This is a genomic window from Actinomadura sp. RB99 (assembly GCF_014706005.1).
In the GTDB taxonomy this organism is placed as follows: Bacteria; Actinomycetota; Actinomycetes; order Streptosporangiales; family Streptosporangiaceae; genus Spirillospora.
The window spans coordinates 1-223,907 of the sequence record NZ_JABMCA010000008.1 but is presented as its reverse complement, the minus strand read 5'-3'; the positions used below and the strand labels follow the sequence as shown (position 1 = coordinate 223,907).

217 protein-coding genes and 3 pseudogenes (1 of these 220 running past the window's edge) are annotated in these 223,907 nt (G+C 73.3%); 89 read left to right on the top strand and 131 right to left on the bottom strand.

The genetic code is table 11. The annotated features are described in order from the left end of the window. Together amrb99_RS10860 and amrb99_RS10855 are read right to left on the bottom strand one after the other, a co-directional pair. Positions 1-152, bottom strand: the 5' end (the start) of a protein-coding gene (locus tag amrb99_RS10860) for a universal stress protein (RefSeq protein ID WP_190855484.1). Its footprint begins 712 nt before the window's first position; the window shows 152 of its 864 coding nt (coding positions 1-152); it begins with the start codon at positions 150-152; its stop codon lies off the left edge, out of view. Between the two features lie 41 nt (positions 153-193). Next, complete coding sequence (locus amrb99_RS10855; protein WP_190855483.1) at positions 194-397, bottom strand: DUF1918 domain-containing protein; 204 nt, start codon at positions 395-397, stop codon at positions 194-196. Between the two features lie 261 nt (positions 398-658). Between amrb99_RS10855 and amrb99_RS10850 the strand changes: the two genes are divergently transcribed. Continuing rightward, complete coding sequence (locus amrb99_RS10850; protein WP_190855482.1) at positions 659-1,024, top strand: STAS domain-containing protein; 366 nt, start codon at positions 659-661, stop codon at positions 1,022-1,024. Between the two features lie 117 nt (positions 1,025-1,141). Here the strand turns inward: amrb99_RS10850 and amrb99_RS10845 are convergent, their stop codons facing one another. Continuing rightward, positions 1,142-3,829: a cation-transporting P-type ATPase gene (locus amrb99_RS10845; RefSeq protein WP_190855481.1), complete on the bottom strand. Its 2,688-nt coding sequence runs from the start codon at positions 3,827-3,829 to the stop codon at positions 1,142-1,144. A gap of 139 nt (positions 3,830-3,968) precedes the next feature. After that, positions 3,969-6,611: a bifunctional GNAT family N-acetyltransferase/acetate--CoA ligase family protein gene (locus amrb99_RS10840; protein ID WP_190855480.1), complete on the bottom strand. Its 2,643-nt coding sequence runs from the start codon at positions 6,609-6,611 to the stop codon at positions 3,969-3,971. 251 nt (positions 6,612-6,862) lie between these two features. On the opposite strand from amrb99_RS10840, the gene amrb99_RS10835 reads away from it, so the two are divergent. After that, positions 6,863-7,315 (top strand): pyridoxamine 5'-phosphate oxidase family protein, encoded by a 453-nt coding sequence (locus tag amrb99_RS10835; RefSeq protein ID WP_190855479.1) that lies wholly within the window; start codon positions 6,863-6,865, stop codon positions 7,313-7,315. Positions 7,316-7,318: 3 nt separating this feature from the next. Here the strand turns inward: amrb99_RS10835 and amrb99_RS10830 are convergent, their stop codons facing one another. Both amrb99_RS10830 and amrb99_RS10825 read right to left on the bottom strand, forming a co-directional pair. Continuing rightward, positions 7,319-7,966 (bottom strand): CBS domain-containing protein, encoded by a 648-nt coding sequence (locus amrb99_RS10830; protein ID WP_206699900.1) that lies wholly within the window; start codon positions 7,964-7,966, stop codon positions 7,319-7,321. A gap of 104 nt (positions 7,967-8,070) precedes the next feature. Continuing rightward, positions 8,071-8,916 (bottom strand): universal stress protein, encoded by an 846-nt coding sequence (locus amrb99_RS10825; RefSeq protein ID WP_190855473.1) that lies wholly within the window; start codon positions 8,914-8,916, stop codon positions 8,071-8,073. Positions 8,917-9,251: 335 nt separating this feature from the next. On the opposite strand from amrb99_RS10825, the gene amrb99_RS10820 reads away from it, so the two are divergent. The 3 genes from amrb99_RS10820 to amrb99_RS10810 are packed head-to-tail and all read left to right on the top strand — an operon-like array spanning position 9,252 to position 11,907. Beyond that, entirely contained in the window at positions 9,252-9,695 is a 444-nt protein-coding gene (locus tag amrb99_RS10820; protein ID WP_190855470.1) for a universal stress protein, read from the top strand. Positions 9,696-9,723: 28 nt separating this feature from the next. Continuing rightward, on the top strand, positions 9,724-10,404 hold the full coding sequence (locus amrb99_RS10815; RefSeq protein WP_190855468.1) for a CBS domain-containing protein: 681 nt from the start codon (positions 9,724-9,726) through the stop codon (positions 10,402-10,404). A 30-nt stretch (positions 10,405-10,434) separates the two neighbouring features. After that, on the top strand, positions 10,435-11,907 hold the full coding sequence (locus amrb99_RS10810) for an AAA family ATPase (protein WP_347256626.1): 1,473 nt from the start codon (positions 10,435-10,437) through the stop codon (positions 11,905-11,907). Positions 11,908-11,989: 82 nt separating this feature from the next. On the opposite strand, the gene amrb99_RS10805 is transcribed toward amrb99_RS10810, so the two are convergent. Together amrb99_RS10805 and amrb99_RS10800 are read right to left on the bottom strand one after the other, a co-directional pair. After that, the gene (locus tag amrb99_RS10805; protein ID WP_190855464.1) at positions 11,990-13,708 is read right to left on the bottom strand and encodes a GAF domain-containing protein; all 1,719 of its coding nucleotides are present in this window, start codon (positions 13,706-13,708) and stop codon (positions 11,990-11,992) included. A gap of 135 nt (positions 13,709-13,843) precedes the next feature. Next, on the bottom strand, positions 13,844-14,854 hold the full coding sequence (locus amrb99_RS10800; RefSeq protein ID WP_190855461.1) for a nitroreductase family protein: 1,011 nt from the start codon (positions 14,852-14,854) through the stop codon (positions 13,844-13,846). Between the two features lie 386 nt (positions 14,855-15,240). Here amrb99_RS10800 and amrb99_RS10795 point away from each other — a divergent pair, with 386 nt between their 5' ends. Beyond that, on the top strand, positions 15,241-17,850 hold the full coding sequence (locus amrb99_RS10795) for an HAD-IC family P-type ATPase (protein ID WP_190855458.1): 2,610 nt from the start codon (positions 15,241-15,243) through the stop codon (positions 17,848-17,850). Between the two features lie 117 nt (positions 17,851-17,967). Next, the gene (locus amrb99_RS10790) at positions 17,968-18,489 is read left to right on the top strand and encodes a CBS domain-containing protein (RefSeq protein ID WP_190855456.1); all 522 of its coding nucleotides are present in this window, start codon (positions 17,968-17,970) and stop codon (positions 18,487-18,489) included. Positions 18,490-18,547: 58 nt separating this feature from the next. Here the strand turns inward: amrb99_RS10790 and amrb99_RS10785 are convergent, their stop codons facing one another. After that, complete coding sequence (locus amrb99_RS10785) at positions 18,548-19,426, bottom strand: universal stress protein (RefSeq protein ID WP_190855454.1); 879 nt, start codon at positions 19,424-19,426, stop codon at positions 18,548-18,550. Positions 19,427-19,622: 196 nt separating this feature from the next. Between amrb99_RS10785 and amrb99_RS10780 the strand changes: the two genes are divergently transcribed. After that, complete coding sequence (locus amrb99_RS10780; protein WP_190855452.1) at positions 19,623-22,040, top strand: glycoside hydrolase family 65 protein; 2,418 nt, start codon at positions 19,623-19,625, stop codon at positions 22,038-22,040. A gap of 53 nt (positions 22,041-22,093) precedes the next feature. Here the strand turns inward: amrb99_RS10780 and amrb99_RS10775 are convergent, their stop codons facing one another. Together amrb99_RS10775 and amrb99_RS52330 are read right to left on the bottom strand one after the other, a co-directional pair. Continuing rightward, positions 22,094-22,957, bottom strand: coding sequence for a universal stress protein (locus amrb99_RS10775; protein ID WP_190855450.1), 864 nt, complete (start codon positions 22,955-22,957; stop codon positions 22,094-22,096). Positions 22,958-23,017: 60 nt separating this feature from the next. After that, positions 23,018-23,326: a hypothetical protein gene (locus amrb99_RS52330; protein ID WP_190855448.1), complete on the bottom strand. Its 309-nt coding sequence runs from the start codon at positions 23,324-23,326 to the stop codon at positions 23,018-23,020. Positions 23,327-23,633: 307 nt separating this feature from the next. Here amrb99_RS52330 and amrb99_RS10765 point away from each other — a divergent pair, with 307 nt between their 5' ends. Then, entirely contained in the window at positions 23,634-24,125 is a 492-nt protein-coding gene (locus amrb99_RS10765; RefSeq protein WP_190855446.1) for a DUF2231 domain-containing protein, read from the top strand. A gap of 94 nt (positions 24,126-24,219) precedes the next feature. On the opposite strand, the gene amrb99_RS10760 is transcribed toward amrb99_RS10765, so the two are convergent. From amrb99_RS10760 to amrb99_RS10725, 8 genes are all read right to left on the bottom strand, one after another. After that, the gene (locus amrb99_RS10760) at positions 24,220-25,260 is read right to left on the bottom strand and encodes a zinc-dependent alcohol dehydrogenase family protein (RefSeq protein ID WP_190855444.1); all 1,041 of its coding nucleotides are present in this window, start codon (positions 25,258-25,260) and stop codon (positions 24,220-24,222) included. 215 nt (positions 25,261-25,475) lie between these two features. After that, positions 25,476-27,836, bottom strand: a complete 2,361-nt coding sequence (locus amrb99_RS10755; protein ID WP_190855533.1) for a phosphoketolase — start codon at positions 27,834-27,836, stop codon at positions 25,476-25,478. Between the two features lie 248 nt (positions 27,837-28,084). Next, positions 28,085-28,942 carry a universal stress protein gene (locus tag amrb99_RS10750; protein ID WP_190855442.1) on the bottom strand — a complete coding sequence of 286 codons (858 nt, stop codon included), beginning with the start codon at positions 28,940-28,942 and terminating at the stop codon, positions 28,085-28,087. Between the two features lie 502 nt (positions 28,943-29,444). Next, the gene (locus amrb99_RS10745) at positions 29,445-30,068 is read right to left on the bottom strand and encodes a TetR/AcrR family transcriptional regulator (RefSeq protein ID WP_190855440.1); all 624 of its coding nucleotides are present in this window, start codon (positions 30,066-30,068) and stop codon (positions 29,445-29,447) included. Positions 30,069-30,135: 67 nt separating this feature from the next. Beyond that, positions 30,136-30,714, bottom strand: coding sequence for a hypothetical protein (locus tag amrb99_RS10740; RefSeq protein ID WP_190855438.1), 579 nt, complete (start codon positions 30,712-30,714; stop codon positions 30,136-30,138). A 102-nt stretch (positions 30,715-30,816) separates the two neighbouring features. Continuing rightward, a complete protein-coding gene (locus amrb99_RS10735) occupies positions 30,817-32,265 on the bottom strand; it encodes a serine/threonine-protein kinase (protein WP_190855436.1) in 1,449 nt (482 codons plus the stop codon). Positions 32,266-32,366: 101 nt separating this feature from the next. After that, positions 32,367-33,170, bottom strand: coding sequence for a class I SAM-dependent methyltransferase (locus tag amrb99_RS10730; RefSeq protein WP_347256625.1), 804 nt, complete (start codon positions 33,168-33,170; stop codon positions 32,367-32,369). A gap of 2 nt (positions 33,171-33,172) precedes the next feature. Then, entirely contained in the window at positions 33,173-34,072 is a 900-nt protein-coding gene (locus tag amrb99_RS10725; protein ID WP_347256624.1) for an alpha/beta hydrolase, read from the bottom strand. An 818-nt stretch (positions 34,073-34,890) separates the two neighbouring features. Here amrb99_RS10725 and amrb99_RS10720 point away from each other — a divergent pair. Both amrb99_RS10720 and amrb99_RS10715 read left to right on the top strand, forming a co-directional pair. Beyond that, on the top strand, positions 34,891-35,160 hold the full coding sequence (locus tag amrb99_RS10720; RefSeq protein ID WP_190855430.1) for a hypothetical protein: 270 nt from the start codon (positions 34,891-34,893) through the stop codon (positions 35,158-35,160). Between the two features lie 98 nt (positions 35,161-35,258). After that, complete coding sequence (locus amrb99_RS10715; RefSeq protein WP_190855428.1) at positions 35,259-36,152, top strand: DMT family transporter; 894 nt, start codon at positions 35,259-35,261, stop codon at positions 36,150-36,152. A gap of 43 nt (positions 36,153-36,195) precedes the next feature. On the opposite strand, the gene amrb99_RS50910 is transcribed toward amrb99_RS10715, so the two are convergent. Beyond that, the gene (locus tag amrb99_RS50910) at positions 36,196-36,483 is read right to left on the bottom strand and encodes a hypothetical protein (protein ID WP_241755421.1); all 288 of its coding nucleotides are present in this window, start codon (positions 36,481-36,483) and stop codon (positions 36,196-36,198) included. 415 nt (positions 36,484-36,898) lie between these two features. Here amrb99_RS50910 and amrb99_RS50045 point away from each other — a divergent pair, with 415 nt between their 5' ends. Together amrb99_RS50045 and amrb99_RS50035 are read left to right on the top strand one after the other, a co-directional pair. Beyond that, positions 36,899-37,126 (top strand): molybdopterin cofactor-binding domain-containing protein, encoded by a 228-nt coding sequence (locus tag amrb99_RS50045; protein ID WP_347256629.1) that lies wholly within the window; start codon positions 36,899-36,901, stop codon positions 37,124-37,126. A gap of 263 nt (positions 37,127-37,389) precedes the next feature. Beyond that, positions 37,390-37,842: pseudogene (locus tag amrb99_RS50035) on the top strand (molybdopterin cofactor-binding domain-containing protein); the annotation flags it as partial. Here amrb99_RS50035 and amrb99_RS10705 read toward each other — a convergent pair. Continuing rightward, positions 37,839-39,173 (bottom strand): cytochrome P450, encoded by a 1,335-nt coding sequence (locus amrb99_RS10705; protein ID WP_190855425.1) that lies wholly within the window; start codon positions 39,171-39,173, stop codon positions 37,839-37,841. The pseudogene amrb99_RS50035 and the gene amrb99_RS10705 overlap by 4 nt on opposite strands. 121 nt (positions 39,174-39,294) lie before the next feature. Between amrb99_RS10705 and amrb99_RS10700 the strand changes: the two genes are divergently transcribed. Next, positions 39,295-39,948: a TetR/AcrR family transcriptional regulator gene (locus amrb99_RS10700; protein WP_190855423.1), complete on the top strand. Its 654-nt coding sequence runs from the start codon at positions 39,295-39,297 to the stop codon at positions 39,946-39,948. Positions 39,949-40,009: 61 nt separating this feature from the next. On the opposite strand, the gene amrb99_RS10695 is transcribed toward amrb99_RS10700, so the two are convergent. Next, complete coding sequence (locus tag amrb99_RS10695) at positions 40,010-40,453, bottom strand: winged helix-turn-helix transcriptional regulator (protein ID WP_190855422.1); 444 nt, start codon at positions 40,451-40,453, stop codon at positions 40,010-40,012. A 135-nt stretch (positions 40,454-40,588) separates the two neighbouring features. Between amrb99_RS10695 and amrb99_RS10690 the strand changes: the two genes are divergently transcribed. Beyond that, positions 40,589-41,458: an aldo/keto reductase family oxidoreductase gene (locus amrb99_RS10690; RefSeq protein ID WP_190855420.1), complete on the top strand. Its 870-nt coding sequence runs from the start codon at positions 40,589-40,591 to the stop codon at positions 41,456-41,458. An 87-nt stretch (positions 41,459-41,545) separates the two neighbouring features. Here amrb99_RS10690 and amrb99_RS10685 read toward each other — a convergent pair whose 3' ends face one another. Then, positions 41,546-41,926, bottom strand: a complete 381-nt coding sequence (locus tag amrb99_RS10685) for a DUF2255 family protein (RefSeq protein WP_190855417.1) — start codon at positions 41,924-41,926, stop codon at positions 41,546-41,548. 207 nt (positions 41,927-42,133) lie between these two features. On the opposite strand from amrb99_RS10685, the gene amrb99_RS10680 reads away from it, so the two are divergent. Further along, positions 42,134-42,622, top strand: coding sequence for a DUF5994 family protein (locus amrb99_RS10680; RefSeq protein ID WP_190855415.1), 489 nt, complete (start codon positions 42,134-42,136; stop codon positions 42,620-42,622). A gap of 163 nt (positions 42,623-42,785) precedes the next feature. Here amrb99_RS10680 and amrb99_RS10675 read toward each other — a convergent pair whose 3' ends face one another. Beyond that, on the bottom strand, positions 42,786-43,082 hold the full coding sequence (locus tag amrb99_RS10675; RefSeq protein ID WP_190855413.1) for a hypothetical protein: 297 nt from the start codon (positions 43,080-43,082) through the stop codon (positions 42,786-42,788). 282 nt (positions 43,083-43,364) lie between these two features. Here amrb99_RS10675 and amrb99_RS10670 point away from each other — a divergent pair, with 282 nt between their 5' ends. From amrb99_RS10670 to amrb99_RS10620, 11 genes are all read left to right on the top strand, one after another. After that, positions 43,365-44,087, top strand: coding sequence for a TetR/AcrR family transcriptional regulator (locus tag amrb99_RS10670; RefSeq protein WP_190855411.1), 723 nt, complete (start codon positions 43,365-43,367; stop codon positions 44,085-44,087). Positions 44,088-44,366: 279 nt separating this feature from the next. After that, the gene (locus amrb99_RS10665; protein ID WP_190855408.1) at positions 44,367-45,515 is read left to right on the top strand and encodes an ABC transporter substrate-binding protein; all 1,149 of its coding nucleotides are present in this window, start codon (positions 44,367-44,369) and stop codon (positions 45,513-45,515) included. A gap of 16 nt (positions 45,516-45,531) precedes the next feature. Then, the gene (locus amrb99_RS10660; RefSeq protein ID WP_190855406.1) at positions 45,532-46,383 is read left to right on the top strand and encodes a branched-chain amino acid ABC transporter permease; all 852 of its coding nucleotides are present in this window, start codon (positions 45,532-45,534) and stop codon (positions 46,381-46,383) included. Continuing rightward, complete coding sequence (locus amrb99_RS10655) at positions 46,376-48,169, top strand: ATP-binding cassette domain-containing protein (protein WP_190855402.1); 1,794 nt, start codon at positions 46,376-46,378, stop codon at positions 48,167-48,169. The genes amrb99_RS10660 and amrb99_RS10655 overlap by 8 nt, the downstream gene beginning before the upstream one ends. Next, a complete protein-coding gene (locus tag amrb99_RS10650; RefSeq protein WP_190855399.1) occupies positions 48,166-48,894 on the top strand; it encodes an ABC transporter ATP-binding protein in 729 nt (242 codons plus the stop codon). Before amrb99_RS10655 ends, amrb99_RS10650 begins: the two co-directional genes overlap by 4 nt. After that, positions 48,891-49,847: an alpha/beta hydrolase gene (locus amrb99_RS10645; protein ID WP_190855397.1), complete on the top strand. Its 957-nt coding sequence runs from the start codon at positions 48,891-48,893 to the stop codon at positions 49,845-49,847. The genes amrb99_RS10650 and amrb99_RS10645 overlap by 4 nt, the downstream gene beginning before the upstream one ends. Beyond that, complete coding sequence (locus amrb99_RS10640; protein ID WP_190855394.1) at positions 49,838-50,731, top strand: alpha/beta hydrolase; 894 nt, start codon at positions 49,838-49,840, stop codon at positions 50,729-50,731. The genes amrb99_RS10645 and amrb99_RS10640 overlap by 10 nt, the downstream gene beginning before the upstream one ends. Further along, positions 50,728-51,876 carry a CapA family protein gene (locus amrb99_RS10635; protein WP_190855391.1) on the top strand — a complete coding sequence of 383 codons (1,149 nt, stop codon included), beginning with the start codon at positions 50,728-50,730 and terminating at the stop codon, positions 51,874-51,876. The genes amrb99_RS10640 and amrb99_RS10635 overlap by 4 nt, the downstream gene beginning before the upstream one ends. Continuing rightward, the gene (locus tag amrb99_RS10630; protein WP_190855389.1) at positions 51,873-53,111 is read left to right on the top strand and encodes a CoA transferase; all 1,239 of its coding nucleotides are present in this window, start codon (positions 51,873-51,875) and stop codon (positions 53,109-53,111) included. Before amrb99_RS10635 ends, amrb99_RS10630 begins: the two co-directional genes overlap by 4 nt. Next, entirely contained in the window at positions 53,108-54,244 is a 1,137-nt protein-coding gene (locus tag amrb99_RS10625) for a 2-hydroxyacyl-CoA dehydratase family protein (protein WP_347256623.1), read from the top strand. The genes amrb99_RS10630 and amrb99_RS10625 overlap by 4 nt, the downstream gene beginning before the upstream one ends. Then, positions 54,244-55,506, top strand: a complete 1,263-nt coding sequence (locus amrb99_RS10620; protein WP_190855387.1) for a 2-hydroxyacyl-CoA dehydratase family protein — start codon at positions 54,244-54,246, stop codon at positions 55,504-55,506. The genes amrb99_RS10625 and amrb99_RS10620 overlap by 1 nt, the downstream gene beginning before the upstream one ends. Here amrb99_RS10620 and amrb99_RS10615 read toward each other — a convergent pair. The 3 genes from amrb99_RS10615 to amrb99_RS53070 are packed head-to-tail and all read right to left on the bottom strand — an operon-like array spanning position 55,484 to position 59,113. Continuing rightward, entirely contained in the window at positions 55,484-56,035 is a 552-nt protein-coding gene (locus amrb99_RS10615; protein WP_190855385.1) for a GNAT family protein, read from the bottom strand. The genes amrb99_RS10620 and amrb99_RS10615 overlap by 23 nt on opposite strands. A gap of 31 nt (positions 56,036-56,066) precedes the next feature. Further along, on the bottom strand, positions 56,067-57,512 hold the full coding sequence (locus amrb99_RS10610; RefSeq protein ID WP_190855382.1) for an aldehyde dehydrogenase family protein: 1,446 nt from the start codon (positions 57,510-57,512) through the stop codon (positions 56,067-56,069). Between the two features lie 38 nt (positions 57,513-57,550). Continuing rightward, positions 57,551-59,113: a GMC family oxidoreductase N-terminal domain-containing protein gene (locus amrb99_RS53070; protein ID WP_190855380.1), complete on the bottom strand. Its 1,563-nt coding sequence runs from the start codon at positions 59,111-59,113 to the stop codon at positions 57,551-57,553. 137 nt (positions 59,114-59,250) lie between these two features. On the opposite strand from amrb99_RS53070, the gene amrb99_RS10600 reads away from it, so the two are divergent. The 5 genes from amrb99_RS10600 to amrb99_RS10580 all read left to right on the top strand — a co-directional run bounded on the left by amrb99_RS10600 (position 59,251) and on the right by amrb99_RS10580 (position 63,646). Then, positions 59,251-59,727, top strand: coding sequence for a hypothetical protein (locus amrb99_RS10600; protein WP_347256622.1), 477 nt, complete (start codon positions 59,251-59,253; stop codon positions 59,725-59,727). 269 nt (positions 59,728-59,996) lie between these two features. After that, positions 59,997-61,238, top strand: coding sequence for an oxygenase MpaB family protein (locus amrb99_RS10595; RefSeq protein WP_190855376.1), 1,242 nt, complete (start codon positions 59,997-59,999; stop codon positions 61,236-61,238). An 82-nt stretch (positions 61,239-61,320) separates the two neighbouring features. Next, positions 61,321-61,767 (top strand): MarR family transcriptional regulator, encoded by a 447-nt coding sequence (locus tag amrb99_RS10590; RefSeq protein ID WP_190855374.1) that lies wholly within the window; start codon positions 61,321-61,323, stop codon positions 61,765-61,767. A 158-nt stretch (positions 61,768-61,925) separates the two neighbouring features. Then, positions 61,926-63,032: an LLM class flavin-dependent oxidoreductase gene (locus amrb99_RS10585; protein ID WP_190855371.1), complete on the top strand. Its 1,107-nt coding sequence runs from the start codon at positions 61,926-61,928 to the stop codon at positions 63,030-63,032. Then, on the top strand, positions 63,029-63,646 hold the full coding sequence (locus amrb99_RS10580; protein WP_190855369.1) for an NAD(P)H-dependent oxidoreductase: 618 nt from the start codon (positions 63,029-63,031) through the stop codon (positions 63,644-63,646). Before amrb99_RS10585 ends, amrb99_RS10580 begins: the two co-directional genes overlap by 4 nt. An 84-nt stretch (positions 63,647-63,730) precedes the next feature. On the opposite strand, the gene amrb99_RS10575 is transcribed toward amrb99_RS10580, so the two are convergent. Together amrb99_RS10575 and amrb99_RS10570 are read right to left on the bottom strand one after the other, a co-directional pair. Continuing rightward, complete coding sequence (locus amrb99_RS10575) at positions 63,731-64,306, bottom strand: hemerythrin domain-containing protein (RefSeq protein ID WP_190855367.1); 576 nt, start codon at positions 64,304-64,306, stop codon at positions 63,731-63,733. A gap of 35 nt (positions 64,307-64,341) precedes the next feature. Then, positions 64,342-64,914 (bottom strand): hemerythrin domain-containing protein, encoded by a 573-nt coding sequence (locus tag amrb99_RS10570; protein ID WP_190855365.1) that lies wholly within the window; start codon positions 64,912-64,914, stop codon positions 64,342-64,344. Positions 64,915-65,154: 240 nt separating this feature from the next. Between amrb99_RS10570 and amrb99_RS10565 the strand changes: the two genes are divergently transcribed. From amrb99_RS10565 to amrb99_RS10555, 3 genes are all read left to right on the top strand, one after another. Further along, complete coding sequence (locus amrb99_RS10565) at positions 65,155-66,360, top strand: hypothetical protein (protein ID WP_190855363.1); 1,206 nt, start codon at positions 65,155-65,157, stop codon at positions 66,358-66,360. 65 nt (positions 66,361-66,425) lie between these two features. Beyond that, positions 66,426-67,073 (top strand): HemK2/MTQ2 family protein methyltransferase, encoded by a 648-nt coding sequence (locus tag amrb99_RS10560; protein WP_190855360.1) that lies wholly within the window; start codon positions 66,426-66,428, stop codon positions 67,071-67,073. Beyond that, positions 67,057-67,281 carry a CDGSH iron-sulfur domain-containing protein gene (locus amrb99_RS10555; RefSeq protein WP_190855357.1) on the top strand — a complete coding sequence of 75 codons (225 nt, stop codon included), beginning with the start codon at positions 67,057-67,059 and terminating at the stop codon, positions 67,279-67,281. The genes amrb99_RS10560 and amrb99_RS10555 overlap by 17 nt, the downstream gene beginning before the upstream one ends. A 64-nt stretch (positions 67,282-67,345) precedes the next feature. Here amrb99_RS10555 and amrb99_RS10550 read toward each other — a convergent pair whose 3' ends face one another. Genes amrb99_RS10550 through amrb99_RS10540 form a run of 3 tightly spaced genes read right to left on the bottom strand, consistent with a single transcriptional unit; the run spans position 67,346 to position 70,169 of the window. Further along, positions 67,346-68,398, bottom strand: a complete 1,053-nt coding sequence (locus tag amrb99_RS10550) for an iron-containing redox enzyme family protein (RefSeq protein WP_190855355.1) — start codon at positions 68,396-68,398, stop codon at positions 67,346-67,348. A gap of 26 nt (positions 68,399-68,424) precedes the next feature. Further along, positions 68,425-69,645: a glutamate--cysteine ligase gene (locus tag amrb99_RS10545; protein WP_190855353.1), complete on the bottom strand. Its 1,221-nt coding sequence runs from the start codon at positions 69,643-69,645 to the stop codon at positions 68,425-68,427. Between the two features lie 53 nt (positions 69,646-69,698). Then, positions 69,699-70,169, bottom strand: a complete 471-nt coding sequence (locus amrb99_RS10540) for a hypothetical protein (RefSeq protein ID WP_206699898.1) — start codon at positions 70,167-70,169, stop codon at positions 69,699-69,701. Between the two features lie 147 nt (positions 70,170-70,316). Here amrb99_RS10540 and amrb99_RS10535 point away from each other — a divergent pair, with 147 nt between their 5' ends. Together amrb99_RS10535 and amrb99_RS10530 are read left to right on the top strand one after the other, a co-directional pair. Continuing rightward, entirely contained in the window at positions 70,317-70,526 is a 210-nt protein-coding gene (locus amrb99_RS10535; protein ID WP_190855347.1) for a hypothetical protein, read from the top strand. A 9-nt stretch (positions 70,527-70,535) separates the two neighbouring features. Next, positions 70,536-71,066, top strand: coding sequence for a hypothetical protein (locus amrb99_RS10530; RefSeq protein ID WP_190855344.1), 531 nt, complete (start codon positions 70,536-70,538; stop codon positions 71,064-71,066). Between the two features lie 10 nt (positions 71,067-71,076). Here amrb99_RS10530 and amrb99_RS10525 read toward each other — a convergent pair whose 3' ends face one another. The 9 genes and pseudogenes from amrb99_RS10525 to amrb99_RS10485 all read right to left on the bottom strand — a co-directional run bounded on the left by amrb99_RS10525 (position 71,077) and on the right by amrb99_RS10485 (position 78,758). Further along, a complete protein-coding gene (locus amrb99_RS10525) occupies positions 71,077-71,850 on the bottom strand; it encodes a methyltransferase domain-containing protein (RefSeq protein ID WP_190855342.1) in 774 nt (257 codons plus the stop codon). A 112-nt stretch (positions 71,851-71,962) separates the two neighbouring features. Further along, on the bottom strand, positions 71,963-73,684 hold the full coding sequence (gene ureC / locus amrb99_RS10520) for an urease subunit alpha (protein ID WP_190855339.1): 1,722 nt from the start codon (positions 73,682-73,684) through the stop codon (positions 71,963-71,965). A 102-nt stretch (positions 73,685-73,786) separates the two neighbouring features. Continuing rightward, positions 73,787-74,095 carry an urease subunit gamma gene (locus amrb99_RS10515; protein WP_190855337.1) on the bottom strand — a complete coding sequence of 103 codons (309 nt, stop codon included), beginning with the start codon at positions 74,093-74,095 and terminating at the stop codon, positions 73,787-73,789. 258 nt (positions 74,096-74,353) lie between these two features. Further along, complete coding sequence (locus amrb99_RS10510; protein WP_347256621.1) at positions 74,354-75,343, bottom strand: urease accessory protein UreD; 990 nt, start codon at positions 75,341-75,343, stop codon at positions 74,354-74,356. Continuing rightward, positions 75,325-75,960 (bottom strand): urease accessory protein UreG, encoded by a 636-nt coding sequence (ureG, locus tag amrb99_RS10505; protein WP_190855335.1) that lies wholly within the window; start codon positions 75,958-75,960, stop codon positions 75,325-75,327. Before ureG ends, amrb99_RS10510 begins: the two co-directional genes overlap by 19 nt. Before the next feature lie 25 nt (positions 75,961-75,985). Continuing rightward, entirely contained in the window at positions 75,986-76,693 is a 708-nt protein-coding gene (locus amrb99_RS10500; RefSeq protein WP_347256620.1) for an urease accessory UreF family protein, read from the bottom strand. Positions 76,694-76,766: 73 nt separating this feature from the next. Then, a pseudogene (gene ureB, locus amrb99_RS10495) lies at positions 76,767-77,069 on the bottom strand (urease subunit beta); the annotation flags it as partial. Beyond that, complete coding sequence (locus amrb99_RS10490; protein WP_190855331.1) at positions 77,062-77,865, bottom strand: cobalamin biosynthesis protein CbiX; 804 nt, start codon at positions 77,863-77,865, stop codon at positions 77,062-77,064. The pseudogene ureB and the gene amrb99_RS10490, both read right to left, overlap by 8 nt. After that, complete coding sequence (locus amrb99_RS10485; protein WP_347256628.1) at positions 77,862-78,758, bottom strand: urea transporter; 897 nt, start codon at positions 78,756-78,758, stop codon at positions 77,862-77,864. The genes amrb99_RS10490 and amrb99_RS10485 overlap by 4 nt, the downstream gene beginning before the upstream one ends. 329 nt (positions 78,759-79,087) lie before the next feature. On the opposite strand from amrb99_RS10485, the gene amrb99_RS10480 reads away from it, so the two are divergent. The 4 genes from amrb99_RS10480 (at position 79,088) to amrb99_RS10465 (ending at position 83,088) form a co-directional block, all read left to right on the top strand. Next, the gene (locus amrb99_RS10480; protein ID WP_206699897.1) at positions 79,088-79,723 is read left to right on the top strand and encodes a trypsin-like serine protease; all 636 of its coding nucleotides are present in this window, start codon (positions 79,088-79,090) and stop codon (positions 79,721-79,723) included. A gap of 103 nt (positions 79,724-79,826) precedes the next feature. Then, entirely contained in the window at positions 79,827-80,930 is a 1,104-nt protein-coding gene (locus tag amrb99_RS10475; protein WP_190855327.1) for a helix-turn-helix domain-containing protein, read from the top strand. After that, complete coding sequence (locus tag amrb99_RS10470) at positions 80,927-81,529, top strand: transcriptional regulator (RefSeq protein ID WP_190855323.1); 603 nt, start codon at positions 80,927-80,929, stop codon at positions 81,527-81,529. The genes amrb99_RS10475 and amrb99_RS10470 overlap by 4 nt, the downstream gene beginning before the upstream one ends. An 11-nt stretch (positions 81,530-81,540) precedes the next feature. After that, positions 81,541-83,088 carry a pyruvate, phosphate dikinase gene (locus amrb99_RS10465; RefSeq protein WP_190855321.1) on the top strand — a complete coding sequence of 516 codons (1,548 nt, stop codon included), beginning with the start codon at positions 81,541-81,543 and terminating at the stop codon, positions 83,086-83,088. 142 nt (positions 83,089-83,230) lie between these two features. Here the strand turns inward: amrb99_RS10465 and amrb99_RS10460 are convergent, their stop codons facing one another. The 15 genes from amrb99_RS10460 to amrb99_RS10390 form a co-directional block, all read right to left on the bottom strand. After that, positions 83,231-85,114 (bottom strand): AfsR/SARP family transcriptional regulator, encoded by a 1,884-nt coding sequence (locus tag amrb99_RS10460; RefSeq protein ID WP_190855319.1) that lies wholly within the window; start codon positions 85,112-85,114, stop codon positions 83,231-83,233. A 594-nt stretch (positions 85,115-85,708) separates the two neighbouring features. Beyond that, positions 85,709-86,482, bottom strand: a complete 774-nt coding sequence (locus tag amrb99_RS10455; RefSeq protein ID WP_190855316.1) for an alpha/beta fold hydrolase — start codon at positions 86,480-86,482, stop codon at positions 85,709-85,711. Between the two features lie 6 nt (positions 86,483-86,488). Then, positions 86,489-87,835: an acetyl-CoA carboxylase biotin carboxylase subunit gene (accC, locus tag amrb99_RS10450; RefSeq protein ID WP_190855314.1), complete on the bottom strand. Its 1,347-nt coding sequence runs from the start codon at positions 87,833-87,835 to the stop codon at positions 86,489-86,491. A 10-nt stretch (positions 87,836-87,845) separates the two neighbouring features. Then, positions 87,846-88,343, bottom strand: coding sequence for a biotin/lipoyl-containing protein (locus amrb99_RS50895; RefSeq protein WP_190855312.1), 498 nt, complete (start codon positions 88,341-88,343; stop codon positions 87,846-87,848). Next, positions 88,330-90,087, bottom strand: coding sequence for an acetyl-CoA carboxylase, carboxyltransferase subunit beta (gene accD, locus amrb99_RS10440; RefSeq protein WP_190855310.1), 1,758 nt, complete (start codon positions 90,085-90,087; stop codon positions 88,330-88,332). Before accD ends, amrb99_RS50895 begins: the two co-directional genes overlap by 14 nt. Beyond that, entirely contained in the window at positions 90,084-90,434 is a 351-nt protein-coding gene (locus amrb99_RS10435; protein ID WP_190855307.1) for an antibiotic biosynthesis monooxygenase family protein, read from the bottom strand. Before amrb99_RS10435 ends, accD begins: the two co-directional genes overlap by 4 nt. A 25-nt stretch (positions 90,435-90,459) precedes the next feature. Further along, on the bottom strand, positions 90,460-91,686 hold the full coding sequence (locus amrb99_RS10430; RefSeq protein ID WP_190855305.1) for a ketosynthase chain-length factor: 1,227 nt from the start codon (positions 91,684-91,686) through the stop codon (positions 90,460-90,462). Continuing rightward, positions 91,683-92,942: a beta-ketoacyl-[acyl-carrier-protein] synthase family protein gene (locus amrb99_RS10425; RefSeq protein WP_190855302.1), complete on the bottom strand. Its 1,260-nt coding sequence runs from the start codon at positions 92,940-92,942 to the stop codon at positions 91,683-91,685. Before amrb99_RS10425 ends, amrb99_RS10430 begins: the two co-directional genes overlap by 4 nt. Positions 92,943-92,947: 5 nt before the next feature. Then, positions 92,948-93,367 (bottom strand): cupin domain-containing protein, encoded by a 420-nt coding sequence (locus tag amrb99_RS10420; RefSeq protein ID WP_190855300.1) that lies wholly within the window; start codon positions 93,365-93,367, stop codon positions 92,948-92,950. Positions 93,368-93,381: 14 nt separating this feature from the next. Next, on the bottom strand, positions 93,382-93,711 hold the full coding sequence (locus amrb99_RS10415) for a TcmI family type II polyketide cyclase (RefSeq protein ID WP_190855298.1): 330 nt from the start codon (positions 93,709-93,711) through the stop codon (positions 93,382-93,384). Between the two features lies 1 nt (position 93,712). Next, a complete protein-coding gene (locus amrb99_RS10410) occupies positions 93,713-95,230 on the bottom strand; it encodes an amino acid adenylation domain-containing protein (protein ID WP_190855296.1) in 1,518 nt (505 codons plus the stop codon). A gap of 61 nt (positions 95,231-95,291) precedes the next feature. Next, positions 95,292-95,765, bottom strand: a complete 474-nt coding sequence (locus amrb99_RS10405) for an SRPBCC family protein (protein WP_190855294.1) — start codon at positions 95,763-95,765, stop codon at positions 95,292-95,294. Next, positions 95,765-96,010: an acyl carrier protein gene (locus amrb99_RS10400; RefSeq protein WP_190855292.1), complete on the bottom strand. Its 246-nt coding sequence runs from the start codon at positions 96,008-96,010 to the stop codon at positions 95,765-95,767. Before amrb99_RS10400 ends, amrb99_RS10405 begins: the two co-directional genes overlap by 1 nt. A 23-nt stretch (positions 96,011-96,033) precedes the next feature. After that, the gene (locus amrb99_RS10395) at positions 96,034-97,080 is read right to left on the bottom strand and encodes a methyltransferase (RefSeq protein WP_190855290.1); all 1,047 of its coding nucleotides are present in this window, start codon (positions 97,078-97,080) and stop codon (positions 96,034-96,036) included. Next, a complete protein-coding gene (locus amrb99_RS10390; protein ID WP_190855288.1) occupies positions 97,080-97,352 on the bottom strand; it encodes an acyl carrier protein in 273 nt (90 codons plus the stop codon). Before amrb99_RS10390 ends, amrb99_RS10395 begins: the two co-directional genes overlap by 1 nt. A 343-nt stretch (positions 97,353-97,695) precedes the next feature. Here amrb99_RS10390 and amrb99_RS10385 point away from each other — a divergent pair, with 343 nt between their 5' ends. The 5 genes from amrb99_RS10385 to amrb99_RS10365 all read left to right on the top strand — a co-directional run bounded on the left by amrb99_RS10385 (position 97,696) and on the right by amrb99_RS10365 (position 101,994). Continuing rightward, positions 97,696-99,342: an FAD-dependent monooxygenase gene (locus tag amrb99_RS10385; protein ID WP_190855286.1), complete on the top strand. Its 1,647-nt coding sequence runs from the start codon at positions 97,696-97,698 to the stop codon at positions 99,340-99,342. Between the two features lie 53 nt (positions 99,343-99,395). Then, positions 99,396-99,734, top strand: coding sequence for an antibiotic biosynthesis monooxygenase (locus tag amrb99_RS10380; protein WP_190855284.1), 339 nt, complete (start codon positions 99,396-99,398; stop codon positions 99,732-99,734). 40 nt (positions 99,735-99,774) lie between these two features. Continuing rightward, positions 99,775-100,098: an antibiotic biosynthesis monooxygenase gene (locus amrb99_RS10375; protein ID WP_190855282.1), complete on the top strand. Its 324-nt coding sequence runs from the start codon at positions 99,775-99,777 to the stop codon at positions 100,096-100,098. A gap of 18 nt (positions 100,099-100,116) precedes the next feature. Next, a complete protein-coding gene (locus amrb99_RS10370) occupies positions 100,117-101,043 on the top strand; it encodes an NADP-dependent oxidoreductase (protein WP_190855280.1) in 927 nt (308 codons plus the stop codon). A 111-nt stretch (positions 101,044-101,154) separates the two neighbouring features. Beyond that, complete coding sequence (locus amrb99_RS10365) at positions 101,155-101,994, top strand: LLM class flavin-dependent oxidoreductase (RefSeq protein ID WP_190855277.1); 840 nt, start codon at positions 101,155-101,157, stop codon at positions 101,992-101,994. A 78-nt stretch (positions 101,995-102,072) separates the two neighbouring features. On the opposite strand, the gene amrb99_RS10360 is transcribed toward amrb99_RS10365, so the two are convergent. Next, positions 102,073-103,323, bottom strand: coding sequence for an NAD(P)/FAD-dependent oxidoreductase (locus tag amrb99_RS10360; RefSeq protein WP_190855276.1), 1,251 nt, complete (start codon positions 103,321-103,323; stop codon positions 102,073-102,075). A 199-nt stretch (positions 103,324-103,522) separates the two neighbouring features. Between amrb99_RS10360 and amrb99_RS10355 the strand changes: the two genes are divergently transcribed. From amrb99_RS10355 to amrb99_RS10340, 4 genes are read left to right on the top strand one after another with little or no spacing between them, the layout of a single operon-like run. Further along, a complete protein-coding gene (locus amrb99_RS10355; RefSeq protein ID WP_190855274.1) occupies positions 103,523-104,929 on the top strand; it encodes an FAD-binding oxidoreductase in 1,407 nt (468 codons plus the stop codon). A gap of 3 nt (positions 104,930-104,932) precedes the next feature. Continuing rightward, the gene (locus tag amrb99_RS10350; RefSeq protein ID WP_190855272.1) at positions 104,933-105,742 is read left to right on the top strand and encodes an SDR family oxidoreductase; all 810 of its coding nucleotides are present in this window, start codon (positions 104,933-104,935) and stop codon (positions 105,740-105,742) included. Positions 105,743-105,776: 34 nt separating this feature from the next. Next, on the top strand, positions 105,777-106,196 hold the full coding sequence (locus tag amrb99_RS10345) for a PPOX class F420-dependent oxidoreductase (protein WP_190855270.1): 420 nt from the start codon (positions 105,777-105,779) through the stop codon (positions 106,194-106,196). Beyond that, positions 106,193-107,353, top strand: a complete 1,161-nt coding sequence (locus tag amrb99_RS10340; RefSeq protein ID WP_206699896.1) for an acyltransferase — start codon at positions 106,193-106,195, stop codon at positions 107,351-107,353. The genes amrb99_RS10345 and amrb99_RS10340 overlap by 4 nt, the downstream gene beginning before the upstream one ends. A 54-nt stretch (positions 107,354-107,407) precedes the next feature. On the opposite strand, the gene amrb99_RS10335 is transcribed toward amrb99_RS10340, so the two are convergent. Together amrb99_RS10335 and amrb99_RS10330 are read right to left on the bottom strand one after the other, a co-directional pair. Next, positions 107,408-108,469 (bottom strand): histidinol-phosphate transaminase, encoded by a 1,062-nt coding sequence (locus tag amrb99_RS10335; protein WP_190855268.1) that lies wholly within the window; start codon positions 108,467-108,469, stop codon positions 107,408-107,410. Between the two features lie 183 nt (positions 108,470-108,652). Next, positions 108,653-110,206 (bottom strand): MFS transporter, encoded by a 1,554-nt coding sequence (locus tag amrb99_RS10330; RefSeq protein ID WP_190855266.1) that lies wholly within the window; start codon positions 110,204-110,206, stop codon positions 108,653-108,655. A 124-nt stretch (positions 110,207-110,330) separates the two neighbouring features. On the opposite strand from amrb99_RS10330, the gene amrb99_RS10325 reads away from it, so the two are divergent. Then, positions 110,331-111,059, top strand: coding sequence for a TetR/AcrR family transcriptional regulator (locus amrb99_RS10325; RefSeq protein ID WP_190855264.1), 729 nt, complete (start codon positions 110,331-110,333; stop codon positions 111,057-111,059). A 22-nt stretch (positions 111,060-111,081) separates the two neighbouring features. Here amrb99_RS10325 and amrb99_RS10320 read toward each other — a convergent pair whose 3' ends face one another. Next, positions 111,082-111,831 (bottom strand): SDR family oxidoreductase, encoded by a 750-nt coding sequence (locus tag amrb99_RS10320; RefSeq protein WP_190855262.1) that lies wholly within the window; start codon positions 111,829-111,831, stop codon positions 111,082-111,084. A 154-nt stretch (positions 111,832-111,985) separates the two neighbouring features. Between amrb99_RS10320 and amrb99_RS10315 the strand changes: the two genes are divergently transcribed. Beyond that, on the top strand, positions 111,986-113,008 hold the full coding sequence (locus tag amrb99_RS10315) for a methyltransferase (protein ID WP_190855260.1): 1,023 nt from the start codon (positions 111,986-111,988) through the stop codon (positions 113,006-113,008). A gap of 178 nt (positions 113,009-113,186) precedes the next feature. On the opposite strand, the gene amrb99_RS10310 is transcribed toward amrb99_RS10315, so the two are convergent. Together amrb99_RS10310 and amrb99_RS10305 are read right to left on the bottom strand one after the other, a co-directional pair. Beyond that, positions 113,187-114,086 (bottom strand): MBL fold metallo-hydrolase, encoded by a 900-nt coding sequence (locus amrb99_RS10310; protein WP_190855257.1) that lies wholly within the window; start codon positions 114,084-114,086, stop codon positions 113,187-113,189. A 194-nt stretch (positions 114,087-114,280) separates the two neighbouring features. Beyond that, on the bottom strand, positions 114,281-114,739 hold the full coding sequence (locus amrb99_RS10305) for a helix-turn-helix domain-containing protein (RefSeq protein ID WP_190855255.1): 459 nt from the start codon (positions 114,737-114,739) through the stop codon (positions 114,281-114,283). 82 nt (positions 114,740-114,821) lie between these two features. Between amrb99_RS10305 and amrb99_RS10300 the strand changes: the two genes are divergently transcribed. After that, positions 114,822-116,057 (top strand): MFS transporter, encoded by a 1,236-nt coding sequence (locus amrb99_RS10300; RefSeq protein ID WP_190855253.1) that lies wholly within the window; start codon positions 114,822-114,824, stop codon positions 116,055-116,057. A gap of 20 nt (positions 116,058-116,077) precedes the next feature. On the opposite strand, the gene amrb99_RS10295 is transcribed toward amrb99_RS10300, so the two are convergent. Further along, the gene (locus amrb99_RS10295) at positions 116,078-116,413 is read right to left on the bottom strand and encodes a helix-turn-helix transcriptional regulator (protein ID WP_190855251.1); all 336 of its coding nucleotides are present in this window, start codon (positions 116,411-116,413) and stop codon (positions 116,078-116,080) included. A gap of 117 nt (positions 116,414-116,530) precedes the next feature. Between amrb99_RS10295 and amrb99_RS10290 the strand changes: the two genes are divergently transcribed. Continuing rightward, entirely contained in the window at positions 116,531-118,027 is a 1,497-nt protein-coding gene (locus amrb99_RS10290; protein WP_206699894.1) for an MFS transporter, read from the top strand. Here amrb99_RS10290 and amrb99_RS10285 read toward each other — a convergent pair. The 3 genes from amrb99_RS10285 to amrb99_RS10275 all read right to left on the bottom strand — a co-directional run bounded on the left by amrb99_RS10285 (position 117,980) and on the right by amrb99_RS10275 (position 119,572). Then, positions 117,980-118,231 (bottom strand): hypothetical protein, encoded by a 252-nt coding sequence (locus amrb99_RS10285; RefSeq protein WP_190855247.1) that lies wholly within the window; start codon positions 118,229-118,231, stop codon positions 117,980-117,982. The genes amrb99_RS10290 and amrb99_RS10285 overlap by 48 nt on opposite strands. 68 nt (positions 118,232-118,299) lie before the next feature. Next, entirely contained in the window at positions 118,300-118,932 is a 633-nt protein-coding gene (locus amrb99_RS10280) for a pyridoxamine 5'-phosphate oxidase family protein (protein ID WP_190855244.1), read from the bottom strand. Positions 118,933-119,035: 103 nt separating this feature from the next. Then, on the bottom strand, positions 119,036-119,572 hold the full coding sequence (locus amrb99_RS10275) for a nuclear transport factor 2 family protein (protein WP_190855242.1): 537 nt from the start codon (positions 119,570-119,572) through the stop codon (positions 119,036-119,038). Positions 119,573-119,713: 141 nt separating this feature from the next. Between amrb99_RS10275 and amrb99_RS10270 the strand changes: the two genes are divergently transcribed. Continuing rightward, positions 119,714-120,319 carry a response regulator gene (locus amrb99_RS10270; RefSeq protein ID WP_190855240.1) on the top strand — a complete coding sequence of 202 codons (606 nt, stop codon included), beginning with the start codon at positions 119,714-119,716 and terminating at the stop codon, positions 120,317-120,319. Here amrb99_RS10270 and amrb99_RS10265 read toward each other — a convergent pair. Continuing rightward, positions 120,245-120,985 (bottom strand): histidine kinase, encoded by a 741-nt coding sequence (locus amrb99_RS10265; protein WP_190855238.1) that lies wholly within the window; start codon positions 120,983-120,985, stop codon positions 120,245-120,247. The two genes, amrb99_RS10270 and amrb99_RS10265, sit on opposite strands and share 75 nt — an antisense overlap. A 472-nt stretch (positions 120,986-121,457) precedes the next feature. Between amrb99_RS10265 and amrb99_RS10260 the strand changes: the two genes are divergently transcribed. Continuing rightward, positions 121,458-122,876 carry a HAMP domain-containing sensor histidine kinase gene (locus amrb99_RS10260; RefSeq protein WP_190855236.1) on the top strand — a complete coding sequence of 473 codons (1,419 nt, stop codon included), beginning with the start codon at positions 121,458-121,460 and terminating at the stop codon, positions 122,874-122,876. Positions 122,877-123,007: 131 nt separating this feature from the next. Further along, positions 123,008-124,453 (top strand): GDSL-type esterase/lipase family protein, encoded by a 1,446-nt coding sequence (locus tag amrb99_RS10255; RefSeq protein ID WP_190855234.1) that lies wholly within the window; start codon positions 123,008-123,010, stop codon positions 124,451-124,453. A 68-nt stretch (positions 124,454-124,521) separates the two neighbouring features. On the opposite strand, the gene amrb99_RS10250 is transcribed toward amrb99_RS10255, so the two are convergent. From amrb99_RS10250 to amrb99_RS10220, 7 genes are read right to left on the bottom strand one after another with little or no spacing between them, the layout of a single operon-like run. Further along, complete coding sequence (locus amrb99_RS10250; RefSeq protein WP_190855232.1) at positions 124,522-125,856, bottom strand: FAD-dependent oxidoreductase; 1,335 nt, start codon at positions 125,854-125,856, stop codon at positions 124,522-124,524. After that, a complete protein-coding gene (locus amrb99_RS10245; protein ID WP_190855230.1) occupies positions 125,853-126,656 on the bottom strand; it encodes an aspartate/glutamate racemase family protein in 804 nt (267 codons plus the stop codon). The genes amrb99_RS10250 and amrb99_RS10245 overlap by 4 nt, the downstream gene beginning before the upstream one ends. Before the next feature lie 2 nt (positions 126,657-126,658). Continuing rightward, positions 126,659-128,119, bottom strand: a complete 1,461-nt coding sequence (locus amrb99_RS10240; RefSeq protein ID WP_190855228.1) for an FAD-dependent oxidoreductase — start codon at positions 128,117-128,119, stop codon at positions 126,659-126,661. 14 nt (positions 128,120-128,133) lie between these two features. Next, the gene (locus tag amrb99_RS10235; protein WP_190855226.1) at positions 128,134-128,721 is read right to left on the bottom strand and encodes an isochorismatase family cysteine hydrolase; all 588 of its coding nucleotides are present in this window, start codon (positions 128,719-128,721) and stop codon (positions 128,134-128,136) included. A 25-nt stretch (positions 128,722-128,746) separates the two neighbouring features. Then, positions 128,747-129,517, bottom strand: a complete 771-nt coding sequence (locus amrb99_RS10230; RefSeq protein ID WP_190855224.1) for an SDR family oxidoreductase — start codon at positions 129,515-129,517, stop codon at positions 128,747-128,749. Next, the gene (locus amrb99_RS10225) at positions 129,511-130,917 is read right to left on the bottom strand and encodes an FAD-dependent oxidoreductase (protein WP_206699893.1); all 1,407 of its coding nucleotides are present in this window, start codon (positions 130,915-130,917) and stop codon (positions 129,511-129,513) included. Before amrb99_RS10225 ends, amrb99_RS10230 begins: the two co-directional genes overlap by 7 nt. Further along, a complete protein-coding gene (locus amrb99_RS10220; protein WP_190855221.1) occupies positions 130,914-131,909 on the bottom strand; it encodes an isocitrate lyase/PEP mutase family protein in 996 nt (331 codons plus the stop codon). Before amrb99_RS10220 ends, amrb99_RS10225 begins: the two co-directional genes overlap by 4 nt. Positions 131,910-132,218: 309 nt before the next feature. Here amrb99_RS10220 and amrb99_RS10215 point away from each other — a divergent pair, with 309 nt between their 5' ends. The 6 genes from amrb99_RS10215 to amrb99_RS10190 are packed head-to-tail and all read left to right on the top strand — an operon-like array spanning position 132,219 to position 138,035. After that, a complete protein-coding gene (locus amrb99_RS10215) occupies positions 132,219-133,394 on the top strand; it encodes an acyl-CoA dehydrogenase (RefSeq protein ID WP_190855218.1) in 1,176 nt (391 codons plus the stop codon). Then, positions 133,391-134,314: a VOC family protein gene (locus tag amrb99_RS53065; protein WP_190855217.1), complete on the top strand. Its 924-nt coding sequence runs from the start codon at positions 133,391-133,393 to the stop codon at positions 134,312-134,314. Before amrb99_RS10215 ends, amrb99_RS53065 begins: the two co-directional genes overlap by 4 nt. Beyond that, entirely contained in the window at positions 134,311-135,159 is an 849-nt protein-coding gene (locus amrb99_RS10205) for an alpha/beta hydrolase (protein ID WP_190855214.1), read from the top strand. The genes amrb99_RS53065 and amrb99_RS10205 overlap by 4 nt, the downstream gene beginning before the upstream one ends. 2 nt (positions 135,160-135,161) lie before the next feature. Further along, entirely contained in the window at positions 135,162-136,337 is a 1,176-nt protein-coding gene (locus amrb99_RS10200) for an acyl-CoA dehydrogenase family protein (RefSeq protein ID WP_190855212.1), read from the top strand. Continuing rightward, positions 136,334-137,185, top strand: coding sequence for an alpha/beta hydrolase (locus tag amrb99_RS10195; protein WP_190855210.1), 852 nt, complete (start codon positions 136,334-136,336; stop codon positions 137,183-137,185). The genes amrb99_RS10200 and amrb99_RS10195 overlap by 4 nt, the downstream gene beginning before the upstream one ends. A gap of 7 nt (positions 137,186-137,192) precedes the next feature. Then, positions 137,193-138,035, top strand: coding sequence for a fumarylacetoacetate hydrolase family protein (locus amrb99_RS10190; RefSeq protein ID WP_190855208.1), 843 nt, complete (start codon positions 137,193-137,195; stop codon positions 138,033-138,035). Positions 138,036-138,098: 63 nt separating this feature from the next. Here amrb99_RS10190 and amrb99_RS10185 read toward each other — a convergent pair whose 3' ends face one another. Continuing rightward, on the bottom strand, positions 138,099-138,704 hold the full coding sequence (locus amrb99_RS10185) for a TetR family transcriptional regulator (protein WP_190855206.1): 606 nt from the start codon (positions 138,702-138,704) through the stop codon (positions 138,099-138,101). A 121-nt stretch (positions 138,705-138,825) separates the two neighbouring features. Between amrb99_RS10185 and amrb99_RS10180 the strand changes: the two genes are divergently transcribed. Beyond that, positions 138,826-139,806, top strand: coding sequence for an aldo/keto reductase (locus tag amrb99_RS10180; RefSeq protein WP_190855204.1), 981 nt, complete (start codon positions 138,826-138,828; stop codon positions 139,804-139,806). 91 nt (positions 139,807-139,897) lie between these two features. Here amrb99_RS10180 and amrb99_RS10175 read toward each other — a convergent pair whose 3' ends face one another. From amrb99_RS10175 to amrb99_RS10165, 3 genes are read right to left on the bottom strand one after another with little or no spacing between them, the layout of a single operon-like run. Next, the gene (locus amrb99_RS10175; RefSeq protein WP_190855201.1) at positions 139,898-140,080 is read right to left on the bottom strand and encodes a DUF397 domain-containing protein; all 183 of its coding nucleotides are present in this window, start codon (positions 140,078-140,080) and stop codon (positions 139,898-139,900) included. Between the two features lie 48 nt (positions 140,081-140,128). Then, complete coding sequence (locus tag amrb99_RS10170; RefSeq protein WP_190855198.1) at positions 140,129-140,311, bottom strand: DUF397 domain-containing protein; 183 nt, start codon at positions 140,309-140,311, stop codon at positions 140,129-140,131. Then, on the bottom strand, positions 140,299-141,114 hold the full coding sequence (locus tag amrb99_RS10165) for a helix-turn-helix transcriptional regulator (protein ID WP_190855196.1): 816 nt from the start codon (positions 141,112-141,114) through the stop codon (positions 140,299-140,301). The genes amrb99_RS10170 and amrb99_RS10165 overlap by 13 nt, the downstream gene beginning before the upstream one ends. A gap of 157 nt (positions 141,115-141,271) precedes the next feature. Here amrb99_RS10165 and amrb99_RS10160 point away from each other — a divergent pair, with 157 nt between their 5' ends. Next, positions 141,272-141,670, top strand: a complete 399-nt coding sequence (locus amrb99_RS10160; protein WP_190855194.1) for an ATP-binding protein — start codon at positions 141,272-141,274, stop codon at positions 141,668-141,670. A 4-nt stretch (positions 141,671-141,674) separates the two neighbouring features. Here the strand turns inward: amrb99_RS10160 and amrb99_RS10155 are convergent. The 7 genes and pseudogenes from amrb99_RS10155 to amrb99_RS10125 form a co-directional block, all read right to left on the bottom strand. Then, positions 141,675-142,650: pseudogene (locus tag amrb99_RS10155) on the bottom strand (NAD-dependent epimerase/dehydratase family protein). Beyond that, entirely contained in the window at positions 142,647-143,084 is a 438-nt protein-coding gene (locus amrb99_RS10150) for a MerR family transcriptional regulator (RefSeq protein ID WP_190855192.1), read from the bottom strand. The pseudogene amrb99_RS10155 and the gene amrb99_RS10150 overlap by 4 nt, the downstream one beginning before the upstream one ends. Positions 143,085-143,118: 34 nt before the next feature. Beyond that, the gene (locus amrb99_RS10145) at positions 143,119-143,799 is read right to left on the bottom strand and encodes a hypothetical protein (protein ID WP_190855190.1); all 681 of its coding nucleotides are present in this window, start codon (positions 143,797-143,799) and stop codon (positions 143,119-143,121) included. 153 nt (positions 143,800-143,952) lie between these two features. Further along, the gene (locus amrb99_RS10140) at positions 143,953-144,672 is read right to left on the bottom strand and encodes an ABC transporter ATP-binding protein (RefSeq protein WP_190855188.1); all 720 of its coding nucleotides are present in this window, start codon (positions 144,670-144,672) and stop codon (positions 143,953-143,955) included. Positions 144,673-144,685: 13 nt separating this feature from the next. Continuing rightward, positions 144,686-146,422, bottom strand: coding sequence for an ATP-binding cassette domain-containing protein (locus tag amrb99_RS10135; RefSeq protein ID WP_190855184.1), 1,737 nt, complete (start codon positions 146,420-146,422; stop codon positions 144,686-144,688). A gap of 4 nt (positions 146,423-146,426) precedes the next feature. Then, complete coding sequence (locus tag amrb99_RS10130) at positions 146,427-147,350, bottom strand: branched-chain amino acid ABC transporter permease (protein ID WP_190855174.1); 924 nt, start codon at positions 147,348-147,350, stop codon at positions 146,427-146,429. A 67-nt stretch (positions 147,351-147,417) separates the two neighbouring features. Then, positions 147,418-148,737: an ABC transporter substrate-binding protein gene (locus tag amrb99_RS10125; protein ID WP_190855172.1), complete on the bottom strand. Its 1,320-nt coding sequence runs from the start codon at positions 148,735-148,737 to the stop codon at positions 147,418-147,420. 196 nt (positions 148,738-148,933) lie between these two features. Here amrb99_RS10125 and amrb99_RS10120 point away from each other — a divergent pair, with 196 nt between their 5' ends. From amrb99_RS10120 to amrb99_RS10110, 3 genes are all read left to right on the top strand, one after another. Beyond that, on the top strand, positions 148,934-149,569 hold the full coding sequence (locus amrb99_RS10120; RefSeq protein WP_190855169.1) for a TetR/AcrR family transcriptional regulator: 636 nt from the start codon (positions 148,934-148,936) through the stop codon (positions 149,567-149,569). Next, a complete protein-coding gene (locus amrb99_RS10115; RefSeq protein ID WP_206699890.1) occupies positions 149,566-150,210 on the top strand; it encodes a TetR/AcrR family transcriptional regulator in 645 nt (214 codons plus the stop codon). The genes amrb99_RS10120 and amrb99_RS10115 overlap by 4 nt, the downstream gene beginning before the upstream one ends. 101 nt (positions 150,211-150,311) lie before the next feature. Beyond that, positions 150,312-150,827 carry a flavin reductase family protein gene (locus amrb99_RS10110; protein WP_190855166.1) on the top strand — a complete coding sequence of 172 codons (516 nt, stop codon included), beginning with the start codon at positions 150,312-150,314 and terminating at the stop codon, positions 150,825-150,827. Between the two features lie 63 nt (positions 150,828-150,890). Here the strand turns inward: amrb99_RS10110 and amrb99_RS53060 are convergent, their stop codons facing one another. Beyond that, positions 150,891-151,478 carry a TetR family transcriptional regulator gene (locus tag amrb99_RS53060; RefSeq protein WP_206699889.1) on the bottom strand — a complete coding sequence of 196 codons (588 nt, stop codon included), beginning with the start codon at positions 151,476-151,478 and terminating at the stop codon, positions 150,891-150,893. Positions 151,479-151,639: 161 nt separating this feature from the next. On the opposite strand from amrb99_RS53060, the gene amrb99_RS10100 reads away from it, so the two are divergent. Together amrb99_RS10100 and amrb99_RS10095 are read left to right on the top strand one after the other, a co-directional pair. Then, the gene (locus tag amrb99_RS10100) at positions 151,640-152,581 is read left to right on the top strand and encodes an aldo/keto reductase (RefSeq protein ID WP_347256619.1); all 942 of its coding nucleotides are present in this window, start codon (positions 151,640-151,642) and stop codon (positions 152,579-152,581) included. Further along, positions 152,578-153,594, top strand: a complete 1,017-nt coding sequence (locus amrb99_RS10095) for an NADPH:quinone reductase (protein WP_190855163.1) — start codon at positions 152,578-152,580, stop codon at positions 153,592-153,594. Before amrb99_RS10100 ends, amrb99_RS10095 begins: the two co-directional genes overlap by 4 nt. 27 nt (positions 153,595-153,621) lie before the next feature. On the opposite strand, the gene amrb99_RS10090 is transcribed toward amrb99_RS10095, so the two are convergent. Then, the gene (locus amrb99_RS10090; protein WP_190855159.1) at positions 153,622-154,917 is read right to left on the bottom strand and encodes an FAD-binding protein; all 1,296 of its coding nucleotides are present in this window, start codon (positions 154,915-154,917) and stop codon (positions 153,622-153,624) included. A 147-nt stretch (positions 154,918-155,064) separates the two neighbouring features. Between amrb99_RS10090 and amrb99_RS10085 the strand changes: the two genes are divergently transcribed. Next, complete coding sequence (locus amrb99_RS10085) at positions 155,065-156,021, top strand: LysR family transcriptional regulator (protein WP_190855155.1); 957 nt, start codon at positions 155,065-155,067, stop codon at positions 156,019-156,021. On the opposite strand, the gene amrb99_RS10080 is transcribed toward amrb99_RS10085, so the two are convergent. Then, entirely contained in the window at positions 156,008-157,198 is a 1,191-nt protein-coding gene (locus amrb99_RS10080; RefSeq protein WP_190855153.1) for a beta-1,3-glucanase family protein, read from the bottom strand. The two genes, amrb99_RS10085 and amrb99_RS10080, sit on opposite strands and share 14 nt — an antisense overlap. 185 nt (positions 157,199-157,383) lie before the next feature. On the opposite strand from amrb99_RS10080, the gene amrb99_RS10075 reads away from it, so the two are divergent. After that, entirely contained in the window at positions 157,384-158,412 is a 1,029-nt protein-coding gene (locus amrb99_RS10075) for a M4 family metallopeptidase (RefSeq protein WP_190855151.1), read from the top strand. A gap of 198 nt (positions 158,413-158,610) precedes the next feature. Further along, positions 158,611-158,982, top strand: a complete 372-nt coding sequence (locus tag amrb99_RS10070; RefSeq protein ID WP_190855148.1) for a DUF1622 domain-containing protein — start codon at positions 158,611-158,613, stop codon at positions 158,980-158,982. A gap of 43 nt (positions 158,983-159,025) precedes the next feature. Here the strand turns inward: amrb99_RS10070 and amrb99_RS10065 are convergent, their stop codons facing one another. From amrb99_RS10065 to amrb99_RS10005, 13 genes are all read right to left on the bottom strand, one after another. Beyond that, a complete protein-coding gene (locus amrb99_RS10065; protein ID WP_190855146.1) occupies positions 159,026-159,610 on the bottom strand; it encodes a TetR/AcrR family transcriptional regulator in 585 nt (194 codons plus the stop codon). Continuing rightward, positions 159,607-160,443: an alpha/beta hydrolase gene (locus amrb99_RS10060; protein WP_190855144.1), complete on the bottom strand. Its 837-nt coding sequence runs from the start codon at positions 160,441-160,443 to the stop codon at positions 159,607-159,609. Before amrb99_RS10060 ends, amrb99_RS10065 begins: the two co-directional genes overlap by 4 nt. Positions 160,444-160,497: 54 nt before the next feature. Continuing rightward, on the bottom strand, positions 160,498-161,235 hold the full coding sequence (locus amrb99_RS10055) for a B12-binding domain-containing protein (protein ID WP_190855142.1): 738 nt from the start codon (positions 161,233-161,235) through the stop codon (positions 160,498-160,500). A gap of 60 nt (positions 161,236-161,295) precedes the next feature. After that, the gene (locus amrb99_RS10050; RefSeq protein ID WP_190855140.1) at positions 161,296-163,029 is read right to left on the bottom strand and encodes a biotin carboxylase N-terminal domain-containing protein; all 1,734 of its coding nucleotides are present in this window, start codon (positions 163,027-163,029) and stop codon (positions 161,296-161,298) included. Positions 163,030-163,042: 13 nt separating this feature from the next. After that, positions 163,043-163,939: an MBL fold metallo-hydrolase gene (locus amrb99_RS10045; protein ID WP_190855138.1), complete on the bottom strand. Its 897-nt coding sequence runs from the start codon at positions 163,937-163,939 to the stop codon at positions 163,043-163,045. After that, complete coding sequence (locus amrb99_RS10040; RefSeq protein WP_190855136.1) at positions 163,936-165,063, bottom strand: epoxide hydrolase family protein; 1,128 nt, start codon at positions 165,061-165,063, stop codon at positions 163,936-163,938. Before amrb99_RS10040 ends, amrb99_RS10045 begins: the two co-directional genes overlap by 4 nt. Before the next feature lie 28 nt (positions 165,064-165,091). Then, positions 165,092-166,303: a beta-ketoacyl synthase N-terminal-like domain-containing protein gene (locus amrb99_RS10035; protein ID WP_190855134.1), complete on the bottom strand. Its 1,212-nt coding sequence runs from the start codon at positions 166,301-166,303 to the stop codon at positions 165,092-165,094. After that, the gene (locus tag amrb99_RS10030; protein ID WP_190855132.1) at positions 166,300-167,583 is read right to left on the bottom strand and encodes a beta-ketoacyl-[acyl-carrier-protein] synthase family protein; all 1,284 of its coding nucleotides are present in this window, start codon (positions 167,581-167,583) and stop codon (positions 166,300-166,302) included. The genes amrb99_RS10035 and amrb99_RS10030 overlap by 4 nt, the downstream gene beginning before the upstream one ends. Then, the gene (locus amrb99_RS10025) at positions 167,583-168,434 is read right to left on the bottom strand and encodes an LLM class flavin-dependent oxidoreductase (RefSeq protein ID WP_190855130.1); all 852 of its coding nucleotides are present in this window, start codon (positions 168,432-168,434) and stop codon (positions 167,583-167,585) included. The genes amrb99_RS10030 and amrb99_RS10025 overlap by 1 nt, the downstream gene beginning before the upstream one ends. Before the next feature lie 58 nt (positions 168,435-168,492). Next, positions 168,493-169,629 (bottom strand): acyl-CoA dehydrogenase family protein, encoded by a 1,137-nt coding sequence (locus amrb99_RS53055; RefSeq protein ID WP_190855127.1) that lies wholly within the window; start codon positions 169,627-169,629, stop codon positions 168,493-168,495. A gap of 19 nt (positions 169,630-169,648) precedes the next feature. Next, positions 169,649-170,878 (bottom strand): cytochrome P450, encoded by a 1,230-nt coding sequence (locus amrb99_RS10015; protein WP_190855125.1) that lies wholly within the window; start codon positions 170,876-170,878, stop codon positions 169,649-169,651. Further along, positions 170,871-171,374 (bottom strand): SRPBCC family protein, encoded by a 504-nt coding sequence (locus amrb99_RS10010; protein ID WP_190855122.1) that lies wholly within the window; start codon positions 171,372-171,374, stop codon positions 170,871-170,873. The genes amrb99_RS10015 and amrb99_RS10010 overlap by 8 nt, the downstream gene beginning before the upstream one ends. An 82-nt stretch (positions 171,375-171,456) precedes the next feature. Next, positions 171,457-172,905: an MFS transporter gene (locus amrb99_RS10005; RefSeq protein ID WP_190855119.1), complete on the bottom strand. Its 1,449-nt coding sequence runs from the start codon at positions 172,903-172,905 to the stop codon at positions 171,457-171,459. Positions 172,906-173,169: 264 nt separating this feature from the next. Between amrb99_RS10005 and amrb99_RS10000 the strand changes: the two genes are divergently transcribed. Further along, positions 173,170-174,048, top strand: coding sequence for an AfsR/SARP family transcriptional regulator (locus amrb99_RS10000; RefSeq protein WP_190855116.1), 879 nt, complete (start codon positions 173,170-173,172; stop codon positions 174,046-174,048). A gap of 32 nt (positions 174,049-174,080) precedes the next feature. Continuing rightward, a complete protein-coding gene (locus amrb99_RS09995) occupies positions 174,081-174,506 on the top strand; it encodes a nuclear transport factor 2 family protein (RefSeq protein WP_206699888.1) in 426 nt (141 codons plus the stop codon). A gap of 87 nt (positions 174,507-174,593) precedes the next feature. Here amrb99_RS09995 and amrb99_RS09990 read toward each other — a convergent pair whose 3' ends face one another. The 5 genes from amrb99_RS09990 to amrb99_RS09970 all read right to left on the bottom strand — a co-directional run bounded on the left by amrb99_RS09990 (position 174,594) and on the right by amrb99_RS09970 (position 186,502). Then, a complete protein-coding gene (locus tag amrb99_RS09990; protein WP_190855112.1) occupies positions 174,594-174,854 on the bottom strand; it encodes an acyl carrier protein in 261 nt (86 codons plus the stop codon). Continuing rightward, positions 174,851-175,819, bottom strand: a complete 969-nt coding sequence (locus amrb99_RS09985; protein ID WP_190855110.1) for an aromatase/cyclase — start codon at positions 175,817-175,819, stop codon at positions 174,851-174,853. The genes amrb99_RS09990 and amrb99_RS09985 overlap by 4 nt, the downstream gene beginning before the upstream one ends. An 8-nt stretch (positions 175,820-175,827) precedes the next feature. Continuing rightward, on the bottom strand, positions 175,828-176,607 hold the full coding sequence (locus amrb99_RS09980; protein WP_190855108.1) for an SDR family NAD(P)-dependent oxidoreductase: 780 nt from the start codon (positions 176,605-176,607) through the stop codon (positions 175,828-175,830). After that, positions 176,604-185,441, bottom strand: coding sequence for a type I polyketide synthase (locus amrb99_RS09975; RefSeq protein ID WP_190855106.1), 8,838 nt, complete (start codon positions 185,439-185,441; stop codon positions 176,604-176,606). The genes amrb99_RS09980 and amrb99_RS09975 overlap by 4 nt, the downstream gene beginning before the upstream one ends. A 62-nt stretch (positions 185,442-185,503) precedes the next feature. After that, positions 185,504-186,502 (bottom strand): acyltransferase domain-containing protein, encoded by a 999-nt coding sequence (locus amrb99_RS09970; protein ID WP_190855104.1) that lies wholly within the window; start codon positions 186,500-186,502, stop codon positions 185,504-185,506. A gap of 124 nt (positions 186,503-186,626) precedes the next feature. Here amrb99_RS09970 and amrb99_RS09965 point away from each other — a divergent pair, with 124 nt between their 5' ends. Then, positions 186,627-187,670, top strand: a complete 1,044-nt coding sequence (locus amrb99_RS09965; RefSeq protein ID WP_190855102.1) for a ketoacyl-ACP synthase III family protein — start codon at positions 186,627-186,629, stop codon at positions 187,668-187,670. Here the strand turns inward: amrb99_RS09965 and amrb99_RS09960 are convergent. From amrb99_RS09960 to amrb99_RS09875, 18 genes are all read right to left on the bottom strand, one after another. Continuing rightward, positions 187,621-187,839 carry an acyl-CoA carboxylase epsilon subunit gene (locus amrb99_RS09960; protein ID WP_190855100.1) on the bottom strand — a complete coding sequence of 73 codons (219 nt, stop codon included), beginning with the start codon at positions 187,837-187,839 and terminating at the stop codon, positions 187,621-187,623. The two genes, amrb99_RS09965 and amrb99_RS09960, sit on opposite strands and share 50 nt — an antisense overlap. A gap of 46 nt (positions 187,840-187,885) precedes the next feature. Then, positions 187,886-189,361 (bottom strand): acyl-CoA carboxylase subunit beta, encoded by a 1,476-nt coding sequence (locus tag amrb99_RS09955; protein WP_241755431.1) that lies wholly within the window; start codon positions 189,359-189,361, stop codon positions 187,886-187,888. A gap of 70 nt (positions 189,362-189,431) precedes the next feature. Further along, on the bottom strand, positions 189,432-189,917 hold the full coding sequence (locus amrb99_RS09950; RefSeq protein WP_190855096.1) for a flavin reductase family protein: 486 nt from the start codon (positions 189,915-189,917) through the stop codon (positions 189,432-189,434). Positions 189,918-190,096: 179 nt separating this feature from the next. Further along, on the bottom strand, positions 190,097-190,738 hold the full coding sequence (locus amrb99_RS09945) for a response regulator transcription factor (RefSeq protein ID WP_190855094.1): 642 nt from the start codon (positions 190,736-190,738) through the stop codon (positions 190,097-190,099). Between the two features lie 856 nt (positions 190,739-191,594). Next, positions 191,595-191,954, bottom strand: a complete 360-nt coding sequence (locus tag amrb99_RS09940) for an STAS domain-containing protein (RefSeq protein ID WP_190855091.1) — start codon at positions 191,952-191,954, stop codon at positions 191,595-191,597. A gap of 4 nt (positions 191,955-191,958) precedes the next feature. Further along, positions 191,959-192,336, bottom strand: coding sequence for a MerR family transcriptional regulator (locus tag amrb99_RS09935; protein WP_190855089.1), 378 nt, complete (start codon positions 192,334-192,336; stop codon positions 191,959-191,961). 216 nt (positions 192,337-192,552) lie between these two features. Then, positions 192,553-192,996, bottom strand: coding sequence for an Hsp20/alpha crystallin family protein (locus amrb99_RS09930; protein WP_190855086.1), 444 nt, complete (start codon positions 192,994-192,996; stop codon positions 192,553-192,555). 210 nt (positions 192,997-193,206) lie between these two features. Further along, the gene (locus tag amrb99_RS09925; RefSeq protein ID WP_190855084.1) at positions 193,207-195,429 is read right to left on the bottom strand and encodes a DUF4132 domain-containing protein; all 2,223 of its coding nucleotides are present in this window, start codon (positions 195,427-195,429) and stop codon (positions 193,207-193,209) included. 92 nt (positions 195,430-195,521) lie between these two features. Further along, positions 195,522-196,385, bottom strand: a complete 864-nt coding sequence (locus tag amrb99_RS09920) for an SMP-30/gluconolactonase/LRE family protein (RefSeq protein WP_190855082.1) — start codon at positions 196,383-196,385, stop codon at positions 195,522-195,524. Then, on the bottom strand, positions 196,382-197,320 hold the full coding sequence (locus amrb99_RS09915) for a sugar kinase (protein WP_190855080.1): 939 nt from the start codon (positions 197,318-197,320) through the stop codon (positions 196,382-196,384). The genes amrb99_RS09920 and amrb99_RS09915 overlap by 4 nt, the downstream gene beginning before the upstream one ends. Continuing rightward, the gene (locus amrb99_RS09910; protein ID WP_347256618.1) at positions 197,317-197,961 is read right to left on the bottom strand and encodes a bifunctional 4-hydroxy-2-oxoglutarate aldolase/2-dehydro-3-deoxy-phosphogluconate aldolase; all 645 of its coding nucleotides are present in this window, start codon (positions 197,959-197,961) and stop codon (positions 197,317-197,319) included. Before amrb99_RS09910 ends, amrb99_RS09915 begins: the two co-directional genes overlap by 4 nt. Positions 197,962-197,972: 11 nt before the next feature. Further along, complete coding sequence (gene dgoD / locus amrb99_RS09905; protein WP_190855075.1) at positions 197,973-199,118, bottom strand: galactonate dehydratase; 1,146 nt, start codon at positions 199,116-199,118, stop codon at positions 197,973-197,975. After that, positions 199,115-199,864 (bottom strand): SDR family oxidoreductase, encoded by a 750-nt coding sequence (locus amrb99_RS52315; RefSeq protein WP_190855073.1) that lies wholly within the window; start codon positions 199,862-199,864, stop codon positions 199,115-199,117. The genes dgoD and amrb99_RS52315 overlap by 4 nt, the downstream gene beginning before the upstream one ends. Beyond that, a complete protein-coding gene (locus amrb99_RS53050) occupies positions 199,861-200,811 on the bottom strand; it encodes a DUF4380 domain-containing protein (RefSeq protein WP_190855070.1) in 951 nt (316 codons plus the stop codon). Before amrb99_RS53050 ends, amrb99_RS52315 begins: the two co-directional genes overlap by 4 nt. Positions 200,812-200,840: 29 nt before the next feature. After that, entirely contained in the window at positions 200,841-201,947 is a 1,107-nt protein-coding gene (locus amrb99_RS09890) for a zinc-binding dehydrogenase (RefSeq protein ID WP_347256617.1), read from the bottom strand. Between the two features lie 11 nt (positions 201,948-201,958). Beyond that, positions 201,959-202,981 (bottom strand): ABC transporter permease, encoded by a 1,023-nt coding sequence (locus amrb99_RS09885; RefSeq protein ID WP_190855068.1) that lies wholly within the window; start codon positions 202,979-202,981, stop codon positions 201,959-201,961. A 30-nt stretch (positions 202,982-203,011) separates the two neighbouring features. After that, positions 203,012-204,508, bottom strand: a complete 1,497-nt coding sequence (locus amrb99_RS09880) for a sugar ABC transporter ATP-binding protein (protein WP_190855066.1) — start codon at positions 204,506-204,508, stop codon at positions 203,012-203,014. Between the two features lie 19 nt (positions 204,509-204,527). Beyond that, the gene (locus amrb99_RS09875) at positions 204,528-205,514 is read right to left on the bottom strand and encodes a substrate-binding domain-containing protein (RefSeq protein WP_190855064.1); all 987 of its coding nucleotides are present in this window, start codon (positions 205,512-205,514) and stop codon (positions 204,528-204,530) included. Positions 205,515-205,651: 137 nt separating this feature from the next. Here amrb99_RS09875 and amrb99_RS09870 point away from each other — a divergent pair, with 137 nt between their 5' ends. Next, the gene (locus amrb99_RS09870; protein WP_190855061.1) at positions 205,652-206,350 is read left to right on the top strand and encodes an FCD domain-containing protein; all 699 of its coding nucleotides are present in this window, start codon (positions 205,652-205,654) and stop codon (positions 206,348-206,350) included. A 94-nt stretch (positions 206,351-206,444) separates the two neighbouring features. Here amrb99_RS09870 and amrb99_RS09865 read toward each other — a convergent pair whose 3' ends face one another. After that, positions 206,445-207,308, bottom strand: coding sequence for a nuclease (locus amrb99_RS09865; protein ID WP_190855058.1), 864 nt, complete (start codon positions 207,306-207,308; stop codon positions 206,445-206,447). A 200-nt stretch (positions 207,309-207,508) separates the two neighbouring features. On the opposite strand from amrb99_RS09865, the gene amrb99_RS09860 reads away from it, so the two are divergent. Next, on the top strand, positions 207,509-208,618 hold the full coding sequence (locus tag amrb99_RS09860; RefSeq protein WP_190855056.1) for a serine hydrolase domain-containing protein: 1,110 nt from the start codon (positions 207,509-207,511) through the stop codon (positions 208,616-208,618). On the opposite strand, the gene amrb99_RS09855 is transcribed toward amrb99_RS09860, so the two are convergent. After that, positions 208,608-209,387: an OBAP family protein gene (locus tag amrb99_RS09855; RefSeq protein ID WP_190855054.1), complete on the bottom strand. Its 780-nt coding sequence runs from the start codon at positions 209,385-209,387 to the stop codon at positions 208,608-208,610. The genes amrb99_RS09860 and amrb99_RS09855 overlap by 11 nt on opposite strands. A 91-nt stretch (positions 209,388-209,478) precedes the next feature. Further along, the gene (locus tag amrb99_RS09850; RefSeq protein ID WP_190855052.1) at positions 209,479-210,768 is read right to left on the bottom strand and encodes a YncE family protein; all 1,290 of its coding nucleotides are present in this window, start codon (positions 210,766-210,768) and stop codon (positions 209,479-209,481) included. 151 nt (positions 210,769-210,919) lie between these two features. Here amrb99_RS09850 and amrb99_RS52305 point away from each other — a divergent pair, with 151 nt between their 5' ends. The 3 genes from amrb99_RS52305 to amrb99_RS09835 all read left to right on the top strand — a co-directional run bounded on the left by amrb99_RS52305 (position 210,920) and on the right by amrb99_RS09835 (position 213,572). After that, positions 210,920-211,564 (top strand): TetR/AcrR family transcriptional regulator, encoded by a 645-nt coding sequence (locus amrb99_RS52305; protein ID WP_347256616.1) that lies wholly within the window; start codon positions 210,920-210,922, stop codon positions 211,562-211,564. A 151-nt stretch (positions 211,565-211,715) separates the two neighbouring features. Then, entirely contained in the window at positions 211,716-212,780 is a 1,065-nt protein-coding gene (locus amrb99_RS09840) for an alpha/beta fold hydrolase (RefSeq protein WP_190855048.1), read from the top strand. A 141-nt stretch (positions 212,781-212,921) separates the two neighbouring features. Beyond that, positions 212,922-213,572 carry a class I SAM-dependent methyltransferase gene (locus amrb99_RS09835; protein ID WP_190855046.1) on the top strand — a complete coding sequence of 217 codons (651 nt, stop codon included), beginning with the start codon at positions 212,922-212,924 and terminating at the stop codon, positions 213,570-213,572. Positions 213,573-213,609: 37 nt separating this feature from the next. Here amrb99_RS09835 and amrb99_RS09830 read toward each other — a convergent pair whose 3' ends face one another. Beyond that, positions 213,610-215,196, bottom strand: coding sequence for a D-aminoacylase (locus tag amrb99_RS09830; RefSeq protein WP_190855043.1), 1,587 nt, complete (start codon positions 215,194-215,196; stop codon positions 213,610-213,612). A 164-nt stretch (positions 215,197-215,360) separates the two neighbouring features. Between amrb99_RS09830 and amrb99_RS09825 the strand changes: the two genes are divergently transcribed. Further along, on the top strand, positions 215,361-215,891 hold the full coding sequence (locus amrb99_RS09825; RefSeq protein ID WP_347256615.1) for a GNAT family protein: 531 nt from the start codon (positions 215,361-215,363) through the stop codon (positions 215,889-215,891). 25 nt (positions 215,892-215,916) lie between these two features. On the opposite strand, the gene amrb99_RS09820 is transcribed toward amrb99_RS09825, so the two are convergent. Next, positions 215,917-216,426: a hypothetical protein gene (locus amrb99_RS09820; protein WP_190855041.1), complete on the bottom strand. Its 510-nt coding sequence runs from the start codon at positions 216,424-216,426 to the stop codon at positions 215,917-215,919. A gap of 205 nt (positions 216,427-216,631) precedes the next feature. On the opposite strand from amrb99_RS09820, the gene amrb99_RS09815 reads away from it, so the two are divergent. Then, positions 216,632-216,907, top strand: a complete 276-nt coding sequence (locus amrb99_RS09815) for a hypothetical protein (protein WP_190855038.1) — start codon at positions 216,632-216,634, stop codon at positions 216,905-216,907. 155 nt (positions 216,908-217,062) lie between these two features. Here the strand turns inward: amrb99_RS09815 and amrb99_RS09810 are convergent, their stop codons facing one another. After that, complete coding sequence (locus tag amrb99_RS09810) at positions 217,063-217,692, bottom strand: LUD domain-containing protein (RefSeq protein WP_190855036.1); 630 nt, start codon at positions 217,690-217,692, stop codon at positions 217,063-217,065. A gap of 156 nt (positions 217,693-217,848) precedes the next feature. Here amrb99_RS09810 and sigJ point away from each other — a divergent pair, with 156 nt between their 5' ends. From sigJ to amrb99_RS53045, 6 genes are all read left to right on the top strand, one after another. Next, entirely contained in the window at positions 217,849-218,787 is a 939-nt protein-coding gene (gene sigJ / locus amrb99_RS09805) for an RNA polymerase sigma factor SigJ (protein ID WP_190855034.1), read from the top strand. A gap of 72 nt (positions 218,788-218,859) precedes the next feature. Continuing rightward, positions 218,860-219,717, top strand: coding sequence for an SAM-dependent methyltransferase (locus amrb99_RS09800; RefSeq protein WP_347256614.1), 858 nt, complete (start codon positions 218,860-218,862; stop codon positions 219,715-219,717). Between the two features lie 152 nt (positions 219,718-219,869). Then, positions 219,870-220,229 (top strand): TraR/DksA C4-type zinc finger protein, encoded by a 360-nt coding sequence (locus amrb99_RS09795; RefSeq protein WP_190855032.1) that lies wholly within the window; start codon positions 219,870-219,872, stop codon positions 220,227-220,229. Between the two features lie 258 nt (positions 220,230-220,487). Then, a complete protein-coding gene (locus tag amrb99_RS09790) occupies positions 220,488-221,477 on the top strand; it encodes a histidine kinase (RefSeq protein WP_190855030.1) in 990 nt (329 codons plus the stop codon). Then, entirely contained in the window at positions 221,474-222,133 is a 660-nt protein-coding gene (locus amrb99_RS09785) for a response regulator transcription factor (protein ID WP_190855028.1), read from the top strand. The genes amrb99_RS09790 and amrb99_RS09785 overlap by 4 nt, the downstream gene beginning before the upstream one ends. Before the next feature lie 204 nt (positions 222,134-222,337). Further along, on the top strand, positions 222,338-223,348 hold the full coding sequence (locus tag amrb99_RS53045; RefSeq protein WP_190855026.1) for a DUF1259 domain-containing protein: 1,011 nt from the start codon (positions 222,338-222,340) through the stop codon (positions 223,346-223,348). A gap of 116 nt (positions 223,349-223,464) precedes the next feature. Here amrb99_RS53045 and amrb99_RS09775 read toward each other — a convergent pair. Further along, a partial coding sequence (locus amrb99_RS09775) for an aldehyde dehydrogenase family protein (RefSeq protein ID WP_190855024.1) occupies positions 223,465-223,907 on the bottom strand: 443 nt, incomplete at its 5' end.

Below are 223,907 nucleotides of genomic sequence, written 5' to 3'. Positions count from 1 at the left end.
GCCCGGGGGTCGACGGGCACGTCGAACAGCCAGGGCGTGATGACGTACAGGATCCGCAGCGGGGCGTTCCGGCGGACCGCTTCGTCCGCCGCCCAGTCCACGGCGAGCAGGCTCTGCTTGGATCCGTCGACCCCGACGACGATCCCGTTCATGCGCTCACCCCCTCGGACCTCACTACCCCCGGCGGCATTCGTCAGCCGTGCGACCCGCTCGGCGCGTGCTGTTCGATCACGGCGTCCGAGGCGGGGAAGTACGTGCTCTCGTGACCGTCGTCCCACTGGACGACGTAGGGCGGCTCGCCGTCGCGGCCGTGCACGTCGAGGATCAGCGCCCTGCGGGTCGGCTCCCCCGCCAGGTGGCCGTGAACGATCACCCAGTCGCCCTTGTTCGCCTTCATGTCGTCTCCTTCGTCCGACGGCCGGTCTCGCCGTCACCTCCAGCGTGGTCACGGGCGCTTCTCGCGTGCAGGGGCCGAAGGTCCCGGCTTCACCGGTGCCTACGTCCCCTGGGCTCCGCCCCTACCGGGTGAAGGAGGCCTGCGACGCCCGACATCCCGGACTTCCACGGACACGCACGGGACTTTGGTCCCTGGAGCCCGCTCCGTCCCTCGCCGGAGGCTTGGAAAGCCGCGCGGCGAGGGGGACAGGAGACGATTCCGATGAACACGACGTCCGGACGGCCCACGCCGTCCGCGCAGCTGCGAACCACGGTCCGGCCCGGGGCGCCCCCGCGCGTCGTCGTGGCCGGAGAGCTCGACATCCTCACCGCCGCGCGCCTGGAGGAGCTGCTCACCGAGATCATCGAGAACGGCTCACCGCGGGTCGAGATCGACGTCCGCGACCTGGTGTTCTGCGACGCCAGCGGACTGGGCGCGCTGGTCGCCGTCGACGAGATCGCCGCGCGGCGGGGCGGCGGCCTGACGCTGACCAACGCCCGGCCGCTGCTGCGCAGGATCCTGCGGGCGACCGGCCTCGACCGGCGCTTTCCCGTGGGCGAGCGGGCCGAAGGCGGACACCCGGTATGACGACGGTGGTCGAGACCCGTGGCTCACCAAGCGCTACTGGCGGACGACGGCGCTCGACGAGCAGGGCGAGGTGTCCGGGTCAGCGCCCCGCCGGCTCGCACGCGAACGGCGCGTCGCTCAGCCGGGCGCGGTGCGGCGGCGGTGCCAGCGGCGCAGCTCGTCGGTGCCCCAGACGATGAAGGGGAACGCGGCGATGATGCCGAGGACGTCCGGTGGCAGTCCGGCGGTACCGAAGACGTGCTGCACGGGCGGCACGTAGATCAGCACGGCGGCGAAGAGCAGTTCGAAGCCGATCCCGGCGAGCAGCAGCGGGTTCGAGGTGAGACCGACCTGGCGCAGCGAGGCGTGATCGGTGCGGACGGCCACCGCGGCGCCGACCTGGCAGGCGACCAGGCCGGCGAAGGTGGCGGTGGTCGCCGTCAGGTAGACGTGGTGGAGCGGCGCGCCCTTCCCGGTCGCGTCGCCCGGGTGCCAGCCGGCCTTCAGCAGGACGTAGAAGAAGATCCCCATGACCAGGGTCGCCGACACCAGCCCGAGGTAGCCCCAGGCGCGGACCAGCATGCCGCGCGAGATGACGCGCTCGGACGCCGCCCGGGGCGGACGGTTCATGATCCCGGGCTCGGCGGGTTCGCGGCCGAGGGCCTGGGCGGGGACGGTGTCGGTGCCGAGGTCGATCGCGAGGATCTGCAGGACGGTGAGCGGCAGCGGCACGAGACCGCCGCTGAGCGCGAAGACCAGGAACGGCACGACCTCGGGGACGGCGTGGGCGAAGATGTACTGGATGAACTTGCGGACGTTGTCGTAGACGCGGCGCCCGGACTCGATCGCCGTCACGATGGTGGCGAAGTTGTCGTCGGTCAGCACCATGGTCGACGCCTCGCGGGCGACGTCGGTGCCGGACCGTCCCATGGCGACGCCGATGTGGGCCTGGTGCAGGGCCGGGGCGTCGTTGGCGCCGTCCCCGGTCATCGCGACGATCTGCCCGTGGGCGCGCAGGGCGTCGGCGACCTTGAGCTTGGTCTCCGGCGAGGAGCGGGCGAAGACGATCTCGGCGGGGCCGGTGAGCAGCTCGTCCAGCTCGTGGTCGTGCACCTCCTCGGACTCGGCGACCACGCGCAGTTCGGGGACGCCGATGCCGACCTCGCGGGCGACGGCCGCCGCCGTGGTCCCGTTGTCGCCGGTGACGATGTGGACGCGCAGGCCCGCGTCGTGGCAGCGGCGGACCGCGGCGGCGACCTGGGGACGCGGCGGGTCGTACAGGCCCACCAGCCCGATCAGCCGCAGGTCCTTCTCGGCGTCCTCCCGCTTTCCCGGCACCGGCCGCCCGGACGGCAGCTCGCGGGCCGCCACCGCGAGGACCCGCAGGCCCTTCTGCGCGAGCTCGTCGACGGCGGCGAGCACCCGGGCCCGCTGGTCCTCGGCGAGGTCGGCGTGGCGGAGCACCGACTCCGGGGCGCCCTTGACGGAGACGAGAAGCCGGCCGTCCCGCTGCGCGACCGTGGACATCAGCCGCAGCCGGGCGTCGAAGCGGAAGATCGCGCGGCGGTGGGAGTCCCGGTCGGCGAGCCGCCGCGGCGCGTCCGGGCCGGCGCCCTCGACGAGGGCGATCTCCGTCGGGTCCCCCTGCAGCGCGCCGTCCTCGGCGCAGGAGACCGCCGTGCAGTCGGTGATCGCCCGTGCCAGGTCCGGCGGCGGCAGGCGGTCCTCCGACGCCGTGACCGTTCCGGCGTCCGGGGTCCAGTAGGTGTGCAGCCGCATCCGGTTCTGGGTGAGCGTGCCGGTCTTGTCGGTGCAGATCACGTTCGTCGACCCGAGGGTCTCGACGGCGCTGAGGCGCTTGACCACCGCGCCCTGCCTGGCCAGGACCCGGACGCCGACCGCCAGGGCCAGCGTGATGGTGGGCAGCAGCCCCTCGGGGACGTTGGCGACCAGCAGCCCGATGGCGAACACCAGCGCGTCCCGCAGCGGCAGGCCGACCAGCGCCCCGATCAGCAGGAAGACGGCGCCCATCCCGACGGCGACGCCCGCGATCAGCCAGGCGACCTTCTTCACCTGGCTCTCCAGGGGGCTGTCCTGGCGCGGGGCGCGCTGGCTGAGCGCCGCGATGCGGCCGAGCTCGGTGTGCCCGCCGGTGGCGAACACGATCGCCCGCGCCTCTCCCCCGGTGCAGGTCGTCCCGCTGAAGACGAGGTTCGGCTCGCGCAGGAGCGCGATCCCCTCCCGTCCCGGGGCCGCGACGCGCTCCACGGGGGCCGACTCCCCGGTGAGCATGGACATGTCCAGTTCCAGGGCGCCGTCGGTGAGCCGGGCGTCGGCGGGGACCTTGTCGCCCTCTTCGAGCACCACGAGGTCGCCGGGGACGAGGTCGGCGGCGTCGACGGCCTGCCGCCGCCCGTCCCGGACGGCGTGGGCCCGTTCGGGCAGGTAGGCGGCCAGCGCCTCGACGGCCCGTTCGGCCTGGTGCTCCTGCAGGAGCGCGAAGGCCGCGTTCACCAGGATCACCGCGAGGATCGCCCATCCCAGCACCTGCGTCCCGGCGATGAAGGCCAGCGCGCCGGCGCCCCACAGCAGCAGCGCCAGCGGATGCGCCAGCTGGCCCGCGAGCAGCCGGACGAACGAGGTCTTCTCGTGCCGGCGCACCTGGTTCGGCCCGTACACCGCGAGCCGCCGCGCAGCCTCCCGCGCCGACAGCCCGCGGTCCCCCGTCCCGAGCTCCTTGCGGAGCAGCGGCAGCGGCTCCTCCGGGTTCGCCGCGGCCGCCGCGTCCGGCTCCGGCTCGGGGCGCGCGACGGAATGATGTCCCATGGATCTCATGCTCGCCACCCTGTGATCAGCGGGTCAGGGCCGAACGCCGGGCGCGCGGCGGGCCGAAGGTCCTTCAGGCCGTACCCCCGCCGAAACCGGGGTAACTCCCGCGCAGGCCGCCCCCGGCGGGGCGCCGGGATCAGCGGAGGCGGCGCAGATACGGATCCCAGACGCGGTTCGGGGCCAGGCGGATGCGCGCGTCGACGGCCACGACGCCGTCCGGCCGGACGATCGTCGGGTTGAGGTCCAGTTCGGCGATCTCCGGATGGTCGGCCACGAGCCGGGAGAGCCGGAGCAGCGCGTCCCGCAGCGCCGGGAGATCACCGGCGGGGCGGGCGGGATGACCGGCGAGGACCGCGGACACCCGCGGCTCGCGGGCCATTTCCCCGGCCTCCCGTTCGGTGAGGGGCGCGAGCCGCGCGGTGCGGTCGGCGAGGGCCTCGGTGTCGACGCCGCCGGCCCCGAAGATCACGACCGGGCCGAAGACGTCGTCCTGGACGGCGCCGCACAGGACCTCGACGCCCTCGGCGGCCATCCGCTGCACGATCACGCCCCGGAGCCGGTCACCGAACCGGTCGGCCAGCCACCGGTACGCGTTGCGGACGTCCTTGGTCCCGCGAAGATCGAGCTGCAGCGCCCCGGCCGCGGTCTTGTGCAGGACGCCCTCGGCATCGGCCTTCAGCACCACGGGACCACCGAGTTCGTCCGCCGCGGCGATCGCCTCCCGCTCGCCGCGCACCCAGCGCCATGGCGCGAGGGGCAGCCCGTAGAGCTCCAGCAGTTCGAACGCCTGGACGGGCGGCAGCCAGCCGCCCTCCGGCGCGTCCGCCAGGAAGCCGCCGATGAGCCTTGCGGCCTCGCCCGCACGCAGCCCCGGCAGCTCAGGCGGCAGGCCGGGGGCCTCGTCGCGCCGCCGCGCGTAGGACCAGCCGTGCGCCAGCGCGCGAGCGGCGCTCTCCGGGTAGGCGTAGCAGGGGACGCCCTGATCGGAGATCAGCACCGTCTCCGCCTGCCCCAGGACCACGGCGGCCACCGGCTTGGCGCAGCCGTCGAGCGCGCCCGTCAGGTCCGCCAGGGCGGTGGGCGCCACGACCGCGAGCACCGCGTCCACCGACGGGTCGTCCGCGACCAGCCGGATCGCGCGTTGGAAGGTCCCGGCGGAAACGGCCGCGGTCGTGTCGACGGGATCGGCGACCGAGGAGCACGCGGGCAGCGCCGCGCTGAGCCGGCTGCGCGTCGCCGCTCCCAGGGCCGGGATGGTGAGGCCGGCGTCGACGCAGGCGTCGGCGGCCAGGACGCCGGCGCCCCCGGCGTTGGACACCACCGCCACGCGCGGCCCGGCCGGCGGCGCCTGGCTCGCCAGCAGCGCGGCGGCGTCCACCAGCTCGCCGAGGTCGTCGGTGGCGACGATGCCCGCCTGCTCGAACAGGGCCCGGCGGGTGGCCTCCGGCGTGGCGGCGGCGGCCGTGTGCGACGCCGCCGCCTTCGTGCCCGGCCCGGAGCGCCCCGCGAGGACCGTGAGCAGCGGCATGCGGGCCGCCACCCGGCGCGCCGTGCGGGCGAACTTGCGCGGGCTTCCGAACGACTCGACGTGCAGCAGGCCCAGCCGCGTGGTCCGCTCCGACTCCCACCACATGAGCAGGTCGTTGGCGCTGACGTCGTACTTGTCGCCGAGGGAGGCGAACGACGACACGCCGATGCCGAGGCGGGAGAGGTGGTCGATCAGCGCGATGCCGACGCCGCCCGACTGCACCGCCACCCCGGCGACGCCGGCGGCGGGGCGGCGGGCCGCGAACGTCGCGTCCAGCCCGGTGCCGGTGTCGGCCACTCCGAGGCAGTTGGGGCCGACCAGCCGGATGCCGTGCTCCCGGCAGGCCGCCAGCAGCTCGGCGCCCTGGTCGGCGGTGAGCCCGGACGTGATCACGACGATGGCCGGGATGCCGAACGCGCCGCATTCGGCCGCCGCGCCGGTGACCGCGTCGGCCGGGACGGTGATGATCGCGAGATCGACGGGCTCGGGCAGGCCGGACACCGCGGCCGCGCACGGCGCTCCGTGCAGCTCGGTGCCGGCGGCGTGCGGATTGACCGCGTAGAGCCGTCCCGTGTAGCCGCCCGCCGCGATGTTGCGCAGGACGGACGCGCCCACCGTGCCCGCCCGCCGGCTCGCGCCGACGACCGCGACGGCGCGGGGCCTGAACAGCGGCATCAGGCTGGCGACGTCGGCGCTCCGCTCCCGCTCGGCCACCACGTCCAGGTAGTGCTCATCGGATACCAGCGGCATCGTGACCTCGACGACGCCCGACGACGCGCGGCGCTTGGCGGGCATGCCGGCATCGGCGAAGACCCGCAGCATCGGGGCGTTCTCGGCCAGGGTGTCGGCCCGGAACGCCATGATCCCGTTCGCCCGGGCCAGCGATCCCAGGTGCTCCAGCAGCAGGGTGCCGACACCGCGGTGGTGCATCCTGTCGGCGACCGCCATCGCGACCTCGGCCTCGCCGGGCGCGTCGGACGGCTCGTACTCCGCGATGCCGATGAGCTCGCCGCGGAGCCAGGCGCCCAGCGCCCCGTGGCCCGGGCCGTCCGGGCGGCAGACCTGGTCGGCGATCCGGTCGGCCATCGCCCTGTTCAGCCCGAAGAAGCGCAGGTAGAGGCTCTCGTCGCTGAGGTCGCGGTGCAGCGCGCACACCGCCTCGCGATCGGCTCCGGTGAGCGGTCTGATCTCGACCTGTGTGCCGTCGGTCAGCAGCGCGTAGAAGTGCCCGGTGGACGTTCGTGCCCTCATGGGCCCAGCCTCCGGCGGGCGGGTCCCCGGGTCAGCGCCCGAACGTCACCGCGCCCCGGGACCTTCGGCCCTCGTGACGGCGGCCGGGACCTTGGTCCGGTGCGCCCGGGACCGAAGCCCGGCGACTCATCGGGGTCGCGGGTGATCGACTGATGACGCGGTACGGCGGGGGTACGCCCGTCCTGCCAGCACCATCACGCCGACGCGCCCGCCCTGCCCGCGGGCGGCGCGGGCACCAGAATCGAGGCGCCATGACCACCGGACTCCAGACTCTCGACACCGACGCCTGCCTGACGTTGCTGCGCGGCGCCGCGGTCGGCCGGATCGCGTGGGCCGGGGACGACGGCACCGCCTCCGTCCTGCCGGTGAACTTCGTCATGGACGGCACCGCGGTGGTGTTCGCCACGGCGCCCGGCGCCAAGATGGACGCGGTCCAAGCGGGACGCCCCCTGACCTTCGAGGCCGACGACCTCGAACCGGCACTGCGGACCGCGTGGAGCGTCATCGTCACCGGCCCCGCCGAGGTCGTCACCGACCCGGCCGAGACCGAACGGCTGACATCGCTGCCGCTCGCCCCCTGGGTGCCCTCCCCCAAGCCGTTCTTCGTCCGGCTCACCCCCGAGAAGATCACCGGACGCCGCATCCCCCTGCATCCCGGCGGCGTCACGACCGAGCACATCGACCCCGGCGACGAACCGGGCTGATCCCTAGTACCGCCGGCCCGCGCGGCGCCGGTGCGGGCGCGCGCCGTCGTCCTCGTCGTAGTCGAGCGCGTTGATCACCTTGACGACGCCGTCGACGGAGGCCGTCAGGCGTTCGGCGATCGGGACGAGGCTCGCCACGGGCACCCGGCCTCGCAGGGCCACCACGCCGTCGCGCACGTCGACCTCCACCTCGGCGGGGTCGAGCCAGAGGCTCTGGATGACGATCTCGTGGATCACCTCGTCGCGGATCTCCGCGTCCGTCCTCAGGAAGACGCTCAGCAGGTCGGCACGGCTGACGATGCCGACCGGGCGGCCGTCGGCGTCCACGACCGGGAGCCGCTTGAAGCCGTGGCGGCACATGGATCGCGCTGCTTCGGCGACCGGGGCGTCCGCGGTCGTGGTGACCGGCGGCGAGCTCATGGCCTCCCCGGCCGTCGTGGCGCCGGCCCCTTGCCGCTCAAGGCGTTGCTTCCGCCCCGGCCCCCCTCGGCCGGCCGCCGCCTTGCGGAGCAGGTCCGCCTCGGTGACCACGCCGACGAGGCGCCCCTCCCCGTCCACGACGGGCGCCCCGCTGATCTCGCGATCGGCGAGAGCGGCGATCACGTCCCTGAACGCATCGTCGGGCGACACCGTCACGACATCGGATGTCATGACCGTCCCCACTGTCGGTCGCTTCATCTGGCAGGGCTCCCTTCCAAGGTGTCGGCCGCGCACGAGGCCGTGAGCATGCGGTCGGGCAGAACGCGGGCCCGTGATCAGCGGGAGGGGACGACCGCCACCGGGCACTGCGCGTGGTGCGAGACCCCGTGGCTGACGGAACCGAGCCGGGGCGAGGTCCAGTGCCAGTCGCGGGCACCGACCACCAGAAGGCGGGCCTCGCGCGAGGCCCTGGACAATGCGGTCACCGGATGCTCCAGAACGATCTCGTCGACGACGTCGACTGCCGGGTATCCGCCTCGCAGTGGCCGGCAAGCGGCGATGACCGCCCTCCTCAGGTCCGCCTCGATCTGCTCGACGTCGGCGTAACCGGCGTCGAGGAAGGTCGCGAGGCTCTGCCACGCGTGGACGACGCGGAGCCGGGCACCGTGGAGCGCGGCGGCGTCGAAGGCGTAGTCGAGGATCGCGCCGGCTTCCCGTACCGGGTCGATGCCCACGAGGACCTCGCCGCCCTCGGCGGCGTCCCCGCGCACGATCACCACCGGGACGGTGGAGCGCTCGGCCATGCGCAGGCTTGTACTACCCAGTCGCAGGGCGGCGAAATCGCCCAGGCCACGACTTCCCAGGACCAGCTCGAACGCGTTCTCCGACTCCGCTCCCAGCGCCTGCCAGGTCTCCCCGGTCACCAGAACGGTCGTCGTCTCCAGGTCCGGCCATCGCTCCCGGACGCGTTCAACGGCGGCCGCCAGGACCCTTCGGCCCACGCAAGTGGTGGGCTCGGCGGTGCCGGACCTCGCGAAAAGGGGCGTCGTGTTCGGCCGGCTCTCGATGGCGTGGACGATGTGCAGGGGACGTTCACGCAAGACGGCTTCAGCGGCGGCCCAGTCGAGGGCACGCGCCGCCTCATCGGAACCATCGGTGCCGATCACGATCGGTACGCCCATCGCGTTCACCCCCCATGAACAACCTCACCACCTGCGCAGGCACGATGCACAGGGCCGAAGGACCCGCCCGTACCCCGGCCTGGAAAGCCCCGCCGTGCCCTGGGAGCCGGGGCCTTCGACCGGCACGTTTTCGGCGCCCGTTTCAGCGGGGAGGTCTCTTACGCGGCTACACCGTCCCGGCCGTCGTGCGGACCGGTCGGCGGTACGGAAGCGAGCACCGGGACCGCCTCATGCGCCGCCGGGAGCGGGCCGAAGGTCCCGGCCGCGGGGGACGCTCGGCACTGATCTCCCGGCCGGCCGGTTGCGACGCTGGAAGCGACCAAGGGAGGTCGTCAATGCAGATCATGCCCCAACACCGCTCCGTCGTCGTCGGCGTGGACGGATCCCCCAACTCCCTGGCCGCGCTCCACCGCGCCGCCCGGGAAGCCCTGGAGCGGCACGCCCGCCTGGACGTCGTCCGCGTGGTGAACAACGACACCACCCCCACGCCCCGCCCCCTGCGCGCCGCCAAGGAGTGGCTGCGCCTGCGCGACCTGGTCGCCCGCACCATCCCCCACACCCAGCACCTCACCACCCGCCTCAAGATCACCCACGGCAGGCCCGGCGAGGCACTGGCGAAAGCCGCCGAAAACGCCGAGCTCCTGGTCATCGGCGCGCGCGTCAACTCCGAACACGGCAACCCCTTCGGCGGCGACACCGTCCCCGTAGCCCGCGAACTGGCACGCTGCCCCGTCGTGATCTGCGCCGACCAGACCCCCGCCTCCCACGAAGTCCCGTGAGTCCCCGGCACCCCATCTGGAGGCGGCCATGAAACGCCGGACGGTCAAGGACGTCATGACCGCCGAGGTGGTGACGGCGGTCGAGGACACCACGTTCGCCGAGATCGCCGACGCGCTGGCCGAGCACCGCATCAGCGGCGTTCCCATCGTCGATGACGACCGACGCGTCGTCGGCATCGTCGCCGAAGCCGACCTGCTCCACAAGGAGGAGTTCAAGCCCGACGACGCCGGCGAGCGCCCGCTGCGGGGCCGCCACCGGCACCACGCCCTCGCCAAGGCCCGCGCCGTCGACGCCCGCGGCCTGATGAGCGCGCCCGCCGTCACGGTGAGGCCGGACGCCACCGTCGCTCAAGCCGCGCGGCTGCTGGCCTCACACGGCTTCAGGGCCGCGCCCGTCGTCGACGAGAGCGGAACCCTGTGCGGCATCGTCTCCCGGCGCGACCTGCTGACCGTGTTCCACCGCAGCGACGACGACATCCGCGACGAGATCGTCTACGACGTGCTGGTGTCCCGGCTCTGGCAGGACCCGTCCGAGGTCCACGTCGAAGTCCGCGAAGGCGTCGTCCGGCTCTCCGGGCGCATGGAGCTGAAGAGCCTCATCCCCATCGTGGTGCGGATGACCGCCGCGACCGAAGGCGTCGTGGACGTCGTCGGCGACCTCGCCTACGAGCGCGACGACACCCGCCCGACCGCCTACCCGAGAGCGTGAGACGCGATGCCCTACCAGGTGAGCGCGGCCGTGAGCGAGACCCACAGCGGCGTCGTCTTCTTCGTCGGAGACCGGGCCTACAAGCTGAAGAAGCCGCTCGACCTCGGCTTCCTCGACTTCAGCACCCGGGAGCGGCGCGAGCGCGCCTGCCACGAGGAGATCCGGCTCAACCGGCGGTTCGCGCCCGACGTCTACCTCGGCGTCTGCGACGTCCACGGCCCCAACGGCGATGTCCGCGATCACCTGGTCGCCATGCGGCGGATGCCCGCCGACCGGCGCCTGTCCACCCTCGTCAAGGCGCACAAGCCCGTCGAGGACGCGCTGCGCGACACCGCCCGCATCCTGGCCGCGTGGCACGCCGAGGCGCCGCGCGGCCCGCAGATCTCGGCGCAGGAGACCCGCGACGCCGTGAGATCCCGCTGGAACGACAGCTTTCAGCAGGTCCGAGCCCTGCCGGGCCGCGCCGTCGCCGACCCGGCCGCGACCGAGATCGAGCGGCTCGCCACCGCGTTCCTCGCCGGCCGCGAGCCACTCTTCAACGCCCGCATCGCCGAGGGGCGCGTCGTGGACGGCCACGGAGACCTGCTGGCCACCGACGTCTTCTGCCTCGACGACGGCCCGCGCATCCTGGACTGCCTGGAGTTCGACGAGCGCCTGCGCTGGCTGGACGGCCTCGACGACGCGTCCTTCCTCGCGATGGACCTCGAACGTCTCGGTGCGCCGGACCTCGCCGAACGGTTCATCGGCTGGTACACCGAGTTCGCCGCCGACCCCGCTCCGCCCTCGCTGCGCCACCACTACGTGGCCTACCGGGCCTTCGTCCGCGCCAAGGTCGCCTGCCTGCGCCACGCCCAGGGCGACGACCGCGCGGCCGCCGAGGCCCGCGGATACGCCGATCTCGCCCTCCGCCACCTGCGCGCAGGCAAGGTCGACCTGGTCCTCGTCGGCGGGCTGCCCGGAACCGGGAAGACCTCCCTGGCCGGTGCCCTCGCCGACCGGCTCGGCTGCACCCTCCTCAGCAGCGACCGCGTCCGCAAGGAGCTGGCCGGGATCTCTCCCGAGACGCCGGCCGCCACCCCCTACGGCACCGGCATCTACACGCCTGATTGGAGCCGGCGCACCTACCGCGAACTCGCCGAACGCGCCGCACGGCTGCTCCGGCTGGGTGAGACGGTCATCCTCGACGCCTCCTGGACCGACAAGGCCGAACGGGACCTCATCGCCGCCGTCGCGCGCCGCGAGCACGCCGACCTCGTCGCCCTCCGCTGCGACGCGCCCGAGGCCCTGGCCGCCGAACGCATCCGGCAGCGCACGCACGGCATCTCCGACGCGGACGGCGACATCGCGCTCGCCATGACCGCCCACGCCTCGCCCTGGCCGGAGGCCACCACGATCGACACGAGCGGCACCGTGCCCGCGGCCCTCGAACAGGCACTCCCGATCGTCCGTCCCCACGGCGCCGAGCTCGTGTGGCCCCGCCGCCCGTTCCTCTCCCCCGGCTGAGCCGCCGGCCGGAGCCCGGATCGAGCCGCTACAACGAGCGCTTACCCGTGGTGGATCCGCACCGCATCGGGCCGGTGAGCGGTCAGCCGTCTTTGAGCGGGACGCGCCAGGCCAGGATCGTGCCGCCGCCGGGCCGCGGCCGGGTGGTGCAGGAACCCCCGCACGCCTCGGCGCGGTCGGTCATGTTGCGCAGACCGCTGCGGCGGCCGCCCTCGGGGATGCCGACCCCGTCGTCTTCGACCCGAAGCGTCAGGTCGTCGCCGACGTCGATGGCGACGACGGCCTCGCCGGCGTGTGCGTGCCGCGCCACGTTCGACAGGGCCTCGCGCACGACCGCGAGGAGCTGCTCGCCGGTCTCCTCGTCGACGGCGGTGTCGAGCAGGCCGTCGAGCCGGACGGACGGAGAGAACCCCAACTGCTCGGCGGCACTGTCGACCAAGGCGTGGACACGGCTGCGCAACGACTCCTCGTCCCCGGTCGCCTGCAGCGCGAAGATCGACGAGCGGATCTGCCGGATGGTGTCGTCGAGATCGTCCACGGCCCGCTGGACCCGGACCGCGACCTCCCGCTTCTGGGTGATCTTGATCGCGGCCATCAGCGTCATCGCGGTCGCGAACAGCCGCTGGATGACGGTGTCGTGCAGATCCTTGGCGATCCGGTCCCGGTCCTCCAGCAGCGTCAGGCGCTCGGCGTCCCGACGCCGCTCGGCCAACTCCAACGCCACCGCCGCCTGCCCCGCGAACGCCTCCAGCAACCGCTGCGTCCCCTCGGAGAACGGCGGCTCGCCGGGCGCGTTGATGACCGTCAGGACACCGCGGGCGGACGACCCGACGCCCAACGGCACCGCCAGCAGCGGGCCGATCTCCACCTCGACCGGGGTGCCGGCCTCGCGGACCGCCCCCGCCCCGTCGGCCAGGCGCAGCGACGCCCCCTCCTGGAACACCCTCCCGGCGATCGAGTGCCCCTTGGGCAGCCGGATCCCGCGGACCCGGCCCGCGTCGGCGCCGTCGGCGGCCTCCACCGTGAACTCCCCGCTCGCCTCGTCGATCAGCGACACGGTTGCCAGCCCCGCATCGGAGACCTGCCGGGCCCGCGCCGCCACCAGCGAGGTGACCTGGTGGGTGTCCGTACCCGACAGCAGTGTCGTGGAGACCTCCGCTGAAGCCTCCAGCCAGCGCTCGCGCCGCCGCGTCTCCTGGTAGAGGCGGGCGTTCTCGATCGCCACGCCGGCCGCCGTCGCCAAGGCCGTGACGACGACCTCGTCCTCCTCCTCGAAGACGCCGCCGCCGGCCTTCTCCGTCAGGTAGAGGTTGCCGAACACCTCGTCGCGGACCCGGATCGGGACGCCCAGGAACGTGCGCATCGGCGGATGATCGGCCGGGAAACCGTAGGACTCGGCGTGCTCGGACAGGTCCGCCAGCCGCAGCGGCCGCGGGTCCTTGATCAGCAGCCCCAGGATCCCGTGGCCGTGCGGCCAGTGGCCGATCGCCGCGATCTCGTCCTCGGTGACCCCGACGGTGATGAACTGGACGAGCCGCTCCCCCTCCTCGTCGATCACCCCCAGCGCGCCGTAGCGCGCGTCGACCAGCGTCGTCGCGGCCTCGATGATCCGCCGCAGCACCGTCTCCAGGTCCAGCTCGCCGCCGATCGAGACCACGGCCTCCAGCAGCGCGTGCACCCGGTCACGGGTCGACCGCGCGGCTTCCAGCCGCGTCTGGAGTTCGGCCAGCAGGTCGTCCAGCTGCAACTGGGGGAGGATCAGCCGTGCCTTGTCCCCGCCCGGCCCCGGCTCTGCGGTCACGTCTTCCAGTATCACCGATCGGCGACCGCGAACCCAGGCCAGGGGACGGTCGGCCGTGACGCGACAGCAGCGCGTAGACGCAGGGTCATCCACCTGTGACCGGCCGTTCACTTCATGCGCGGGCGGCGAGCGGGATCACGGCTCCTCGACCATCACGTCCTCGACCGGGCGCCGCACGGTCGCCAGCTCCTCCCCCACGGGCACGCCCATCCGCAGGAGCATCTGCGGATGGGCGTCGCCGCAGAAGTGCGTGCGGATGAAAGCCCGCAGCTCGGGGACCTGCAATGCCTGCGTGTGATAGGCGGCCGACAGATCGTGCTCGGCCGCGCACAGCAGCAGCCGCTCCAGCGCCTGACCGGCCCGCAGCCACGCCGCCGGGGTGTCCTCGGCCGTCACCAGCAGCAGGACGATCCCCGCGAGCGCGGTGCCGTCGTCATCGGCGGGCTCGACGCCCCACCCCTGACCGCGGGCGAAGTCCCGCGGCGCGAAGTGCGGTTCCGTCCGAGGCGTCCGCACGGGGTAGGAGATCTCCTGGACGCCGTCTTTGCGCGCCGTGGCGGGCGACGGCGCCCAGCGGGCCATCTCGGTCGAGTAGGCGGGCGTGCGGCGCTGGACGTGCTCGGCCGCGTCGGTCAGCGCGGCCAGGGCCCCCAGCACGTGGGCGTCGACGGCCTGGATCACCCGCGCCCCCTCCTGCTCGGCCGCGCGCAGGAGGGCCGTGACCACACCGGACGGCACCGGTTCCGGCCGGAACCCGCCGCGGTGGCTGTGCCGCCGCTCGATCTGCGCGTATTCGTCCTCGACCTCCCTGGAAACCGCCGCGTAACCGCGTTCCACCTCGACGTCGGCCAGCAGATTCGGGCGGTCGGCGTCCGGCTGTGGTCGCACGACCGGCTCGAACCCGCGCTTGCGCAGTGACAGCCGCAGGTTGTACAGGGCCGCGCCGCAGCTGATCAGCATCTCCCGGCCCTGCGGGTCGGCGACGTCCAGGCGGCGGTCCGGGTCGGCGCGCAGGCTTATCCGGGATCCGCGCACGCCGAACAGCCACGGCTGGGTGTTGTGCACCGACGGCGCCCGGATCGCGTCCTCGACCGCACCGCGGATGACGTCGTCGACGCCCGCGGGCACCTCGCTCCTGGTCCGCATCTGTCGCCCCCTTCTTTCCTCCCTTCCAGCGCATCATCCGGGCCCTGGCCTGTGACAGGGCCGAAAGTCCATCGCGGCCGACACCATGCCGACCGGGGAGCCTTCGACCCGCCGTGAGGCCGGACATATGGGGGGTACGTCCGTGACACCACCAGCCGCCCAGGGGGAACGATCACTATGACGGGGTCGGACGCAAGTGAACGCCCGCACCAGAGCCGAGGGGCGCTCATCCCTGGGACTTTCGCCCCTGCCGGGCGGCATGCCCGGCAGGGGACGGTGGAGCCGTCAGGAGGTACGGCCATGAGCATCGAGTACGCCCTCACCGCCCGCTACGCGCGCCGTGGGATCACCTCGGAGGAGTACAGCGAGCGGCTGGCCAAGCTCGGATGACGACCGCGCAAGCGCCGTACCGCGCTCAGGCGGGCGAGGTCGCGGCCGCGCTCGGCACCGATGCCGAGCGCGGTCTCGCCGGTCCGGAAGCGGCGGAGAGGCTGACGCGGGACGGGCCGAACGAGCTGCCCGCGGCGCGCGGACAGGGGCCGGCGGCGCGGTTCCTGCTGCAGTTCCACAGCCCGCTGATCTACGTGCTGCTGGCGTCGGCGGCCGCGAGCGCGCTGCTGGGCGAGCACGCCGACGCCCTGGTCATCCTGGGCGTGGTGGTCGTCAACGCCGTCGTCGGGTTCGCCCAGGAGTCCCGCGCGGAGGCGGCGCTCACCGCGCTGTCCGCGCTGACCCGCACCACGGCCTCCGTCGTCCGGGACGGCGCGCCGGTGACCGTGCCGGCGGCCGAACTGGTCCGCGGCGACCTCGTCGCGCTGACCGCCGGCGACAAGGTCCCCGCGGACCTGCGCCTGCTGCGCACCGACGAACTCTCGGTCGACGAGTCGGCGCTCACCGGCGAGTCCGTTCCAGCGCGCAAGGACCCGGCGGCGCTCGAAGAGACGGCGCTGGCCGACCGCCGCAACATGGCCTTCTCCGGGACGCTGGTCGCGGGCGGGCAGGGCACCGGGATCGTCGTGGCCACCGCTGCCGCCACCGAGATCGGCGACGTGCACCGCCTGATGCGGACCACCGGCACGGTCCAGACCCCGCTCACCCGCAAGATCGCCCGGTTCAGCAGGATCGTCACCGTCGCGATCCTCCTGCTGGCGGCGCTGACCTTCGGCATCGGCGTCCTGTACGGCCGCCCGCCCGGCGAGATGCTCACCGCCGCGGTCGCACTCGCGGTCGGCGCCATCCCCGAAGGGCTACCCGCCATCGTCACGATCACCCTCGCCTTCGGCGTCGCCCGGATGGCCCGCCGGGGGGCGATCGTCCGCCACCTCCCCGCGGTCGAGACGCTCGGCGGCACGACGGTCATCTGCACCGACAAGACAGGGACGCTCACCCAGAACCAGATGACGGTCACCGCCGTGTTCAGCGGCGGCCGCGAGTACACCGTCTCGGGCTCCGGCTACGCGCCCGCCGGCACCGTCGAACAGGACGGACGGCCGGTCCGCCCGACAGCGGATCCCGCGTTGCGGGAGACACTCCTCGCGGGCGCGGCCTGCAACGACGCGCAGCTGTTCGAGGAGGACGGTGTCTGGCGCATCGCCGGGGACCCGACCGAGGGCGCGCTCCTGACGAGCGCCGCCAAGGCGGAGATCGGCGGCGTGCCGCCCAGGACGGCCGCGCTTCCCTTCACCTCCGAGCGCCGCTTCATGGCCACCGCCCATGACGGCGGCATCGTCTACGCCAAGGGCCCGGTCGAGCGGATCCTGGAGCTCTGCGACGACCAGGCGGGGCCGGACGGCCTGCCGGAGCCGCTGGATCGCGCGGCCGTCACGGCCCGCGCCGAGGCGTTCGGCGGGCGGGCGCTGCGCGTCCTGGCGTTCGCGCGGGCGTCGTCCGACCGGCTCGATCCGCTGCCCCGCCTCACCTTCCTCGGCCTGCAGGCGATGATCGATCCGCCGCGTCCCGAGGCGGCGAGCGCCGTGCGGGCCTGCCGCGACGCGGGCGTGCAGGTCAAGATGATCACCGGGGACCACGCGGCGACCGCCGCCGCGGTCGGCGCCCGGATCGGGCTCGGCGGCGAGGTGGTGACGGGGGCCGACCTGGCCGCCGGCCTCTCCCCGGAGCGGATCGGCGCGGCCTCGGTGTTCGCGCGGGTCTCCCCCGAGCAGAAGCTGCGGCTCGTCCGTACGTTCCAGGAGGCCGGCCACGTCATCGCCATGACCGGGGACGGCGTCAACGACGCCCCCGCACTCAAGCGCGCCGACATCGGCGTCGCCATGGGACGCGGTGGCACCGACGCTGCCCGGGAGTCGGCCGACATGGTCCTCACCGACGACGACTTCACCTCCATCGAGCAGGCCGTGGAGGAGGGGCGCGGCGTGTTCGACAACCTGGTGAAGTTCATCGTCTGGGCGCTGCCGTCGAACATCGGCCTCGGGCTGGTGCTGGTCGCCGCCATCGCAGCGAACGCCTCGCTGCCGATCCTGCCGCTCCAGGTGCTGTGGCTGAACATGACGGCCGTGCTGGTCCTCGGCCTGCCGTTCGCGGTCGAGCCCAGGGACGAGGCGATCATGCGGAGGCCGCCCCGCGACCCGTCGCTGCCGCTGCTCACCCGCGCCATGACCCTGCGGATCCTGCTGGTGTCGGGGATCCTGCTCGCGGGCTCGTTCGGCCTCCAGCACTGGGAGCTGGCGCACGGGGCCCCTCCCGAGACGGCCCGGACGATCGTGGTGAACGTCTTCGCCGTCACGCTGATCGCCTACATGTTCAACTGCCTGTCCCTGGAGCGGCCGCTGCTGTGGCGCGGCGTTCGCCGCAACCCCTGGACGGCCGCCGGCGCCGCGGCCCTCCTCGCGATCCAGATGTTCTACACGTACACCCCCTTCATGCAGAGGGTCTTCCATTCGGCCGCGCTCGGCCTCGGCGCGTGGGCGCGGATCATCGTCTTCGCGGTGGCCGCCTACGCCCTCATAGAGATCATCAAGCGGCTCCAGCGCGGCTGACGTCTCCCCCGCGGCCGGGCTTCTCGGCCCCTTCTCGAAGGACCTTCGCCTCTGCGCGTCGCCCCCGCCACGGGCGGATCATGGGGCATGAGGACGGAACCGACACCTGGAGGAGTCATGGTCGCCCATCGCCCGCTGGAGAGGCGGGCCGTCGCCGAGGTGATGACCTTGGACCTTCTCACCATCTCCGAGTCCGAATCGGTGCTCATGGCGTGGGAGCTGATGTGCCAGGCGGGCGTCCACCACCTGCCGGTGGCCGACGACGAGGGAGGCTTCGTCGGCGTGGTCGACGCGCAGACCCTGACGGCCTCCTGGAACGCCTCCGGCCCCGAGCAGGCCCGGCGGGCCGTCACCACGCTCCTGCCGCCCGGACCTCCGGTGGCGGTACCGCCCACGGCAACCGTGGCGGAGGCCGCCAGGGCCATGATGAAGGCCGGTCTGGACTACGTCCCGGTGACCGACGACCGGAACGTGCTCGTCGGGCTGCTCACGGCCCGGGACCTGGTGAGCGGGCTCGCCGGCGTCCATCGCGACGTCGGGCCGCGCACCGGCGGGATGCCGTCCCTGTACCGGATCGAACCGGTGTTCCCCGCCGGGCTCCCCGGCCACCCGGACGCCGGGCGGATGGGACCGGACTAGCCGCGGCGCGGAGAGCGGCCCGGCCGGCGCGCGGCCGCGCCGCCCGGGACCGACGCGGTCAGTGGGCGGACGGCACGATGGCCACCGTGCAGGGGGCGTGCTGGAGCATCGCCGAGCTGGTCGCTCCGAGGAACAGCGGGTCCAGACCGCCGGCGCCGCGGTCCCCGACCACCAGCAGATCGGCGCCGTCCGCCGCGTCCAAGAGGGACTCACGAGGACGATCGAGGACCACCGAGACGTCGAGATCGGCCTTGGGATAGCGGTCGCGCCAGGGGGCTACGGACCGCTCCAGCGTCTCCGCCCGGACCTGGGCGAGCCGTTCCTTGTCGGTGAACAGGGGCAGCTCCGCCTCGTCGACCGCCCCGGGCTCCCAGACCCCGAACACGACCCGCAGGCGCCAACCGCGCAGCACCGCCTCCTCCATGGCGAAGCCCAGCGCGGCGTCGCCGCCCCGGGACCCGTCCACACCGGCGACGACGAGGCCGCGGGCAGGGCCGCCACCGTGGTCGTCGCGGCGGACGGCCAGCACGGGCCGCCGCGCCCGGGCCGGCAGCTGCACCGCGGTCGAGCCGACCGGCAGGTGGTGCCGCTCGTGGGAGCCGATCACGATCAGCTCGGCGTCCTCGGACTCGCACACCAGGGCGTCGGAGACGGGTTCGGGCCTCAGCCGCTTGCCGACCGTCCGGGACATCCCGAGCTCGTGGGCCCGCGCCTCCCCGTGCTCAAGGAGCTTCTCCCCCGCCCGCTCGATGATCGCCTCGACGCGGCCGTCCACGTGGTCAGCGGGGTACGGCCAGTGCCAGCAATGGCACAGCACCAGGTCCAGCCCGCGCAGGCGCGCCTCATCGACCGCCCACCGCAGCGCCGGTTCGTTGTCCTCGCTGGCGTCGTAGCCGAGCAGCACGTGCGCCCGCTGAGCCCTGTCCAGTTCGCCCATTCCCAACACATCTCCCCAGTGAGGCGGCAGTACTCCTCGATTACTCAGTCTCGGTTCGTACCGAACCGTCCTGGACGGGCCGAAGGTCCCTGGAAGCCCGGTCCGTCCGGCACTCGGCACTCCGGTGCCGCCGGTGAGACGGTCCGGAAAGAGGGCATCGTCACCGGACGGCTACCGACGACCGGCGGGAGAGGCCATGAGCCGGTGGGACCTGATCTATGACGGCTACGAGCCGGCCGCCGAGCGGCTGCGCGAGGCACTGTGCACGCTGGGCAACGGCTATTTCGCCACACGCGGTGCCGCGCCCGAGTCGTCCGCCGACGGAACGCATTACCCCGGGACCTACGTCTCCGGATGCTACGACCGGCTGACCGCGCGGTTCGGCGGGCAGGACGCCGACAACGCCGACCTGGTGAACGTCCCGAACTGGCTCCCGCTGACCTTCCGCGCCGCCGGAGACGAGTGGTTCGACCTCGACCGCGCCCGCGCGGAGGGGCGGCTCCTGGCGTACAGGCAGGAACTGAACCTGCGCCGCGGCGTCCTCACCCGGCTGCTGCGCTGCCGCGACGCGGCGGGCCGGACGTTCCGCCTCGCCCAGCGCCGGATCGTGTCCATGGACGAGCCGCACCTGGCCGCCCTGCAGACCACGATCGTGCCGGAGGACTGGACCGGCGTCCTGGAGGTCCGCTCGGCGCTGGACGGACGGGTCGCGAACACCGGCGTGGCCCGGTACCGGGACCTGCCGGCCGAGCACCTCGTCCGCGAGGATCCGGCCGACCCCGGCGACCCCGAGGCGCAGCTGCTCACCACGGTCACGACCACGTCGAGGATCGGCATCGCGGTCGCGGCCCGCACGCGGTCGTCCGAGCCGGCGGCGGCGTCCCGGCGCGCCGAGCCGGGCTGGACGGCGCAGGACCTGCGCATCGAGGTCCGCGAGGGCGCGGCGGTGACGATCGAGAAGGTGGCGGCCGTCTACACCTCCCGCGACCGCGCGGTGGAGGAGCACGGCCGGGCCGCGCTCGCCGCCGTCCGGCGCGCGGACGGCTTCGACGGCCTGCTGGAGCGGCACGCGCTCGCCTGGGCGCACCTGTGGCGGCGCGCCCAGCTGAGGCTCGACCACGCCGACGTGCAGCGCGTCCTCAACCTGCACATCTTCCATGTGCTGCAGACGGTGTCGCCGCACAGCGTGGAACTGGACGCCGGCGTGCCCGCCCGCGGGCTGCACGGCGAGGCCTACCGCGGCCACGTCTTCTGGGACGAGCTGTTCATCCTGCCCTTCCTGACCATGCGGTTCCCCGAGATCGCCAAGGCGCTGCTGATGTACCGGTGGAGGCGCCTTCCCGCGGCGCGGCGCGCGGCCGCCGCGGCGGGCCACCGCGGCGCCATGTACCCCTGGCAGAGCGCGGCCGACGGCCGCGAGGAGACCCAGCGCGTGCACCTCAACCCGCGCTCGGGCCGCTGGCTGCCCGACCACTCCCACCTGCAGCGGCACGTCGGGCTGACGATCGCCCACAACGTCTGGCGGTTCTACGAGGCGACCGGCGACACCGAGTTCCTCGCCGAGTACGGGACCGAGATCATCCTGGAGATCGCCCGGTACTTCGCCGATCTGGCCTGCTACGACCGCTCCACCGACCGGTACCGGATCCGCGGCGTCATGGGCCCCGACGAGTACCACGACGCCTTTCCCGGCCGGGACGAGCCGGGCCTGGACGACAACGCCTACACCAACGTCCTCACCGCCTGGCTGCTGCACCGGGCCCTGGACGCGCTGGCCCTCCTCCCCGAGGACCGCCGCACCGAGCTGCGCGAGCGGCTCGCCCTCACCCGCGAGGAGATCACCCGGTTCGAGGACGTCCGCCGGCGGATGTACGTCCCGTTCCACGACGGCGTGATCAGCCAGTTCGAGGGCTACGGCGACCTCGAAGAGTTCGACTGGCCCGCCTACCGCGAGCGCTACGGGGACGTCCGCCGGCTCGACCGGATCCTGGAGGCCGAAGGCGACTCGACCAACCGCTACAAGGCCTCCAAGCAGGCCGACGTGCTGATGCTCTTCTATGTGCTGACGCCGCAGGAACTCGATGACATCCTGCAACGCCTCGGCTACGACCACGGGCCCGACCTGATCGCGCGCACCACCGCCTACTACCTGCCGCGGACCTGCCACGGATCGACCCTCAGCTCCCTGGTGCACGCGTGGATCCTGGCCAGCACCGACGGCGACCAGGCCTGGCGGGTCTTCCGGGAAGCGCTGGACAGCGACCTGGCGGACGCCCAGCACGGCACCACCGCCGAGGGCGTCCACCTCGGCGCCATGGCCGGCACCGTCGACCTCGTCCAACGCTGCTACGCCGGGATGAACACCCAGGACGGCACCCTCCACCTGAACCCGCGCCTGCCCGCGGCGATCGGCGAGCTGCGCCTCGGCCTGCGCTACCGCGGACACTGGGGCATCGACCTCGTCTGCCGCCAGGACCGGCTGAAGGTCACGCTCCGTCCCGGCGCCGCTCTGCCCATCCGCATCGCCCCCGGCGACCAGGAGATCCTCATCCAACCCGGGGACTCCTGGGAGACCCCGCTCCGGAACGGCAGGGCGCCCGCCGCCGACGAATGACCACCGGGTCGTCCGTCCCGACGTCGCGCGACCCCGGCTGCGCCGGAGGCGTGTCAGGGCCGGTGGCCGAGGGCGGGGACGACGGCGACCGGGCAGTGCGCGTGGTGGATCAGCCCGTGCGTCACCGCGCGGTTGCGGGGAAGCATCAGCCCCTCGCGGGGATGGGTGCCGACGACGACCAGATCGGCCGCTCCCGTGGTGGCCATGAGCGCCGCGGCGGGATTGTCGGAGACGATCGTCTCCTGGACGTCCACTTCGGGATACCGCTTGCGCAGCGGGGCATGCGCCTCGACGACGCGCCACCGAGCGCGCTCCTCAGTGCGTTCCAGGCCCTCCGCCGCTCCCGGCCCGTCCAGGGACTCGGGGAACGGCCACGCGTGCACGACTCTCAGCCGGGCGTTCCAGGCCACTGCCGCCCGGAACGCGTACTCCAGGGTCGCCGAGTCGTCACCGAGCCCGACTCCCACGGCGATCTCGCCGTGTCCAGCCTCGCCCTCGCCGCGCACGACCACGACCGGACAGGCCGAGTGGCGGACCGCGCCGAGGCCCACCGAGCCCAGCACCAGCCCGGCGAACCCGCCGAGACCCCGGTGGCCGACGACGAGCTCGAACGCGTTCCTCGATCGCTCCGTGAGCGCGCGCACGGTGCCCGCCGCGGCGAGCTCGGTGTTCACCTGGACCTCCGGCCGCCGGTCCCGGGCGACGCGTTCGGCGCTCGCCAGGACCTCGCCGCCGGCCCGCGACAGCGAGGCGACCTCTCCCGGCGCGGCGGTCAGCGGGACGTCGAAGGCCCAGTTCTCGACGGCGTGGACGATCTGCAGGTCGCGCCGGTACCGGGCGGCCTCGTCGGCGGCCCACGCCACGGCTCGCGCGGACGGGACGGAGCCGTCGGCGCCCACGATGATCGGTTCGGCCATGGTCCTCTCCTCTGTCGGGTCCCGGCCTTCCGGGACGGGTTCGCACCCGGTGCCCCGGGCTCAGTCGCGCAGCGGGACGACCACCACAGGGCAGACCGGGAAGTCCCCGCCGAGCGCGTGGAGGGCGAGGATCCGGGCACCCCGCGATCCGGCTTCCGCGAACGCCCAGTCGACGAGCCGGTCCTCGCCGGCACGCCCCTCCAGACCGAGGACGATCTCGCCGGACGCCTCCGCGGGGAACGGGCGATCCGAACAGCAGTCCCTCGAACCCTCCGGCCCCGCGCGACCCGACGGCCACCTGTGCGGCCTCCTCGCTCTCGCCGACCAGCGCGCGGCCGGGGTCGCCCGGCACCAGGGCGCGCCATGCATGCACGGAGCCGTCGATGCCCACGGCGATCGGTGCCGACACTGGTCATCCCTCCCACGCTCTAGGAACGTCCCACTGTCGACGCTAGGCCGCGCTTTCCCAGGGTTCTGCGGCCGAAGGTCCCCTCTTGGCAAGGCGAGGGTCACCCGCGATCTCAAACACCGGTTCGGTTGAAGGCCGCTTGAAATCCTCGTAACGGCTGTGCCGGGGAACCTATGAGGGTTCTCTGAATGCACCCGAAGCCGTGGGCAGGAGGGAGCGAACCACGACATTCTCGTCCAGTCCTCCCGTCTCTGTGAAAGGTCGGTCATGCCGTCGACCCTTTGGGGCCTGCCCACCCATCCGCTCGTCGTTCACCTGGTGGTCTTCCTCGTCCCGCTCACCGTCGTCGCGACGCTCGTGGTGGCGCTGTGGCCGCGGGCGCGGCGGGCGGCGGCCCCGTGGGTGCTCGGCCTGGCGACCGCCGCGGTGGTCTCGGTGCCCATGGCGACGTCGAGCGGCGAGAACCTGGAACAGCGGGTGCCGCACAACGCGCTGGTGGAGCGGCACGCCGAACTGGCCGACATGCTGCTTCCGCTCGCGGGAGTGATGTGGCTCGGTCTCGCCGTCCTGACCGGCGTCGGCTGGTACGCCCGCCGCGAGTCGGCCGCGGTGCCGCGCTGGGCGGGCGCGGTGACGGTGGCGGCGGCGGTCCTGGCGGTCGGCGGGGCCGCCGCGTCCGGCGTCCAGGTGGTCCGGATCGGACACAGCGGCGCCAACGCGGTGTGGCATGACGTGGCCGCTCATCCGGACCGCCGCTGAGGGGCCGCCGGACGCCGTTGGCCCGAGGCGGGGGCCGCGACCGTTCACGTCCGAGGGGGGCGGTCGCGGCTCCTCCGGTCCCGGGCCCAGGAGGTCAGCGGGTCAGGACGACCTTGAGGGCGCCCGTGTGCGCGGCGTCGGCGAAGACCTCGTAGGCCTTCGGGAAGTCGTCGAGGCCGAAGCGGTGCGTGACGAACCGTCCCGCGTCGAGCTGCCGGCCGGCGAGCAGGCGCAGCAGCGTGGGCGTGGAGAAGGTGTCCACCAGCCCGGTGGTGATGGTGACGTCCCGGATCCACTGCTCCTCCAGGTGCAGCGTCGCGGGCTCGCCGTGCACGCCGATGTTGGCGATGCGGCCGCCGGGACGGGCCAGCGCGACCGCGAGTTCGAAGGCGTCGGGGACGCCGACGGCCTCGACGGCCGCGTCCGCTCCCAGCCCGCCGGTCAGGTCGCGGACGATCGCGGCCGGATCCTCGCGGGCGTTGTTCACCAGCACGTCCGCGCCGAACTCCTCGGCCGCCGCGAGCCGGCTGTCGGCCAGGTCCACCGCGATGATCCGGCTCGGGCTGAACAGCCGCGCGCCCATGATCGTGGCGAGGCCGATCGGGCCCGTGCCGACGACCGCGACGACGTCGCCGGGCCCCACGCGGCCGTTGAGGACGCCGACCTCGTACCCGGTGGGCAGGATGTCGGCCAGCATCAGCACGTCCTCGGCGGGGAGCCCCTCCGGCAGCCGGTGCACGGAGGTGTCGGCGAAGGGCACGCGGACGTACTCGGCCTGCGTTCCGTCGATCTTGTGCCCGAGGACCCAGCCGCCCCCGCCGAGGCACTGCCCGTACCTGCTCTCGCGGCAGAACCGGCAGGTCCCGCACGAGGTGATGCAGGAGACCAGCACCTTGTCGCCCGGCTCGACCGTCCGGACACCGGAACCGACCGTCTCGACGGTTCCGACGGCCTCGTGGCCGAGGATCCTGCCGTCGATGACGGCCGGGACGTCGCCCTTGAGGATGTGCAGGTCCGTTCCGCAGATCGTCACCGCGTCGACCCGCACCACCGCGTCGCCGTCGTCGGCGATCTGTGGTTTCGGGACCTCTTCCCATGCCTTCCGACCTGGACCGTGGTACACCAGCGCACGCATCGGGGCCTCCTCGGTAACTCCGGTTCCATCTCCAGCGTCGTTGTCGGCGGTCCGGGGCCGACAGTGCCGAACGTCCCGGTCGGACGGCTTTACGTCCCGCCGATGACGGAGCGGGTGGCCGCGGCGATCCCGAGATCCTCGCGGGCTGTGACCACCACGTCCCGCCACCGCCGCGAGGGACGCGCCCGATCCCGGATGGCGCACCACCAAGCGCTTCAGTACGGCCAGGCCCAGTCGCGGACTTCCGGTGCGTCCTCGCCGTGCTCACGCGTGTACGCGCGCAACCGCAGCCGCTCGTCCAGCATGCACTGCCGCACGTTCGCGACCCGGCTGCCGAGCGAGGGCACGCGGTCGATGACGTCCACGACGAGGTGGAAGCGGTCCAGGTCGTTCAGCATCACCATGTCGAAGGGCGTGGTGGTGGTGCCCTCCTCCTTGTAGCCGCGGACGTGCAGGTTGTGGTGTCCGTGGCGGCGGTAGGCGAGCCGGTGGATCAGGTACGGGTAGCCGTGGAACGCGAAGATGACGGGCTTGTCGGCGGTGAACAGGGCGTCGAACTCGACGTCGGGCAGCCCGTGCGGATGCTCCTCGACGGGCTGTAGGCGCATGAGATCGACGACGTTGACGACGCGGACGCGCAGGTCCGGGAAGAAGCGCCGCAGCAGGTCGACCGCGGCGAGGGTCTCCAGGGTGGGGACGTCGCCGGCGCAGGCCAGGACCACGTCGGGGTCGGCGCCGCCATCCGTGGAGGCCCATTCCCAGATGCCGATGCCGCGCGTGCAGTGCGCGATCGCCTGGTCCATCGGCAGCCACACCGGGGCGGGCTGCTTGCCGGCGACGATGACGTTGACGTAGTCGCGGGAGCGCAGGCAGTGGTCGGCGACCGAGAGCAGGGTGTTGGCGTCCGGCGGCAGGTAGACGCGGGTGATCTCGGCCTTCTTGTTCAGCACCACGTCCAGGAATCCGGGGTCCTGGTGGGTAAAGCCGTTGTGGTCCTGCCGCCAGACGTGCGAGGACAGCAGGTAGTTCAGCGACGCGATGGACCGCCGCCACGGTAGGTGCCGGGTGACCTTGAGCCATTTCGCGTGCTGGTTGAACATGGCGTCGACGATGTGGATGAACGCTTCGTAGCTGTTGAACAGCCCGTGCCGCCCGGTCAGCAGGTAGCCCTCCAGCCAGCCCTGGCACAGGTGCTCGCTGAGCACCTCCATGACCCGGCCGTGCGGCGCCTGGTGCTCGTCGGTGTCGCGCCTGTCGCCTTCGAACACGCGGTCGGTGACCTCGAAGACGGCGCCGAGCCGGTTGGAGGCCGTCTCGTCCGGCCCCATGATCCGGAAGGTCCGCGGGTTCGCGGCGACGACGTCGCGCAGGTAGCCGCCGAGGACGCGGGTGGCCTCGGCGGTGGCGGTGCCGTGCTCGTCCACCGGCACGGCGTAGGCGCGCGGGTCGGGCAGGTCGAGGGGGCGCAGCAGCAGCCCGCCGTTGGCGTGCGGGTTGGCGCTCATCCGCCGGTTCCCCGACGGCGCGAGGTCGCGCAGCGCGGGGACCGGCCGTCCGGCGTCGTCGAAGAGCTCCTCCGGACGGTAGGAGCGCAGCCAGGCCTCCAGCTCCGCCAGGTGCTCGGGGTCGTCGCGGACTCCGGCGAGCGGCACCTGGTGGGCGCGCCACGTGCCCTCCACGGGCAGGCCGTCGACCTCCTTGGGCCCGGTCCACCCCTTCGGCGTCCGCAAGATGATCATCGGCCAGCGGGGGCGGTCGGTCGCCTCTTCCGCACGGGCGGCGCGCTGGATGCGGGCGATCTCGTCCAGCGCGCGGTCGAGCGCCGCCGCCATGTCCCGGTGGAGGATCGCCGGATCATCGCCGGAGACCACGATCGGGGCGTGTCCGTACCCCTCGAACAGCCTGACCAGCTCTTCCTCGGGGATGCGGGCGAGCACGGCCGGATTGGCGATCTTGTAGCCGTTCAGGTGCAGGATCGGCAGCACCGCGCCGTCGTTCACCGGGTCGACGAACTTGGTGGAATGCCAACTGGTCGCGAGCGGCCCGGTCTCGGCCTCCCCGTCCCCGACGATGCACGCCACCACGAGGTCCGGGTTGTCGAACGCGGCGCCGTAGGCGTGCGCGAGGGAGTAGCCGAGCTCGCCGCCCTCGTGGATCGACCCCGGCGTCTCCGGCGCGACATGGCTCGGGATGCCGCCGGGGAAGGAGAACTGCCGGAACAGCGCCCTCATACCTTCGGCGTCCTGGGACACGGCGGGATAGACCTCGCTGTAGGTGCCCTCCAGCCAGGCGTTGGCGACCGCGGAGGGCCCGCCGTGCCCGGGCCCCATGATGTAGACGGCGTCCAGATCACGGGCCTTGATCACCCGGTTCAGGTGGACGTAGCAGAAGTTCAGCCCCGGCGAGGTGCCCCAGTGCCCGAGGAGCCGGGGCTTGATGTGCTCCGGTCGCAGCGGCTCACGCAGCAGCGGATTGTCCAGCAGGTAGATCTGCCCGGCCGACAGGTAGTTGGCCGCTCTCCAGTAGGCGTCGATCGACGCGAATCCGGTGCCGGTCGACGCCGGCTCGGTTTCGATCGACTGGCCGTTGGGGGTGGTCGTGGACGTCACCGTTCCTCCTCGAGGTCGCTGGCCCAAGCGCACCACGGGGCAGGCCGCGCACGGCAGGGCCGAAGGTCACACGTCCCGTCGATGCGCGGGAACCGGCGCCCTGCCGCTCCCCCGGGAAACGGTCTCCTAGTCGTAGCCGCGGCGCGTTGCCGTACGTCACGCTCGCGGCTGAAGGGGCGCTGGGGACGCGACCCCGGCGGATACTTCGAACGACCTCAGGTGGAAGGGACCACGGCGACGGGGCAGTGCGCGTGGTGGATCGCGCCGTGCGCCGCGGAGCCGAGCCGAGGCGCCGTCCACGACCGCGTGTGGGCGCCCACCACGACCAGGCGGGCCCCGAGCGAAGCGTTCGACAGGGCGGTCACCGGGTGGGCCAGGACCACTTCGGAAACCACTTCGACCTGCGGGTACTTCGCCTGCCAGGGCGTGTACGCCGCGGTGAGGCGGTCGAGGAACTCCCGCTCCACCCGTTCCACCTTGTCCCGGTCGGGGGCGAAACCCGCCTCGACGAGGGTCTGCGAGACGCGCCAGGCGTGCATGACCCGCAGTGGCGCGCCGTTCAGGGCGGCCGCGTCGAACGCGTGGTGCAGGATCGCGTCCGCGTCCTTCTGCAGGTCGAGCCCGACGACGACCTCCCCCTGCTCGTCGGCCGTCCCGCGCACGATGACCACCGGAATCGCGCAGCGCGCGGCCAGCCGCAGGCTGACGGATCCCAGCATGAGACCGGCGAACCCGCCGAGCCCCCGATGGCCCACGACGACCTCGAAGGCGCCCGCGGTCTGTTCGATCAGGCCGTGCGGCGCGTCGTCCGAGACGAGCGCCGTGCTGACCTCCAGGTCGGGCCACTGCTCCCGGACGCGCTCGGCCACGGCGGCGAGAACGCCGTGCCCCACCCGGGACATGAGACTGATCGTCTCCGCCGGTGCGAACAGCGGCGCGCCGTACGGGAAGTTCTCGACGGCGTGGACGATGTGGAGACGCCGGTGGCGCAGGCTCGCCTCGGCGGCCGCCCATTCCACGGCCCGGTCCGCGTGCTCGGATCCGTCGACGCCTACGACGATGGGCTGTGACATGTTCTCCTCGCGTTTCCCAGACGCTCACGTCGATCGGTGCGCGCCCGTCCGACGGGACCCCATGTGTCCAGACTCGCGCCCGTCCGCGGCTCCCTCCAGGGACGAAAGTCCTGGTCGCGCGGCATCGGCGCCCCATGGCCGAGGCCTTCCTGCCGTGTCAGCGACCAGGGAGAACGGACGTGACCCAGTCTTTGCGGGCCCGGTTCGGTTGCACGCCCGCGCGGCGGGCAAGGCGAGCTTCGGAACAGGAACTCCGCTCTAGGGAGCACAGGGAGATCCGACGAGCCGCGCGGCATGAGCGCAGAGCGCCCGCCCCCTTGGAGCGGAGTTCCAGCGGCCGGCCTCGGACCGGTCGAGGACGACCCGTCGACTGGCCCCGGGCTGGTGGGTGGCCCTGGGCGTCCTCGCCGCGCGCTTCCGCGCCCGACGCGGATCACACCCGGCATGACTCACGCACTCTACGACCGCAGCCAATGCCGTGCGTTAACCAGGCCGGCCGATTTCAGCCATGCGGAGCCTGTGCCGGCGTGAGCCGCTCGGCGAGCTGATTGAAGTAGTGACGGTACAAGCCCCGCAGGTCGACGTCCTGAGGGGAGAACAGCCATTGGGTGTGGGCGCCGTGCATGAACGCGATGACTTCTGCGGCGGTGAGGTCGGGATCGGTGTCGGCACGAACCGTGCCGGCCTCTTTCGCCTCGCGCAGGCGGTCGCTCAGCACCCGACGGACGGCTTGCAGGCGTGCCTCGAAGTACTCGAAGGGCTCCCCGCCTTCGACGACGCTCTCCCCGCCGACCACTGTCTCGAAGCGCACCAGACTCGGGTGGTCGAGCAGTGTGCTCGCCAGATCCGCCATGTGGCGAACGGACTCGATGATGTCGGCGCCGGTCATGCGGGCAAGAGCGTCGGGGACGATGTTGTCGCGGTGGCGCAGCACGTCGGCCAGCAACTCCGCTTTAGAGGCGAAGTAGCGCGCCACACCGATTTCGGTGAGCCCTACCCGGGCCGCGATTTCGGCCAGGGTCGTGCCCTGGTAGCCCTCGGCGGCGAACGTCTCAAGTCCCGCGTCCAGGATCTGCTCGCGGCGAGCGACGCGAAGCGCCTGCCTTTCTTCCTTGCTGATCGGCACTCCTGAAGGGTACGCCGTTGGCTCACGTCATCGCCATCGGCTTACCCGTCTCGTCTGCCGCCAGGCGTTATCCAAGGAGTTGCTCGACTGCGCACCCGGCCAGCGGATCCGGCCAATCCTGGGGCAGGAGCGGGCAGTTCACCCGGCCGCTCAGCACATCCGGCAAGAACTCGGTGAGCGAACCACGGTACCGCCACTGCATGAACTGACCGACCAGCATCACCGTCCAATCCGACGGATCGTCTTCCACCAGCCAGAATCCGAATACCGGTCCGATGTCGCTGATTCCCCAGGGGAAGACATTCTCGCCGCCGGTCGGCGCCAGCGTCCGCGAACGCGTGGTGACGGGATCGAATTCGATGATCTCCTCCGCCGGGCCCCAGTGCCAGCATATGTCGAAGATGCCCCAGGAATGCCGCAGGTCGAACCACCCCCATGATTCCATGAGATCGAAGTCCGGCGGGCCCGCGGGGTGGCGGATGCGGAGGAACTCATCGATGATCAGCGCCGGGTAGAGCGCAGCGAACTCTCGATAGTCGGCTGGAAATTCCAGGCCGGTCCGCGCACGAACCTCGGACCATTCTATGTCGGGCACCGGAACTTCAGGCGCGCCGAGCAATTCCTCGGGCCAGGATGGGGGCGTCATGGAGGATCGGACTTCCTTGGTCGCCGGGACCGAAAACGCGAGGGGCGATGAGAAGCAGGTGACCGTTCGGGCGCTCGGCGTCTCGCCGGGCACCCTGCGCGGTCAGGGGGCCGGCCTCCAGCGCTGTGAGGCGTACCGGGCGAAGGTCTCGGCGAGCACCGAGCGCGAGGCGTCCAGCAGGCGGGTCTCGACGAGGAGCGCCCAGCCGGTCTCCGGATCCTGCTGGAACCATGACAGGGCTCTGTGCTGCGCGGACACCCCGGCGTACGGCCGGACAATGACGCTTTTCCGGCCGAGCCGGCCGATGCGCCCGAAGGCGATCTGGTCGATGTCGGTCCACGCGTAGGAGACGCGGCTCGCGCCGGTGCGCAGTTCCAGGCCCTGGCGGTCGATCCGCAGCCCGTCACGGGTCGGGTCGTACTTCGACGACCGGATGAACCAGCGCACGAACAGCGGGACGGCGACGGCCATGAACAGGAGCCCGATGCCCTGCCTGTTGATCACCGCTCCGACGGCCGCCACCATGAGCATCACCGCGCCGACGATGAGCAGCGGGTTGGGGAGCGGCGCGCGAACGGGAACGACGACTCCGGACGCGCGGGGCGCGGTGGCGGTCCCCCGTGCGGCCGGCCGGGGCGTGCTCCGCACCTCCGTCTGCGTCCGCGTCGCGGTCTGTCCCGAGGCCACGGTCTGGGCCCTTTCGAGCACGAGGGTTCGCGCAGGTCCGGGGAGCCAGTCCTCCGTGAGGTCGGTGCCGGTGAGCGCGGAGAGGAGGCCGTCGGTGTCCGGCCGCTGCTCGGGGTCCTTGGCGAGGCACTCCGCCACGATTCCGCGGATACCGTCGGGAAGGCCGGACAGGTCGGGTTCCTGGTGGACGACGCGGTACAGCAGCGCGGTCGGCGGCCCGTCGCCGAAGGGACGCACCCCGGCGGCGAAGCACAGCACCGCCCCGAAGGCGAACACGTCGGTCGCCGGGCCGACCGGCTCGCCGGTGACCTGCTCGGGCGCCATGTACCCGGGCGTGCCGACGGCGCCGCCCGCCCGGGTGAGCGCGGTCACGTCGGCCGCCCGGGCGATGCCGAAGTCGATGACGCGGGGACCGTCGTCGGCGATCAGGATGTTGGACGGCTTGAGGTCGCGGTGCACCAGATCCGCGCCGTGCACGGCTTCCAGTGCCTCGGCGATCCCCGCGCCGAGCACTCGCAGGGTCGGCTCGGGCAGCGGTCCGTGCGCGGCGACCAGCTCCATCAGCGAGGGCCCGGGGACGTAGGCCGTGACCAGCCACGGCGGGTCGGCGTCGGGATCGGCGTCCACCACGGGCGCGGTGTGGAAGCCGCCCACCCGCCGCGCCGCCTCGACCTCCTGGCCGAACCGGCGCCGGAACAGCGGGTCGGCCGCGAGCTCGGGCCGGACGACCTTCACCGCCACCGGCCGTCCGCCCGGCGACCGGCCGAAGAACACCTCTCCCATGCCGCCGCCGCCGAGCCTGCCCGACAGCCGGTAGCGCCCCACCGTCCGCGGGTCCCCTGGAGCCAGCGGTGTCACCGTCATCCCATCGTCCCGTCATGATCATGGACGCTGGAAACCCTACCGGGCCGCCACCGCACCCCCTTCCGCTGGCCGAATGCGGCCACCCGGCGTCTTTCGCATGGTCACCGCGGCTCCGTGGCCTGGCGGCGTGCCGTGACGATCCACGCACGCGAGTCGAAGAAGACGCCGCTGCCGGTGTCGTGGGCGGCCAGGGCGGCACGTAGCCGCGTGCGTGCTTGTTCGACCGTCCCGGGATCGAGGTCGTTCAGCACGTCTGTGCCCCAAAGACGGAGCACATTATCGAAGGCAGTGGCGGTGTCCGGGCCGTAGTAGACGGGCTCGTGCACGTCGGTGAAGCCGACTTCCGTGAAGCCCGCCGCCTCCAGGAGGCTCTCGGTGCGAGCCGGGTCGGCGAGCGAGAACGGGTCCGGGCTGCCGACGGGAGGGGCGGGCGTCGGGGTCGCGGCAGTGTGCGGCCGGCGGATCGCGGAGGCCCATTCGTTGTGGTCGCGGTCCTGCCACACGAGCAGCACCAGCCGCGCCGCCGGGCGGAGAGCCCGCCCTATATTGGTGAACGCGGCGACCGGGTCGGCGAAGAACATCGTTCCGAACCTGCTGATGGCGAGGTCGAAATGCGCCGGCGGGAAGGGATGGATCTGGGCGTCCGCCTGTTGGTAGGTGATGTTGCGCAGACCCTGATCGTCGCTGAGCCGACGGGCGCGTTCGAGCATTCTCGCGGAGAGATCGATCCCTACCGCGCTTCCGTTGACGGCTGCGCGGGCGGCCTCGCGCGTGGACTGTCCCGTGCCACACCCGATGTCGAGGACACGGTCTTCAGGGCCGACGCGGGCGGCAGCGCGGAAGAGTTCGTTGTGCAGGCGAAGCTCTGCGTCGTAGTCGAACAGGTCGCTGTGGTCGGACGTCACCGTCACCGGATCCTCTCGTCTGCGCCGGGTGGGACGGCGCCGCAGGCGCTTGCGGTGTGCCGAATCAGCGCCGGTACGAACACGTCCCACAGCGGCCTGGGCAGGTCGTGTCCCGCCCCCTCCAGGACGAGCAACTTCGCGCCGGGAATCGCGTCGCGCAACGCCTGCCCGTGCGGAAGCGGAAGAGCCGGGTCGCGGTTACCGTGCACTACGAGGGTCGGGGCCGTGATGTCGCCGAAGTCGCGGGCCGCCCCGTCGAAGTCCATCGCGTAGTGGTTGGTGAGGGTCGAGGCGATGTCGCGGGTCCTAGCCACGTCCCGCTCGACCAGCGCTCGCGTGGCGGTTTCGTCGAAGAAGGGAGAGTCACCCGAATAGGCCTTGGCCGATGCGACGACGAAGTCCACCACGGCGGCGCGATCGGACGGGTCAGGGGCGGCGGGAACATTATCGGCGAACCCCTTCGACGGCGGCGGGAGGCCATCCTCGCCTGTGGAGGAGGAGACGAACGTCTGGGACACGACCCGGTCGGGGTGGTCCACTCCGAGAATGAGCCCGATCCCGCCTGCCATGGACCGGCACACGACGTGCGCGCGCTCCACCTCCAATGCGTCCAGGACGCCGAGCGCGTCCTCGGCCAGGTCCGTGAACTCGTAGCCGGGCCGCCCGGGCGGGTAGCAGGTGGACCTGCCGGTGTCCCGGTTGTCGTAGCGGATCACGAACCGGTCGCCGCGCGCGATCCGCTCGCACAGGTCGGCCTCCCACCACAGCATCGAGGCGGCCGCGCCGTCGACGAGCAGGACCGCGGGTTTCGCGGGGTCCCCGAAGGTCTCGACGCACAACTCGACGTCGCTCAGCTTGACGAGCTTCTCGCCGTTAGAGAGATAATGGGTCACGATCGCCACGCTAGGCCCGGATGCTCATCGACGAAAGAGATGATTTCCGATTGACCCGATCGCGGAGAACCATGCTCACACCCGCGACTCATGGCTGCTGCCGCTGGTCGTGCGCAGGCTTCGGAACGAGCGCCCCGGCTGCGCCATCTTCCCTGACGGCCCCGTGTCTCTGACCCGGCTCGACGACGCGCCGATGGTGGCGCACCCGCCGATCTGCGACCAGGCCCGGGTGGAATCGGCGCTCGCACGCCGGGGCCTGCACCCGCTCCCCTCTCGTCGCACGAACGATCGAGATCGCCGTGGAGATCGCAAGCGAGATCGCCCGCGGAGCACCGTGCACTTCATGAGGGTGGAGAAGCGAGTGGCGCTCCGGCGTCCGATCGGACATGATCATCGATGACGTCGCCAATGACAGTATGGAGGGATACCGCTGATTTCCGCGGCCCTTCCCAGCTATAAAGGGAAGACCCTCGACGCGGTCAGCAGGGAACGGCAAGGTACCGCCCCCTCCTACACCACCGTCTTCCGTTCCCTGACCGACGGCCACGCCTTCGATGGCGAGTCCTACTCCGGCACCTGGATCGTCTGCACCCAGACAGAGAACGCTGCAAGCAGAACGGTCGAGTTCGGGATGCTTCCACCGCAGGCGCCCTGCCCCGCGGACGGCCGTGTCACGGCCTGGCCAACCGTCCCCGACCTGGAACGGGTCGTCTGCCGTCAGGATCCGCCCGCCGGCGAAAGCATGCGCACCCACTACGGAGAGGCGCTGTCGGTGGTCTTCGTGGATCCGGCGGGGCCATGTGATCAATAGCGTTCGGGAGCAGGTCTTGCGCGATCCGCATCTACCGCCGGATGAGCGAGCCGCCATCGGCAAGCGGTTCACACGGCTCTGCCGGCGCCTGATCATCGGAGCCTTCGCCCTCATTCCTCCACTAGTAGGATTGATCTTCCTCAACGACAAGATGCAATCGGCAGTGCTGCTTTGGCTTGGTCGAGGCATCTGCCTTTGCATCGTGCTCCTTGTGGTCTTGAGTCTCGTCGCGGCTTTGATCGGGGCATGGGTCATGTACGACCCCGACGACCGACCCGAGCCGTGAAACACGTGTGATGTGGAGAGCCGATGAGCACTGGCGCCGGAAGGAGACCGAGTCAGCCTCAGGTGCCTGAGTGGGTGCGGCGGTGGCCGGGTGTCTGCATGGGCGTCGGGGCGCTGGCGGTGTCGGCGTCGGCGGTGCTGCTGCACCTGGCCCACGTTTCTCCAGGGACCGCCTCGTTCTACCGGTGCGTGCTGGCGCTGCCGCTCCTGGTCCCGTTGGCGCTGGCGGAACGCCGCCACGGCCGCCCGGGCCGGCGAACCGTGGCGCTGGCGTGGGCGGCGGGCGTGCTGCTGGCGGGCGACATGCTGCTGTGGACCCAGGCCATCCCCGAAGCCGGCGCGGGGATCTCGACGGTGGTCGTGAACATGCAGGTGCTGCTGGTGCCGCTGCTGGCGCTGGTGGTCGACCGTGAGTCGCCGGGACGCCGGTTCGCCCTGGCGCTGCCGCTCCTGCTGGCCGGCCTCGTCCTGACCGCCGGGCTCGTCGGCGGCGCGATGGGCACCGACCCGCTCACCGGCGCGCTGCACGCGGTCATGGCCGCGGCCTGCTACTCGGGGTTCCTCTTCCTGCTCCGGCGAACCGGCGAAGGCGGGCTGACCCGGCAGACCTACCTGCACGTGATCGTCGCGGCCGCCGTCGCGTCCCTGGCGATCGGCGCGGTCTGGCACGGCGTCGACCTCGCTCCCGGGTGGTCCCCCATCGGCTGGCTGTTGGCGGTCGCGGTCCTGGGCCAGGTCCTGGGCTGGCTTCTGGTCGCACTGGCCACGCCGTCGCTTCCCGCGCACGTCGGCGCGACGCTGCTGCTTCTCACCCCGGTGGGCGCGGTCGGACTCGGTGCCATCGTGCTGGCCGAACGTCCCACGCTCGTCCAGCTGGCCGGCTGCGCCCTCATCCTGGCCAGCGGCTACCTCGCCGCCACCCGGCCCTCCGGCGACCATCGCGAACCTGACCGGCTCAGCCCGGACGAGCGAAGCGGGGCGAACTCGCTCTGACCACGGCCCGAGACCCGGGCCTCACCACCGTCCAGGCACGGTGTCACCCGCTGAAGGCGCCGGCGGGCTCGGTGCCGCTACGGAGCGCGTCGCGGCACGGTACCCGGCCGCGGGACCGGCGCGTCGCGATGCCCGCCGCCCGGACCAGCCGGCGGCCGAGGGCCAGGACCCGGTCGACGCGGACCGGCTCGCCGGATCCGGTGATGCTGAGCGCCAGCAGCGCGCGGGCGGTCGGGTCGAAGACCGGCGCGGCGATCGCCTTGAACACGATCTCGTCGGAGCCCGCCAGGCCGTCGAAGAGCACGAGCATCTCGTCGGTCGCCCGCAGCACCTCCGTGAGATTCCGTTCCGCGCCGTCATCGGTCGGTTCCGCGCGGATTGGCGCCGCGCGTCCGCGACGGCTACTTCGTCGAGCCGACGGTCGTGGCCGACGTGGATCCGGCGAGCGAGGCCCCCACCCGGGAGTGTCGACTACAAGGCGGCGCACGAGTGCGCGGAGCGTGTGCACCCCGCCTATCCTCGCAACCTCGCCGGGCGCCCGGTGGACGACCTCGCGGACGTCTTCGCACGGGCGGCCCATGTGGCGAGGGAGACCGTCTACCAGCAGAGCTACGCGGCCGTGCCCATGGAGACGCGCGGCCTGGTCGCGGAGTGGTCGCCGTCCAGCGGCGAGATGACGATCTGGGCGTCGACGCAGACGCCGCACGAGACGCGGCTGTTCTGCAGCCGGCTGCTGGGGCTGGACGATCACCGCATCCCGGGTCGTGATGCGCGACACCGGCGGCGGTTTCGGGCAGAAGGCCGTGCCGCAGCGCGAGGAAATGTGCGTGATGCTCGCGGCGCGCAAGATGCCCGGCCCGCTGAAGTGGATCGAGGACCGGCAGGAGAACCTCATCGCGGCGGGGCAGGGACGCCACGAGCACGGCGACGCCCGCATCGCCTTCGACGAGGACGGCCGGTGTTCTCCAACATGACCGGACGCACCGCCTACCGCGGCCCTGGCAGTTCGAGTCGGTGGCGCGCGAGCCGCTGGAGACCTCCGAGCACGCGCTGGACGTCCTGGACTACGAGGCGTTCCGCGAGGAGCAGGCGCGGGCTCGCGCCGAGGGCCGCTACCTGGGCGTCGGCACGTGCAGCTACATCGAGCCGACCAGGAGCGGCGTCGGCGTCCACGCCACCGAGGGCGCGACGATCCGGATCGAGCCGTCCGGCAAGGTGAACGTGCACCGGAGGGTCGAGCGGCAACAGCATCGAGACCACCGTCGTCCAGCTCGCCGCGGACGCCCTCGGCGTGGACATCGCCGACGTCAACACCGTCCAGGGCGACACCGCCCTCACGCCGTTCGGCGGCGGCACCGGCGGCAGCCGGTCCGGCTCGATGACCGCCGGAGCCATCGCCGAGACCGCGCCCGTCCTGCGGGAGCGCATCACGGCGATCGCCGCGCACCGGCTGGAGGCCTCCGTCGGCGACATCGAGCTCTCCGCCGGGCGGGCCCGGGTGCGCGGCACGCCGGGCGCCGAGATCGCCTCGATCGCCTGCTTTCAGAGACCGAGGGCCTGCCGCCCGGGCGCCGCGCTCGCCCGCCTGGAGGGCAGGATCGCCCTGGAGGAGATCCTGAAACGCTTCCCCACCTGGGAGGTCGGTCCTACGTCGGGGAGGCGCTGGGTCGGAGACGCCAACCAGGACTAGCCGGAGTGCACGGAGGAGGTGGTCGGTGGGGTGAAGCCGCACGGCAGGCGCTTGTACCCGTTGATGAATCCGGAGACGAGCCGGTCGGGCTCGCCGGCGGTGATGTCCGGCAGGCGGTCGAACAGCTCGCGGAACATGACGGTGATCTCCCGCCGGGCGAGGTTGGCGCCCAGGCAGAAGTGCGGGCCGGGACCGCCGAACCCGACGTGCGGATTCGGCGACCGGGTGATGTCGAAGCGATCGGGATCGGTGAAGACCGTCTCGTCGCGGTTGGCGGACCAGTAGAACAGCGTGACCCGCTCGCCCTTGCGGTAGGTGTGGCCGTTCATCTCGTGGTCGCGCGTCAGGTTGCGGCGCATGAAGATGACGGGGCTGCTGAAGCGCACGATCTCCTCGACCGCCCCCGCGATGCGCCCGTCGAAGTCGGCCAGCAGCAGCTCCCGCTGCTCGGGGTGCCCGGTGAACAGCCTCAGCCCGTGCGCGATCGCGTTGCGGGTGGTCTCGTTCCCCGCCACGACGAGCAGCAGGAAGAACGCGCCGAACTCGCGCGGGCTCAGCCGCTCCCCGTCGACGTTGGCGTTCACCAGCGCCGACGTCAGGTCACCGGTGGGCGCCGCCCGGCGCTCCCGCCCGAGCCGGGCGGCCAGCCGGTGCAGCCGCCACCCCGCCGACGCCACCGTGCCCAGCATGCGGAGCGTCGGGAGCCGTCCCATCGTCGGCCCGCCACCGCCGTACTCCACGGTGGCGCCGACGTACTCGGGGTCGCTGTAGCCGACGATGATGTTGGTCAGCTCCACCACGCGCCGGTGATGCCGGGCGGGAATGCCCAGCATGTCGCAGATGACCTCGACCGGGAGCCGCACCGCGGCCTGGGAGACGAAGTCGCCGCCGCCGGCCCGGATCAGCTCGTCCACGATCCGGGCGGCGCGCCGCGCGATGTCGTCCTCGGCCTTGGCGAGCATCTTGGGGCTGAACGCCCGGGAGACGATCCGGCGGATCTTGGCGTGCCGCGGGTCGTCCATGTCGATCATCGAGTTGAAGTACTTGTCCATCCAGCGGGGCATGTCCGCCGGGCTGGTCGCGCTGGGCTCGCTGCTGAAGATCTCCGGGTGGCGGCTGGCCTCGGTCACGTCGGCATGGCGGACCAGCGCCCAGGAACCGGGGCTCTGCGGGAGGAACGGCAGCTTGGGCAGGGTCATGAACACCGGTTCCGGCCGGGCGCGCAGATCCGCGAAGGCCCGTGCCCGCTCGTCCAGCGGCCGGGCCCAGAACCGCAGATCGCTCGGGTCGATGTCCGCCAGTGCCGGCTGTGGGGGGTTCTCCGTCGCCACCGGACCTCACGCTCCCGTCTCGCCGCGACGCTTTCTGGTGAGTCGGTTCACCAGAAATATCCGGTGTTCAGCGTCCTCAGCTTCGCGGGCCGCGTCAAGGGGATGCGGCAGAATCGGAGCCGTGACGCCCGAGACATCCCCCGCGCGCCCCTACCGCGGCGTTCCCGCCGACCAGCGCCGGGCCCGCCGCCGGGCCGCGCTGCTCGCGGCGGGGCTGCGGCTGCTGGGCACGCAGGGACTGGCGGCCACCACCGTGCGGAAGGTCTGCGCCGAAGCCGGGCTCAACGACCGCTACTTCTACGAGAGCTTCCCCGACCGCGACGCCCTGCTGCTGGCGATCGTCGACGACCAGGTCGCCCAGGGCACCGCCGTGATCCTCTCCGCCGCCCGCGAGGCCCCCCGCGACCCGCAGGCCCGCACCCGGGCCGTGGTGACGGCGGTGTTCGACTTCCTGACCACCGATCCGCGCCGCGCTCACATCCTCACCCGCGCGTTCCCGTCCTCTCCCCTGCTCCAGCAGCGGCGCGTCGAGATCGTCCGGACCCTGGCCGCCATCTTCGCCGCCCAGGCCCACGAGACGCTGGACCGCGCCCCCGTCCCCGGCACCGACCTGGAACTGACCGGCCTGACCCTCACCGCCGGCCTCTGGGACCTGTTCACCGCCTGGTTCCGCGGCGAGCTGGACATCGACCGCGACCACCTCATCGACTACACCGTGGCCCTGGTCCTGGCGACCACCGACCTGGCCGCCCCGCTCCACCACCGCCTCCGCTGACCGGAGCGAGCCCGTCCAGCGCTCCGGCCGCGCCGCCGCGCCGGCGCCGGCGGGACGCCGTTCAGCCGGTCCCGGTGTCGTACGCCGCGCGGTTCGCGATCACGTCGTCCATGTGGGTCTCGGCCCAGGTCTTCAGGCCGCGCACCATGCGGTGCAGCGAGACGCCCAGGTCGGTCAGCTCGTAGGTGACCGTGACGGGCACGGTGGGCACCACGGTGCGGCTGACGAGTCCGTCGCGCTCCAGCGAGCGCAGCGTCTGGGTGAGCATCTTCTGGCTGACGCCCGCCAGCATGCGCGACAGCTCCGAGTAGCGCATCGCCCGGGGTTCGCCCGCGCACTCGCCGTCCACCTGGCGCGGACCGCCGCTGCCGAGGGCGGAGAGGATCAGCGCGACCCATTTGCCGGAGATCCGGTTGAGGAGGTCGCGGCTCGGACACGCCGCGAGGAACGCGTCGTACTCCACCTTGGACCGTGCCCGCTGCTGGGCCGCCGTCGTCGTCGCCACTGCCCGCTCCTTCACGCCCTCAGGGTTCGATACGCACTTTCAGGTGCCTACTTCCTTTCAGAACGTTACTCCCCGAGGCTGGCCGAGGAGCCGCAAGGCCCTTTACCAGCACACCACCAGAGACAGAGGTAGCGAATGTCCTCCCCTTCCCTCCCCGGCGGCACCTGGACCCTGGGCGACCTGACGGTCTCCCGGTTCGGCTACGGCGCCATGCAGCTCGCCGGCCCCGGGGTCATGGGCCCGCCGGCCGACCGCGACGCCGCGCTCGCCGTCCTCCGCGAGGTCAGGGACCTCGGGATCACGCACATCGACACCGCCGGCGCCTACGGGCCGCGCTTCACCAACCGGCTCATCCGCGAAGCGCTGCACCCCTACCCCGAGGCGCTGCACATCGCGACCAAGGTCGGCGCCGACCGCGACCGGCAGGGCGGCTGGCCCCCGGCCCGCGAACCCGAGGACCTGCGCCGCGCCGTCCACGAGAACCTCGAGGATCTCGGCCTCGAGGCGCTCGACCTGGTCGATCTCCGGCTCGGCGACGCTCAGGGGCCCCGGCCCGGCTCGCTCGCCGCGCCCCTCGGAACGCTCGTCGAACTCCAGCGGCAGGGCCTGATCCGGCACCTCGGCGTGAGCAACGCGACGGCCGAGCAGGTCGCGGAGGCACGCGCGATCGCACCGATCGTGTGCGTGCAGAACATGTACAACCTCGCCTACCGGCAGGACGACGAGCTGATCGACGAGCTCGCCGAAGAGGGCATCGCCTACGTGCCCTTCTTCCCGCTCGGCGGCTTCAGCCCGCTGCAGTCCTCGGCGCTCTCCGCCGTGGCCGGCCGGCTGGGCGCGTCGCCGATGTCCGTCGCCCTGGCCTGGCTGCTCCAGCGGTCGCCGAACATCCTGCTCATCCCCGGCACCTCGTCAGCGGCCCACCTGCACGAGAACGTCGCGGGCGCGACTCTGCGGCTCTCCCCAGACGATCTCGCAGAACTCGACAAGATCGGCCGCCGGTGACGGTGTTGAAGATCGCCGCACGGCGGTCATCCTGCTGGATTCTCCGGCGGGCCCTTGCGCCGGCGGTGGTCCCGCCGCGGCGGCCGTTCAGCGCGGGGTGAGTTTCAGGGTGGTGGCGCGGGCGGTGTCGGCGACCATGGGATCGACGTACTGGCGGGCGTAGCGGCCGTACTTGGTGCGGTAGACCGTGTCGAGGCGGGCGTTGAGGTCGGGGTCGCCGGCCGCGTCGGTGAAGGTGACGTCCTTGGTGACGCCACCGGAGCTGATGCGGCCGTGGCCGGTGGCGCGGGCGGTGCGGTACCAGGTGCCCTGGCCGCCGCGGTAGGAGCGGACGTAGAGCTCGTCGCCGTCGCCGACCACCCAGATCGTGGTGGGGCCGCGCCGCCCGCCGTCGTCCTGGTCCGGTGCGATCTGCAGTTCGTCGGCGTTCGCGATCGTCTCCAGTTCCTGACTGGTCCAGCCGCTCATCGTGTGCTCCCCCTGGTTTCGATGTTGCCCGTTGGTTCAGTGGTGCCCATTACCGTGGTTGCCCCGAAATCCGCGGTCCGATCAGGGACGCGGCAGGGTTTTGCCCGGGCACATGGCGTAGGCTGGTTGATCGAGGGCATTTCGCGCGCGGGCCGCCTTGCCGGCGCCGTCCTCGGGGATCACGACCCGGTCCTCACCGGACCGAGAATGGGGCCCTTCGAGATGGCCCGCCAGAGCACTCGACTCGCCCACCTTCCCGGCACGGCCGTGCCGCCCCTGATCCCGCCGCCGACGCCCCGGCTGCGCCTGCGGCCGGACGGCACCGGGCGCGGGATCATGGACGGCGGCTGGTGGCCCCGGTCGCGCGACGCGGCCGCCGAACTCCCCGAGCTGGTGATCGCCCTGGCCGACCGGCTGGGCATGGCCACCCGCCTGACCATCGACTTCGACGACTGGGACCACGTCCCGCTCCGCATCACCGCCCTCGGCCACGCGATCAGGGTGGGCTGGCTTCCCCATCTGGACCACATGGTCGCGGTCGCGTGCGGCCGTGACGAGCCGCTCCTCCTCTTGGTCATCCCGCCCGAGACGCCCCGGTCCTGCGCTGAGGAGGCCCTGGGCAGGACGGCCGAGGCCGGCGATCCGCTGCCACGGGAGATCCTCGCCTCCTGCGACGTCTCCGCCGCCCGTCCATGAGCCCGGCTCGGGCGAGGGGCGACGAGCGCATGACGATCAAGGACGAGTACCTCGGGCTGATGAGGGGCCTCGCCGGCGGCATGGCCGTGGCGGTGGTCGCCGTCTGCGCGGTCATCGCCGCGGTCTTCCTGATCGTCTCCTGAACGCCCCGCGCGCGCACCGCCTACAAAGGTTCGCTAACCCAGCGCCACGCGCCGTCCACATGCCGCGCGCTGATCAACTGCGTGCTCCCGGAGGCCGCCGCCTCGGCGATCATCCGGGCCAGCTCGCGGTGGAAGTCTGCGGGCGGGTGGCCGCCACCGGGCGCGCCCTCCAGGAGGGTCACGCTGACCTTCGCCTCGTCGCGCAGCTGCGCCGTCAGCCGCCCGGTCCTGTCCAGACGCAGGACCACGATCGCATCGGCACGGATCAGATCGCCGTCGGCGCCCGAGATCCACGCTGCGGGCAGAGTCCCGGTCATGGGCCTCACCTCCCCCGGTTCACCAGCCTCGGGCCCACCACTCCAACATAAGCGGCCCCACCCCGCCGACTTTCTCGCCCCGGGCGCCGGCCCGCGCCGACATCGCGATCACGTTCGCGTCACCCGCGAGCGGCGGCGTTCGAGCGGGACGATCCCGCCCGCTTTCCGGCACCGGCGTCGGCGACCCTATTGACCGATCGATCGATCGATAGATACGGTCGGCGGCAACGGTTCGATCGACCGATCGATCGACCGGAATCCGCAGCGCATCGAGGAGGCCGGATGAGCGGGAACGCCGAAGGGGCGGCGCGGGGGCGGCGCGGCCGCCGGACCGCGGACGGCGCGCCCGCCAGCGTCCGGCTCTCGCAGGCGGCGCTGGAGCTCTTCTCCCAGAAGGGGTTCCACGCGACCGGGATCCGCGAGATCGGCGCGCACGCCGGCGTGAGCACCTCGATGCTCTACCACTACCTGAGCTCCAAGGACGAGGCCCTGAGCGACCTCGTGCTGGAGGGGCTCAGCAGGCACGGCCAGGCGCTGGAGAACGCCTGCGCGATCGTCGACCGCCCGGAGGAGCAGCTCGCCGCCCTGATCGGCGTCCACATCATCATCCCCGTCAAGCATCCGCAGATGGGCCAGTTGCTGCAGCAGGAGCTGCACGCGCGCGACTGGTCCGACCATCCGGCGATCAGCCGCCAGCGCGCGCTCACGAACCGGCTGTGGACCGGCGTCCTGACCCGCGGCCGGGCGGAGGGCGTGTTCGCCTTCGGGTCGGCGTCGCTGGCGCGGATCGCGCTGATGCGCTCGACCACGCTGGTCACCCAGTGGTACAAGGCCGACGGCGCGCTCGGCCTCGACGCGGTGACCGCCCAGTTCGCCGACCTGGCGCTGGGCACCGTCCGCGCCCACCGGGACGGCCGGCCGCTGCGCTTCGACGACCTCGAAGCGCCGTCCGTCGCCCGGCTCGTCGAGGTGGTCGAGGACGCCCACCGCGACGTCTGGTGGTGACCGGCCGCCGAGGCCGCCTCCCGCCCGCCCCTCGCGGGCACCGCCCATCCCTCTGACCCACCCGTTCGACGCGGCGCGCCATGCGCGCGCGCCCGCCCTTCCCGCATGCCGTGACGGCGGTGACGTCCGCGGCATCGAGCACCCCACCCCACGCACTCCTTCGCGCCCTACGCGGCGTCGCGTCACCAAGGAGGTACCCGGATGTTCGCCAACACCGGGAGAAGCCGTCCATCCACCCTCACCACGCCGCCGTCCCGTCCACCGAGGTCCCGTGCGCGGATGCTCGGTGCGGCCGCCGCCTCGCTGCTGCTCCCCCTCACCGCGTGCGGGACGAGCGAGGCGGGCGGCGACGGCTCGACCATCAAGATCGGTTACATCGCACCGCTGTCCGGGACCGCCGCGCTCTACGCGGGGGGCTTCACCGGCGGCGTCGAGAGCGCCGTCAAGGTCCACGAGAAGTCCGGCGGCCGGAAGCTCGTCCTGAAGAAGGGCGACGACGCCAGCGATCCGGCCACCTCGACGCAGGTGTGCCAGCGCTTCGTCAACCAGGACCACGTCGACCTGATCGTGGCCGGGCAGCCCGCCGCCAACGCGCAGGCGTGCCGGGCCGTCGCCGCCGCACGGAAGATCCCGTACGTCTCGTTCGCCACCGGCGCGACCGAGTTCTGCTTCCCGAACATGTGGAACTACGGCCCCTCCCCCAAGCAGGCGGCGCTGCCGCTCATCGAGTACCTGCTCGCGCACGGTTCGAAGAGGTTCTACCTGGTGGGCACCGACTCGGCCTCGCCGAAGGCGACCTTCGCCATCGTGCGGTCGCAGGTCGAGGCGCACGGCGGCACGGTCGTCGGCACCGGTTACGAGCCGCTCGGCACCTCCGACTTCTCGCCGGACATCTCCAAGATCGTCTCGTCCGGCGCCGACACGGTGTTCAGCGCGGTCGTCGCGGGCGACAACATCACCTACCACAAGCAGTTCGCCGCGAACGCGGGCACGAAGAAGCTGGTCCAGGGCGACATGCAGATGGTCACCAAAACCGCCCGGGCGCTCGGTTCCGCGGCGGCGGGCGTCGTCTACGCCGGCCCCTACGACCCGTCCGCGCAGAACGCCGCCAACACCGCCTACGTCGCGGCGCTCAAGGCGGCGGCGCCGAAGGTGAACCCGGGTGACGCCATCCTCCCCTACCAGGGGATGGCGCTGGTCGGCAAGGCGCTCGACGGCCTGCCCAAGGGCGCGAAGCCGACGTCCGCGGCCATCGGGAAGGCCCTGTCGTCGGCGGCCACCGACACGCCGAGCGGCACGCTCACGGCCGGCGCGAACCGCTACGTGACGATGCCGATGCGCATCTGGAAGGTCGGCGCGGACGGCGCCGCCTCGTCGGTGCTGCAGACCGTCCCGTCCGCGGACCCGTCCGTCGGGTGCCGGCAGTGAGCGGGCGGGGGCCGGCATGACCGTACTCATCAGCATGATCAACACGAGCGCGACCACGCTGCTGGTCGTGATGGGGCTGGCGATCGTGCTAGGCCTGATGCACATCGTCAACCTCGCCCAGACGGGCTTCATGGCCGTCGGCGTCTACACCGGGCTGGAGGTCGGGCCCCGGCTCGGCTTCTGGACGGGGGCGCTCGCCGCCGCGGTGCTCGCCGGCCTGATCGGCGCCGCCGCCGAGACGCTGCTGCTGCGCCGCATCCGGGAGCGGATGCTGGAGACGATGCTCGCGACCTGGGGCCTGTCGCTGATCCTGACCCAGCTCATCACGCTGCGGTACGGCCCGGACAGCCGCGTCATGGCGACGCCGCTGCACGGTTCGTTCCACCTGTTCGGCACCACCTGGCAGAAGTACCGGGTGCTGCTGGTGGCGGCGGCGATCCTTCTGGTGGCGGCGATGTGGGCGCTGACCCGCTTCACCCGCGTCGGGCTCCGGGTGCGGATGTGCATGGCCGACCCGGACCTCGCCGAGGACAGCGGCATCAACACGCTGCTGGTCCGGCAGGCGACGTTCGTGCTCGGCTGCGCGCTCGCCGGGTTCGTCGGCGTCCTGCTCGGCCCGATCTCCGGGATCGACCCGAACTTCGCCGGCAGCCTGCTCATCCCCGCGTTCCTCGCGGTGATGATGTCCGGCCGGACGCTGCACGGCCTGGTCATCTCCGGCATCACCCTGTCGGTCGTGCAGGTCGGGTTCGCCTACTGGTCGAAGCCCGCGTACGCGACCGTGGCCGTCATCGCCGTGGCCGTCATCGTGCTCGGCCTCCTGCCGGACGGCATCGACCTGCGGCGGTTCAGGAGGGCCCATGTCTAGGCCGGTCGTCATCGCGACGGCGGCGGCGGCCGTGGTCGTGCTGGTGGCGCCGTACCTCACCGGCACCTACTACCAGCAACTCCTCGCCCAGGCGTTCCTGTACGCGATCGTCGCGGTGAGCCTGGACTTCGTGTGGGGGTACGCCGGCGTCCCCGACCTCGGGCACGCCCTCTGGTTCGGCATCGGCGCGCTGTCGGTCGGCCATGCCACCACGGTGCTGTCCGACGTCGGGCTGGTCACCGAGGTGCACGGCTCGTTCGGACGCTACGCCCTCGGCACGCTGGTCGGGGTCGCCGCCGCGACCGCCCTGGCCGCGATCGTCGCGCGGCTGTGCCTGTCGTCGCGCCGCTCGAACGACTTCTACATCGTCGTGGTGACGCTCGCGCTCGCCACGGCCGCCGTCACCGTCTACGACCAGACGCCGGCGCTCGGCGGCGGCGAGAACGGGCTGTTCGGCTTCAACCTCCAGAACGTCACACCGCTCGGCTGGTACTACATCACCGCCGCGCTGCTGGCCGTGACGGTCGCGGTGGCGCTGGTGGTCGTGCGCAGCGACTTCGGGCTGCTGATGCGGGCCGTCCGCGACAACGCGCCGCGGGCCCGCTACCTCGGCTACAACGACGTCAACGTCAAGATCGGCGTGTTCACGGCGGGCGCCGCCGTCACCGCGCTCGCCGGGGCGGTGTTCGCGATGATGACCGGCGTCGCCAACGACGGCCAGTTCGGCTTCACGCTCGCCACCTCGATGCTGGTGTGGGTCGCCGTCGGCGGCCGCGCCACCATCGTCGGCCCGATGATCGGCGCGATCGTGATGAGCCTGGCCGGCGCCAAGCTGAACGAGCACTTCCCCGCCCAATGGACGATCATCGAGGGCGCGCTGCTGATCGCCGTCGTGGTGTTCGTCCCCGGCGGGCTCATCGGCCCGCTCGTCCGGCTCGCCGGGCGGCTGCTCTCCCGCCGGTACCCGCCGCGCGGCCGCGCCGTCACCGCCGCGCCCGCCCGGCCCGGCCCTCCCGCCGGGGAACCCGGCGGCGGGCGGCCGGTGATCCGCATCCGCGACCTGGTGTTCGGCTACGGGTCCCTGCGCGTGCTGGACGGCGTCACCCTCGACGTCGTCGCCGGGGAGCTGCTGTGCGTCGTCGGCCCCAACGGCGCCGGCAAGTCGACGCTGACCAGCGTCGTCACCGACCGGCGGCTGCGGGCGCAGGGCGAGGTCGAGTACCTCCTGCCGGGGCACCGGCTCGGCGAGCGCCCTGCGGCGCACCGGATCGCCCGCGCGGGCGTGGGACGCAAGTTCCAGATCCCGTCCGTCTTCGCCAGCCTCACCGTGGCCGAGGCGCTGCTGCTCGCCGACCGGCGCGGCGCGCCGCCCTCGCCGTGGCGGCGCAGCGCGACCGTCGAGGTCGCCCCGGCCGTGGTCGACATCGTGCGGATCGCCGGGCTGGACGGGCGGGCCGGCACCCTGTCGTCCGACCTCTCGCACGGCCTGCGGCAGGGCCTGGAGGTGGCGATGGCCGTCGCGGCGCGGCCCCGCGTGATCATCCTGGACGAGCCCACCGCCGGCCTGACCGCCCACGAGCGCCACGACATCGGCCGGGTGCTGGAGCACCTGCGCGACATCGGGATCGCGGTCGTGCTCATCGAACACGACCTCGACTTCGTCATCCGGGTCTCCGACCGCGTCGTGGTGCTGCACGGCGGCCGCGTCATCGAGGACGGCCCGCCCGAGACCGTCCGGGGCTCGGAGGTCGTGCGCAGCGCCTACCTCGGGACGGCGGTCCGATGAGCGCGGACACCGCGGAGACCCTCGACCTGCACGTCCGGGACCTCGACGCCGGGTACGGCGCCGCGACCGTCATCCACGGCGTGACGTTCGACGTCGCCCCCGGCGAGGCGCTCGCGGTCGTCGGCCGCAACGGCATGGGCAAGACGACGCTGCTCAAGGCGATCATGGGCCATGCCGGGCGGGCCGCCGGCGCGGTCCGCGTCGGCGGCGCCGACATCACCGGCCGCGCGCCGCACCGGATCGTGCGCCTCGGCGTCGGCTACGCCGCCCAGGAGGGGAACCTGTTCGCCGACCTGACCGTCGCGGAGAACCTTCAGGCGGCCACGATGCACGCCCGCCGCGGCCACAAGGCGGAACGGCGCGAGGAGGTGCTCGCGTACTTCCCGGTGCTGGAGAAGCGGCTCTGGCAGACCGCCGGCACGCTGTCCGGCGGGGAGCAGAAGATGCTCGTGCTCGCCCTGGCGCTGCTCCGCGAACCGCGGTTGCTGATCATCGACGAGATCAGCGACGGCCTGCAGCCCAGCGTCGTCGACACGGTCGGCGACGTCCTGCGGGCCGAACGGGAGCGGCGGGGCACGTCCCTGCTCATGGCGGAGCAGAACGTCGACCTCAGCCTGCGGGTCGCCGACCGCGTGGCCGTCCTCAAGCTCGGGCGGATCGTCTCGACGGTCGACAGCGCGGCCGAGGGCGTCCGGGACCGGCTGATGAAGGAGCTGGCGCCATGACCCGCCGTGCGGCCGCCGGCCCGCCGCCGGCCGGAGACACGCGCGCGACGGGGGACGCGCGGGCCGCCGAGGGCGCGGTGCGGGTGGACGGCGCCGACCTGCGCTGGACGCGGCTCGGCCGCGGCGCGCGGACGGTCATCGCGGCGCACCAGGGACCGGGCGGCCCGTCCCGTCCGCTGTGGCTGCGGATGCTGGCCGGCACCCCGGGCTGGAACGTGCTGTCCCTGGAACTGCGCGGGACCGACGGCACGTCGCGCCCGCACGAGGACCTGGGCGACGGCTGGTACCGGCGGTGGGCACTGGACGTCGCCCGCGTGGCCGAGGCCCTCGGCGAGACGGACTACGTCTACGCCGGAGCGTCGCACGGCGCGGTCGTCGGCTGGCACCTGGCGCTCGATCGCCCGCCGGGCCTCCGGGCGCTGATCTCGGTCGTCGGCGCGCCGCACGGACGTGACGGCGGGTCCCGGCCGCCGTCCGGGTGGGAGCAGCGCAGGGCCGCCGTCCGCGACCGGCGGCTGGCCGAGGAGGTCTTCGCGTCGATGCGTCCGCCCACGTCCGATCCGGTCCGGCTGCGGCGGCGCGAGAGAGCGCGCGAGTCCTATCTGAAGGGCCTGGAAACGCTCGCCCAGGGCGCCCTGCCGCGGGCCGGCGTCGCCCTCCCCCACCTGCGCACCGACGCCGAGGTCGCGGACGCGCTGCGCACCATCGACATCCCCGTCCTGGTCGCGGGCGGGATCCAGGACCGGCTCTGCCGGCCCGAGGACAACCTGCGGGCGGCCGCCGCCGTCCCCGGCGCCCGCCTCGTCCTGTTCCAGGACCACGGCCACACCACGCTTCTGGACGAGGAGCCGGAGCCGCTGATCGAGCAGATCCGGCTGTTCCTCGCCCCCACCGGACCACGGTCGACGCCGGACCACCGGCCCGACGATGAGGAGAGCTCCCCATGCCTTTGATGCAGATAGCGGACGCCGAGCTGTACTACGACGAGTACGGCGACGGAGACGAGGTCGTCCTGTCGTGCGCGATGGCGTTCGACCCGGGCGCGTACCCGGCCTGCCTGGCCGCGCCGCCCACCGGCTACCACGTGTACACGATCCAGGCCCGCGGCTACGGCCGGTCCAGCCACCCCGACGAGCCGCCCGCGCAGGGCTGGCTCGACCAGTGGGCCGACGACGTCCGCGCCTTCGCCGACCGGCTCGGAGTCGACCGGTTCATCTACACCGGGATCTCCCACGGCGGCGGGATCGGCTGGCACCTGGCGGCCCGCCGGCCCGAGCGGTTGAAGGCGCTGATCTCGGTGGTCGGCACCCCGCACGACCGCGACGGCGGCACCGCGTCGTCCGCCGGGCGCCGCCGGATGATCGAGAACCGCCGCTCCCCCGGGGTCGTCGCCGAGCAGCTCCGGATCATGTACGGGCCGACCGGCGACCCGGTACGCCGCGCGAAGCGGGAGGAGCAGATCGCGCGCCGGGTCGAGCAGTATCTCGCCCAGCCGGAGCGGGAGACCCTCATCAACCAGGGCAAGCCGTTCCCGGACGCGCGGACCGACGAGGACCTGGCGGAGGTGCTGCGCGGCATCCGCGTCCCCGTGCTGATCCTCGCGGCGATGCGTGACGGGGTCATCTCGCCCGAGTCGGCGTTGCGCGCCGCGCGCTCGGTGCCGTGCGCCAAGGCCGTGCTGTTCGAGGACGAGGGCCATTTCATCGGCACAGAGAGCCCGGAGCGGCTCGTCCGGGAGGTGCGCGTGTTCGTGGACGAGTTGAACGGCGTCGCCGAGCCCTTGACCGCCGCACCGTACGCAGCAGGGGCCGGGACCTCGACCGGGGCCGGCGCATGAGCGCGGAGATCACCGTCATGGCCGTCGGCGACGTCATCCTCGACGAGCCCGGCCCCGCCTCGTTCTTCGACCCGGCGCGCGAGACCCTGCTGGGCGCGGACGTCGCGGTCGCCCACATCGAGGTCCCGCACTCGGACTCCACCGAGCGGACCAGCACCGACGTGCCCGCCCCGCCCGCCGACCCCGCCGCCCTGGCGGCGCTGCCCGGCGCGGGGTTCGGCGTCGCGACCCTCGCGGGCAACCACATCTACGACGCCGGCGCGACCGGCATCGCCGACACGATCCGGCACCTGGAGGCCAACGGGCTGGCCACCACCGGAGCGGGCCCGAACCTGCCGGCGGCCCGCCGCCCGGCCGTCGTCGAACGCGGCGGGGTGCGGCTGGCCGTGCTCAGCTACAACTGCGTCGGCCCTCGCGAGTCGTGGGCGACGTCCACCAAGGCCGGGTGCGCCTACGTCCACGTCATGACCCACTACGAGCTCGACCACGCGAGCCCCGGCGGGCCGCCGCGCGTCTACACCTTCGCCGAGCCCGACGACCTGGACCGCCTCGCCGACGACGTGCGGGCCGCGCGCGCCGAGGCCGACGCCGTCCTGGTCGCCTTCCACAAGGGCGTGGGCCACACCCCGGCGGCGATCGCCATGTACGAGCGGCCGGTCGCGCATGCCGCGATCGACGCGGGCGCGGACGCGGTCGTCGGCCACCACGCGCACATCATGCGCGGCATCGAGGTGTACCGCGGCCGCCCGGTCTACCACGGCCTCGGCAACTTCGTCACCGTCACCCGCGCCCTCACCCCGACCGGCGGCGACAGCGCCGAGATCGAGGCCTGGGCGCGCCGCCGCGTCGAGCTCTACGGTTTCGCGCCCGACCCGGACATGCCGTACTACCCGTTCCATCCGGAGAGCCGGAACACCGCCATCGCCACCCTGCGCTTCGGCGCGTCCGGCATCACCGGCGCGGGCTACGTGCCCTGCCGGATCGACGACCGCGGACGTCCCGTGCCGCGCCGGCGCGGCGAAGGCGGCGAGGACGTCGCCGGCTACATCGCCGACATCGGACGCCGCGCCGGGCTCGACACCGCGACGCGGTGGCGCGGCGACACCGAGATCGAACTGACCGGCGTGGACGGGAGCGCACGATGACGGCACGACCGCTGGACGGCAGGACCGTCCTGGACCTGACGACCGCGCTCGCCGGCCCCTACGCCACCCTGCTGCTGGCCGGCCTCGGCGCGACCGTCATCAAGATCGAGAATCCGGCGGCCGGCGGGGACGCCTCGCGCGGGAACTCCCCCTACGCCCGCGCGGACGGACCGGCCGCCGAACGCGGCGACGCCCGGGACATGTCGGTGTCGATGCTGACCCGCGGCCGCAACAAGAAGAGCATCACCCTCGACCTCAAGAAGCCGCGGGGCCGCGAGGTCTTCGCCGACCTGGTCCGGCACGCCGACGTGGTGGTCGAGAACTACGCCGCCGGCACCGCCGACCGGCTCGGCGTCGGCTACCGGGCCGCGCGGGACGCCAACCCCCGGATCGTCTACACCTCGATCAGCGGGTTCGGCGCCCAGGGCGGCGGGTCCGGGACGGGCAAGGCGATGGACACCATCATCCAGGCGCTGAGCGGCGTGATGATGACGGCCGGTGAGCCGGGCGACCCGCCGGTGCGGTTCGGCCTGCCCGTCGGCGACCTGCTCGCCCCGCTGTACGCGGTCGTCGGCACCCTCGCCGCCGTCCTGCACGCCGACCGCACCGGCGAAGGCCAGCACGTCGACGTGTCGATGCTCGGCGCGCTCACCTCCCTGCTGGCGTGCGAGCCGTTCGACGCCTTCGAGGCGATGGGGCTGCCGGCCCGCACCGGGGCGACGGTGCCGCGGCTCGCGCCGTTCGGCGTGTTCCCGGCGGCCGACGGCTGGATCGCCCTGTGCGGCCCGACCGACGCGTTCGCCCGCGGGGTCTTCGCCGCGATGGACCGTGCCGACCTGGCCGGCGACGACCGCTTCGCCACCCGCGACCGGCGCGTCCGCAACGCCGCGGACCTGCACGACATGATCCGGTCCTGGACGTCCGGGCTGGCCCGGGCGGAGGTGGTCAAGCGGCTCGCCGACCACGGCGTGCCGGCCGCGGAGGTGCGCGAACCGGCCGAGGCCGTCCGGGACGCGTCCGTCCTCGCCCGCCGCGAGGTCGTCGAGCTCGTCCACCCCGACCACGGCCCGACCGGACTGCTCGGCCCCGGCATCCCGATCACGTTCTCCGTCTCCGGCGCCGGCCTCGACCGTCCGGCGCCCCACCTCGGCCAGCACAACGAGGAGGTGCTCGGCGGGCTGCTCGGCTACTCCGCCGGGCGCCTGGCCGCGCTCGCCGACGAGGGCGTGCTGTGAGCGCCGTGCCCGCCGCGCTCAAGGAACTGCGCGACGCCTACGACGACCGCGCCGCCGCGATCCGGCGGTGGCGGGCGACCGGCGCGCCCGTCGTCGGGTGCGTGGGCGCCGACGTCCCCGTAGAGCTCGTCACCGCCGCCGGCGCGCTGCCGGTGCGGCTCGCCGGCGACCCCGGCCGCGACCGCGCCCTCGCCGACCACTACCTCGGCACCGGCCTGGACCCCGCGTCCCGCTCGATCCTGGCCGGGCTGCTGCGGGGCGAGCCGGACCTCGACCTGCTGCTGGTCTCCAACGACTGCGCGGGCTCCCTGCGCCTGTTCTACACCGTCCGCGAACTGCAGCGGCTCGGCGTCGAGCCCGCTCTGCCGCGCACGCACCTCGTCGACATCCTGCACCTGCCGCACCGCACCACCACCCGCTACAACCGCGTCCGGCTCGCGGAGACCAAGGAACTGCTCGAACGCTGGTCGGGACGGCGCATCGGGGAGGACGACCTCTCCGAGGCCGTCCGGCAGCACGACGAGGCCCGGCGGCTGATGCGCGCGCTGCGGCGGCTGCGCACCGCCGACCGCCCCGCGCTGCGCGGCGAGGAGGCGCTGATCGCGATCGGCGCCGGCGCCGCGCTCCCGGCCGGCGACCACGCGGGGCTCCTCGACCGGCTGCTGCGCGCCGAGGCCGACCTCCCCCGCCACGACGGACGGCGGATCTACCTCACCGGCAGCGCCCACGACGGTCCCGCGGTGTACCGGGCGATCGAGGACGCCGGCCATGTGATCGTCGCCGACGACCACGACTGGGGCGACGCGCTCGCCGACCCCCTCGTCGGCGCGCCCACCCTCGACGCGCTCGCCGAGCGGTACCAGTACCGGGGACCGACCTCCGCGCGGTCGTCGATCCAGGTCCGCGCCCGCCAGACCGCCGCCATCGCCGAACGGTCGCGTCCCGACCTGCTCGTCTCCTACGTCCGCGCCATGGACGAGGCGCCCGCCTGGGACTTCCCGGCCCAGCGCCGGGCGGCGGGCGTGCCCGCGGTGATCCTCGAACACCGCCGCTACGGCGAACTCGGCGACGACGCCCTGCCCCTCATCACCGGCGCCCTCGGCGCCGCCCGCCCGAAGGGAGAGGCCCTCTGATGGCCCGGCGGAACAAGCTCCTGACCTCCTCCGAGGAGGCCACCCGCCACCAGCGGGAATGGTTCGCCGGACTCCGCGAGGCCGTCGCCGGCGGCGAGCCCTTCGCCCTGGTCAACGCCGACGCCCCGCAGGAGATCTTCCGGACGATGGGCATCCCGTACGTGGTGAACCAGTGGTGGGCGTCCGTCGTCGCCGCCAAGCAGCGCACGGGCGAGTACCTGCGGACCCTCCGCGAGCACGGCTACCCCGACTACTCCGAGCAGTACAGCGCCACGTCCCTGGCGTCCGCGTTCGCGGAGGTCCCCGACCCGCCGTGGGGCGGGCTGCCGCGCCCCACGATCGTCCTCGGGGAGACCACCGGCGACGCCTCCCGCAAGCTTTTCGACATCTGGGAGGAGCAGGACGGCGTCGCGTACTACCCGCTGGAGAGCGCCGCCGCCGACACCGTCCCGGTCAACTGGTGGGACCTCATGCCCGGGCAGTGGGAGGCCGCGCTCGGCGCCCCCCGCCTCGACCTGATGGTCTCCGAACTGGAGGGGCTGGTGCGCTTCCTGGAGACCACCACCGGCCGCGTCTTCCGCGAGTCACGGTTCCGCGAGGTGATGGCGCTGGTCAACGAGCAGGAGGAATGGAACCGGCGCACCCGCGACCTCATCGCCCGCACGCGCCCCGTCCCGCTGCGCGTGGACGACAGCATCTCCAGCGTCATGATCCCGCAATGGCACCGCGGCACCGTCTGGGCTCGCGACGCGGCCAAGCGCTTCCACGACGAGGTCGCCGAACGCGTCGCGGCCGGCGAGGCCGCCTGCCCCGGCGAGCGCCTCCGGCTGATGTGGATCGGCCGCGGCCTCTGGTACGACATGGACTTCTACCGCCACTTCGAGGAACGCCACGGCGCGGTGTTCGTCTGGTCGATGTACCTGGCGATCGCCGCCGACGGCTACATCCGCTACGGCGACGACCCGATGCGCGCCCTCGCCGCCCGTTTCGCCGCCTTCTCCGACCAGCTCTACCGGCCGCCGTGGTCGACGGAGTGGTACCTCAAGGAGGCCCGCCTGCACCAGGTCGACGGCGTCGTGCACCTGGTCGGCGAGGACGCCCGCAGCGGCTGGTTCATCACCGAGACGCTCGAACGCGCCGGCATCCCGGTGTTCGAGCTGCGCGCCGACAACGTCGACCAGCGCACCTACGACCTGATCGCCGTGCGCGACGAGATCGACCAGTGGCTCACGACCCGCGTCAGCGCCCGGGCGTCGACGTAGTCGCGCCGGGGCCGCGGCCGTGCCATTCGCGGTCGAGCATCGACATCTCGATGGACGACCACCAGGCGCCGTCCACCTCGACGACCTCCCGGGACAGCCCCTCCCGGACGAACCCCAGCCGCTCGTAGAGGGCGATGGCCGTGCCGTTGTGGGCGAAGACCCCCAGGCCGAGCCTGTGCACGCCCATGTCGTCGAACGCCACCCGCTGGACGGCTCCGACCAGCGCCGCCCCGATGCCGCGGCCGCGCTGGGCGGGGTCGACCAGGACGCGTCCGAGCCGGGCCGTCCGGCCCTGCGGGTCGACGGTCAGCGACGCGTGCGCGACCGCCTCGGCGGGGTGCTCCTCGTCGATGAACGTCCAGATCCGGAGCCCCGGACCGGCCTTGGCCGCGTACCGGGCGAGCTGCGCGCGGTCGAGCGGCCACGTGAACCCGGTGGGGCCCGACCACATCACCAGGGCGGCCGGGCCGTCGACCCACGAGACCAGCGCGGGGGCGTCGGCCTCGTCGAAGTCGCGCATTCCGATCATGGCTCCAGCTAAGCAGGGGGCCACGGCATCATCAATGCGAACTCTCGCCCGGCGGCCCGGCGGGCGCGGGGGCGGTGTGGATCGAGACGGGACGGGTGGCGGCGTCGTAGGCGGCCCTGGACCCGGTCGCGCCCATGCCGCTGTCGCCCGCCGGCTCGTACAGCCGCTCGGGGCCGCCGCCCTGCCACCGGTTCACCCAGACGACCCCGGCCGGGATCGCGCGGGCGGCGGCCATGTGCGCGGGGTCGTCGGTGTAGACGGTGGCGGCGAGGCCGAAGCGCGTCCTGGCCGCCCTGGCCAGGCCCTCCTCGAAGGACGCGACGACCGCGACCGGGGCGAGGGGCCCGAAGGTCTCCTCGGTCATCACGAGCATGGAGTCGTCCACGTCCGTGAGCACGGTCGCCGGGTAGAAGAAGCCCCTTTCCTCGGGCGTCTCGCCGCCGATGCGGACCTTCGCGCCGCGCTCGACGGCGTCGGCGACGTGCCGTTCGACGATGGCGCGCTGCCGCTGGTCCACGAGCGGGCCGAGGACCGTCGACTCGTCGCGGCCGTCGCCGAGGGTGTAGGTCCGGGCCGCGTCCACGAGCGCGTCGACGAACGCCTCGGCGACGTCCTGGTGCACGTAGATGCGCTCCATCGACGTGCAGATCTGGCCCGAGTTGGCGAACGCGCCGAACGCGACGGCCGCGGCGGTGGCGACCGGGTCCACGCCGGCGTCGACGACCACGGGGTCCTTCCCGCCGAGTTCGAGGATCGCGCGGGTCAGCCGCCCGGCGGTCTCCGCTCCGACCTGGCGGCCCGCCTCGACGGAGCCGGTGAAGTGGACGAGCCCGACCCGCTCGTCCGCGACCAGCGGCACGCCCGCCCGGGAGTCGCCGTGGACGAGGTTCACCGCGCCGGGCGGCAGGTCCGCCAGTTCGAGCAGCCGCACCGCCGACATCGGCGACCGCTCGGACGGCTTGAGCACGACGGTGTTCCCCGCGGCGAGCAGCGGGCCGATCGCGCCGAGCGTCATCGCCACCGGGAAGTTCCACGGGACGATGACCGCGGCGACGCCGACCGGGGTGCGCAGGATGGCGGTGGTCCCGCCGTCCGGCCCGGCGACCGTCTCCTCGAAGGGGTAGTCGAGGGCCTCGGTCACGGCGGCCTTGAACGCGAGCGCCGCGCCGCCGATGAAGGCCGTGCCGAGGGCGACGGGCTTGCCCATCTCGCGGCATTCGATCTCGGCGAGCTCGGCGGCGTGCCCGGCCACCGCGTCCGCCCACCGGGTCAGCCGGGCCACCCGCTCGGCGACGGGCAGCGCCGCCCAGGCCGGCCCCGCCTCGGCGGCGGCGTCCACGGCCAGGCGGACGTCCTCCGGCGAGCCGCTGGGGCAGCGGGCGACGGCCTCCCCGGTCGCCGGGTCGACCACCTCGTGGAAGGCGTCGCCGCGGGTGTCCGCCGGGCGTCCGCCGATAAGGTTCTGCAGAGTCTTCACTGGACGGTGCTCCTTGCCGGGTCCGTTGCGTCCGGGGGTCAGGCGAGGCGGTCGGCCATGAGCTCGCCGACCATGATCGATGCCAGGTTGGTGTTGGCCCGCGGGACGGACGGGAAGACCGAGGCGTCCACCACGCGCAGCCCCTCGAACCCGCGGACGCGGCAGGACGGGTCCACCACCGCGGAGTCGTCGCCCGCCGCCCCCATCCGGCAGGTGCTGGTGCCGTGCTGGGCGTCCACCGCGGTGGCCAGCAGGTGGTCGCCGAGCGCCGCGTCGTCGTCCAGGACCTCGAACAGGCGGGCGTTGGCGGCCTCGACCGACCCGGCGACGACGGCGGCGGCCTCGGGGCCGCGCGCCAGCTCGACCAGGGCGCGGACGCCGTCGCGCAGGCGCGCCAGGTCGCGCTCGTCCGACAGCATCCGCTCCCGCACCTCGGGCTGGACCCGGGGGTCGGCGGACGTCAGGGTCAGGGCGCCGCGCGAGTGGTTCTGGTTGAGCCACACGCCGAAGCCGCCCATCGGGAACCTGGTGTCGGCGCTCTCCATGGCCAGCACGTTCATGTTCAGCGACACGAACATCATGTCGTGGACGAGCCCGGGGGCGCCGCTGCTGTAGCGGACGCAGACGTTGGTGTGGCGGTCGTCGGCCGTCCTGACCGCGGCCTCGGCGGTCAGCGGCAGCGCGACGACGACCATCGGGTGGTCCTGCATCCCGCGCCCGACGGGGAGGTCCGCCCGCACCTCGATGCCGAGGCGGCGCAGGTCCGCGGCCGGGCCGATCCCCGACCGGAGCAGGATCGCGGGCGAATGGATCACCCCGGCGCTGAGCACGATCTCGCCGGCGTACTCGGTCGCCGCCGTGCCGGCGGTGAGGACGCGGACGCCGACGGCCCGGTCGCCGTCGAACAGGACCCGGTCGACCAGGGCGTCGCCGCGGACGGTGAGCCCGGGCAGCGACCGGGCCGGTTCGAGGTAGCCGTCGTTGACGGTGACGCGGCGCCCGTCCCGTGAGTTGATCGGGTACGGCGAGACGCCGGCCGCGCCGGGCGCGTTCACGTCCGGCGCCCAGGCGTGCCCGGCGGACCGCGCCGCCGCGGCCAGCGCGCCGTCCACGCCGCCCCACCGCTCCCGCGGCGTCCGGAAGATCGGGGTCGGGCCGCCGCGCCCGTGGTAGGGCTCGTCGCCGAACTCCTCGTCGTCCTCCAGCCGGGCGAAGTACGGCAGGACGTCCTCGGGCGACCAGCCGGCGCATCCGGCGGCGGCCCAGTCCGCGAAGTCCTCCATCGGCGGGCGGATCGCGATCTGCCCGTTGATCGACGAGCTGCCGCCCGCGCCGCGGCCGCGCCAGTAGGGCGCCTGCGGCTGCCGGTCCGTCCTGGCCGAGGTGACGCCGTCCCACACCAGGCCGGCGACGGCTTCCGGGTCCATCAGCGCGCGCGCCGGGTTCGGCGAGCGCCAGGCTTCGTGCATCTGCGCCGACCTGTAGTCGGGCCCGGCCTCCAGGAGCAGGACGCGCTTGCCGCGCTCGGCCGAGCGGGCGGCGAGGGCCGCGCCCGCGGACCCCGCCCCCACGACGATGACGTCCCAGCCCGTGTCCGTCACGGCGAACCTCCTGCGTTCGGCTCGGGAGCGCGGATCCGCCGATGTCCGGACCGCTGCTGGCCGGTAGACTGCCTCCTCGGGGAAAGTTCAGTCAAGAGTGAACTTTCATTTTCTTCTGATCGATGGGAGTCCCGGCCGTGTCGAGCCCCGCCCGCGACGATGGCCCCGCCGACGCGAACGCCCTGATCGACGACTTCGGCCTGCGCATCGGCCGCGCGATGGGATGGCCCCCGATGGCCGGGCGCACCGCGGCCGTCCTGATGCTCGGCGAGGCCCCCATGACCATGGCGGAACTGCAGGCGGCACTGGACGCCAGCAAGGGCTCGATGTCGGAGATGACGCGCCTGCTGGTCGAGAACGGCACCGTCCGGAGGTTCAAGCAGCCCGGCTCGCGCCATTACGTCTACGAATGGCGCGACGACGCCTGGGCGGGCTGCCTCCAGCACCAACTGGACGCGACGGCCGAGCTACTGGCACTCGCCGAGAGCGCCCACGCGCGCAGCACCGACCTGCCCGAACGCCAGCGCGAACGCCTCCGCCGGATGCACGAGTACTACACCTTCATGGTGAGCAGGCTCGAAGCGCTCCTCACGCAGTACAAGCGATCCCACTGACGCCTCCGCCGGAAGCCCGTGTCCCGCGAGCGTTCCCCGGCCCTCTCGCAGCCATCTCGCCAACAACTATTGGCGGGACGCCAATAACGGTCTAGTGTTCCGGGTGGCTCACCGGAAACCAGGATGTGTCCCTTGCCGCGGCGGCCGACCGGACCGCGCTTCGCACGCCCCCGCGGCGGGCCACCGGCTTCCCGCGTGCCGAAGGCGGGCCGCGACGATGCGTCACCGCGTGTCAGGAAGGTGTCTGGCCCCCGAGGAGGAGCGAAGGCATGGAGAAACCCAGCAGGCGCAGCGTGCTGATGGCCGGCGGAACGCTCGGCGCGCTCGGCGCGCTGACCGTCGCGACGCCCGCGCGAGCGAACTCACTGTGGACGTGGTCGCCCAAGGGCTCGGTGGTCGGCCGCGGCGAGGGCGCCGACCCGAAGTGGGTGTGGGACGAGGAGGCCGACCACCTGGTGGCCTCGCTGCTCGAACGCGGCGACGTGCCCAAGGTCAACGACCTGCTCAAGACCTGGACGAAGAACGGCCAGGCGCTGCCGAGCGGGCTGCCCGCGGATCTGCGCGACTTCCTGGAGCGTGCCCGGCAGCTGCCCTCGTGGACCGACCAGGGCAAGCTCGCGAAGGCGTTCGAGTTCAACCAGAAGCGCGGCCTCTACCTCGGCGTCACCTACGGGTTCGCCAGCGGGATGATGAGCACGGCCATCCCCCACGAGGCGCGCGCGGTCTATTACTCCAAGGGCGGCGCGGACATGCGCGACCGCATCACCAAGACCGCCAAGCTCGGCTACGACATCGGCACCGAGAAGGCCTTCCAGCCCGACGGCGAGATGATCGTGACCTGCGTCAAGACGCGGCTGGCCCACGCGGGCGTGCGCAACCTGCTGCCCAAGTCCGCGTACTGGACCAAGGTCGCCGACGAGAAGATCCCGATCAGCCAGGCGGACATGATGGTCACCTGGCACAGCCTGCCGACGACGGTCATGAAGCAGTTCGCCAAGTGGAAGGTGGCGGTCCCCGACGACGAGTCCGCGGCCTTCCTGCACTCCTGGCAGCTCGCCGCGCACATGCTCGGCATCAGGGACGAGTACATCCCGAAGTCGTGGGACGAGGCGAACTCCCAGGCCGCCCAGGTCCTCGACCCGATCCTCGCGCCCACCGACGAGGGCATCAAGCTCGCCGACATGCTGCTGAACCTCGCCGCGTTCATCGACGGCGGCATCCTCACCAAGCACATCCTCGGCGCGCTCACCCGCTACGTGCTCGGCGACGAGATCGCCGGCTGGCTGAAGATCCCGCGGGAGCCGGTGTGGGACCCGGTGTTCGAGAACCTCTGGCCGCCGTTCGTCGCCGTCCGCGAGGGCGTCCTCGACATCACCAAGGCGCCGAAGGAGCTGCGGGAGTTCTACTGGGTGTTCGACGAGATCATCCGGCAGGGCGTCCTGCTCGTGCTGTCCGGCGCGAACTACCCGATCAGCATCCAGATCCCGACGACCAACAACCCCGACTACTGACCGGACCCTCCGGCCACGTCCTCCGCGCGACGTGGCCGGAGGCCGGCCCCGCCGCGTTTCCGCACGCCGGTACAGTGCCGCCATGGCGACTGAGAGGCTGCGCCCTCTGGAGGACGAGGCCTGGCGGGGCTTCCTGATCACCCACGACCGGATCTGGCGTTCGATCCAGGAGGGGCTCGCACCCCTGAACGTCAGCATGTCCGAGTACAGCGTGCTCGCCCTGGTCGGCGAGGCCGGCCCGCAGGGCATGCGGATGTCCGAGCTGGCCGAGCGCCGGCTGATGTCCTCCGGCGGGTTCACCCGCCTCGCCGACCGCCTGGAGCGGCGCGGCCTCATCGAGCGGCGCCGCTCCGCCGCCGACGGCCGCGGTTTCGAGGTGACCCTGACGGACGAGGGCCGCGCCCTGCTCCGCGAGGCCTGGCGGCAGCAGTACGGCGACCTCCGCAGGCTCTTCTTCGACCGGCTCGACGAGGACGACCTCCGCCACCTCGCCCGCGTCTGGAAGCGGCTCGCCGCCGAACCGCGGTAGTCCCCGCTGACCGGCCCGGGCGTCCCGCGGACGCCCGGTGCGCCGAGGCCGTCCCTCCGTCCCGCGCGGCGGCGGCTCCGCGTCCCGGAATATTTGCCTGTGCAGATAACTTATCCGGGGCGTGGCGGGACGGGCCCGCCGGTGGAGAGGGGACGGCGATGACGTTCGAGATCGGGATCATGACCTTCGGCGAGGTCACGGAGGACCCCGCCACGGGGCGGGCGCCGTCGCCCCGGCGGCGCGTGCGCGAGACGATCGAGCAGGCGAAGGTCGCCGACGAGGCGGGCCTCGACGTGTTCGGCGTCGGGGAGCACCACCGCTCCGACTTCGTCGGGTCGGCGCCGGCGATCCTGCTGGCGGCCGCGGCGGAGGCGACCGAGCGCATCCGGCTGACGAGCGCGGTCACCGTGCTCGGTTCGGAGGACCCGGTCCGGGTCTGGGAGCAGTTCGCGACGATCGACCTGCTGTCGCACGGCCGGGCCGAGATCATCGCGGGCCGCGGCTCCTACACCGAGTCCTTCCCGCTGTTCGGCTACGACCTGCGGGACTACGGGGACCTCTTCCGCGAGAAGCTCGACCTGCTGCTCCGGATCCGGGAGCGGAACCCGCTCACCTGGCAGGGGCGCTTCCGCGCCCCGCTGGTCGACGCCGACATCGCGCCCCGCGCCGACGGCGGCACCCTTCCGATCTGGGTGGGCGTCGGCGGGTCGCCGGCGTCCGCGATCAGCACCGGCAGGCTCGGCCTGCCGATGGCGCTGGCCCTGCTGCTGGGCCCGCTGACCCACCACGAGCGGACGGTCGAGCTCTACCGCGCGGCCGCCGAGGAGGCGGGGCACGACGCCCGCGCGCTTCCGATCAGCATCAACGTCCACGGCTACGTGGGACGCACCAGCCGGCAGGCGAGGGACGCGATGTACCCGTACTTCGCGAAGGGCATGATGGAGAACAACCACCAGCGGGGCCGGGGACTCCTGCTCCCCCGGGCCGCGTTCGACGCGCAGGCGGCGCCCGGCGCCGGGCTGCTGGTCGGCAGCCCGCAGGAGGTCGTCGACAAGCTGCTCGCCTACCACGAGCTGTACGGCCTGAACCGGGCCGTCATCCAGATGGGCTTCGGCGGGATGCCGCAGAAGGAGCACCTCGAAGCGATCGAGCGGCTCGGCGCGGACGTGGCGCCCGTCGTGCGCCGCGAGGTCGCCGCCCGCGAGAGGAAGGCCGCCGGCCCCTCCGGCCGGCCGGAGCGCGGTGGGAAGGGTGAGGCCGCATGACCGCCCTGCTCGGCACGGACCCGGACGCGAACGCCGCAGGCGCCGCGGGCGCGGCGCTGCGAGTCGTGGTCGTCAACGGCAGCCCGAACGAACGGTCGAAGACCATGGGCCTCGTCGCCGCCGTCCTCGACACGCTGAAGGGGATGCTCCCCATCGAGACGTCCCAGGTCGACGTGTACCGCCTGGGGCCGGGCTTCACCGGGGCGATCGAGCGCGACGACGTCGCGCCGGAGGTGGAGGCCGCGCTCGGGCTCGCCGAACGGGCCGACCTCCTGATCGCGGCGGCGCCGGTGTACCGGGGCTCCTATCCCGGCATGTTCAAGCACTTCTTCGATCTCGTCGACCAGTACGCGCTCGCCAACAAGCCGGTCCTGCTGGCGGCGACCGGCGGAGGCGACCACCACGCGCTCGTCCTGGAGCACGCCATGCGGCCGCTCTTCGCCTTCTTCCAGGCGCTGACCGTACCGGTGGCGGTCTTCGCGTCCTCGGGGGACTTCGACGGCGTCACGCTGCTCAACCCCCGCGTGTACGGCCGGATAGAGACGGGCCTCGCCGACGTGGCGGACCTTCTCCGATCGCGGGTGACCGGCGGGCGAACGCCGCCGGACGCCTGATCCGCGACGAGAGCGGTGAGCGATGGGATCCGGGGCGTCGCTCACCGTCTCCGGCGCCGGCGCCACCGCGGCCCCGGCGCCGGGTCAACCCCGGTCGCGGCCGGTCATCCGGTCGAGCATCCGGTCGGCGACGCCGACCACCGGGCCGGTCGCCTTCAGAAGGCCCGGCTTGGGAGGGGTGTTGGAGTGGGGGCGCGTCGGCGCGAACCTCTTCGCCGACCGGAGCCTGCCGCCGAGCTCGTTCGCCTGCTCGGCGGTGATGACCCCGCGCAGGCGCGGCCACACCCGCTCCTCCTCGAACGCGATGTGCTCGCGGGCACCGGCGATGAAGTCCGACAGCAGCCCCTCGAAGCGGTCCTGCAGCGGATGCGCGGCGATGAGGTCGTCGAGTTCCTGTTTGGCGGCCTGCTCCTGCGCGATCGCGTGGTCGGCGAGCGCGTCCCCCTCCGGGACGTGGTCGCGGACGGTGGGCCAGAAGTACTCCTCCTCGACCGCCTCGTGCATGGACTCCGCGGTGATGAGCTTCTGCAGCAGGGTGCGGCGCCGGGCCAGCGCGGCCTCGTTCGCGCCGGTCGCCGCGGTGGGCCCGGCCTCCAGGTCGTCCAGCATCCGCTTGACCTCGGTGTGGTCGCGGCCCAGCACCTCGAACACGTCAGGCATCGGTCCTCCTCTGCCGGCGGACGGCTCGCGCGCGGTCAGCCGTTGTCGCGGGCGTTGCGGATCATGTCGCGGACGCGGTCGACGACCGCGGCCATGGGGCCGGCCAGCATGTTCTTGGTCGCCGACTCCACGCCGGGGTGCGGGCGGGTCGGCGCGGTGGCCTGGGCCGCGCGGACGGCGGCGGCGAAGCCCCTGAGCTGGGTGGGGCTGAACTGGTCGCGGATCCGGTCGAACTCGTAGCGCTCCTCGGCGCGGGCGTGGGTGAGCACGTCCATGCGGAGCCTGTCGAGGGACTTGAGGAACCGCGGGTCCTCGATGTCCATGCCGTCCAGCTCCGCCAGCAGCTCCTTGGCCTCGCGCTCCTCGGCCAGCCGGTCGTCGACGATGCCGCCGCCGCCCGGCAGCCGGCGCGCGACCGGGTGGATGATCTCCTCCTCGGCGGTCTCGTGGATCGCGAGCAGCCGCACCAGTTGCCGGAAGGACTCCTTGCGCTCCTGCCCGTCGGAGTGCAGCACCTCGTCGAACAGGTCGCGGATCCGGGCGTGCTGGGCGCGCAGCAGGTCGATGACGTCCTCGGTGGTCTGCGCGTCGGTCGGTGTGGTCTGCATGGACTCGTCCCTCATGTGGATGTGCGTCTGGACGTTGCACCGCAGGTCGGAGGCCCGCGGTGAGCGACGCGGCGTCCGTACCCGGGGTCGGCGGGGTTAAGCGCGGCGGGACCGGACCGCGCCGCCGGCCCGCCGGCAAAGATCGTGCAATCGGATCGCGGCGCGCGTGCAGAACGGCCCCGCCCGGGTAGGCGCAGCAAGCATCGTCCTGATCGGCTCTCACACGAAGGGTGGACCTCGGTGGCCTTCAACCCGCTCGAACACCGCGGTATCCCGCTGGAGGACCAGTTGCGCAACTGGGCGCAGCTGGACGTCGCCCCCATCGACCCCGACGAGTCCGATCCCTACACCAAGTGCCGCATCATCACGATGAACGGCATCGAGGTGGAGGCGATCATGTTCAGCCACCACTTCGCCCGCGTCTGCCCGAACCTGGACGTCAAGCAGCAGCTCGCCCGCGTCCGCTACATCGAGGCGCAGCAGCAGAAGGTCGTCAACTGGCTGCTGCCCGGCCAGGCGTCGATCCTGGAGACCACCATCAGCTACGAGCAGGTCGCGGTCGACCTGACCGGCTGGGTCGCCCGGATGGAGCCCGACCCCTACCTCAAGCAGGCGTACGAGTTCGGCCTGCTGGAGGACTTCGACCACCTGTACCGGTACGCCAACCTGTACGAGATCATCGAGCACCGCAAGGCCGAGAAGATCGTCGACCAACTGACCGAGGTCATGCCGGGGCGGCCGGGATACCTGCAGCACCGCGACCCGATGGACAACGTCCGCGAGCCCTACGACAGGGCCGCCGCCGCGCCGCTGTCCAAGCTGCACGCCCTGACGATCATGTCGGCCGAGCAGCAGACGATGAACTTCTACATGAACGTCGGCCCCATGTACATGGAGCCGATCGCCCGCCAGCTCTACCAGGAGATCGGGCTGGTGGAGGAGGAGCACGTCACCCACTACGAGTCGCTGGTCGACCCGGGCGAGTCCTGGTGGGAGCGGCTGGTCAACCACGAGTACAACGAGTGCTACCTGTACCACTCGTTCATGCAGACCGAGACCGACCCGCGCGTCAAGGGCATCTGGGAGCTGCACCTGAACATGGAGCTGGAGCACCTGCGGATCGCCTGCGACCTGATGCGCCGCCACGACGGCCGCGACCCCGAGAGCGTCCTGGCGCCCGCGCTGCCCGAACCGGTCACCTTCGAACCCAACAAGCAGCTCGTCCGGCACCTGCTCGGGACGCAGATCGACTGCACCACCCTCGGCACCGGCTACGTCCAGGAGACGCACGAGCGGTTCGAGCGGATGCAGGACAAGATCAACGCCGAGCGCCCGCCGCAGGAGCGCGTCATCGACGAGCACCGCGACAAGTTCGGCGACGAGTACCGCGTCGTCACCGACGGCCCGCACCCCGTCGAGCGCCTGCGCGACACGCCCCGGTCGTAACAGACGCCTCACCCGCTCCCGCAGCCCCCCATGTTTGGCGACCCGGTAGGGGGTAGCCGGGAGGGATGAGGCTCATGAGGCCGCCGGGGGTCTACGCTCCCCAAGGCGATACCTTCCTACTGGTCGAGGTTCTACGGAAGGCTCCGCTGTTGAAGGGGGCCCGCGTCCTCGACGTGTGCACCGGGACCGGTGCGCTCGCGCTCGCCGCCGCCCGGGCAGGGGCGGGCCGGGTGACGGCGGTGGACGTGTCCACACGGGCCGTGCTGGCCGCCCGGGCCAACGCCCGGTTGAACCGGCTGCCGATCAGGGTGCTGCAGGGCGACCTGTTCGGACCGGTGGCGGGCCAGGCGTTCGACATGATCGTGACGAATCCCCCGTACGTGCCGAGCGGGGCCGCCGCGCCGGGACGCGCGGCCCGCTGGTGGAACGGGGGCCCGGACGGCCGGGCGCTGCTCGACCGGATCTGCGAGCGGGCGCCCCGCCAGCTCCGCCGCGGCGGCACGCTGCTGATAGTCCAGTCGGCCGTCTCCGGTGTCCAGGCGACGCTGGACGCGCTGCGGGCCCAGGGGATGACGGCGTCGGTCGCCGCACGGCGCACCCAGCCGTACGGCCCGGTGCTGCGGGCCCGGGCCGCCGAACTGGAGGCCGCGGGGCTCGCCCGGCCCGGCGGCCGCTCCGAGGAACTGGTGGTGGTCCGTGCCGACCGGAACTGACCGCCCCGCCCCCCGCCGGGTCCGGCTGGACCCGGACGGGCCCGTGCTGGTGGAGGGCCCCCTCGAGATCGAGCTGCCGGACGGCACGACCGTGTCGTCCGACCGGTTCATGGTCGCGCTGTGCGCGTGCCGGCGGAGCCGCCGCTACCCGTTCTGCGACACCAGCCACCGCCGCAAGCCCCGCCGCAAGCCCACCGCGTCGAGCTAGCCCGTCCCGGCTCCGTCCGGCCGTTCTGGCCGGACGGAGCCGTTGAGCAGCGAAGGGAGCCGGTCTAGAAGGATCCGGCCGGGAGCGCTTGCAGGAGCGAGGTGCGGCCCGCACGCCACGACGCCAGCAGATGCTCGCCGAACCGGCCCTCCAGGAACTCGGTGGCGCGGACGCCGAACACCACGTCTCCGGCGAGGCCGGGCTCCTCGGCCAGCAGATCGCCGAGGACGTCGTGCCGGAGCACCTGCTCGTGCACGGCGTCGGCCTCGATGTGCTCGGTGTGGAAGCGCACGCAGCGCGGGCCCGCGCCGAGACGCTCCAGCGCGGCGGCCATCCGGCGCGCGGCGGGCGCCGTGGTGATCTCGGCGGCGGCGAAGTGCCCGGCCATCGCGCCGCGCAGCGAGCGGTGCAGGCCGAACAGCGACATCATGTTGACGATCGCGAGCATCCGCGCCGGGACCAGGTCCAGGTAGCGGCCGTAGGACGGGTCGAGGCCGAGGTCCTCCATGAGGTCGGCGAACAGCCGGGAGTGCATGTCCTCGCCGCGGCCGCCGCCGAACTCGTCGAACTCCACCGCGACCAGCGCGGCCTTGGCCCGGCCCCGCAGCCGGGGGATCAGCCAGGCGTGGGGGTCGGCCTCCTTGAGGTGGTAGGCGGAGCGGTGCACGGCGTGTTCGCGCACCTGCCACCACTCCCCCTCGTCCCGCAGGTGGTGGGAGACGCCGTACGCGCCGGCCGGTTCGGCGAGCACCTCGGCGAGGACGCCCTCCACGTCGTCGCCGGTGCCGGTCTCCGCGCGGAGGGCCTCCAGGAAGCGGCGCTCCAGCTCGCCGCGGAGGGCGAGCAGCGCGGGCGCCCATTCCCAGCCGTCGTCGACCCCGTCGAAACCGCGGTAGTGCAGCTCGTAGCAGACGTACAGGGCCAGGTGCAGGTCCTCGCCGAACGGATCGGGGGCGTCCCGCCGGATCGCTGCGCGGGCGGCGTCCAGCATCGGTGCCGGGTCCGCGGGCTCCGGGCGGGAGAGCGCGGCCAGCACCGCCTCCGACAGCGCGCCGCGCGCCGCGGGCAGCGGCGGCCGCGCGCCGGTCTCGGATGGGCTCGTCGCAACGGTCGTCATGACCCTCCTCGTAATGTCCCGGCCGATCACCGGGCCGTCTCGGACGATGGGCCTGCGGTACCCGCTCCTATCCCGTCCATTCGGCCGTCGACGTCCGCTTCGTCACCGTTTGCGGAGGTGGGGTGCGGGGACGTCCGGCGGGCGAGCGCCTCGACCACCGCGCGCATGCCGCCGGCCGCCGCCCGGCGCTGGTGCACCGCGCCCGTCCCCGCGCGCAGGACGCGGCCGAGCAGCGCACGCGTCCGGTCGAGGTCGCCGGTCTCCTCCAGGGCGGGCGCCACGTGGTCGAGGAGCGCGGCGGCCAGCCGTGCGGCCGGGACACGCCGCTCCTCGACCGGATGGACGCCGTCGCCCGCCAGCCCGTAGCGGGCCGCCGCCCAGACGGCGGCGGCCCCGACCTGCTCGCGCGGCGCGCGGGACGCGGTCCGTCCCGCCGCCAGCTCCGCCAGCGCGGTCCGCACCAGCCCGCGGGTGAGGGCGGCCTGCAGCACGGCCTCCTCGGCGGTCGGCACGGCGTCGGCCGCGCGGACCTCGACCGTCGGCAGACGCGGGGAGGGCCGCGCCAGCCAGAACGACATGGCGGGGTCCACGACCACCCCGCATTCGGCGAGCCGGGCCGTCTCCCGGTCGTGGTCCTCGGCGGACGGGAACCAGGGCGGCAGCCCGGCCCCCGGGAACCGGGCCTGCTGGAGCATCCGCCAGCTCGCGTAGCCGGTGTCGGCGCCCGCGGCGTGCGGCGAGTTCGCCGACACCGCCAGCAGGGTCGGGAGCCAGGGGCGCAGGTGGTTGACGACGGCGACCGCGGTGTCCCGGTCGGGGACGCCGACGTGCACGTGGCAGCCGGACACCTCGTAGTCGCGCACGACGCCCGCGTACAGGTCGCGGATCCGGGAGAACCGCTCCCCCTCGGAGGTCGCCGGCACGGGGCAGGGCAGGGGCGCCGTCCCCGAGGAGACCAGCAGCGCGCCCTCCTGCCGCGCGGACGCGGCGAGCTCGCCGCGGGCCGCCGCGAGCCGCCGCCCGAGCGTCGGCAGATCCGTGCACACGGCGGACGCCGCCTCCACCTGCGTGCCGAGGAGTTCGAGGTAGAACTGCGCGCCGGAGGGCGTGGGAAGGTTCCGTGTGCGCGCGAGAACGGCCTCGGCGCCCGGCGTCGTCTCCCCGGTCGCCGGATCGGCGAGCAGGAACTCCTCCTCCACGCCGACCGTCAGGCCCGGCTCCTGCTCACTGATCGCGGTCGGTCGCATGGCGGGGGCCCTCCCGGTTCCGGCCTGAGCGGCGTCCCCCGCTCCGGTGCGCGTCAGTGGTCGAGGCCGTACAGGACCGCGGCGGTGACCGCGCCGTAGGCGGCGTGCGGCACCAGGTCGCTGATCCAGGACGACACCGGCCAGGCGCGCGGATCGGTGATGCCCAGCGCGGTCATCGGGCCGTTGCTGCCGAACATGGCTCCGGCGGTGGCCAGCGCTGCGGTGACGGCCCGGCCCGGCCGCCACCCGGCGGCGGTGATCATCCCGAGCAGCGCCCCGGTGCCGACACCCGCCGCCAGTCCGGTCAGCGGGCCCAGGCCGGAGACGCGGTTGTCCTGCTCGTCGCCCTCGCCGGGCACCGGGATGCCGGTCTTGTCCGAGAGCGCGCGCACCGTCTCCTCGGGCGTGTCGCTTCCCGGGCGCCCGCGCAGGGCCATGTCCAGATAGGTGACGCCGTTCAGCGCGGTCGTGCCCGCCGCGCCTGCGGCGGCGCCCCGCAGCGCTCCTCGCACCAAGCAGGCCATCCCGCGCCCCCTCCTGATCGTCCGCATCGGCCTCTTGTGCTGCGCTCCCCGCCGGCGCACCCGGCAAACATCGGCCCCGCGCCCCGCGCCGTCCCGGCCCCGGCACCGTCCCGGCCTCGCGGCGGGACGGCCCAGTGGCGGCGCCAGGTGGCGGGCGTCATCGCCCGCTTCCTGGAGGCCGGCCTGTCCCCCGAGCTGGCCGGTTACCAGCGCCCCCCGTGGGGGCGCCTGGACGACCCCGAGAGCGCGGAGCTGCGCCGGCAGCGCAAGCACTCCTACGCCTCCCTGCCGGCCGAGAAGTTCCCCAGCGTCGTCGTTCTCCGCGTTCCGCTGCCGCCGGGGCGCGTCATGTGCTGATCATGGCGGATGGTCAGCCGATTCCAGCACGCCCCCGCGAAGGCGGCGCCCTTCCGAGCCGCGGCGCTGGGCGCCGCACTGCTCGCCCTCGCCGCCTGCGGCTCCGAGAACCCCCCGCGCCCATGCCCGCTGGTCTTCTCGCCGACGGGCATCGGCGTGGACATCGCCGCTCCGGACGCCTCACGCGTCGCGTCCGCGTCGATGCGCGTGTGCTGGAACGGGACCTGCGTCACGAAGCGGCTCGTGCTGCAACCCTCCTCGACGAGCGTCCCGCTGGGATGCCACGGCACCGGTCCCGACGCCGTCTGCGGCGCGTCCGCCTCGCCCGACGGCGGCCGCCACGGATTCGCCGACATCGCGGATCTGCCGAAATCACCCGTCCACGTAACGCTCACCCTGCGCGACCGCCACCACCGCGCACTCGTCGACCAGGAACTCGTCGTCACTCCGAAGGCCACCCTTCACAGCGGCCCGCAGTGCGGCACGGAAGGCGTCCAAGCCGCACTGACCGTGAAGAACGGCAAAGCCACCGCCCGCTGACGAGCTCGGGTCAGCGGCGGGTGGCGCTGGTGACGAAGAGGGGGAGGGCGAAGAACAGGCGGCCGCGGCGGCCGCGCTCGCGCTGCTCGGCGACCCAGGTCTCGGCCTGCGCGTCGCTGATCGCCCCGGCCGAGCGCGCCCCTTCGGCGAGGTCGGCCAGGGCGGGCACCATCGCCGCGTCGGTGAAGACCTTCGTGTGGACCTCGACGGCGGCGTCGGTGAAGCCCGCGTCGAGGAGGAGGTTGCGGCTGCGGCGGACGACGCGGGGCGTGCGGACCCGGTCGGCGCGAGCGTGCACGATGGTGCGGGTGAGCGCCTCGTCGTCGGCGTCGATGACGAAGGTGTCCCAGTCCTGCCCGATCAGCACGAGGCGCCCGCCGGGGGCGAGGACCCGCCGCGCCTCGCCGATCGCGCGGGCGGGGTCGTCCAGGACGTGGTACACCTTCTCGGCGCGGTAGCCGTGCAGCTCGCCGTCGGCGAAGGGCAGCTCGTAGGCGCTGGCCACGCGGAACTCCGCGGCGGGCCAGCGCTCGCCGGCCACGGCGACCATCCTCTCGTCGAGGTCGACGCCGACGGCCCGCGCGCCCCGCTCGGCCATCTCGGCGACCGCGCGGCCGGAACCGCATCCCACGTCGACCACCGCCGCGTCCGGCGCGACGCCGAGCAACTCGTAGGAACGCGCGCGCAGTTCGCTCGCGCCCGGGATGGAGTCACCGATGTCGAGCAGGGCGATGAGCGCGTCGGTCTCGGCGCTGGTGCGGCCTGTCGTCTGCTTCTGGTCCATGCGCGGGATCCTGCGGCTTCAAGTGCACTTGAAGTCAAGCGCAGTCGGGGAGTCAGGCCCCTCGGCGTCGCCGGTGGCCTGCTGGGTGAGGGCTTCGAGTTCCGCGGCCCGGTCAGGTGAGGAAGAACAGGCGGTTGAGGGGGAGTTCGTGCGCGGGTTCGATGTGGGCGGGCTCGCCGTTCACCGAGACCTTGTAGGTCTCCGGGTCGACCGTGATGTCGGCGACCGTCGAGTTGCGGACCATGTGGCGCTTGTCGACCGTCCGGCACTGGCGGATCGGCCGGACGAGCCGCCGCAGGCCGAGCCTCTCGGGAACGCCCGCCTCGATGCCGGCCTGGGACATGAAGGTCACGCAGGTACCGGACAGCGCGGCGGAGTGGGTGCCGAAGGTGGGCCGGTAGTAGACGGGCTGCGGCGTCGGCAGGGACGCGTTCGGGTCGCCCATCTGGAACCAGTTGACCATGCCGCCCTTGACCACCATGAAGGGCTTGGCGCCGAAGGAGTGGGGCTGCCACAGCACCACGTCGGCGAGCTTGCCGTCCTCCAGCGAGCCGATCTCGTCGGCCATGCCGCTGGCGCGGGCGGGGTTGATGGTGAGCTTGGCCAGGTAGCGCAGGACCCGGAAGTTGTCGTTGCGGGACGAGTCCTCCGGGAGGGCGCCCCGTTTGTCCTTGTTGTGGTGGGCGATCTGGAAGGCGCGGGTGACCGATTCGCCGACCCGGCCCATCGCCTGCGAGTCCGACCCGATGATGCTGATGATGCCGAGGTCGTGCAGCACCGTCTCGGCGGAGATCGTCTCGCCGCGCACCCGGCTGTCGGCGAACGCCACGTCCTCGGGCACGTCGTAGCTGAGGTGGTGGCAGACCATCGTCATGTCGAGGAGCTCGTCGACGGAGTTGGTGGTGTAGGGCAGCGTCGGGTTGGTCGAGGCGGGCAGGATGTTCGGTTCGCCGGTCACCCGCAGGATGTCGGGGGCGTGCCCGCCGCCCGCGCCCTCGGAGTGGTAGGTGTGGATCGAGCGGCCGTTGATCGTGTTGATGGTGTCCTCGACGAAGCCCGCCTCGTTGAGGGTGTCGGTGTGGATCGCGATCTGGACGTCGTAGGCGTCGGCGACGGACAGGGACGTGTCGATGACGGCGGGGGTGGTCCCCCAGTCCTCATGGACCTTCAGCCCGGCCGCGCCGGCGCGGATCTGCTCCTCCAGCGGCGCGGGCAGGCTGCTGTTGCCCTTGCCGTAGACCCCGACGTTGACGGGGATGTCCTCGTAGGCCTGGAGGATGCGCGACAGGTTCCAGGCGCCGGGGGTGCAGGTGGTGCCGCGGGTGCCGTCCGCGGGGCCGGTGCCGCCGCCGACCAGGGTGGTGATCCCGTTGCTCAGCGCGTGGGCCGCCTGCTCGGGCGCGATGAAGTGCACGTGGGTGTCGATCGCGCCGGGCGTGGCCACGAGGTTCTCCCCGGAGATCACCTCGGTGTCGGCGCTGATGATGAGGCGCCGGTCCACGCCGTTCTGGGTGTGCGGGTTGCCGGACTTGCCGATCCCGACGATCCGGCCGTCCTTGATGCCGATGTCGCCCTTGACGATGCCGATCACCGGGTCCATCACCACCGCGTTGGTGATCACCAGGTCCAGCGCCACCGTGCCGGTGGACGCGGGGTCGCTCGACATGCCGTCGCGGACGGTCTTCCCGCCGCCGTACTGGGTCTCGTCGCCGTAATGCCCCTCGTTGTGGTCTTTCTCGACCTCGACGACGAGGTTGGTGTCGCCGAGGTGGAATCGGTCCCCCACCGTCGGGCCGTACATCGACGCGTACTTCTGCCGACTCATGGAGGTCATTCGAGACTCACCTTTCCTGGATGATTCGCTTTCCCGCGCCTTTTGCTCTTGCGCGCGCCGCGGCACGGCACGATCGCGGCGGACGGCCGGGGATCCGCGGGGCTATTCCGCTCCGATGGGGTCGTGGCAGGAGATCAGCTTGGTGCCGTCGTCGAAGACGGCCTCGACCTGCAGTAGCGGCAGCATCTCCCGGACTCCGGGCATCACCTTGTCGGGACCCAGCACCTGCTTGCCCAGCTCCATGCAGTCGGCGACTGACCTGCCGTCGCGGGCGGCTTCGACGACCTCGTGGGTGATCAGCGCCACCGCCTCGCTGTAGTTCAGCTTCACCCCGCGGTCGCGCCGCTTGATGGCCATCTGCGCGACGGTGAAGATGACCAGGCGGTCCATCTCGCGTGGCGTGAGATTCATCCGCGATCCTTTCGACGAAACGGGCAGGAAGACCGGAGCGGCGGCGCCGACGACGCAGGGGCATAAGTCTCGGCCGATACGTCCCGCGAGCCGATGCGAAAGGGAGACCCGATATCCTGATCTCCGTTATCCCGCACCGGAAAGCCAAGAGCGCTCCATGACTCCTCAATGATCAAGGCTCTCCGGTGCGGCCCGCCGTTCCGCGGCCCCGTCATCGCCGCCGGGGGCGGCGGCGGGCGCATGGGCGGCGCGCCACGGTCAGCGGCCCGTGGGGTGTTCCGGAGCGGGGACGTCGAGCAGCAGTCCGCGCACCGCCCCCCATGTGCGGGCGAAGGCCGCTTCGACCTCCGGAGACCGGTCACCGAGCATCCGGGCCCACGCCCCGCAGCCGCCCGGCAGCACGCTCGCGCCACCGCGCAGCCCCGTGCCGGCGATCGCGGCGTGCATGGCGTCGGCGACCTCGCTCGCCCGTGCCATCTCGGTGACGACGTACAGGGTGGCCATCACCCCGAAATCGGCCATCACAGCGGGACCGGTCACCACGCGCTCGCCGGGCACGAGCCTGAGGGGATCGGCGAACAGCAGCCGACCTCGGCCGTCCCGGACCTCCAGGTCCGTGCAGTAGGCGGAGTAGGCGTGCCGTTCCCCGCGCGCGAGCCGTCCCGCCATCAGCTTCTCGCCCAGGACGACGGTCGCGCGGGTGCCGACGGTGACGTTCATCTGCTGGTAGAACCGCGAACCGCCGAACGGGATCGTGGTCGCGGGCAGGTACTCGACGTAGCTGTCGGGCCCGGCGTCCAGCTCGACGACCTGGGTGGCGTAGTCGTGTTCCATCCGGTACAGACGCGTGGCGGTCTGAGTGGTGAAATGCGCCGACGTCCCCGGCCCGCACTCCAGCCCGATGCGGTACCGGTCGCCCTGCAGAACCCCGCCCCCGGACGAAAGGAACATGACGTACGGCATGTCGGGCAGCGCGGCGTCCAGGAACAGCGGACGCGTGATGTGCAGCGGCGCCTTCTGGAACCGGCGGGTCAGCTCGGTCCGCCCGCCCGCGAGCGCGAACCCGAGCTCCAGCACGCCGACCTTGCCCGCCGCGCCGACCGGCAGGGTGTCGGGCGTCGCGGCGTACCTGGCCACCTCCGGCGGCACCCGCTCCGGAGCGCAGTGCGCCGGGGTCGTCCGGTCGGGCCGGACCGGGCCGGCCGGCCCCGCCGCCGGTCCCCCGGGGATCATCCCGCCGGTGAGCACATCGCCTCCCGGCGTCCGAGGACGAAGTCCGCGACCTCGGGGACGCCGGTCCCGGTGAGGCAGTCGGTCAGGATGACCGGGCCGTCGCCGCGCACCGCGCGCGCGTCGCGCTCCATGACCGACAGGTCCGTGCGCACGTACCGCGCGATGTCGATCTTGTTGATGACCAGGAGGTCGGAGTCGGTGGTCCCCGGGCCGCGCTTGCGCGGCATCTTCTCCCCTTCGGCGGTGTCCAGGACGAACACGTAGACGTCGGCCAGGGCCGGGCTGAAGGTGAGGGTCAGGTTGTCCCCGCCGCTCTCGAACAGCAGCACGTCGATGTCGGGGAAGCGGTCGAGCAGCTCGGCCGCCGCGGCCAGGTTCATCGTCGGGTCGTCGCGGACGGCGGTGTGCGGGCAGGACCCGGTCTCCACGCCGACGACCCGCTCGGCGTCCAGCGTCCCGGCGAGCGTCCGGCGGACGTGCTCGGCGTCCTCCTGCGTGTAGATGTCGTTGGTGATCACGCCGGGGCGGTGGCCCCGGGCGACCAGGAGCGGCACCAGCGCCTCGATGAGGGCGGTCTTCCCCGACCCCACCGGCCCGCCGACGCCGACCTTGTACACCTCTTCCAGTTCCATGTCGTCCCTCCGGACGTCGATCGGGTCAGGTGACGAACAGGCGCGCTTCGGCCCGTTCGTGCTCGGCGGCCGCGGCGTCCGCGGCCGGGACCGAGGCGTGCAGGTCCCGCGGGTCCCGGACGGCCAGCGCCGCGTCCGCCGCCGCGACCAGCTCCGGCCGGACCTCGCGCAGCAGCGCCTGCGCCCGCCGGAAGTCGATCCGGCCCAGCCGCACCGCCGCCGCCGTGCAGCCCGCCGCGAACGCGTACAGGTCACCGGCCACGGCGTCGCGGACCGGAACGCCGAGCCCCGCGAGCACGGTGCCCACGACGACCGCGTGGTTGCCCGGCGCCGTCCCTTCGACGACCAAGCGCGCGAGCCGGGCCGCCGTGGCCGAGTCGAACGCGGGTGCGGCCGTGTCCAGCACCTGCCGTCCGGTGCGGACGGAGGCCGTCCGCTGCTCCCGGTTGAGCTTGATCGCGTAGAGCCGGCGATCGGTCTCCACCAGCGCGTCCCAGTCATCGGCGGTCACCGCCCGGTGCGCGAGCACCAGCGCCGCCGCGTCGGCGGTCCCGGCCGCCCGCACCAGGTCGCGCACCAGGTCGTACAGGTCGTCCGCGCCGACGGCGCAGAGCTGGAAATGGCCTTCCACGCCGTGCGACAGGGTGTACAGGCCGCTGGGGAATCCCGAGTCGGTCAGCTGCAACTGCGCCAGCAGCGGCTCCAGCGCCTCAGTGCTCGCCGGTCGACGCACCGTGCGCCCCGGTGTCGGCGTATCCCCGCGCGTGCAGCCGGACGCGCGCCTCCCTGCGCGCGGCCGAGGAGCGGACGCTCCCGTCCAGCAGGCCGCCGAACCCGACGATGCGCAGCCCGCCGCCGTACTCGACGAGCCGCACCTCCTTGGTGTCACCGGCCTCGAACCGCACCGCCGTACCCGCCGGAATGTCGAGCCGCATTCCGAAGCTCTTGTCGCGATCGAAGCTCATCGCCCGGTTGACCTCGAAGAAATGGAAATGCGAGCCGATCTGGACGGCCCGGTCGCCGGTGTTGTGCACGGTCAGCGTCTCCCGGCGCTGACCGGCGTTGAGCTCGATCTCCCCGTCCCCGAACATGTAACCGCCCTTAGCCATGCGCGGTCCCCTCCCCCGGTGTCGTCCTCGTGAATTCAGGAAATGCGCCGTGACGGTGCGGCCCGCCTTCCTCACCGTGCCCGTGCCCATGGCCGTGGCCGTGGTGGGCGGCCGCGGCGAGGCCGTCGTCGCGGTCCCGGCGCCACCGGCGCTCCGCCTCGGCCGCGCGGTCGCGGACCAGCGCCGCGATCGCCGCCGCGCCCAGCAGCGGCCCGGCGACGCGGTCCGCCGCGGGACAGCGCGGGGGCGGGACGAGCGAAGCCGGCACCAGCACGACCTCACCGGCGCCCAGCCGGCGGCAGCGCTCGACACCCTCGGCCACGTCCGGATCACCGTCCGTCAAGGCGACCTCTACCCAGCGGACGGGCAGATACCGCCCGACCAGCCGCGCGACCTTGAACAGCTCCGCGTCGGCCTCCGGGTCCGCCGCCCGCGCCACCAGCAGCACCGCACCGCGAGACCCTTCCTCGCGGATCGCTTTCAGGACCGCCGCCCGGATCCACCCGATCAGGTGCGTGGTCGTGCCGAGCGGCGGGGCGAGCAGCAGGTCGCCCGGCTGGTCGCGCCCCGCCCAGGCCAGTGTCTGCGCGGCCGCCCGCCCGAGGCCGGGGTCGCGGCCGAGCGTCATCGGCACCACCACGGCGCGCGGGCGGTCCCCCAGCGCGGACCTGAGTCCCCGTCCGGGGTCGTAGATCCCGTGGGCGCCGGGCGGGGAGCCGCCGCCGGGCGGGCCATGTGCGGGAAGGCTCTCGTGCCCGCCGACCGCCAGCACGGCGCGGCCTCCCGACCCGGTCATGTGGTCCGCCGGAGTGTGGACAGGGTCGGGACGGCGCCCAGGAACACCCAGGTGACCAGCACGAAAGGCCAGGTCAGGGCGTGGCCGCCGATGATGCTGAACGTGTTGGTGATGGCGGGGGTCGTCACCGCGGCGGTCGCCGCCCCGACCGCCGCGTAAACGAGAGAGACCGGGCCCAGCACGACGAACGTCCCGGCCAGCGCTATCCCCGCCAGCACCGAGTTGTAGCCGTACAGGCCCGCGCCGAGGTCCGCCGCCTGCGCCCCGAGCCACCAGCCCATCAGGAGCCCGATCAGGCTCGCCGCGCACGCCACCGCCGCGACCGTCCGGCTCGACACCGCCAGCCCCACCAGGAAGATCAGCCCCACGTACCACTTGTCCTGGAAGAACACCTGCCCGAACCCGTTGAAGAAGCCGTGCCAGACGTCCGTCCACGACACCGCCGTGCCCGGATGGGCGACCGACGGCGCGACATTGCCCGGATGGCTGGCCCACACCCGGTGAAAGGACGGCGCCGCGATCAGCATCAGCAGCGTCACCACGCAGAACGGCGCGGTCAGCGCGGGCAGGCCGTACGGCTTCAGCAGGACGTTCAATGCCGAATTGACCATGCTCGCCCCGATCGCGGCGCCGATCACCACGAGGAGCGTCACCCAGCTCGCCCCGAGGTAGAGCACCAGGCCGACTCCGACCAGCGTCCCGGAGAACCCCTCGAGACCCGCCGAGACCCGCTTCCAAGGAACCCCGAACGACCACGCGGTGAGCGTGGCTGTGAGGCAGCCGAGCAGCCCGAAGGCACCGAACTGCCAGCCACCGACGAAAAGGGCGACGAGAAAGATGAGCCCGGTCCAGTGGCCGGGCTGGAGGTCGACCTGGGCCACCCCCCGCAGGATCGCCAGGACTCCCTCCTTGGCCCGGTCCGCCGGCGGGCGTGACGGCCCACCAGGCGCATCCGCCGGCGCCGGCGGTGAGTCCATGGACGCCTCTCCTATCGCGGGTGACGGACCGCATGGCGATCGACGGCGCCCCATGCGGAGGGCGGCATCCAGCAGGGTTCCCCGAAGGCCAATGCCACAAAAACCGGCGATCGCCAACCTTTGGTCAAACCGCAAAATCGTGAATTCCCCCATTCGGCCGCGTAACGCACGCAGGACCGAAAGAATCCGCCGCGATCGGCGGTAAGCCTGAATACGCCGAATGACTGAAATGCACGTACGCGACGGTGCAAGGCCCCGCCGCAAGACCCGCGCCCAGGCGGCCACGGCCGCGCCCTTCGCGGAAACGCGGCGGGCCTTCGCGCCAGTGGATCATCAGCGCCTCGCACTGCTTCTTCGAGCAGGGGCGGCCGATCGCCGACAGACGGATCTCGTTCCGAGCCGGCGGCCTCGACATGCGAAAGGGCGCCACGGTCCGTCCGTTGCGCGGCCGGCGTGCGGGAAGTGCGCGCGCCGACATGATGCTCATCAAGGTGTCGCCGATGAAGGTCCGGACGGCGCGTTTGGCCACGGCCCGCGTCCGCCCCGGCCGGATCGTGCGGCAGTACGGGTGGGGCGCCACCTGCACCACGGATGAGAACGCCTGCCAGTCCCCCATCCTCAAGCAGTCGGTGCTCCGGGTCGTGCGGCCGGACGATCGCCGGTGCGAGGGCTACACGGCACCGGGCGGCTCGGACTTCTGCATGGTGAAGGTGTCCGGGATTCCCGCCGGCGGCGACTCCGGCGGCCCGATCATGAGCGTCGCGCCGCGCGGCGGCGAGACCCTTCTCGGTGTCTTCGACGGCTCCGACCGACAGAGGATCGCCGAGGCCGGGGAGGTCTCGCAGCAACGCGCCTGGATCCGCTCGGTCATCCGGCGCTAGCGCGGCGCACGGGTCCCCGAGACCCTTGAGGCGCATCCAGATGTTCTTATCATCCGGATGTTCGGAGTATCCTGAGCGCCGTCGAGGAACGCGAGGAGGGCCGATGGTCCGGCTGACCCGGGCGCAGCAGCAGGCTCGGACGCGAGCCGCGGTGCTCGCGGCGGCGGTGGAGGAGTTCACCGAGCACGGCTTCGCCGATGCCAAGGTCGACCGCATCGCCGCCCGCGCCGAACTGACGCGCGGCGCCGTGTACTCGAACTTCCCGAGCAAGCGGTCCTTGTACCTGGCGGTGCTGCTCGACTCCGTACAGCGGGACGAGCCCGCCGCCGCCGGCGCGTTCGAGGCCGCCGGCGCGGCGGACGGGGCGGAGGCCTTCGCCCGCGTCTGGCTTGAGCGGCTGCCGCTGGCCGGAGACGCGCCGGACGCCAGCAAGCTGAAGTCGCGTTCGCTGACCGGGGTGTTCGCCGATGAGCCGGGCCGCACGGCGATGGCCCAGCTCGCGAGCTTGGAAGCCCTGCTGCTGGCACTCGCCTTGGAATCGTGCGCGGGGCCGGGGACGGGACGGCGCGTGCGGGCGGCGGAGCTGATCATGACCCTGCTGCACGGGGCGGGCCATCTCGCGGAAACGGCGCCCGGTTTCGGCGACCCGTTCGAGGTGGCCCGCGCCTGCCGGAGTCTCGCCGATCTCGAAGCGGACGACGCCTGGGACCCGCCCCATCTGCCGTACGTCGCCGCGCCGCGCCTGTGCGACGACACATGGACGCCGCCCGGGGAGCTGACGGATGCGATCACGGACCGTCCCGCCGGCTTCGGTGAGGACGGGATCGTCGTGGTCCTCGGGACGGGCCGTCTCCGTGCGGCGGAGGAGGGGGTTCGCGCGCCCCATCGGGGTGAGGCGGTCACCGTGGCGCTGGTGACGGACGACCCCGCCGAGATCGGGGCGCTCGTCCGGCTGCGGATCGCCGACCTCGCCGTGTGCCTGCGTCGGGCGTTCGGCCCGGCGGCCGGTCCGCCGATGCGCCTCGTCCTCGATGAGCGGGCGTTGCTCGCGGCCGCCGTCGGCGCCGGCACGGCCGAGGACACCGAGGTCGCGGTGCGCGTACGGGACGGGAAGGTCGTCGCTCGGGCCGAGGGCAGGGGCGCCGCTTACGCCGCGGCGACCGCCTCCGCCCCGGCCGAGCGGCCGAGCGGGGCGAACGGGCGATGACCGGGTCGATCGTGCTGCACGCGCTCCGGTGCATCGGCCACGCCGCGCTGCCCCGCGTGGCCGACGCGGCCGGGCTCCCCGAAGCGGACGCGGAGTCCCACCTGATCGACCTCGCCGTGGCCGGCTGGGTGACGCGGTCGCCCGGGGAGTGCGGCGCCTGGGGCCTCACCGAGGCCGGCCGCGCCGAGGACGCCCGGCGGACCGTCCGCGAGCTCGACGCCGCCGGTACCCGGGACGCGCTGACGGCGGCCTACCGGAGGTTCATGGTGCTGAACCCGGAGCTGCTGGAACTCTGCTCCGCATGGCAGCTGCGCACCGTCGACGGCGCGATGGCGCCGAACGACCACTCCGACCCGGTGTACGACGCCCGCGTCCTGAAGCGCTTCGCCGACCTGGACGGACGCGCCGGAGCCGTCGCCGCTGACCTGTCCGCGGCGCTGCCCCGGTTCGGGCGGTACCGGGTGCGGCTCACCGCCGCGCTCGACCGGGCCCGGTCCGGTGCTCTGGAGCATCTGACGGACAGCACCACCTCGTACCACACCGTGTGGTTCCAGCTCCACGAGGACCTGCTCGCCACCCTCGGCCTCCCGCGCCGGTGAACCGCGTTCCGATGCGCTGGATCCATCCCCTCGCCCCCGGTGCGCGTGAGTCGGCGGACGTTCTCGGCGGCAAGGGCCACGGGCTCGTCGTCCTGCGACGCCTCGGCCTGCCCGTGCCGGCGGGGTTCGTCATCGGCACCCGCGCCTGCCGAGCCTTCCTCCGGGACGGGCGCCTTCCGGAGGGTTTCGACGCCGACCTGTCCGCCGCCGTCCGCCGGCTGGAGGCCGCGACCGGAAGGCGCTTCGGCGCGGGCCCGCGCCCGCTCGCGGTGTCGGTCCGGTCGGGCGCCGCCGTGTCGATGCCCGGCATGATGAGCACCGTCCTCGACCTCGGTCTCACCACCGAGGCGACCGCCGCGCTGGCCGCCGAGACCGGCGACCCGGCCTTCGCGGACGAGACGCGCCGCCGGTTCCTCATGAGCTTCGCGACCGCGACGAACGGGACCCCGGACCTCGCGGACGCGGCGGCCGCGTCGGCGCCGTCCGCCGCCATGACCGTCCCCGACGACGCCATGAGCCTGCTGCGGGCGGCGGTGAGGGCCGTCTTCTCGTCCTGGAACAACCCGCGCGCGGTCACGTACCGCGAACTGCACGGCGTCCCCCACGACCTCGGCACGGCCGTGATCGTGCAGGCCATGGTGTTCGGCAACCGGGACGGGCGCAGCGGTACCGGCGTCGCCTTCAGCCGCGACCCGAACACGGGCGGCAGGACGCCGTTCGGCGACGTCCTGTTCGGCGGGCAGGGCGAGGACGTCGTCTCCGGGCGCTCCAGCACCCGGCCGTTGTCCGAGCTCGCCGACCGGGAGCCGGCGGTATGGGAGCGCCTCGTGGCGGCCCTGCACCGCGTCGAACGGCACTACCGCGACGCCTGCCACGTCGAGTTCACCTTCGAGACCGGCGACCTGTGGTTCCTGCAGGTACGGCCCGGCGGCCTCGCGGGCCGCGCCGCGGTCCGGGTCGCCGTCGAGCTCGCCGACGAACGGCTCATCGACCGGCGCACGGCCCTGCGGCGGATCTCACCGCGGCATCTCCGCGGCGCCCGCACCCCGCGGATACGGACCGGCCTCGGGATCGACCTCCTCACGCGCGGCCGAGGAGCATGCCCCGGCGTCGCGACGGGACGCGTCGCGGTCACCGCCGACCGGGCCGTCCGGATGGCCGCCGAGGGGCCGGTGATCCTGGTGCGTCCCGTCACCTCACCGCTCGACATGCACGGCCTGGCCGCCGCTTCCGGGGTGGTCACGAGCCGCGGCGGGCCGGCGAGCCACGCCGCCGTCGTCGCGCGGGCCATGGGCAAGGCCGCGGTCGTCGACGCGGCCGGCCTCACCGTCGATGCCGAGGCGGGGTGCGCGCGGGTCGGCGAACGCGTCGTCCCCGAAGGGACGCTGATCACCATCGACGGCACCGGCGGGGAGGTCGCGGCCGGTGACCCGGGCGTCGGCGCCGCGCTCGTCGACGAGCACCTGCACCGGCTGCTCGACTGGGCCGACGAGGTCTCCGGCGATCGATCGGCGCGCCCGGACGAGGAACGCCTCGGTGTGGCGCACGCACGGCTGTGAAACGACCTGTCGGATGGTTCGGCCGCGTTCGCGACGGCGACGGGCCTGGAAGAGGCGGGTGGAGGGGAGCGTGGGGAGCGGCGGTAGGCAGTCCGTGTGCCTGACGGTGCGGTCGGGTTCTGGGGACGCGCCGGGTCCGGCGTCAGTGGCTCGGGCCGGGCCTCATCAGCGCGAGCTGCGGGGGCGGGGCGAGGGGGACCGTAGGCTCGTCCCAGTCGTCGTCGACGGTTCCGTCGCCGGCCTCCACGGCCGCCTCGGTGTGCTCGCCGAGCTCGGCCGTGAACCGCTCAAGGGCGAAGGCGCGGATCATGGAGAGGAGCACGTACCGGGTCTCCCCCGCGCCGTCGGCCTCGACGAGCAGGAGCCGGGCGTCGACGAGGGTGGACAGCATCCGCTCCAGCTCGAAGGAGTCGATCTGGAAGCGCCGGGCCATCTCCTCGACGCCGAAGCGGGCGGGCGCGTGCCGGCCGAGCAGGAGGAGGACCGTCCGCGCGGAGTCGTCGAGCTCGAGGTAGCTCTGCTCCAGCCGCGTCCACATGTCGAACGTGCCCGAGCACAGCTCCTCGATGCGCCGGCGGCCGTACTCCAGGCTCGCCACCCAGCGGTCGAGCGAGGGCGACGCCGGACGGGCGAGCCGGGCGCCGACCGCGCGCACGGCCAGCGGCAGGTTCTCGCAGTAGTCGACGATGGACCGGGCGGCCTGGCGCTCGGGACCGCTCCACCGGCGGCCGACGATCATCCCGAGCAGTTCGATCGCGTCGTCCTCCGCGAGCGGATTGATCTCGAACGTGCGCAGCCCGGAAATCCCGTAGAGCGGTGACCTGTTCGTCATGATCACCGCGCAGTGCGGGCTTCCCGGCAGCAGCGGCCGCACCTGTTCCTCGCTCATCGCGTCGTCGAGGACGATGAGCACCCGGCGGTCCGCGCACCAGCTGCAGAACAATTGACTGCGGCTTTCCAGCGCGGCCGGTATCTGGCTGTGCGCGAAACCGATCGCGTGCAGATGGTCGGCGAGCACATCGGACGGATCGACCGCCGCCCCGTTGCGGCGGAGCGCGGCGAAGAACTGACCGTCCGGAAAGCGCTGCCGCACCCGGTGGGCGAGCCGGACCGCCAATGCGGACTTGCCCACCCCGGCCATTCCGGTGATCGAGACCATCGGCGGAGCCTGCTTTCTGCCGTTCTGCAGGAAGGTCTGCTCCAGCCGGCCGAGCACGAAATCGCGGCCGATGAAATCGGGAATGTCGGCGGGGATCTGGGCGGGCACGGCGACCACCGTGGGCGCGGTGAGCACGTCCTCGGCGGCCCGCACCGCGGGCAGGTCCAGCGACGGGTCCGCGGCGAGCAGCGCGCGGTGCAGCCGCTGGACCGGCGGCGACGGCTCGATGCCGAGCTCGTCCACCAGGGAGCGGCGCAGCCGGCCGAAGACCGCCAGCGCCTCGTGCCGGCGGCCGGACCGGTGCAGCGCCAGCATCAGCTTGGAGTGCAGGCCCTCGTGCAGGGGCTGGTTGATGATCAGGGACTTCAGCTCGCGGATCGCGTCCAGGCTGCGTCCGAGCTGCAGGTACGCGTCGATGCGCAGCTCGGTGACCTGGATCTTGGTCTCCTCGAGGTGCGCGGCGTACGACTCCAGGAACGGTCCCTTCTGGACGTCCGCGAGCGCCTGGGACCGCCACAGCGACAGGGCGCTCTCCAGCGAGTTGGCGGCCCGCGTGTAGTCGCCCTCCGCGAACGCCTTCTGGCCGGCCTGAAAGCAGCGCTCGAAGACCGGGACGTCGATGCACTCGGGGGCCACCTGGAGCTGGTAGCCCGACGGCTCGGTGAGCAGCGCGATGCCCTGCTCGTGCCCGGACTCGCCGATGCCGAGCAGCTTGCGGAGCTGGTAGATGTAGGTCTGCATGGTGGCCACGACCGTGACCGGCGGGTCCCCCAGCCATATCTCGTCGATGAACTGGCTGGTGGGAACGACCTGGTCGTGCAGTATGAGCAACATCGCCATGATGGTGCGCAGCTTGGGCGGGAGCATGATCCGCTCCTCACCGCCCGTAGAGACGTCAAGACCGCCCAACAGTCGAAACTGCATGGAATCATCATCCCCAGTTGCACTCGCCGCCCCGGTGTCCGCCACCTACGGAGACCGTCCGGCACCACAAAGAAACATCCGACCAACACAGGCGGAAACTAATTCAACTTTCTAGTAAATGCGCCGGCCGCCGTCTTTGGACCCCCTTCATCGCATGCCGGTCGATACGTTTACAACGCATACAACCTAGCAGTGTTCGGGTGATTTAAATCTATGTCCACGCCGGGCTTGATTCAAGGGATCCGTTGGCCGTATCCGGCCACCGCGACCGCCGGTCCGGCGGAAACGGCGAGGCCATCGGATATAACGTCCGCTGACGAGGCGATGAACCCCCGATACCGGCGGCCGGTACAAGTGACCGCGAATGCGAATGATCATTCTCGCGGCAAATGAATGACGGAATGCAGAGTGCACATCACGGAGGGTTGCACCGGGCGCCCAAATTACCCGGCCGCAGGGCGCCCTTATTTTCCGGCGGCGCGGGTGACGCGGTGCTCACCTTCGCGCCTCTTGACACGCCGCGCGACCGGGAGCGGGTCACGGGCCGGCCGGCGTCCTCGCCGGGGCGGGCCCGGCCGGCAGGAGCCCGGCGATCTCGGCCGGGGCGTCCAGGTGGAAGAAGTGGCCGGCGTCGATGACGGTGAGCGCGAACCCGACCGAGGTGAGGTCGCGCCAGGCGGCCATCGCCTCGGGCGGGGCGATCGGGTCGCGCGCGCCCGCGACGGCGGCGATGGGCACCGGGAGCTCCCGCGGCATCTCCTCCGCCGGCGGCAGCCGGTACCCGGACAGCCAGCCGACGTCGGCGCGCAGCACGCGCACCAGCCGGTCCCGCAGGCGCGGATGCCGCCGCACGGCCTCCGGCGTGCCGCCCAGCGCGATGATCTCCTCCAGCAGTTCCTCGTCCCGCAGGCTCCGCCAGCGGCCGATCCACGCGCTCTCGACGTGCGGCGGGTGGCTCGCGCCGACCACGAGCCGCTCGGGCAGCGGCTCGCCCAGCCGCATCAGCTCGCGGACCGCCTCCTGGGCGAGCACGCCGCCCATGCTGTGGCCGTAGATCGCGTAGGGCAGGCCCCCGGCGCGGGCGGCCAGCGCCCGCGCCAGGTCGGCGGGGTCGAAGTCCGGCGCCTCGGCGGCCCGCGTCTCCCGTCCCGGGAGCTGGACGGGCTGCACGTGGACGGACGCGGGCAGCATCGCGCTCCAGGGCTTGTAGCCGACACCGCCGCCGCCCGCGTGCGGCACGCAGAACAGGACGAGGTCGGCCTCCGCCGGTGCGGGCCCGCCGAGGAACCAGACGTCGTTCGTCGTCGCCATCGCCGGTCACCCCCGCAGATGCCGGTCGACGAAATCGGTGTGGGTCCCGCCCGCGCGGAACACCGGATGCTCCAGGACCCGCCGGTGGAACGGCACGGTGGTGCGCAGCCCCGGGCCCTCCACCTTCAGCTCGTCCAGCGCCGTGCGCATCCGCCGCAGGCACGCGGGCCGGTCCCGGTCCCAGACGATCAGCTTGGCGATCATCGAGTCGTAGTAGGGCGGGATCGTGGCGCCGGGCACGCAGTGCGAGTCGATCCGCACCCCGGGGCCGCCGGGTGCGCGGAACTCGGCGAGCCTCCCGGGGGTCGGCGCGAAGCCGCGGTCGGGATCCTCGGCGTTGACCCGCACCTCGATCGCGTGCCCGGTCAGCCGCACGTCGGCCTGGTCGAAGGCCAGCGGCTCCCCGGCGGCGATCCTGATCTGCTCGGTGACCAGGTCCACGCCGCTGATCATCTCGGTGACGGGGTGCTCGACCTGGATGCGCGCGTTCATCTCCATGAACCAGTACCGGCCGTCGTCGTCGAGGAGGAACTCCACGGTCCCCGCGCCCCGGTAGCCGAGGGCCTTGGCGCCCCGCAGCGCCGCCTCCCCCATCTCGGCCCGCAGGTCGTCGTCCAGGGCCGGCGACGGCCCCTCCTCGACGAGCTTCTGGTGGCGCCGCTGCACCGAGCAGTCGCGCTCGCCCAGGTGGACGATCCGGCCATGCGCGTCGCCGAGCACCTGGAACTCGATGTGCCGGGCGACCGGCAGGTAGCGCTCCAGGTAGACGCGGCTGTCCCCGAAGACCGCCTGCGCCCCGCTCCGCGTCCTGGCGTACGTCTCGCGCAGCTCGGCGCGCGACGCCGCCATCGAGATGCCCCGGCCGCCGCCGCCCGCGACCGCCTTGAGCACCACCGGGTAGCCGACGCGGTCCGCCACCTCCAGCGCGGCGTCGAGGGAGGCCACCGGCTCGGTCGTGCCGGGCAGCGGCAGCCCCGCCTCCCCCATGAGCCGGCGCGCGATCGCCTTGTCCCCCGCCGACTCCATGACCTCCGGCGGCGGGCCGATGAAGGTGATGCCGTTCTGCGCGCAGATCTCGGCGAAGTACGGGTCCTCGGAGAGGAACCCGTAGCCGGGGTGGACGGCGTCCGCGCCCGTCCTGAGCGCGGCGCCGATCACGTTGGGGATGTCGAGGTAGCTCCGGCGCGGCGCCGGCGGGCCCACGCACACGGCCTCGTCGGCGAGCGCCACGTGCAGCGAGTCCGCGTCGGCGGTCGAGTAGGCGGCGACGGTGGACAGGCCGAGCCCGCGGCAGGCCCGGATGATCCGGACCGCGATCTCGCCGCGGTTGGCGATGAGCACCCTGCTGAACACGGCGTCCTCCTCAGCCCTCCGGCACCAGGTCGAACAGGGGCTGGTCGTACTCGACCATGTCGCCGTCGGCGACGTGGACCTTGGCGATCCGGCCCCGGACGGCCGCGGTGACCGCGTTGAACAGCTTCATCGCCTCGATCAGCGCGACCTGCTGGCCCTCCTCGACGACGTCGCCGACCTCGACGAACGGCGGCTCGTCCGGGGACGGCCGCCCGTAGAAGGTGCCGACCAGCGGGGCGCGGACGGCCTCGCCGGCCGTGCCGTCCGCCGCCTCGGCCTCGGCGGGCGCGCCTGCCGGGACCGCCGGGGCCGCCGCGGCGGGGACCGCGGCGGCGGGCGTCCCGCCCTCGGGCGTGTGGAAGCTGAGGTCGACCGAGAGCTCGCCCGCCCGGACGGTCACCCGCTGGACGCGTCCGGGGAGCCCGTCGACGATCTCCCTCACGGTGCTGCTCAGCGTGCGGATCCGGTCGATGTCCCCGGCGCCCGCGCCGGTGTCAACGCCGTCCATGGTCCCGGTCCTCAATGGTCGTGATCCCGGCCGGGTCCCCGAACCGGGCGTACCGCCGGTAGCGCGCCTCGACGAGCGCGCCGGGGCCTTCCCGCGCGGACAGCGCGTCCAACTCGTCGAGCCCCTCCAGCAGCGCGGCCTTGATCCGGTCGGCGGTCGCCAGGTGCTCGGCGTGCGCGCCCTCGCCCGGCTCGCGGATCACGCCTTCCACCACGCCGAGGCGCAGCAGGTCGGGCGGGGTGAGGCGGAGCTGCTCGGCCGCGCGGGGCGCCGCTTCCGCGCTGCCGAAGAGGATCGTCGAGCATCCCTCCGGGCTGATGACCGAGAAGTACGCGCTGTCGAGGATCAGCACCCGGTTGGCGACGGCCAGCGCCAGGGCGCCGCCGCTGCCGCCCTCCCCGGTGACGACGGAGACGACGGGCACCGGAAGGTCCGACATGCGCTCCAGGCAGCGGGCGATCGAGAACGCCTGCCCGTTGCTCTCCGCCTCGATCCCGGGGTAGGCGCCCGGGGTGTCGACGAACGTGACGAGCGGGAACCCGAACCTGGCCGCGTACTGCATGAGCCGGTACGCCTTCTGGTAGCCCCACGGGTGCGGCATCCCGAAGTTGCGCCGGACCATCTCCGCGACGTCGTGGCCCTTCTGGTGCCCGATGACCACGACCGTGCGGCCGTCGAGGTCGGCAAGCCCGCCGACCACGGCCGGGTCGTCGCCGCGGGCGCGGTCGCCGTGCAGCTCGACGAAGTCGCCGAACATGTAGGCGCAGTAGTCCAGCGTGGTCGGCCGCTCGACGGAACGCGCCCGCGCCACCACGTCGGCGGCGGGCCGCTCCGCCAGCTCGGCGGGGTCGGTGACCGTGGCGGCGGGCGGACGCCCGTCGTCCTGCGGCGCCCGCCTCCGCGGCCGGGGGGCGTGCAGGCGCAGCACGCGGCCGAGCATCGCGCGCAGTCCCTCGCGCGGCACGACCATGTCGATCTGGCCGTTGTCGAGCAGGTACTCCGCCGTCTGGAACCCCTGCGGCAGCTCCTGGCGGATCGTCTGCCGGATCACCTGCGGCCCGGCGAACCCGATCCGCGCGCCCGGCTCGGCGATGATCACGTCGCCGAGCATCGAGAACGACGCGGTGGCGCCGCCGAAGGTGGGGTTGAGGTTGAGGTTGACGACCAGGATCCCGGCCGCGTGCAGCCGGTTCAGCTCCTGGCTGGTCTTCGCCATCTGCATGAGCGAGATGGCGCCCTCCTGCATGCGGGCCCCGCCCGACGCGGAGATGATCACGAGCGGGACGCGGTCGTGCAGCGCGGTCCGGGCCGCCCGCGCGACGAGCTCGCCGACCGCGGCGCCGATGCTGCCGCCCAGGAAGGCGAAGTCCAGCGCCGCGACGACGACCGGCCGGCCCTCGACCCTCGCGTGCCCGCAGACGGCGGCGGCCGGGTTGCCGGTCCGGCTGCGGTTCTCGGCCAGCCGCTGGGGATACGGCTTGGTGTCGGTGAAGCCGAGCAGGTCCGTGGAGCGGACCGTCTCACCGAAACGGCGCAGGCTGCCGGGGTCCAGGAGCAGCTCGAGCCGCTCCCAGACGGTCAGCCTCCCGTGGTGCCCGCAGTCGGGGCACACCTTCAGGTTGCGGTCGAACTTGCGGCCGTAGACCAGCGCGCCGCAGCCGTCGCAGCGCAGCCACGCGTCCTCGGCCGCCGGTTCCGTCCGGGCCGGGCCGGGCCGCGGCCGCCCGCCGTTGGTGACCGTCATCGCCCGCCTCCCGCGACCGGCGCGCCGGCCGCGCCGCCGTGCGCGAACGCGACCGAGCAGAACACCGAGTCGATCTCGGCGAGCGCGCGGCAGCGCCTGAAGTGGTCCTGCACGCTCGGGTGGGTCTGCATCGCCTCGAACTCCTCGCGGCTGCGCCACTGCGCGTAGTTGACGACCCGGGTGCCGTCCTCGCTCAGGTGCACGTTGGCCGACACGAAGCCGGGGAATCGCCTGATGACGCCGGTGACGTCGACGATCTCGTCGTACATGCGGCGCTGGTCCTCCGGCCGCACGGTGAACATGTTGACCAGGGTGTAGTAGCCGTCCGCGACCGAGATCCGTCCCATCAGAGGGCCTCCGTTCCGTGGCGGGTCATTGCGGGACCCCGCGCACCACCAGCGCGGAGTTGAAGCCGCCGAGCCCGCGGGCGATGACGAGGACGGTGCGGACCGGCAGGTCGCGGGACCGCTCCAGGACCACGTCGAGCCCGTACTCGGCGGGGATGTCGCCGATGTTGGCCGCGGCCGGCACCACGCCGTCGCGGATCATCAGCAGGGCGGCGACGACGTCCAGCGGGCCGCCGCCGGAGTACAGCCGCCCGGTCATCGTCTTGGGCACGGCGACGGGCACGCCGCGCGGCCCGAACACCTCGCAGAGCGCCGCCGCCTCGGCGCGGTCCATCGCCGGCACGCCCATCGCGTCGGGCACGACCACGTCGACCTGGTCGGCGCGCACGCCGGCGTCGTCGAGCGCCCCGGCGATGGCCTTGGTGAGCACGGGCGGCCGGTCGGACCCCGGCGGCGGGTCGAAGGAGGCGGCGTACCCGGCGATCTCGCCGTAGACGTGCGGCGCGCCCCGCTCGCGGGCCGCGTCCTCGGTCTCCATGACGAGGATCGCGCCGCCCTCGCCGGGGACGTATCCGGAGGCGTCCCGGTCGAACGGCAGGTAGGCGCGGTCCGGGTCGGGCACCTCGCTCAGCAGGCCGTTGGGCAGCTGGGCCGTGACGCCCCAGGGGCACAGGGGCGCCTCCACCCCTCCGGTGACGGCGAGGCGGAGCGTCCCGTCGCGCAGCTTGCGGCGCGCGGCGGCGAGCGCGTCCAGGCCCCCGGCCTGCTCGGTCACGACGACGGAGCCGTGGCCGCGCGCGCCGTGCCGGATCGAGAGCTGGCCGGTGTTCACCGCGTAGAACCAGGCGAACGACTGGTACGCGCTGACCCGGTGCGGTCCCTGGCTCCACAGCTTCTGCAGCTCGCGCTGCCCGAACTCGAACCCGCCGCAGCCGTTCGCCGTGACCACGCCGACGTCGTAGCGGCCCGCCGCGGACGGGTCCGCGGCGGCGTCCTCCAGCGCCCAGGACGCCCCGGCGAGGGCGAACCGGGTGGTGCGGTCGGTCTGCGGGATCAGCCGGCCGGGCACGACGCCGGCCGGCTCGAACCCCGCGATCTCCCCGGCCACCTTGAGCGGGTACGGCGACAGGTCGAGCCGCTCGGGCACGGCGACGCCGCCGTGCCCGGCCAGGGTCGCCCGCCAGTAGTCGGCGACGCCGAGGCCGTTCGGCGCGAGCACCCCGGCCCCGGTCACCACGATCCGGCCGCTCATGCCGCCTCCGGCCTGCGCAGCACCGCCGCGCTCTGGAAGCCGCCGAACCCGCTGCCGACCGTGAGCGCCGCGCCGACCGGGTACTCGCGGGCGACGAGCGGGATGTAGTCCAGGTCGCAGTCGGGGTCGGGCTCGCGGAGGTTGGCGGTCGGCGGGACCACGCCGTGCTCGATCGCCAGCGCGCAGGCCGCGATCTCGATCGAGCCGACCGAGCCGAGCGAGTGCCCGATCATCGACTTGATCGAGCTGATCGGGGTGCGGTAGGCGGCGGCGCCGAGGGCGTCCTTGAACGCCGCCGTCTCGTGCAGGTCGTTCTGCCGGGTGCCCGATCCGTGGGCGCTGATGTAGTCGAAGCCGTCGGCGTTGATCCGCGACTGGTCCATCGCGGACCGGATCGCCTCGGCCATCTCCTTTCCGTCGGCCTTCAGGCCGGTCATGTGGTAGGCGTTGCAGCGGGTGGCGAACCCCGACAGCTCGGCGTAGACGTGCGCGCCGCGCCGGCGGGCGTGCTCGTACTCCTCCAGCACGAAGATCGCCGCCCCCTCGCCCAGCGCGAAGCCGTTGCGGGTGCGGTCGAACGGCCGGCAGGAGCCCTCGGGGTCGTGGTTGTCGGGCGAGGTCGCCCGCAGCGCGTCGAAGCACGCGTAGGTGATCGGGGACAGCGGCGCGTCGGTCGCGCCGGTGATCATGATGTCGGCGGCGCCCTCGCGGACCAGCTCCAGCGCGTGGCCGACGGCGTCCAGGCCCGACGTGCACCCGGTCGAGACGACGGTGACCGGCCCCTCGGCGCCCGCCGCCCAGGCGACCTCGCGGGCCAGCGACGTCGGGACGAAGAAGTCGTAGAGGTTGTCGGCGGCCAGGGTGTGGTCGGTGAGCCAGTCGCGGCCGTTGGAGCTGGTCTTGGCGTACTGGCTCTCCAGCCCCATCGTGCAGCCGACGGCCGTGCCGACGCTCACCCCGATCCGGCCGGGGTCGGCGCCGTCCAGCGGCAGCCCGCCGTCGGTGAGGGCCTCGGCCAGCGACACCAGCGCGAACTGGACCATCCTGTCCAGGCCCGCGGCCTGGTCGGGGCGCAGCCCCGCGGCCACGGGGTCGAAGTCCACCTCCCCGGCGATCTGGGACCGGTACCCCTCGGGGTCGAAGAGGGTCACGCGCCGGGTCGCCGGCCGCCCCGAGGTGATCTGCTCCCAGAACGGCTTGGTCCCGACCCCGCCGGGCGCGACGACCCCGATGCCGGTGATGACGGCTCTGCGCATCGTGGTCACCTCGTCCGCAGGGACGGCGGGGGCGCGTCCGGGTAGGGAACGGGTTCGACCTCCACGTGGCCCTGCTCGGGCGTCGGGGCGAGCGGCGCCATCTGGAACACCAGCAGCGCCGGCGACGCCGAGACGTTCTCGATGCGGTGCGACCGCGTCTTCGGGACCATCGCGGCCTCGTGGGTGCCGAGGAGCAGCTCGTCCTCGTCGATCCGGAGCAGCACGCGGCCCTCGGCGACGAAGATGAACTCCTCGGAGTACGGGTGGTAGTGCGCGGCGACGAAGTCGCCGCGGTCGAGCGACATGGTGCCGAGGAAGCCCGCGGTCGCCCCGACCGACGTGGGGCTGAGCAGCGGGCGGATGCCGCCGCCGAGCCGCCGGCTGGGGCTGACGTCCTCCATCGACACCTTGGTCAGACCGGACATGGAAGGCCTTTCCGTCATGCTTGCCAGCGGTAGAACTGCTCGGCTCGGGTGTCTTTCAGGGTCCGGAACTCCGGCAGGTACGGCTCGAGATGGGCGGCCAGGCGGTCGCGCGTGTCGACGAACGCCGGATCGGTGCGGGCCGCGAAGATCCGCTCGGTGAGGTCGCCGGGCAGGTCGTCGCGCGCCTCCACCAGGTGGACGTAGAGGCCGTGGAAGCGGTAGAGCGTCCGGTTCACGACGCCGATCCGCTCTGGCAGCCCGGTGCGGTCGTGCTCGGTCCAGATCTTGGCGACGGCCGGCGCGTCCTCGGGCCGCATCCGGTCGATGAACAGCACTCGCTGCATCTCAGTGCTCCCTCTCTTCGGCGATGGAGTCGGCGATGGTGCGGCGGTCGACCTTGCCGTTGTCGTTCAGCGGCAGCGTCTCCCAGTGCGTGAGCGAGCGCGGCATCATGTGCGGCGGCAGCCGCCGCGCGAGCGCCGCCTTCAGCTCCTCGTGGCCGAGGCGTTCGCCGGTGTGGACGGCGTGCAGCGCCATCGCGCCGTCGCCCTGCGAGACCGCCACGACGATGGCGTCCTGGACGCCGGGCTGGTCGCGCAGCACCGACTCGATCTCGCCGAGCTCGACCCGGTAGCCCTGCACCTTGACCTGGTGGTCGGTGCGGCCGAGATGGACCAGGCCGCCGGCCTCGCGCCGGACGAGGTCGCCCGTCCGGTACCAGAGCTCGGGCCCCGGCGGGCCGGGACCGTCCCACGCGGTGGCGCGTCCGGCCTCGAAGGCGACGAAGCGCCCGGCGTTGTCGGCGGGGTCCAGGTAGCCGGCGAAGCGCTGCGGGCCGCGCACGCACAGCTCGCCGGCGGGCGCCGGGACCCCGTCCTCGCCGATCACCAGGACGTCGTGGCCGGGATAGGGGTCGCCGATGGGCACGGTGCCGTTGAGCGGCGTGAGGCCCTCGGTGTAGCGGTGCTGCGTGCAGCTCAGCGTCAGCTCGGTCGGCCCGTACAGGTTCTCCAGGACGCCGTTCGGGGCGGCGTCCCGCCAGGCCCGCGCCTGCGACACGGTGAGCTGCTCACCGCAGAACAGGCTCCATCGCAGGTCCGGCATCGAGGCCGGGGTGAGGCGACCGAGCCGGCGCGCCACCGAGATGAGCGACGGCACCGAGAACCAGTGGGTGATCCCCCGCCCGGTGACGAAGCGGGCCGGGTTCATCAGCTCGCCGCGGCGCGGGACGACGACGGCCGCGCCGGACGCCCAGGAGGCGAACAGGTCGAAGACGGAGAGGTCGAAGGTGAGGTCGAAGGTCTGCGACACCCGGGAGCCGGGGCCGAGCCCGTAGCGCGGGACGACGTGGTCCAGGTAGGCCGACAGGTTGTCGTGGCCGACCGGCACCCCTTTGGGGACCCCGGTCGATCCCGAGGTGAACAGGATGTAGGCGGTGTCCCCGGCCGGTCCGGGCGGGGCCGGCCGCTCGCCCGCGAGCTCGTCCGGGAACGACGGGCCCAGCCCGATGACGGGCACGGCGGCCGCGAACCCGGGGTCCTGCGAGACCACCGCCTCGACCCGTCCGGCCGCGATGACGCGCTCGTTGCGCTCCGCCGGGAAGGACGGGTTGAGCGGGACGGTCACCGCGCCGAGCCGCTGGATCGCCAGGTAGCCCGCGTACGCGGCGAGCGTGCGCGAGGCGTGCAGGCCGACGGCGCGGGGCGCGCCGCCGCACCGCGCGGCGATCCGGCCGGCGACGCGGGCCGCCAGCTCGTCGAGCTCGCGGTAGGTGAGGCGGTCGCCGGCCAGTTCGAGGGCGACGGCGTCCGGGTGCCGGGCGGCCGAGTCGGCGAACCGGGAGTGCAGGGTCCGTTGTGGCATGGCTGTCTCCTCGAGACGGCCCGCTGGCGCGCCGTGCGGGCGCGCGGGCGGGCCGTCCGGTTCACTTGCGGCCGATCTCGGCCCCGCCGAGCGCGATCCGCTCGATCTTCTCCTTGATCACCGCCTGCTGGATCGCGGTGTTGTCGTTGAGGCGCTTGGTGATCTCCTCGTCGGTGAACGGCGCCGTGGGCTTGGCCTCGAACTCCTGCCGCCACCGCATGAGGGTCCCCTCGCCCTCGGTGCGGAAGTCCCAGTAGATGCGCATGTACTCGAAGGGCCCGGTCTCGACCCGGTGCGCCCGCGACGACTTCGTCGCGTCGTCCCAGGTGCGCTCGCTGACCCAGCTCCACACCGTCCCGTCGGGGTCGGGGACCATGGTGAGGCGGAACCGCACCGTGGTGCCCTCCTCGTGCAGCACCTCGATCGAGGCGTACTCGGTGAACAGGCTCGGCCAGCGGCGGACGTCGTTCATGGTCCGCCAGACCAGCTCGATCGGCGCGTCGATGTGGATGGAGTTGTCGATCGAGTTGGCCATCAGTTCTCACTCCCCGGAGCGGCGTTGATGTGGGCGTGGATCTCGGCGATGGTCATCGCCTGCGACTCGTCGGGCAGGCTGATCCCGTAGTCGTCCTGCAGGACCTTCTCCAGCTCGATGACGCCGATCGAGTCGATGCCGAGCTCGGCGAGGGACAGGGCGTCGTCGATCTGGTCGGGCTCCAGGCCGATGTGCGTGGTGAGGATGTCGTGCAGCCGTTCGCGCGGCACCGCGGGCGCGGGCATGGGGTACCTCCTGGGTTCGGTGATCACACCGGACGGCACTCGAGGAGCGTCCAGTGGTAGACGGGCTCGGAGATCAGCTCGAAGCCGGCCCCGGCGAACAGCGCGTTCCAGTCGTCGAGGGTGCGCTCCCGGCCGCCGTGCAGGACGAGCATGTCCAGGTCGAGGAACTTGCCGTGGTCCCAGGCGTTGCCCGGCTCCAGCACCGAGTCCACGACCAGCAGCCGGGCGTCCCGGTCGCCGATCGCCGACCGGACGCGGCGCAGGACCAGCCCGGCGTCCTCGTCGTTCAGGTCGTGCAGGACGGCCTTGATGAAGTAGCAGTCGCAGTCGCCGGGGACGTCCGCGGTCCGCAGGTCGCCGGCGACCACCTCGGCGCGGTCGCCCACCTGGTGCTCGGCGAGCAGCTTGGCGGCCTTCTCCGCCATCCAGGGCAGCTCGATCAGGTGGCCGGTGGTCTCGGGGAACGCCTTCAGCACATGGGCGAGGAAGAAGCCGTCGCCGCCGCCGAGGTCGGCGATCCGGCGGAACCGCGCCAGGTCCCACTGGGCGAGCTCCTGCTCGACGAACTGCCGGCTCCAGTGCGACATGAAGCCGTCGTAGTAGGCGTCGATCTCGGGGTTCCGCTGCAGGTACTCGACGAACGGGACGCCGAACGCCTTCTCGAAGGCCGGCTCGCCCGTCCGGACGCTGTGCCGCAGCTCGGCGTAGGCGCGCTGCGTGAGGTCCATGCGGTTGTACTTGGCGAGGGCGAGGACCGCGCGGGGGTTGCCGGAGCGCAGCCCGTCGGCGAGCGGGGTCAGCTCGAAGGTGCCCTTCGTCTCCGTCTCGGCGAACAGGCCGACCGACGCGGCGGTCCGCAGGATCCGGTAGAGCGAGGGGGCGTGGGTGCCGGTCTGCTCGGCCAGGGTCTCGACGGGCAGCGGGCCGTCCGCGAGCCGGTCGGCGATCTCGAACTCGATGAGCAGCTCGACCAGCTGCGACAGCCGGCCCGAGCAGGCCAGCAGGATCAGGTGCTGGGCGTGGAGGTCGTCCGGGACGGGGTTGGCCGGAGTGGCCGGTGTAGCGGGCATCACGCGCTCCTTCGCTTCACGTCGCCGTCGATGGCCTGGTTGATCAGGGCGAGGAGCTTGCGCAGGGTCCGGGCCGATCCGACCGCCTCGTCGGACAGGTCGACGCCGAAGCGGTGCTTGATCTCGCTGACGACCTCGAGCAGGGCCACCGAGTCGTAGCCGAGGTATTCGAAGAGCACGTCGATGACATCGCCGTCGAGCACGCCCTGCTCGGCCTCGCCGGCCTGGGCGCGGGTGATGTCGATCAACTCTTCCAGGGTCATCTGGCTCATCTGCAAGTCCTACTGTCCGCTGGATGTGCACTGCCCGATGCCAATTACCGGGCGACATCGATTCCCCATACTCGGCACGCGCATTTCTTTTCACAAGGCCGCCGGACGGCAATGTCCGGATCAGGACAGAGGAAAGCGATTCTAGCGTTTCACCAGGGTTTTATCAGACCCTGGAACGATCAGCGCCGGCCCGCCAATAACTGCGCCACATGCCGCCTGACGTGGCCTTTCACAGATCCCTCAGTGAGAATCTAGAGCGATTGGTCAGCATCTGCCGCAGAGTGATTTACCACATGAGGCTGGTCGCTCATCAATGCGGCCCACGACCGAATGAGGACGCACCGTGCCCGATGTCGAGGTTCCCGTACTGATCATTGGAGGCGGGCTGACCGGCCTTGCCGCCGCCCTTTTCCTCCGGCAGAACGGCGTCGACTGCCTGCTGGTGGAACGCAACACGACGACCTCCCAGCTGCTGCGCTCCACCCACGTCAGCCCGCGGACGATGGAGCTGTTCCGCACCGTGGGCGTCCAGCAGGCCGTCTGGGACACCGCCGAGAAGGTCGTGCGCGGCGAGTACTGGTCGCGCACCGACCTGCCGCCGCACCACCTGCCGCGCGCCATCCTGCGCGCCGACTCCCTGGCCCACGTCGTGAACGGGGACGTCATCGTCATGGAGCAGGGCGTCAACCGGTTCGACGACGTCGGCCCCGTCGAGCCCGTCTGGTGCGGGCAGGACCGGGTGGAGCCGATCATGCTCCGCGAGGCCGTCGCGCGCGGCGCGCGGGCCGAGTTCAACACCGAGATGCTCTGGTTCGAGCAGGACGCCGACGGCGTCACCGCGGCGGTCCGCGACCGCGCCACCGGCGCCGAGCGGACCGTGCGCGCCCGGTACATGATCGCCGCGGACGGCGCCGGCGGCCGGATCCGGACCGCGCTCGGCATCGGGCGGTCGGGCGAGGGCACCGTCGGCCACGTGCTGAACGTGCTGTTCAAGGCCGACCTGGACGCGATCCTCGGCGGCCGGCGGTTCCTCATCCTCTACCTGACCAACCGCACCGCGCCCGGCATGCTGTTCAAGCTGGACGACGAGCGGTGGATCTTCGGCCTGTTCTGCGGGCCGGAGGACATCGAGGAGGGCAGGATCCCCCACGCCGAGTGCGCGGAGCTGATCCGCACCGCGACCGGCGTGCCCGACCTGTCCATCGACGTGCACATGACCATGGGCTGGTGGATGGCGCACGAGGTCGTCGACCGGTACCGCTCCGGGCGGGTCTTCCTCGCGGGCGACGCCTGCCACGTGATGCCGCCGACCGGCGGGTTCGGCGCCAACGCGGGCGTCCAGGACGCCAACAACATCGCGTGGAAGCTGGCCGCGGTCATCAACGGCTGGGCCGGCGAGGCGCTCCTGGACACCTACGAGGCCGAGCGCCGGCCCGTCGGGAAGGAGACGGCCGACCAGGCGTGGATGCGCCACATCCAGTGGAGCGCCCCGAAGGAGGCCGCCAAGTACGACCAGCGCGACCAGACCACCATCACCATGGGCTACCGCTACGCGTCGGACGCCGTCGCCGGGGAGGCGTTCACCGAGGCGCTCCCGGAGGAGCTGAACATCGACGGCCGCCCCGGCATGCGCGTGCCGCACGTCTGGCTGGAGCGCGACGGCGAGCGGGTGTCCTCGGTCGACCTGGCCGGCGACGCCTACGCGCTGCTGGCCGGACCCGAGGGTGCGGCCTGGACGCGCGCCGCCCGGCGGGAGGCCGAGCGTTCGGGCATGCCGCTGCGGGCGTACACCGTCGGCCCCGCCATGGACCTCGACGACCCCGGCGGCGCGTTCCCGGAGGCGGCGGGGATCGGCCCCTCGGGCGCGGTGCTCGTCCGGCCCGACGGGTTCGTCGCCTGGCGCGCCGAGGAGGCGGCCGAGGACGCCGGGACAACCTTGGCGAAGGTCCTGGACGCCGTCACCGGCCGCGCCGCCGCCGTGACCTCCTGATCCCCCGACCGCCCGTTCCCGAGCCCGCCAGCCACCGATGCGGAGGACCGGCCATGGTGCGCATCTCGACCGACGACGACTACTACACGACCATCACCGTCTTCACCACGACGCCGGAGAACCAGCGCCGGCTCTTCGAGGTGATCAAGGAGGGCGAGGAGCGGCTCCGCGGCTTCCCCGGCCTGGTGTCGGCCGGCCTCCACCTCAGCCACGACGGCACGCGCCTCATCGGCTACGCGCAGTGGGAGAAGAAGGAGGCCTTCGACGCGATGCGCGCCCTGCCCGACCGGCAGGAGCACTTCCGCGAGGTCCACGGCCTGGTCAGCGACGTGCAGCTCATCGCCTGCCGGGTCGCCTACACCCACGATGAGATCGCCCCCACCACGAGGTAACGGCCCGCACCGCGGGCACGACTGAAAGGACGCCATCCCGATGGCACGCATTCCGGCCGACAAGGCGCACTTCACGATGGTCAACATCTTCGACACCGACCCCGAGCACCAGGAGAGGCTGTTCGAGGTGATGTCCAAGGGCGCCGACGTCATGGGCGCGCACAAGGGCAACGTCGGGGTCGCCATGCACCTGAGCCACGACGGCAAGCGCCTGATCACCATCACCGAGTGGGAGAGCAAGGAGGCCTTCGAGGACATGCGCGCCCGCTCCGACCTCCAGTCCTACTTCAAGGAGGTCAGCGGGATCATCACCTCGGTGGACCCGAACCCCTGCCGGCTCGCCTACCTCCACGACCAGGCCTGAGGCGGAGAGGACGCGACGATGCGAGCAGTGGCGATGACCTCGTTCGGCGGCCCCGAGGTGCTGTCGGTGGTCGAGATCCCCACGCCGGAGCCGGAGGCGGGCCAGGTCCGCGTCCGGGTCGCGGCGGCCACGGTCAACAACTTCGACCTGGTGGCGCGCGCCGGCCGGCTCGGCGGGATGCTCCCCGCGGGGCCGCGGTACGTCCTCGGCTGGGACGTGGCGGGCGAGATCGACGCGGTCGCTCCCGACGTCACCGGCTTCGCCCCCGGCGACGCCGTCATCGGGATGTCGGACTGGCTCGACACCAAGGCCGGCACCTACGCCGAGTACGTCGTGCTGAACGCCGCGTCGGTGACGCGGGCGCCGGCGGGGGCCACCCCGCTGCAGGCCGCGACCATCCCGGTCAACGGCCTCACGGCGCTGCGGATCCTGGAGCTGCTCGACCCCGCGCCCGGCGCGACGATCGCCGTCACCGGCGCGGGCGGCGCCGTCGGCGGCTACACCGCCGAGCTGGCGGCGGGCCGGGGCCACCGGGTCCTGGCGGTCGCGTCGGCGCAGGACGAGGCGTTCCTCACCGGGCTCGGCGCGACGTTCGTGCCGCGCTCCGACGACCCGGTGGCGGCGCTGCGGGCGCACGCGCCGGACGGTGTGGACGCGCTGGTCGACGCCGCGACCATCGGTCCCGAGATGATCGCCGCGGTCCGCGACGGCGGCGCGTACGCCGGGCTGACCCCGCCGAAGACGCCCGAGCCCGAGCGGGGCATCAGCGTGCACCGCGTCCACGTGACCGCCGACGGCGCGCGGCTCGCCGAGCTGGTGTCGCTGGCCGAGCAGGGCCGGTTCACCCTCCGGGTGGCGCAGGACTTCCCGTTCGAGCAGGCGCCCCAGGCGCACGCGATGCTCGCCAAGGGCGGCGTGCGCGGGCGCGTCCTGCTCACCCCCTGACGGTCCCGAATCGCGCCCCGCCGAGGAGCGCCCGCGGTGTCGGCCCACACCCGCGGGCGCTCCGTCCACGTGCCCGGCGAACAGTACGTCCGACCCCCGAAAGGAGCCGACATGCAGATCGGCATCGGCCTGCCCGCCAACATCCCCGGCGCCGGCCCCGAGCAGATCCTGGAATGGGCGCGCCGCGCCGAGGACCGCGGGTACTCCTGCCTGTCCGCCATCGACCGGATCGTCTTCGACAACTACGAGCCGCTGGTGGCGCTGGCCGCGGCGGCCGCGGTCACCCGCCGCATCCGGCTCGCCACCAGTGTGATCATCGCGCCCTGCCGGCTGAACGCGGCGCTGCTGGCCAAGCAGGCGGCCTCGGTCAACAAGCTGTCCGGCGGGCGGCTGGTGCTGGGCATGGCCCCGGGCGGCCGTGACGACGACTACGTCGCCTCGAACGCCTCCTACGCCGAGCGCGGGAAGGAGTTCGACCGCATGCTGGCGGAGATGACCGCGGTCTGGGCGGGCGGGGGCGGGATCGGCCCGTCCTGCCGGGCCCCCGAGATCATCATCGGCGGGTTCGCCCCCCGGTCGTTCCGCCGCGTCGCGCGCTTCGGCGACGGCTGGATCGCCGGGGCGGACGGCGCGGACTCGTTCGCCGGCGGCGCCGAGCAGGCGCGGCGGGCCTGGAAGGCGGCGGGCCGCGACGGCGCCCCGTTCCTGCAGGCGCTGGCGTACTTCTCGGTCGGCGAGGACGCCGACCGGCACGCGCGCGAGTACCTCCGCAGCTACTACTCGTTCTCCGAGTGGGTGGCGGACCGCGTCGCCGACGCGACGCTCAAGGACGCCGAGACCATCCGCCGCACCGTGAAGGAGTACGCGGAGGTCGGCACCGACGAGCTGATCCTGCTGCCGGTCGATCCGGACCCGTCCCAGGTGGACCTCTTGGCCGACATCATCATGTGACGCGGCGTGTGAGGCCCGGCGCACGGCGAGAGGGGCGGTCCGATTCCTCGGACCGCCCCTCTCGCCGTGCTCGGCCGGTCAGGTGGCGGCCGGCACCGGGCCGCCCGGCTCCGGGTCGAAGATGGGCTGCAGCGAGTTGAGCCCGGAGATCAGGGTCACGAAGTCCTTGCGCGGGAAGAACAGCTTCCCCGGGTCGATGAGCGCCTGCGCGTACTGGTGGTACGCCTCCTGGTCGAGCCCGGCGTCGTAGAAGAAGCGGACGAACGACACGATGTTCTCCAGGAAGTCGCGGTAGGAGGCCTCGTACCGCTCGAACACGTCCGTCTCGCGCGAGGGGTCCTTCAGGACGACGTCGATGCCCTTGGCCGCCGCGGCTGCGGCCAGCATCGCCAGCGTCACGCCGGTCGAGAACAGCGGGTCCACGAACGCCGCGGCGTCGCCGACCAGCACCCAGCCGGGGCCGCTCAGCCGGCCGCAGGCGTACGACCAGTCGCGGGCGTTGCGGTGCCCGCTGGTCTGGACGGCGTTCGCGAGCATCTCCTTCAGGTGGGTGGACTCGGCGATCTTGGTCTGGAACAGCTCCGGCAGCCCCTGCCCGGCGGCGGTCGCCTCGGCCGCCGAGGTCACGTAGCCGACGCTGTGGGTGCCGTCGTAGATCGGGATGTACCAGAACCATCCGCCGGGGACGTGCTCGATGAAGATGTTGCCGCTCTCGTCGCCGGTCAGCGGCTCGCCGCCCTGGAAGTAGGCCCAGACCGCCACGTTGCGCAGGTCCTCGGTCCACTCGACGGTGGTCAGGTGCCGGCCGAGCAGCCGCGCCTGGCCGGACGCGTCGACCACCATCGTCGCCCGCGCCTCGGTCTCCTCGCCGCCGCGCAGCCTGTAGCGGACGCCGACGACCCGGCCGTCCTCGACGATCGGGCCCTTGACCGCGGCCTCCTCGCGGACGTGCGCGCCGAGTTCCCGGGCCCGCCCGAGCACCAGCGCGTCGAAGTCGGCGCGGCGGACGTTGTAGGCGTGCGGGAATTCCGGCTTGCCCTCGGTGAATTTGAAGCCCCATCGGCCGTCCCGCCCCCACACGAGGCTCCCGCCGAACTTCTTGACGAATCCGAGCGCGTCGAGCCGCTCCCGGAGGCCGAGTTCGTCGAGAACGCCGACGCATCCGGTGATGAGCGACTCCCCGATGTGGTAACGCGGGAACTGCTCGCGCTCCAGCACGAGCACCCGGTGCCCGCGCAGGGCCAGCAGGCCGGCGGTCGACGCGCCCGCGGGGCCGCCGCCGATCACGATGACGTCGTACTCGGACTTCACGCTTCCCTGATCTGACATCGCCCTTCTTCCCTCATCCTGTGGACCGTGCCCGAAGGGCAGGCCGAACGGCTGTCCCGTTCACTTTCGCGAGCCGGCCTGAAGGAGCACTCAGGAAATGGTGGGGGTACGCGCGCGGCGCGTCTTCAGCCCCTCTTCAGCCAATCTCTACCGGTCTTATGAACACTCGAGAAAACCAACGACGGGAGGGAGGCAGCCAATGAGAAAGGTCCTGGACGACACGCTCGGCCGCCATTTTGACGGCATCCTGGTCCGGCCGGGCGACCCCGGGTTCGACGCGGCGCGCTCGGTGTGGAACGTCGACATCGACCGGCGGCCCGCCCTCATCGCGCGGCCGGCCGCGCCGGAGGCGGTGGCCGTGGCGATCGCGCACGCCCGGCACCGCGGGCTGCCGGTCGCGATCCGCGGCGGCGGGCACGGCCTGGCGGGCCACGGCACCGCCGACGGCGCCCTGGTCCTCGACCTGTCCGGGCTGGACGGGCTCGAGGTCGACGCGCGGTCCCGGACGGTGACCGCGGGCGGCGGGCTGCGCTGGGGACCGCTCGACGCGGCCGCGCAGGAGCACGGGCTGGCGGTGACCGGCGCCGACGCGCCCCAGGTCGGCGTCGCCGGCACGGCGCTCGGCGGCGGCTTCGGCTGGCTGCACCGGCTGTACGGGCTGACCTGCGACAACCTGATCGAGGCCGAGGTGGTCACGGCGGACGGCGCGACGCACCGGGTCGACGGGAGCAGCGAGCCGGAGCTGTTCTGGGCGCTGCGCGGCGGCGGGGGGAACTTCGGTGCGGTGACGCGGACGCGGTTCGCGCTGCATCCCCTGCGCGAGCTCACCGGCGGGGTGCTCGTCCATCCGATCGAGCGCGGGGCGCGGGTGCTGCGCCGCTACCAGGAGGTCGCCGACGCGGCGCCCGGGCGGCTCGCGGTCCGGCTGACGCTGATGGCCGCGCCGCCCGCGCCCTTCGTCCCCGAGCCGGTGCGCGGCCGTCCCATCGTGATGGTCGGCGTCGCCGCGTTCGCCCCGCCGGACGAGGCGGAGCGGATGCTGCGGCCGCTGCGCGAGTTCGGGCCGCCGGTCGCCGACGCCGTCCGGCCGATGTCCTACCTCCAGCTGCAGCAGCCGCCGAACCGCTTCCCCGAAAGGCAGCGCGCCCACGGCGCGAGCCACTTCCTGGGCCGGCTCGACGACGCCGCCATCGACGGGCTGCTGGCCGCCGCCGCGGACGCCCCCGGACGCCTCGCCATGCTGCAGATCCAGCAGCTCGGCGGCGCCATCGCCGAGACGCCGCCCGAGGCCACCCCGTTCGGCTTCCGCGACGCGTCCCACCTCGTTGCGGTCAACGCCCTGGCCGAGCGCGAAGACGCGGCCGCCGGCCTCGCCGCCTGGAGCGCGAAGGCGTCGGCGGCGATCCGCCCGCACGCGACCGGCGGCCCCTACGTCAACTTCGTCTCCGCGGACGAGCCCCCGTCGTACGTGCCGGGCGCGTTCGCCCCGGACGCCTACGCGCGGCTCACCGCGGTCAAGAAGGCGTACGACCCGGACAACCTGTTCCGCTTCAACGCCAACATCGCCCCCTCGGCGACCCCGTCCGCGCCGCGACCCCAGGAGTAGAACATGGACCAGGACGCACCCGCCCGCGACGCCTTCCGCCTCGACGACAGGGTCGCGGTGGTCACCGGCGCCGGGCGCGGCATCGGCGCCGCGACCGCGGTCGAGCTGGCCCGCGCGGGCGCCGACGTGGTGATCGCGGCGCGCTCGGCCGACCAGCTGGCGAAGGTCGCCGCCGAGATCGAGGCCGCGGGCCGCCGGGCCCTCGCCGTCCCCGGCGACCTGTCCGACCTCGGCCTCGCCGCCGGCCTGCCGGGCCGCGCGGTCGAGGCCTTCGGCCGGCTCGACGTCGTCGTCAACAACGTCGGCAGCGCCACCATCAGGCCCTTCACCGCGCTCACGCCCGACGACCTCGTGGACGCCTTCCGCTTCAACGTGGGCATCGCGCACGCCGTCACCGGCTCCGCCGTCCCGCACCTGCTGGACGCGCCGGGGAACGGCGGCGCCGTCGTCAACATCACCTCGACGGTGGGACGCGTGGGCGGCCGGGGCTGGCTGGCGTACGGCACCGCCAAGGGCGCCCTGGCGCAGTACACCCGGCTCGCCGCGCGGGACCTCGCGCCGCGCATCCGGGTGAACGCCGTGACGCCGGGCGCGGTGGCGACCGCGGTGCTGGAGCCGGTGCTCGCCGACGACGCGATGCGCGACCGGCTGGAGCAGGCGACCCCGATGCGGCGGGTGGGCGTGCCCGGCGACATCGCCGCGGCCGTCCGCTACCTCGCCTCCCCCGCCGCCTCGTACGTGACCGGCAAGGTCTTCGAGATCGACGGCGGGATCGACGCCCCCAACGTCGACTTCGGCATGCCCGACGTCTGAGCCACGCCCGATCCCCGAACGCGAAAGGCCCGACATGAACGCGACGCCGCTGAGCGACCAGGCCAAGGCCATGCTCCGTGAGCCCTACTTCGCCTGGGCGACCGTCATCCGGCCCGACGGCTCGCCCCACTGCACGATCGTCTGCGTGGACGTGGACGGCGACGAGGTCGTCTTCACGACCGCGGTCGGCCGGGTCAAGGAGCGCATCCTGCGCACCGACGGCCGGGTGGCCGTCAGCGTGCTGGACCCCGCGGTCCCGTTCCACTCCCTCACCGTGTCCGGCACGGGGCGCATCGAGGAGAAGGGCGCCGAGGAGATGACCGACCGGATCGCCCGCAAGTACTGGGGCGCGCCCGACTACGCGCACCGGAGCAGCGACGAGCGGCGCGTCACGGTGCGCGTCACTCCGGAGCACGTCATCTACTCCGACGCCGGAGGCGGTGGCCGGCCGTGACCGACGACGCGCCCGTGAACGACCCGCGCACGAGGCTCCCCTCGCTGACCGGGATGCGGATCCTGGCGGCGCTCTCGGTGTTCTTCTGCCATGCCACCTTCCAGGCGTTCTACGGCGACCGGGGACCGGCGCCGTCCCTGGAGGGGCCCGCCACGGCGGCGGGCTGGCTCGGCGTGGCCTTCTTCTTCGTGCTGAGCGGCTTCGTCCTGACCTGGTCGTCGCGTCCCGGCGACGCGGCGCGCGACTTCTGGCGCCGCCGCTTCGTCAAGATCTACCCCAACCACCTGGTCACGTGGACCGCCGTGCTGCTGCTGGCGTTCCTGCCGGGCCAGGCCGCGGCCGACCGCGCCACCTGGGGCAAGACGCTGCCGAGCCTGCTGCTCGTGCACGCCTGGGTGCCCGACGCCGAGGTGATGAACGCGCTGCACGTCCCCAGCTGGTCGCTGAGCTGCGAGCTGCTGTTCTACCTGTGCTTCCCGCTGGTGATCCGCGCGGTGCGGGCGATCAGGCCGGACCGGCTCTGGGCCTGCGCGGCGGGCCTGGTGGCGCTGGTCGTCCTGGTTCCGGCTCTCGCGCAGTGGCTCCTTCCCGACACCCCGAAGATGCCGTGGTTCCCGATGTCGGTCTGGGACTACTGGGCGGTGTACTCGCTGCCTCCCGTCCGCCTTCTGGAGTTCACGCTGGGCGTGGTCATGGCCCGCATCGTGATCTCGGGCCGCTGGGTCGGCCTGGGGCTCGGCCCGGCGTTCTGCCTGCTGGCCGCCGGTGTCGTCCTCCAGGTGAAGCTGGTGCCCTCCCCCTGGGCGATGGTCGCCCCGACGGTGGTGCCGCTCGCCCTGGTCATCGCGGCCGCGGCCGACCGCGACTCGCGCGGGCGCCCCTCCCTTCTGGCCGCCCCGGTCATGACCTGGCTGGGCGAGATCTCGTTCGCCCTGTACCTGGTGCACCTCCCCGTGCTCACCTACGGCCGTCTCGTCCTGGGCGGCGGCTGGAGCGCGCCCGCCGCGTCCGGCGTCGAGGCGGGCCTGCTCGGCGTCGCGCTGGCGCTGGCCGCCGCGCTCCACACGTGGGTGGAGCGGCCCGCGATGCGCCGCTGGAGCCGGCGGCGCCCGGGACGGGCGGCGCCCGCCCCCCGCCCCGTGACGGAGCCGGGCTGACTCCGGGGCCGCCCGCACCGGCCCGGCCGCCGGTCGCGACGCCGCGAACGCCGGTCATGCGGTCGCGAACCGGGCGGCGACGAAGCCGACGAGGTCGTTCGCCTCGGGCTCCCCCACGGTGATCCGGGCCCCGCGGCCGGCGTAGCCGTTGACCCTGACGCCGTGCTCGGCGCACATCTGGACGAACCGGTCGGTCCGCCTGCCGAGCGGGAGCCACAGGAAGTTCGCCCCGCTCGTGGGCACGTCCCAGCCCTGCCCGCGCAGCAGCCGGAGCAGCCGGTCGCGCTCCTTCACCAGGGCGGCGATGCGCCGGCGCAGCTCGAACTGGTTGCGCAGCGCGGAGAGCGCGGCCTTCTGCGCGACCGCGCTCACGCCGAACGGCAGCGCCGTCCGGCGGACCGCGCCGATCACCCGCGGTTGCGCGATCATGAAGCCGACCCGCAGCCCGGCCAGGCCGTACGCCTTGGAGAACGTGCGGATCACCGCGACGTTCGGGTGCTCGCGGTACAGCCGCACCCCGTCCGGCGCGGCCGGCTCGCCGACGAACTCCCGGTACTCCTCGTCGATCACCACCAGCACGTCCGGCGGGACCCGCCTGAGGAAGGTCTGCAGCGCGTGCCGGTGCACGGTCGTCCCGGTGAGGTCGCTCGGGTTGCCGACGAACACCACCCGGGTCCGTTCGGTGACCGCCCCGGCCAGCGCCCCGAGGTCCTGGTGCGCGCCGTCCAGCGGCACGCCCTCCAGCCGCGCCCCGGCGACCTGGATCAGGCCGGGGTAGCGCTCGGTCGACGGCCAGGAGCAGACGACCTCGTCGCCGTGCCGCACGGCGGCGAGCAGCACCTGCTGGATGATCGCGGTGGCGCCGGCCCCGACCGCGATGTGCGGCGCGGGAACGGAGAGTTGGTCGGAGAGCGCCTCGACGAGCTCGGAGCAGCCGTCGTCGGGGTATCGGTTGACGTCGGACATCGCTCTCCTCGCCATCGCGAGCACGCTGTCCGGGGGTGGGAAGGGGGCCTCGTTGAGGTCGGCGCGGTAGCCCCGGCCGTCGTTCTGCACCGCCGCGTGCACGGCGAGTTCCAGCAGGTCGTCCCTGAGCCGCGGACGCGTCTCCGCCATAAGTACCTCCAGGGTCGCAAGGGGGTCTCCGAGCATCTGGGCGCGTCGCCGGTGATCCGCCCGGCCCGGGCCGGCGGGCGGCCCACGGGGCCGGCCGCCCGCCGCACCGGAGCGGCCTCGCGCCGGAACGGCCTCGCGCCGTCCGCGGCCGCCCGGGCCCGGGTGGTCACCGGGACGGTGCCGCTAGCCCCTGTGCTCGGGCGTGCGGATCAGGAGCACGGCGAGGACCGCTCCGACGAAGGCCACGGCGGCCACCACGAAGAAGAGCAGGTTCAGGCCGTTGACGATCCCGTGCTCGGCCGCGTCGATGACCGGCTTGCGCAGCGCGGCGGGCAGGTGGGCGGCCACCGCCTTGATCTGGCCGGCGGACGCGGCCCCGGCGATGTCGTGGATCGGCAGGTGCCTGCCCGCCAGGTCGTCGGACATCGTGTCGGTGACCTGGCGGCCGAGGATCGCGCCGTACACGGCGATCCCCATCGCCATGGCGGTCTGGCTGACGGTGTTGTTGACGCCCGCGGCCATGCCGAGGCGCGGCCCGTCGGCCACCTCCATGGACAGCGACCCGATCGCCGGGAGCGCCATGCCGAGGCCGAAGCCCGCGATGACCATGCCGGGGGCCAGATGCGTCCACGAGGAGTCGAGCGTCAGGCCGTGCATGACGACGAGGCCGGTGCCGACGAGCACCAGCCCGAGGGTCGGCAGCACCCAGGCCGGGAGCCGGTCCATGAACGCGCCCGCCGCGGGCCCCGAGAGCAGGATCGGGATGTTGACCGCGAGGAAGCACAGGCCGGTCTTGAAGGCCGAGTAGCCGAGCTGGTTCTGGAAGTAGAGCGAGAGGTACAGCAGCAGGGCGAAGAAGCTGCCGTGCGTGGCGACCGTGGCGAGCTGCGTGCCGCTGAACGAGCGGCTGCGGAACAGCGACAGGTCCAGCATCGGCTCCCGGTGCACCCACTCGATGATCAGGAAGACCGCCATGAAGACGGCGGCGCCGGCGAACATCGCGATGACGCGGTCGCTGGACCATCCCCAGTCCTCGCCGCGCAGCAGCGCGACCATGAGGAGCATCAGCGACGCGGTGAGCGTGAGCAGGCCGCCGGCGTCGAGGCTCTTGCCCTTGCGCAGCTCCTCGTGGCGGGGCAGCTTCACCCAGGCGATGACCAGGGTGACGGCCGCGAACGGGATGTTGATGTAGAAGACCCAGCGCCAGTCGATGCCGGCCACGAGCGCGCCGCCGAGGAGCGGGCCGAGCGCGACGGCGACGCCCGCCGCGGCGCCGCGGACGCCGAAGGCGAGGCCGCGCATCTGCCCGTGGTAGATCTGCGCGACGAGCGCGAGCGTCGTGGCGAACATGACGGCGCCCGCCAGCCCCTGCACCGCCCGGGACCAGATGAGCATGCCGGGGGTGGTGGACACGGCGCAGGCCAGCGACGCCAGGCCGAACGCGGCGACGCCGATCAGGAACATCCGGCGGCGGCCGACGCGGTCGCCGAGGGATCCGGCGGTCAGCTGGAACACCGCCATGGCGAGGGTGAAGGAGTTCACGACCCACTGCAGGTCGGTGAGGTTCGCCTTCAGGTCGCGCTGGATGTCCGGGAGCGCCACGGTGACGATCGTGGCGCTCATCATGAGCATGGAGACGGCGGTGACGATCGCGACGAGCGGCCACCACCCGGCTTCTTCCCTGTGATCCCCCGTACGGCCGCCGAAGACGTCCGAGACGGGCCTCTGCGCAGTCATCGGATCCGTGACCCTTCCTGACTCGACGAGTTCCCTATCATTGCTAGGTGCAGCCTAGCATCGGTAGGGGGTCCTATCAATGCTAGAGTGAATTCATCCGACCGACGCGAACTCCGGGGGTCCGATGCCAGACCGCCCCAACCGCGCCAAGCTGCGGTTGCGCCCCAACCCCGAGGGGCTGTGGAACGAGGAGAAGGGCCCCGATCCGCGCCTCAGCCGGAGCGAGATCGTCGAGGCCGCCCTCGAACTGCTGGAGAAGGACGGCTTCGAGGCGTTCAGCATGCGCGGCCTCGCGACCGCGCTGAACATCAAGTCGCCCTCGCTCTACTGGCACTTCCGGAGCAAGGACGAGCTGTTCAACCTGGTCGTGGACGCCGTGCTCGGCGAGTGCCGGCTGCCCGCCGCCGACGAGGGCGACTGGGCCGAGCGGCTGACGAGCGTGGCCCGCGAGATCCGCCGCGTGCTGCTGGCCCACCCGGCGGCGACCCGGCTGCTGACCGGCCGGGTGCCGCTCGGGCCGAACTGGCTGCGGCTGGCCGAGTACGTGATCGGCACGCTGCGCCGGGCGGGCTTCGACGACAGGCTCACCAACATCTGCTACCTGGTGCTGCTGTACTACGCGGTCGGCTTCGTGACCCAGGAGATCTCGTTCGGCACCGGTGCGGAGGCCCGCGAACGGCTCGACCAGATGCAGGAGTTCGTGCAGCACCTGCCGCCGGAGCAGTACCCCAACCTCATCGCCGTCACCGCCGGCTTCAACGAGCGCGGCCTCGAGGACCGCTTCGAGATCGGGCTGAGCGGCGTCATCGGCGGGTTCCGCGCCGAGCTGGCGAAGGCCGCCGGACCGGCCTGACCGGCCCGCCGCGCCAGGGCGCTCACCATGGCACGGGGCCCTCGTCTCCGAAGAAGGAGCCCGTCGGCCCGTCGTCGGGCAGCGTCGCGGCGGTGACCGCGGCCCGCGCGCCCTCCGCCGGCGTGCGCACGCCCCGGCCCGCCCCCATGGCCGCGATCAGGTCGGACGCCATGTCGGTGTCGCAGAAACCCGGATTGACGGAGTTCACCTTGATCGGCGTCTCCGCGAGCTCCTTGGCGTAGGCCACGGTCACCGCGTTGAGCGCGGCCTTGGAGGAGTTGTAGGCCAGCAGGTTGACCCGCGAGACCGGTGACGCCCGGTCGCTCATGACCGCGAGCGACCCCAGGCGGCTGGAGACGTTGACGATGCGCCCCGCCTCCGAGCGGCGCAGCAGCGGCAGCATCGCGTCGGTCACCGCGATCACCCCCACCACGTTCGTCTCGTAGGTCCGGCGCACCATGTCGAGCGGAACCCGGCCGGGGCGCAGGTTCCAGTCCAGAATGGCGATCCCGGCGTTGTTGACCAGTGCGTCGAGACGGCCGTGCTCGCGCTCTATTCGCTCCGCGGCGCGCTTCAGCCCGGCGGCGTCGGTGACGTCGACGACCACATGCCCGGCGTCCACCCCCTCCGCCCGCAGCGCGGCGGCCGCCTTCCGGCCGCGCTCCTCATTTCGCGCGCCCACGAGCACCTTCTGGCCGCCGAGCCCGCCGAGCTGCCGCGCGACCTCGAAACCGATTCCCTTGTTGGCCCCGGTGATGAGAGATATTCGCATGCCACCACACTGGCCCCGATCCAGGGCGAAGGAAAGAGCCGTCCAGCGGCTCCCGATCATTTCCTTAGAGCTTCTCGACTGCCGTGACCGACCATACAGAAGGAGTGAAATCGGAAGGTACTCGCACCCGTTCGGAATCCGAAAGGACCATGGAATGGACTCGCCGAATCAGGAAACCGCGGACCTGGAATTCGTGATGGGGGTGGCCGGCGGCTTCTGGCGGTCGCGGGCGCTGTTCAGCGGGGTGGAGCTGGGCCTGTTCACCATGCTGGCCACCGGGCCCGCCACCCTCGAGGAGATCACCGGGAAGCTCGGCCTGCACGCGCGGGCGGCGGCGGACTTCCTGGACGCCCTGACGGCCCTGGGCCTGCTGGAGCGCCGGGACGGCCGGTACGCCAACGCGCCGGCCGCCGCCCGCCTCCTCGACCAGAACGGCGAGGGCTACGTCGGCGGCTTCCTCACCTTCATGGGGCGCGCGCTCTACCCGGCGTGGGGCCGCCTCACCGACCTGCTGAAGTCCGGGTCGCTGCAGGAGGGCTTCGACTCGTTCGGCGAGTTCTACCGCGACCTGGACCGCGTCCGGGGCTTCATGAACGCGATGGACAGCGCCTCCGCGGTCGTCACCGCCTACCTGGTCGAACGGGTCGACTGGAGCGGGCACCGGGACGTGGTCGACCTCGGCGGCGCGCGCGGCAACCTCGCCGGCTCGCTCGCCCGCGCGCACCGGCACCTGAGGACCGCCTGCTTCGACATGCCGCCGCTGCGGCCCCTGTTCGACGAGCACATGGCGGCCCTCGGAACCGCCGACCGCACCACCTTCCACGGCGGCGACTTCCTCACCGACGCGCTTCCCGAGGCCGACGCCTACATCTTCGGGCACGTGCTGCACGACTGGGACGAGGAGAGCCGCGTCACGCTCGTGACCCGCGCGTTCGAGGCCCTGCGCCCCGGCGGCGAGCTGCTCGTCTACGACGAGCTCATCGACGACGACCGGACGGGTCCCGCGCACTCGCTGCTGATGAGCCTCAACATGAAGCTCGTCCGGTCGGGCGCCGCCGAGTACACCTTCGCGGACGCGAAGCGCTGGCTCGGCGACGCGGGGTACACCGGCGTCACGGTCGAGCGCATCACCGCCACCGAGCGCCTCATCCGCGCCCGCAAGCCGGCCGCCGCCTGACCGGCGTCCCCCTCCGGCCGGAGGTCCCGGGTCCCCGCCGGCCCGGGACCTCCGGCCGTTCCCGTCCGGTGCCGGAGTTCGCGAAGCCGGGGAACGCGGGATCGCCGAACACGGAACGTCCCTCCCGGCCGGGCCGGGAGGGACGTTCGGGGTCGGCGGCGGGCCGTCCGGCCGCCGTTCAGTCGAGCTCGACGGGCAGGAAGCGGTAGTGGTCGCCGTCCTTGCGGACCAGGCCGGCGGACGGGGCGTCGAAGTGGCTGCCGAACAGGACCGAGTCGGTCCCGGCGAGGTCGGCGAACAGCGCGCGCCGGGTCCTGGTCGCCTGCTCCGCGTCCACGTCGACGGTCGCGCACATCGCCGTGCGGGCGAACTGCACCGGGTGGTGGAGGCAGTCGGCGGAGATCACGGCCTTGCGGTCGCCGCCGTCCAGCCGGACCATGACCTGGCCCGGCGTGTGGCCGGGCGCCGGCACGATCGTCACGCCCGGCGCCACCTCGACGCCGGCGGCTGGCACGTCGACGGGGTCCAGCAGCCCGGCCTCGCGGACGGGGTCGATGGAGTCGGCGAACATCTCGCGCTGGTCCGGCTCCAGCTCGACGCCGCCCCAGTAGTCGTACTCGGCCTGGGCCGACACGTAGCGGGCGTTGGTGAAGGTGGGCACCCAGCGGTCCCCGTCGAGCCGGGTGTTCCAGCCGACGTGGTCCTGGTGCAGGTGCGTGTTGATCACGACGTCGACGTTGCCGGGCGTGAAGCCCGCCTCCGCCAGCCGGTCGAGGAACGGGGTGGACAGGTGGTCCCACGCGGGGAAGGGGCGGGCCTTGCCGTTGCCCACGCCGGCGTCCACGAGCACGCGGGTGTCACCGATCTGGACGGCGAAGGCGTGGACGGAGCCGAGCAGCTGCCCGTCGTCGTCCACGTAGAAAGGGCTCAGCCACGCCGATTCCGCGACCACGTCCGGGGTCGCCTGAGGCAACAGCCACCGGCCGAACCCGCGCAGCGGGACTTCGGCTATCCGGTGGACGGTCACCTTTCCGATCTGCCAGGTCTCTGCCGCCGGGCTCTTCTGGGGTGTCGTCATGGCGCCACGTTAAAGCGGGCGGGAGAAGCGGCATTCGAGGATCACTAGAGATCCGCTGAAATCCGACCTCGGCGAGTCCACTAGCGGCCAGGAGAAAAACGCCGCTCATCCGATGCGAATTCCCCAAAAAACCCGATATCGAGGTCCGCGCAATGGAGTCCTCATGGTGAACGGCGGCGCCTCCCTCGCGGAGGTCAGATGGGGCGCCGCACCGAGGTCGTCTCGCTCGTCAGCGGCGATCCGTCGGACGCGACGGGCAGGAGGTCGGGCACGGGGGCGCCGTCGCCGTCGACCAGGACCGAGTGCTCCTCCCCCGCGTCGAAGGCGTGGCGCTCGCCCCACTGCCGCAGTGTGACGATCACGGGGAAGAGGTCCTTGCCGGCGTCGGTGAGCGCGTACAGCCGGCGCCTGCCCGACGGGGAGTCGACCTGGGCGAGCAGGCCGCGGGCGGTGAGCTTGCGGAGCCGCTCGGTGAGGATGTTGCGGGCGATGCCGGTGCGCTGCTGGAAGTCGGTGAACGAGCGGGCGCCGTCCATCGCGTCCCGGATGATGAGCAGGCTCCACCGGTCGCCGACCAGGTCGACCGTGCGGGCGACCGGGCAGTTCGGGTCCGTCCACGGAGGGCTCTGCCCGTCGGTGCCGTCGCGTGCCATCGCTCCCCCATGAGTTGCGGATTGAAACCATTGTGGCCTAGCCTTCGATCAGTTGCAAAATGAAACCAAACGGAGGTGCCCGGTGAACGGGAGGACGAGGCTGCTGCTCGCGGCCGTGTGCGGGGTCGCGGTGGCGAGCGTCTACGCCGGGCAGCCGGTGCTGGGACCGATGGGACGCGACCTCGGCGTCCCGGTCGACGCGCTCGGCTGGTTCGTGGCCGCCGGGCAGCTCGGCTACCTGGCGGGACTGGTGCTGCTGGTGCCGCTGGGCGACGTCCTCGACCGCAGGCGCCTGATCGCGGCGCACCTCGCCCTGGTGGCGGCGGGGACGGCGGTCACCGCGGCGGCCCCGGCCGCCTGGGCGGCGTTCAGCGGGCTGGCCGCGGCGGGAGCGTTCGCGGTGGTGGTGCAGACCACCGTCGCGTACGCGGCGTCGGTCTCCCCGCCGGCCGAGCGCGGGCGCAACCTCGGCATCGTGACCTCGGGCGTGGTGGTCGGCATCCTCGGCGCGCGCGTCGTCGCGGGACTCCTCGCCGACCTGTCCGGCTGGCGCGGCATCTACCTGGCCCTCGCGGTCCTCGCCGCCGTCCTCGCGGTGCTCGCCCTCACCCTGCTGCCCCCCGACGACCGCCGCGACGCCGCCCGGTACGGGCAGGCCCTGCGCTCCTTCGGCGGACTGTTCACCCGGCCGGTGTTCCTCAGCCGCGGGCTGATCGCATTCTTCCTGTTCGCCTCGTTCGGCACCCTGTGGAGCGGCATGGCCCTGCCGCTGGCCGGCGCGCCGTGGCACCTCGGCGAGACGCAGATCGGGCTGTTCGGCGTCGCCGGGCTGGCCGGGGCCCTCGGCGCCGCCCGGTCCGGACGGTGGGGCGACGCCGGGCACGCGCGCCGGGTCACCGGCATCGCGCTCGCGCTCCTGCTCGTCTCCTGGGCGGCGATCGGGCAGCTCCCGTGGTCGCTGCCGCTGCTGATCGCCGGCGTGGTCCTGCTCGACTTCGCCGTCCAGGCCGTGCACGTGAGCAACCAGCACACCCTGACCGCCGCCTACCCCGAGCGCACCAGCGCCACCATCGGCGCCTACATGCTCTTCTACTCGCTCGGCTCCGCCCTGGGAGCGGCCGCGACCACGGCCGCGTTCGACGCGGCGGGCTGGACCGGCCCCACCGTCCTCGGCGCGGCGTTCGCGCTCTGCGCACTCGCCACGTGGGCCTTCAGCGGACGGACGACGGCCGGCGCCGCCTCCCGCCCTGACACCCGGTCGCGCGAACGGCGCCTCTCAACGCCGGTCCCGGACGCCGAGCGCCCGTCCGCGCGCTGATCGGCCGCCGGACCGTCCGGTCAGCGGAAGCCCCGATCCTGCGCCTCGGCGGCGCCGAGGCGCAGGATCGGTTCGAGCAGCCCCGGGAAGCGGTCGTCCAGGTCGCCGTCGCGCGGCCGGACGCGCCGGTGCCGGCCGTCGACGGCCATGCTGATCAGCCCGGCCTCGCGCAGGATCCGCCAGTGGTTGGACAGCGTCGACAGCGGCACGTCCATGCCGTCGGCGAGCGCCGAGCAGGTCGACTCCGGATGCGCCCAGGCGCGCCGCACCAGTTCCAGGCGCACCGGATCGCCCAGCGCGTGCAGCACCGGCGCGAGCGCGAGCGCCTCGCGGGCGGGCTGGGGAAGCGGTCGCATGCCCCGACGATACCTCGATCGTTCGATGTTCCGGGATCGTCGATGGACAACACTTCGACACTTCGGCATTATCGAAGTATCGAAGTGTTGTCCCCGCGTCCGCGAGAGGAACCCCCGTTGACCACATCCGAAGGCGTGCCCGAGGCCGGACCGGCCGGGACCGCGGCCGTCCGGCCGAACCGTGCCGCACTGCTCACCGTGACCTGCCTGGGGCAGTTCATGGTGCTGCTGGACAGCACGATCGTCGGCGCGGCGCTGCCCGACATGCAGCGGCGGCTGCACACGCACCTGAGCGGCCTGCAATGGATCGTCGACGCCTACGTGCTGCTGGTCGCCATGCTGCTGCTGTCCGGCGGCGTCTTCGCCGACCGCTTCGGGCGCAGGCGCGTGTTCCTGGCCGGCGTCGCGGTGTTCACCGCCGCGTCCGTGCTGTGCTCGGCCGCCCCCTCGATCGGGTGGCTGATCGCCGGGCGGGTCGCCCAGGGCGTCGGCGCCGCGGCGCTGAGCCCCGCCTCGCTGGCCCTGATCGCCGCCGCCCATCCCGCCCCGCAGGACCGGGTCAGGGCGATCGGGCTGTGGGCGGGCCTCAGCGGGATCGGCCTGGCGGCCGGGCCGCCGGCCGGCGGCATCCTGGCGGACGCCTTCGGCTGGCCCGCCATTTTCCTCGTCAACGGGCCCATCGGCGCTTTCCTGCTGGTCGCGGGGGCGCGTGCCTTGCGCGAGTCGCGCAATCCCGGAGCCCCCTCGATCGACGTCCCCGGGACGGTCCTCTCCATCCTGGGCGTGGGGGCGCTCACCTACGCACTGATCGAGGGCGGCTCGCGCGGCTGGACGTCGCCCGTGATCCTGAGCGGCTTCGCCGCCGCGGCGGTCGTCCTCGCCGCGTTCGTCGCCGTCGAAGCGCGCGCCTCGACGCCGATGCTGCCGCTGCGCCTGTTCCGGGAGCGGCTGTTCAGCGTGTCCAACACCGCCATGATCGTGGTGGGGTTCGCGCTGATGGGGTCGTCGTTCTTCTTCTCGCAGTTCTTCGTGTACGTCCAGGGCAGTTCGATCCTGCGCGCGGGCCTGCAGACCCTGCCCGCCTCCCTCGCCATGGTGGTCGTCAGCCCGTTCGCGGGACGCCTCGCCGCCAGGTACGGGTTCCGGATCGTGGTCACCGTCGGCCTGGCACTGGCCGGGCTCGGGCTGCTGACGCTGGGGCTCGTGCACGCCGGCACCGGATACGCGAACGTGTGGTGGCGGCTCGCGGTCGTCGGCATCGGGTTCGCGCTGACCATGTCGCCGCTGACGGGCGCCGCCATCCAGGCCGTCGGCCCGCAGGAGGGCGGCCTCGCCTCGGGCATCAGCAGCACCACCCGCCAGATCGGCGCGGTCCTCGGCGTCGCGGTCCTCGGGGCCGTGGTCCGCACCCGCCAGTCCGGCGGCGCGTCCTTCGAGGCCGGGCTCGGCGGCGCCTTCCTCACGGCCGGCGCCGTCACCCTCGCCTGTGCCGTGTTCACCGGCCTCTGGCTGGTCAGGTCCAGGCCGGCGGACGTCCCGAGCCCCGGACCGAGCGCCGACCGCGGCTCAGGAGCGCACTTTCCCGATCACCCACTGGAGCGCGAGCAGCGCTAGCGCCGCCATGAACGCGGCCCGCCCGTTCCCGGTGGCAATGCCGGCGCCGAGCACCACGGCCGCGAGGGTGGGCAGGATCTTGAAGCCGAACACCGGTGCCTCCATCTGGACGTCGTGCGGCGGACCCACCGCCACCCACGGTTTCCATTCTTCTCGACGTCGCCCGCCGCCGTTAATCGCCACCGCGGTGACAACCGCGATCACCACTCCGCCCGTTTCGCGACGAGTTCCGCGCGGAGCGTGCCGCCCCGGTAGGGGCGGCACCGGGGACGTCAGTACCGGTTCGTCGAGGCGTCCACGGCGAGGTCCGCGTCGATCGCGTCGGCGGACAGGTCCTTGAGTCCCATGTGGTCCTTGACGATCCGTCCGAGCGTGGGCAGGGAGCCGCGGTCGGGCCACGTGCCGGGGTCCCACAGGGACGAGCGCAGGAACGCCTTCGCGCAGTGCATGTACAGCTCCTCGACGTCGACGAGGAGCGCCAGCCGCGGCCGCTTGCCCTGGACCACCAGGTCGTCGAAGAACGGCGCGTCCGACACGAGCGTCGCGCGCCCGTTCACCCGCAGCGTCTCGTTCATCCCCGGCACGAGGAACAGCAGCCCGACGCGGGGGTTGTGCAGCACGTTGCGGAAGCTGTCGGCCCGGTGGTTGCCGGGACGGTCGGCGAGCGCCAGCCGGTGGGAGTCCAGGACCAGCACCGAGCCCGCGGGGTCGCCGCGCGGCGAGACGTCGCAGGCGCCCTCCGCGTCCGAGGTGGCCAGCAGCACGAGCGGCGAGTGCGCGATGACCGTGCGCGCGTGCTCGTCGATCCTGCCGATGTCCTTGTCCCAGAGGGGCCGCGGCGGTTCCGGGACGATCTCCCGCAGCTCCGCCTCGGTCGTCACCGTCCGGATCTCAGAAGGATGCATCGGTCGAATATAAGGTAAGCCTCACCAAAGACGCGCGCCTGTCCGTCTTCGGTTTCGCGAACCGCACCATCGAGGATCCCGTCTCCGGGCGCCCCCGGACCGGTCAGATGCGGGGCCGGGAGGCGGCGTCCAGACGGTAGTGCGCTCGCTCGGCGTCGGGGATGGGGAACGAGCTGTGCACCCACATCTGGTCCACGGTGCACGCGGTCATCCGCCAGAGGCCGTCCTTTTTGCGGAATCGGTCGACGCGCAGGCCCTCGCCCGCGATGATGGGCCGCTGCGGCCCGTCGCCGTCCTCGCCCACGAGCACGCCGAGCAGGTAGGACAGCGCGGTCGCGGTGCCGTCCTCCTCGGCGTGGACGGTCGGGTTGAGGCTGGCGTGGCGCAGCCCGTCGTTGATCGGCAGCTTCTCCCGCAGCAGCGCGATCGCCGCCTCCCGGCCCTCCCGGTAGCCCCAGACGTGGTCGAGGACGAAGTCCTCGGTGAGCATCTCGCGCAGCGCGTCGAACTCGCGCGAGTCGAAGCACCACTCGAAGCGGGCGACCAGGTTCAGGCAGGCGAGCTGGTCGTCGGCGCCCAGTCCGGTCTGGACCTTCTCCAGCGGAGCGAAGTAGCCGCTCGGGAGGATGGTGGAAATCAAGGGGACTCCTTCTTCGGGCGTTTCACCGTGCAGGACGATGCTGGCAATTCGCCCGGGGTCCGGGACAGTGCCGCCGTCACCGGTCGCGTGTGAAAAATGCACATATCATCGGCCCATGACCATGATCGTCGGCGGCGGACCGTGATCCGTGTGCTGATCGCGGAGGACATGCATCTTCTGCGGGAGGCGCTGGCCGAGCTGCTCGGCCTGGAGGACGACATCGAGGTCGTTGCCCAGGTGGACTCCGGGGCCCGGATCGTGCCGGCGGCGGAGCGGCACCGTCCCGACGTGGCGGTCGTCGACATCGACCTGCCCGAGATGGACGGGCTGGCGGCGGCGGCGCTGCTGCCCGGGCGGGTGCCCGGCTGCCGGGTGCTGATCCTCACCGCGCTGAGCCGTCCCGGGCATCTGCGGCGGGCGCTGGAGGCGGGCGTCGCGGGGTTCGTGCGCAAGGACGTCCGGCCGGACGAGCTGGCGGCGGCGGTCCGCACGGTCGCCGCGGGCGGCACGGTGATCGATCCGGCGCTCGCGTCCGCGGCGCTGCTGGCTCCGGAGAGCCCGCTCACGCAGCGGGAGGCGGAGGTGCTGCGCCTGTCGGCCACCGGCGCCCAGCCGATGGAGATCGCCGAGCGGCTGTTCCTGTCCTACGGGACGGTGCGGAACTACCTGACCTCAGCGGTCGGCAAGCTCGGCGCCCGCAACCGGATCGACGCCGTCCGCATCGCCACCGAGGCCGGCTGGATCTGACCGGAACTCGGCCACCACCTCGAAACCGCCTCCCCGGCGCGGCCCCGCCGACAGCCGTCCGCCGGCGCGGGCCGCCAGGCTCTCCAGGCCCGTTCCGCCGGGGGCCGGCGCCCGGAGCCCGCCGGCGCCGTCGTCGACGACCCGCAGCCGCACGGCGCCGTCCGCGCGGGTGACCGTGATGGTGCAGGTACGTGCGCGACTGTGCCGCAGGACGTTGGTGACGGCCTCGCGGAGTACGGCGGCCAGGGCGGTGCCGGTCCCGTCCGGCAGCGGCCCGGTCTCCACCTCGGCGCGGACGGCGATGCCGGCGGCCTCCAGCACCTCGATCGCCGCGTCGACCTCGCGGCGCGGCTCCAGGCGGACCCGTCCGCCCGCGATCGCGCCGAGCTCGGCGTGCGCCCGCTCCAGGACGGGAACCAGCGCCGCGAGCTCGGTGGCGGCGCGCACCGGATCCCGGTCCAGCAGCCGCAGGGCCAGCTCGCCGCGCAGCGCGACCGCCGACAGGCTGAACCCCAGGACGTCGTGCAGGCCGCGCCCGATCCGGTCGCGCTCGGCGGCGACGGCGGCCGCCGCCAGCTCGTGCCGGGCCCGATCGAGGAGGACGACCAGGTCGCCGAGCCGGGACAGGCCGTAGAACAGCCACGCCAGGATGAGGGGGGAGAGCACGTTCGTCACCATGTCCGCCGGCGGGGCGACGGGAGGCGGGGTGACTCACAGCACGACCTGTAGTGCGAGGACGGCCGCGGCGATCGGCGAACGGCATCAGCGCCAGCGCCGCCAAGGCCACCAGCAGCCCGATGCGGACGCCCGGCCGGAACCGCCCGGCCAGCAACGCCACCAACGGCGGGTAGGGCGCCGCCGCCAACAGCAGCGCTTCCGCACTCGCGCCGCCCCGGGCCGCATCGAACGCCCGGATGCAGAAGAGCAGCGCCAGCGCGGTCCACGACATCGCGCGCGCGACCCGCGGCGGGAGGTCCTCGCCGTCCGGTTCCACGCCGTCCCCCCAGATCACGCGACATTTTCCCATGCGGTGGTGAGCCGCAGGGTTGGAGACAACTTTGCCTCAGGGGCCGTTCGCCTTCGGGCACCCGGGATACAGCCAACCTGAGCGTTCGTTCGCCTGAGAAAGGTCGTGTCGGTGGGCGTGCTGGGTCTGCCGCTCCGCAAGGTGGAGCAGCTGCCGCTTCGGACGAGTTCCGCGCTGGCCGCCGCCGGGCTGACCGCCCTGGAGGCGGCGGCGACCGCCACGCTGTTCCTCCGCAAGGTGGGCAGGGACCGGGCCGTCCTCGCACGCGAACGCGGTGAGCTGACGGTCGACCAGGTGTTCCACCAGATGCTGCGCGGGCCGCTGAGCCCCACGCTGCCGGGCCGGTTCGGGAACGCGATCCAGGTCATCGACGCCGACGGCCGGATCCTGGCGGCGACGGAGGGCCTGGAGAACGGCCCGCCGCTCAGCCGGATCACCCCGCCCCAGGCGCGGACGCAGGTCGAGCACCGGCTGCGGAACCCGCGCCGGCCCTGGCGCCCCCGGGGCTCTGGGGACAGGATGCTGCTCGCGACGCGCATTCCGGCCGAGGTCACCCACCACCAGCGCGGCAAGGCCCCGCTGATGATCTATCTCGTCTTCCCGCGGGTGCCCTGGTTCGGGTCGCGGCGGCTGGCGGCGGGCACGGCGGTGGCGACGGTGGCCGTGGCCGCGATGGTGTTCGCGATCGTGCACCGCTCGACCGTCCGCGTCCTCGCGCCCATGGCCGAGATCCGCGACGAGTTCGCCGAGATCACCGCCACCGACCTGGCGCGCCGGGTCCCCGTGCCGGAGCCCGAGGAGCTCAAGGCCATGGCCGAGACCATGAACACGACCCTCGAGCGCCTCGACACGGCCGTCAGCGATCTGCGCAACCTCACCTCGGAGGCCTCCCACGACCTGCGCGGCCCGCTGACGTCGATCCGCCTGCGGCTGGAGAACGCGCTCGCCGACCCCGAGTCCGAATGGCCGCGCGTGGCCGCCGACGTGCTCGCCAGCGTGGAGCGCCAGGAGGCCATCGTGACCGACCTGCTCACGCTCACCCGGCTGGACACCGGCCAGCCGCTGCACCCGCAGCCCACCGACCTCAGCGCCCTGGTCGCCGCCGAGCTCCGCCGCCGCGAGGCCACCGACCGGATCCACATCATCGGGAAGCTGGCCCGGCGGGTCGTGCTGGACTGCGACCGGCTGCTCATCAACCGGCTGCTCGCCAACCTGCTCGACAACGCCCAGCGGCACGCCGACAGCCGCGTCGAGGTGACCCTCGACGTCGACCGGCCGCCGGGAGAGCGGGCGGCCGCGGTGCTGACCGTCGCCGACGACGGCGACGGCGTCCCGGGCGACCGGCAGGACGAGATCTTCGAGCGGTTCACCCGTCTGGACAGCTCCCGAGAACGCGACCCCAACGGCACGGGGCTGGGCCTGCCGATCTCCCGCGACATCGCGAACGCCCACGGCGGCACCCTCACCGTCGACTCCCGCCCCGGGCACGGGGCCCGCTTCACCGCACGCCTCCCGCTCACCGCCCCGTGACCGCGTCGACGTGAGCGTCACGCCGTCCTCGGGCTGCCGTTCCGTCCCGGAGGTCGAGCGGAAGAGTGACGAATCACCGGTGGCCGCATGGGAAGACCAGCTACGGCCTGTCCCCGACAAGAGACGAAACGATGCAGCTGATCAAGTCCAGCAAGGACCGGACGACGACCGGCCGCCTTGAGCCGCCCGCCTGGCGCAGGCGGGTGAAGATCCTGCTCAACGTGGTGGCGTGCCTGTTCCTCGGCGCCCTGTCGATCTGGCTGGCGGTGCGCGTCACCCCCATGCAGACGGTCAAGGCCGCCGGGCAGACGGTGCAGGTGGGCGCCACGTCCCCGCGCCTGTCCGGCTCGGGACCCGGCGAGGTGAACCTGTTCGGGCAGGCGATCTCGACCCGGCCGGAGTTCCGCGGCCCGATCCGCCCCCGCCTCGAGCTCACCCACATCACGATCAACGCGCAGGTCGGGCAGTTCGCCCGGGACGGCGACCACGGCACCCTCGACCTGAGCGCGCGGCTGACCGACGGCTGGCGCCGCTACCTGCTGTGGGAGACGCTGGTCTCGGCCGGCTTCTCGGCGCTGCTGCTGGCGGCGCTGGCGGGAGTGCAGCACTGGTCGGGCGCCACCCGGGTCAAGGTGCTGGCGACGGGGGTGCTGTGCGTGCTCGCCGCGAACTCGGCGTGCGTGTACCTGCTGGCCTCCAGCACGCCGGAGGCGCTGAAGAGGGTCGGCTCGGTCGAGGACCTGGTGGGCCGGGCGCCGTCCTCCCCCGTCCCACCGGCGCGGGGTCCGGCCCTGAACGACGTGAACGCCGTCGTCATCGGCGACTCCACCGCGGCGGCCATGGGCAACCCCCTCGTCGACGACCCGGACGCCCTGGACCGGGCGTGCAAGCGCAGCCGCGACTCGTACGCGGTCTACCTCGCGCAGTCCAACCGGTGGAAGGTCCTGAACCTCGCGTGCAGCGGCGCGACGGTGACGTCCGGGCTGCTCGACGTCCAGAACGTCGGCCACCAGGTCGCTCCGCCGCAGCTGGCGGTGGCCCAGCGGGCGAGCAAGGCGTCCGTGGTCATCGTCAGCATCGGCGCGAACGACGTGCGCTGGGCCGAGCTGACCGGGCTCTGCCTGGCCGCGAAGGCCTGCGACGACCGTGCCTCGACGGCCTACTACCAGCAGCAGCTCAACACCTTCGCCACGGAGTACTACGACCTGCTCGGCCAGCTGAAGCGGCTGCCGCAGCACCCGGCCGTCCTCATCAACCAGTACTACGACCCGTTCGGCGAGAACGTCGACTGCCTCCGCTCGCAGGGCGTCGACCAGGCGATGGCCGACGCGCTCCGGGGGCGGCTGGCGGACATGAACGCCCTGCTGGACAAGGGGGCCCGCGCCTTCGGGTTCCGCTCGGTCCCGCAGCACTTCTCCGGGCACGGCCTCTGCTCGCAGGGCCCGTTCGTCCAGGGGACGGGCGCCGAGGCGCCCCTGCACCCCACGGCCGCCGGCGAGCTGGCCATCGCGCTCGCCGACCAGCAGGCCCTGAACGCGCCCGCGCCGCAGCCCACCCCCTCGCCCAGCAGCCCGTGACCCGCACGCGGGCGTCCGGCCGCCGCCCGGCCGGACGCCCGCGGGGTTCGTGCCGCGCATGTGGCGGTTCAGGGCACCGGCGCCGGGTCGGGTCCTCGCCCGTTCCCGATGATCCAGCCCATGCCGAAGGCGGAGAGCAGCCCGTTGCCGGACAGGTAGCCGTCGGAGTGCGGTCCGGCGAGGCCGCAGGCGGCGCCACCGCCCGCGAACAGGCCGGGGATCGGCTCGCCGGCCCCGTCCAGGACGCGGCCGGACGGGTCGATGACCAGGCCGCCCTGGGTGGTGAGCAGGCCGTGGGTGACCCAGGCGAGATGGTAGGGGGCGGTGAGCCCGCGGCGGCCGGGCAGCGGGGCCAGTGCGCGTTCGGTCTCCGCGGGCGTCCGCCCCAGGCAGGCGGCGAGGTCGTCGAGGGTGGTGCAGTCGCGGACGGCGCCGGCGGCGAGGCTCTCGCGCATCATCTCCGACTCGCGGGTGGCGGCCATGGCGGTGGCGTCCCAGATCATGGCGGCGCGCTCGCCGGGCTGCCGCTGCAGGACGCCCGCCATGGACGAGTAGCCCTTCGACTCCTCGTCCACGAAGCGCTCGCCGTCGGTGTTGACCAGGACGGCGCCGTTGAACGGCAGGGCCGGGGACACGCGGGTGCCGTGGTCCACGACGACGAGGCCGGAGCGCAGCCCGGCGCCCATGTTGCGCACCTGGGCGCCGAGGCGCCCCGCCCATGCGAGCGCGTCGCCGGTCGAGGTGGAGACGCCCCCGTAGAAGGGCGTGCCGAGGTGGGGCAGGTACCGCTTGACCAGGGTCTGGTCGGCGGCGAAGCCGTCGGTGGCGAGGACGACGGCGCCGGCCCGCACGCGCTGCAGCGAGCCGTTCTGCGCGATGACGACACCGGTGACCCCGCCGTCGTCCGAGACGAGGTCGACGGCGGGGGCCTCGTCGACGAAGGCGGCGTTGTCATGGGCTTCGAGGAGGGCGCGCAGGTGCCGCATGAGTCGGGCGCCGCCGAGGCGGCCGGTGTCGGTGTGCAAGCGCAGGGCGGTCATCCCGGCGCGGGGCATGTCGGTGCCGAGTTCGATCGGGTAGCCGGTGTCGGCGATCCACTCCACGATCCGCGGGGCGGCCGCGCAGAGCGCCTCCACCACCGGGCGCCATTCCTCGTCGCCACTGGCGCGCAGGATGTCGTCGGCGTGCCGCCGCGGCGAGTCGTCGATGCCCGCGGCCGCCTGGAAGCGGGTGCCTCCGGCGGCGAGGGAGCCGGACGAGATCGCCGCGTTGCATCCCTCGCGCGCGGACTTCTCGAAGACGGCGACGACGCGGCCGGGGTCGCGAGCCGCCCGGAGCGCGGTCATCACGCCGCAGGCCCCGCCGCCGACCACGGCCACGTCGACCTCGGTGTCCCAGGTCATGACAGCGTCCGGCGCGTGCCGTAGAAGTCCCGCGCGGCGTCGATCAGCGGGCGGGGCGGGCGCGCCCCGTAGAAGCCGGTCCGTGCCGGGGCGAGGCCGGTGGCCCGGTACTGCGCGGCGCGCAGCTCCGCGACGCGGACGCAGGTGCCGAGGGAGTCGAGCACCGGCACGTCGTCGACGCGGGACACGCCCTGGTCGGCGAGGAACACGTTGAGCGGGCCCTCGCCGGGGACGATGACGTTCGCGCCGTCCGCGATCGCCTCGCGCGCGGCGCGGGTGAACGCGTCCAGCAGCGGTTCCGGGTCGGCGTACGCCGCCATGACATCGGCGAACTCCGCCTCGACCTGGACGATGGGCCCGACGAGCCGGTCCAGCCTGTAGTCGCGCATGTTGCGGCGGAGCTGCGGTTCGAGGGCGGCGATGAAGTTGACGATCCCCACCCGGTCGCCGAGCGTCCCCGCCATGAGCACCGAGGTCTGCCCGAACGCGATGACGGGGATGTCGACGATCGTCCGGACCTCCTCGTACGCGGTGTCGGGGATGGTCGCGATCAGGAACGCGTCGTAGCCCTCGTCCTGGGCGCGCAGCGCCGCGTGCGCGAACTGCTCCTTGTGCAGCCCGGCGAGGTAGGCGTAGCCGATGTGCGTCCCGGGATAGTCGGACGGGTAGGTGCCGGGCCTCATCCCGTGGAAGTCGATCTCGGTCCCGGGTGCCGCCTGCGACCGCAGGTGGCGGGCGAGCGCGTCGCGGTAGTGCGGGACGTCGTCGAGGACGGTGAAGGACTGGTGCCAGATCCGCACGCTCACACCCCCGCCGCGGCGTGGGCGGCGGCGTTCGCGCCGGCGATCCGGCCGAACGTCGCGCCGCGCAGCACCGACGTGGAGCCGGTGTAGTTGGAGTAGTAGAGCCCGGTCAGCTCCCCCGCCGCGTACAGGCCGGTCATGGGACGGCCGTCGCGGTCGACGACCTCGGCGGCGGAGGTCGTCTTGAGGCCGCCGAAGCTGAAGACGTTCGCCGCCATGACCGGGTACGCGGCGAACGGCCCCTGCTCGACGGGCCGGCTCCAGTTCGACTTCGGGACGTCCAGCCCGGTGGTCGCGAGGCCGTCGGGCGCGCTGTGGTCGAAGCCGTCCGAGGGAGGGCAGGCCGCGTTGTACGCCTCGACGGTCCGCTCGACGGTCGCGGCGGGCAGGCCGAGCGCCCGCGCCAGGTCGCCGATGGTCGGCGCGGTGACGGGCGGGACGTCGGTGCGGACGCCCGCCATCAGGTTCGGCACCGCCAGCCCCCGCTGGTCGAGGATCACCCAGGCGATCCCGCCGGTCTGGGCCTGGATGGCGCGGGTGGTCCGCTCGTACCAGGCGTCGACGGTGCCGCGCGCCTCGTCCACGAACCGCAGCCCTTCCTTGTTGACGAGGACGCCGTAGGGGAAGCAGAAGATCGCGGCCTCCGGCTCGCCGCTGCGCGGGTCGATCGGCTCGGCGTGGAAGAGGGCGAAGTTCCCGGCGGTGGCGGCGCCGAGCGCGAGCGCCATCTCCAGCCCCTCGCCCTTGTTGTAGTTGCCGCCCTTGGCGACGGGACGGCAGGTCAGCGCCTTGTCGCCGTGGTAGCGGGCCATCAGCTCGAAGTTGCCCTGGTAGCCGCCGCTGGCGAGGACGACCGCGCCCTCGAACGCGGCGGGGCCGGCCGGGGTGTGCGCGAGCACGCCGGTGACGCCGCGGCCGGAGGAGGCGAGCCGCCGGGCCGTGGTCGCGAAGTGGAACTCCACGCCGAGCCCGCGCGCGGCCTTGCCCATCGTCTCGACGATGGCGAGGCCGCCGCCGACCGGCGCCATCCGGGTCGTCGAGCGGGTGAGGAACGGGGTCGGCACGAAGTCGAACCGGACGCCGTGGCCGGACATCCAGCGCAGCGTCGGCGGCGCGTTCTCGGCCAGCACGGCGACGTAGTCCGGGTCGACGGTGTGGGTGGCGCGGTACAGCGCGCCCTGCCGCCGGGGCGGGAGCGCCGCGTCGTTGACGATGGACGGGTCGGGGTGGCCCATGAAGTCGTCGACGAGGGCGTCCTCGAAGCCGTCGGCGACCTCGTCGAGCGACTTCATCCGCAGGAACGCCTCGGTGTAGCGGGTGTTGCCGCCGGTCTCGGCCTCCGCGGACCGCTCCAGCAGGGCGACGCGGGCGCCGTTCTCGGCGGCGGAGACCGCGGCCGACAGGCCCGCGACCCCGCCGCCGACCACGACGACGTCGTAGCGGTGGTTCTGTTCGGTCATGGCGTGGCGTCCCCTCAGAAGGCGAGCTCGGCGGAGCCGATCACGGAGCCGAACAGCGGCAGCATGTTCGTCACGGAGAACTCGTGGAAGTCGGGCCGGAAGGAGGCGCACATGTCCTCGACGACGGTGACCTGGAGGCCGGAGTCGGAGGCGTGCCGGGCGGCGGACTCCACGACCAGGTTGGTGGCGACGCCGCCGAGGACGACCTCGGTGACGCCTTCGGCGGCCAGGACGTCCCGCAGCGCGGTCCCGACGAACGGGTCGACGCAGCCCTTGTCGACGACGGGCTCCCCGCCGGCGGGCGCCAGCGCCTTGACGATCTGCGCCTCCGGCGAGTCCGCGAGCATCGCGCGCTGCTCCTCGTAGGGGTCGAAGCGCGGCAGCCGGTTGGTGCGGAGCCGGTAGGACGGGTCGAACGCGAGCCGGACGTGCACGACGAGCGTCCCGGCCGCGCGGGCGGCGGCCAGCACCCGCTCGGCCGTGCCGAGGACGCCGCGCTCGGCGATCTGCGCGGCGAGCGGGGGCATCCGCAGGTGCGGCCCCTCCTCGCAGAGCGCGACCTGGTAGTCGAGCATGAGCAGGGCCTTCGTGGCGGTGGTCATCAGGGGTCTCCTTGGAGGGATCGGGCTACCAGGCGGACCAGCCGCCGTCGACGTACACGACCTGGCCGGTCATGTACGAGGCGGCGGGGCTCGCGAGCAGGAGCAGGGGGCCGGCGAAGTCGGTGGCGGGGTCGCCGAGGCGGCCGAGCATGGTGCGCTCGCCGAACCACGCCAGCCGGTCGGGGTCGGCGCCGAGCGCGGCGGTCATCTGGGTGGGGTAGAAGACGCCGGGGGCCAGGCAGTTGACGTTGACGCCGTGCGGGCCGAGTTCGGCGGCCAGCGCCCGCGTCACGTTCACGACGCCGGCCTTGGACGAGTAGTACGCCGACTCGGGGACGGGTCCGACGCGCTCGGCGTAGACGGTGGTGAGGTTGACGATGCGGCCGCCGCTCCCCTGCCGGGTGAGGGCCTTGCCGGCCTCGCGTCCGACCAGCCACGTCCCGGTGAGGTTGACCCGGACGACCCGCTCGAACTCCTCGACCGTGGTCTCGTCGTACGGCTTGCGCAGCATGACGCCAGCGGCGTTGACGACGATGTCGAGCCGCCCGTGCGCGGCGATCACGTTCTCGAAGAGCGCGGCGACGGACGCCTCGTCGGTGACGTCTACCTCATGCGCGCTCGTCCCGAGGTCGCGTGCCGTGGCGGCGAGGTCGGCGGCGCGCGCCGGCAGGTCGGCGACGGCGGTCCGCGCTCCCGCGTCCGCGAGCGCGTGCGCCGCGCGCTCACCGAGGCCGCCGGGGGCCACGCCGACGACTAGGGCGACCTGGCCGGTCAGATCGAAGGCGGACGTCACCATTGGAGCTCGCTCTCCTCGCCGGCCGCGTTCCGGCCGGCGATCCGGCCGAAGACGCCGGACTTGCCGATGGAGGTGCCGGTCATGTAGCCGGCACCGTGGAATCCGCCGGTGATCTCGCCGGCGGCGTAGAGGCGCTCGATCGGCGCGCCCCACCAGTCGAGGACCCGCATCCGGGTGTCGACGGTGAGGCCGCAGTACGTCGCGAGCACGACGGTGCCGGAGGGGTGGGCGTAGAAGGGCGGCTGGTCGATCGGCGTCCGCTCCCCCACGCCGCCGGACAGGTGGACGCGCCCGAACGCGTCGTCCCGCCCGGACGCGATCGCGGCGTTGTAGTCCGCGACGGTGCGCCGCAAGGAGCCTTCGGGGAGGCCGATCTCGGCCTCCAGGCCCGCGATCGTGTCGGCCCTGAGCAGCATCCCGGCCCGCTCGCGTCCCGCGAACTCGTAGATCGGGACCTCGTCGTTGGCGAGGGCCATCGTCCGGGCGTCGAAGACCTGCCAGGTGGTCACGCCGGGCTGGGCGAGCGCGGCGTCGCCGATCTCCTTGTAGTTCCGCGACTCGTCCACGAAGCGGCGGCCTTCGCGGTTGACCGCGATCGCGCCCTTGTAGACGGCGAGGATGCCGGTGCCGTCCTCGTCGGGGTGCTCGACATGGAAGTGCCCGTAGGTGCCCTTGATGTAGGGGGTGTCGCGGACGCCGGCGCCGAGCGCCATGGCCATCTTGAGGCCGTCGCCCTGGTTGCCCGCGCCGCCCTGGCGGAGCGCGTGCTCCATCTGCGGCGCGAAGGTGGCGAGCAGGTCCGGGTTCATCGAGAACCCGCCGGTGGCGAGGACGACCGCGTCGGCCGCCACCTCGCGGCCGTCGGCGAGCCGGACGCCGGTCACGCGGGCGCCGTCGTGCAGCAGCCGGTGGGCGGGCGCGTCGAGCATGACGCGCGCGCCGAGGTCGCCGGCCGCCTTGAGCAGCAGTTCCAGCATGCGGGTGGTGTCGGCGGGGTGGCTGCGCGGCACCGACTGGCCCGAGGCGGCGTGGATCTCCCCGTACCGGACGCCGCGGTCCTTCAGCCACCGGTACGTCTCCAGCTGGTGCTCGCAGTACAGGTCGACGAGCGCCGGGTCGTTGCGGTCCTTCCCGACGTCGAGGAGGTCCTTGCGGAGCAGGTCGGCGGAGTCGGCGATGCCCTGCTCGGCCTGCTCGTCGGTGCCGGCGAACGCGGACAGGCCCGCCGACTTCACGGTGGAGCCGCCGATGCCGCCGGTCTTCTCCAGCAGCAGCGCGTACCGTCCCGCCTCGGCGGCGGCGAGCAGCGCGGCGCAGCCGGCGAGGCCCGCGCCGAGGACGAGGACGCCGACGCGCTCGGGCAGCGCGGTCTCGACCGGCAGGCCGGGGACGGAGCTCACGAGCCGCTCCCGTACTCCCGGTCCAGCGCGCTCTCGGCGGCGCTGAAGCGCGGCAGGTTGAACAGGCTCTGCCGCTGATCCCATCCGGCCATCCGCCCGGCGCGGGACGCGGTCTCGCCGTGCTCCTTCAGGTGCGCCAGCGCCTCCTGCCCGGCGAGGTGCATCGAGCGCATCAGGTAGTTGGCGAACAGCACGACGCCGAAGCCCAGTTCGGCGTACTCCGCCACGCCGAGCTGCGGGGTCCTGCCGCCCTCGACCACGTTGACGATCAGCGGGACGCCCGCCAGCTCGCGCCCGACCAGGGCGAGCTCGTCGACCGTCCGGGGCGCCTCGACGAACAGCACGTCGGCGCCGGCGTCGGCGTAGGCGCGGCCCCGCTCGATGGCCTCGTCGATCCCGTGCACGGACCGGGCGTCCGTGCGCGCGATGATCACGAGCGCGTCGTCGGTGCGCGCTTCGCACGCCGCCGCGATCTTGGTCTGCATGTGCCCGGACGGGATCAGCGCGTGCGAGTCGAAGTGGCCGCACCGCTTGGGCATCTCCTGGTCCTCCAGCTGGAGGCCGGCCACCCCGGCGCGCTCCAGCAGCCGGACGGTGCGCATCGCCGCGAGCGGGCCGCCGTACCCGGTGTCGGCGTCGCAGACGAGCGGGACGCGGGTCGCCTCGGTGAGCCGTCCGGCGTGGTCGGCGACCTCGGTCTGGGAGATCAGCCCGATGTCGGGCAGGCCGAAGCCGGCGTTCGCGAGCCCTGCGCCGGTGGCGTAGACGGCGGCGAAGCCGGCGTCCTCGACGAGCCGGGCGCCGAGGGCGTCGGTCGCGCCGGGCAGCACCAGCGGCTCGATCCCCGTGCCCGGCCCGTCCGCGCCCGGCCGAGGCACGGCGGCGGCGAGCGCGGCGCGCAGCGCGACCCGCTTGTCACGGGCGCTCGGGCCGGGGCCGACCCCGGTCAGCGACGCGAGCAACCCCGGCTCCCAGGGTGGGGTGTGCGGCACGGCAGCTCCTCCATGGAGTGATTACTACAGACCTTTACCGTGACACCAGTCACCAGCCGAGCGCAACCCCGGCCGGACCGGCCGAAGGTGCGCCCCGCCCCTCCCCCGGCCTGATCTCATCCGATTTCAGCAGCCCATACGCCAAACTGTTCAGCGACCTCGGACGACAAGGAGCTGTGCGCGCGGTCACAGAATCTTGCCGCCCCCTCTTGCCTTCCCCGGAGCGCTCGCTCTACGGTCCATGTAGTGACTGTTACAGAGATGCCGGTCACGCTCTCCCGCCCTCCCCACACCGAAGGAACGTCACCGATGACCGTCCTGGACGAGATCCGCCGGCTGGAGCCGGAGCTCCGCGCCGAGGAGGACCTCTCGGCCGAGCAGCGCGCGCTGACCGGCCGGGCCTTCACGTACATGCGCGAGACCGGGCTGATGCGCGGCCTCCAGCCGAAGCGCTGGGGCGGCGCCGAGCTCTCGCTGCGCGAGCACCTCGCGAGCGTCTACGAACTCGGCCGGATCGCGCCGTCCGCCGGCTGGGTGGCCGGGGTCATGGGGTCGCACCCCTGGCAGCTGGCCCTCTTCCCCGAGGAGACGCAGGCCGAGATCTGGGAGTCCGACCCGGACTGGAACGCCTCGTCCTCCTACGCGCCGACCGGGAGGATCGAGCCGGTCGACGGCGGGTACCGGGTGCACGGCCGCTGGTCGTTCTCCTCCGGCTGCGACCACGCCCAGGGCGTGATCCTCGGCGGGTTCGCCGGGAAGGTCGAGGTCGCGCCGGGCGTCGAGGTCCCGAACTACGGGTCCGCGCTGCTGTACCGCGACCAGTACTCCATCGACGACACCTGGCACGTCCGCGGCTCGCGCGGCACCGGCAGCAAGGACATCGTCGTCGCCGACGCCTTCATCCCCGAGCGCCGCTTCCTGTCCAGCCCGCTCTACGAGTACAACCCCGACCGTCCCGCGCCGGGCATGGAGACCAACCCGAGCGCCCTCTACAAGGTGCCGTGGGCGGTCATGTTCAACCTGGTGCTGGTCGCGCCGATGCTCGGGCTCGCCCGCCGCGTCCTCGACGACTGGACGGCCGACACCCGCGTCCGCAAGGCGAACTGGGGCGGCACCTACGCCGACGACCCGCTGATGCAGATGCACCTGGCCGAGGCCGAATGGGTGCACGACGCGGCCGTCATGAAGATGTACGACGCGATCGACACGATCACCGAGGCCGCCGAGGCCGGCGCGTTCCTGGACAAGCGGCAGCGCGCCCGGCTCCGGTGGAACGTCACCAAGGGCTGCCAGGAGACCGGCTTCGCGATCAACAAGCTGATGCGGGTCGCCTCGGGCCGCACCGTCTTCGTCGACCACCCGCTGCACCGCCTCTACCAGGACGTCATCGCCGAACTCGGCCACGCGTTCCTCGTCTCCGACGGCGTCGGCCAGTACTACGGCGCCGCGCTCCTCGACTCGTCCGCCCCGGAGGTCATGCTGTGATTTCGCAACTCGCCTATCTCGGGATCGCGTCGCCGAAGGCCGAGGAGTGGCGCGACTACGCCACCCGGCTGCTCGGCGCGGTCATCGCCGGCGACGGCCCCGACGGCGCGGTCCGCGTCAAGGTCGACGACAAGGGCTACCGGATCGCCGTCCACCCGGCCGAGCAGGACGAGCTCCGCTACATCGGCTGGGACTGCGGCAACGAGACCGAGCTGCGCGCCTACGTCGCCGAGCTGCGCGGCAAGGGCGTCGAACTGCACGCCGGGACCGCCGAGGAGCTCAAGGAGCGCCAGGTCAGCGAGCTGCACTGGTTCGCCGACCCGTTCGGCAACCGGCACGAGCTGGTGTGGGGGCAGTACTCGCACCCGAACTCGTTCTTCCCCGGGCGCCCCATGCGCGGCCGGTTCGTCACCGGCGACCTCGGCCTCGGCCACGTCGTGCTGATCGTGCCGGACCTGGAGCGGGCCGACGCGTTCTACGCCGAGACGCTCGGCTTCCGGCTGTCGGACCGGGTGAAGAGCGACATCTTCAACCTGCGCTTCTACCACTGCAACGGCCGCCACCACTCCCTCGCGGTCGCCGAGATCCCCGGCATGACGGGGATCAACCACCTGATGCTGGAGGTCGAGTCGTTCGACGACCTCGGCACCGCGATCGACCTGTTCACCGCCGACCCGGAGCGGGAGATCCTGCTGTCGCTCGGCCGGCACACCAACGACCTGATGACCTCCATCTACGTGCAGACCCCGTCGTCGATGCAGATCGAGTACGGGCACGGCGGGATCACCGTCGACGACCTGACGTGGGTCGCGGGCAACCACGACCTGCCGTCGATCTGGGGCCACCACCGCTCCCAGGCGTACATCGACGGGCCGCCCGGCATCTTCCGCACCGTCGCCGGCGGGGAGGCGGGCGAATGACCGCCGCGATCCGCACCGAGGACGTCGCGATCGGCGGCGGCCGCCACCTGCGCGTCAACCAGACCGGCACGCCGGGCGCGCCCGCCCTGCTCTTCCTGCACGGGTCCGGGCCGGGCGTGACCGCCGCGTCCAACTGGCGGGAGGTCATCGAGGGGCTCGGCGACACCTACCACTGCGTCGCCCCCGACATCCTGGGCTTCGGCGACTCCAGCCATCCGGACCCGCAGCCGCAGGGGTTCACGGCGCAGGCCGAGGTCCGCATCGAGGCGCTGCTGGAACTCGTGGACGCGCTGGGCCTGGCGAAGGTCGTCCTCGTCGGCAACTCGATGGGCGGGATGTACTCGCTGCGCATCGCCCAGCTCCGGCCGGACCTCGTTGCCGGGCTCGTGCTGATGGGCTCGGGCGGCATGCCGGGCCTGGAGCCCACGCCCGAGCTGATCAAGCTCATCACCTACTTCGACGATCCCACCGTCGAGGCGATGGCGGACCTGCTCATCCAGTTCGTGCACGACAAGAGCGCCTTCGGCGACACGGTCGAGGCGGTCGCGGCGGAGCGGATGCCGATCGTGCGGCGGCCCTGGATCGAGGCCGGGCACCGGGCCATGTTCGGGCCGGAGATGCTCGCCTTCGAGCCGGACGACCTCGCGAAGATCGACGTCCCGGCCCTGGTGGTGCACGGCCGCCAGGACGTCATCGTGCCGCTCGAATGCGGCCGCTACCTCGCCGAGCACCTGCCTCAGGCGGACCTCTACGTGATCAACAAGTGCGGCCACTGGACGCAGATCGAGCAGGCCGCGCGCTTCCAGGCGATCGTGCGGGCCTTCGTCGGGAACGGGGCGGAATGACCATGGGCATGATCGAGAAGGCGCGGGCCGCCGCGCCCGCGCTCGCCGCGGCCGACGCGGCGAGCGCGGAGCAGGGGCGGCTCACCGAGGAGGCCGTCGCGGCGCTGGAGTCGACGGGCGTGCTGCGCGCGCTGCAGCCGGCCCGCTGGGGCGGCGGCGAGGCCCACCTCGCCGAGTACGCCGACACGGTGATCGAGATCGGCCGCGCGTCGGCGTCCGCGGGCTGGGTGGCGTCCGTCGTCGGCGTCCACCCGTGGCAGATCGCCCTGTTCCCCGAGGAGACGCAGAAGGAGGTCTGGGGCGACGACCCGGGCCGCAGGATCGCCTCGTCGTACACGCCGACCGGCAGGATCGAGAAGGTCCCCGGCGGCTACCGGGTGTCGGGGCGGTGGAGCTTCTCCTCCGGCAGCGGGATCTGCTCCGGCGTCATCCTCGGCGGCATCGCCGGGCGCCGCGAGGTGAACGGCACCGAGTACCCCGACTTCACCTCCGTGATCCTCGACGAGGCCGACTACCGGATCGAGGAGACCTGGAACGTCGCGGGCCTGCGCGGCACCGGCTCCAACGACATCGTCGTGGACGGCGTGTTCGTGCCCGAGCACCGCGGCCAGTCGCACGTGTACTACACGCACGGTCTCGGCACCCCGCTGCCCGGCCAGGAGCTCAACGACGGGCCGCTGTACCGGACGCCGTGGGCGGTCACGTTCAACCTGATCATCGCCGCCGGAGCGCTCGGCGCCTGCCTCGGCTTCTACGACCAGTGGGTCACCGAGACCCGCGCCCGCCGCACCAACTACGGCCAGTTGCTCCGCGAGGAGCCCGTCGTGCAGGACCATCTCGCCGAGGCGGCCTGGCAGCTCGACGCCGCCGTCCTGAAGGTCAGGCGGACGGCCTCCGAGCTGATGGAGCACGCGGAGCGCGGCGAGGTCCCGTCGCCGGAACAGCGCGCCTTCTGGCGCTGGGACGTCGCCCGGTCGGCGAACGCGGCGGTCGACACCGTCCAGGCGCTGATGCGGGTCTCGTCGGGCCGCTCCGCCTTCGTCGACCACCCGCTGCAGACGAGGTTCCAGGACGCCATCGCGGCCGGGAGCCACGCCTTCCTCTTCGGCGACCCGCTCGCCAAGGCGTGGGGCGGCCGGCACCTCGGCGCCGAGAGGCTCGCGGAGGTGCACCTGTGATCACCTCGTCCGACGTCGCGGTCGAGGTCCGCGGCGGGGAGCTGACGTTCCGGCTGCACGAGGCGGGCGAGCGCGGCTCGGAGGCCGTGCTGTTCCTGCACGGCTCCGGGCCGGGCGCGACCGGGCTGTCCAACTGGGAGCGGATCATCACCGATCTCGGGCCCCGGTACCGGTGCCTGGCGCCCGACCAGATCGGGTTCGGGGACTCCTCGCACCCCGTCGACGCGCCGCGCGGCATGGGCCCGTTCAACGAGCTGCGGGCCGAGGCGCTGCTCGCGCTGGTGGACGGGCTCGGCCTGGAGAAGGTCCACCTGGTCGGCAACTCGATGGGCGGCCAGCTCGCGCTGCTGATGACGCTGGCCCGGCCCCATCTGATCGGCAAGGTCCTGCTGATGGGCAGCGGCGGCGCACCGGACATGCCGGTCAGCCCCGGCCTCGCGCACCTGCGCGAGTTCTACGCGAGCCCGAGCGCCGAGTCCCTCAAGGGGCTGCTCAGCGAGTTCGTGTACGACCTCGACCCCCTGCGCGCCACCGTCGACCGGGTCGTGGCGGAGCGGATGGCCTACGTGGACCGCGAGGACGTCCGCCGCTCGCACGAGGCGTCGTTCGACCCGGACGGCGCCCGGCGCTTCTTCACGCGCGAGGAACTCGCGACCATCACCCACGAGGTGCTCTGCGTCCACGGCCGCGACGACCGGATCATCCCGGTCGCCGCGAGCGAGTACTTCGCCGCCGCGATCCCGAACGCGGACCTGTACGTCCTCGGGCGGTGCGGCCACTGGACGCAGATCGAGCACCCCGAGACCTTCGAGCGGCTCCTGACGGGCCTCATCGACGGCCACCTGTAAGGAAGACATGCGCATCGCCAACCACGCGGGCCGGGCCGTACTGGTCGTCTCCGACGGCAAGGCCGCGGACATCGCGACCGCCTCGGACGGCCGCTTCGGCCCCGACCCGCAGAGCGTCTACGACCACTGGGACGCCTTCACCGCATGGGCCGCGACCGCCGCCCCCGCGCCCGACGTCGAGATCGACGCGGCCCGGCTGGGCTCGCCGTCGCCCGCGCCGTCCCAGGTCATCGCGATCGGGCTGAACTACGCCGACCACGCCGCGGAGACCGGCTTCGAGCCGCCGAAGGACCTGCCGCCGGTCTTCACCAAGTTCGCCTCGTCCATCACCGGCCCCTTCGGCGAGATCGCCCTGCCCGACGGCGGCCACACCGACTGGGAGGTCGAGGTCGTCGCGGTCATCGGCCGGACGGCCCACCGCGTCACGGCCGAAGCGGCCTGGGACCACGTGGCCGGCCTCTCGGTCGGGCAGGACCTCTCGGAACGGATCCTCCAGTTCACCGGCGAGGCCCCGCAGTTCGGCTTCGCCAAGTCCTACCCGGGGTTCGCGCCGATCGGCCCCTGGCTCGTCACCCTCGACGAGCTCCCCGACCGCGACGACCTCGCGCTCGGCTGCGCGATCGACGGCGAGACGGTGCAGGACGGCCGCACGTCCAGGCTGATCTTCTCGATCCCCCGCACGATCGCGAAGCTGTCGCAGGTTCTCACCCTGCGCCCCGGCGACGTGATCTTCACCGGCACCCCGGACGGCGTCGGCCTCGGCAGGAGCCCCCAGCGCTTCCTTCGCCCCGGCGAGACGCTGCGCACCTGGGTGGAGGGCATCGGCGAGATGGAGCACACCTTCCGCTGAACCGGCCCCACCGGAGCCCCGGCCCCACAAAGGCCGGGGCTCCTGTTCCCGACCCGGGCTCCCTCAGGAAGGGCGCCGGGCGGGCGGGAAGATCGCGGTGACGGCGCGGATGACGGCGGCGCGGCGCGCGGCCGGCGCCGTGTCCGCGGCGGCGCGGCGGGCGACGGCGGCCATCTCGGCCTGGTCGAGCCAGGTGTGCGCGATCTGGGAGACCAGGGCCAGGACGTCGACGGGATCCCACGCGGGGTCGAGGTCGCCCGCCTCCTGGGCGCGGCGGACGGTCTCGATCTTGGCGAGGATCGCGTCGCGGTACGGCCCGCGGTCGCCGTCGGGTGCGACGGCCGATTCCAGGCGGCCCCAGGCGACGAACCGGTACCGGTCGGGATTCGCGGTGAAGTAGTCGAACAGCTGCCCGGCGTAGGCGGGCAGATCGGCGGGGTCCAGATGGACGGCGCCGGCCGCCGCCGCGAGTTCGGCGGCGGCGACGTGTTCGTACAGCTTCTCCTTGCTGCGGAAGTAGGCGTAGACGCGTTCCTTGCTGGTCCGGGCGGCCTTGGCGATCCGGTCGACCCGGGCGCCGGCGATTCCGTGCCGGGCGAACTCGTCGCGGGCGGCGGCGGCGATCCGGTCCCGGGTGGAGTCGGCGCGGGCGGGCTCGGTGCTGGCCATGGCCCCACCCTAACCAACCGAACCGTTCGGTTTGACGCGCTCGCGGAGGTGGGTACGGTGGAGCCGGACCATACCGAACGGTTTGGTTGGTTCCTTGCGATTCCTTCACGGAGGGTTGGTCATGCAGCAGCGCACTCTGGGGCGCCAGGGCCTGGTCACCTCGGCCATCGGCTACGGCACGATGGGACTGACGATGGCCTACGGCCCCGGCGACGAGCGGGAGGGCATCGCCGCCATCCGCCGCGCCTTCGACCTGGGCGTCACGTTCTTCGACACCGCCGAGCTCTACGGCCTCGGCACCGGCTCCAACGAGATCCTCGTCGGCAGGGCGCTCAAGAGCGTCCGCGACGAGGTGGTCATCGCCACCAAGTTCGGCTTCGACCTGACCAACGGGTTCACGCGCGCCCTCAACAGCCGCCCCGACAACATCCGCAAGGTCGCCGACAACAGCCTGCGCTACCTGGGCGTCGACCACCTCGACGTGCTCTACCAGCACCGCGTCGACCCCGACGTGCCGATCGAGGACGTCGCCGGCACGGTCAAGGAACTGATCGACGCGGGCAAGGTGAAGTACTTCGGCCTGTCGGAGGCCGGCCCGCAGACCATCCGCAAGGCCCACGCCGTCCAGCCCGTCTCGGTGCTGCAGACCGAGTACTCGCTGTTCGAACGCGACGTGGAGCAGCTGTTCCCGGTGCTGCGCGAACTCGGCATCGGGTTCGTCGCCTACTCACCGCTGGGCCGCGGCTTCATCACCGGCACCGCCAAGCCCGCCGGGTCCTACGACGCCACCGACATGCGCAACCACGACCCCCGCTGGCAGCCCGGCAACTTCGAAAAGAACCTGAAGGCCGTTCAGCAGCTCACCGAACTCGCCGCCACCAAGAACGCGACCGTCTCGCAGCTGGCGCTGGCCTGGATCCTGGCGCAGGGCGAGGACATCGTCCCGATCCCGGGCACCCGCAGCCCCCAGCGAGTCGAAGAGAACACCACCGCCGCCGACCTCGCCCTCACCGGCGACGACCTGGACGCCATCGCCCAGATCCTGCCCACCGGCGGCTTCGGCGCCCGCTACGCCGAGAACGCCCTTCCCACCTGGATCTGACCGCCCGTGCTCCCCGTTGAGTCGTGGCGTGGCGCCCTTATGAGAATAAGGACACCACGCCACACCTCAACGGCTCGTTGGCCGGAGAGTGTCAGTGCTTCAGCGCCGCCATCAGGGTGGCGAACTCGTCGCGGCGTACGACGAGCTTGGGGCCGTCCGGGTCCTTCGAGTCGCGGACGGCGACGACACCGGCCAAGTCCGCGACCTCGACGCACTCGCCCCCGGTGCTGCCGCTGCGACTGCTCTTACGCCAAGTGGCCGTGGTCAGGTCCATCCGTTCACCATCCTTAGAACCAGGTCGACAGACCAGCCAGCGAGACTGTCAGTGCTTCAAGGCCGCCATCAGGGTGGCGAACTGCTCGCGGCCCACGACGAGCTTGGGGCCGTCCGGGTCCTTCGAGTCACGGACGGCGACGACACCGGCCAAGTCCGCGACCTCGACGCACTCGCCTCCGTTGCCTCCGCTGTAGCTGGATTTCCGCCACCGGGGATTTAGATCTTCCATCGTTCTTCCGCCAATCTGCGAATCAGGTCTTTCGACTGGCCAATGGGAAGCGCCAACGAACGAACCTCCCGGAGCGCCCGGCGCATCACTGCCACGTCCTCCCTGTCTTCCATAGTGAAGCCTCGAGCCACGCTCTCGATATATGCGACTTCCCGGAGGTCTTCAAGGGTCGCGATCGTGAACGAGCCGATGCTACCGAGGTGGTCGCCCCGCAGTGGGACGACCTGGACCGACAGGTTCGAGTTGGACATCTCGGCGAGGTGCATCAGCTGGTCGTACATGACCTTCCGATTGCCGACCTCGCGCTGAAGCACGCCCTCGTCGAGGAGGAAGGAACAACCTGGTGGAGGTGGTTCGTTTCGGGTCAGGATGTCCTGCCGTCGCAGGCGAGCCTCAACGACCTCTTGGTCGCCGTATAGGAGGACACTGGCGTACTCGGGAGTCTGAAGGAGCCCGTGGACGAGGCCGAGGCTGTAGGCCGCCAGTTCCGCCGCAGTCTCCTCCAAACTCACCCAGTCGAACCACACGGGGAAGGCCGCGTCTTTGACAAGGTCTTCCCACAGCGCCACCAGTTCGCCGTTCGCCTCAAGGACCTTGTCCATCTCGTTGGCGAACTCCAGCGTGCAGCGGGTACGGCCTGTCTCGATCGCGCCGATGTACTGGGGGGTGACGCCCTCGCCATCCCGTGCCCGCACAGCGAGGTTCTCCTGACTCCAACCCTTCGCCTCGCGGAACCGCCGCAACCGGCGACCGAACGGAAGCAGCGCCGGACTCACCTTTGCCTTGAAGCGACGTGGCGTCATAGCGTCATCGTCCCTCAACTCTGGGTCAAGCTGCCAGCAAGTCACGAGAACTCGTGGACGGTTGGTTGCCCAGCTTCACCTGTGCTTCGTGACGCTCCGCGAGTGCGCGGTGGCTAACTGGGCGGTGACCAGTGGCCAACGTTCCAAGGGTGTACCGATGACTTCACCAGCGGCATCCGAGCCCCCCACGCTCGTTCTCGACTCGAACGATGCGGCGCCTCGGCTCGCGCGCGAGTTCCTTGCCAAGCAGTTCGCGGACTGGGGCATCGCGGACGACTACCTGGGCCGGTTGATCGTCTGCGAGCTGGTCACCAACGCCTACAGGCACGGTGAGGGGCCGATCGTCGTCCGTCTCCGGCGCGACGAGCACGACGGGCGGCCCGTGATCGAGGTGTGGGACGCGGGTGAGGGCCGTCCGGTCGTCCGGCCGGAGGACCACGCGGCGGTCTCGGGCCGGGGGCTCCGGCTCGTCGCCGAGTTCGTCCAGGACCGCTGGGGCGTTCGCCCGCTCGTCGAGGGCGGTAAGGCCGTCTGGGCGAAGCTGCCGGCGCCTTGAAGCGTCATTCGTTCGCCTTGAGGAGGTCGAGGTCGCGGAGGCTTTCGGCGGACTCCACGATCGTCGTCTCGGCCGGACGCGGCCGCCAGCCGAGTTCCGTCCGGGCCCGGTCGTTGCGGATGATCGGCCGCGGCGGCCCGTCACCCGGCTCCTCCTCCGTGGGCACCCGTGCGGCGAGCGGGCCGAGCCGCCGGCGCAGGACGGCGGCGATGTCCAGGAGGCTGAGCGCCGGGCCGTCGCCGACGGCCAGGAAGCGACGGCCCGCGGCGCCGGGCGCCGCCATCGCGCGGATGTGCAGGTCGGCCACGTCGCGGACGTCGACGATGCCGAAGCGCAGCCGCGGCGCGCGTTTCATCGCGCCGTCGAGCATGGCCTTGATCAGCTGGATCGAGGAGCCCGGGACGGATGTGAGGGCGGGCCCGAAGATGCCGGTCGGGTTCACGGCGACCAGTTCGGTGCCGCCGTCCCCGTCGCCCATCAGGTCCCACGCGGCGCGCTCGGCGATCGTCTTGGAGCGCGGGTAGGGCGCCAGCCCCGGCGTGCCGGGATCGGTCCAGTCGTCCTCGGTGTACTCGGCGCCCGGCTTCGGCGTGTACCCCACCGCGGCGAAGGACGAGGTCAGCACCACGCGGCGGGCGCCCGCCGCGCGCGGCGCGCAGCACCCGCAGCGTGCCCTCGCGGGCGGGGACGATCAGCTCGTCCGGGTCGTCGGGCGGGGCGGCCGGGATGGGCGAGGCGACGTGGTGGACCTCGGCACAGCCGGCCACCGCGGCGGCCCAGCCGTCGTCGGCCGTCAGGTCCGCCGCGACGACCTCCAGGCCGGAGTCGTCCGCGCCGCCGCGTCGCACGGCCGCGCGCACGTCGGCCTCGCGGGCCGTCGAGCGCACCGTGGCGCGCACCTCCCTGCCGTCCCGCAGCAGCGCGGCGACAAGGTGCGTGCCGAGGTAGCCCGACCCGCCGGTGACCAGGACTCGGCTCATCGCAGGAGCTCCAGCCGGTCGACCGACTCCACGAGGCGCCGCGTCACCTCGGCCTCTTCGGCGGCGTCACCGCGGTCGCGGGCGTCCCACAGCGCCGCCTTGTCGCGCAGGTAGCCGAGCCGCGCCCGCCGGGCGGCGATCTCCGCCTCGACGCGCTCGGCGTGCCACAGCAGCAGGTCGCGCTGCTCCCCCGCCGCGGCCCGGCCGCGTGCACGGTTGGCCTGGTAGGCGCGCATGTCGTCGATCCCCACCCCGGCGGCGCGGAGGCAGGCCAGCGCCTCCAGCACGTCGAGGTCCTCGACGCCGTAGCGGCGGTGCCCGCTGCTCTCGTCCCGCCGGATCGGCCCGACGAGCCCGACGTCCTCGTAATAGCGCAGCGTCGGCTCGCTGAGCCCCGTGCGCCGGGAGACGTCCTGGATGGTGAAGGTGCTCATGTCCAGCAGGACAGCACACCTCAAGCGCTTGAGGTCAAAGCTGGCCGAAGGTCCAGCCGATCGCCTGCCGCTGGAGTTCCTCCATGACGACGGAATCGCCGGACGACGCGGTGGCGGGCTGCTGCGGGACGGCGCTCGCATACGACACCGTCGGGTCGGTGGGGTCGGCCGGGTGAGCGAGCGCGCCGCCGAACCTCAGATCTCCGGCGAACCACAGCACGCCGTAGCCGTCGGTCATGGCATGCCAGGTGGCGCGCTGGAGCCGGGTCTTCATCACCCCCGCCACGTTCTGGTCCGGGTCCAGAAGGAACACGTGAACCAGCGTCGAGGGGTTCACATAGTCGCGGACGAGTTCCACGCGGCAGGGCCAGACCTGCCAGGGCTGCTCGGCCAGAACCCTTCTGAGGCGGTGTGCCTCCGGTCCCGTCAGACCCTCGCCGCCGGGGCCGCGCACCCGCTCCTGGCTCCTCGCCGCCAGCCATATGACCAGCAAGGCCGCCTCCCCGGCGAGCACCCCGCCCACGAGGCCGGCGAAGGACAGTTCGTCCCTGAGCGCGATGATCATTCCCACGGCCATCGCCGCGCCGCACACCGAGACGCCGATGAAGAGCACCCGGTCCAGGCGTGCGGCCTTGTCGAGCTGGCCGAGGACGGACGGGGTGGCGGTCGCCGCCGGTTCGGGAGAGACCGCGTAGCCGAACCGCCTGGCGAGCATTCCTACCTCCGATGACCAGCGGCTTCCGAGATGCTTCCGATCATCATCCACGCACCGTGCGCACCCCAACAAGCGAGGCAGGATGACAGGAACCGGTCACCGGGGAGGGAACCTTTCCGGCGTCCCCGGTCGGGGCGGTCAGGATCGGGGCGGTCAGAAGAGGTCCCAGAAGTCGGTGCGGCCGCGCAGCTCGTCCGCGGTCTCTTCGAGGATCACGCTGCCGGAGCGCATCGCGTAGGCGCGGTCGGCGATCTTCAGGGCCTGCTTGACGTTCTGTTCGAGGAGCAGGACGCCGATCCCCTCGTCGTCGGCGAGGGAGCGCAGGCGGCCGAAGATGGTCTCGACGACCGAGGGCGCGAGGCCGAGGGACGGTTCGTCCAGCAGCAGCAGGCGGGGCCGGGCCATCAGCGCCATGCCCAGGCTGACCATCCGCTGCTGCCCGCCCGACATCGAGCCGGCCGGCTGCCTCCAGCGCTCGTCGAGGATCGGGAAGAGCTCCTTCACCGTCGCGAGGCGCTGCGCGGTGCTGGAGCCGGACGGGGCGTTGGCGGCGCCCAGCAGGAGGTTGTCGTGCACCGACAGGTCGGGGAACACGAACCGCTCGGACGGGATCATGGCGACGCCCGCCGCGACGGCCTTGCGGACGGGCCGGCGGGTGGTGTCGCGCCCGGCGATCCGGACGGTGCCGGCGCGCGGGCGGACGGCCCCGAGCACCGCCCGGATCGTGGTCGTCTTGCCCGCGCCGTTGTGGCCCATCAGGGTCACGATCTCGCCCGCCTCGACGCGGAGGCCGACGCCGTGGAGCACCTCCTTGCGGCCGTAGCCGGCGACCAGGCCGCTCACGTCGAGCAGCGGCGCGCTGTTCTGGGACATCGGGTCCTCCTCGTCACTGGGCGCCGAAGTACGCCTCGGCGAGGCGGGCGGAACCGGTCAGCTCGTCGAGCGTGCCGGACGCGGTGATCTCGCCGAGTTCCATGAAGCAGGTGTGGTCGGCGAGCCGGCGGACGACGTCGAGGTTGTGCTCGACCAGGCAGACGGTCCGGCCCTCGTCCCGGACCGCCGCGACCATGGCGAGCATGGTCTCCACCCAGGCCGCGTCGACGCCGGAGGCCGGTTCGTCGAGCAGCAGCACCTCGGCCCGGGTCGCCAGCGCCCGCGCCAGCGAGACCAGCTTCGACTGGCCGTAGGACAGCGCGTCGGCCGGTGCCGCGGCCTGGTCCGCCATGCCGACGAACTCCAGCCACCGCATCGCCTCCGCGGCGGCCTCCCGGTCCGCGCGGGAGACGGCCCGGCCGGGCGCGAACAGCCGGCCGAGCCGCTCGCCCGGCTGGCCGGGGACGGCGAGCATGACGTTCTCCAGGCACGTCAGCCGGTTGAGCAGCCGGACGTCCTGGAAGGTGCGCGCCAGCCCGGCGCGGACGATCAGGTCCGGGCGCATCCCGACCAGCTCGGCGCCGTTCAGCGTCACCGAGCCGGTGTCGGGGACGACGGTGCCGGTGAGCAGGTTGAACGCGGTGGTCTTGCCGGCGCCGTTCGGGCCGACGAGCGCCGTGACGGTGCCGCGCCGCAGTTCGAGGTCGATGTTCTTGGCGGCGGTGATGCCGCCGAAGCGCTTGGACAGCCCCTCGGCGCGGAGCACGACGTCGGCCTCGGCGTAGGGCGTCCGGTCGGCGGGCGCGGGACGCGGCGAGGTCCGCGCCCGCGGCTCGAAACCGGACGAGGCGCGCGGTGCGGGCGCGGCGGGCACGTCGGGTATCGCGATCTTCCGGGGGCGCTCGCGGAACAGGCCCTGCGGCCGGACGAGCATGACGAGCAGCAGCAGGGCGCCGTACAGCACCACCTGCACGAGCGCGGCCTGGGTGCTCTGCACGGCGAGGACCTGGCGGAGCACCGGCTCGATCATCGTGAGGACGATGCCGGCCGCGATCGAGCCGGCGAGGTTGGCGTTGCCGCCGACGATGACCATCGCGAACACCGCCATGGCGAGCGGGAACCCGTACGCCGACGGGGTCGCCTGGCCGAGCCAGCCGGAGTAGAGGCCGCCGACCAGCCCGGTCAGCCCGCTGGTGATCGCGAAGATGCCGATCTTGTAGCCGAAGGTGTTCTTGCCGAGCGCGCGGGTCGCCACGGCGTCCTCGCGGATGCCCTTGAGCACCTGCCCGTAGGGGGACTCGCCGAGGCGGCGGCAGACGGCGAAGACGAGGGCGAGCACCACCGCCGACGGGACCAGCCAGTCGGCCGGGGTGTCCAGCTCCATCCCGAACAGCCGCAGGCCGTCGACGCCGGTGATGCCCGTGACGCCGCCGAGGGCGTCGAAGGTGGCGAGGACGCCGATGATCCCGAGCGAGAACGCCAGCGTCATGAGGATGAGGAACTCCTCGGCGAGCCCGAGCGCGATCAGCCCGATCAGCACCCCGAGGACGGTGGTGACCAGCACGGCGACGGCGAGGGAGGCGAGGTAGGGCCAGCCGTGCTGGCCGGCGAGGAAGCAGACGGCGTAGCCGCCGACGCCCGCGAAGGCCGCGTGCGCGACGGAGACCTGCCCGGCGTAGCCGACGAGGAGGTTGACGCCGACGGCGAGGGCCGCGAGCAGCAGCGCCTGGTCCAGATAGTTGATCCACATGGCGTCAGACCTTCTCCAGCGGCACGGGACGGGCGGGGCGCGGGCGCGGCAGGCGGTCCTTCACCGCCAGGAACGCGAGGTAGGCAGTGAGGACGATGAAGACGGCGGTCTGCGTCCACTGCAGCGGCAGCCAGTTCGACGCCCACTGCTCCAGCAGGCCGAGCCCGATCCCGACGGGCAGCGCGCGCAGCGGCGACGAGCGGGTGCCCGCGAGGAAGGCCACCACGAACCCGTAGATGACCGTCGAGTCGCCCATGGTCGGCTGGACCGTGTAGAGCAGGCCGTACCAGAGCGCGCAGGCGCCGGAGATGAGACCGGCGACGGCGAAGCAGACGAGGTTGACGCGGCGGACCCCGATCCCCAGCACGGCGGCGAGGCCCGGGTTGCTGCGGACGGCCTTGATCGAGCGGCCGATCGGCGTGCACGCCAGGAACGCGGTGAGGGCGAGGACGAGGACGAGGCAGGTGGCCGCCTGGTCGACGTCGAAGTTGGAGATCCGCGCCGAGCCGAGGTGGTGCTGCACCTGGTCCGGTCCGTAGAACGGCAGGCTGCTGGTGCCGAACTTGAGCTGGAGCAGGGCGATGCCCGCTGTGCTGACGCCGATCGAGGTCACCAGCACGGCGAGCATGGCGCGGTCGGCGGCGCGTCGGGCGACGGGCTCGTAGACGCCGAGTTCCAGCAGCATGCTGACCGCGACCGCGACGGCGAGGCCGGCGAGCGCCGACGGCCAGAACGGCGCGCCGAGACCGTCCATCACCCAGTAGGCGGCGTAGGGGGCGGCGGTGTAGGTGAGCGCGTAGGCGAAGTGGAAGCGGTTGGTGACCCCGATGACGAGCGCCAGCCCGGCGCCGAGCGCGGCGTAGAGGGCGCCCCGCACGAGGCCGTTGACGGTCAGCTGCCAGAGTTCGCCGTCCAGCAGGTCGTGCATGGATCCTCCCGGATCGAGGGACCCGGGGGACGGCCGCTGCGGGCCGTCCCCCGGGAGGCGAAGCGGGTCAGCCCGCGAGCCGGAAGCCCCGGCCGTCGACGTCGTAGGTGGCGAGCGCCTTGACCTTGCCGTCCTTGTACTCGAAGACGCCCATGGGGCGGCTCGCGACGCCGTGCGTCTTCAGGTCGATCTCCAGGGTGCCGACGGTGGCGGCGTCGCCGCCGTAGACCGAGGCGAACCGCGGGTCCTTCTCCAGCGCGGCCTTCAGCTGCGCGCTGTCGCCGGGGTCGCCGCCGGCCGCCTTCACGCGGCGGATGAGGTCCCAGACCATCAGCGTCTCCTCGTAGGCGTTGGCGGCGTAGAAGTCGGCCGGCTGCCCGTACGCCTTCTTGTAGGCGTCGGCGAAGAGCCTGGCCAGCGGGTTCGTCGGGGCGGACGGGTCGAAGTAGTCCATCGCGAACTTGAGGCCGTCGGAGTCGAGGACGCCCTTGGACGCCTTGACGGCCTCCTGCGTGAACTCGATGCCGAGGAGTTCGCTCTTGATGCCGGCGGCCTTGGCCTGGGCGGCGAACGCGCCGGGCGAGGCGCCGCTGAAGGCGACCCAGAGCAGGTCCGGCGGGTTCTTCTTGATCTTGGCGATCATGCTCGCGAAGTCCTGGGAGCTCGGCGCGGCGGTCTCCCACAGGCCGTTGAAGGTCAGGCCCGCGGCGGCGAACTTCCCGGTCATGTCGGCCTTGATGGCGGCGTTCGCGGCGCCGAGGTCCACGCCGGCGAGGCCGACCGTCCGGCCCTGCGGGTGGGTGCGCTTGAACCACTCCAGCGCGCCGGGGACGGCGTCGGACGGCGCGACCTCGCGGGTGCCGTAGAAGTACTTCGTGCCCCGGGTGAAGACCTGGGCGCCGCCGACGCCGTCGAGGCTGAGGATCTTGTTCTTGTCGGTGTCGGCGAGCATCGCGCCGAGCCCGTCGCCCATCGAGGTGATCTTGGCCGGGACGCCCTCGGAGGCGAGTTCGGACGCGGCCTGCTTGGCGGCGACGGGGTCGGGGCCCTTGATGTCCTTGACGCTCGGGTGGATCGCGGGCCCGCCGGCCGCCTTGATCTGCTTCACCGCCAGCTCGATGGCGTTGCGCATCGACTGGCCGTTGCCGGCGGACGGGCCGGAGAGCGTGAGGGCGGCGCCGAGCTTGAAGGTGACGTCGCCGCCGAGCGCGGCGCCGTCCTGGAGCTTCAGGACCTTGACGAGGTCGGCGGCCTGGGTCCTGGCGTCCGCGGCGCTGACACCGGTGTCGCCGGAGCCGCAGGCGGTCAGGCTCGCGGCCGCCGCCAGCGTCGCCATGAGGGGGGCGATCAGCCGCCGGCGGCGGCGATCGCTGCGAAGGGTGGGCATGGGTGTTCTCCGTTTCGCCGGCCAACGCCGGTGGCGTCGCCAGGAAGCCATACGCGCCACAATGGATCCGTATTGACCGCTACACGGACTGGAGCGATCACTACAGGGACGCGGTGTGACCGTACCCATGATGTGATGGTCGACACAACCCCCCGCCGGGGCGGAGTTCTCCGAGGTCCAGAGGAGCAGAGTGCAGATGCGGAAGACGGCACGGCGCCATCAGCAAGGCGAGGAGTCGAGGCTGCGGATCCTCGAGGCGACCCTCGCCATCGCCGCCGAGCGCGGCTACGACGGCACCTCGATCGCCTTGGTGACGGAGGCCACCGGGCTGCCGCCGAGCTCCGTCTACTGGCATTTCCGCAACAAGGACCAGCTGCTCGCCGAGACCCTGGAGTTCAGCTACCGGCGCTGGCGGGAGACCGCGCCGACCTGGCAGGAGCGGGTCGAGATCGGCGACCCCGCCGAGGAGGTCCGCGACCGGCTGCAGCGCGCCTCGCGCGCCATCGTCGACCGGCCCGAGTTCTGGCGGCTGGGCCTCATGCTCGGGCTGGCGAACCGGCCGAAGGAGCCCGCCGCGCGGCGCCGCTACATCGAGGTCCGGACCGAGACCCGCGCCGCCATCCGGGCCTGGTGGGAGCAGGTGCTCGCCGCCGGCGACCAGGAAGGCGGGCGGGAGGTCGCCGACCGGATGGCCCGCTTCCACCTCGCCGTCATGGACGGGCTGTACCTCGGCGTCCGCTCCGACCGGGGCTGGGACCTGGAACGCCTGGTCGACCTGATCGCCGACGGCGTCTACGCCCAGGCCGGCGCCTGGCTCGGCGAGGCGGCGTGAGCACCGTGCCGTCCCCCTCCCCCCGGCCCGGCGACGACCGGGAGATGTCCCGCGTCCGCATCCTGACGGCGGCCGCCGAGATCGCCGCCGAGAACGGCTACGAGGGCACCACGATCTCGAAGGTCACCAAGCGGTCCGGCCTGCCGGCCAGCTCCGTCTACTGGTTCTTCCGGGACAAGGACCACCTGCTCGCCGAGGTCGTCCGGCACAGCTTCGAGCAGTGGATCGCCGCCGAGCCGCGCTGGGAGCGCGATCCGCGCGACGAGCGGACGCTGGCGGAGGGGCTGCGCGACATCCTGTCCCGCTCGACGCGCGGCCTGCCCGGCGCGCCGGACTTCCTGCGCATCGGGCACATGCTGCTGCTGGAGTCCCGCGAGGTCGAGGCGGAGGCCCGCCAGTACTTCCTGGCCGCCCGGGACGCGGTGGCCAGCAGCATCGCGGCCTGGTTCACCTCGTATTTCAGCACCGAGCTGCGGGCCCGCCGGCCCGAGCTCGCGATGGACCTGGCCCGCGTCGTGATGGCCTCGACCGACGGGCTCTTCCTGGCCCACCAGATCGACGAGTCCGCGGACGCGGACGACTTCATCACGATCATCGTGGCCGTCGTCGAGCAGGCCGTCGCGGACGCCGGACGGGCCTGAGCGCGGCCCCGGCGGAACGACCGGACGGCGACGCACGGTTGTCACGCCGGGGTCCGGCATGGCAATCTCTGTAGCGATCGCTACAGGGAGGAGTTCCCGCCATGCCCCTCACCGCCCACGGGACCGGCGCTCCGGTCATCGACCCCGCCCGCTTCCGCGACGTGCTCGGCCACTACCCCACCGGCGTCGTCGTGGTGACGGCCCTCGACCGGTCCGGTGCCGCCATCGGCATGACGGTCGGCTCGTTCACGTCCGTCTCGCTCGACCCTCCGCTGGTGGCCTTCCTGCCGGACAAGAACTCCAGCTCGTGGCGCGCGCTGCGGGAGTCGGGCGAGCGGTTCTGCGTCAACGTGCTGTCCGCCGACCAGGAGGACGTCTGCCGCGCCGTCGCCATGCGCAAGACGGACAAGTTCCACGACATCGAGTGGCGGCCGTCCCCCGCCGGCAACCCGATCATCAACGGCGCCGTCGCCTGGATCGACTGCGTCACCGAGCAGCTCCACGACGCCGGCGACCACCACATCGTCGTCGGCCGCGTCCTGCACCTGCAGGAGGGCGACGGCGAGACGCCGCTGCTGTTCCACCAGGGCGCCTACGGCACGTTCTCCCCGCACTAGCCCCCGGCCCCAGCGGCCGGCGAGACGCCGGCCGCCGCTACGACGACACCGGGCGGGACGTTCTCACCGCGCCCGGATGCCGTCGAGAACGAGCGAGACGACCGCCTCGGCCTCCGCCTCGGCCTCCGGGGAGGACCACTCCGCGGCGTGCAGCGGATCGTGGAAGCGGCTGGTCGCGTTGAGGACGGCCCGCGCGACCGCCTCCGGCTCGCCGTCCGCGAAGTCGCCACCGGCGATGCCGTCGACGACGATGGCGCGGATCTGGTCGATCAGGAACGCGACATGGCCGGACGAGACGCTGCTGTGCTCCGCCGCCAGCACCCGGAACGTGGCGAACAGCTCCGGGTCCTCCTTCGCCTTGGCCCACTTCGCGGCGAACATCGCGGTGAGCAGGCCGCGCAGCCGCTCGGGCGGGGACGACCCGGGAGTCCGGGCCGCGGCGGCGAAGTCCGCGCGCACCCTGTCGAGCCAGCGCCGGATCACGGCCTCGCGCAGGGCCGCCTTGGACGGGAAATGCCGGTAGACGCTCCCGTGGCTCACTCCCAGCAGCCGCGCGACGTCGAGCACCGTGGTCTTCTCCGGACCGTGGCGGCGCAGCACCTCTTCGGTGGCGGACACGATCGTCTCCGCGTCGAGCGGCTCTCCGCGCACCCGTCCTCCTCTTCGCACTGACGGCCATCAAACCATGCCGGACGCCCGCCGGCATCTGGCTGACAAATATTGAAATCTGTCATCCATCACTTGTACCGTGGAGCCGCCAGCGCGCCACCACGGCCGTCCAGGGCGGCTCCGCCGGTCCTGCCGGGCGCGGTGTGCGCGATCACCGACCGAGGAGACCTCCCATCAGCGCCCTCACCGCCGCGTTCGCCGGCCGCACCGTGTCCCGGATCGGGTACGGCGCGGCCCAGCTCGACCGCCTGCACGACCGCCCCCGCGAGGCCGCCGCGCTCCTGCGCCGCGCGATCGAGCTGGGCGCGGACCACGTGGACACCGCCACGTTCTACGGCTTCGGCTTCGCCAACGCGGTGATCCGCGAGGCCCTGCGCCCCGATGACGACGTCCTCGTCGTCACCAAGGTCGGCGCCGATCCGGACCCCGGCGGGCGGCTGCCGCTGCGGACCGCGCAGCGGCCGGAGCAGCTGCGGGCCAGCGTCGAGGACAACCTGCGCGGCCTCGGCCTCGGCCTCGACCGGCTGCCCGTCGTCAACCTCCGCCGCCTCGACACCGGCCCCGGCCTGCGAGCCGAAGGCGACCAGGCGGTCGACCTCGACGACCAGCTCGCGGTGATGACCGCCCTGCGCGACGAAGGCAAGATCGGAGCGATCGGGCTGAGCAGCGTCACCCTGGACGGCCTGCGCCGCGCCCTGCCCGCCGGGATCGTCTGCGTGCAGAACGCCTACAGCCTCGTCTCCCGCGATGACGAGGACATGCTGCGGCTGTGCGCCGCGGAGGGCATCGCCTGGGTGCCGTTCTTCCCGCTCGGCGGGGCCTTCCCCGGCCTGCCGAAGGTCACCGAGGAGCCGGCGGTCCGCGCCGTGGCCGAGTCGCTCGGCGTCACGCCCTCCCAGGTCGGCCTCGCCTGGCTGCTGCACCACGCCCCGAACATCCTGCTCATCCCCGGCACCGCCGACGCCGCCCATCTGGAGGCCAACATGGCGGTCGGCGGGATCGCGTTCGACGACGACGCCCGCGCCGCCCTCGACGCCGTCGAGTCCCGCTCCAACGACGTCCCGATCGGCCGGGAGCGGGCATGAGGGCGATCGTCCACCGCGACAACGGCGGACCCGACGTCCTCCGGCTCGTCGACCGCGACCTGCCCGCGCCCGGCCCCGGCGAGGTCCGCGTCCGGATCGCCGTCTCCGGCGTCAACCCGGCCGACCTGCAGGCCCGCTCCGGCGGTCCGCTCGGGTTCCCCGAGGTCACTCCGCACCTGGACGGGGCCGGCGTGATCGACGCGGTCGGCGCCGGCGTCGATCCGGACCGGGCCGGGCAGCGGGTCTGGCTGTTCCTGGCCGCCGCCGGGCGCCCCACCGGCACCGCCGCCGAGTTCACCGTCGTGCCCGCCGAGCAGGCCGTGCCGCTGCCCGACGAGGCCGGGTTCGAGGCCGGCGCCTCGCTCGGCGTCCCCGCGCTCACCGCGCACCGCGCGCTCACCGTCGCCGAGGAGGGGCCGCGCCGGCTGCGGCCCGGCGCGCTCGACGGCCGGGTGGTGCTCGCCGCGGGCGGCGCCGGGGCGGTCGGGCACGCGGTGATCCAGCTCGCCCGATGGGCCGGCGCCACCGTGATCGGCACGGTCAGCGGCCCGGAGAAGGCCCGGCTGGCCACCGCCGCCGGCGCCCACCACGTGGTGAACTACCGCGAGGGCGACCCGGCGGCCGCGATCCGCGAGATCGCCCCGGACGGCGTCGACCTCGTCGCCGAGGTGGCGCTCGGCGCGAACCTCGCGCTGGACCTGGCCGTGCTCCGGACGCGCGGCACAATCTCGACCTACGCCAACGACGGCGGCAGGCCGGTCGAACTGGACGTCCTGCGGAACATGGTGCTGAACACGCGCCTCCAGTTCCTGGTGCTCTACACGGCCGGCCCGGAGGTGCGCGCCGCGGCCGCCGCGGACGTCGCCGCCGCCGTCCGCGCCGGCGCCCTCCCGGTCGGTGAGGAGCACGGCCTGCCGCTGGTCCGCTTCCCGCTCGACCGCACCGCCGACGCGCACCGGGCGCTGGAGAGCGGCGCGGTCGTCGGCAAGGTGCTGGTGGACGTCCCGTGGTGACCTCGGGCCCGCCGCCGTCCGGACCGCCTACCTGAGCACGGAGTGGTTGGCGCGGAGGACGCCGTGCGGGTCGCGGGAGCGCTTCAACTCGCGCAACCGGGCGAGGACCGGTCCGGTGAAGGCGTCGGCCGCGGTCTCCTCGGGTGTCAGCAGCGTGTACGGCTTGCGCCCGGCGACGACGGCCTCGAACCGCTCGACGAGCCGGGCCTGCTTCGCGCGGACGGCGCGCGCGAGGTCCGGGTCGGGTCCGGCGCCGACCATCTGGAGCAGGTACGGCTCGTCCAGGGTTCCGCTCGCGCCGGTGCCCGGACCGGCCAGCGCGCCGGACAGGTGCCGGATCTGGAGGGAGATCAGCGGGTCGATCGGCTCCGTGGCGAGCTCCTCGTCCAGGCCGGTCAGAAGTTCCGCCCGGGGCAGCGACGCGGACGGCGCGGTCGGCTCGGCGGCGATCCCGCCCAGGCCGGCCACCGCCACGGGCCCGCGGCCGTCGCTGATCGCACCCTCGATGCCGTCGATGCCGCGCACCAGTGCCGCGCCCTCGCGCGGGTCGCCGAGGTAGGTGAGGTCCAGCGCCGCCATCGGCGGGGCGCCGGGGAACGCGAACCGGTCGAACCACACGGTCAGCTCGGGCGGGGCCTCCTGGGTGATCTTCTGGAAGGTCTCGAACACCTCGGCGGCGCGCGCGTCCGGCCAGATCACCCGTCCGCCGTACACCGACGGCGCCGGATGCAGATCGAACTCCAGCGACGTCACCAGCGCGAAGTCACCGCCGCCGCCCTTCAGCGCCCAGAACAGCTCCGGGTCGGACGCGGCGGTCACCCTCGTCCGCTCCCCGTCCGCGTCGACGGCGTCGAACGCGCGCACGCCGTCGGAGGCCCAGCCGTACCGGCGGCCGAACCAGGACAGGCCCCCGCCCAGCGTGTACCCGGCGACGTTCACCGCCGGCGAGCTGCCCGCCAGTCCCGTCAGCCCGTGGGGGCCGGCCGCCGACAGCACCCGCCCCCAGTTCACCCCGGCTCCCACCCGGGCCAGCCGCTCCCCCGCCCGGACCTGCACGCCGTCCAGGCGCCCGGTGCGCAGGAGGATCACCCCTTCCACGTCCCCCGAAGCGTCGTGGCCGCCGGCCTGCGCGGTCACCGCGAGGCCGGAGCGCCGCGCGTGGCGGACCAATGCGGCCACGTCCTCGGCGTCCTCGGCCGCCACCACGGCCGCCACCGGCTGGTCGACCGTCAGGTTCCAGGCCCTGCGCGCCGCGTCGAAGCCGTCGTCCCCGGGCTCCCAGACCCGTCCTCTGACGGCCCTCCGCAGGTCGGCGTTCGCCATCTCGCCCCTCCACACCATGCTGGCTAACTTGACAGGATGCTAGCATCCTCGCCTCCGAGGGGCGGCCGGAGCCGCCTTGCCGTTCCCGGAGGTACGCCGGATTCCCCTCCTGCCTACAACCGATGGTTGTGCTCGTAGGGTGTCCGGATGGATCTCGACACCGTCCGGACGTTCGTCGCCGCCGCCGACGCGGGGCAGTTCCAGGAGGCCGCCGCCGAGCTCGCGGTCACCCAGCAGGCCGTCTCCAAGCGCATCGCCTCGCTGGAGCGCTCCCTCGACGTCCGGTTGTTCACCCGCACCGCGCGCGGCGCCAAGCTCACCATCGACGGGCAGGCGTTCCTGCCCCACGCGCGGGAGCTGCTGCGCGCCGCCGACCGGGCCGTGGCGTCCGTGCGCACCGACCGCCGTCCGCTGCGCGTCGACATCCTCGCCTCGCGCGGCGCGGCCTCGGGCCTGATGCGCGCCTTCCACCGCGCGCACCCCGAGATCGAGCTCGACGTGGTGATGCTGTTCGAGATCGAGACGGCCCTGTCCGCCATCAGGTCCGGCGCGATCGACGCGTCCTTCCGCGCCGTCGGCATGCCCGGACGGCCCCTTCCCCCGGACGTCGAATCCGTCCGGGTGCTCGACGAGCCACTCCAGCTCCTCACCGGCCCGGCGCACGCGCTGGCGTCCGCCCGGTCGGTGCCCCTCGCCGGGCTCGCCGGGCACCGCATCTGGATGCCCGGCATCGTCCCCGGAACCGAGTGGGCCGCCTACTACGAGGACCTCGTCGCCGAGTTCGGGCTCACCATCGAGGCGACCGGCCCGAACTTCGGCTCCGACGCGCTCCTCGACACCGTCGCCGACACCCCGGCCCTGGCCACGCTCATGGGCGGGCGGACCCGTCTCGTCTGGCCCGCCGACCACGGACTGCGCCGCATCCCGGTGACCGACCCGATGCCCGTCTACCCGCACTCGCTCCTGTGGCACCGCGACAACGCGCACCCCGCGCTGGCCGCTCTCCGCGCCTACCTCGCCGCCACCGCGGCCGACCATGACGCGCCGGGGACCTGGGTTCCGGGCTGGGCCGCGCTGGCGGGCGGTGCTCCTAGCCGACGGTGACGGTCAGGCGTCGCGGGTTGCCGTCGCCGGCGGCGCCGGACACGTCCGGCTGCCCGTCGGGGCAGACGTCGTCGTACGGGAAGGCGTACCCGATCGGGGTGTGGGCGTGCACGATCCGCGCCCAGTGGTCGGTGGTCGGGTCCTTGTAGTAGTCGGACTCCAGGGTGCCGTTCGGCTGGTCGGCGCTGCTCAGGATCGTGCTGCGGTTGAACGCCGCGGCGATGCGCGCGAGCAGGCCCTTCTTGATGTCGGAGTCGCTCGGGTCGTTGGCGAACGGCCCGTCGTTGCAGGTGAAGACGTCCTTGGACGCCGGGCGTGCGAACGTGCTGCCGTCGTTGAACGCGAGCACGCCACCGGTGACGCGCCCGGTGAAGACACCGCGCCCGCCTTGGAGGTCCACGTTGAGGTCGGTGCCGGCGTACTTGTCCCACACCCGGCCGACGTAGCCGTCCCAGTACGAGGAGAACGCGCCGGGGTTGTTCGCCATGTAGCCCTGCGGTGCGATCACCCGCAGGACGCCGCCGCCGTCGCGGATGACGAGCCGGTCCCAGGGCTGCCCGTCCGCGTTCTTCTGCGCGACGAGGGCGTCCGCCACCGCGTCGGCCGCTCCGGCGGGCGCGGGCGCGACCGTGTGCGCGGAGTCGCCCGCGAGGTCGAGCCCGATCGGCAGCGCGGTGAGCAGGTCGACGTAGGAGATGTTCGCGAACAGCTGCGCCGGATTGAACGTGAACTCGCAGAACGACCAGGTCTTCAGGTAATTCGAGTCGGCCGGGTCGGCGAACGCCGGTTCCACGAGCGCGGGCCCGGGGTTGACGTAGAAGTCGAGCTTGTCGTTCTTCACGAAGTAGATGCGGGCGGCGTACATCTGCCCGAGGGTGAGGTCCGCGGCGCCGCCGGCGCCGACCGGGATCGAGCAGTCCACGGGCAACGGCGTCTGCGGCGCCGAGGGCGACGGAGGGTAGTACGGCGTGCTGTCGGCGCGGAGCAGCATCAACCGGCCGGTGCCCTGCTCGCGGCCGGTGATGTAGGCGTTCACGGGAGCGGAGCCGTGGTTGGCGAGCGTGAGCCCGCACGTCGAGGGGGCCGCGAACGCGGGGCCGCCGAGCAGGCCGCGTCCGAACGGGACGGCGAGCGCGGCCGTTCCGGCCGCGGCGAGGAACAATCTGCGGGTGACCAACGGAAACCCTCCTGCGGGGTGGGGCCGGTTCGCCGTTGCCGTGACCAGCGCACCAGGACTTCCACCGGTTTTCTACGACAAAGTTCGCCAGGCTTCGGCGGTGCCGGTGGGCAGGGACGGACAGACTTGGGATCCGACGCGAATTGGACCTGTCCCGCCGGAAGAGCGGCCCTTAGCGTCCGCACATGCGCAGGAAACAACGTTTCGCATTGGCGGCCGTCATGGCGTTTCCCCTGGTGGGATCGCTCTCCGCCGTCTCGGCCGCCGCCGACTCGGGCGGCACCGCCACGGGGACCGTCTTCTTCCCCAACCCCGTCCAGCAGCTCGGTGACGAGTCGCTCACCGACGCCAAGGACGCCGACTACGCCGCCCTGGCACCGGCCTACCGGAACGTCACGCTCACCGACCTCGACGGGTCGGGGTCGCTGACCGGACGGTACGTGGCGGTCAAGAGCGAGACCGGCAAGGCGGCCCGGATCACCGGCGGCGCCCTGCCCGCCTACCACCGCGACGTCGACCAGTTCGAGCAGGTGATGGGCTACTACTGGGTGACGACCGCGCAGCACTACCTGCAGCACCTGGGCTTCGGGTCCGCGCTGCGGCCGGTCAACCAGCGCCAGATCGAGCTGCGCATCGACCAGTACGGCGGCGACAACTCCTTCTTCAAGGGCGACAAGGCGAACATCACGCTCGGCAAGGGCGGCGTGGACGACGCCGAGGACGCCGAGGTGATCATCCACGAGTACGGCCACTCCGTGCAGGACGGGCAGGTCCCCGGGTTCGGCACCAACGCCGAGTCGGGCGCGATCGGCGAGGCGTTCGGGGACTACCTGGCCGTCGCGGTCACCAGCTGGGCGACCGGCACGCCCACCAAGACCCCCGAGGCGTGCGTCGCCGACTGGGACTCGGTGGCCTACACCTCCGGTCCCACGCACTGCCTGCGGAGGCTGGACGGCACCAAGCACTACCCCGAGGACGTCGTCGGGGAGGTCCATGCCGACGGCGAGATCTGGTCGCGGGCGCTGTGGGACATCCGGCAGGCCCTCGGCAGCGCGAAGGCCGACACCCTGATCGTCGAGGCGCAGTTCGCGTTCTCGCCCGACACCTCGTTCAAGGCGGCCGCGCAGGCCACGGTCGCGGCGGCGCAGCGCCTGTACGGGCCGCAGGCCGCCCAGGCCGCGCAGTCGGCGTTCTCCGCCCGCGGCATCCTCTGACAGCGCCCGCCTGGTGGAGGACCCTTCGGACCTCCACCAGGCGGGCCCGACCCCGGACCCGTGCCGTGCCGGCGGTTACGTCCGGCGAAGTTGGTGTATGAGTCCAACGCCGAGCCGTGCGAGCTCGCGAGCGGGGGACGCCATGAATCCGGGAGCGGAGACGCCGGGCCCCTACGTGGCCCGGCCGCTGATCCGGCCGTGAACTCGGACGAGATCATCGAGAACGTCGGCCAGGCGGTCGACCTGGCCGGCGTCGCGCTCATCGTCTGCGGCGCGGTGGCCGCCACCGCGGCCTTCGCGTACCGGCTGGGCCGGCGCCGCGGTCCCTTCCCCGGCCTCTACCGGCTCTACCGGCAGGATCTCGGGCGGGCGATCCTGCTGGGGCTGGAGGTGCTGGTCGCCGGCGACATCATCCGCACCGTCGCCGTCTCGCCGACGCTCGGCAGCGTCGCGGTCCTCGCCGTGATCGTCAGCGTCCGGACGTTCCTGAGCATCTCGCTGGAGGTCGAGCTGGAAGGCCGCTGGCCATGGCGGCGGGCCGGGACCAGGACGGGCCGCGACCCCGGCTAGCACGGCGGGTCGCGGCGCGGCGGTCGCGGCGCGGCGGTCGCGGTCAGCGGGCGGGCGCGGCCGGCTCTCGCAGGCCGTCGAGGAGGGCGAGGAGGGTCTGCTCGGTCTCGGCTCGGGGGTGCCCGGCGGCGATCAGGAGCGCCGCCTCGATGCACGAGCTGAGGATCAGGTGGGCCAGGGTGCGGACGGGCTGGCGGCGGATGACACCGGCGTCCATGGCCAGGGCGAGGCCGGCCTCGATGAGGGAGAGGTTGTGGCGGGCCTCGATCTCGCGCCACGCCTGCCAGCCGAGGACCGCCGGGGCGTCGCGGAGCGCGATCTGGACCAGCTCGGGCTCCTCGCAGGCGTCGAGGAACCGGGCGAGGCCGCCGGTGAGCAGCTCCCAGGGGTCGTCGGTGGCGACGAAGATGCGCTCGGAGAGCTCGATCTCCATCCGGTCGAGGACCTCGGCGAACAGGGCCTTCTTGTCGCCGAAGTGGTGCTGGAGGGCGCCCCGGGTGACCCCCGCGGCCGCCACGATCTGCTCGGCGGAGACGGCCGCGTAGCCGTGCTCGGCGAACAGCTTCCTGGCGGCGGCGATGAGGGCCGCGCGGGTGGCGCGCGTGCGGTCCTCCTGGGTACGTCTCACCGCGTCATTATCGCGAACTCCCTGACCTTGCCGGCGAGCAGCCCGGGGCGGTCCTCGGAGATGAAGGTGTAGGAGTCCTCGACCAGCTCGAGTCGCGCGTCGGGCAGCCTGCCGGCGAGGCGTTCGGCGAGCGGCAGCGGGAACAGCCGCTCCTCCTTCGCCCACAGCAGGAGCACGGGCCGGTCGTAGTCGCCGTTCGCCTCGAAGGCGTCCAGGGTGTGGCGCTCGTCGAAGCCGCGCAGGAGCTTGCCGAGGTCGCGCCGGACGGCGCGGCTGGTCTGGATCGGGGCCAGGTAGGAGTCGGCGACCTCGCGCGGGATCGGGCGCTTGGCGACCCAGCCGAGGGCGATCGGCAGGCGGAGCAGGGGGCGGATCCGGAACAGCTGCGCGGTGACCCACAGCGAGCCCGGCAGCCGGGACATGGGCGCCAGGAACCCGAAGGGGGGCGGCGGGAAGCGGTCCAGCACGTCGCAGGAGGCCAGCACGACCCGGGCGACCCGCTCGGGGCGCCGGGTCATGAGGATCTGGACGAGCGCTCCCCCGGTGTCGTTGCCGACGAGGGTGACGTCCTTCAGATCGAGGGCCTCGAGGAACTCCTCGACGAGCCCGGCGAGCGCGCCCGGGGTGAGGTCGGCGTCGGGGCGCATGGGCTGGGGGTGGGCGCCGAGCGGCCAGGTCGGCACCAGGCACCGGTGGCCGGCGTCCACCAGCGGCCCCGTCTCGTGCCGCCAGATCTCGCCGTTGACGAGCAGGCCGTGCACGAAGACGACCGGTGGCCCGTCGCCGAGGTCGCGGTAGGCGATGGGTCCTGCGGAGAGGTTCACGGTTCGCATTCCCCCAGACTTACATACATTCGGAATGCATGTAAGAGGGAGGGCGGTGCCCCGTCAGCGCCGGGACACCACGCGCAGCGCGTCGAGCGCCTCGGACACGGACGCCGCGAAGGCGACGCCGGGCGGGAGCCGGTCGAGGTCCCAGCCGGGTCCGCCGATCACGATCCGCAGCGGGGGGCGCGCGGCGGGCAGTTCGGCGAGCCAGGACGGGTCACCGGTCTCGGCGGTCTGCGACCAGACGAACACCGAGTGCGCCCGGGCCCGCTCGACCGCGGCGGACAGCGCCGATGGCGGTACCCGCGCACCCAGCATGAGCCTCGCCGCGCCGGCCTCCGACAGCGCGGCGGCCAGCGCGAGGAGCGGCAGGCTGTGCTGCTCTTCCGGAGCGCACGCCAGCAGGACGGGGCCGCGGCCCTGCCAGCCCGGGAAGTCGGCCTCGGGCGGTACCACCTCGACCAGGCAGCGCGACACCACCGCCGACAGCAGATGCTCCACCTCCACGTACCGGCCGGTCGCCGCGTGCTTGCGCCCGATGCCGACCAGCACCGGCACCAGCACCTGGTCCCACGCCGCCGCGACGCCGTCCTGCCGCAGAGCCGACCGCACGGCCTCGTTCATCGCGAACTCGTCGAGCGCCATCGCCGCGCGCGCCAGGTCCTCGACCTGTGCGGCACGCGCCGGGTCATGCTCGGCGGCCGGCGCGTCGATAGGGATGCGGTCGTCGCCCGCATCGTGCGCGTGCGGCGCCGCGTCCGCGTCGAACCCGTCGTCCCCGCCTGTCGCGTCCCCCATGCTTCCCCAATACCCCGGCCCCGCAGGTCCATGAGCAGGCGCGACGGCGAGGGAGCCGGGTCAGGTGATCAGGCAGATCCGGGTGCCGCTGGCCACCGGGCGGCCGGGCCGGACGTCGAGAGCGGAGACCGTGCCCGATTTGTGGGCGGTGAGGGGTTGCTCCATCTTCATCGCTTCGACCACGGCGATGGTGTCGCCGGCAGCGACCGTGTCGCCTTCTTCGGCGAGGACCTTGACCACGGTGGCCTGCAGGGGGCAGATCAGGGCGTCGCCGTCGTCCTCCTTGGCCTTGGCCCTGCGGGGCCTGGACCGGGACGGCGCCGGCGCCGAGGCCCCGGAGGGTCCGGTGGACGAATGCAGGACGACCTCGACGCGCTTGCCGTCCACCTCGACGGTGACGGCCCGGCGGTCCGAGGACGCGGCGTCGGCCGAGGGGTCCGAGTGAGGCGGGATCGAGGGGGCGCCGCCGGACTCGATCCAGGCCGTGTGGACGTCGAAGGGCTCGCCGGTGAAGGCGCTGTCCTCGACGACCGCGCGGTGGAACGGCAGGACGGTCGGGACCCCGGCGACCTCGAACTCCGCCAGGGCGCGGCGGGCCCGCTGCAGGGCGATGCTGCGGGTGGCGCCGGTGACCACGAGCTTGCCGAGCATGGAGTCGAACTGGCCCGGGACCTCCTGGCCTTCGGCGTAGCCGCTGTCCATCCGCACTCCCGGGCCGGAGGGAGGACGCCAGGCCGTGAGCGTGCCGGTCGCGGGCATGAAGCCGCGGCCCGGGTCCTCGGCGTTGATCCGGAACTCGATCGAGTGGCCGCGCGGTTCCGGGTCGCCGTAGCCGAGCGGTTCGCCGTCGGCGATGCGGAACATCTCCCTGACCAGGTCGATGCCGGTCACCTCCTCGGTGACGGGGTGCTCGACCTGCAGCCGGGTGTTGACCTCCAGGAACGACACCGTGCCGTCGGCGGCGATGAGGAACTCGCAGGTGCCCGCGCCCGCGTACCCGGCGGCCCGCAGGATCTTCTTCGACGACTCGTACAGCGTCCGCCGCTGGTCCTCGGTGAGGAAGGGCGCGGGGGCCTCCTCCACGAGCTTCTGGTGGCGGCGTTGCAGGGTGCAGTCGCGGGTCGACACCACGACGACGCCGCCGTGCCGGTCCGCCAGGCACTGCGTCTCGACGTGCCGGGGACGGTCGAGGTAGCGCTCGACGAAGCACTCGCCGCGCCCGAACGCCGCCTCGGCCTCCCGGACGGCCGACTCGAACCGCTCGGGGATCTCGTCGAGGGAGCGGGCCACCTTGAGGCCCCGGCCCCCACCGCCGAACGCGGCCTTGATCGCCACCGGCAGGCCGTGCTCGCGTCCGAACGCCACGGCCCCGTCGGCGCCGGACACCGGCTCCGCGGTGCCGGGGGCCAGCGGGGCGCCCTGCTCGCGGGCGACGTGGCGGGCCCGCACCTTGTCGCCGAGCAGCTCGATCGCGGACGGGGGCGGGCCGATCCACGTCAGGCCCTCGTCGATGACCGCCTGCGCGAACTCGGCGCTCTCGGAGAGGAACCCGTAGCCGGGGTGCACCGCGTCGGCGCCCGCGTCCGCCGCCGCCTTGAGCAGCTTGCCGATGTCCAGGTAGGTCTCCGCGGGGGCGGCGCCGCCGAGCGCGTACGCCTCGTCGGCCATCCGCGCGTGCGGCGCGTCCACATCGGGGTCGGCGTACACCGCGACGCCGGCCAGCCCGGCGTCGCGGCACGCCCGCACGACGCGGACCGCGATCTCGCCCCGGTTCGCGATCAGGATCTTGCGCACGGTCTCCTCCGGATCAGGCCCGGCAGGGCAGCGGCCCGCCGTGGTAGGTGATCATTTCGCCGAACATCGCCGCGACGTCCATCCGCTCGCCCGGCGGGGCGCCGCGCTCCTCGGCGCAGGCGCGCCGCAGGTTCGGGACGAGCCGTTCCGGGTCGAGGAGCCGGCCGTCCGGCTCGGCGCGGCGCGCGATCTCCAGGGGCTGCAGCCCTTCGGCGAGGCCCTGCCGGGCCTCGTCGCGCACCCAGCGCAGGTAGCGCTCCGCCTCGTCCAGCAGCTCGGGTCCGCCGACGGGCCCGTGCCCGGGGACGATGACGGCCGGGTCCAGCTCGCGCAGCCGCCCGATCGCGCGGAGGGAGCCCTCGACCGAGCCCATCATGCAGAACGGTGTGACGCCGGACATGACGAGGTCCCCGGCGAACAGGATCCGCTGGTCCGGCAGCCAGACGACGGTGTCGTCCCGTGTGTGCGCGGGACCGAGCCGGAACAGCTCGGCGCGCAGGTCGCCGGCGTGCAGCGTCATCCGCCGCTCGTAGGTGAGCGCCGGCGGTTCGAGCCGGATGTCGCCCCAGTCGACGTCCGGCCACAGGCCGCTCAGGTGCAGGTCCGCGAGGATCGCCTCCTCGCGCGTCCCCTCGTGCGCCACCACGACGGCCTCCGGGGCGAAGACGCAGTTGCCGAACGTGTGGTCGCCGTGGAAGTGGGTGTTCACGACGAGGCGCGGCGGCGCGGGCGCGACCTCGCGGACCGCGTCCTTCAGGGCCAGCGCGCGCTTCATGGTCGCGGCGGTGTCCACCACGATCGTGGTGTCGCCGGACGCGATGACGCCGGCGTTGTTCAGGCACCATCCGCCGTCGGGCTGCACGTAGGCGTGCACGCCGTCGGCCAGCCGTTGCAGGTGCGGCTCGGTCATCGTGGGCTCCCGAAGATCTGGTCGAGGAAGAACGCGCGGAGGTCGGCGGCCAGCAGGTCCGGGGCCTCCAGCGCGGGGAAGTGGCCGCCCCGCTCGAACTCCGTCCACCGGGCGATCGTGTTCGCGCGCTCGGCGAACGGGCGGATGGCGTGGTCGGTGGGGAAGACGGCCACCGCCGTGGGCACCGGGGAGCGGCCGTCGTGCTCCCATCGCGCCTCGTCGTGGAAGCGCTCGTAGTAGCTGTGCGCCGCCGAGCCCGCCGTGCCGGTGAACCAGTAGACGCTGACGTCGGTGAGGACGGCGTCCCTGCCGACGGCGTCGTCCGGCAGGTCGGCGGTCCCGGTCAGGTCGCGGTACCGCTCGGCGAACCAGGCGAGCAGCCCGGCGGGCGAGTCGTGGTGGGCGTGCGCGAGCGTCTGCGGGCTGGTGCCCTGGACGCGCAGGTAGGCGCCCTCGTTGCGCTGCCACCGCTGGAGCGCCTCGAACCTCTCGCGGTCCGCGTCGTCCAGCGCATCGATGTCCTCGTCCTCGCCGGGCACCGTGACCAGGGCGTTGACGTGGACGCCGCGGACGCGGTCCGGGGCGTCCCGGCCCATCAGCGGAGCCACGAACGCGCCGACGTCGCCCCCGTGCACCCCGTACTCGGGGTATCCGAGCCGGCTCATCAGCACGTTCAGCGCCCTGGCGGTCCGGCCGTCGGTCCATCCCGGTCCCGGCGGCGGGCCGGAGAACCCGAAGCCGGGCAGGGACGGCACCACCAGGTGGAAGTCGTCCCGGAGGGCGCCGATCAGATCGTGGAAGTCGGCGACCGACCCCGGCCACCCGTGCAGCAGCACCAGCGGGACGGCGCCGGGGTTCGCGGAGCGCTCGTGCAGGAAGTGCACGCGCGTCCCGTCGATCTCGGTGACGAACTGCGGGTGGGCGTTCAGCTCCGCCTCGTGCCGCCGCCAGTCGTACCCGTCGGCCCAGTACCCGGCGAGGCTCCGCAGGTAGGAGGTAGGGACGCCGCGCGACCAGCCGGTGCCGGGCGGGTCGGGCGCCCACCGGGTGGCGCGCAGCCGGCGGCGCAGGTCGTCGACCTCGGACTCGAGGATCGCGACCCGGTAGGGGCTGATGTCGGACATGCGGGCTCCTCGGCTGGGAAGGCGGCGGCTACGGCGCGGTGAGCACGGCCGCCGACGCGAACCCGCCGCGGCCGCGGGCGAGGACGAGCGCCGTGCCGATCGCGGCGGGCCTCGGCTCGTCCACGACCAGGTCGAGGCGGTCGTCGGCGCGGTCCGGACGGGTGCCGACGGTCGGCGGGACCACCCTGTCGCGCAGCGCCAGCAGCGCGGTCGCCAGGTCCAGGGCCGCGCCGCCGGACAGCAGCCGTCCCGTCATCGACTTCGGCGCCGTGACCGGGACGGCGCGCGGCCCGAACAGCCGGGTCAGCGCCACCGCCTCGCCGTCGTCGAGGTCGCGGCGGCCCGCCGCGTCGGCGAACACCACGTCGACCGCCGAGGCGGGCAGCCCCGCGTCGTCGAGCGCGACCCGCGCCGCCCGGTACAGGCCGTCGGCGCAGCCGGGCTCCGGGTCGAACGCGGCGCCGTGCCCGGCGACCACGCCGTAGATCTGCGGGGCGCCGCGCTCCTCGGCGTCGGCGCGGTCCTCGACGGTGAGGACGGCGCCGCCCTCGCCGGGGACGCAGCCGTCGGCGTCGGCGTCGAACGGCAGGTAGGCCGTCGCGGGGTCGGCGCGCGAGCTGAGCTCCCGGCTCGCGGTCTGGATCGCGACGCCGTACGGGCAGAGCGTCCCGTCGACGCCGCCCGCCACCATCATCGCCGTGCCGCTGCGGATCTTCCGGCGGGCGAACGCGAGCGTGTCGAGCCCGCCGGACTGCTCGGAGGCGAGCACCCCGCCGGGGCCGCGCATGCCGTTGTGGATGGAGATCTGGCCGGTGTGCACCGCGTAGTACCAGGCGAACGACATGTACGCGCTCACGTCCCGCCAGCCGCTCCCCCACAGCTTCTGCAGCTCGCGCTGCCCGAACTCCAGGCCGCCGGACGTGCTCGCCGTGACGACGCCCATCTTGTACTCGGGCATGTCGCCCGGCTTGATCGCCGCGTCCCGCAGCGCCTCGCCGGCGGCGACGAGCGCGAGCCGGGTCACCCGGTCGCTCTGCGGCAGGAGCCGTTCCGGCAGCTCCCGTTCGGCGGGGCACTCAGGGATCTCCCCCGCCACCGCCACCGGGTAGCCGGACGCGTCGAACCTGGTGATCGCGCCGATGCCGCTCCGGCCGTCCCGGACGGCCTCCCAGTACTCGTGGGCGCCGATCCCGTTCGGCGCGGTCACGCCGAGGCCGGTCACCACCGCCTGGCCGCTCATGCGCTCCTCCCTTCCGAGGCGCTCTCCGGATCGCGGAACACCATCGCGCTCTGGAACCCGCCGAACCCGCTGCCGACGGTCAGCGCCCCGCGCACGCGGTGCTCGCGCGCGTCGAGCGGGACGTAGTCCAGGTCGCATTCGGGGTCGGACTCGCGCAGGTTGGCGGTGGGCGGCACCACGCCGTGCTCCATCGCGAGCGCGCACGCGGCGATCTCGATGGACCCGATCGCGCCGAGCGAGTGCCCGACCGCCGCCTTGATGCCGCTGACGGGCACGCCGCGGGCGCGCTCGCCGAGCGCGCGCTTGAACGCCGCGGTCTCGTGCCGGTCGTTCTGCTTGGTGCCCGAGCCGTGCGCGTTCACGTAGTCGACGTCCTCGGGGTCCATCCGCGCCTCGGCCAGCGCGGTGGTGATGGCCTCCGCCATCTCCCGGCCGTCCGGCTTGAGACCGGTCATGTGGTAGGCGTTGCAGCGGGACGCGGCACCCGCGAGCTCGGCGTAGATCCGCGCGCCGCGGCGCCGCGCGTGCTCGTACTCCTCCAGCACGAGCACGGCCGAGCCCTCGCCGAGGATCAGTCCGCGGCGGGTGCGGTCGAACGGGCGGCAGGCGTGCTCCGGGTCGTCGTTGTAGACAGACTGCGCCTTGATCACGTCGAAGCAGGTCACGGTGATCGGGGAGATCGGGGCGTCGCTGCCGCCGGTGACGACCACGTCGGCCGCCCCGTCCCGGATCACCTCGGCGGCGTGCGCCACCGCGTCGATGCCGGAGGTGCAGCCCGTCGAGACGACCGTGGCCGGCCCGCGCGCGCCCGTGGTCAGCGCGACCTCCGCGGCGACCGAGCTGGGCAGGAAGTAGTCGTACATGTGCGGGCTGACGTAGGCCGGATCGACCTTCCAGTGCGCGCCGCCGTCGCTGAGCACGACGTACTCGGCCTCCATGCTCTTGGTCCCGGCGACGGCGCTGCCCATCGCGACGCCGGTGCGCTCGGCGAGTTCCCCGTCCACGCGGAGGCCGCTGTCGTCCATGGCCTCCCGCGCGGCCACCTTGGCGAGCTGGACGAACCGGTCGTTGCGCCGGATCTCCTGCGGGGCGAGCCCGGCGGCCGCCGGGTCGAAGTCGCACTCGGCGGCGACCTGGCAGCGGTGCTCGGACGGGTCGAACTGGGTGATCCGGCGGGTCGCGGTCCGGCCGGAGGTGACCAGCTCCCAGAACGGGCCGGTGCCGATCCCGCCGGGGGCGACCACGCCGATCCCGGTGATGACGGTCCTTCTGCGGGACATCAGGCGGCCTCCTCGAGCGTCTCGGCCAGCAGGTCCAGCTGCTCGGGTCCGGACGCGCAGGGCACCAGCACGAGCTCGTCGCAGCCGGCCTCGGCGAAGGCGCCGGCGGTCTCGCGCAGCCGCTCCGGGGTGGTCGGCGCCCCCTTGATCATCATGTCGGCGAGCCTCCCGGCGAAGGAGTAGTAGTCGCCGAGGTGCTCGCGGACGGCGGCGTCCGCGCCGGGGCCGAGGGCGTAGTACGCCTGCGCGACCACGCGCGGGCTCCCGGGTCGTCCGGCCTCCTGCCAGCGGCGGCGGACCTCGGCGGCCCGTTCGGCGAACGTCCGCGGCGGCCCCGCGGCGGCGAAGTAGCCGTCGCCGTGCGCGACGGCGCGGCGCAGCGCGGCCGGGGCCCGGCCGCCGACGAGGATCTCGGGGTCGCCGCCGGGCGGCTCGGGGCCGATGTCGCCGCCCGCCCAGATCTTGCGCATCTCGGCGAGCATCGCATCGAGGCGGCGGCCGCGGTCGCCGAACTCGGCGCCGGACGCGGCGTAGTCGTCCGGCCGCGCGCCCGCCGCGACGCCGAGCGAGAGCCGGCCGTCCGACAGGTGGTGGACGGACGCGGCCTGCTTGGCGACCAGCGCGGTGTTGCCCCGGTACGGGGCGATGAGGATCCCGGTCGTCAGCCTGATCCGTTCGGTCACGGCCGCCGCCGCGGCCAGCGCGACCAGCGGCTCGTCGTTGCCGTACACCAGCCGGTCGAGCACCGCGAGGTCGGCGAACCCGGCGGCCTCGGCGCGGTGCGCCCAGGCCGGCAGGTCGCGGCCCTCGACCCCGCGGACCATGGTGGGCAGTGCCACTCCGTATTCCATCGTCGTCTCCTTTCCGGTCGGTTCCGCCCGCGGGGGCGGTCGCGCCCCCGGGAGCGGGTCAGGTCCGCGCGGCGAGCGCCTCGACGAAGCCGGGCGCGGCGCGCTCGGGGCGCAGCGCGGCGTGCGAGCAGCCGACGGTGACGTCCCGCCAGCACCGCTGCAGCGGGTCGCCGCGGTCCTGCGCGGCGGTGCCCGCCGACCTCATGAGCGCGTTGACCGCCTCCACCAGCAGGGACGCCGCGTAGGAGGCGCGGTTGGCGTTCTCGAACGCGCGCGGGCGGCCCTCTCCGGCGTCCAGCGCGGACACCACCTGGTCGATCAGCAGTTCGGCCGCCTCGATCCGGGCGGCGGAGGTCGCGACGGCCAGGGACGCCGCGTCGCCGGCCGGCGGCGGGCCGCCGGTGCGCGGCGCGCCGGAGGACGGGGCCGCCGCGCGCTTGGCGGCGGCCGTGCGGGTCGCGGACGCGAGGGCGCCGCGCGCCGCGCCGATCAGCGCGGAGATGCAGGTCAGGCCGCCGACGGCGGGGAGCGGGACGTTGTGCTGCGGCGCCTGCGAGGTGTGGTTCAGCCCGCCCATCACCTCCTTGAACAGCGCCGTCCGGTGCGCGGGCACGAACGCCTCCTCCACCGCGAGGGTGTGGCTTCCGGTGGCCCGCATCCCGACGGCGTCCCAGGTCGGCTCGCAGGTGTAGTCGGCGCGGGGCACCGCGAAGAAGCGCGGTTCGACGCCGCCGGACGCGGGCCCGGCGATGAACGCCCAGTCGGCGAACTCGACGCCGCTGACGTAGCGCCAGCGCCCGCGCAGCAGGAAGCCGCCCTCGGTCTCCTCGGCGGACCCGGCGGGCACGAGGCCGGGGACGAGCAGCGCGCCCGGCGTGCCGTCCCACAGGTCGCGCTGGCCGTCGATCGGCAGGTGGGCGGCGAACCGGCCGGTGTAGGCGAACATCGCGGCGCACCAGGCGGTCGACGCGCACGCCTCGCCGAGCTCGACGACCGCTTCGGTGAGCTCGCGGAACGTGGACTCGGCACCGCCCCAGCGGGCGGGCACGAAGTGCCGGGGCAGCGCGGTGGCGGTCACGGCGGCGACCGCCTCGCCGGACAGCCGCCCGGTGCGGTCGGCCTCGTCCGCGTGCGCGGCCGCGGCCCGCACCGCCGCGTCGAGGGCCGCGCGCTCGTCGGTCATGGTCGTGGTCACGGTCATCACTCCAGACGGGTCACCAGGTCACGGGCAGCGCCTCGACGCCGTACACGAGCCCGCCGTCCTTGAAGGACAGCTCCTCGAACGGGACGGCGAGCCGCAGGTCGGGCAGCCGGCGGTAGAGCGTGCGGAAGACGACCTCCAGCTCCAGCCGCGCCAGCTCGGACCCGAGGCACAGGTGGCGGCCGTGGCCGAAGGCCAGGTGCTTGCGGGACCCGCGGGTGATGTCGAGCTCGTCGGGGCGCTCGAACGCCTCGGGGTCCCGGTTGGCGGCGGCGGTGAGCGGGAAGACGCCCTCGCCCTCCCGCACCTCGGTGCCGGAGATCGTCAGGTCGGTGCGCGCGACCCGCGCCGTGGTGAGGTCGGTGACGCTGAGGTAGCGCAGCAGCTCCTCGACGGCGGCCGGCGCGAGGTCGGGGTCCTCGCGCAGCAGGTCGAGCTGGCCGGGGTGGCGCAGCAGCGCCAGCGTGCCGAGCGCGATCATGCTGGCGGTGCTCTCGTGGCCGCCGTTGAACAGCAGCCGGGTGAGGTGGACCAGCTCGTCGAAGTCGTCCTCGCGCGGGAAGGCGCCGGTGAGCTTGGCGACCAGGTCGTCCCCGGGCTCGTCGTACTTGGCGGCGACCAGGTCGCGGAAGTAGGCGTCGAGCTGGTTGACCGCCTCCTTGCGCTCGGCGGCCGAGGCGGTCCCGCCGAACATCGTCCGGGTGCGGACGTGCAGGAAGTCCTTGTCCTTCGCCGGGATCCCGAGCAGCTCCATGATCACCGAGATGGTGACGGGCAGCGCGAAGCCGGCGAGCAGGTCGGCCGGGGGTCCCGCGTCCAGCAGCGCGTCCACCTGCCCGTCCACGATCTCCTCGACGCGGGGGCGGAGCAGCTTGACGCGCCGGACGGTGAAGTCCTTGGCGACCCGCTTGCGGTACTCGGTGTGCCGCGGCGGGTCCATGCCGAGCAGGGACGAGTTGAGCGTGAAGTCCTTCGGGATCGGGAACGGGGCGGGGAAGCCCGGGTGGCCGCGGTCGTTGCCGAGCCGCTCGTCGTTCAGGGCCTCCCGGACCTCCGCGTACCGGGTGACGACCCAGGTCGGCTCGCCCGCGGAGCGGGGGACCCGGGTGAGGCCCGGCCGCTCGCGGCACTCGCGGTGCCGGTCGGGCGGGGCGAACGGGCCGGGGCGCCGCCAGGGGAAGGGGGCGCCGCGCGGCTCCTCTTCCTGCGGGAGGGCGTCGTGCGGGCATTCGCGGTCAGGCATGGTCGCCTCCTGGAGTGAGGGTGGCGGCGAACGTCGCGAGCGTCTCGCCGGGGCTCGGGCCGTCGATGGCCGCGCGGATGCGCCCGGCGGCCCGGCCGTGCCGGGCCAGCTCGACATGGGCCAGTTCCACGCGGGTCGCGTCCGGCCCGCGCCGGGTGAAGGTCACCTCGACGCGGCTGGCCCGCTCGTCGTCGTCGATGGGGCGGAAGTCGCCGTCGATGCGCCACGTCAGCACGAGGCGGTGCGGCGGCTCCCAGACCAGCACGCGGCCCCAGTCGAGCTCGGAGCCGTCGGTGGAGCGCTCGTACCAGCGGCCGCCCGCGCGCGGTTCGAAGACCACCCGCTCCCGCGCGGCGACCAGCACGTGGCTCTCCGGCCACCATTCGGTGGGCCGCCCGGTGAAGTGCGCGAAGGCGCGCTCCGGCGGGACGGGGACGTCGACGGACTTGCGGACGGGAGGGACCGTGGTCGCGGTCGCGGGCTGGCTCGCATCCATGGCCCCAATCTCGCCCGTGTCCGTCGACGTCCTGTCGGGATGCTGTCGAGGGCCGTGCCCCGGCAGGTCCCGCGCCGGGGGCTCAGCCGCGCGCGGCCTGCTCCTCGTCGCGGCGGACCTTCGGGACGGCCAGGGCGGCGGCCGCGCCGATCAGCGGGAACAGCGCGGAGACCAGCAGGGCCCGGTCGAAGCCCGCGGCGAGGTCCCGCGCGGTGGCGTGCGCGCCGTGCGCCACGTCGGAGGTGTGCGCGGCCGCCACGACCGCCAGGATGCCGAGGCCGAGCGCGCCGCCGACCTGGCGGCTGGTGTTGAGCAGCCCGGAGACCAGGCCCTGCTCGCGGTAGCCGACCTCGGAGGTGCCCGCGACGGTCATGGACGCCGACACCAGGCCCTGGCCGATGCCGAGGACCAGCGTCGGGCCGAACAGGTCGGCGAGGAAACCGGCGCCCGCTCCGGCGCCCGACAGCCAGGCCAGCCCGGCCGCGGACAGCAGCAGCCCGGCGACCAGCAGCGGCCGCGGGCCGACCTTCGGCACCAGCGGGGCGATGCCGCGCGCGGCCACGACGATGCCGAGGGACAGCGGCAGGTACGCGAACCCTGTCTCCAGCGGGCTGTACCCGAGGACGAGCTGGAGCAGCAGCGTGAACAGGAAGAACGTGCCCCACAGGGCGGCGGTGCTGGTGAACGCGACCAGGTTGGCCGCCGTGACGGAGCGGTTGCGGAAGATGCCGAGCGGCACCAGCGGGTGCGTCCTGCGGCGGACCTCGTTCACCGCGAACAGGGCCAGCAGGACGACCGCGAGGCCGAGGCTCACGATGATCTGCGGCGAGTCCCAGCCCTCCTTCTCGGACCGGACGATGCCGTACACGAGCAGGATCAGCCCGGCCGTGATGGCGAGGGCGCCGGGCAGGTCCATCCGGCGGTCGTCGTCCTCCTTGCGGGACTCGGTGACCGCGTACGCCGCGCCGACCGTCAGCAGGACGCCGACGGGGACGTTGACGAGCAGGATCCAGCGCCAGGAGAGCCATTCGGTGATGGCGCCGCCGACCAGCGCGCCGATCGCGCCGCCGCCCGCGGCGACCGCGCCCCAGAGCCCGAACGCCCGGGCGCGCCGCTCCTTGTCGGTGAAGGTGGTGCCGAGGACGGTCAGCGTCGCCGGGGCCATGACGGCGGCCCCGAGCCCCTGGACGCCCCGCGCGGCCAGCAGCGAGGCCGGGTTCCAGGCCAGGCCGCCGGCCAGGCTCGCGAGGGTGAAGACGGCGATGCCGCCGAGGAAGACCCGGCGCCGCCCGTAGATGTCCGCGAGCCGCCCGCCGAGCAGCAGGAATCCCGCGAACACGATCGTGTACGCGTTGATGATCCATTGCAGCGAGTCGGTCCGGAAATGCAGGGCGGATCTGATGGAGGGAAGCGCGACGTTCATCACCGAGGCGTCCAGCACCACCAGGAACTGCCCGGCGCAGCAGATGGCGAGGACGAGCCCGAGCCGCTCTGACGTGCCCCTCTCGGCAACCGTCGTATCGGTCGTCACCGAGGATCACTCCTCTTCGGTCGACGGGGCGTTCTCTGACGCCGCGCTTGATAACCGAAGGCGGGCGGGAGGAAACGCGTTCGCGCGGACCGCGGAGTACTCCTTTCGATACCCCCGGGCGTGCCGGAAGGCGTACGCGGCGATGGGCGTTCGGGAGCATCCGGCTCACCGAACGACGATCGGGCGCTTAACGGCCGCCTTCCCGGCAAAAAGCGGCGAATGTCATGAAAGGACCGCGACAGAACGACGGAGGTCGAAACTCGGATGCTGCGCTTCAAGCTGCTCGGCCCGCTGGAGGTCGCGGGCGGCGGATCGGCGTTCGCACCGACCGCGCCGCGCGTGCTGAACACGCTCGCGCTGCTGCTGGTGCGCACGGGCCGCGTCGTGCCGCTCGACACGATCATCGAGGAGCTGTGGGGTGAGGACCCGCCGCGCAGCGCGGCGCGCACCGCGCAGACGTACGTGTACCAGATCCGGCGCTGGCTGACCGCCGGCGACGGCCCGGCGCCGGGCAGGGAGGTGCTCGTCACCCGCCCGCCCGGCTACATGCTGCGGGTCGCGCCCGAGCAACTGGACCTCAGCCGGTTCGACCGGCTGCTCGCCGAGGGCCGCGCGCTGCTTCAGGACGGCCGCTCCGCCGACGCGGTGGAGCCGCTGTGCCGCGCGCTCGACCTGTGGACCGGTCCCCCGATGGCGAACGTCGAGCTGGGCCGGGTGCTGGAAGGCCACGCGGCGGCGCTGGACGAGCACCGCGCCCACGCGCTGAACCTGCGCATCGAGGCCGACCTGCGCCTCGGCCGGCACCGCGAGCTCATCGGCGAACTGCGGTCGCTCGTCGCGCTGAAACCGTACGACGAGTGGTACCACACGCTCCTGGTGTGCGCGCTGGCACGTTCCGGCCGCCGCTACGACGCCCTGGAGGCCTTCCACACGGCCCGCCACATCCTCGCCGAGGACCTGGGGCTCAGCCCGTCGCCCGAGCTCAGCGAGGTGCACGCCGCCGTCCTGCAGGGCGAGCAGCCCCGGACGCCGCTCGCCTGCACGGCGGCCGCGGACGCCGGCCCCGCCCGGGCCGCGGCGGCCGTGCCGAGGCCCCGGGCCCCCCGCAACGCCGGGCTGCCGTCCGCGCAGCCCGTCCACTGACCGGACAACCCACTCACCGAAGGGACGCACCAGTGCCGACCACCATCGCGCCCGCCGAGCTGCGGGCCGACATCGACGCCTTCTACGCCTGGCACATGCAGCTCCTCGACGCCGGAGAGGTCGAGGAGTGGGCGGAGGCCTTCACCCCCGACGGCGTCTTCGACGCCCAGGGCCACCCCGAGCCCGTCCGCGGCCGCGACGCGATCCGGTCGGCGTCCCGGGCCGTCGCCGACAAGCTCGCCGAGGCGGGCATCGTCCGGCGCCACTGGCTCGGCATGAGCCACATCGTCCCGGAGGACGGGAACGTCCGGGTGCGCAGCTACGCGCTGGTGTTCCAGTCGAGCCGGGAGAAGGGGACCGTCCTGCACGCGAGCACCACCTGCGAGGACGTGCTGGTCCCCGACGGCGGTTCCTGGCTGATCCGGGAACGGGTCGTCCGGGTCGACGGGATGTCCTGACCGGGGAATTCCCGAACGCCGGAAAGGCGCACGCGAAAGAGCCGGCGGCCCGCACGGGCCGCCGGCTCTTTTTCGCCGTTCCGGTTCCTACACGGTCTCCCCGATCCTGGCGTTGACGAATTCCAGGTACTCGCGGGGCGTCTTCAGTTCGGCTGTCTCCTCCTCGGGCAGTTCGACGCCGAGCTTGCGCTCCACCTGCGCGGTGGTCTCCATGACGGCGAGCGAGTCGTAGCCCAATTCGGAGAAGGGCACCTCCAGGAGGTCGTCCGAACCGTCCTGCAGGGCCTCCGCCTCGCCCGCCGCCGCGCGCAGGGCGTCCTTCAGGTCGTCGAGGGTCAGTTCCTTCATTTCCCGCTCCTTTCGTTCTCCGCGTACCGCTTGGCGGCGCGCAGGGTCGCCCTGCTGTTGGCGCCGAGCGTCTCGCGGATCTTCCTGCGCACCGCCGGCAGGTCCATCCCGCCGGCGGCCGGTCCTCCCAGCGCCCCGGGGTCGATGACGACCGTGTGCCGGGACGTGACGCGCACCGCGCCGTCCCCCGCGGGCTCGAACAGCCACTCGCCGTTGTGCGTGCGCATGACGGGAGGCGTCGTGGTCTGCTTGTAGACGATGCGCTCCCCCGGCACGCACACCCGGCCGGACGCGGTGGTGTGCGCGGAGCCGTCCGGCGACCGGGTGTCCATCTCCATGAACTGGAGGCCGGGCTCGTCCTCGGTGAGCGCGACGCGCGCCACGTGCGGGAGCCGCTCGGGCCACCGGTCGCACTCGTTGACGAAGTCGTAGGCCGCCTGCAGCGGGCCGTGGACGAGTTCGCCGTCGCTGAACTCCAGGGTCAGGTCGGCGGCGGCGCCGGTCTCGGCCGCGTGCCTGAGCGCGTCCAGCTCCTTGCCGCTGTTGGCCTCGACCGCGCCGTCGATGAGCGCGAGGGCGTCGGGGTCGTCGTCCACGGCGGAGTAGTCGTGGATCAGGACGACGTGGGAGCCGCCGCCCTCGCCGGGCTCGATCCGCCAGGTCCCGTGCATCGCGGCGACCGGCGCGCTCGGCTCGGCCTGCGCGAACGCGACGGTCCGCGCGCCGGGGTCGAGGGCACGTTCCGACACCCAGGTGCGGAGCGCGCCGTTGGCGAGCGCCCAGATCCGGATGCGCTCCGCGCGGTCGTCGCCGGAGAGCCGGACGGCGTGCACGGTCGGCGGGAAGTGCACCGGCCAGGACGTCACGTCCGCCACGATCCGGTAGACCGCGTCCGGCGGCGCGTCGATCCGGGTGGCGTGCTCGGTGTGCCGGACGGTCGGCGAAGTGCCTTGTCGTACGGTCATGGCGCTCCTCAGAAGTTGCCGAGCCCGCCGCACACGTTGATCGCCTGTGCGGTGACCGCGCCGGTGTCCGGACCGGTCAGGTAGGCGACCATCGCGGCGACCTCGTCGGGCGTCGTGTAGCGGCCGAGCGGGATCTTGGCCTCGAAGCGGGCCAGCACCTCGCCCTCGGTGACGTCCCAGTAGTCGGCGTAGCCGCGCCGGATCGTCTGCGCCATCGGCGTCTCGACGTAGCCGGGGCAGACGGCGTTCACGGTGACGCCGCTCTTGGCCAGCTCCAGGCCGAGCGCCTTGGTGAAGCCGACGACGCCGTGCTTGGACGCCGAGTACGGCGCCCCCAGGACGACGCCCTGCTTTCCGGCCGTGGACGCGATGTTGACGATGCGTCCCCATTCGGCGTCCTTGAGCCCGGACGCCAGGAACTCGCGCGTCACGCGGAAGACGCTCGTCAGGTTCGTGGCGACGACGTCGTCCCACAGCTCGTCGGGGATCTCGGCGGTCTGCCCGCCGCCGCCCCGGCCGACGTTGTTGACCAGGACGTTGATCCGGCCGGCCGCGTTGGCCTCCTCGACCGCGGACCGGATCTGGCCCGCGTCGCGGACGTCGCACGCGGTGCCGTCCACGTCGCCGCCCTCGTCGCGCAGCTCCTTGACGGTCCGGGCGACGGCCTCGGCGTCGCGCGCGCAGATGAACACCCGCGCGCCCTCGCCCGCCAGCCGTCCGGCGACCGCGCGGCCGATGCCGCTGGTCGCCCCGCTCACGAAGGCGTGGCGTTCGCGCTGTCCACTCATCGTCCCTCCTCCTTCTCTTCGGCGTTGCCGTCACCGGGCGGCAGCTCCGCCCGGATGACCCCGGCCAGTTGGGCGGGGGTCGGGTTGTCCATGACCGCGGTGGTCGGCAGCTCGATCCCGAGCTCGCGGTTGACGCGGTTGCGCAGGTCGACGCTGAGCAGGGAGTCGAAGCCGAGTTCCTTGAACGCGTCGTCCGGTCCGACGGCACCGGGCTCGGGGTACCCGAGGATCTCCCCGGCGGTGTCGCACACGGCCGCGGTCAGGACGCGTTCCAGGTCGTCGCCGGAGACGCCGCGCAGGCGCTCCGTGAGACCGGTGCCGGACACCTCGTCGGCGGCGGCGGGCTCCGGGGCCTCGCCGACGATGTCGGCGAGCATCGGGACCGTGCCCGGCCGCACGTCGCGGACGTCCAGGTGCATCGGGACCAGTTGCTCGCGGGACGACCGCAGCGCCGCGTCGAACAGGGCCAGCCCGCGTTGGGCGGGCAGCGGCGCGATCCCGGTGCGGCGCAGCCGGTCGACCTGCTCGCCGGACAGGTGCCCGGTCATGCCGCCCTCCTCGTCCCAGAGGCCCCAGGAGAGCGAGACGGCGGGCAGGCCGCCGGCGCGGCGGTGGCGGGCGAGGGCGTCCAGCCAGGTGTTGGCGGCGGCGTAGTTGGACTGCCCGGGCGCGCCGAGCACGCCGACCGCCGAGGAGAACATGACGAACGCCGTCAGATCGGTGTCCCGGGTCAGCTCGTGCAGGTGCCAGGCGGCGTCCACCTTGGGGCGCAGGACGGCGTCCACGCGGTCGCCGGTGAGCGTCGCGGCGAGCCCGTCGTCCAGGACCCCGGCGGCGTGCACCACTGCGGTCGGCGGATGCTCGGCCAGCAGGCGGGCCAGGGCGTCGCGGTCGGCGATGTCGCAGGCGGGGAAGGCGACCTCGGCGCCGAGGCCGGTCAGCTCCGCCTCCAGGTCCGCGACGCCCTCGGCGGCGCGTCCCCTCCGGCCTGCCAGGACGAGCCTGCGGACGCCGTGTTCGCGGACGAGATGCCGCGCCAGCAGGGCGCCCAGCTTCCCCGTGCCGCCGGTGATGAGCACCGTTCCGGCGGGGTCGATCGCCGCAGGCGGCGGGACGGTGAGGACGAGCTTGCCGGTGTGCTCGGCGCGCCGCAGGGTGCGCAGCGCCTCGGGCGCCCGCCGCACGTCGTGGGTCTGGATCGGGAGGGGCTGCAAGGCGCCGTCCTCGTGCAGGTCGAGCACGGTCCGCAGGACCCCGCCGACCCGTCCGGGCTCGACGCTGAGCAGGTCGTAGGCGGCGTAGCGGACGCGGGGATGCTCGGCCGCCACGGCCTCGGGGTCGCGGATGTCGGTCTTGCCGATCTCCACGAAGCGGCCGCCGGGGCGCAGCACCCGCAGCGAGGCGTCCACGGTCTCGCGGGCCAGCGAGTTGAGGACGACGTCGATCCGCCCCCGGAACCGCTCCTCGAACTCCAGGTCCCGGGACGAGGCGATGTGGTCGGCGTCGAGGCCGAGGTCGCGCAGCACGTGCTGCTTGGGCGGGCTCGCGGTGGCGTACACCTCGGCGCCCAGGTGCCGGGCGAGCTGGACGGCGGCCAGCCCCACGCCGCCGGTGGCCGCGTGGATCAGCACGCTCTCCCCGCGTCTCAGCTCCGCGATCTCGGCGAGGCACTGGTAGGCGGTGGCGAAGACGATCGGCACCGACGCGGCGCGGGCGAACGTCCAGCCCGGCGGCATCGGGACGACCTTCCGGGCGTCGGCGACCGCGACGGGCCCGTGCGAGCGCTCGAACACGCCCGCGACCCGGTCTCCGCGGCGCAGGGTCGTGACGCCGGGTCCGGTCTCGGTGACGATCCCGGCTCCTTCGCTGCCCATGGTCCGTTCGGTGGGGACCAGGCGCAGCGCTACGGCGACGTCCCGGAAGTTCAGCCCGGACGCCCGGACGGCGATGCGGACCTCGCCCTCCCCGAGCGGCCGCGCGGCCTCGGGCGCGGGGACGAGCGCCAGGTCGTCCAGCGAGCCGCGGCGGGTGACGTCCAGCCGCCAGGCGCTCCCGTCCGGGACGTCCGGCGGGGTGAGTTCGTCGTCGTCTGCGGGGGCCAGCCGGGGCGCGTACAGGCGGCCCCGCCTGACGGCCAGTTCGGATTCCCCGGTCGCGAGCGCCCTGGGCAGCGCCTCCTCGGAGCGCGGGTCGCCGTCGCCGTCGATCAGGACGAGGCGTCCCGGCCGTTCGGCGCGGGCCGAGCGCACGAGCCCGGTCACCGTCGCCTGCGCCAGCCCGGCCACCTCGTCGCGCGGCAGGACGCGTTGCGCGTTCCTGGTGGCGACGGCCACCGCGTCGGAGTCGGGGATGTCCTGGAGGCGCTCCAGGACGGCCCGTGCCGCGCGGTGGGCGTCGTCCGGCAGGAGGCCGTCGAGGTCGGGAACGGGCACGATGTGCACCTCGGGCGCTTCGGGCGCGTCGCCGTCCGGTCCGTCCGGCAGCTCGCCCCATCGGGTCTCGTAGAGGCCGCCGGGCGCGTCTTCGGCGAGCGGCCGCAGGTCGAGCGACTCCACGGCGGCGACCGCGCGCCCGTCGGCGTCGGCGGCGTCCAGCCGGGCCGTCCCGTCGCCGTCGCGGGTCAGCCGCACGCGGAGCGACGAGCCGCCGGCGGGCCGGCAGGTGACGCCCTTCCAGACGAACGGGACCTCCGGCGGTCCTTCGCCGGGCAGGAGCAGCGGGTGCAGGGCCGCGTCCAGCAGCGCGGGGTGGACGCGGTGCCCGCCCCGGTCCTGGTCGGAGCCGACCTCGGCGTAGAGGTCGTCGCCGTCGCGCCACGCGCGGCGCAGACCGCGGAAGGCGGGGCCGTAGCCGTAGCCGCGTGCGGCGAGCCGGTCGTACGCGCCGTCCAGCGGCAGCGGGTCCGCGCCGGGCGGCGGCCAGTGCTCGGCGTGACGCATCGGCTCGGGCTCCGCGCCGTCGTCCAGGGGTCCCGCGTCGCCGTCCAGGGTCCCGGTCGCGTTCCGCGTCCAGTCGCCGGCGCCGCTCGGCCGGGACTCGATGACGACCGACCGGTCCGCTCCCGCCAGGAGGCGGACCTCGACCTCGCCCGAGGCGGGGACGCCGAGCGGGCGCTCCAGCACCAGCTCGCGCAGGCGCGCGTGGCCGATCCGGGCGCCCGCCGAGCAGGCCATCTCGACCTGGGCGGTGCCGGGCACCAGGATCTCCCCCGCCACCTCGTGGTCGGCGAGCCACGGGTGCCGGGCGACGGACAGCCTCCCGGTGCGCAGGAGGCCGCCGCCGGGCAGTTCCACCTCGGTGTCCAGCAGCGGATGCCCCGCCTTCGCCGCGCCCGCGACGCCCGCCGCGCCCGCCGCACCGGCCCCGGCGGGCCGCCAGTAGCGCTGGGGCTCGAACGGATAGGTCGGCATCGGGACGATCCGGCCCTCGGGGACGAACACGTCCCAGTCCACGCGCACGCCGTCCGCGTAGGCCGCGGCGGCGGCGGTGAGGAACTGCGCGAGCCCTCCGGCGTCCCGCCGCAGCGTGCCGAGGACGGTCACGTCGCGCTCCCCCGCCGCCTCGGCGATCGCGCGGGCCAGCACGGGATGCGGGCCGACCTCGACGAACCGCGTGTGCCCGGCGTCGATCAGCGCGCGCACGGCGTCGTGGAACCGCACGGTGCCGCGGATGTTGTCGAACCAGTAGCGCTCGTCCATCGCCCGGTCGAGCGGCCCGCCGGTCAGCGTGGACCACAGCGGGACGGACGGCTCGGCCGGGTCGAGCCCGGCGAGGTCGGCGAGGAGCGGGTCGCGCATCGGCTCCATGGCCTCGGTGTGCGAGGCGTAGTCCACATCGACGAGCCGGGCGTCGACGCCCGCGTCCTGCAGCCGGGCGACGAACGCGTCGAGGGCGTCGGCGTCCCCGGCGACGACGGTGGAGGACGGCCCGTTCACCGCGGCCGTCCACACCCGATCGGGCAGCTCTATCTCGTTCGCGGGTAGCGGCACCGACGCCATGCCGCCGCTACCCGCGACCTTCCGCAGCGCCTGGCTGCGCAGGCAGACGACCTTGGCGGCGTCGTCCAGCGACAGGGCGCCGGACACGCAGGCGGCCGCGATCTCGCCCTGCGAGTGGCCGACCACCGCCGCCGGGCGGACGCCGGCCGACTCCCACAGCCGGGCCAGCGACACCATGACGGCGAACAGCGCCGGCTGGACGACGTCCACCCGGTCCAGCGGATCGTTCTCCAGCACGTCGCGCAGCGACCAGTCGCAGTGGGCCGACAGCGCCCACTCGCACTCGGCCATCCGGTCGCGGAACACCGGGGACTCGCGCAGCAGGTCGAGGGCCATGCCTCGCCACTGCGCCCCCTGCCCGGGGAACACGAACACCGGATCGGACGCCTCGCGCGCCTCCGCCCGCACGACGGCGGGCGACCGGTAGCCGCGCACGGCCGCTGGCACCCGGCCCTCGCCCGCCAGGGTCTCCAGGCCGTCCATGAGGTCGTCGCGGGTGTCGCCGACGACGGCGGCGCGCCATCGCATCGGCGTCCGCGCCGCGAGCGTCCGGGCGACGTCGGCGGGCCGCTCCTCCGGGTGCGCGGCCATGAACGCGCGGACCCGCTCGGCGTGGGCGCGCAGCGCGGTGCCAGTGCGGGCCGACAGCGGCAGCGGGACGGGGCCGGGACGATCCGGTTCCCCGGCGGGCGGCGCCGCGGCCTCCTCGACGATGACGTGCGCGTTGGTGCCGCTGATCCCGAACGAGGAGACGGCCGCCCGGCGCGGGCGGTCCCCTCGCGGCCAGGGCGCCGGTTCGGTCAGCAGGGCGAGGCCGCTCTCGTCCCAGTCGACGTGCGGGGACGGCGCGCCCACGTGCAGCGTGCGGGGCAGCCGCCCGGCGCGCAGCGCCTCCACCATCTTGATCAGCCCGCCGATGCCGGCCGCCGCCTGCGCGTGCCCGATGTTGGACTTCAGCGAGCCCAGCCGGACGGGGTCGCCCCCGGGGCGGGCGGCGCCGTAGGTGCGGGCCAGCGCGCCCGCCTCGATCGGGTCGCCCAGCGCGGTGCCGGTGCCGTGCGCCTCGATCGCGTCCACGCCCTCCGGTCCGATCCCGGCGCGGTCGAGCGCGTCCCGGATGACCTGCTCCTGGGCGGTGCCGTTCGGCGCGGTGAGCCCGTTGCTGGCCCCGTCCTGGTTGACGGCGCTGCCGCGCAGGACGGCCAGGACGGGGCGTCCCGCCCGCCGGGCGTCGCCCAGCCGCTGCAGGACGGCCAGCCCGGCGCCCTCGGCCCAGGCCGTGCCGTCGGCGTCGGCGGAGAACGCCTTGCAGCGGCCGTCGGAGGCGAGGCCCTGCTGGCGGCCGAAGTCCAGGAACATGCCGGGGGTCGCGAGCACGGTGACGCCGCCCGCGAGCGCGGTGTCGCACTCGCCCTGCCTGATCGCCTGCGCCGCCATGTGCACGCTGACCAGGGACGCCGAGCACGCGGTGTCCACGGTGACGGCCGGGCCGCGCAGCCCGAGGACGTAGGCGATGCGCCCGGACGCGACGCTGGGCGCGGTGCCGGTGAGCCGGTGGCCGCGCGTGCCGTCGTCGGGTTCGGCGAGGCGCGGGCCGTAGTCCTGGGCGGTGGCGCCGACGAAGACGCCGGTGCGGCTGCCGCGCAGCGCGCCGCGGTCGAGCCCGGCCCGTTCGAACGCCTCCCACGCGGCCTCCAGCAGCAGCCGCTGCTGCGGGTCGATCCCCGCGGCCTCGCGCGGCGAGATCCCGAAGAACGCCGCGTCGAACTCGGCGGCGCCGTCGAGGAACCCGCCCGCGGCCGGCCCCTCCGGCAGCTCGTCGAGGTCCCAGCCGCGGTCGTCCGGGAACGGACCGATCGCGTCGGTTCCGGCGTCCACCAGCCGCCACAGGTCCTCCGGCGAGCGCACACCGCCCGGATAGCGGCAGCTCATCGCGACGATCGCGATGTCGTCCTCGTTCTCGCCGGGCTCGGTGGGCGGGCCGTCGGCCGTCCGGGTGCCGGGGGCGGGGTGCGCGGTGCCGGGCTCGGGGCGCAGGGCGCCGGCGAGCTCGGCGGCGGTGGGGTGGTCGAACAGCAGCGAGCCGGGCAGGTCCCGGCCGAGGGCGGCCGACAGCCTGTCGCGGATCACCACGGCCATCCGCGAGTCCACCCCGAGCTCCCGGAACGGCACGTCCGGGTCGGCCGCCGCGCCGGCTCCGAGCGCCTGCTCCAGGGTCTCGGTCACCAGCCGCCGCGTGTCGGTCTCCGGCGCGGCGGGACCCGGCGGGTCCGCGACGGTGTCGAGCCAGTGCCGCTCGCGCTGGAACGCGTACGTCGGCAGATCGACGAGGCGGGCGTCCGGACCGAAGAAGGCGTCCCAGTCCACCCGGCCTCCGGAGAGGTGGATCCCGGCCAGGGCCGTCACCGCGCCGGACACCTCGTCCTGCTCGCGCGGCATGCAGGGCAGGACGGTCACGGCCGGATCGGACACGTTCGCCGGGATCAGGTCGGTGAGCGCGGTGCCGGGCCCGGCCTCGACGAACCGCCGCGCGCCCAGCGCGTGCAGCGACCGCAGGGCCTCGCCGAACCGGACGGTCCGGCGCGCGTTGCCCGCCCAGTGCGCGGGGTCCGCGAGCCGCGCGGCGTCCACCTCCGCGCCCGTCACCGACGAGACCAGGGACGGACCGCCGTCGGGCCGCCGCCAGTCCAGCCCGGCGGCGACGGCGCGCAGGTCGTCCAGGAGCGGCTCGACGAGCGGGGAATGGACGGCGCGGCCGATTCGCAGCCTCGTGGTGCGCCGCCCCGAGTCCGCGAAGCGCTCGGCGACCTCGGCCACGGCCTCCTCGTCCCCCGCGATCACCACCGACCGGGGGCCGTTGGCGGCGGCGACGTCGGCGCGGTCGAGCCGGTCCGCGAGCGCGGCGCGGGCCTCCTCCTCGCCCGCCTCCACCGCGACCGCGACGCCGGACGCCAGCCCCTCGAACAGCCGCCCGCGCGCCGCGACGAACTCCGCCGCGTCCGCCAGCGGGAGCACCCCGGCGACGTGCGCGGCGGTGATCTCGCCGAGGGAGTGGCCCGCGACCAGGTCGGGGCGGACGCCCCACGACTCCAGCAGCCGGAAGAGCGAGACCTCGACGGCGAACACGGCGGGCTGCACCAGCTCCTGGCGGTCCAGACCGCCGCTCCACATCGCCTCGGTGATCGGCGTGCCGATCGCCGGTTCCAGCGCGGCGCCGGCCTCGTCGAGGGCCCGCGCGAACGCCGGGTACGTCTCGTAGAGGCGGCGTCCCATGCCCGCGCGCTGCACGCCCTGGCCCGGGAAGAGCAGGGCGGTGCGGCCGTCGCGCCTCCGGACCCGGACGACTCCGGGCGCGTCGCGGCCCTCCGCGAGATCGCGCAGCCCCGCCGGGTGGTCGCCGGTCACGACGGCGCCGTGCTCGAACGCCGTTCTCGACACCGCGAGCGAGCGGCCGACGTCCCGCGGCTCCGGCCGTGTCGCGGCCAGCTCGGCGAGGCGTCCGGCCTGGGCGCGCAGCGCCCGCTCCGACCGTCCGCTCACCACCCACGGGACGGGTCCGGGCGCGGGCTCGGGCTCGGGAGCCTCTCCGGCGTCGGCGCGGGGCGCCCCGGCGAGGACGAGATGGCAGTTGGAACCGCCGAGCCCGAACGCCGAGACGCCCGCGACCCGCTCCCCCTCCGGCCAGTCGCCGGGACGGTCGTGGACCCGCAGGTTCAGGCCCGCGAGGTCGATGTCGGGGTTCGGGTCGGCGAAGTTCGCCGTCGCGGGGAGCCGCCCGCGCGACATCCCCGCGGCCGTCTTGATGAGCCCGGCGATCCCGGCCGCGCCCTCTAGGTGGCCGATGTTCGCCTTCACCGAGCCCACCAGCAGCGGCTCGCCCGGGGGACGGGCCGCGCCGAGCACGCCGCCCAGCGCGGCGGCCTCCACCGGGTCGCCGCGCCGCGTCCCGGTGCCGTGCAGCTCCACGTACTGGACCGCGCCCGGATCGACACCGGACCGCTCGTAGGCGAATCGCAGCACCTCTTCCTGCGCGTCGCGGCTCGGCGCGGTCAGCCCGGGTGTGGCGCCGTCGTTGTTGACCGCGCCGCCGAGGATCACGCAGTGCACGCGGTCGCCGTCCCGCAGCGCCGCGTCGAGCGGCTTGAGCACCACCGCGCCCCCGCCCTCGCCGCGGACGAAGCCGTTGGCGGCCGCGTCGAGCGGACGGCACCGCCCGTCCGGTGACAGCGCGCCCAGCTCCCGCAGCGCGTCGTCGCTCTCCTCCGCCAGGTTCACCTGCACGCCGCCCGCGACGGCGAGCCCGCAGTCGCCGTCCCGCAGGCTCTGCACCGCCTGGTACACCGCCACCAGGGAGGACGACTGGGCGGTGTCGACGGTGACGCTGGGGCCGCGCAGGCCGAACACGTGCGAGACCCGCCCGGAGATGAAGCCGCGGCGCGTCCCGGTCAGCGTGAACGGCGAGGTCTCGGCGCCCGCGTGGCGGGCCTGGAGGAGCCCGTAGTCCTCGGCCATCGCGCCGACGAACACACCCGTGCGGCTCTCGTGCAGGGAGGCGGGCAGGACGCGGGCGTCCTCCAACGCCTCCCAGGTGAGCTCGAGCATCAGGCGCTGCTGCGGGTCGAGCTCGGCGGCCTCGCGCGGCGGGACGCCGAAGAAGTCCGCGTCGAAGCCGTCGACGCGGTCGAGGAAGCCGCCGCGCCCGCGCGCGCCCTCGCGGTCGCCGGGCGCCGGGCGGATGGCCTCGTCGCCGCGCATCAGCAGCGACCAGAACTCCTCCAGGCCCGGTCCTCCGGGGACGCGGGCGGACATGCCGATGACGGCGATGGGGATGCTCATTGCGGTTCCAGCTCCTCCGTCGTCTGGCGGGGTCTCGGGCCCGTCGGCGGGCCCCGGGGGGGTCAGCGGCGCGTCAGCACCCGTTCGGCCGCCGACCGCACGGCGTCGCGCTCGGCGTCGTCGCCGAGCCGCCGGTCGGGCGACATCCCGATCACCTGGCTGCGTCCGGCCGCGACGCGGGGATGGCGGCGGGCGAGCATCGTGAGGCTCTGCCCCGGCCCGGTCTCCACCAGCAGGTGGTCGCCGTCGTCCAGGAGCCGGTCGAGCGCCCGAGCGAAGTGGACGGTCCGGGCAGGCTGCCCGATCCAGAAGGACGGGTCGCACGCCCGCTCGGCGGTGAGCGGCGCCGCGTCGTAGGCCGAGTACAGCCGCACGGCGGGCGGCCGCAGCTCGACGCCGGTCCAGCGGTCGCCGGCCTCGGCCGACGCCGCCGCCACCAGCGGGCTGTGGAACGCCTGCCGAGCGGGGACCCGCCGGACCGTGACGCCGGAGTCCTTCAGCCGGGACATGGCGCGCAGCAGCGGCTCCTCCGCCGCGGCGAGCAGCAGCTGCCGGGGCGCGTTGACGGCCGCGAGGTGGACGTCGTCGCCGAGCAGGGGCTCCACGCCCCGCACCGAGGCGGCGACCGCGAGCATCCCGCCCGGTTCCGTCGCGGCGAGCGCGGGCAGCCGCTCCATCATCAGCCGCATGCCGTCGGCGAAGTCGAAGACCCCGGCGAGCGCACCGGCCACCATCTCGCCGGCCGAGTGCCCGAGCAGCGCGTCCGGGCTCCCGCACCGGTCCACCAGGGTCCGCCCGAGCGCGTACCCGACCGCGTACAAAAGCGGCTGCGCCACCGTGACGTCGTCGAACTCCGGCGACGGCCGCTCGGCGAGCCACTGCCCGCGCACGTGCGGGCCGCGCGGGCCCATGAGCGCGAACGCCTCGTCCATGGTGCGGGTGAAGGTCTCGACGGTGCCGTACAGGGACGCGGCCATCCGCGGATGCTGCGCTCCCTGGCCGGGGATCAGCAGGGCGATCGGCAGCGGGCGTCCCCCGCCTGCTCGGTGGTCGTCGGTCATGCCCCCTTGTCTAAGGCGGCCGCGTCGAGATCCGGCCTAGGGTCATTCGCGTCCGGCGCCGCCGGGCGGGCCGGGACGACCTGTCCTCGACAGCGCCCTGACGCCCGGCTGCGACGCTCGCGGCATGAGGTACGAGGACATCCACGTGGCGGGGATCGGCCGCCACCTGCCCGACCCGATCGAGACGGCGGACGCGGAGAGACGGGGGCTGTGCGCCCGCAAGGACGTCTGGCGCACCGGCATCGAGGCCGTGTGCGTCTCCGAGGAGGCCCCGCCGGTGATGGCGGCGGACGCCGCGCGGCGGGCCATGGCGGACGCCGGCGCGGACCCGTCCGACATCGAGCTGATCCTGCACGCCAGCGTCCACTACCAGGGCCACGACCTGTGGGCCGCCGCCTCCTACGTGCAGCGCGAGGCGGTCGGCAACGCCTGCCCCGCCGTCGAGGTGGGGCAGCAGTCCAACGGCGGCATGGCCGCGATCGAGCTGGCCGCCTCGTTCCTGGCGGCCCGGCCCGCGGGCGCCAAGGCGCTGGTGTCGACCGGCGACCGGTTCGCCCTGCCGGGCTTCGACCGCTGGCGGACGGACCCGGGCACGATCTGCGGCGACGGCGGCACCGCGATGGTCCTGGCGCGCGGCGCACGGACCCCGGAGGACGGGCGGGACGCCGTCCTGCTGCGCAGCGCGGTCTCCGTCTCGGACCCGGGCCTGGAGAAGCTCGGGCGGGGCGCGCGGCCGTTCGCGGACGCCCCGCTGGAGGCGGCCCGCCCGATCGACGCCGAGACGCCGCGCGAGGAGGCGGTCTCCGAACTCGGCTTCACCGAGGTCCTGCGGCGGCTGCTGGACGGGCAGGTGCGCGCCGTCGAGGGCGCGCTGTCCGAGGCGGGCGTCGAGCGCGGCGACATCGACTGGTTCGTCCTGCCGCACCTGGGCCTGCCGAAGATGAACGTGCAGTTCTTCGAGCCGCTCGGCGTCGACCGGGAGCGGACGACGTGGGACTGGGGCAGCCGGATCGGCCACCTCGGCGCCGGGGACCAGATCGCCGGGCTCGGCGAGCTGGTCGCCTCCGGCCGCCTCGCGCCCGGTGAGCGCTGCCTGCTCGCGGGCGTCGGCGCGGGCTTCACCTGGTCCGCGGCAGTGGTGGAGCGGACGCGGGCCGGGGCGGGCTGAGCCCCTCGGGGTCCCAGCGCGGTCCGGGCCGCCGCTCCGCGCCTCGCGGGGCGGCGGCCTCGTCCGCGCGGGCGCCGCGGTCCCGCCCGCCGTGCACGAGCACGGCGACGAGCGCCGCCAGCTCCCGCTCGTCCAGACGGCCCTTCACGATCTCGAGGTCGGCGCTCATCGCGGCCCTCTCCCCTGCCGGCCCGCGTTTCAGCGCGGGCCGGCGGTCACTGCGGCTGGTTCCCGTGCTTGCGGTTCGGCCGGGGCACGTACTTGGCGGCCAGCATGTCGAGCGCGTCGACGATCCGGACGCGCGTCTCCGCCGGGTCGATCACCTCGTCCACCAGGCCGCGCTCGGCCGCGTGGAACGGGTCCATCAGCTCGCGCCGGTAGTCCTCGACGCGGGCCCGGCGCTCGGCCTCCGGGTCGTCGGCGGCGGCGATCTCCCGCCGGTACACGACGTTCACCGCGGCCTCGGCGCCCATCACGGCGATCTCGTTCGTCGGCCAGGCGAGGGACACGTCCGCGCCGATCGACCGCGAGTCCATCACGATGTACGCGCCGCCGTACGCCTTGCGCAGGACGAGCTGCACGCGCGGCACGGTGGCGTCGCAGTACGCGTAGAGCAGCTTGGCGCCGTGCCGGATGATCCCGCCGTGCTCCTGGTCCACCCCGGGCAGGAAGCCCGGCACGTCCACCAGCGTCACGATCGGGATGTTGAACGCGTCGCAGAACTGGACGAACCGGGACGCCTTCTCCGCGGCGGTGATGTCCAGGACCCCGGCCGTCTCCGCGGGCTGGTTGGCCACCAGCCCGGTGACCCGGCCCGCGAACCGGACGAACGCGCACACCACCGTCGTGCCCCACATCTCGTGGATCTCGAACATCTCGCCGTCGTCGACGATCTCCTCCACGACGGCGCGCACGTCGTAGGCGGCCTTGGCGTCGACCGGCACCATGTCGCGCAGCGCCGGGCAGGACCGGTCCGGCGGGTCGGCGGTGGGCCGCTCGGGCGCGAACCGGGTGTTGTCGGACGGCAGCAGCGACAGCAGGTACCGCACGTCCGCGAGGCACTCCTCCTCGCCGTCGTAGATCGCCTCGGCCACCCCGGTCCGGGCCGCGTGCACCTCGGCGCCGCCCAGCTCCTCGTGGGTGATCGTCTCGCCGGTGACCGCGCCGACCACGTCCGGGCCGGTGATGAACATCTGCGCGGTGTCGCGCACCATGAAGACGAAGTCGGTGAGCGACGGCGAGTACGCCGCGCCGCCCGCGCACGGGCCGAGCATCACGCTGATCTGCGGGATCACCCCGGAGTTGCGGACGTTGCGCTGGAAGATGCCGCCGTATCCGGCGAGCGCGGTGACGCCCTCCTGGATGCGCGCGCCCGCCCCGTCGCAGAGCCCGACCAGCGGCGCTCCCGCCTTCGCCGCCAGGTCCATGATCTTGTGGATCTTGGCGGCGTGCGCCTCGCCGAGGCTGCCGCCGAAGACCCGGAAGTCGTGCGCGTAGGCGAACACCCGCCGGCCCTCGACCAGGCCCCAGCCGACCACGACGCCGTCCGTCGGCGGGCGGCGTCGCTCCATGCCGAAGCCCTGCGCCCGGTGCCGCCGGAACGTCTCGATCTCGGTGAAGCTGTCCTTGTCGAACAGCAGGTCGAGCCGTTCCCGGACGGTCAGCTTCCCCTTGGACCTCTGGGCCTTCATGCCCCGGTCGCCGCCTGCCTCGGCGGCGGCGCGGCGCTCGGCCTCCAGCCGGGCCACGCGGGCCCTCATCTCAGACACTCCCGTACCCTCCGTCGGCGAAGACCAGCGGTTTGGCGTCGCGGAGCCGGCCCGCCGCCACCACCAGGCCGACCACCACGTAGTGGTCGCCGAGCCCGATGGCGTCCACGAGCCGGCAGTCGACGAACCCGGCGGCCTCGGCGAGCACCGGCGAGCCCGTCGCCGCGGTGACGACCTCCTGCCCGGCGAACCGGTCCACCCCGGGCGCCGCGAAACGGCGCGCCAGAGGCTCCTGGTCGGCGCACAGGAAGCTCACCGCGAAGCAGCCCGCCCGCTCCACCACCGGCCACGTCCGCGACCCGGATCCGATGCAGAACAGGACGAGCGGCGGTTCCAGCGACACGGAGGTGAACGAGTTCATCGTCGTCCCGGCCGGTCCGCTCCCGGCGTCCGCGGCCGCCACCGTCACTCCGGTGGCGAAGCCGCGCATCACCGAGCGGAACCTGCCGGCCTGCACGGGTCGGATCTGGCGGAGCACGGCGGTCCTTCCGCTGGGCGAACGATCGCCGACAACGTAGGACGCCCGCGTCGAGCCCGGTTCGCGTCCCGTCAGAGCCGGGTGCCCCCGGCTCCCGGGCCGTCCGGGGGCGAAGGCCGTCCGGAGTGAAGGGCCGTCCGGGGTGAAGGGCCGTCCGGGGTGAAAGGCCGTCCGGGCCTCTAGTGCTCGTTCCGCGGCGGTTCGATGAGGCCCGCGTGGGCGGCGCGGTTGACGGCGTCGAGCCGCGACCCCGCGCCGAGCTTGGCGAAGATGTTGCGCAGGTGGCGCTTGACCGTGGCCTCGGTGAGCGAGAGCCGGTTCGCGATCTGCCGGTTGGTGAGCGCCCGCGCGGTGAGGTCCAGCACCTGCCGCTCCCGCTCGGTGAGCTGGACGTGCTGCGCCCCGTCGTCCTCGGGCAGGCTGCGCCGCGAGACGCTCAGCACGATGCGCTCGGGGTCCTCCACCGCCTGGATCGCCGCGACCAGCTCGTGCCGCGTCACCGTCTTCAGCAGGTAGCCGCGGATGCCCGCCTCCAGCAGCGCGCGCAGCAGCTCGGGCCCCTCCTGCATGCTGAGGATGATGACCTTGGTGCCGGGCGACTGCCGCCGGATGCGCCGCACCGTGGTGACGGCGTCCGGGCCGGGCCCGCCGACCTCGAGCAGGACGACGTCGGGACGCTGGTCGGTGACCATCGCGACGGCCTCGTCGCCGTCGCCGGCCTCCCCCACCACCTTCAGCCCGGCGTCCTCTTCGAGGATCTCGCGCACCCCCTGCCGGACGAGGGTGTGGCTGTCGACGATCAGGACGGTCCGCGGCGTCAAGACCGCCCCCGCGCGCCGGCGCCCGTGCGTTCCGGCCGGGGACGGCCCTTCACGGGGAATCCGGCGGCAGGCTCACTCGGACATTCGCTCATGAAGGCTCCGATCGGCGCGGTCTGGTTGCCGTTGGAGTCCGGACGGCGCCCACATCGCCACCCATCCCGCCGTATTGCGTTTTTGAAAGATCAACCGATTTCGTAAACACACCCCGTGACCCGTGGCGAGCCAACGGTAACATGCACCGATGTGCCCCGCCACCCGCCCCAGCGCCATGACAAATCGCAACTACATACCTGTCAACGCGCCCGGTAACACGACCTTCCCGAACGACCGACTTCACTCCGGACGCCGCCTTGTTCAGCACCCCGAACCGCATGTGGAGGCGCGGAGGCGGGGAACCGGCGCCTGCCCGCTCCGGCCGTTCGGAAGCCGTCGCCGCCCGCGATCCGCAAGGCGCTCCGGCGCGACGACCGGCACCGTCACGGCCCGCCGGCGGCCTCCCGGCCCCGGCCAATTCCGGCCGCCGGCCAAATCATGGACCGGGAATCCGGCCGCGCGGTGACGGGATGATTCCGGCGGTGCGCACCGAGTCACCCGCCGCAGAATACGGCCGTCAACCGTCCCTCGGAGTTCCTTGCTCGCACTTCCCCATTGTCACCCCTTACGAAGCGGGAACACGCAAATCATGACCGCCCCCCGCATCGCCGGGCCCTTAGAGCCCCGATGGGGCGGCGCGGCGAGCCCAAGGGACGCGGAGGGCGGTCTTGTCAGATCACCGGGAAAGAACGTCCTGCGTGGGGTAGAGCGGCATCGGTCGCCGACGAACGAAATACTTCGGGCGCGGCGGCCCGTGCGCCGGTCAGAGGATATGCGGCCCCAGGCCGCCGAGGGTCAGCACCCGCCGCACGACGGGGCGCGGGTTGCGGATCCGCAGGGCGCCGCCCTCGCGGTGCAGCCGGTTGCGGGCCCGGATCAGGATCGACAGGCCGGTGCAGTCGAGAAACTCCAGCCCGGACATCTCCACCACGAGCGTTCGGGGCCGGTCGGCCAGGGCGGCGCGGACGGCGTCGCCGAACCGGTCCTCGGCGGCCATGTCGAGCTCGCCGGACAGCAGCATCACGACGGTGTCGCCGCGGTGGCTCGTGGTGATGCCCAGCGGGTGCGGCGCTCCCGGGGTCATGGCGTCGTCGTCCCCGGGCGCCGTCAGCGGCTGCGTCATGGTGTCACCCACCTCCTGAGCGGGGGCCGGGCCGGCGAGGCGGCCGGTCGGCGGGGCCCTGGCCGGCGGGGTCCTGGCCGAGAGCGGTCAACCGTGCGGCCAGCTCGTCGCGTTCGCGGGTGAGCTCGTCGAGTTCGTGCTGGAGCTCGAAGATCCGCCGGATGGCGGGCAGCGTCATGCCCTCGTCCATCATGGTGACGACCTGCTGGATGCGGCCGATCTCCCAGCGGCTGTAGCGGCGCTGCCCGCCGGCCGAGCGCCGCGGCGAGACGACGTGCTGGGTGTCGATGCGCCGCAGGAACGCCTGCTGCACCTGCAGCATGTCGGCGACCTGCCCCACGGTGAACAGGGCCGCGTACTCGTCATCGATCGGCAATCCCATACCGGCCCCTTCCACTGTGTCGATGTGCGTTCCCGGGGCGCGCCCACTTAAGATCATGGCTGCGCGCCTGCCGGGTGTGAAAGCCGACGACCTGGCCCGGCGGGCGCCGCGCACCCACCGGGCCATGGCCGGTCTCGTCACCTGCCGCCCGCGCCGCGCCGGCGCCGGAGCGTTCCGGCGAGCGCTCGGGCGCGGGAGGCGATGGACGCGCGCCGGTCAGCTTTTGATCGCCTTCTGGTCGCCGGTGTGCTGGACGGCGACCTTGCGGGGCTTGGCCTGTTCCAGGACGGGGATGCGGACGGCCAGGACGCCGTTGTTGTAGGCGGCTTCGATGGCGTCGGCGTCCAGGTGCTCCGACAGGTAGACGCGGCGGGTGAAGGCGCCCATGGTGCGCTCGCGGACGAACACCCGCTCGTTGTCGCCGAACTCCTCCTCGCGGCGCGCGGTCACGGTCAGCACACCGCGGTCCACGGTGACCTCGATCGAGCCCGGGTCGATGCCCGGCAGGTCGAACCGCAGCACCACGTCGTCGGGACGGCGGATCCCGTCCATCGGCATGCCCGCACCGTCCCCGCGACCGCCCAGCCCCGCCTGCCGGACCGCACGGTCGAACTGACGCTCGAACTCCTGCACGAAAGGATCGATCGACGTCAGCAGCATCCTCGCTCACCTCCGAAGATCCCCAGGCCCACCGGACCCGGGACACCCTGTCCCTCACCGAGAGGAACCCTACAACTGAAATTATAGGTACCATGCCGCCGCGGTTGTCAAACATGATGTCAGAGCCGCTCGGTACGACCTTGCGAGCGCGGGGAGAGGAAAGCCGCCGGAGGCCCCTGACCGCCCAGCGGTCAGGGGCCTCCGGCGGGCTCAGCCCGTGAGACGGTGCAGGTCGGTGATGATCTCGGAGGCGATGACCGGGTCGAGGTCGCCGAACGCGAGGGGCTCGCCCGAGTAGCGGCCCGTCAGGAGCATGACGCGGTCGATGCGCTGCTCGGCGTGCTCCTCGGGGTCGAAGACGCGGATGCCGGGTTCGAAGGTGACCATGACGTGCCGTTCGTCCGGCGTCAGGAGCGTCACCTGCCGGCGGAAGCCGCCGGTCTCCTTCTCGCCGAGCGTCCAGCCGCGCGACGTCAGGCCGAGGATCCTGCCGAAGTGGACGGAGCCGCCCTCGAAGCGGGCCAGCCGGCCGCTCCCCCGCTCGTCCTCCGCGAGGGCGTGGACGGGGCGGCCGAGCTGCGGGAACGGCTGCAGGATCTCGTAGTCGGCGAAGATCGCGGCCCAGTCCCGGACGGCGTCCTCGCCGAGGAGGAGCGGGTGCGGCAGCGCGACCCGGGCGTCGCCGGGCAGCGCGTAGGCGTCGTCGCGGACGTCGGCGAGCGTCCCGTCCTCGGCCACCCGGAACGCGCCCGTCCCCGCCGACCACACCAGCCGCCGGGCGAGGTGGCGCATGAGCGGGTGCGCGACGAACAGCGCGCCGAACTCCCCGGCCGTCCAGGTCCGCCCGGTCACCATCGCCGCTTCCAGCCGTTTCACCTGCTCCGCGGCGACGGTGCGGGCCTCCTTCTTGAGGTCGGTGAAGCGCTTGTAGGCGGCGGGGGCGAGGACGTCGTCGTCCTTCACGCCCGGCTTCGGCAGCGTCTTGCGGGGCTTGCCGCTCTCGTCGGTGACGAAGGGCCGGATCTCCTCGTCGAAGCCCACCACGAAGCGGCGCGGTCCGTAGTCGAGCGTCAGGGAGCCGTCGGCGTCGAGGCCGAGGTCCGGGACGAGCCGGTCGGCGAGCTGCTCCTGGGTGAGCCCGCGCTGCTCGGCGGCGCGCTTCAGCGCGTCCCGCGCGAACCGCCCGATCCACTTCTGGTCCTCGGCCTTGTTCGCGAGCCGGTCCAGGTGCCGGAGGGCGGAGTCGGTGCCGAGCCGGCCGAACAGGCGGAGCGCGGACTGCCCGCCCGAATCCCACACGTACGCGCGGGACCAGCGTGCGACGATCGGCGCGAGCCGGTCGGCGGTGGTGTCGTCGCCCCACTCGGCCAGGGCGTACTGCACGCCGGGCGACGCCCACAGTTTGGGATGGCGGTCGGCCTCGTAGAGGGCCCAGGCGAACTCGGCGAGCGATTCGGGGTCGAGGGGCGGGACGGCCAGGGGGACGCCGGCGTACGGCTTGTCGCGCTCCGAGATGGCCAGCATGGTCAGGAGGTTCCGGGTCGCGGCCGTGGGAAGCGCCGCCAGACGGCGAAGGCGCAGCAGGATCCGCGGCAGCCGTTCGGGATCCCAGCCCTCGGGCAGTTCTGGCAGCGGGTCGGGGTACATGTCGAGCGGATCGGTGCGCAGCCGGGAGACCGCCTGCACCGCCTCGTCCCCGTAGTGCCCGGCGGCCTCCACCAGGAGGTCATGGCCGTGGCGCCGCGCGACCGAGCGCAGCGCCGCCTCGGCGCGTTCCCGCTTGGGCCCCGGCTTGCGCAGCGCGTCCGGGATCGTCAGCCTCACGGCGTCCACCCCGTGCAGGTCGTACCAGGCGTCCTGCGCCTGGTCGCTCCCCCGGCCGTCGAAGTCCTTGATCATGGCCTGGGCGACGGCGTGGTCCAGGAAGGGCTCGAGCGCGTACACGCTCCATTTCTTCTTCTTCGCCTGGTGCAGCGCCGGCGGGTAGGCGGCCATCTCGTGGCGCGCCACCGCGCCGCGGTCGGCGCCGACCGAGAAGTCGGCGAAGGCGTCCCAGTAGCGTTCGTCGGCGAGCAGCCTCTCGCCGAGCTCCCGGGGCGCCTGCATGACGAGCCCCATGTAGAGGTGCTCGAAGCGCGACCTGGAACTCCAGTCGCGCGGCTTCCAGAGGTCGATGGCCTGGTCACCGGCGAAGAACTCGGCGAGTTCGGCCCAGTCGGTGTCCTCGGGCATGCGTTTCTGCGAGTACTCGTACGGGGCCTTCAGCCACTCCTCCCGCCGGCCGGGCGCCCAGCGGACGACGGTCGGCTCCCGGGGCGTCTTCAGGCTGAGGACGACCGGCGGTTCCTTCGTCCCTCCCATCCAGGGCGGCTGTACGAGCAGGGCGGGCAGTGCGTCGTCGGGGGCGTCTTCTACGTGGGGCTCTTGTGTCATCGTTTCCAGTATCGCGGCCGGCGGACGTTGTCGATCATGAGACGTCCCGGCCCGCTCCCGGGTTTCCGCCCGCACGGCGCCCCGTCGATCGCCTACCGGGCGGCCCCGGCACGCCTGAGGCGGAAGGGGACGACCGGGTAGCCGCCGGCGGTCGTCCCGGCGGTGAGGACGCGGCCGTCCGCGGGGCAGGGCGCGGCCAGGCCGTGGGTGGCGGTGGTCACCAGCACCCGGTGCGGTGGCGCGGGGGAAAGGCACACGCTGGTCGGCTGGCTCGCGGGAAGCCGGAACACCGTCAGCAGGTCACCGGACGGGGCGTAGCGGTGCACGGCGGACGCGCCCCAGACCGCCGACCACAGGCATCCCTCGGTGTCGACGGCCATACCGTCGGGTGATCCGTCCGGCACGCGCGCGAAGACCTCGCGCTCGCCCAGCTCCCCGGACGACGGGTCCACGGCGACGCGGTAGATGACGCCGCGGGCGCTGTCGGCGAGGTACATGACGCGGCCGTCCGGAGTGAAGGCCGGGCCGTTGGGGACGGTCAGGCCGTCCATGGCGGTGTGGACGGTGCCGTCGTCGTCCACCCGGTACAGCGAGCCCGCGCCGGGCGTTCCGTCGAAGGCCATCGAGCCCGCCCAGAACCGTCCGGACGGGTCGGTCGCACCGTCGTTCATGCGCATCGGCGTGGGCGCGCCGTCCTCCGGGCGCGCCAGCCAGTCGACGGTTCCGTCACCGTTCAGGACGGCGATGCCGGTGTCGGCGGCGGCGATCCAGCCGTCCGAGTCCTGGATCGGGGCGACGGCGCCCAGGGGGAACGGCACGGAGGCCAAAAGCGTGGTGGGCTCCAGGCGGTACAGCCCTCCGGCCAGGAGGTCGACGGCGACGAAGCCGCCGGGCGTGGCGCGCAGCCCTTCGCCGAGCTCCCACGGGCCGGTGTTCTCCAGGACGGTCCAGGTCATCGCAGTGCGGCTCCTTCGGGGAGGCCGATGAGACCGAGTTCGTCGCGGTGGGGCAGGCCCTCCCAGTCGCCGCGGCTCATGACCGCGAACGCGCCGACCGTGTGGGCGCGGCGGAGCCGGGCCTCGGCGTCCAGGCCGTCCAGCAGGCCGGACAGGTACCCGGCGACGAACCCGTCCCCCGCACCGATCGAGTCGACGGGGTCGACGCGGTGAGCGGGCACGGCGCGCGCGCCGTCCGCGGTGTACGAGCTGGCCTCGTCGCCGTTCTTGACGACGACCTCGGTGGCGCCGCCGTCCAGTAGCCGGGCGGCGATGCGGTCGGGCGGGCCGTCGCCGAGCAGGGTCAGCTCGTCGGGGGACGCGATGACGTGGTCCGCGGCGGCGGCGAGCGGCGCGAGCGCCTCGGCGGCCGCCTCCCGGCTCCACAGCCGCGGGCGGTGGTTGAGGTCGAGGCTGATCCGCGCGTGCCGGGAGCGGGCGAGGCGGCACAGCGCCGCCGCGGCGTCCCGGCAGGACGCGCTGAGCGCCGGGGTGATCCCGGTGACGTGCACGATCCGCGGCTCGAACGGCAGCGCCTCGACGTCCTCCGCGCACAGCCGGGACCCGGCGGACCCGGCGCGCAGGTACTGGACGCGGGTGACGTCCGGCAGCCGCTGCTCGAACATGATCAGGCCGGTGGGCGCGTCGCCGTCGCGGCGGACGGCCGAGACGTCGACGCCCTCGGCGCGCAGCGTGCGGGTGACGAGGTGCCCGGCCTCGTCGGAGCCGACCCGTCCGGCCCAGGCGGCGGTGCGGCCGAGGCGGGCGAGGCCGATCGCGACGTTGCTCTCGGCCCCGGCGATGCTCGTGGTGAAGCCGGAGCCGAGCCGCACCGGGCCGGTGGCGCGCAGCGCCATCATCGTCTCCCCGGCGGTGAGGACGTCCACCCGGGTCATGCGGTCCCGTCCTGCGCGGCCGTGACGGCGAGGAACGCGCGGGCGCGGCGGCGCAGCGCGGCGAGGTCGCCGCCGCGCGGCGCGTCCCCGCACAGCGGCGAGCCGACGCCGACCGCGACGGCGCCGCGCCGCAGGTACTCGGCGGCCTCGGCCTCCCCCACGCCGCCGACCGGGACGAACGGGACGTCCGGGAACGGGTCGCGCAGCGCGGTGAGGTACCCGGGCCCGTGCGCGCTCGCCGGGAACAGCTTGACGGCCGTCGCGCCGGCGGCGACGGCCGCGGCCGCCTCGGTCGGCGTGAGCGCGCCGGCCAGCACGGGAAGGCCGAGCCGCAGCGCCTCGTCGACGCCCGCGCCGAGCGACGGCGTGACGGCGTACTCGGCGCCCGCGTCGCGGGCCCGGCGCGCGTCGTCCGCGGTCAGCACCGTGCCGGCGCCGATCCGCGCGGCTCCGGCGGCCTTGCCCGCGACCTCCTCGATCACGTCCAGGGCGCCGGCGCCGCTCAGCGACACCTCGATCAGCGCGACGCCCTCCTCCGCGAGGGTGAGCGCGGTGCGGACTGCCGCCGCCGGGTCGGGGCCCCGGACGATGGCGACCAGCCGGCGCCGCTCCAGCTCCGCCGCGATCGTCGTGTTCGTCACGTTCGTTGTGTTCACCATTCCGCGTGCCCTCCGTCCGGGTGCCGCCAGACCGGCGGGCGCCACCGGTGCCCGATCCGGTCGGCGCGGCGCACCTCGTCCTCGTCGATCTCTATGCCCAGGCCCGGCGCCTCCCAGCGCTCGATCGAGCCGTCCACGAACGCGAACGGCGACCGGTCCGCCAGGTAGTCGAGCACCTCGGCGCCGTCGTTGTAGTGGATGCCGATGCTCTGCTCCTGGATCAGGAAGTTCGGCGTCGCGAACGCCACCTGCAGGCTCGCGGCGAGCGACAGCGGGCCGAGCGGGCAGTGCGGGGCGAGCAGCGCCCCGTGCACCTCGGCCAGCGACGCGATCCGCCGCACCTCGGAGATCCCGCCGGCGTGCGACAGGTCGGGCTGGACGACCGCCACCCCCGCCTGCAGCGCGGGCAGGAACTCGGCGCGGGAGAACAGCCGCTCGCCGCACGCGATCGGGGTCGTGGTGGACGCGACGACGTCGCCGAGCCGGTGCGTGTGCTCCGGAAGCACCGGCTCCTCCACGAACAGCGGGCGGTACGGCTCCAGCAGCGGGATGAGCCGCCGCGCGGCGGGTACCGTGATGCGGCCGTGGAAGTCCACCGCGAAGTCGGCCTCGTCCCCGATCGCCTCCCGGACGGTGGCGGCCCGCCGCACGATCGCGTCGATCTGCGCGGGCGGCGGCAGCGGCGCGGCCCGCCCGGAGGCGTTGATCTTCACGGCGGTCAGCCCGGCGGCGATCTGCGCGGCGGCCTCCTCCCCCACCTCGCCGGGCTCGTCCCCGCCGATCCAGCCGTACACCCGGACCCGGTCGCGGACCGCGCCGCCGAGCAGCTGGTGCACCGGGACGCCGAGCGAGCGGCCGAGGATGTCCCACAGCGCCTGGTCGAGCCCGGCGACCGCGCTGGACAGCACCGGGCCGCCGCGGTAGAACGCCGCCTTGGTCATGGTCTGCCACAGGTCCTCGACGCGGCGCGGGTCGGCGCCGAGCAGCAGGTCGGCCAGCTCGTGCACGGCGGCGCGGGTCGTGTCGGCCCGGCCCTCGACGACCGGCTCGCCCCAGCCGACGAGGCCGTCGTCGGTCTCCACCCGGCAGAACAGCCAGCGCGGCGGGACGAGGAACGTCTCCACTCTCGTGATCTTCATGCGGATCCCTTGGTGATGCTCCAGCCCCCGTCGACCCGCAGCGAGACGCCGGTGACGAACGAGGCGTCCGGGCCGGCGAGGAACGCGATCGCCGCCGCGACCTCCTCCGGGCGGCCGAGGCGCCCCGCCGCGGTCTCGGCGGCGCTGCGCCGCCGGTCCTCCTCGCCGATGCCGTCCCACTGCGCGGTGAGGACCGGACCGGGCAGCACGGCGTTCACCCGGACGCCGGGCCCGTACTCGGCGGCGAGCTGCCGGGTCAGCCCGGTCAGCCCCGCCTTGGCGGCGGCGTACGCGGGGCGTCCCGGCAGCCCGAACGAGGCGTGCACGGACGACACGATCACGACGGCGGCGCGGTCGCTGGCGCGTAGGTCGCCGAGCGTCGCGCGGACGCCGAGGAACGTCCCGGTGAGCGTGACGTCGAGCTGGCCCCGCCAGGACTCCAGCGAGATCTCGTCCGCCGCGCCCGGCTCGTAGCGCAGGGCGTTCGACACCAGGACGTCCACCGGGCCGAGCCCGGCGCGGCAGGCGCGGACGGCGCGGTCCCAGTCGCCGGGGTCGCTCACGTCGCAGCGCAGGGCGAGCGCCGCCGCGCCGTCCGCGGACAGCGCGGCGGCGACCTCGTCCACCTGCGCGGACACGTCGAGGAGCGCGACCGCGTACCCGTCGGCGGCCAGCCGCCGGGCGGTGGCCGCGCCGATCCCCTGGGCGGCGCCGGTGACGACGGCGACCGGGCGCGTCGCGGTCACGGCGTCCCACCTTCCTCGCCGGCCGGCGCCACCGTCACGCGGACGCCGAGCGCGGTCTCCGCTCCCGGCGCGAGCGTCTCCCACGGGCCGAGCGCCTCGCACTCGACGATCCGGGCGGGCGGCGCCAGCCCGCCGAGGTGCTCCAGCGGGCGGTCGAGGGGATGCTCCATCCACACCTCGGCGCGCGAGCCGCCGTCCGGGTACGGGGCGCCGTTGTGGACGTCGAACTCCATGGTCAGGCGACGCCCGGCCCGCGTGTAGGCCAGGCGTCCCGTGGCGTGCGGGAAGCCGAGCTTGCCGACGGCGTCCTGCGCGGGCACCTCGACGGTGTCCGGGCGCGGGCGCGTCCAGGTGGGCGCGGCCGTGCCGACCGCGAGCTCGACCGGCTCGCCGAAGCCCGGCCCCACCCCGACGTGGACCGTTCCACCACCCGGGTACTGGGCGACGTTCCACACCGCCCACCGCACCGGCGCAGCCGACCCGTTGACGGCGGAGACGCGCAGGTCGTAGCCGGGCTCACCGGCGCGCAACCGGATCTCCCGGCGCAGCCGCAGCCCGGTCCGCGGATCGTGCTCGCTTTCCAGCACCACCGCCGCATCGTCCGAACCCGCGCGGACCTCGGCCGCGTACGGGCCCGAGTCGAGCACCGGGTCGGGCGGCCCGGCCCACTCCCCCGGCGACGACCAGCCCTGCGGCGCCGGCCAGGTCTTGTCGCCGCCGTAGTTGCGCCAGTTCGCCATCGGCCCCGAGGTGCGTTCCGGCCGGTGCCCGCCGACGGGGTGCAGCCGGTCGTCGAGCAGCGCCGGGTTGCGCCAGAGCAACTCGTCGCCGTCGTGGACGAGGCTCAGCAGCCGTCCGCCCAGCGCCGGGACGATCCCGAGCCGCAGCGCCCCGTTGCCGAGCCACACCACCTCGTACGGGCCGGACGTGTCGGTCTCGACGTGCACGGCTCCCGCGACGGCACCGGTTCCGGCCGTCACTGCGCCGCGTCCGGGACGAGCACGACCTTGCCCTTGCTCGCGCCGGCGGCCAGCGCGTACGCCTCGCCCGCCCGCGACAGCGGGAAGACGTCGCTGACCGCCTTCTCCGGCCGCAGCCCCCAGCCGACGAGGTTGCGCGCCAGCTCGCTCATCGCCGGCAGCGACGTCACCCAGGACGCGTGGATCGTGAGCTGCTTGTGCAGCAGCGTGTCCGAGACCTCGGTGCACAGGTCGCCCCCCTCGCCGACCAGCGAGACGTGGCCCCACTCGGCCGCCGCCTCCAGCGCGAGGCTCCGGCCGGGGCGCGTCCCCGAGCAGTCGATCGTCACGCCCGCGCCGCCGCGCCCGGTGAGGTCCGCGACCGCCACCGCCGTGCCGTCGCCCGCGGGCAGGGTCGCGTCGAACACGCCGAGCGTCCCGGCCCAGGCGCGGCGCGCCTCGGACGGCTCGACGCCGATCACCTTCCGCGCGCCCATGCCGCGCCCGATCATCCCGGCGGCGAGCCCGACCGGGCCGAGCCCGACCACCAGCAGGTCGGTGTCGCCGCTCACCCCGGCGCGGCGCAGCCCCTCGTAGGCGGTGCCGAACCCGCAGGCGATCAGCGCGCCGTCGACGTAGGACAGCTCGTCCGGCAGCGGCACGCAGGTCCGCTCCTCGGCGAGCAGGTACGGGGCGTGCCCGCCGTCGCGCTGCCACCCGTAGGACTCGCGGCCGGAGTCGCAGCTGATGTAGTGGCCGCGGCGGCAGTTGTCGCAGAGCCCGCAGCCCACGATGTGGTACACGATGACGCGGTCGCCCACGCCGAACCGCCGCACGCCCGGCCCGGCGGCCACGATCCGGCCGGACGGCTCGTGCCCCGCGATCACTCCCCGGTAGGCGGGGCCGTCCACGCCGCGGTAGCCCTTGTAGCCCCGGTAGATGTAGCCGATGTCGCTGCCGCAGATCCCGGACGCGCCGACCTCGATCAGCACCTGCCCGTGGCCGGGCTCCGGCACGTCGGACTCCCGCAGCACGGCGGTGGAGTCCCCGGGCAGGAACACGCCCTCCATCCGCGCCGGCGCCCCCTCGGCGCCCGCGGGCCGCGTCGTCGAAGTCACGGTCACACCGCCCCCTTTCAGGCCGCCGCGCCGGCGCGTCCGCGCCGCGCGACCACCACGTTGATCAGTACGGCGCCGACGATGATCACGCCGCGCACCACGTTCTGCAGGAAGGAGTCCACGCCGAGCAGCACCAGGCCGTTGCCGATCACGGTGATGAACACGACGCCGAGCAGGGTGCCGAGCATCCCGCCGCGGCCCCCGGCCAGCGCCGTCCCGCCGATGACCACCGCCGCGATCACGTCGAACTCCAGCCCGGACGCCGCGCCGCCGCTGCCGGAGCCGAGCCGGGCAGCCAGCAGGATCCCGGTGACCGCCGACAGCAGCCCGGTCGTGGCGAACAGCAGCACCCGGATCCGGGTCAGGTTGATGCCCGCCAGCCGCGCCGCGCCCGCGTTGCCGCCGATCGTGTAGACCGACCGCCCGTACGCGGTGAACCGGGCGACGTAGGCGAAGACCCCGAACAGCACCAGCATCACGATCGCCGACGTCGGGATCCCCGCGACGTCCCCGCCGAGGACGTCGAACACGCCGCTGTCGGGCAGCGTCACCGGCAGCGCGTCGGTGAGGTAGAGCCCGAGGCCGCCGAGGATGCTCCACAGCCCGAGCGTCGTGATGAACGACGGCACGTCGAACACCGCGCGCAGCCACCCCGCGATCGCGCCCCACACCACGCCGAGCAGCAGGGTCACCACGATCGCGCCGCCGACGCCGAGGCCCCACTCGGTGGCGCCCTTGGCGACCAGCACCGAGGAGAACGCCGTCGCCGGGCCGATGCTGATGTCGATCTCCCCGGCGATGATGACCAGCGTGACGCCCCAGGCGGCGATGCCGACGGTGGCGGCGTCCCGCAGGATGCCGAGCTGGTTGTGCACCGACAGGAAGCCCGCGGCGGAACCGCCGAGCGCCACGTACAGCGCGACGATCGCGACCAGCAGGCCGATCTCGTTCAGCTGGTGCGACCGGCCGTTCAGCAGGCGCCCCGCCACGCCCGTGATGCGCGTCCCGCCGGGCGGCGGGACGGTCCGAGTGGTGGTCATGGTCTCTCCTCGTCTCTCAGGGCGGGTCACTCAGGCCGCCATCGCGGCGGACAGCACGGCGTCCACGGTCACCTCGTCGCCGGTGAACTCGGCGGCGACCGTCCCGCCGCGCAGCGCGATGACGCGGTCGCACACCAGCGGCAGCTCCTCCAGCTCGCCGGACACGAACAGCACGGCGGCGCCCCGGTCGGCCAGCTCCCGGACCAGCCGGTAGATGCCCTCCTTGGCCTCCACGTCCACGCCGCGCGTCGGCTCGTCCAGCAGCAGGATCCGGCTGCCCGCGTGCAGCCACCGGCCGATCACGGCCTTCTGCTGGTTGCCGCCGCTCAGCGCGGCGATCGGGGTGCGGGTGGAGGCGGTGGCGATCGACAGCCGCTCGATCAGCCCGCGCGCGGCCCGGTCGATCCGGGCCGGCACCACGGACGTGCCGCTGCTCACCGCCCGGAAATCCGACATCACCATGTTCTCGCCGACGCCGAGCAGCGGGACGATCGCCTCGCTCTTGCGGTCCTCCGGCGTCAGCCCGACGCCGCGGCGCTTCATCCCGGCCGCGGTCACCCGCGGCACCTCCCGGCCGTCCACCCGGACGGTCCCGGCGGCGGCCGGCTCGAACCCGGCGATCGCTCGCAGCACCTCGGTGCGGCCCGACCCCATCAGCCCGGCCAGCCCGAGGATCTCGCCCGGGTACAGGTCGAAGGACACGTCGGCGACCTTCGGCGGGACGCTCAGCCCCGACACCGACAGCAGCGGCGTGCCGTCGCGGTGCACGGCGCGGGCCCGCGGCCGGACCGCCGCCTCGTACGCCGAGCCGAGCATCATCGCGACCGCGTCCTCGGTGGAGGTGGTCGCCATGTCGACGGTCCCGACCACCTCGCCGTTCCGCATGACGGTCGCGGTCCGCGCGATCCGCCGGATCTCGTCGAGCCGGTGGCTGACGTAGACGACCGCGACGCCGCTCGCGGCGATCCGCCGGACCGCCTCCAGGACGGTCTCCACCTCGGCCGCGGCGAGCGCGCTGGTCGGCTCGTCCAGGATCAGCAGCCGCGGCTCGCGGCGCACCGCCCGGCAGATCTCCACGAGCTGCTGCTCGGCCAGCGGCAGCGCGCCGACCTGCGCGTCCGGGGCGATGTCCAGGCCGAGCCGGTCGAAGATCTCCCGGGCCGCGCGGCGCATCGCGGGATGGTCGACCCGGCCCGCCGCCGACCGCGGCCACGCGCCGAGGAACAGGTTCTCCGCGGCCGTCATCCCCGGCACCAGGCTGAGCTCCTGGTGGACGGTCCGCACCCCGAGCTCGCCGGCGCGCCGGACGCCGCCGTCGCCGAGCGGGGCGCCGCCGATCTCGACGGTGCCCGCGTCGGCGCGCTCGACCCCGGACAGCACCTTGATCAGGGTGGACTTCCCGGCGCCGTTGCGGCCGAGGAGCGCGCGGACCTCGCCCGCCTCGATCTCCAGGCTCGCCCCCGTCAGCGCCCGGACGCCCGGGTAGTGCTTGGTGACGTCGGCGACGCGTACCAGCGGCGTGCTCATGCGGCTCCTCTTCTCGGGGTTACGGGATGCCATCGGAGTGCTCCTGAAGCCAGCGCGCCCCGTCCTTCGGGCCGAGGTACCGGTCGATCGGCGCGGGGATGACGAACCGGTCGCTCGGCCGGCCCGCCAGCACGTCCCGCGCGGCCTGGGCCGCCAGCCGCCCGACCTTGATCCCGGAGATGTCGGCGACGCCCTTCAGGACCCGTCCGTCCTGCAGCTTCTTGGCGGCGTCGACCGACATGTCGCCGCCGAACACGGCGGTCCTGCCGGCCCTGCCGCGCGCCTCGACGGCCCGCACCGCGCCCAGCATCTGCGACCCGGCCTCGCCGTAGAAGGCGTCGATGTCGGGATGCGCGGTGAGCAGCTGCTCGCCCCGCTCGACGGCCTCGTCCAGCGCGAGGCCCTGCTGGTTCGCCACGATCTTCGCGCCCGGCACCCGCGCCTTGAGCGCCTTCTCGAAGCCCTGCCGGCGCTGGATGCAGACCTCGAACTGCTCGCAGTTGATCACGCCGACCTTGGGGGCGCGCTTCCCGGCGGCCAGGAAGTAGGCGGCCATCTGCTCACCGCTGACCCGGCCGAACTCGGCGGGGTCGCCGAGGACGAACGACTGCACGTACTTGCGCGCCTCCGCGTCCTCGATGCAGGTGTTGTAGCAGATCACCGGGACGCCGCTCTCCTTGGCGAGGCGCAGCGCCGGGATCGACGCCGTCGCCGACGCCGGGGACACGATGAGCGCGTCGACCTTCGCCGAGCTCATCGTGTTGATGAACGAACTCTCCTTGGCCGGGTCCGACTGGATGTTGGTCTGCACCAGCTGGGGGTCCCGGTCCCCATGGCCGAGCGTCGAGCGCAGCCCGCGCTCCACGCCGGCGTAGTAGCCCTCGGCGTTCAGGTACACGACGCCGATGCGCCCGTGCTCGCCCACCCGGCCGCAGGCGGCCGTGACCGCCAGGACCGCCGCGACCGCCATGAGCACGGCCGCCAGACGGCGCTTGGCATGCTTCATCGACGTACTCCTCGTTCCGGCAACCTGCTGACCTTGTCTAATGCCCCCGGCCGGGTGCTGTCAATATTAATTCCTAATTTATGATTACACTGTGAGGGCTAGGGTACTCGGCGGACGAGCGAAGGAGGGGGCCTCCCGTGGTGCGCTACTCGGAGCGCGGACTGCACGGCCAGACGGTGCAGGAGATCGCGCGACGCATCCTCGGCGGTGAGCTGAACCCCGGCGACACCATCGACGTGGCGGCGCTCGGCGACGAGCTGGACGTCAGCCTCACCGCGCTGCGCGAGGCGCTGAAGGTGCTCGCGGCGAAGGGCCTGGTCGCCTCGCGGCAGAAGCGGGGCACGTTCGTGCGCCCCCGCTCCGACTGGAGCCTCCTCGACCCCGACGTCATCCGCTGGCAGTTCGCCAACCGCGACGACCAGGCGTTCCTGCAGAACCTGGCCGAGGTGCGCGGCATCATCGAGCCCCAGGCGGCCCGCTACGCGGCTCTGCGCCGCACCCCCGACGACCTCGCCGCCCTGGACGAGGCCCTCGCCGCCATGAAAGCGGCCGACGGCGACCTCGCCCGCGCCGTCCAGGCCGACCTGGACTTCCACCGCGGCCTTCTCACCGCCACCCACAACGAGCTGCTGGAGCGGATGGAGGTCGTCATCGAGGTCGGCCTCGCCGAGCGCGACCGCCTCGTGCACGGCGTCCGCCCCCACGACGACCCCGTCCCGAGCCACCGCGCGGTCCTCGACGCCGTCCGCGACGCCGACCCGGACCGCGCGGAGAAGGCCATGCACGACCTCCTCGTCAAGGCCGCGCACGACCTCGACACCCTCACCGCCGACTGACGCCGCCGCCCCGCCGGACAGGGCGCGGGCGGGCCGGTCGGGCGCGGATCATCCGCCAAGGCCCGATGCGGGCGACGCCCCCGGCGCGTCCGGGCTAGCCCTCGATGAAGATCAGGTCGGTGATGGGCTTGGTGAGCCGGACGGTGTCGCCGGTGACCTCGATGACGGTGTCGAACCCGGTCGCGTGGGCGTCGGAGATGACGTACAGCCGGTCGTTGAGGGTGGCCATGTACGCCTTGAAGCCGGCGAGCGAGGCGTCGCCCGGCGTGAGGGCGTAGTACTCGGCGAGGCGGCGGAACAGCTTGGGCAGGATGACCAGCCGCTCGGACAGGTCGTCCTGGGCGTGGAGGGTGGCGCCGCCGGTGGTGGCGTCGGAGGCCCAGACCCCCGTCTTCGCCGCGCGGGCGGCGTCGGCGGCCTCGGTCAGCGTGGCGCGCAGGTCGGGGTAGAGCTTGCTGTAGAAGGTCGGGTAGACCAGGCCGTCGGCCAGCAGCCGGTGGTTCACGCTCGTCTTCAGCAGCGCCGGGTCGGTGAACACCGGCTCCAGGTCGGGCCGGTCGGTGTCGCCGGCGAAGGCGAACGCGACGGGGCGGCCGTACTTGTCGCCGAACCGGGTCAGGATGTACCCGGGGGTGGCGTCCGGGGTCGCGCCGGTGACGACCTCGCCGTCGCGGACCACGCCGGAGAACCCGATCAGCTCCAGCAGCCGGGCGCCGGCGGCGTGGGCGAGTTCCAGCGGCTGGTGCATGGTGTGGCCGCCGTGGCCGGGCGGCGTGTAGTGGGTCTCCAGCGCGTCGATCGCGTCCAGCCGCAGCTGGGCCGCGCCGCTCGCGCCGAGGCGCACGTTCAGGTGCAGGCGCGTGAACGCGTCCGCGGTGCTGGGGAAGAAGTGCACGGAGTCCCCGTCGGGCTGGCTGTGCACGATCCGGTACTGGCCCTTGATCAGATACAGCGACACCGTGCTCTCCTCACGGCCGGCGACCTCGTCCACTCCCGAGTCAAGCAGTGATCGGGCGGCTACACACCGCTCTAGCCGAGGTTGGCCACAAAATCGACCCCGCGCCGCCGCTTGCGCGAACCCTGGCCGCCGTCCTGTCGGCGCTCGGTCGCGAGAAAATCCGGTTGCTTTCGGCGGAGCATGGGCGCTGAATACTGCGCATGGCCGACATTCAGGGGTCCTGCGACGCCCCGTTCTCCGCGGTGTCCGAGGCGCTGGCCGGGTTGCTGGACGGCGGGGACGCGGGCGGCTCGGTCGCGGTCTTCGTGGACGGCGAGCCCGTCGTGGACGTCTGGGGCGGGTTCGCCGACGCGGACCGCACGGTCCCCTGGCGGCGCGACACGATCACCAACGTCTGGTCGGTCACCAAGACGATGACGGCGCTGTGCGCGCTGGTGCTGGCCGACCGCGGCGGCCTCGACCTCGGCGCGCCGGTCGCGCGGTACTGGCCGGAGTTCGCCGCGGCGGGCAAGGAGAAGGTGCTGGTGCGGCACCTGCTCTCGCACACGGCGGGCCTGCCCCACTGGGACGGTCCGGTCGAGGAGCTCTATGACTGGCCGTCCGCCACCGCCCGCCTGGAGGCGCAGGCTCCGCGGTGGGAACCGGGGAGCACGGCCGGGTACCACTCGCTCACCCAGGGGTTCCTCGTCGGCGAGGTCGTCCGCCGGATCACGGGCCGGAGCGTCGGCGGGTTCTTCGCCGAGGAGGTCGCCGCGCCGCTGGGCGCGGACTTCCACATCGGGTTGCCCGCCGAGCACGACCACCGGGTGGCGCTCACGGTCCCGCCGCCGTCCCGGGACGAGGGTTATGCCGCCAGCGCGCCCGGCAGTGGCGCGTCCCCCGCGACCGGCGCCACCACCGTACGGGTGCGGGACGGCAATAGCGTCGCCTGGCGCCGTGCGCAGATCCCGGCGGCGAGCGGATTCGGCAACGCCCGCTCGGTCGCTCTCGTGCAGTCGGTCATGGCTTGCGGAGGTGCGATAGGGGGACGGCGGCTGCTGTCGCAGGCGGGTTGTGATCGCGCGCGGGACGAACAGTTCCAGGGCGTGGACCGCCTCCTGGGCATGCCGGTCCGGTACGGCCTGGGCTACGGGCTGTTCGGCGGCGCCTTCGGGTGGGGCGGCTGGGGCGGCTCGATCGTCGTGGTCGAACCCGGCGCCCGGATGGCGGTGGCGTACGTGACGAACCAGATGCGCGAACCCGCGGACGACGAGCGGGGAATGGAGGTCATCGCGGCCGCCTACGACGGCCTCGGTCGCCTCACCGCCTGAAGGCCGTCTCCTCCAGCCTGGTCTGGACGGTCCGGCCGCTCTCCCACGCGTTGGCGCCCGGGGCCACCTCCGGCATCGGGATGCCGGCCCGGTCCTGCCGCTTGCCCGGCGTCGAGACGCCGAGCCTGCGGTCGCGGGAGTGGATCAGCTCCTCGTCGGCTTGGCCGTCCTCCGTCAGGCCCATCATCAGTTGCGGGACTCCGTACGGGAAGTCGTCGCGGTCGTACTGCCACGTGTGGAACGTCTTCCCATAGGTCGTCACGAGGTCCTCGAAGTAGGCCCGCTCGGCCATGTCGGGGATGCCCGGGGCCACCAGGATGCCCGACTTCACCTCGTAGTGGTGGCTGTGCCACAGCCGCTTCTCGTCGTCGGGCAGGCCGTCGAAGCGCTCCCTGGTGATGATGTACTCGATGCCGATGAGGCGGGCGTCGGGCGCGTTGCGATCGAAGATCACGCACTGGTGCAGGTCGTGCTGGAGGTGAATGCAGAAATGCGACGCCTCCACCTGCCGCCCCATGTCGTCGGCGTACATGTGGAAGCCGTTCAGGTAGGTGCTCATCGCCTGGAGCGGATATTTCGTCTGCATGGCGCCGGCCGCCATGTCGAGCGCGCGGTGCTTGAGCGGGTGCCCCTTGCCGGCCCTGCTCAGCGTGGCCGCCTTGCGGCCGAGCATCAGGCTCGCGGTGGCCGCGGCGCCCGCGGCGGCGCCGACCGTCCCGGCCAGCACCCGGCCGCGTGCCGAGCGCGATCTGCCATGTGTAAGCCCCATGGGCGCCGCATACCCGGCAGCCGGACACCGAACCACGGAAGGCCGCGTGCGGGAGGCAGGGCGCGCCCTGCCTCCCGGCGGGCCAAGGGGATCAGGTGGTGGGACTGGTCCAGCCGGCGGGGATGTGGGCGATGCGGACGCGCTGCGGGTGGTCGCCGACCGGCACGGAGACGACCTTGCGGCCGGTGGCGAAGTCGATCGCGGTGACCTGGTCGGCGCCGCTCTCGGAGATGACGCAGTCGCGGCCGTCGCCGCTGACGGTGGCCCAGTACGGCTTGGACGCGGTGACGAGCGGGCCCTCCTGGAGGGTGGCGCGGTCGACGACGGTCGCGTAGTCGTCCATGGTCCCGGCGACGCACAGCTTGGCGCCGTCGGGGCTCATGGACAGGCCGTGGTGGCGCGAGTCGTTGACGAAGGTGGTCCGGTCGTCGCTGGTCGCGGGGTTCTTCGGCAGCGTCCTGATGCGGGTGATCTTGTCGGTGGCGACGTCGTACTCGATGAAGCCGTTGAAGAAGGAGACCTGGAAGTACAGCTTGGAGAAGTCGGGGGTGAACACCGCCGGGCGGACGGCGTTGGACAGGTCCTTGCGGCCGAACGCGTCCAGGCGCGAGCGCATGTCGATGGTCTTGACGACCTTGTAGGTGGTGGCGTCGGCGATGGTGATGTGCCGGTCGCCCTTGGTCCAGTCGAGGGACGGGTCGTCGAGGTCGGTCTCGACGTTGCCGATGGACATGTTCCAGATGTACTTGCCGTCGGCGGTGAAGATGCTCTCGTGGGGCTTGTCGCCGGAGGCGAACGACCCGAGCTGCTTGCCGGTGTTGATGTCCAGCACGTGCACGGTCTTGCCGAGCGAGGCCGAGACCGCGACCTTGGTGCCGTCGGGCGAGACGGCCATGTGGTCGGCGCGGTAGCCCGACACCTGGAAGCGCCACCTGACCTTCCCGGTGGTCAGGTCGATGGAGACGACGTCGCCGAAGCTGGGCCGCGAGGCGACGAGGGCACTGCCGTCGGGGGTGGAGTACAGGTCGTCGACGAGCTGGTCGTGCCCCTCGCCGGCGGTCGCCCGGATGCCGAGGAAGACGGCGAGGCGGACGGGGTTGGTGTAGATCTCCGTCAGGCGCTGGGCCTTGTCGGGGACGACGTCGATACGGCCGATCTTGGCGAAGTCGCCGCTGGGGTTGATGACGTCGGCGGTGCCGTCCCAGTTGTTGCCGACGAACATCACCTCGCGCAGCGGCGCGGCCTGCGCGGCGGCGGAGCCGATGGGGCCGGAGACCGGGGCGATGGCGCAGGCGGCCAGCACGGCCGCCGCGGCGAGGCCCCGCAGGCGCCGGCGCCTGCGGGCGGGGAGGTTCCGGGCGAGGGCGGGTTCAGCGTGCATGGTGCTTCTCCCTGGGGGGTGGGAAACGCGAGCCGGGGAAGTCTGAAATTGGCCGTTTTCAGACTTTGGTTACTGGATGGTAGGCGGGGGTGACGCCCGTCACAAGGGCGATGCGGGAAGATTCTCTGCAGCACCAGGCGGAGGGCGCGGAGTGACGGGCAGGATCACCCCCGGAGCGGGCCGGTACCGGGGCAAGGACGCGGACGAGCGGCGGGCCGAGCGGCGCCGCCGGTTCCGCGAGGCGGGCCTGGAGATGTTCGGCGCCGGCCCGGGGTACCGGGGCACCAGGCTCGCCGACCTGTGCAGGACGGCCGGGCTCTCGACGCGCCAGTTCTACGAGGAGTACCGCACCCTCGAAGACCTCCTGGCCGACCTGCACCTGTACGTCAACGACGTCGCCGAGCGGGCCGTCGTCGAGGTGCTCCCCCGCGTCCAGGACCGGTCACTGCCCGAGCGCATCACCGCGATGCTGCACGCCTACGTCCAGGGGGCCACCTCCGACCCGCGGCACGCCCGCATCGCCTACGTCGAGATCATCGGTGTCAGCCCGCGGATGGACCGCCGGCGCCTCGAACGCCGCGCCGTCTGGATCGACTTCATCGGCCGGACCGCGGACCAGGCCGTCGAGCGCGGCGAGATGCCCCCGGGCAACTACCGCATCGCCGCCACCGGCTTCATCGGCGCCGTCAACGGCCTCATGCACGACTGGGTCGTGGGGTGGGTCGACGCGACCCTGGAGGAGATCGCCGACGAGCTCCTGCAGATCCTGCTGGGCCGATACAAGATCACGCTCTGAGGGCGCCGGCGCGGGCGCGGAGATGGCCGTGTCCGGCCGTCCCGGCTTGACGGGCCGCGCGCGTTGGCGGTCGAGCATGGCGATATGCGACGTTGACGGAGGTCGGCCGCGGGGCCGGCCTGTTCCGAGGACGGCGAGTGGGGGCCGAGTGATGGACGGCGGGCCGGCCGGCGGCCGGGAACCGCGCTTCGAGATCCGTTTCTGCGCCGCCGAGGGCGGGGCGCGGATCGCCTACGCCACGGTCGGCGACGGGCCCCTGCTGATCGTCCCTCCCGCCTGGATCAGCCACCTGGAACTGCTGTGGCAGGACCCGGCCGTCCGCGCGTTCCTCGTTCCGCTGGCCGCGCGCCGGACGGTGGTGCTGTACGACAAGCCCGGCTGCGGGCTGTCCGATCCGTGGCCGGGCCGCCAGACGTTGGACACCGACGTGCGGGTGCTGCGGACCGTCGCCGGCCACCTGCGGCAGGACCGCTTCGACCTGCTGGGCGTGTCGACTGCGGCGGCGACGGCGCTGGCGTTCGCCGTACGGCATCCGGAGCGCGTCGGGCGCCTGGTCGTCTACGGTGGTTACGCCGACGGCCGGCAGGTCGCGTCCCCGCAGGTCCGGACGGCTCTGCTCGGCATGGTGCGCGCCCACTGGGGGCTCGGCTCGGACGTGCTGGCCGACATCTTCATGGCCGACGCCGACGCCGACAGCAGAAGGCACTTCACGCGGTTGCAGCGAGGCACGGCCACCGCGGAGTTCGCCTGCGAGCTGCTGGACCAGTGCTACGACGCACGCGTGGTGGACGAGCTGGACAGGGTCGTCACGCCGACCCTGGTGCTGCACCGGCGCGGTGACCGGGCGATTCCGTACCGGCTCGGGCGGGACCTGGCCGCGCGGATCCCCGGCGCGCGGCTGATGACGCTCCCCGGCCGTGGCCACTTCCCCTGGTCAGGCGACTCCGCGCCGCTGGTCCGCGCCGTCCTGGAGTACCTGGGCGAGACCGCGGGCCCGCCCCGCTGGCACGGCCCGGGGTCCGTGGACGATGTGCTCACTCCCCGGCAGCTCCAGGTCGCGGCCCTGGTCGCGGACGGGCTGAGCAACCGCCAGATCGCCCGGCGCCTCGGGATCAAGGAGCGCTCCGCCGAAGGCCACGTCGAACGGATCCGCCAGCGGCTCGGCGTCCGCTCCCGTGTCCAGATCGCCGCCTGGTGGGCCCGGCGCGACCGCTGAGGTAGCGGACTCGGGTAGCGCCTGGCGTAGTTCCCCGCCTGACAGGACGCCGTGCGCCGTCGGATCCTTCAGGGGCCGCCGCGCCCGCCATCAGGACGGCCGGCCTTCCCATCGGCGGCATCGACGTTCGAGGAGCGCCACATGCCCGACGCCAGCACCCTGCCGGCACTGAGCCCGAACCCGGTACGCGGACGCCTGAACTCGGCGTTCTTCGCGCTGACGGCCGGTTACACCGACCGGCGGCTCGCCGGGCACAAGCGGCGGATCCTCCCCCGGGCCGGCGGCGTCGTCGCCGAGATCGGCGCCGGCAACGGGCCGAACCTGCGCTACCTGCCGCCGGAGACGACCGTGCACGCCATCGAGCCGAACCCGTACTTCCATCGGCGGCTGGCGCGCACGGCCGCCGTCCACGGCATCGACCTGACCGTCCATCCGGTGCCGGGCGAGGCGATCGACTTGGAGGACGCGAGCGTGGACGCCGTGATGTGCACGTGGGTGCTCTGCAGCGTCCAGGACCCGGCCCAGGTGCTCCGGGAGGTCCACCGGATCCTGCGGCCCGGCGGCCGGTTCGCGTTCATCGAGCACGTCGCCGCGCCGCACGGCCCCGTGCGGCGTGTCCAGCGGCTGGTGCGCCGGCCGTGGCGGTGGGCTTTCGAGGGCTGCCGCACCGACCGGGACACCGCGGCCGCCGTCCGCGCGGCCGGGTTCGCCTCGGTGGAGATCACCGAGTTCCGGTTCCGGTCCGGTTTCGTCCCGGTCCGGACGCAGATCGCCGGTGTCGCCGTGCGCTGAGCGGCCGCGCGGCCGCGCGGCCGGAGCGGGAACGCGATCAGGAGACGCGCAGGATCTCGCCGGGACGCGCGCCGCAGTGCGCGCCGTCCTCGACCACGGGGCGTCCGCCGACGACGACCGCGCGGATGCCGTCCGGATACCGCTGGGGTGCGGTGTACGTGGCCCGGTCGGTGATCCTGGCAGGGTCGAACACGACGATGTCGGCGGCCGCGCCGGGACGGAGCGCGCCGCGGCCGGTGAGCCCGGCGCGCTCGGCGGCCGCGAGCGTGCACTTGCGCACCGCTTCGGCGAGCTGAAGCGGCCCGGTGCGGACGTACTCGGCGAACAGCCGCGGGTAGCAGCCGTACGAGCGGGGGTGCGGGGCGCCCCGTCCGGTGGGGCCGTCCGGGTCGAGCGCCTGCCCGTCGGATCCGATCACGGCCGCGGGGTGGGCGAGCGCGTCGAGCAGGTCCCGCTCGCCGCGCCCGCCCGCGATCATCTGGACTCCGTTGCCATGCGCGGCGACCAGGTCGAGGACGGCGGCGCTCGGGTCCCTCCCCGTGCCGGCGGCGAAGGCGGACACGGTCCGGCCGACGGGGTCCTCCTCCCCCACCGCCGCGGCGTCGGGGACGCGGCTGATGGTGATCTCGTCCCAGGAGTTGGGCATGTCCCGCCACGCGCGGGCGACGCGCGCGCGGGCGTCCCTGTCTCGCAGCCGTGCCCGCATCCTCTCCTCTCCGCCCTCCTGCGCCCAGTAGGGCAGCAGCTGCGACAGCGGCGCGTTGCCCGCCAGGTACGGGTAGACGTCGAAGGCCACGTCCAGCCCGGACGAACGCGCCGCGTCGATCAGGTCCAGAGCGCGCGCGACCGACCCGTGGTTGCGGCGGCCGACGGCGATCAGGTGGGAGATCTGGGTACGGCAGCCGGTGGCCGCCGCGACCCGCAGCACCTGCCGGACGGAGTCGAGCAGCCCGTCTGCGTAGTCGCGCACGTGCCAGGCGATCAGCCGGCCGAACGCGGCGGCGGTGCGGCCGAGCACCTCCAGCTCGTCCTCCCGGGCGTAGCAGGGCGGGGCGTAGGCGAGACCGGTGGAGACGCCCGCCGCGCCGGCGGAGAGCGCGTCGCCGAGCAAGCCGCGCATCCGGTCGAGCGCGGCCGCGTCGGCGGGACGGTCCTCGAACCCCACGGCCGCCGCGCGCAGCGGCGTGTGCGCGACCAGGGCGGCCACGTTCACCGACGGGCGCGCGGTGTCCAGCGCCGCGAGATGCCCGGGCAGGTCCGTCCAGTCCCACCGGACCGACGGGTCGAGGTCCAGGTACCCGGCGGCGGCCCGGAGCGCGCCCGGATCGGCGGCGACGGGCGCCACGCCGAGCCCGCAGTTGCCGATCACGATCGTCGTGACGCCCTGCCGGACCGCGCTGTGCGCCTCCGGCGCGGACAGCAGCGTCAGGTCCGAGTGGGTGTGCACGTCGACGAACCCGGGGGCCACCACGTGACCGGACGCGTCCAGGGTCCGGGCGGCGGGCCGCCCGGCGAGGTCGCCGACCGCCTCGACGCGCCCGCCGATGACGGCGATGTCGGCGCGGCGGGGCGGCGTCCCGGTGCCGTCGACGACGGTCCCGCCGCTGACCAGCAGGTCGATCACGGTCGCACCGCCTCCCGCAGGCGGAACGCCGCCCGGGCGAGGCGGTGGTCTGTGTCGTGCACGTTGCCTCCTCTGGCGGCGGGTTCAACGCCACTCCACCAAGGCCCGCGAGCCGCCGGCAATAACCCGTCGCTCGGCGGCGGCGCCGCGGATATCGTCGGGCCGTGCCCAAGATCCTCCACGGTGAGTCGGTGACCCTGCGGCCCGCGACGGAGGCGGACGTGCCCGCGCTGGCGGCGATCCGCGCGACGCCGGAAGTCCACCAGTGGTGGCGCGGCGGCCCCGACCTCGCCGCCGAAGTGGCCAGCGAGCTCGCCGATACCGACGTCGAGCAGCTGGTCATCGAGCACGAGGGCCGCACCGCCGGCCTGATCCAGTGGTATGCGGAGCAGGACCCCGACTACCGGCGCGCCGGCATCGACATCTACCTCGACCCGTCCGTGCGCGGGCGCGGCCTGGGCCCCGACGCCATCCGGACCCTCGCGCGGCATGTGTTCGACGACCACGGTCACCACCGGATCACCATCGACCCGGCCGTCGCGAACACCGCCGCCATCCGCTGCTACGAGAAGGTCGGGTTCCGGCCGGTCGGCGTCATGCGGCAGTACGAACGCGGTATCGACGGCACATGGCACGACGGTCTCCTCATGGACCTGCTGGCAGACGAGTTGACCGGCGGGTCCCCGGCTCCGTGAGCCGAGCACGTCACCCGCCCGGTGCTCACTCTGCGAGGCCGGGACGGTAGGCGGCGCGGGCCGGCCGGTGCAGGCTTCGCGCGGCAAGGCCGAAGACCACGCCTCCGGCGACGAACAGGATGTCGGTGAAGGCGCCGGCGGTGACCGCCCAACCTGACGGATGGGAAGTGCCGTACACCTCGGCGGTGGTGAGGCCGGACAGGCCCTTCGGGAGGACGTCCAGCCAGCGGACCACGTCGTCGACGACGCCGGTCCCGCCGCGCAGGCCGAGCAGTGCGCAGCCCGCCCAGCAGGCGGCCAGCTGAAGGCGGGACGGGAACCAGCGCCAGCCGCGCATCATCGCCAGCGGCGTGAGCACGCCGACCGCCGTCATCACCCAGACCAGGGCCATGAACACCTGTACGGCCACCCGGGCGGAGCCGTGGTGGTGGTCGGGGTCCGGCATGGACAGGCCGGTCAGCGCCCACACCACATGCCAGAGCAGAAATCCCATCACCCATGCGAAGGCGGCCGTCCCGGCTCGTCGGATCGTCATGGCTCCGACGATCGCGGACCGGCCGGGCCGCGCACCTCCCGCTCGCGGGCGAGACGATTCACCCGCGCGGGGGACCCACGACGCGTGCGGTCGAACCGGGCGCCCGAAACAAGGGGGATGTCACATTTCGACCCTGGCGATCGTCTCAATGGCATCCAGTGAGGCCGCCAAGGCACGTGCCTCCCGGACAACGAAGGGACATTCCATGTCCGCACGATCTCGCGCACTGGGTTCACGTGCCCGTGCGACCACTCTCGCCGCCGCCGCTCTCACGACGATCGGGCTCGGAGTCGTGACCGGCGTCGCGGCGGTCCCCGCTCAAGCCTCTCCCGCGGCGCCCGCGGCGACCTGGTGGGACGTCGGGAGCTACGGCACCCATTCGAAGTGCATCGACGCCGGCCAGCAGTACGAGCGCGAGGGCTGGCCCTACAAGTGCATCTACGTCAGCGGCGCCGGCTGGGTTCTCGAGATCTGGCAGTAGCCCTCACCGCCGCTGTGCCTCGTGCCCGCCGAAATGCTCCCCGGCATGAGCGGCCCCGATCGGCACCGGCCTCCAGGTCGTCCGGAGGCCGGTGCCGCCGGTGTCGGCCGCCACGTCCCGTCCAGGCGCGGCGCGGCTCGGTGGCTCCGAGCGGGTCAGAAACCGATCGCCTCGCGGACCAGCAGGACGGTCCCGCGCCCGGGGTGAGGTTCCGCGTTGAGGACGAGGATGCGGTTGAGGGCGCTGGGCACCCCGTAGGCCTCCATGCAGCGCTCGTTCTCCAGCGGGACGCAGTGGTCCTCGATGCGGCGCAGCGCGGTGCTCAGGTCGGGCACCACCTTCTGCGCCCCGACGACCCAGATCACCTGGGGCGCGGCACCGGAGTAGCCGGCCAGCTGGCTTCCGCTGGCGGAGGCGGCGACCAGGGAGCCGGTCTCGGTGACCGCGGCGACGCTGCCCACGAGGACGTCGGGGCAGGCGAGCATCCTCCAGATCTCGGTCAGCTGGGTGGCGCGGTCCATGGTGGAGCTGCGCGCCTTGACCGAGTCGTATCGACCGCTGCGGTTGAGGTCCTCGTCGATGCCGGACAGCCGGAGGGTCTCGCTGGCCCCGGTGAAGACGGTGGCGCCTGCCGGAACCAGGTCCTGGACGCGGGCACGCGCGGCGGCGGCGTCATCGAGGATCTCGACGGCGAAATTGTTGTCCCTCAACGCGGCGGCCGCCCGCTCCAGCGCCTCCGCGGGCGCCGGGCCGGTGAACGATGTCGCCGGAGCCGAAGTGCTCATGATTCCTCCTGGGTCGTTGCACGGTGGGTTCGTCTCTGCTGGTACGACAGGACGGCCCCGCGGAATGTGAGGCGCCCGCGGACCTCACATTCCGGCCCGGTGCCTTGTCGAAGTGGTGAGCCCGCACGAGACCGAGAAGAGAGCCGGCGACAACACATGAGCGACACGTCCAGGCCGGGACCCGACCGGACCGATCCAGCCCTCAGCGTGATCATGGGCGAGCGGCGGCAGCTGATCAATCTCGCCTACCGGCTGCTCGGCTCGCTGGCCGAGGCCGAGGACGCCGTCCAGGAGACCTACGCGCGCTGGTACGCCATGTCCCGCCCGCAGCGGGACGCCATCGAGTCGCCCGGCGCATGGCTGACCACGGTCGCCGGCCGCATCTGCCTCAACACGCTCAAGTCGGCGCGGGCGCGCCGCGAACGCTACGTGGGCGCATGGCTTCCCGAGCCGCTGCCCGAGCCCGCCGAGTGGGCCGCCGGCCGGGCGGACGGCACCGCGGCCGACCCCGCCGACCGGGTCACGCTGGACGAGTCGGTCAACATGGCCTTCCTCGTCGTGCTGGAGTCGATGACCCCGGCCGAGCGCGTGGCGTTCATCCTCCACGACGTCTTCCGCTTCCCGTTCGCCGACGTGGCCGAGGTCACCGGCCGCACCCCGGCCGCATGCCGCCAGCTCGCCTCCTCGGCCCGCCGCCGCCTCTCCGTCCTCCGGGATCCGGCGCCGCCCGTGGCCAAGCAGGCCGGCGTCGTCCGGGCCTTCAAGGCGGCGTGGGAGGCCAAGGACATCGAGGCCCTGATCGGCCTGCTCGATCCCGACGCCACGGCGGTCGCCGATGGCGGCGGCCTCGCCATGGCCTTCCTCGACCCCATCGAGGGCGCCGAGCCGATCGCCCGCGGCTGGATGGAGATCGCCGACCGGATGCCCGCCGGCATGACGCTCCTGGAGCGCACGGTCAACGGCCGGCCCGGCCTGGTCGCCCGGCTCGACGGCGTCACCGTGACCGTGTTCGCGTTCGAGATCGTCGACGACCGGGTCAAGCAGATCTGGGCCGTGCGCAATCCGGAGAAACTCCGCCCCTGGACAGAGGGCTGACGCTCCTCGCCCAACCCGGCCGCTTTTTACAAATATGATCACGTTTGTCGGCGATCCACGAAGGAGGCCAGGGTGTCCGAGCGTGTCCGGAAAGCATGGGAAGCGCCGAGCGCCGTGTCCCGCCCGGCCGGCGAACCGGTGCGGATCGACACGACGGTCGCGCACTCGGCCCGGATGTACGACTACTACCTGGGCGGCAAGGACCATTACCAGGTCGACCGGGACACCGCGGAGATCGCGGCGCGCAGCTGGCAGGCGGTGCGGATCGCCGTCCGGGAGAACCGCTCGTTCCTGGGCCGGGCCGTCCGCCACCTGGTCCGCGAGCAGGGGATCACCCAGTTCCTCGACATCGGCGCCGGCCTGCCCAGCGCCGGCAACGTCCACGAGGTCGCCCAGGCCGAGGACCCCGCCTGCCGCGTCGTGTACGTCGACAACGACCCGATCGTGCTGGCCCACGCCCGGTCACTGCTCATCGGCACGCCGGAGGGCAGGACCGCCTACGTCCACGCCGACCTGCGCCGGCCGGCGGCGATCCTGGCCGATCCCGCCGTCCGCACCACCCTGGACCTCGACCGGCCCGTCGCTCTCATGCTGGTGGCGATCCTGCACTTCATCGTGGACGAGCAGCACCCCGGCGAGATCGTCAGGGAGCTGATGGAGGCGCTGCCGTCCGGCAGCTTCCTGGTCGCCTCGCACGTCACTCCGGAACACGACCCGCAGGGAGTCCACGGCCTGGAGCAGGCCTACCGCGCCGGCGGCGTGCCGGCCCAGGCGCGGACCCGGGAGGCGTTCACCGCCCTCGCCTTCGACGGCCTGGACCTGCTGGACCCCGGAGTGACCCTGGTGTCGGAATGGCGCCCCGACGGCGACGCTCCCCGCCCGGCGGCGGACCAGGTCAACTGGTACGGCGGTATCGCCCGCAAGCCGTAACGGCGGAGGACGTCCCCCGCGAACCTTCCGATCTGCACCGCGTCCCCCACGCGAAATGGGTGCCGGACCCGATATGGCGCCGCATGCCGATGGCCCCATGGTGGATTCAGGTACATCTCGGATGTTCGGGTTGCGGAAGGGACTGACGTCGCATGACGACGAGCGTGGACGACGGCGCCACGGGCAGGCACGCGCTGGGCGACGCCGCGGCGCGGGAAATGAAGCAGCGACTGGAAGGCGAACGGCGCCGCCGCGCGTCGCAACTGGGCGTGCTGGAGCAGTCGGTCGAGCAGGTCTCGGTGGAGCAGACCGAGGAAGCGGACTACGCCCGCATGGAGAATCTGCGGCACAGCCTGACGGAGATCGACAGCGCGCTGCGGCGGCTCGAGGAAGGCACGTACGGGCGGTGCGAAGGATGCGCCCAGCCGATTCCCGCCGGGCGGCTGGAAATCCTGCCCTATGTACGGTTCTGCGTTAAGTGCCAGGGAAAGCGGAACCGCACTGGCCGCTGAGGCGCGCCCGTCCACGATCACGAGCGAGGGGTGCGCCGCCCGCCATCGGGGGCGGCACCCATTTCCGCGCCGCACGGCGTGCACGCCCGGCGCGGACGGGCGCCCACGGCCACGCGCACAGGCGCCGCGCCCGGTCGGCCCCGCGCGACCGGGCGGCGGCACGATGCGAGGGGGCAGGTGAGAGGGCGGATACCGTGGGGACGAGCGTGCGCCGCGCCATGCGGCGGCACGCGGACGGCAGGGGAGGAAGCACGGCCAGTGCGGCTGTTCTGGCGGGTGTTCTGGCTGAACACCCTGGTGGGAGCGGTGGCCACCGTCCTGTTGATGGTCGGCCCGTGGACGGTGTCGGTACCGATCCGGCTGACCGAGGCGCTCGTCCTCGCGACCGGGCTCGCGGTGATGCTGGCGGCCAACGCCGTGCTGCTGTGGTGGGGTCTCGCCCCGCTGGGCAGACTCGCCCGCCTGATGGCGACCGTCGACCTGCTGCGTCCCGGCCAGCGCCTGCCGGTCACCGGGAGCGGCGAGATCGCCGCGCTGATCGACACCTTCAACCAGATGCTGCGGCGCCTGGAGGCCGAACGCGGCACCAGCGCGGCCCGTGCCCTGTCCGCCCAGGAGGACGAGCGCCGCCGCGTCGCCCGGGAGCTGCACGACGAGATCGGCCAGAGCCTGACCGCGCTGCTGCTCGACCTCAAGCGCGTCACGGACACGGCTCCGCCGCAGGTGCGGCGCGACCTGCGGAGCGCGCAGGAGATGACCCGCGAGAGCCTCGACGAGGTGCGGCGCATCGCCCGCCGCCTGCGCCCGGACGTCCTCGAGGACCTGGGCTTGGCGAGCGCCCTCGCCGCGCTCGCCGCCCAGTTCGACACCCATACGACGCTGCGCGTGCGGCGGCAGGTGCAGCACGGGCTGCCCCCGCTCGACCCGCAGGTCGAACTGGTCCTGTACCGGGTCGCCCAGGAGGCCCTGACCAACGCCGCCCGGCACTCGGGCGCCGCGAGCGTCGTCCTCGACCTGCGCGCCGACGGCGCCCGCGGCGTCCTCCTGCGCGTCGAGGACGACGGCGAAGGGCTCGGCGGCGCCCCCGAGGGCGCCGGGATCCGCGGCATGCGCGAACGCGCGCTGCTGGTCGGCGGCGCCCTGGACCTGCGCACCGGCCCGGGCGGCGGCACCCGGCTCGACCTGCGCGTCCCCACCGTCCACGCCTCGCTCGCCGGCGCGGACCGGCCCGTCGAGGAGCGGCCATGACACGCCCGACCCGGATCCTGCTCGCCGACGACCACGCGCTGGTGCGCCGCGGCGTCCGGCTCATCCTCGACGGCGAACCGGACCTGGAGGTCGTCGCCGAGGCCGGCGACGGCGCGGCGGCGATCGAGCTGCTGTCCGGCGCCGGCGCCGTCGCGGCGGACCTGGCGGTCCTCGACGTCGCGATGCCGCGGATGACCGGCCTGCAGGCCGCCCGCGAGCTCTCCCGCACCCGTCCGGACCTGCGCATCCTCATCCTGACCATGCACGACAACGAGCAGTACCTGTTCGAGGCGCTGAAGGCGGGCGCGGCGGGCTACGTGCTCAAGTCGCTGGCGGACCGCGACCTGATCACCGCGTGCCGCGCCGCGATGCGCGGCGAGCCGTTCCTGTACCCGGGCGCGGTCACGACGCTGATCCGGACGTACCTCGCCCAGGCCGGCGCCGGGCGGGACCCCGACACCGTCCTCACGCCCCGCGAAGAGGAGATCCTGAAGCTCGTCGCCGAGGGCCACTCGTCCAAGGAGATCGCCGCCACGCTCGTCATCAGCGTCAAGACCGTGGAACGGCACCGCGCCAACATCCTCGCCAAACTCGGCATGAAGGACCGTCTGGAACTGCTCCGCTACGCCATCCGCACGGGCCTCATCGAACCCTGACCTGCCACCAATTCCCGCCATAAATAGGGCGAGATCCCCCGTTTAGGAAATAAATCCATTCAAGGGAAATGGTTGACCGCCCGGCGTCCTCCTTCACCGGTTCCCGCGCACCGCGATGCCCTGGCGATGCACTCCCCTGATCATCGCTCGCGTTCGCGCTTGCCCAGGTCAGGGCAGAGCTGAACCGACCCAAGGAGGAAACACGTGATCGTACTCTGTTCATCGGGAACAACGCGGCGCGGAGCGGTCGGCCGGTTCTGCGGCGCGGTCACGCTTCTCGCCGGCCTCGTCGTCGGCGGAGGCACGGCGGGCGCCGGCACCGCCACGGCGTCGACGGCCGACTCGGCAATTCACCCGAACGCCGGCGCGCACACCAGAATCGCGACGGACCGGCTTCCGGTCAAGAAGATCGAGAAGATCCTGCAGGCCGATGGCCACGTGAGCAGCAGCGGGGTCCTCGAAGTCGACATCGACCGCACGGACCTCCACGTCACCGGCGGCCAGCCCCGGGTGCGGTTCAAGGACGGCTTCCAGATCCAGCACGAGCTGTTCTTCCAGTCGCTCGGGCACGGGAAGGCGATCCTCAACGGCGACCTGGCCCTGAAGTCGCAGGAGATCCAGCCGGTCATCGACGCGTTCATCGCCCACGGGATCACGTTCCAGGCGCAGCACCAGCACCTGTACGACCTGCGCCCGATGGTGTGGTTCCTGCATTTCCGCGCCATCGGGAACCCGCTCCGGCTGGCCGGCGCCATACGCGCCGTCATCGGCGTGACGTCCACGCCGCTGCCGCAGCATTCGCCGCCGAACCCCCAGACCCCGCTCCCCACCAGGAAGCTGGCGAAGATCCTCGGCGGTGACGCCACCGTCGGCGAGAACGGGATCGTCACGGTGACCGTGCCGCGCACCGACAGGATCAGGCTCGGCGGCGTGATCGTCAGCCCGGACCTCGGGGTGTCCACCAGCGTCCAGTTCCAGCCGCTCCCGGGCGGCAAGGCGGCGGTGGTGCCCGACTTCTCCATGACGTCGAACGAGACGCAGCCGGTCATCACGGTCATGCGCCACAAGCACTGGCAGGTGGGCTGCCTCTACAACCAGGAGACCGCCGAGCACCCGCAGCTGTTCTTCTCGCACATGTTCCGCGTCGGCGATCCCGTCGCGCTCGCCGTTCAGGTCCGCGAAGGACTCGACCGCACGGCCGCACGGCACCCCTGACCGGCGGCTTCGCGGGTATCTCACCATGCCGGCGCGGGTGGTTCATGCAGCGCGCCCGTTCGTGCGCGGTGGCGCGTGTTCCAGCGCCACCGCGCACGCACGGGTGGACGGCGAACTCAGATGCCGACCGGGTGCCAGACCGTCTTGGTCTCCAGGAACGCGGTCATCCGGTCGATGCCGGGGGCGGCGGCCCAGTCGGCACCGGCCGAACGCAGGACGCGTTTGAGGTTGCCGGCGGCGGCCCGTTCGAGTTCGGGGGCCTGGTCGGGCGCGACGCCGGTGAGGTCGATGGCGTTGACGTCCATGTGGGAGGCGAGCCAGGGGGCGAGTTCGGTGCGGTGTCCGGTGAGGATGTTGACCACCCCGCCCGGTAGGTCGCTGGTGGCGAGGACTTCGGCGAGGGTGATCGCCGGCAGCGGTGCGGGCTCGGACGCCAGCACGACGGTGGTGTTGCCGGTGATGATCGCGGGTGCGAGTACCGAGACCAGGCCGAGGAGCGGGTCGTCGGGCGCGATGATGGCGACGATGCCGGTGGGTTCGGGGGTGGAGAAGTTGAAGT

Excerpts from the sequence above, each read along its gene's own strand:
- amrb99_RS10085 (WP_190855155.1), top strand. The coding sequence starts at position 155,065 with ATGGATCTCGACACCGTCCGGACGTTCGTCGCCGCCGCCGACGCGGGG.
- amrb99_RS10690 (WP_190855420.1), top strand. The coding sequence starts at position 40,589 with ATGTCCTCCCCTTCCCTCCCCGGCGGCACCTGGACCCTGGGCGACCTG.
- amrb99_RS10415 (WP_190855298.1), bottom strand. The coding sequence starts at position 93,711 with ATGCAGCGAGTGCTGTTCATCGACCGGATGCGGCCCGAGGACGCGCCG.
- amrb99_RS10650 (WP_190855399.1), top strand. The coding sequence starts at position 48,166 with ATGAGCGCGGACACCGCGGAGACCCTCGACCTGCACGTCCGGGACCTC.
- amrb99_RS10160 (WP_190855194.1), top strand. The coding sequence starts at position 141,272 with ATGACTTCACCAGCGGCATCCGAGCCCCCCACGCTCGTTCTCGACTCG.
- amrb99_RS10655 (WP_190855402.1), top strand. The coding sequence starts at position 46,376 with ATGTCTAGGCCGGTCGTCATCGCGACGGCGGCGGCGGCCGTGGTCGTG.
- amrb99_RS10855 (WP_190855483.1), bottom strand. The coding sequence starts at position 397 with ATGAAGGCGAACAAGGGCGACTGGGTGATCGTTCACGGCCACCTGGCG.
- amrb99_RS10390 (WP_190855288.1), bottom strand. The coding sequence starts at position 97,352 with ATGAGCCAGATGACCCTGGAAGAGTTGATCGACATCACCCGCGCCCAG.
- amrb99_RS10035 (WP_190855134.1), bottom strand. The coding sequence starts at position 166,303 with ATGAGCGGCCAGGCGGTGGTGACCGGCCTCGGCGTGACCGCGCCGAAC.
- amrb99_RS10550 (WP_190855355.1), bottom strand. The coding sequence starts at position 68,398 with ATGACGACCGTTGCGACGAGCCCATCCGAGACCGGCGCGCGGCCGCCG.
- amrb99_RS09940 (WP_190855091.1), bottom strand. The coding sequence starts at position 191,954 with ATGACGCAGCCGCTGACGGCGCCCGGGGACGACGACGCCATGACCCCG.
- amrb99_RS10125 (WP_190855172.1), bottom strand. The coding sequence starts at position 148,737 with ATGCCCACCCTTCGCAGCGATCGCCGCCGCCGGCGGCTGATCGCCCCC.
- amrb99_RS10350 (WP_190855272.1), top strand. The coding sequence starts at position 104,933 with ATGGACCAGGACGCACCCGCCCGCGACGCCTTCCGCCTCGACGACAGG.
- amrb99_RS09885 (WP_190855068.1), bottom strand. The coding sequence starts at position 202,981 with ATGACCACCACTCGGACCGTCCCGCCGCCCGGCGGGACGCGCATCACG.
- amrb99_RS10170 (WP_190855198.1), bottom strand. The coding sequence starts at position 140,311 with ATGGAAGATCTAAATCCCCGGTGGCGGAAATCCAGCTACAGCGGAGGC.
- amrb99_RS10570 (WP_190855365.1), bottom strand. The coding sequence starts at position 64,914 with ATGCAGACCACACCGACCGACGCGCAGACCACCGAGGACGTCATCGAC.
- ureG (WP_190855335.1), bottom strand. The coding sequence starts at position 75,960 with ATGGAACTGGAAGAGGTGTACAAGGTCGGCGTCGGCGGGCCGGTGGGG.
- amrb99_RS10665 (WP_190855408.1), top strand. The coding sequence starts at position 44,367 with ATGCTCGGTGCGGCCGCCGCCTCGCTGCTGCTCCCCCTCACCGCGTGC.
- amrb99_RS10355 (WP_190855274.1), top strand. The coding sequence starts at position 103,523 with ATGAGAAAGGTCCTGGACGACACGCTCGGCCGCCATTTTGACGGCATC.
- amrb99_RS10075 (WP_190855151.1), top strand. The coding sequence starts at position 157,384 with ATGCGCAGGAAACAACGTTTCGCATTGGCGGCCGTCATGGCGTTTCCC.
- amrb99_RS10740 (WP_190855438.1), bottom strand. The coding sequence starts at position 30,714 with ATGACGCCCCCATCCTGGCCCGAGGAATTGCTCGGCGCGCCTGAAGTT.
- amrb99_RS10045 (WP_190855138.1), bottom strand. The coding sequence starts at position 163,939 with ATGACCGAGCCGCACCTGCAACGGCTGGCCGACGGCGTGCACGCCTAC.
- amrb99_RS09920 (WP_190855082.1), bottom strand. The coding sequence starts at position 196,385 with ATGACCTGGACCGTCCTGGAGAACACCGGCCCGTGGGAGCTCGGCGAA.
- amrb99_RS10760 (WP_190855444.1), bottom strand. The coding sequence starts at position 25,260 with ATGCGTGCGCTGGTGTACCACGGTCCAGGTCGGAAGGCATGGGAAGAG.
- amrb99_RS10800 (WP_190855461.1), bottom strand. The coding sequence starts at position 14,854 with ATGCGGACCAGGAGCGAGGTGCCCGCGGGCGTCGACGACGTCATCCGC.
- amrb99_RS10615 (WP_190855385.1), bottom strand. The coding sequence starts at position 56,035 with ATGATCGGAATGCGCGACTTCGACGAGGCCGACGCCCCCGCGCTGGTC.
- amrb99_RS10430 (WP_190855305.1), bottom strand. The coding sequence starts at position 91,686 with ATGAGCGGCCGGATCGTGGTGACCGGGGCCGGGGTGCTCGCGCCGAAC.
- dgoD (WP_190855075.1), bottom strand. The coding sequence starts at position 199,118 with ATGAAGATCACGAGAGTGGAGACGTTCCTCGTCCCGCCGCGCTGGCTG.
- amrb99_RS10250 (WP_190855232.1), bottom strand. The coding sequence starts at position 125,856 with ATGACCTGGGACACCGAGGTCGACGTGGCCGTGGTCGGCGGCGGGGCC.
- amrb99_RS10055 (WP_190855142.1), bottom strand. The coding sequence starts at position 161,235 with ATGGGGGACGCGACAGGCGGGGACGACGGGTTCGACGCGGACGCGGCG.
- amrb99_RS10030 (WP_190855132.1), bottom strand. The coding sequence starts at position 167,583 with ATGTCCCGCAGAAGGACCGTCATCACCGGGATCGGCGTGGTCGCCCCC.
- amrb99_RS10345 (WP_190855270.1), top strand. The coding sequence starts at position 105,777 with ATGAACGCGACGCCGCTGAGCGACCAGGCCAAGGCCATGCTCCGTGAG.
- amrb99_RS10305 (WP_190855255.1), bottom strand. The coding sequence starts at position 114,739 with ATGGCACGCGACGGCACCGACGGGCAGAGCCCTCCGTGGACGGACCCG.
- amrb99_RS10775 (WP_190855450.1), bottom strand. The coding sequence starts at position 22,957 with ATGGCCGAACCGATCATCGTGGGCGCCGACGGCTCCGTCCCGTCCGCG.
- amrb99_RS09970 (WP_190855104.1), bottom strand. The coding sequence starts at position 186,502 with ATGACCGACGACCACCGAGCAGGCGGGGGACGCCCGCTGCCGATCGCC.
- amrb99_RS10660 (WP_190855406.1), top strand. The coding sequence starts at position 45,532 with ATGACCGTACTCATCAGCATGATCAACACGAGCGCGACCACGCTGCTG.
- amrb99_RS10235 (WP_190855226.1), bottom strand. The coding sequence starts at position 128,721 with ATGACCACCGCCACGAAGGCCCTGCTCATGCTCGACTACCAGGTCGCG.
- amrb99_RS10750 (WP_190855442.1), bottom strand. The coding sequence starts at position 28,942 with ATGTCACAGCCCATCGTCGTAGGCGTCGACGGATCCGAGCACGCGGAC.
- amrb99_RS10215 (WP_190855218.1), top strand. The coding sequence starts at position 132,219 with ATGACCGTCCTGGACGAGATCCGCCGGCTGGAGCCGGAGCTCCGCGCC.
- amrb99_RS10585 (WP_190855371.1), top strand. The coding sequence starts at position 61,926 with ATGACGTTCGAGATCGGGATCATGACCTTCGGCGAGGTCACGGAGGAC.
- amrb99_RS10145 (WP_190855190.1), bottom strand. The coding sequence starts at position 143,799 with ATGCTCGCCAGGCGGTTCGGCTACGCGGTCTCTCCCGAACCGGCGGCG.
- amrb99_RS10280 (WP_190855244.1), bottom strand. The coding sequence starts at position 118,932 with ATGCATCCTTCTGAGATCCGGACGGTGACGACCGAGGCGGAGCTGCGG.
- amrb99_RS10515 (WP_190855337.1), bottom strand. The coding sequence starts at position 74,095 with ATGAATCTCACGCCACGCGAGATGGACCGCCTGGTCATCTTCACCGTC.
- amrb99_RS10840 (WP_190855480.1), bottom strand. The coding sequence starts at position 6,611 with ATGAGGGCACGAACGTCCACCGGGCACTTCTACGCGCTGCTGACCGAC.
- amrb99_RS10435 (WP_190855307.1), bottom strand. The coding sequence starts at position 90,434 with ATGGGACGGATCTCGGTCGCGGACGGCTACTACACCCTGGTCAACATG.
- amrb99_RS10815 (WP_190855468.1), top strand. The coding sequence starts at position 9,724 with ATGAAACGCCGGACGGTCAAGGACGTCATGACCGCCGAGGTGGTGACG.
- amrb99_RS10425 (WP_190855302.1), bottom strand. The coding sequence starts at position 92,942 with ATGCGCAGAGCCGTCATCACCGGCATCGGGGTCGTCGCGCCCGGCGGG.
- amrb99_RS10680 (WP_190855415.1), top strand. The coding sequence starts at position 42,134 with ATGGGGCCCTTCGAGATGGCCCGCCAGAGCACTCGACTCGCCCACCTT.
- amrb99_RS10335 (WP_190855268.1), bottom strand. The coding sequence starts at position 108,469 with ATGGCGGAGACGCGTCCGCGGCTCAGGGACGACCTGCTGGAACTCGCC.
- amrb99_RS09930 (WP_190855086.1), bottom strand. The coding sequence starts at position 192,996 with ATGCTGCTGACGTCGATCGATCCTTTCGTGCAGGAGTTCGAGCGTCAG.
- amrb99_RS10135 (WP_190855184.1), bottom strand. The coding sequence starts at position 146,422 with ATGTGGATCAACTATCTGGACCAGGCGCTGCTGCTCGCGGCCCTCGCC.
- amrb99_RS10820 (WP_190855470.1), top strand. The coding sequence starts at position 9,252 with ATGCAGATCATGCCCCAACACCGCTCCGTCGTCGTCGGCGTGGACGGA.
- amrb99_RS10835 (WP_190855479.1), top strand. The coding sequence starts at position 6,863 with ATGACCACCGGACTCCAGACTCTCGACACCGACGCCTGCCTGACGTTG.
- amrb99_RS10150 (WP_190855192.1), bottom strand. The coding sequence starts at position 143,084 with ATGAGCACCTTCACCATCCAGGACGTCTCCCGGCGCACGGGGCTCAGC.
- amrb99_RS10490 (WP_190855331.1), bottom strand. The coding sequence starts at position 77,865 with ATGACCGGGTCGGGAGGCCGCGCCGTGCTGGCGGTCGGCGGGCACGAG.
- amrb99_RS09990 (WP_190855112.1), bottom strand. The coding sequence starts at position 174,854 with ATGAAGGAACTGACCCTCGACGACCTGAAGGACGCCCTGCGCGCGGCG.
- amrb99_RS10460 (WP_190855319.1), bottom strand. The coding sequence starts at position 85,114 with ATGCTCCCGCCCAAGCTGCGCACCATCATGGCGATGTTGCTCATACTG.
- amrb99_RS10670 (WP_190855411.1), top strand. The coding sequence starts at position 43,365 with ATGAGCGGGAACGCCGAAGGGGCGGCGCGGGGGCGGCGCGGCCGCCGG.
- amrb99_RS10685 (WP_190855417.1), bottom strand. The coding sequence starts at position 41,926 with ATGAGCGGCTGGACCAGTCAGGAACTGGAGACGATCGCGAACGCCGAC.
- amrb99_RS50895 (WP_190855312.1), bottom strand. The coding sequence starts at position 88,343 with ATGGACGGCGTTGACACCGGCGCGGGCGCCGGGGACATCGACCGGATC.
- amrb99_RS10645 (WP_190855397.1), top strand. The coding sequence starts at position 48,891 with ATGACCCGCCGTGCGGCCGCCGGCCCGCCGCCGGCCGGAGACACGCGC.
- accD (WP_190855310.1), bottom strand. The coding sequence starts at position 90,087 with ATGACGGTCACCAACGGCGGGCGGCCGCGGCCCGGCCCGGCCCGGACG.
- amrb99_RS10370 (WP_190855280.1), top strand. The coding sequence starts at position 100,117 with ATGCGAGCAGTGGCGATGACCTCGTTCGGCGGCCCCGAGGTGCTGTCG.
- amrb99_RS10455 (WP_190855316.1), bottom strand. The coding sequence starts at position 86,482 with ATGGCGACGACGAACGACGTCTGGTTCCTCGGCGGGCCCGCACCGGCG.
- amrb99_RS10010 (WP_190855122.1), bottom strand. The coding sequence starts at position 171,374 with ATGGATGCGAGCCAGCCCGCGACCGCGACCACGGTCCCTCCCGTCCGC.
- amrb99_RS09850 (WP_190855052.1), bottom strand. The coding sequence starts at position 210,768 with ATGCACGCTGAACCCGCCCTCGCCCGGAACCTCCCCGCCCGCAGGCGC.
- amrb99_RS10205 (WP_190855214.1), top strand. The coding sequence starts at position 134,311 with ATGACCGCCGCGATCCGCACCGAGGACGTCGCGATCGGCGGCGGCCGC.
- amrb99_RS10850 (WP_190855482.1), top strand. The coding sequence starts at position 659 with ATGAACACGACGTCCGGACGGCCCACGCCGTCCGCGCAGCTGCGAACC.
- amrb99_RS09860 (WP_190855056.1), top strand. The coding sequence starts at position 207,509 with ATGGCCGACATTCAGGGGTCCTGCGACGCCCCGTTCTCCGCGGTGTCC.
- amrb99_RS09815 (WP_190855038.1), top strand. The coding sequence starts at position 216,632 with ATGTCCGCACGATCTCGCGCACTGGGTTCACGTGCCCGTGCGACCACT.
- amrb99_RS10325 (WP_190855264.1), top strand. The coding sequence starts at position 110,331 with ATGCCAGACCGCCCCAACCGCGCCAAGCTGCGGTTGCGCCCCAACCCC.
- amrb99_RS10400 (WP_190855292.1), bottom strand. The coding sequence starts at position 96,010 with ATGCCCGCGCCCGCGGTGCCGCGCGAACGGCTGCACGACATCCTCACC.
- amrb99_RS10365 (WP_190855277.1), top strand. The coding sequence starts at position 101,155 with ATGCAGATCGGCATCGGCCTGCCCGCCAACATCCCCGGCGCCGGCCCC.
- amrb99_RS10735 (WP_190855436.1), bottom strand. The coding sequence starts at position 32,265 with ATGACGGTGACACCGCTGGCTCCAGGGGACCCGCGGACGGTGGGGCGC.
- amrb99_RS10780 (WP_190855452.1), top strand. The coding sequence starts at position 19,623 with ATGAGCCGGTGGGACCTGATCTATGACGGCTACGAGCCGGCCGCCGAG.
- amrb99_RS09880 (WP_190855066.1), bottom strand. The coding sequence starts at position 204,508 with ATGAGCACGCCGCTGGTACGCGTCGCCGACGTCACCAAGCACTACCCG.
- amrb99_RS10330 (WP_190855266.1), bottom strand. The coding sequence starts at position 110,206 with ATGACTGCGCAGAGGCCCGTCTCGGACGTCTTCGGCGGCCGTACGGGG.
- amrb99_RS09955 (WP_241755431.1), bottom strand. The coding sequence starts at position 189,361 with ATGAAGGCCCAGAGGTCCAAGGGGAAGCTGACCGTCCGGGAACGGCTC.
- amrb99_RS10015 (WP_190855125.1), bottom strand. The coding sequence starts at position 170,878 with ATGCCTGACCGCGAATGCCCGCACGACGCCCTCCCGCAGGAAGAGGAG.
- amrb99_RS10595 (WP_190855376.1), top strand. The coding sequence starts at position 59,997 with ATGGAGAAACCCAGCAGGCGCAGCGTGCTGATGGCCGGCGGAACGCTC.
- amrb99_RS09795 (WP_190855032.1), top strand. The coding sequence starts at position 219,870 with ATGACGACGAGCGTGGACGACGGCGCCACGGGCAGGCACGCGCTGGGC.
- amrb99_RS10090 (WP_190855159.1), bottom strand. The coding sequence starts at position 154,917 with ATGGCGAACGCCGACCTGCGGAGGGCCGTCAGAGGACGGGTCTGGGAG.
- amrb99_RS10630 (WP_190855389.1), top strand. The coding sequence starts at position 51,873 with ATGACGGCACGACCGCTGGACGGCAGGACCGTCCTGGACCTGACGACC.
- amrb99_RS10545 (WP_190855353.1), bottom strand. The coding sequence starts at position 69,645 with ATGCGACCGACCGCGATCAGTGAGCAGGAGCCGGGCCTGACGGTCGGC.
- amrb99_RS10120 (WP_190855169.1), top strand. The coding sequence starts at position 148,934 with ATGCGGAAGACGGCACGGCGCCATCAGCAAGGCGAGGAGTCGAGGCTG.
- ureC (WP_190855339.1), bottom strand. The coding sequence starts at position 73,684 with ATGACCTCCATGAGTCGGCAGAAGTACGCGTCGATGTACGGCCCGACG.
- amrb99_RS10825 (WP_190855473.1), bottom strand. The coding sequence starts at position 8,916 with ATGGGCGTACCGATCGTGATCGGCACCGATGGTTCCGATGAGGCGGCG.
- amrb99_RS10110 (WP_190855166.1), top strand. The coding sequence starts at position 150,312 with ATGCCCCTCACCGCCCACGGGACCGGCGCTCCGGTCATCGACCCCGCC.
- amrb99_RS10165 (WP_190855196.1), bottom strand. The coding sequence starts at position 141,114 with ATGACGCCACGTCGCTTCAAGGCAAAGGTGAGTCCGGCGCTGCTTCCG.
- amrb99_RS10575 (WP_190855367.1), bottom strand. The coding sequence starts at position 64,306 with ATGCCTGACGTGTTCGAGGTGCTGGGCCGCGACCACACCGAGGTCAAG.
- amrb99_RS10255 (WP_190855234.1), top strand. The coding sequence starts at position 123,008 with ATGCAGCTGATCAAGTCCAGCAAGGACCGGACGACGACCGGCCGCCTT.
- amrb99_RS10140 (WP_190855188.1), bottom strand. The coding sequence starts at position 144,672 with ATGTCCCAGAACAGCGCGCCGCTGCTCGACGTGAGCGGCCTGGTCGCC.
- amrb99_RS10095 (WP_190855163.1), top strand. The coding sequence starts at position 152,578 with ATGAGGGCGATCGTCCACCGCGACAACGGCGGACCCGACGTCCTCCGG.
- amrb99_RS10470 (WP_190855323.1), top strand. The coding sequence starts at position 80,927 with ATGACCGGGTCGATCGTGCTGCACGCGCTCCGGTGCATCGGCCACGCC.
- amrb99_RS10185 (WP_190855206.1), bottom strand. The coding sequence starts at position 138,704 with ATGGCCAGCACCGAGCCCGCCCGCGCCGACTCCACCCGGGACCGGATC.
- amrb99_RS10580 (WP_190855369.1), top strand. The coding sequence starts at position 63,029 with ATGACCGCCCTGCTCGGCACGGACCCGGACGCGAACGCCGCAGGCGCC.
- amrb99_RS10620 (WP_190855387.1), top strand. The coding sequence starts at position 54,244 with ATGGCCCGGCGGAACAAGCTCCTGACCTCCTCCGAGGAGGCCACCCGC.
- amrb99_RS09980 (WP_190855108.1), bottom strand. The coding sequence starts at position 176,607 with ATGAGTGGACAGCGCGAACGCCACGCCTTCGTGAGCGGGGCGACCAGC.
- amrb99_RS10190 (WP_190855208.1), top strand. The coding sequence starts at position 137,193 with ATGCGCATCGCCAACCACGCGGGCCGGGCCGTACTGGTCGTCTCCGAC.
- amrb99_RS10465 (WP_190855321.1), top strand. The coding sequence starts at position 81,541 with ATGCGCTGGATCCATCCCCTCGCCCCCGGTGCGCGTGAGTCGGCGGAC.
- amrb99_RS09855 (WP_190855054.1), bottom strand. The coding sequence starts at position 209,387 with ATGGGGCTTACACATGGCAGATCGCGCTCGGCACGCGGCCGGGTGCTG.
- amrb99_RS10130 (WP_190855174.1), bottom strand. The coding sequence starts at position 147,350 with ATGCACGACCTGCTGGACGGCGAACTCTGGCAGCTGACCGTCAACGGC.
- amrb99_RS10060 (WP_190855144.1), bottom strand. The coding sequence starts at position 160,443 with ATGCGAACCGTGAACCTCTCCGCAGGACCCATCGCCTACCGCGACCTC.
- amrb99_RS10715 (WP_190855428.1), top strand. The coding sequence starts at position 35,259 with ATGGGCGTCGGGGCGCTGGCGGTGTCGGCGTCGGCGGTGCTGCTGCAC.
- amrb99_RS10380 (WP_190855284.1), top strand. The coding sequence starts at position 99,396 with ATGGTGCGCATCTCGACCGACGACGACTACTACACGACCATCACCGTC.
- amrb99_RS09965 (WP_190855102.1), top strand. The coding sequence starts at position 186,627 with ATGAGGTACGAGGACATCCACGTGGCGGGGATCGGCCGCCACCTGCCC.
- amrb99_RS09875 (WP_190855064.1), bottom strand. The coding sequence starts at position 205,514 with ATGAAGCATGCCAAGCGCCGTCTGGCGGCCGTGCTCATGGCGGTCGCG.
- amrb99_RS10320 (WP_190855262.1), bottom strand. The coding sequence starts at position 111,831 with ATGCGAATATCTCTCATCACCGGGGCCAACAAGGGAATCGGTTTCGAG.
- amrb99_RS10785 (WP_190855454.1), bottom strand. The coding sequence starts at position 19,426 with ATGGGCGAACTGGACAGGGCTCAGCGGGCGCACGTGCTGCTCGGCTAC.
- amrb99_RS09785 (WP_190855028.1), top strand. The coding sequence starts at position 221,474 with ATGACACGCCCGACCCGGATCCTGCTCGCCGACGACCACGCGCTGGTG.
- amrb99_RS10315 (WP_190855260.1), top strand. The coding sequence starts at position 111,986 with ATGGACTCGCCGAATCAGGAAACCGCGGACCTGGAATTCGTGATGGGG.
- amrb99_RS10530 (WP_190855344.1), top strand. The coding sequence starts at position 70,536 with ATGGTCAGCCGATTCCAGCACGCCCCCGCGAAGGCGGCGCCCTTCCGA.
- amrb99_RS10640 (WP_190855394.1), top strand. The coding sequence starts at position 49,838 with ATGCCTTTGATGCAGATAGCGGACGCCGAGCTGTACTACGACGAGTAC.
- amrb99_RS10360 (WP_190855276.1), bottom strand. The coding sequence starts at position 103,323 with ATGTCAGATCAGGGAAGCGTGAAGTCCGAGTACGACGTCATCGTGATC.
- amrb99_RS10175 (WP_190855201.1), bottom strand. The coding sequence starts at position 140,080 with ATGGACCTGACCACGGCCACTTGGCGTAAGAGCAGTCGCAGCGGCAGC.
- amrb99_RS10525 (WP_190855342.1), bottom strand. The coding sequence starts at position 71,850 with ATGGACCAGAAGCAGACGACAGGCCGCACCAGCGCCGAGACCGACGCG.
- amrb99_RS09960 (WP_190855100.1), bottom strand. The coding sequence starts at position 187,839 with ATGAGCGCCGACCTCGAGATCGTGAAGGGCCGTCTGGACGAGCGGGAG.
- amrb99_RS10200 (WP_190855212.1), top strand. The coding sequence starts at position 135,162 with ATGGGCATGATCGAGAAGGCGCGGGCCGCCGCGCCCGCGCTCGCCGCG.
- amrb99_RS10540 (WP_206699898.1), bottom strand. The coding sequence starts at position 70,169 with ATGGCCTGCTTGGTGCGAGGAGCGCTGCGGGGCGCCGCCGCAGGCGCG.
- amrb99_RS09810 (WP_190855036.1), bottom strand. The coding sequence starts at position 217,692 with ATGAGCACTTCGGCTCCGGCGACATCGTTCACCGGCCCGGCGCCCGCG.
- amrb99_RS09840 (WP_190855048.1), top strand. The coding sequence starts at position 211,716 with ATGGACGGCGGGCCGGCCGGCGGCCGGGAACCGCGCTTCGAGATCCGT.
- amrb99_RS09925 (WP_190855084.1), bottom strand. The coding sequence starts at position 195,429 with ATGACACAAGAGCCCCACGTAGAAGACGCCCCCGACGACGCACTGCCC.
- amrb99_RS10040 (WP_190855136.1), bottom strand. The coding sequence starts at position 165,063 with ATGTCCGACATCAGCCCCTACCGGGTCGCGATCCTCGAGTCCGAGGTC.
- amrb99_RS10000 (WP_190855116.1), top strand. The coding sequence starts at position 173,170 with ATGCTGCGCTTCAAGCTGCTCGGCCCGCTGGAGGTCGCGGGCGGCGGA.
- amrb99_RS10405 (WP_190855294.1), bottom strand. The coding sequence starts at position 95,765 with ATGGCCAACTCGATCGACAACTCCATCCACATCGACGCGCCGATCGAG.
- amrb99_RS10230 (WP_190855224.1), bottom strand. The coding sequence starts at position 129,517 with ATGGTGACGTCCGCCTTCGATCTGACCGGCCAGGTCGCCCTAGTCGTC.
- amrb99_RS10375 (WP_190855282.1), top strand. The coding sequence starts at position 99,775 with ATGGCACGCATTCCGGCCGACAAGGCGCACTTCACGATGGTCAACATC.
- amrb99_RS10180 (WP_190855204.1), top strand. The coding sequence starts at position 138,826 with ATGCAGCAGCGCACTCTGGGGCGCCAGGGCCTGGTCACCTCGGCCATC.
- sigJ (WP_190855034.1), top strand. The coding sequence starts at position 217,849 with ATGAGCGACACGTCCAGGCCGGGACCCGACCGGACCGATCCAGCCCTC.
- amrb99_RS09820 (WP_190855041.1), bottom strand. The coding sequence starts at position 216,426 with ATGACGATCCGACGAGCCGGGACGGCCGCCTTCGCATGGGTGATGGGA.
- amrb99_RS10675 (WP_190855413.1), bottom strand. The coding sequence starts at position 43,082 with ATGACCGGGACTCTGCCCGCAGCGTGGATCTCGGGCGCCGACGGCGAT.
- amrb99_RS10420 (WP_190855300.1), bottom strand. The coding sequence starts at position 93,367 with ATGTCCGGTCTGACCAAGGTGTCGATGGAGGACGTCAGCCCCAGCCGG.
- amrb99_RS10310 (WP_190855257.1), bottom strand. The coding sequence starts at position 114,086 with ATGACGACACCCCAGAAGAGCCCGGCGGCAGAGACCTGGCAGATCGGA.
- amrb99_RS10845 (WP_190855481.1), bottom strand. The coding sequence starts at position 3,829 with ATGGGACATCATTCCGTCGCGCGCCCCGAGCCGGAGCCGGACGCGGCG.
- amrb99_RS09915 (WP_190855080.1), bottom strand. The coding sequence starts at position 197,320 with ATGACCCGGGTGGACGTCCTCACCGCCGGGGAGACGATGATGGCGCTG.
- amrb99_RS09935 (WP_190855089.1), bottom strand. The coding sequence starts at position 192,336 with ATGGGATTGCCGATCGATGACGAGTACGCGGCCCTGTTCACCGTGGGG.
- amrb99_RS10590 (WP_190855374.1), top strand. The coding sequence starts at position 61,321 with ATGGCGACTGAGAGGCTGCGCCCTCTGGAGGACGAGGCCTGGCGGGGC.
- amrb99_RS10560 (WP_190855360.1), top strand. The coding sequence starts at position 66,426 with ATGAGGCTCATGAGGCCGCCGGGGGTCTACGCTCCCCAAGGCGATACC.
- amrb99_RS10790 (WP_190855456.1), top strand. The coding sequence starts at position 17,968 with ATGGTCGCCCATCGCCCGCTGGAGAGGCGGGCCGTCGCCGAGGTGATG.
- amrb99_RS10025 (WP_190855130.1), bottom strand. The coding sequence starts at position 168,434 with ATGGAATACGGAGTGGCACTGCCCACCATGGTCCGCGGGGTCGAGGGC.
- amrb99_RS09835 (WP_190855046.1), top strand. The coding sequence starts at position 212,922 with ATGCCCGACGCCAGCACCCTGCCGGCACTGAGCCCGAACCCGGTACGC.
- amrb99_RS09985 (WP_190855110.1), bottom strand. The coding sequence starts at position 175,819 with ATGACCGTACGACAAGGCACTTCGCCGACCGTCCGGCACACCGAGCAC.
- amrb99_RS10765 (WP_190855446.1), top strand. The coding sequence starts at position 23,634 with ATGCCGTCGACCCTTTGGGGCCTGCCCACCCATCCGCTCGTCGTTCAC.
- amrb99_RS09975 (WP_190855106.1), bottom strand. The coding sequence starts at position 185,441 with ATGAGCATCCCCATCGCCGTCATCGGCATGTCCGCCCGCGTCCCCGGA.
- amrb99_RS52330 (WP_190855448.1), bottom strand. The coding sequence starts at position 23,326 with ATGCATGGCGCGCCCTGGTGCCGGGCGACCCCGGCCGCGCGCTGGTCG.
- amrb99_RS10830 (WP_206699900.1), bottom strand. The coding sequence starts at position 7,966 with ATGACATCCGATGTCGTGACGGTGTCGCCCGACGATGCGTTCAGGGAC.
- amrb99_RS10795 (WP_190855458.1), top strand. The coding sequence starts at position 15,241 with ATGACGACCGCGCAAGCGCCGTACCGCGCTCAGGCGGGCGAGGTCGCG.
- amrb99_RS10410 (WP_190855296.1), bottom strand. The coding sequence starts at position 95,230 with ATGCCACAACGGACCCTGCACTCCCGGTTCGCCGACTCGGCCGCCCGG.
- amrb99_RS10395 (WP_190855290.1), bottom strand. The coding sequence starts at position 97,080 with ATGCCCGCTACACCGGCCACTCCGGCCAACCCCGTCCCGGACGACCTC.
- amrb99_RS10635 (WP_190855391.1), top strand. The coding sequence starts at position 50,728 with ATGAGCGCGGAGATCACCGTCATGGCCGTCGGCGACGTCATCCTCGAC.
- amrb99_RS10475 (WP_190855327.1), top strand. The coding sequence starts at position 79,827 with ATGGTCCGGCTGACCCGGGCGCAGCAGCAGGCTCGGACGCGAGCCGCG.
- amrb99_RS10295 (WP_190855251.1), bottom strand. The coding sequence starts at position 116,413 with ATGCGACCGCTTCCCCAGCCCGCCCGCGAGGCGCTCGCGCTCGCGCCG.
- amrb99_RS10240 (WP_190855228.1), bottom strand. The coding sequence starts at position 128,119 with ATGACCGAACAGAACCACCGCTACGACGTCGTCGTGGTCGGCGGCGGG.